Annotated in this window: 213 protein-coding genes, 1 pseudogene and 1 riboswitch; of the genes and pseudogenes, 109 read left to right on the forward strand and 105 right to left on the reverse strand. The window is 63.7% G+C overall.

Annotated elements, in window-relative coordinates; translation table 11 throughout:
• Positions 1 to 84: 84 nt before the first annotated feature.
• Together IAG25_RS20325 and IAG25_RS20330 are read right to left on the reverse strand one after the other, a co-directional pair.
• On the reverse strand, positions 85 to 357 hold the full coding sequence (locus tag IAG25_RS20325) for a hypothetical protein (protein WP_035509859.1): 273 nt from the start codon (positions 355 to 357) through the stop codon (positions 85 to 87).
• A gap of 130 nt (positions 358 to 487) precedes the next feature.
• Positions 488 to 1306 (reverse strand): helix-turn-helix transcriptional regulator, encoded by an 819-nt coding sequence (locus IAG25_RS20330; protein WP_187606447.1) that lies wholly within the window; start codon positions 1304 to 1306, stop codon positions 488 to 490.
• A gap of 261 nt (positions 1307 to 1567) precedes the next feature.
• On the opposite strand from IAG25_RS20330, the gene motA reads away from it, so the two are divergent.
• The 3 genes from motA to IAG25_RS20345 all read left to right on the forward strand — a co-directional run bounded on the left by motA (position 1568) and on the right by IAG25_RS20345 (position 4388).
• Positions 1568 to 2440, forward strand: coding sequence for a flagellar motor stator protein MotA (gene motA, locus IAG25_RS20335; RefSeq protein WP_187606448.1), 873 nt, complete (start codon positions 1568 to 1570; stop codon positions 2438 to 2440).
• Positions 2441 to 2458: 18 nt separating this feature from the next.
• Complete coding sequence (gene motB, locus IAG25_RS20340) at positions 2459 to 3439, forward strand: flagellar motor protein MotB (RefSeq protein WP_187606449.1); 981 nt, start codon at positions 2459 to 2461, stop codon at positions 3437 to 3439.
• 181 nt (positions 3440 to 3620) lie between these two features.
• Positions 3621 to 4388: a hypothetical protein gene (locus tag IAG25_RS20345; RefSeq protein ID WP_187606450.1), complete on the forward strand. Its 768-nt coding sequence runs from the start codon at positions 3621 to 3623 to the stop codon at positions 4386 to 4388.
• Between the two features lie 50 nt (positions 4389 to 4438).
• Here the strand turns inward: IAG25_RS20345 and IAG25_RS20350 are convergent.
• A pseudogene (locus IAG25_RS20350) lies at positions 4439 to 5770 on the reverse strand (Nramp family divalent metal transporter).
• 264 nt (positions 5771 to 6034) lie between these two features.
• Between IAG25_RS20350 and IAG25_RS20355 the strand changes: the two are divergent.
• The 6 genes from IAG25_RS20355 to IAG25_RS20380 all read left to right on the forward strand — a co-directional run bounded on the left by IAG25_RS20355 (position 6035) and on the right by IAG25_RS20380 (position 14857).
• The gene (locus IAG25_RS20355; protein WP_187606451.1) at positions 6035 to 6319 is read left to right on the forward strand and encodes a DUF4148 domain-containing protein; all 285 of its coding nucleotides are present in this window, start codon (positions 6035 to 6037) and stop codon (positions 6317 to 6319) included.
• A gap of 344 nt (positions 6320 to 6663) precedes the next feature.
• Positions 6664 to 9849 carry an efflux RND transporter permease subunit gene (locus IAG25_RS20360; protein WP_187606452.1) on the forward strand — a complete coding sequence of 1062 codons (3186 nt, stop codon included), beginning with the start codon at positions 6664 to 6666 and terminating at the stop codon, positions 9847 to 9849.
• Between the two features lie 21 nt (positions 9850 to 9870).
• Positions 9871 to 11112, forward strand: a complete 1242-nt coding sequence (locus IAG25_RS20365) for an efflux RND transporter periplasmic adaptor subunit (RefSeq protein ID WP_187606453.1) — start codon at positions 9871 to 9873, stop codon at positions 11110 to 11112.
• Positions 11109 to 12575, forward strand: a complete 1467-nt coding sequence (locus tag IAG25_RS20370) for an efflux transporter outer membrane subunit (RefSeq protein WP_187606454.1) — start codon at positions 11109 to 11111, stop codon at positions 12573 to 12575. The genes IAG25_RS20365 and IAG25_RS20370 overlap by 4 nt, the downstream gene beginning before the upstream one ends.
• A gap of 96 nt (positions 12576 to 12671) precedes the next feature.
• Positions 12672 to 13385, forward strand: a complete 714-nt coding sequence (locus IAG25_RS20375; RefSeq protein ID WP_035509834.1) for a heavy metal response regulator transcription factor — start codon at positions 12672 to 12674, stop codon at positions 13383 to 13385.
• Positions 13382 to 14857: a heavy metal sensor histidine kinase gene (locus tag IAG25_RS20380; protein ID WP_187606455.1), complete on the forward strand. Its 1476-nt coding sequence runs from the start codon at positions 13382 to 13384 to the stop codon at positions 14855 to 14857. Before IAG25_RS20375 ends, IAG25_RS20380 begins: the two co-directional genes overlap by 4 nt.
• 10 nt (positions 14858 to 14867) lie before the next feature.
• On the opposite strand, the gene IAG25_RS20385 is transcribed toward IAG25_RS20380, so the two are convergent.
• The 10 genes from IAG25_RS20385 to IAG25_RS20430 all read right to left on the reverse strand — a co-directional run bounded on the left by IAG25_RS20385 (position 14868) and on the right by IAG25_RS20430 (position 27111).
• Positions 14868 to 15494: a hypothetical protein gene (locus IAG25_RS20385; protein ID WP_187606456.1), complete on the reverse strand. Its 627-nt coding sequence runs from the start codon at positions 15492 to 15494 to the stop codon at positions 14868 to 14870.
• A 143-nt stretch (positions 15495 to 15637) separates the two neighbouring features.
• Complete coding sequence (locus IAG25_RS20390) at positions 15638 to 16609, reverse strand: hypothetical protein (RefSeq protein WP_187606457.1); 972 nt, start codon at positions 16607 to 16609, stop codon at positions 15638 to 15640.
• 143 nt (positions 16610 to 16752) lie between these two features.
• On the reverse strand, positions 16753 to 17100 hold the full coding sequence (locus IAG25_RS20395) for a hypothetical protein (protein WP_035509871.1): 348 nt from the start codon (positions 17098 to 17100) through the stop codon (positions 16753 to 16755).
• Between the two features lie 123 nt (positions 17101 to 17223).
• A complete protein-coding gene (locus IAG25_RS20400; protein WP_035509828.1) occupies positions 17224 to 17574 on the reverse strand; it encodes a hypothetical protein in 351 nt (116 codons plus the stop codon).
• Between the two features lie 191 nt (positions 17575 to 17765).
• The gene (locus tag IAG25_RS20405; RefSeq protein ID WP_187606458.1) at positions 17766 to 17927 is read right to left on the reverse strand and encodes a hypothetical protein; all 162 of its coding nucleotides are present in this window, start codon (positions 17925 to 17927) and stop codon (positions 17766 to 17768) included.
• Between the two features lie 293 nt (positions 17928 to 18220).
• Positions 18221 to 20950 (reverse strand): nitrate reductase, encoded by a 2730-nt coding sequence (locus tag IAG25_RS20410; RefSeq protein ID WP_187606459.1) that lies wholly within the window; start codon positions 20948 to 20950, stop codon positions 18221 to 18223.
• Positions 20951 to 21611: 661 nt separating this feature from the next.
• Positions 21612 to 22874, reverse strand: a complete 1263-nt coding sequence (locus IAG25_RS20415; protein ID WP_187606460.1) for an NAD(P)/FAD-dependent oxidoreductase — start codon at positions 22872 to 22874, stop codon at positions 21612 to 21614.
• Entirely contained in the window at positions 22871 to 23215 is a 345-nt protein-coding gene (gene nirD / locus IAG25_RS20420) for a nitrite reductase small subunit NirD (protein WP_035509869.1), read from the reverse strand. The genes IAG25_RS20415 and nirD overlap by 4 nt, the downstream gene beginning before the upstream one ends.
• A gap of 17 nt (positions 23216 to 23232) precedes the next feature.
• Positions 23233 to 25773, reverse strand: coding sequence for a nitrite reductase large subunit NirB (nirB, locus tag IAG25_RS20425; RefSeq protein ID WP_187606461.1), 2541 nt, complete (start codon positions 25771 to 25773; stop codon positions 23233 to 23235).
• A gap of 12 nt (positions 25774 to 25785) precedes the next feature.
• Positions 25786 to 27111: an MFS transporter gene (locus IAG25_RS20430; protein ID WP_187606462.1), complete on the reverse strand. Its 1326-nt coding sequence runs from the start codon at positions 27109 to 27111 to the stop codon at positions 25786 to 25788.
• Positions 27112 to 27713: 602 nt separating this feature from the next.
• On the opposite strand from IAG25_RS20430, the gene cobA reads away from it, so the two are divergent.
• From cobA to IAG25_RS20465, 7 genes are all read left to right on the forward strand, one after another.
• Complete coding sequence (gene cobA / locus IAG25_RS20435; RefSeq protein ID WP_187606463.1) at positions 27714 to 28481, forward strand: uroporphyrinogen-III C-methyltransferase; 768 nt, start codon at positions 27714 to 27716, stop codon at positions 28479 to 28481.
• A gap of 84 nt (positions 28482 to 28565) precedes the next feature.
• On the forward strand, positions 28566 to 29138 hold the full coding sequence (locus IAG25_RS20440) for an ANTAR domain-containing response regulator (protein WP_035509819.1): 573 nt from the start codon (positions 28566 to 28568) through the stop codon (positions 29136 to 29138).
• A 13-nt stretch (positions 29139 to 29151) separates the two neighbouring features.
• Complete coding sequence (locus tag IAG25_RS20445) at positions 29152 to 30282, forward strand: CmpA/NrtA family ABC transporter substrate-binding protein (RefSeq protein WP_187606464.1); 1131 nt, start codon at positions 29152 to 29154, stop codon at positions 30280 to 30282.
• A 726-nt stretch (positions 30283 to 31008) separates the two neighbouring features.
• A complete protein-coding gene (locus IAG25_RS20450; protein WP_187606465.1) occupies positions 31009 to 31494 on the forward strand; it encodes an adenosine-specific kinase in 486 nt (161 codons plus the stop codon).
• A 304-nt stretch (positions 31495 to 31798) separates the two neighbouring features.
• Positions 31799 to 32374: a DUF2760 domain-containing protein gene (locus IAG25_RS20455; RefSeq protein ID WP_187606466.1), complete on the forward strand. Its 576-nt coding sequence runs from the start codon at positions 31799 to 31801 to the stop codon at positions 32372 to 32374.
• Positions 32371 to 34257 carry an Hsp70 family protein gene (locus IAG25_RS20460; RefSeq protein ID WP_187606467.1) on the forward strand — a complete coding sequence of 629 codons (1887 nt, stop codon included), beginning with the start codon at positions 32371 to 32373 and terminating at the stop codon, positions 34255 to 34257. The genes IAG25_RS20455 and IAG25_RS20460 overlap by 4 nt, the downstream gene beginning before the upstream one ends.
• Positions 34258 to 37044, forward strand: a complete 2787-nt coding sequence (locus IAG25_RS20465; RefSeq protein WP_187606468.1) for an Hsp70 family protein — start codon at positions 34258 to 34260, stop codon at positions 37042 to 37044.
• A 177-nt stretch (positions 37045 to 37221) separates the two neighbouring features.
• Here IAG25_RS20465 and IAG25_RS20470 read toward each other — a convergent pair whose 3' ends face one another.
• Entirely contained in the window at positions 37222 to 37368 is a 147-nt protein-coding gene (locus tag IAG25_RS20470) for a hypothetical protein (protein WP_187606469.1), read from the reverse strand.
• Positions 37369 to 37627: 259 nt separating this feature from the next.
• Here IAG25_RS20470 and IAG25_RS20475 point away from each other — a divergent pair, with 259 nt between their 5' ends.
• Complete coding sequence (locus IAG25_RS20475) at positions 37628 to 39637, forward strand: hybrid sensor histidine kinase/response regulator (protein ID WP_187606470.1); 2010 nt, start codon at positions 37628 to 37630, stop codon at positions 39635 to 39637.
• Positions 39638 to 40276: 639 nt separating this feature from the next.
• Here IAG25_RS20475 and IAG25_RS20480 read toward each other — a convergent pair.
• Positions 40277 to 40951 carry an alpha/beta hydrolase gene (locus tag IAG25_RS20480; protein ID WP_187606471.1) on the reverse strand — a complete coding sequence of 225 codons (675 nt, stop codon included), beginning with the start codon at positions 40949 to 40951 and terminating at the stop codon, positions 40277 to 40279.
• An 18-nt stretch (positions 40952 to 40969) separates the two neighbouring features.
• Positions 40970 to 41359, reverse strand: coding sequence for an MAPEG family protein (locus IAG25_RS20485; protein ID WP_187606472.1), 390 nt, complete (start codon positions 41357 to 41359; stop codon positions 40970 to 40972).
• Between the two features lie 104 nt (positions 41360 to 41463).
• Between IAG25_RS20485 and IAG25_RS20490 the strand changes: the two genes are divergently transcribed.
• Positions 41464 to 41859, forward strand: a complete 396-nt coding sequence (locus tag IAG25_RS20490) for a PPC domain-containing DNA-binding protein (protein ID WP_187606473.1) — start codon at positions 41464 to 41466, stop codon at positions 41857 to 41859.
• Here the strand turns inward: IAG25_RS20490 and IAG25_RS20495 are convergent.
• The 3 genes from IAG25_RS20495 to IAG25_RS20505 form a co-directional block, all read right to left on the reverse strand.
• A complete protein-coding gene (locus IAG25_RS20495) occupies positions 41843 to 42694 on the reverse strand; it encodes a metallophosphoesterase family protein (RefSeq protein WP_187606474.1) in 852 nt (283 codons plus the stop codon). The genes IAG25_RS20490 and IAG25_RS20495 overlap by 17 nt on opposite strands.
• Positions 42691 to 43677: a diacylglycerol/lipid kinase family protein gene (locus tag IAG25_RS20500; RefSeq protein ID WP_187606475.1), complete on the reverse strand. Its 987-nt coding sequence runs from the start codon at positions 43675 to 43677 to the stop codon at positions 42691 to 42693. Before IAG25_RS20500 ends, IAG25_RS20495 begins: the two co-directional genes overlap by 4 nt.
• A 111-nt stretch (positions 43678 to 43788) precedes the next feature.
• Positions 43789 to 44229 carry a CBS domain-containing protein gene (locus IAG25_RS20505; protein ID WP_035501590.1) on the reverse strand — a complete coding sequence of 147 codons (441 nt, stop codon included), beginning with the start codon at positions 44227 to 44229 and terminating at the stop codon, positions 43789 to 43791.
• Positions 44230 to 44498: 269 nt separating this feature from the next.
• On the opposite strand from IAG25_RS20505, the gene IAG25_RS20510 reads away from it, so the two are divergent.
• Complete coding sequence (locus IAG25_RS20510; RefSeq protein WP_187606476.1) at positions 44499 to 45458, forward strand: chemotaxis protein; 960 nt, start codon at positions 44499 to 44501, stop codon at positions 45456 to 45458.
• Between the two features lie 109 nt (positions 45459 to 45567).
• Here the strand turns inward: IAG25_RS20510 and IAG25_RS20515 are convergent, their stop codons facing one another.
• The 3 genes from IAG25_RS20515 to IAG25_RS20525 form a co-directional block, all read right to left on the reverse strand.
• A complete protein-coding gene (locus tag IAG25_RS20515) occupies positions 45568 to 45846 on the reverse strand; it encodes a hypothetical protein (protein WP_187606477.1) in 279 nt (92 codons plus the stop codon).
• A gap of 296 nt (positions 45847 to 46142) precedes the next feature.
• Positions 46143 to 46574 carry a response regulator gene (locus IAG25_RS20520; protein ID WP_187606478.1) on the reverse strand — a complete coding sequence of 144 codons (432 nt, stop codon included), beginning with the start codon at positions 46572 to 46574 and terminating at the stop codon, positions 46143 to 46145.
• A gap of 62 nt (positions 46575 to 46636) precedes the next feature.
• Positions 46637 to 46984: a hypothetical protein gene (locus IAG25_RS20525; protein ID WP_187606479.1), complete on the reverse strand. Its 348-nt coding sequence runs from the start codon at positions 46982 to 46984 to the stop codon at positions 46637 to 46639.
• A 290-nt stretch (positions 46985 to 47274) separates the two neighbouring features.
• Here IAG25_RS20525 and IAG25_RS20530 point away from each other — a divergent pair, with 290 nt between their 5' ends.
• Together IAG25_RS20530 and IAG25_RS20535 are read left to right on the forward strand one after the other, a co-directional pair.
• Positions 47275 to 48297 (forward strand): transporter, encoded by a 1023-nt coding sequence (locus IAG25_RS20530; protein ID WP_187606480.1) that lies wholly within the window; start codon positions 47275 to 47277, stop codon positions 48295 to 48297.
• A 45-nt stretch (positions 48298 to 48342) separates the two neighbouring features.
• The gene (locus tag IAG25_RS20535; RefSeq protein ID WP_375336531.1) at positions 48343 to 48549 is read left to right on the forward strand and encodes a CsbD family protein; all 207 of its coding nucleotides are present in this window, start codon (positions 48343 to 48345) and stop codon (positions 48547 to 48549) included.
• Between the two features lie 24 nt (positions 48550 to 48573).
• On the opposite strand, the gene IAG25_RS20540 is transcribed toward IAG25_RS20535, so the two are convergent.
• Positions 48574 to 49041: a nuclear transport factor 2 family protein gene (locus IAG25_RS20540; RefSeq protein ID WP_061174437.1), complete on the reverse strand. Its 468-nt coding sequence runs from the start codon at positions 49039 to 49041 to the stop codon at positions 48574 to 48576.
• Between the two features lie 97 nt (positions 49042 to 49138).
• Between IAG25_RS20540 and IAG25_RS20545 the strand changes: the two genes are divergently transcribed.
• Complete coding sequence (locus tag IAG25_RS20545; protein ID WP_187606481.1) at positions 49139 to 49723, forward strand: TetR/AcrR family transcriptional regulator; 585 nt, start codon at positions 49139 to 49141, stop codon at positions 49721 to 49723.
• Between the two features lie 8 nt (positions 49724 to 49731).
• Here IAG25_RS20545 and pdxR read toward each other — a convergent pair whose 3' ends face one another.
• Positions 49732 to 51258, reverse strand: a complete 1527-nt coding sequence (pdxR, locus tag IAG25_RS20550; protein WP_187606482.1) for a MocR-like pyridoxine biosynthesis transcription factor PdxR — start codon at positions 51256 to 51258, stop codon at positions 49732 to 49734.
• A gap of 181 nt (positions 51259 to 51439) precedes the next feature.
• On the opposite strand from pdxR, the gene IAG25_RS20555 reads away from it, so the two are divergent.
• The 5 genes from IAG25_RS20555 to IAG25_RS20575 all read left to right on the forward strand — a co-directional run bounded on the left by IAG25_RS20555 (position 51440) and on the right by IAG25_RS20575 (position 56604).
• Complete coding sequence (locus tag IAG25_RS20555) at positions 51440 to 52537, forward strand: ABC transporter ATP-binding protein (protein WP_187606483.1); 1098 nt, start codon at positions 51440 to 51442, stop codon at positions 52535 to 52537.
• 72 nt (positions 52538 to 52609) lie between these two features.
• Complete coding sequence (locus IAG25_RS20560) at positions 52610 to 53644, forward strand: ABC transporter substrate-binding protein (RefSeq protein ID WP_187606484.1); 1035 nt, start codon at positions 52610 to 52612, stop codon at positions 53642 to 53644.
• Positions 53645 to 53710: 66 nt separating this feature from the next.
• Entirely contained in the window at positions 53711 to 54982 is a 1272-nt protein-coding gene (locus IAG25_RS20565) for an ABC transporter permease (protein WP_187606485.1), read from the forward strand.
• Positions 54983 to 54988: 6 nt separating this feature from the next.
• Positions 54989 to 55825: an ABC transporter permease gene (locus tag IAG25_RS20570; RefSeq protein WP_035501577.1), complete on the forward strand. Its 837-nt coding sequence runs from the start codon at positions 54989 to 54991 to the stop codon at positions 55823 to 55825.
• A 311-nt stretch (positions 55826 to 56136) separates the two neighbouring features.
• Positions 56137 to 56604, forward strand: a complete 468-nt coding sequence (locus IAG25_RS20575; RefSeq protein ID WP_238217078.1) for a DUF3331 domain-containing protein — start codon at positions 56137 to 56139, stop codon at positions 56602 to 56604.
• A 59-nt stretch (positions 56605 to 56663) separates the two neighbouring features.
• Here IAG25_RS20575 and IAG25_RS20580 read toward each other — a convergent pair whose 3' ends face one another.
• On the reverse strand, positions 56664 to 57278 hold the full coding sequence (locus IAG25_RS20580; protein ID WP_187606486.1) for an NAD(P)-dependent oxidoreductase: 615 nt from the start codon (positions 57276 to 57278) through the stop codon (positions 56664 to 56666).
• A 440-nt stretch (positions 57279 to 57718) separates the two neighbouring features.
• Between IAG25_RS20580 and IAG25_RS20585 the strand changes: the two genes are divergently transcribed.
• The 11 genes from IAG25_RS20585 to IAG25_RS20635 all read left to right on the forward strand — a co-directional run bounded on the left by IAG25_RS20585 (position 57719) and on the right by IAG25_RS20635 (position 75500).
• The gene (locus tag IAG25_RS20585) at positions 57719 to 57916 is read left to right on the forward strand and encodes a hypothetical protein (protein WP_035501573.1); all 198 of its coding nucleotides are present in this window, start codon (positions 57719 to 57721) and stop codon (positions 57914 to 57916) included.
• 540 nt (positions 57917 to 58456) lie between these two features.
• Positions 58457 to 58912, forward strand: a complete 456-nt coding sequence (bcsD, locus tag IAG25_RS20590; protein ID WP_187606487.1) for a cellulose biosynthesis protein BcsD — start codon at positions 58457 to 58459, stop codon at positions 58910 to 58912.
• Positions 58913 to 59034: 122 nt separating this feature from the next.
• Positions 59035 to 59811 (forward strand): cellulose biosynthesis protein BcsP, encoded by a 777-nt coding sequence (bcsP, locus tag IAG25_RS20595; protein ID WP_187606488.1) that lies wholly within the window; start codon positions 59035 to 59037, stop codon positions 59809 to 59811.
• Complete coding sequence (gene bcsQ, locus IAG25_RS20600; protein WP_035501571.1) at positions 59808 to 60596, forward strand: cellulose biosynthesis protein BcsQ; 789 nt, start codon at positions 59808 to 59810, stop codon at positions 60594 to 60596. Before bcsP ends, bcsQ begins: the two co-directional genes overlap by 4 nt.
• Complete coding sequence (gene bcsA / locus IAG25_RS20605; RefSeq protein WP_187606489.1) at positions 60593 to 62809, forward strand: UDP-forming cellulose synthase catalytic subunit; 2217 nt, start codon at positions 60593 to 60595, stop codon at positions 62807 to 62809. Before bcsQ ends, bcsA begins: the two co-directional genes overlap by 4 nt.
• Complete coding sequence (bcsB, locus tag IAG25_RS20610) at positions 62809 to 65304, forward strand: cellulose biosynthesis cyclic di-GMP-binding regulatory protein BcsB (RefSeq protein ID WP_187606490.1); 2496 nt, start codon at positions 62809 to 62811, stop codon at positions 65302 to 65304. Before bcsA ends, bcsB begins: the two co-directional genes overlap by 1 nt.
• Before the next feature lies 1 nt (position 65305).
• Positions 65306 to 66448 (forward strand): cellulose synthase complex periplasmic endoglucanase BcsZ, encoded by a 1143-nt coding sequence (gene bcsZ / locus IAG25_RS20615; protein ID WP_187606491.1) that lies wholly within the window; start codon positions 65306 to 65308, stop codon positions 66446 to 66448.
• On the forward strand, positions 66442 to 71016 hold the full coding sequence (locus tag IAG25_RS20620; protein WP_187606492.1) for a cellulose synthase subunit BcsC-related outer membrane protein: 4575 nt from the start codon (positions 66442 to 66444) through the stop codon (positions 71014 to 71016). Before bcsZ ends, IAG25_RS20620 begins: the two co-directional genes overlap by 7 nt.
• 78 nt (positions 71017 to 71094) lie before the next feature.
• Positions 71095 to 72051, forward strand: coding sequence for a LysR family transcriptional regulator (locus IAG25_RS20625; protein ID WP_187606493.1), 957 nt, complete (start codon positions 71095 to 71097; stop codon positions 72049 to 72051).
• Between the two features lie 457 nt (positions 72052 to 72508).
• Entirely contained in the window at positions 72509 to 74761 is a 2253-nt protein-coding gene (locus IAG25_RS20630) for a TonB-dependent receptor (protein ID WP_187606494.1), read from the forward strand.
• 55 nt (positions 74762 to 74816) lie between these two features.
• Positions 74817 to 75500: a Fe2+-dependent dioxygenase gene (locus IAG25_RS20635; protein WP_187606495.1), complete on the forward strand. Its 684-nt coding sequence runs from the start codon at positions 74817 to 74819 to the stop codon at positions 75498 to 75500.
• A 1-nt stretch (position 75501) separates the two neighbouring features.
• On the opposite strand, the gene IAG25_RS20640 is transcribed toward IAG25_RS20635, so the two are convergent.
• A complete protein-coding gene (locus IAG25_RS20640) occupies positions 75502 to 76461 on the reverse strand; it encodes a LysR family transcriptional regulator (protein WP_187606496.1) in 960 nt (319 codons plus the stop codon).
• A 160-nt stretch (positions 76462 to 76621) separates the two neighbouring features.
• On the opposite strand from IAG25_RS20640, the gene IAG25_RS20645 reads away from it, so the two are divergent.
• The 3 genes from IAG25_RS20645 (at position 76622) to IAG25_RS20655 (ending at position 80933) form a co-directional block, all read left to right on the forward strand.
• Entirely contained in the window at positions 76622 to 78736 is a 2115-nt protein-coding gene (locus IAG25_RS20645) for an FUSC family protein (protein ID WP_187606497.1), read from the forward strand.
• A 220-nt stretch (positions 78737 to 78956) separates the two neighbouring features.
• Positions 78957 to 80453, forward strand: a complete 1497-nt coding sequence (locus IAG25_RS20650; RefSeq protein ID WP_187606498.1) for a succinate CoA transferase — start codon at positions 78957 to 78959, stop codon at positions 80451 to 80453.
• 123 nt (positions 80454 to 80576) lie between these two features.
• Positions 80577 to 80933 (forward strand): host attachment protein, encoded by a 357-nt coding sequence (locus tag IAG25_RS20655; protein WP_187606499.1) that lies wholly within the window; start codon positions 80577 to 80579, stop codon positions 80931 to 80933.
• A gap of 49 nt (positions 80934 to 80982) precedes the next feature.
• Here IAG25_RS20655 and IAG25_RS20660 read toward each other — a convergent pair whose 3' ends face one another.
• A complete protein-coding gene (locus IAG25_RS20660) occupies positions 80983 to 82371 on the reverse strand; it encodes an FAD-binding oxidoreductase (RefSeq protein WP_187606500.1) in 1389 nt (462 codons plus the stop codon).
• 469 nt (positions 82372 to 82840) lie between these two features.
• Between IAG25_RS20660 and IAG25_RS20665 the strand changes: the two genes are divergently transcribed.
• Positions 82841 to 83077 carry a hypothetical protein gene (locus tag IAG25_RS20665; protein ID WP_187606501.1) on the forward strand — a complete coding sequence of 79 codons (237 nt, stop codon included), beginning with the start codon at positions 82841 to 82843 and terminating at the stop codon, positions 83075 to 83077.
• A 96-nt stretch (positions 83078 to 83173) separates the two neighbouring features.
• On the opposite strand, the gene IAG25_RS20670 is transcribed toward IAG25_RS20665, so the two are convergent.
• On the reverse strand, positions 83174 to 88039 hold the full coding sequence (locus tag IAG25_RS20670; protein WP_187606502.1) for an NAD-glutamate dehydrogenase: 4866 nt from the start codon (positions 88037 to 88039) through the stop codon (positions 83174 to 83176).
• Positions 88040 to 88264: 225 nt separating this feature from the next.
• On the opposite strand from IAG25_RS20670, the gene IAG25_RS20675 reads away from it, so the two are divergent.
• Positions 88265 to 88690, forward strand: a complete 426-nt coding sequence (locus IAG25_RS20675; RefSeq protein WP_035501554.1) for a cupin domain-containing protein — start codon at positions 88265 to 88267, stop codon at positions 88688 to 88690.
• Here IAG25_RS20675 and IAG25_RS20680 read toward each other — a convergent pair.
• Positions 88687 to 89181, reverse strand: a complete 495-nt coding sequence (locus IAG25_RS20680) for an LEA type 2 family protein (protein WP_035501552.1) — start codon at positions 89179 to 89181, stop codon at positions 88687 to 88689. The two genes, IAG25_RS20675 and IAG25_RS20680, sit on opposite strands and share 4 nt — an antisense overlap.
• Positions 89182 to 89208: 27 nt before the next feature.
• Positions 89209 to 89724, reverse strand: a complete 516-nt coding sequence (locus IAG25_RS20685; protein WP_187606503.1) for a metal-dependent hydrolase — start codon at positions 89722 to 89724, stop codon at positions 89209 to 89211.
• Positions 89725 to 89982: 258 nt separating this feature from the next.
• Here IAG25_RS20685 and IAG25_RS20690 point away from each other — a divergent pair, with 258 nt between their 5' ends.
• A complete protein-coding gene (locus tag IAG25_RS20690) occupies positions 89983 to 90489 on the forward strand; it encodes a M48 metallopeptidase family protein (RefSeq protein WP_187606504.1) in 507 nt (168 codons plus the stop codon).
• Between the two features lie 16 nt (positions 90490 to 90505).
• On the opposite strand, the gene IAG25_RS20695 is transcribed toward IAG25_RS20690, so the two are convergent.
• The 5 genes from IAG25_RS20695 to nthA are packed head-to-tail and all read right to left on the reverse strand — an operon-like array spanning position 90506 to position 93736.
• The gene (locus IAG25_RS20695) at positions 90506 to 91207 is read right to left on the reverse strand and encodes a 4'-phosphopantetheinyl transferase family protein (protein ID WP_187606505.1); all 702 of its coding nucleotides are present in this window, start codon (positions 91205 to 91207) and stop codon (positions 90506 to 90508) included.
• Positions 91204 to 91590: a tautomerase family protein gene (locus tag IAG25_RS20700; RefSeq protein WP_035501547.1), complete on the reverse strand. Its 387-nt coding sequence runs from the start codon at positions 91588 to 91590 to the stop codon at positions 91204 to 91206. The genes IAG25_RS20695 and IAG25_RS20700 overlap by 4 nt, the downstream gene beginning before the upstream one ends.
• 22 nt (positions 91591 to 91612) lie before the next feature.
• Positions 91613 to 92410 carry a nitrile hydratase accessory protein gene (locus tag IAG25_RS20705; RefSeq protein ID WP_187606506.1) on the reverse strand — a complete coding sequence of 266 codons (798 nt, stop codon included), beginning with the start codon at positions 92408 to 92410 and terminating at the stop codon, positions 91613 to 91615.
• A 1-nt stretch (position 92411) separates the two neighbouring features.
• Positions 92412 to 93086 (reverse strand): nitrile hydratase subunit beta, encoded by a 675-nt coding sequence (gene nthB / locus IAG25_RS20710; RefSeq protein WP_187606507.1) that lies wholly within the window; start codon positions 93084 to 93086, stop codon positions 92412 to 92414.
• Positions 93083 to 93736, reverse strand: coding sequence for a nitrile hydratase subunit alpha (gene nthA, locus IAG25_RS20715; protein ID WP_187606508.1), 654 nt, complete (start codon positions 93734 to 93736; stop codon positions 93083 to 93085). The genes nthB and nthA overlap by 4 nt, the downstream gene beginning before the upstream one ends.
• Before the next feature lie 123 nt (positions 93737 to 93859).
• Between nthA and IAG25_RS20720 the strand changes: the two genes are divergently transcribed.
• Positions 93860 to 94054 (forward strand): DUF1059 domain-containing protein, encoded by a 195-nt coding sequence (locus IAG25_RS20720; protein ID WP_035501542.1) that lies wholly within the window; start codon positions 93860 to 93862, stop codon positions 94052 to 94054.
• A 17-nt stretch (positions 94055 to 94071) separates the two neighbouring features.
• On the opposite strand, the gene IAG25_RS20725 is transcribed toward IAG25_RS20720, so the two are convergent.
• From IAG25_RS20725 to IAG25_RS20745, 5 genes are all read right to left on the reverse strand, one after another.
• Positions 94072 to 94902, reverse strand: coding sequence for a GNAT family N-acetyltransferase (locus IAG25_RS20725; protein WP_187606638.1), 831 nt, complete (start codon positions 94900 to 94902; stop codon positions 94072 to 94074).
• A gap of 199 nt (positions 94903 to 95101) precedes the next feature.
• Positions 95102 to 95341 carry a hypothetical protein gene (locus IAG25_RS20730; RefSeq protein ID WP_035501540.1) on the reverse strand — a complete coding sequence of 80 codons (240 nt, stop codon included), beginning with the start codon at positions 95339 to 95341 and terminating at the stop codon, positions 95102 to 95104.
• Between the two features lie 290 nt (positions 95342 to 95631).
• Complete coding sequence (locus tag IAG25_RS20735) at positions 95632 to 96138, reverse strand: cupin domain-containing protein (protein WP_187606509.1); 507 nt, start codon at positions 96136 to 96138, stop codon at positions 95632 to 95634.
• 19 nt (positions 96139 to 96157) lie between these two features.
• Positions 96158 to 96952: an alpha/beta fold hydrolase gene (locus IAG25_RS20740; protein ID WP_187606510.1), complete on the reverse strand. Its 795-nt coding sequence runs from the start codon at positions 96950 to 96952 to the stop codon at positions 96158 to 96160.
• Positions 96949 to 97986, reverse strand: coding sequence for a M14 family zinc carboxypeptidase (locus tag IAG25_RS20745; protein WP_255503833.1), 1038 nt, complete (start codon positions 97984 to 97986; stop codon positions 96949 to 96951). Before IAG25_RS20745 ends, IAG25_RS20740 begins: the two co-directional genes overlap by 4 nt.
• A gap of 238 nt (positions 97987 to 98224) precedes the next feature.
• On the opposite strand from IAG25_RS20745, the gene IAG25_RS20750 reads away from it, so the two are divergent.
• Entirely contained in the window at positions 98225 to 98476 is a 252-nt protein-coding gene (locus IAG25_RS20750) for a DUF4148 domain-containing protein (RefSeq protein WP_187606511.1), read from the forward strand.
• An 11-nt stretch (positions 98477 to 98487) separates the two neighbouring features.
• Here the strand turns inward: IAG25_RS20750 and IAG25_RS20755 are convergent, their stop codons facing one another.
• Complete coding sequence (locus tag IAG25_RS20755; protein ID WP_187606512.1) at positions 98488 to 99669, reverse strand: acyl-CoA dehydrogenase family protein; 1182 nt, start codon at positions 99667 to 99669, stop codon at positions 98488 to 98490.
• An 82-nt stretch (positions 99670 to 99751) separates the two neighbouring features.
• The gene (locus tag IAG25_RS20760) at positions 99752 to 100132 is read right to left on the reverse strand and encodes a nucleotide pyrophosphohydrolase (protein ID WP_187606513.1); all 381 of its coding nucleotides are present in this window, start codon (positions 100130 to 100132) and stop codon (positions 99752 to 99754) included.
• A gap of 288 nt (positions 100133 to 100420) precedes the next feature.
• On the opposite strand from IAG25_RS20760, the gene IAG25_RS20765 reads away from it, so the two are divergent.
• Positions 100421 to 101626, forward strand: coding sequence for an NAD(P)/FAD-dependent oxidoreductase (locus IAG25_RS20765; RefSeq protein WP_035501528.1), 1206 nt, complete (start codon positions 100421 to 100423; stop codon positions 101624 to 101626).
• 7 nt (positions 101627 to 101633) lie between these two features.
• On the opposite strand, the gene IAG25_RS20770 is transcribed toward IAG25_RS20765, so the two are convergent.
• Together IAG25_RS20770 and IAG25_RS20775 are read right to left on the reverse strand one after the other, a co-directional pair.
• Complete coding sequence (locus IAG25_RS20770; protein WP_187606514.1) at positions 101634 to 102617, reverse strand: 2-dehydropantoate 2-reductase; 984 nt, start codon at positions 102615 to 102617, stop codon at positions 101634 to 101636.
• Positions 102618 to 102687: 70 nt separating this feature from the next.
• Complete coding sequence (locus IAG25_RS20775; RefSeq protein WP_061116125.1) at positions 102688 to 102876, reverse strand: DUF2970 domain-containing protein; 189 nt, start codon at positions 102874 to 102876, stop codon at positions 102688 to 102690.
• 212 nt (positions 102877 to 103088) lie between these two features.
• Here IAG25_RS20775 and IAG25_RS20780 point away from each other — a divergent pair, with 212 nt between their 5' ends.
• From IAG25_RS20780 to IAG25_RS20820, 9 genes are all read left to right on the forward strand, one after another.
• A complete protein-coding gene (locus IAG25_RS20780; RefSeq protein ID WP_187606515.1) occupies positions 103089 to 104846 on the forward strand; it encodes a nitrite/sulfite reductase in 1758 nt (585 codons plus the stop codon).
• Positions 104843 to 105220: a DUF934 domain-containing protein gene (locus IAG25_RS20785; RefSeq protein ID WP_187606516.1), complete on the forward strand. Its 378-nt coding sequence runs from the start codon at positions 104843 to 104845 to the stop codon at positions 105218 to 105220. The genes IAG25_RS20780 and IAG25_RS20785 overlap by 4 nt, the downstream gene beginning before the upstream one ends.
• 204 nt (positions 105221 to 105424) lie before the next feature.
• Positions 105425 to 105859, forward strand: a complete 435-nt coding sequence (locus tag IAG25_RS20790; RefSeq protein WP_187606517.1) for an Hsp20/alpha crystallin family protein — start codon at positions 105425 to 105427, stop codon at positions 105857 to 105859.
• Between the two features lie 13 nt (positions 105860 to 105872).
• Positions 105873 to 106277 carry an Hsp20/alpha crystallin family protein gene (locus IAG25_RS20795; RefSeq protein WP_187606518.1) on the forward strand — a complete coding sequence of 135 codons (405 nt, stop codon included), beginning with the start codon at positions 105873 to 105875 and terminating at the stop codon, positions 106275 to 106277.
• 148 nt (positions 106278 to 106425) lie between these two features.
• Positions 106426 to 107205: an ABC transporter substrate-binding protein gene (locus tag IAG25_RS20800; protein ID WP_035501518.1), complete on the forward strand. Its 780-nt coding sequence runs from the start codon at positions 106426 to 106428 to the stop codon at positions 107203 to 107205.
• Between the two features lie 5 nt (positions 107206 to 107210).
• Positions 107211 to 107999 carry a class I SAM-dependent methyltransferase gene (locus IAG25_RS20805; protein ID WP_187606519.1) on the forward strand — a complete coding sequence of 263 codons (789 nt, stop codon included), beginning with the start codon at positions 107211 to 107213 and terminating at the stop codon, positions 107997 to 107999.
• A gap of 75 nt (positions 108000 to 108074) precedes the next feature.
• On the forward strand, positions 108075 to 108713 hold the full coding sequence (locus IAG25_RS20810; RefSeq protein ID WP_187606520.1) for an H-NS histone family protein: 639 nt from the start codon (positions 108075 to 108077) through the stop codon (positions 108711 to 108713).
• A 132-nt stretch (positions 108714 to 108845) separates the two neighbouring features.
• A complete protein-coding gene (locus IAG25_RS20815) occupies positions 108846 to 109121 on the forward strand; it encodes a hypothetical protein (protein WP_187606521.1) in 276 nt (91 codons plus the stop codon).
• Positions 109122 to 109301: 180 nt separating this feature from the next.
• Positions 109302 to 109562: a hypothetical protein gene (locus IAG25_RS20820; RefSeq protein WP_035501512.1), complete on the forward strand. Its 261-nt coding sequence runs from the start codon at positions 109302 to 109304 to the stop codon at positions 109560 to 109562.
• Positions 109563 to 109607: 45 nt separating this feature from the next.
• Here the strand turns inward: IAG25_RS20820 and IAG25_RS20825 are convergent, their stop codons facing one another.
• The gene (locus tag IAG25_RS20825; protein WP_187606522.1) at positions 109608 to 111023 is read right to left on the reverse strand and encodes an aminotransferase-like domain-containing protein; all 1416 of its coding nucleotides are present in this window, start codon (positions 111021 to 111023) and stop codon (positions 109608 to 109610) included.
• A 155-nt stretch (positions 111024 to 111178) separates the two neighbouring features.
• On the opposite strand from IAG25_RS20825, the gene IAG25_RS20830 reads away from it, so the two are divergent.
• Positions 111179 to 112507, forward strand: coding sequence for an aspartate aminotransferase family protein (locus tag IAG25_RS20830; protein ID WP_187606523.1), 1329 nt, complete (start codon positions 111179 to 111181; stop codon positions 112505 to 112507).
• A gap of 58 nt (positions 112508 to 112565) precedes the next feature.
• On the opposite strand, the gene IAG25_RS20835 is transcribed toward IAG25_RS20830, so the two are convergent.
• From IAG25_RS20835 to IAG25_RS20855, 5 genes are all read right to left on the reverse strand, one after another.
• Complete coding sequence (locus IAG25_RS20835; protein WP_187606524.1) at positions 112566 to 113015, reverse strand: PaaI family thioesterase; 450 nt, start codon at positions 113013 to 113015, stop codon at positions 112566 to 112568.
• Entirely contained in the window at positions 113012 to 114475 is a 1464-nt protein-coding gene (locus IAG25_RS20840; protein ID WP_187606525.1) for an efflux transporter outer membrane subunit, read from the reverse strand. Before IAG25_RS20840 ends, IAG25_RS20835 begins: the two co-directional genes overlap by 4 nt.
• Before the next feature lie 16 nt (positions 114476 to 114491).
• A complete protein-coding gene (locus IAG25_RS20845) occupies positions 114492 to 116066 on the reverse strand; it encodes a DHA2 family efflux MFS transporter permease subunit (RefSeq protein WP_187606526.1) in 1575 nt (524 codons plus the stop codon).
• 11 nt (positions 116067 to 116077) lie between these two features.
• Positions 116078 to 117169 carry an HlyD family secretion protein gene (locus IAG25_RS20850; RefSeq protein WP_187606527.1) on the reverse strand — a complete coding sequence of 364 codons (1092 nt, stop codon included), beginning with the start codon at positions 117167 to 117169 and terminating at the stop codon, positions 116078 to 116080.
• A gap of 157 nt (positions 117170 to 117326) precedes the next feature.
• Positions 117327 to 118265: a LysR family transcriptional regulator gene (locus tag IAG25_RS20855; RefSeq protein WP_035501505.1), complete on the reverse strand. Its 939-nt coding sequence runs from the start codon at positions 118263 to 118265 to the stop codon at positions 117327 to 117329.
• Between the two features lie 176 nt (positions 118266 to 118441).
• Here IAG25_RS20855 and IAG25_RS20860 point away from each other — a divergent pair, with 176 nt between their 5' ends.
• Together IAG25_RS20860 and IAG25_RS20865 are read left to right on the forward strand one after the other, a co-directional pair.
• Positions 118442 to 118978 (forward strand): carboxymuconolactone decarboxylase family protein, encoded by a 537-nt coding sequence (locus tag IAG25_RS20860; protein ID WP_187606528.1) that lies wholly within the window; start codon positions 118442 to 118444, stop codon positions 118976 to 118978.
• A gap of 785 nt (positions 118979 to 119763) precedes the next feature.
• Positions 119764 to 120714 carry an IS110 family transposase gene (locus tag IAG25_RS20865; protein ID WP_441301376.1) on the forward strand — a complete coding sequence of 317 codons (951 nt, stop codon included), beginning with the start codon at positions 119764 to 119766 and terminating at the stop codon, positions 120712 to 120714.
• Positions 120715 to 120851: 137 nt separating this feature from the next.
• Here IAG25_RS20865 and IAG25_RS20870 read toward each other — a convergent pair whose 3' ends face one another.
• From IAG25_RS20870 to fliF, 6 genes are all read right to left on the reverse strand, one after another.
• Complete coding sequence (locus tag IAG25_RS20870) at positions 120852 to 122207, reverse strand: flagellar hook-length control protein FliK (RefSeq protein WP_187606530.1); 1356 nt, start codon at positions 122205 to 122207, stop codon at positions 120852 to 120854.
• 34 nt (positions 122208 to 122241) lie between these two features.
• A complete protein-coding gene (fliJ, locus tag IAG25_RS20875; RefSeq protein WP_035499270.1) occupies positions 122242 to 122691 on the reverse strand; it encodes a flagellar export protein FliJ in 450 nt (149 codons plus the stop codon).
• Between the two features lie 65 nt (positions 122692 to 122756).
• Entirely contained in the window at positions 122757 to 124319 is a 1563-nt protein-coding gene (fliI, locus tag IAG25_RS20880; RefSeq protein ID WP_187606531.1) for a flagellar protein export ATPase FliI, read from the reverse strand.
• Positions 124274 to 124948: a flagellar assembly protein FliH gene (fliH, locus tag IAG25_RS20885; RefSeq protein ID WP_187606532.1), complete on the reverse strand. Its 675-nt coding sequence runs from the start codon at positions 124946 to 124948 to the stop codon at positions 124274 to 124276. Before fliH ends, fliI begins: the two co-directional genes overlap by 46 nt.
• Positions 124941 to 125936, reverse strand: a complete 996-nt coding sequence (gene fliG / locus IAG25_RS20890; RefSeq protein ID WP_035499267.1) for a flagellar motor switch protein FliG — start codon at positions 125934 to 125936, stop codon at positions 124941 to 124943. Before fliG ends, fliH begins: the two co-directional genes overlap by 8 nt.
• Positions 125926 to 127698 (reverse strand): flagellar basal-body MS-ring/collar protein FliF, encoded by a 1773-nt coding sequence (fliF, locus tag IAG25_RS20895; protein ID WP_187606533.1) that lies wholly within the window; start codon positions 127696 to 127698, stop codon positions 125926 to 125928. Before fliF ends, fliG begins: the two co-directional genes overlap by 11 nt.
• A gap of 276 nt (positions 127699 to 127974) precedes the next feature.
• On the opposite strand from fliF, the gene fliE reads away from it, so the two are divergent.
• The 5 genes from fliE (at position 127975) to IAG25_RS20920 (ending at position 131018) form a co-directional block, all read left to right on the forward strand.
• The gene (gene fliE, locus IAG25_RS20900; protein ID WP_035499265.1) at positions 127975 to 128340 is read left to right on the forward strand and encodes a flagellar hook-basal body complex protein FliE; all 366 of its coding nucleotides are present in this window, start codon (positions 127975 to 127977) and stop codon (positions 128338 to 128340) included.
• 223 nt (positions 128341 to 128563) lie between these two features.
• Entirely contained in the window at positions 128564 to 128983 is a 420-nt protein-coding gene (gene fliS, locus IAG25_RS20905; RefSeq protein WP_035499264.1) for a flagellar export chaperone FliS, read from the forward strand.
• Positions 128984 to 129011: 28 nt separating this feature from the next.
• Positions 129012 to 129341, forward strand: a complete 330-nt coding sequence (locus tag IAG25_RS20910; protein WP_187606534.1) for a flagellar protein FliT — start codon at positions 129012 to 129014, stop codon at positions 129339 to 129341.
• A 43-nt stretch (positions 129342 to 129384) separates the two neighbouring features.
• The gene (gene fliK, locus IAG25_RS20915) at positions 129385 to 130707 is read left to right on the forward strand and encodes a flagellar hook-length control protein FliK (protein WP_187606535.1); all 1323 of its coding nucleotides are present in this window, start codon (positions 129385 to 129387) and stop codon (positions 130705 to 130707) included.
• Positions 130704 to 131018 (forward strand): EscU/YscU/HrcU family type III secretion system export apparatus switch protein, encoded by a 315-nt coding sequence (locus IAG25_RS20920; protein WP_187606536.1) that lies wholly within the window; start codon positions 130704 to 130706, stop codon positions 131016 to 131018. Before fliK ends, IAG25_RS20920 begins: the two co-directional genes overlap by 4 nt.
• A 638-nt stretch (positions 131019 to 131656) precedes the next feature.
• On the opposite strand, the gene IAG25_RS20925 is transcribed toward IAG25_RS20920, so the two are convergent.
• Entirely contained in the window at positions 131657 to 133354 is a 1698-nt protein-coding gene (locus tag IAG25_RS20925) for an isovaleryl-CoA dehydrogenase (RefSeq protein WP_187606537.1), read from the reverse strand.
• A gap of 310 nt (positions 133355 to 133664) precedes the next feature.
• On the opposite strand from IAG25_RS20925, the gene IAG25_RS20930 reads away from it, so the two are divergent.
• A complete protein-coding gene (locus IAG25_RS20930; RefSeq protein ID WP_222946570.1) occupies positions 133665 to 135344 on the forward strand; it encodes an OmpA family protein in 1680 nt (559 codons plus the stop codon).
• 62 nt (positions 135345 to 135406) lie between these two features.
• On the opposite strand, the gene IAG25_RS20935 is transcribed toward IAG25_RS20930, so the two are convergent.
• Positions 135407 to 136351, reverse strand: coding sequence for a LysR family transcriptional regulator (locus IAG25_RS20935; protein ID WP_187606538.1), 945 nt, complete (start codon positions 136349 to 136351; stop codon positions 135407 to 135409).
• A 113-nt stretch (positions 136352 to 136464) separates the two neighbouring features.
• Between IAG25_RS20935 and IAG25_RS20940 the strand changes: the two genes are divergently transcribed.
• The 11 genes from IAG25_RS20940 (at position 136465) to IAG25_RS20990 (ending at position 147766) form a co-directional block, all read left to right on the forward strand.
• On the forward strand, positions 136465 to 136908 hold the full coding sequence (locus IAG25_RS20940) for a CidA/LrgA family protein (protein WP_187606539.1): 444 nt from the start codon (positions 136465 to 136467) through the stop codon (positions 136906 to 136908).
• A 10-nt stretch (positions 136909 to 136918) separates the two neighbouring features.
• Positions 136919 to 137641, forward strand: a complete 723-nt coding sequence (locus tag IAG25_RS20945; protein ID WP_187606540.1) for an LrgB family protein — start codon at positions 136919 to 136921, stop codon at positions 137639 to 137641.
• An 80-nt stretch (positions 137642 to 137721) separates the two neighbouring features.
• Positions 137722 to 137855, forward strand: a riboswitch (S-adenosyl-L-homocysteine riboswitch).
• A gap of 31 nt (positions 137856 to 137886) precedes the next feature.
• Positions 137887 to 139305 carry an adenosylhomocysteinase gene (gene ahcY / locus IAG25_RS20950; RefSeq protein WP_187606541.1) on the forward strand — a complete coding sequence of 473 codons (1419 nt, stop codon included), beginning with the start codon at positions 137887 to 137889 and terminating at the stop codon, positions 139303 to 139305.
• Between the two features lie 78 nt (positions 139306 to 139383).
• Complete coding sequence (locus IAG25_RS20955) at positions 139384 to 139737, forward strand: phage holin family protein (protein WP_035499250.1); 354 nt, start codon at positions 139384 to 139386, stop codon at positions 139735 to 139737.
• Positions 139738 to 139775: 38 nt separating this feature from the next.
• Positions 139776 to 140615 carry a methylenetetrahydrofolate reductase [NAD(P)H] gene (gene metF, locus IAG25_RS20960; RefSeq protein ID WP_187606542.1) on the forward strand — a complete coding sequence of 280 codons (840 nt, stop codon included), beginning with the start codon at positions 139776 to 139778 and terminating at the stop codon, positions 140613 to 140615.
• Between the two features lie 320 nt (positions 140616 to 140935).
• Positions 140936 to 142567 carry an ABC transporter substrate-binding protein gene (locus IAG25_RS20965; RefSeq protein ID WP_187606543.1) on the forward strand — a complete coding sequence of 544 codons (1632 nt, stop codon included), beginning with the start codon at positions 140936 to 140938 and terminating at the stop codon, positions 142565 to 142567.
• 126 nt (positions 142568 to 142693) lie between these two features.
• Entirely contained in the window at positions 142694 to 143704 is a 1011-nt protein-coding gene (locus IAG25_RS20970; protein ID WP_187606544.1) for an ABC transporter permease subunit, read from the forward strand.
• A gap of 13 nt (positions 143705 to 143717) precedes the next feature.
• Complete coding sequence (locus IAG25_RS20975) at positions 143718 to 144635, forward strand: ABC transporter permease subunit (RefSeq protein WP_035499243.1); 918 nt, start codon at positions 143718 to 143720, stop codon at positions 144633 to 144635.
• Position 144636: 1 nt separating this feature from the next.
• The gene (locus IAG25_RS20980; RefSeq protein WP_187606545.1) at positions 144637 to 145629 is read left to right on the forward strand and encodes an ABC transporter ATP-binding protein; all 993 of its coding nucleotides are present in this window, start codon (positions 144637 to 144639) and stop codon (positions 145627 to 145629) included.
• Entirely contained in the window at positions 145626 to 146630 is a 1005-nt protein-coding gene (locus IAG25_RS20985; RefSeq protein ID WP_187606546.1) for a peptide ABC transporter ATP-binding protein, read from the forward strand. Before IAG25_RS20980 ends, IAG25_RS20985 begins: the two co-directional genes overlap by 4 nt.
• A 53-nt stretch (positions 146631 to 146683) precedes the next feature.
• Positions 146684 to 147766, forward strand: a complete 1083-nt coding sequence (locus IAG25_RS20990; RefSeq protein ID WP_187606547.1) for a TraB/GumN family protein — start codon at positions 146684 to 146686, stop codon at positions 147764 to 147766.
• Positions 147767 to 147802: 36 nt separating this feature from the next.
• Here the strand turns inward: IAG25_RS20990 and IAG25_RS20995 are convergent, their stop codons facing one another.
• From IAG25_RS20995 to pxpB, 20 genes are all read right to left on the reverse strand, one after another.
• Entirely contained in the window at positions 147803 to 148252 is a 450-nt protein-coding gene (locus tag IAG25_RS20995; RefSeq protein ID WP_222946571.1) for a GNAT family N-acetyltransferase, read from the reverse strand.
• Between the two features lie 51 nt (positions 148253 to 148303).
• On the reverse strand, positions 148304 to 149377 hold the full coding sequence (locus IAG25_RS21000; protein ID WP_187606549.1) for a hypothetical protein: 1074 nt from the start codon (positions 149375 to 149377) through the stop codon (positions 148304 to 148306).
• A 338-nt stretch (positions 149378 to 149715) separates the two neighbouring features.
• Complete coding sequence (locus IAG25_RS21005; protein WP_187606550.1) at positions 149716 to 150414, reverse strand: WecB/TagA/CpsF family glycosyltransferase; 699 nt, start codon at positions 150412 to 150414, stop codon at positions 149716 to 149718.
• Positions 150415 to 150484: 70 nt separating this feature from the next.
• On the reverse strand, positions 150485 to 151693 hold the full coding sequence (locus IAG25_RS21010; RefSeq protein WP_187606551.1) for an O-antigen ligase family protein: 1209 nt from the start codon (positions 151691 to 151693) through the stop codon (positions 150485 to 150487).
• Entirely contained in the window at positions 151690 to 152406 is a 717-nt protein-coding gene (locus tag IAG25_RS21015) for a hypothetical protein (RefSeq protein WP_187606552.1), read from the reverse strand. Before IAG25_RS21015 ends, IAG25_RS21010 begins: the two co-directional genes overlap by 4 nt.
• Positions 152407 to 152733: 327 nt before the next feature.
• Positions 152734 to 153813: a pseudaminic acid synthase gene (gene pseI / locus IAG25_RS21020; RefSeq protein ID WP_255503834.1), complete on the reverse strand. Its 1080-nt coding sequence runs from the start codon at positions 153811 to 153813 to the stop codon at positions 152734 to 152736.
• Between the two features lie 39 nt (positions 153814 to 153852).
• Positions 153853 to 154938, reverse strand: coding sequence for a UDP-2,4-diacetamido-2,4,6-trideoxy-beta-L-altropyranose hydrolase (gene pseG / locus IAG25_RS21025; protein ID WP_187606553.1), 1086 nt, complete (start codon positions 154936 to 154938; stop codon positions 153853 to 153855).
• Entirely contained in the window at positions 154916 to 155632 is a 717-nt protein-coding gene (gene pseF / locus IAG25_RS21030) for a pseudaminic acid cytidylyltransferase (RefSeq protein WP_187606554.1), read from the reverse strand. The genes pseG and pseF overlap by 23 nt, the downstream gene beginning before the upstream one ends.
• Positions 155629 to 156786: a UDP-4-amino-4,6-dideoxy-N-acetyl-beta-L-altrosamine transaminase gene (gene pseC, locus IAG25_RS21035; RefSeq protein ID WP_187606555.1), complete on the reverse strand. Its 1158-nt coding sequence runs from the start codon at positions 156784 to 156786 to the stop codon at positions 155629 to 155631. Before pseC ends, pseF begins: the two co-directional genes overlap by 4 nt.
• Positions 156787 to 157788 carry a UDP-N-acetylglucosamine 4,6-dehydratase (inverting) gene (gene pseB / locus IAG25_RS21040; protein ID WP_187606556.1) on the reverse strand — a complete coding sequence of 334 codons (1002 nt, stop codon included), beginning with the start codon at positions 157786 to 157788 and terminating at the stop codon, positions 156787 to 156789.
• A 27-nt stretch (positions 157789 to 157815) separates the two neighbouring features.
• Entirely contained in the window at positions 157816 to 159090 is a 1275-nt protein-coding gene (locus IAG25_RS21045) for a lipopolysaccharide biosynthesis protein (protein WP_187606557.1), read from the reverse strand.
• 39 nt (positions 159091 to 159129) lie between these two features.
• Positions 159130 to 161343, reverse strand: a complete 2214-nt coding sequence (locus IAG25_RS21050) for a polysaccharide biosynthesis tyrosine autokinase (RefSeq protein ID WP_187606558.1) — start codon at positions 161341 to 161343, stop codon at positions 159130 to 159132.
• Positions 161340 to 161777 carry a low molecular weight protein-tyrosine-phosphatase gene (locus tag IAG25_RS21055; protein WP_187606559.1) on the reverse strand — a complete coding sequence of 146 codons (438 nt, stop codon included), beginning with the start codon at positions 161775 to 161777 and terminating at the stop codon, positions 161340 to 161342. The genes IAG25_RS21050 and IAG25_RS21055 overlap by 4 nt, the downstream gene beginning before the upstream one ends.
• Positions 161774 to 162916: a polysaccharide biosynthesis/export family protein gene (locus IAG25_RS21060; protein ID WP_187606560.1), complete on the reverse strand. Its 1143-nt coding sequence runs from the start codon at positions 162914 to 162916 to the stop codon at positions 161774 to 161776. The genes IAG25_RS21055 and IAG25_RS21060 overlap by 4 nt, the downstream gene beginning before the upstream one ends.
• 16 nt (positions 162917 to 162932) lie before the next feature.
• Complete coding sequence (locus tag IAG25_RS21065; RefSeq protein ID WP_187606561.1) at positions 162933 to 164330, reverse strand: undecaprenyl-phosphate glucose phosphotransferase; 1398 nt, start codon at positions 164328 to 164330, stop codon at positions 162933 to 162935.
• 329 nt (positions 164331 to 164659) lie between these two features.
• Entirely contained in the window at positions 164660 to 165616 is a 957-nt protein-coding gene (locus IAG25_RS21070) for a DUF979 domain-containing protein (protein WP_187606562.1), read from the reverse strand.
• Complete coding sequence (locus IAG25_RS21075) at positions 165613 to 166332, reverse strand: DUF969 domain-containing protein (RefSeq protein WP_187606563.1); 720 nt, start codon at positions 166330 to 166332, stop codon at positions 165613 to 165615. Before IAG25_RS21075 ends, IAG25_RS21070 begins: the two co-directional genes overlap by 4 nt.
• Before the next feature lie 103 nt (positions 166333 to 166435).
• Positions 166436 to 167185 (reverse strand): 5-oxoprolinase subunit PxpA, encoded by a 750-nt coding sequence (gene pxpA / locus IAG25_RS21080; RefSeq protein ID WP_035499235.1) that lies wholly within the window; start codon positions 167183 to 167185, stop codon positions 166436 to 166438.
• Between the two features lie 67 nt (positions 167186 to 167252).
• A complete protein-coding gene (locus IAG25_RS21085; RefSeq protein ID WP_035499233.1) occupies positions 167253 to 168293 on the reverse strand; it encodes a biotin-dependent carboxyltransferase family protein in 1041 nt (346 codons plus the stop codon).
• Positions 168290 to 168943 (reverse strand): 5-oxoprolinase subunit PxpB, encoded by a 654-nt coding sequence (pxpB, locus tag IAG25_RS21090; protein ID WP_187606564.1) that lies wholly within the window; start codon positions 168941 to 168943, stop codon positions 168290 to 168292. The genes IAG25_RS21085 and pxpB overlap by 4 nt, the downstream gene beginning before the upstream one ends.
• A gap of 183 nt (positions 168944 to 169126) precedes the next feature.
• Between pxpB and IAG25_RS21095 the strand changes: the two genes are divergently transcribed.
• Entirely contained in the window at positions 169127 to 169639 is a 513-nt protein-coding gene (locus IAG25_RS21095) for a winged helix DNA-binding protein (RefSeq protein WP_008352632.1), read from the forward strand.
• Here the strand turns inward: IAG25_RS21095 and IAG25_RS21100 are convergent.
• Complete coding sequence (locus IAG25_RS21100) at positions 169636 to 170265, reverse strand: 5-formyltetrahydrofolate cyclo-ligase (protein WP_375336533.1); 630 nt, start codon at positions 170263 to 170265, stop codon at positions 169636 to 169638. The genes IAG25_RS21095 and IAG25_RS21100 overlap by 4 nt on opposite strands.
• A gap of 7 nt (positions 170266 to 170272) precedes the next feature.
• On the opposite strand from IAG25_RS21100, the gene IAG25_RS21105 reads away from it, so the two are divergent.
• From IAG25_RS21105 to IAG25_RS21120, 4 genes are all read left to right on the forward strand, one after another.
• Positions 170273 to 172240, forward strand: a complete 1968-nt coding sequence (locus IAG25_RS21105) for a lytic transglycosylase domain-containing protein (RefSeq protein ID WP_187606565.1) — start codon at positions 170273 to 170275, stop codon at positions 172238 to 172240.
• 123 nt (positions 172241 to 172363) lie between these two features.
• Complete coding sequence (locus IAG25_RS21110; RefSeq protein ID WP_187606566.1) at positions 172364 to 173320, forward strand: complex I NDUFA9 subunit family protein; 957 nt, start codon at positions 172364 to 172366, stop codon at positions 173318 to 173320.
• A gap of 18 nt (positions 173321 to 173338) precedes the next feature.
• Positions 173339 to 173959 (forward strand): glutathione S-transferase family protein, encoded by a 621-nt coding sequence (locus tag IAG25_RS21115; RefSeq protein ID WP_187606567.1) that lies wholly within the window; start codon positions 173339 to 173341, stop codon positions 173957 to 173959.
• A complete protein-coding gene (locus tag IAG25_RS21120; protein ID WP_187606568.1) occupies positions 173956 to 175191 on the forward strand; it encodes a multifunctional CCA addition/repair protein in 1236 nt (411 codons plus the stop codon). Before IAG25_RS21115 ends, IAG25_RS21120 begins: the two co-directional genes overlap by 4 nt.
• 635 nt (positions 175192 to 175826) lie before the next feature.
• On the opposite strand, the gene IAG25_RS21125 is transcribed toward IAG25_RS21120, so the two are convergent.
• A complete protein-coding gene (locus IAG25_RS21125) occupies positions 175827 to 176021 on the reverse strand; it encodes a DUF2905 domain-containing protein (protein ID WP_035511085.1) in 195 nt (64 codons plus the stop codon).
• Positions 176022 to 176031: 10 nt separating this feature from the next.
• A complete protein-coding gene (locus tag IAG25_RS21130) occupies positions 176032 to 177237 on the reverse strand; it encodes a class I SAM-dependent methyltransferase (protein ID WP_187606569.1) in 1206 nt (401 codons plus the stop codon).
• Positions 177238 to 177250: 13 nt separating this feature from the next.
• On the opposite strand from IAG25_RS21130, the gene IAG25_RS21135 reads away from it, so the two are divergent.
• The 5 genes from IAG25_RS21135 to glmS all read left to right on the forward strand — a co-directional run bounded on the left by IAG25_RS21135 (position 177251) and on the right by glmS (position 182839).
• Positions 177251 to 178093: an SDR family oxidoreductase gene (locus IAG25_RS21135; RefSeq protein WP_187606570.1), complete on the forward strand. Its 843-nt coding sequence runs from the start codon at positions 177251 to 177253 to the stop codon at positions 178091 to 178093.
• A gap of 28 nt (positions 178094 to 178121) precedes the next feature.
• Positions 178122 to 178523: a dihydroneopterin aldolase gene (locus IAG25_RS21140; RefSeq protein WP_187606571.1), complete on the forward strand. Its 402-nt coding sequence runs from the start codon at positions 178122 to 178124 to the stop codon at positions 178521 to 178523.
• Positions 178520 to 179479, forward strand: a complete 960-nt coding sequence (gene ttcA / locus IAG25_RS21145) for a tRNA 2-thiocytidine(32) synthetase TtcA (RefSeq protein WP_187606572.1) — start codon at positions 178520 to 178522, stop codon at positions 179477 to 179479. Before IAG25_RS21140 ends, ttcA begins: the two co-directional genes overlap by 4 nt.
• 98 nt (positions 179480 to 179577) lie before the next feature.
• A complete protein-coding gene (gene glmU / locus IAG25_RS21150; protein ID WP_187606573.1) occupies positions 179578 to 180939 on the forward strand; it encodes a bifunctional UDP-N-acetylglucosamine diphosphorylase/glucosamine-1-phosphate N-acetyltransferase GlmU in 1362 nt (453 codons plus the stop codon).
• An 82-nt stretch (positions 180940 to 181021) separates the two neighbouring features.
• Positions 181022 to 182839 (forward strand): glutamine--fructose-6-phosphate transaminase (isomerizing), encoded by a 1818-nt coding sequence (gene glmS, locus IAG25_RS21155; protein ID WP_187606574.1) that lies wholly within the window; start codon positions 181022 to 181024, stop codon positions 182837 to 182839.
• Positions 182840 to 183212: 373 nt separating this feature from the next.
• Here the strand turns inward: glmS and IAG25_RS21160 are convergent, their stop codons facing one another.
• Positions 183213 to 183914, reverse strand: a complete 702-nt coding sequence (locus IAG25_RS21160) for a FadR/GntR family transcriptional regulator (protein WP_187606575.1) — start codon at positions 183912 to 183914, stop codon at positions 183213 to 183215.
• A gap of 380 nt (positions 183915 to 184294) precedes the next feature.
• Between IAG25_RS21160 and garL the strand changes: the two genes are divergently transcribed.
• From garL to gudD, 4 genes are all read left to right on the forward strand, one after another.
• Positions 184295 to 185080 (forward strand): 2-dehydro-3-deoxyglucarate aldolase, encoded by a 786-nt coding sequence (gene garL / locus IAG25_RS21165; RefSeq protein ID WP_187606576.1) that lies wholly within the window; start codon positions 184295 to 184297, stop codon positions 185078 to 185080.
• Between the two features lie 45 nt (positions 185081 to 185125).
• The gene (locus IAG25_RS21170; protein ID WP_309243951.1) at positions 185126 to 186034 is read left to right on the forward strand and encodes a 2-hydroxy-3-oxopropionate reductase; all 909 of its coding nucleotides are present in this window, start codon (positions 185126 to 185128) and stop codon (positions 186032 to 186034) included.
• A 466-nt stretch (positions 186035 to 186500) separates the two neighbouring features.
• Positions 186501 to 187748 (forward strand): MFS transporter, encoded by a 1248-nt coding sequence (locus IAG25_RS21175; protein WP_255503843.1) that lies wholly within the window; start codon positions 186501 to 186503, stop codon positions 187746 to 187748.
• A gap of 31 nt (positions 187749 to 187779) precedes the next feature.
• Complete coding sequence (gene gudD / locus IAG25_RS21180; RefSeq protein WP_035509459.1) at positions 187780 to 189120, forward strand: glucarate dehydratase; 1341 nt, start codon at positions 187780 to 187782, stop codon at positions 189118 to 189120.
• A gap of 7 nt (positions 189121 to 189127) precedes the next feature.
• On the opposite strand, the gene IAG25_RS21185 is transcribed toward gudD, so the two are convergent.
• The 3 genes from IAG25_RS21185 to IAG25_RS21195 form a co-directional block, all read right to left on the reverse strand.
• The gene (locus tag IAG25_RS21185; protein ID WP_187606579.1) at positions 189128 to 189943 is read right to left on the reverse strand and encodes a DUF72 domain-containing protein; all 816 of its coding nucleotides are present in this window, start codon (positions 189941 to 189943) and stop codon (positions 189128 to 189130) included.
• Between the two features lie 8 nt (positions 189944 to 189951).
• Entirely contained in the window at positions 189952 to 190218 is a 267-nt protein-coding gene (locus IAG25_RS21190) for a cupin domain-containing protein (protein ID WP_187606580.1), read from the reverse strand.
• Between the two features lie 104 nt (positions 190219 to 190322).
• Entirely contained in the window at positions 190323 to 190628 is a 306-nt protein-coding gene (locus tag IAG25_RS21195; RefSeq protein ID WP_187606581.1) for a hypothetical protein, read from the reverse strand.
• A gap of 463 nt (positions 190629 to 191091) precedes the next feature.
• On the opposite strand from IAG25_RS21195, the gene arsC reads away from it, so the two are divergent.
• The 3 genes from arsC to IAG25_RS21210 all read left to right on the forward strand — a co-directional run bounded on the left by arsC (position 191092) and on the right by IAG25_RS21210 (position 193315).
• A complete protein-coding gene (gene arsC / locus IAG25_RS21200; RefSeq protein WP_187606582.1) occupies positions 191092 to 191514 on the forward strand; it encodes an arsenate reductase (glutaredoxin) in 423 nt (140 codons plus the stop codon).
• A gap of 125 nt (positions 191515 to 191639) precedes the next feature.
• On the forward strand, positions 191640 to 191921 hold the full coding sequence (locus IAG25_RS21205) for a hypothetical protein (protein ID WP_187606583.1): 282 nt from the start codon (positions 191640 to 191642) through the stop codon (positions 191919 to 191921).
• Between the two features lie 221 nt (positions 191922 to 192142).
• Positions 192143 to 193315: a GGDEF domain-containing protein gene (locus IAG25_RS21210; RefSeq protein WP_187606584.1), complete on the forward strand. Its 1173-nt coding sequence runs from the start codon at positions 192143 to 192145 to the stop codon at positions 193313 to 193315.
• Here IAG25_RS21210 and IAG25_RS21215 read toward each other — a convergent pair.
• On the reverse strand, positions 193312 to 193806 hold the full coding sequence (locus IAG25_RS21215; RefSeq protein WP_187606585.1) for an MgtC/SapB family protein: 495 nt from the start codon (positions 193804 to 193806) through the stop codon (positions 193312 to 193314). The two genes, IAG25_RS21210 and IAG25_RS21215, sit on opposite strands and share 4 nt — an antisense overlap.
• 109 nt (positions 193807 to 193915) lie before the next feature.
• Here IAG25_RS21215 and IAG25_RS21220 point away from each other — a divergent pair, with 109 nt between their 5' ends.
• Positions 193916 to 194314, forward strand: coding sequence for a RidA family protein (locus IAG25_RS21220; protein WP_187606586.1), 399 nt, complete (start codon positions 193916 to 193918; stop codon positions 194312 to 194314).
• A 6-nt stretch (positions 194315 to 194320) separates the two neighbouring features.
• On the opposite strand, the gene IAG25_RS21225 is transcribed toward IAG25_RS21220, so the two are convergent.
• Positions 194321 to 194917 (reverse strand): alpha-ketoglutarate-dependent dioxygenase AlkB family protein, encoded by a 597-nt coding sequence (locus IAG25_RS21225; RefSeq protein ID WP_187606587.1) that lies wholly within the window; start codon positions 194915 to 194917, stop codon positions 194321 to 194323.
• Between the two features lie 182 nt (positions 194918 to 195099).
• Between IAG25_RS21225 and IAG25_RS21230 the strand changes: the two genes are divergently transcribed.
• Positions 195100 to 195501, forward strand: coding sequence for a response regulator (locus IAG25_RS21230; RefSeq protein ID WP_035509433.1), 402 nt, complete (start codon positions 195100 to 195102; stop codon positions 195499 to 195501).
• Positions 195502 to 195509: 8 nt separating this feature from the next.
• Here IAG25_RS21230 and IAG25_RS21235 read toward each other — a convergent pair whose 3' ends face one another.
• A complete protein-coding gene (locus IAG25_RS21235; protein WP_035509431.1) occupies positions 195510 to 196316 on the reverse strand; it encodes an endonuclease/exonuclease/phosphatase family protein in 807 nt (268 codons plus the stop codon).
• A 50-nt stretch (positions 196317 to 196366) separates the two neighbouring features.
• On the reverse strand, positions 196367 to 196888 hold the full coding sequence (locus IAG25_RS21240) for a hypothetical protein (protein WP_187606588.1): 522 nt from the start codon (positions 196886 to 196888) through the stop codon (positions 196367 to 196369).
• A gap of 326 nt (positions 196889 to 197214) precedes the next feature.
• On the opposite strand from IAG25_RS21240, the gene IAG25_RS21245 reads away from it, so the two are divergent.
• The 5 genes from IAG25_RS21245 to IAG25_RS21265 all read left to right on the forward strand — a co-directional run bounded on the left by IAG25_RS21245 (position 197215) and on the right by IAG25_RS21265 (position 201740).
• Entirely contained in the window at positions 197215 to 198192 is a 978-nt protein-coding gene (locus IAG25_RS21245; RefSeq protein WP_187606589.1) for an AAA family ATPase, read from the forward strand.
• A 185-nt stretch (positions 198193 to 198377) separates the two neighbouring features.
• Entirely contained in the window at positions 198378 to 199478 is a 1101-nt protein-coding gene (locus IAG25_RS21250) for an NAD(P)/FAD-dependent oxidoreductase (protein WP_187606590.1), read from the forward strand.
• A 134-nt stretch (positions 199479 to 199612) separates the two neighbouring features.
• Positions 199613 to 199930 (forward strand): high-potential iron-sulfur protein, encoded by a 318-nt coding sequence (locus IAG25_RS21255; protein WP_035509424.1) that lies wholly within the window; start codon positions 199613 to 199615, stop codon positions 199928 to 199930.
• A 198-nt stretch (positions 199931 to 200128) separates the two neighbouring features.
• Entirely contained in the window at positions 200129 to 201418 is a 1290-nt protein-coding gene (locus IAG25_RS21260) for an MFS transporter (RefSeq protein WP_187606591.1), read from the forward strand.
• 10 nt (positions 201419 to 201428) lie between these two features.
• Positions 201429 to 201740, forward strand: coding sequence for a cupin domain-containing protein (locus IAG25_RS21265; protein WP_035509420.1), 312 nt, complete (start codon positions 201429 to 201431; stop codon positions 201738 to 201740).
• Between the two features lie 4 nt (positions 201741 to 201744).
• Here the strand turns inward: IAG25_RS21265 and IAG25_RS21270 are convergent, their stop codons facing one another.
• Both IAG25_RS21270 and IAG25_RS21275 read right to left on the reverse strand, forming a co-directional pair.
• Positions 201745 to 202011: a hypothetical protein gene (locus tag IAG25_RS21270; RefSeq protein ID WP_187606592.1), complete on the reverse strand. Its 267-nt coding sequence runs from the start codon at positions 202009 to 202011 to the stop codon at positions 201745 to 201747.
• Positions 202012 to 202073: 62 nt separating this feature from the next.
• A complete protein-coding gene (locus IAG25_RS21275) occupies positions 202074 to 202829 on the reverse strand; it encodes a Mut7-C RNAse domain-containing protein (RefSeq protein WP_187606593.1) in 756 nt (251 codons plus the stop codon).
• Between IAG25_RS21275 and IAG25_RS21280 the strand changes: the two genes are divergently transcribed.
• From IAG25_RS21280 to IAG25_RS21295, 4 genes are all read left to right on the forward strand, one after another.
• Positions 202828 to 203817 (forward strand): NAD(P)-dependent oxidoreductase, encoded by a 990-nt coding sequence (locus IAG25_RS21280; RefSeq protein WP_255503837.1) that lies wholly within the window; start codon positions 202828 to 202830, stop codon positions 203815 to 203817. The two genes, IAG25_RS21275 and IAG25_RS21280, sit on opposite strands and share 2 nt — an antisense overlap.
• A gap of 96 nt (positions 203818 to 203913) precedes the next feature.
• Positions 203914 to 204543, forward strand: a complete 630-nt coding sequence (locus tag IAG25_RS21285) for a LysE family translocator (protein ID WP_187606595.1) — start codon at positions 203914 to 203916, stop codon at positions 204541 to 204543.
• A gap of 153 nt (positions 204544 to 204696) precedes the next feature.
• Positions 204697 to 205137, forward strand: coding sequence for a hypothetical protein (locus tag IAG25_RS21290; RefSeq protein WP_187606596.1), 441 nt, complete (start codon positions 204697 to 204699; stop codon positions 205135 to 205137).
• A gap of 7 nt (positions 205138 to 205144) precedes the next feature.
• The gene (locus IAG25_RS21295; protein WP_187606597.1) at positions 205145 to 205510 is read left to right on the forward strand and encodes a response regulator; all 366 of its coding nucleotides are present in this window, start codon (positions 205145 to 205147) and stop codon (positions 205508 to 205510) included.
• A gap of 233 nt (positions 205511 to 205743) precedes the next feature.
• Here the strand turns inward: IAG25_RS21295 and argC are convergent, their stop codons facing one another.
• The 3 genes from argC to IAG25_RS21310 form a co-directional block, all read right to left on the reverse strand.
• Entirely contained in the window at positions 205744 to 206697 is a 954-nt protein-coding gene (gene argC, locus IAG25_RS21300) for an N-acetyl-gamma-glutamyl-phosphate reductase (RefSeq protein WP_187606598.1), read from the reverse strand.
• A 46-nt stretch (positions 206698 to 206743) separates the two neighbouring features.
• The gene (locus IAG25_RS21305) at positions 206744 to 207358 is read right to left on the reverse strand and encodes a flavodoxin family protein (protein ID WP_187606599.1); all 615 of its coding nucleotides are present in this window, start codon (positions 207356 to 207358) and stop codon (positions 206744 to 206746) included.
• Between the two features lie 118 nt (positions 207359 to 207476).
• Positions 207477 to 208067: a YbhB/YbcL family Raf kinase inhibitor-like protein gene (locus tag IAG25_RS21310; RefSeq protein ID WP_187606600.1), complete on the reverse strand. Its 591-nt coding sequence runs from the start codon at positions 208065 to 208067 to the stop codon at positions 207477 to 207479.
• A 290-nt stretch (positions 208068 to 208357) separates the two neighbouring features.
• Between IAG25_RS21310 and IAG25_RS21315 the strand changes: the two genes are divergently transcribed.
• Complete coding sequence (locus IAG25_RS21315) at positions 208358 to 209068, forward strand: response regulator (RefSeq protein WP_187606601.1); 711 nt, start codon at positions 208358 to 208360, stop codon at positions 209066 to 209068.
• An 80-nt stretch (positions 209069 to 209148) separates the two neighbouring features.
• Here IAG25_RS21315 and IAG25_RS21320 read toward each other — a convergent pair whose 3' ends face one another.
• Positions 209149 to 209835 (reverse strand): orotate phosphoribosyltransferase, encoded by a 687-nt coding sequence (locus tag IAG25_RS21320; protein ID WP_187606602.1) that lies wholly within the window; start codon positions 209833 to 209835, stop codon positions 209149 to 209151.
• A gap of 234 nt (positions 209836 to 210069) precedes the next feature.
• Here IAG25_RS21320 and IAG25_RS21325 point away from each other — a divergent pair, with 234 nt between their 5' ends.
• Both IAG25_RS21325 and IAG25_RS21330 read left to right on the forward strand, forming a co-directional pair.
• Positions 210070 to 211308 carry an MFS transporter gene (locus IAG25_RS21325; RefSeq protein WP_187606603.1) on the forward strand — a complete coding sequence of 413 codons (1239 nt, stop codon included), beginning with the start codon at positions 210070 to 210072 and terminating at the stop codon, positions 211306 to 211308.
• Between the two features lie 256 nt (positions 211309 to 211564).
• Positions 211565 to 213838, forward strand: coding sequence for an NADP-dependent malic enzyme (locus tag IAG25_RS21330; RefSeq protein ID WP_187606604.1), 2274 nt, complete (start codon positions 211565 to 211567; stop codon positions 213836 to 213838).
• Positions 213839 to 213955: 117 nt separating this feature from the next.
• Here IAG25_RS21330 and IAG25_RS21335 read toward each other — a convergent pair whose 3' ends face one another.
• A complete protein-coding gene (locus IAG25_RS21335; protein WP_187606605.1) occupies positions 213956 to 217540 on the reverse strand; it encodes an indolepyruvate ferredoxin oxidoreductase family protein in 3585 nt (1194 codons plus the stop codon).
• A gap of 345 nt (positions 217541 to 217885) precedes the next feature.
• Here IAG25_RS21335 and IAG25_RS21340 point away from each other — a divergent pair, with 345 nt between their 5' ends.
• Positions 217886 to 218095 (forward strand): hypothetical protein, encoded by a 210-nt coding sequence (locus IAG25_RS21340; protein WP_035509390.1) that lies wholly within the window; start codon positions 217886 to 217888, stop codon positions 218093 to 218095.
• Positions 218096 to 218202: 107 nt separating this feature from the next.
• Here IAG25_RS21340 and hppD read toward each other — a convergent pair whose 3' ends face one another.
• Positions 218203 to 219306 carry a 4-hydroxyphenylpyruvate dioxygenase gene (gene hppD / locus IAG25_RS21345; RefSeq protein WP_187606606.1) on the reverse strand — a complete coding sequence of 368 codons (1104 nt, stop codon included), beginning with the start codon at positions 219304 to 219306 and terminating at the stop codon, positions 218203 to 218205.
• A gap of 146 nt (positions 219307 to 219452) precedes the next feature.
• Between hppD and IAG25_RS21350 the strand changes: the two genes are divergently transcribed.
• On the forward strand, positions 219453 to 219956 hold the full coding sequence (locus IAG25_RS21350) for an Lrp/AsnC family transcriptional regulator (RefSeq protein WP_187606607.1): 504 nt from the start codon (positions 219453 to 219455) through the stop codon (positions 219954 to 219956).
• Between the two features lie 75 nt (positions 219957 to 220031).
• Here the strand turns inward: IAG25_RS21350 and IAG25_RS21355 are convergent, their stop codons facing one another.
• The 8 genes from IAG25_RS21355 to paaA all read right to left on the reverse strand — a co-directional run bounded on the left by IAG25_RS21355 (position 220032) and on the right by paaA (position 226225).
• Complete coding sequence (locus tag IAG25_RS21355; protein ID WP_187606608.1) at positions 220032 to 220697, reverse strand: GNAT family N-acetyltransferase; 666 nt, start codon at positions 220695 to 220697, stop codon at positions 220032 to 220034.
• 220 nt (positions 220698 to 220917) lie between these two features.
• The gene (locus IAG25_RS21360; RefSeq protein ID WP_187606609.1) at positions 220918 to 221520 is read right to left on the reverse strand and encodes a TetR/AcrR family transcriptional regulator; all 603 of its coding nucleotides are present in this window, start codon (positions 221518 to 221520) and stop codon (positions 220918 to 220920) included.
• A 33-nt stretch (positions 221521 to 221553) separates the two neighbouring features.
• On the reverse strand, positions 221554 to 222354 hold the full coding sequence (locus tag IAG25_RS21365) for a DUF1835 domain-containing protein (protein WP_187606610.1): 801 nt from the start codon (positions 222352 to 222354) through the stop codon (positions 221554 to 221556).
• Between the two features lie 84 nt (positions 222355 to 222438).
• Positions 222439 to 223527, reverse strand: coding sequence for a 1,2-phenylacetyl-CoA epoxidase subunit PaaE (gene paaE, locus IAG25_RS21370; RefSeq protein ID WP_187604695.1), 1089 nt, complete (start codon positions 223525 to 223527; stop codon positions 222439 to 222441).
• A 56-nt stretch (positions 223528 to 223583) separates the two neighbouring features.
• Positions 223584 to 224108 carry a 1,2-phenylacetyl-CoA epoxidase subunit PaaD gene (gene paaD / locus IAG25_RS21375; RefSeq protein WP_187606611.1) on the reverse strand — a complete coding sequence of 175 codons (525 nt, stop codon included), beginning with the start codon at positions 224106 to 224108 and terminating at the stop codon, positions 223584 to 223586.
• Positions 224108 to 224905 carry a 1,2-phenylacetyl-CoA epoxidase subunit PaaC gene (gene paaC, locus IAG25_RS21380; RefSeq protein WP_187606612.1) on the reverse strand — a complete coding sequence of 266 codons (798 nt, stop codon included), beginning with the start codon at positions 224903 to 224905 and terminating at the stop codon, positions 224108 to 224110. Before paaC ends, paaD begins: the two co-directional genes overlap by 1 nt.
• 13 nt (positions 224906 to 224918) lie before the next feature.
• Positions 224919 to 225203: a 1,2-phenylacetyl-CoA epoxidase subunit PaaB gene (gene paaB, locus IAG25_RS21385; protein WP_014191517.1), complete on the reverse strand. Its 285-nt coding sequence runs from the start codon at positions 225201 to 225203 to the stop codon at positions 224919 to 224921.
• A 17-nt stretch (positions 225204 to 225220) separates the two neighbouring features.
• Positions 225221 to 226225, reverse strand: a complete 1005-nt coding sequence (gene paaA, locus IAG25_RS21390) for a 1,2-phenylacetyl-CoA epoxidase subunit PaaA (protein WP_187606613.1) — start codon at positions 226223 to 226225, stop codon at positions 225221 to 225223.
• Between the last annotated feature and the right edge of the window lie 205 nt (positions 226226 to 226430).

A 226430-nucleotide genomic window follows, 5' to 3' on the forward strand; every position in this document is an offset into this window, starting at 1 on the left:
CGACCGGCGAGTTGATAAAGCAATGCCCGCGCGGCCGCATGAGCCGCGCGGGCATTCTTCCTGATAAGCCCGCCTGAAACGCTGCTACAGGCTCGTCGTCTGCACGGTGCCGGTTTCCAGCGCGCGCTCGATCAACGCTTCCTGCTGCGCCTTGCGCACGGCATCGGCGACGAGCGTATCGGGCGCTTCGACTTCCGCCTTGATCGCACCGATGATGCCGTCGGCCTCGACGATCACGAGCGACTCCGCCGAATCCGCGCGGCTGATGATGACCCGCGCCGGTCCGCCACCTTCCGCGATGCTCGCGCAGAACTGCATGTTTTGCCCGCCGATTACCTGCTCGAATGTTTGAATCATCGCTGCCTTCCGCGTTGGTTGGACAAAAGCTGACACAGGCTGCGCACCGTTAGCACGCAGCCTGCCTTCTCATTGATTCGCACATGCGCACCAGGTTCAATTCTGTAAGCATGCGGGCGGCGACGCAAGCTCAACGTCTCGCATCGTCGAGCTGGCGCAGAACGGCGGCTGTGACGTCGTCGGCGGGAAAAAATGCCTCGATCGCGAGTTCGGACAACGTGATATCGACCGGCGTGCCGAAGACCGTCGTCGTGCTGAAGAACGACAGCACGCCGTATTGCGTGCGCATGCGCAGCGGCACGACGACAGGGTCGGTGTCCGCTCGCGTCGCGTGCCCGGCATGGGCGGGCGCGGGATACGCCTCGAGTTCCGCGAAGAGCGCGGCGAGCGTCGCATCGCCCGAGACGTCGATCTGCCGGCGCAGACGCGCGAGCAGATGCGCGCGCCACTCGTGCCAGTTGTCGATCACATCGGCGAGACCTTGCGGATGCATCGACAGGCGCAGCACGTTCACCGGCGGCGCGAGCAGTTCTTGATCCGCCGATGCGACGAGCGGCGCGAACGCCGCGTTGGCCGCGACCATCGTCCAGTGACGATCGACGGCGAGCGCGGGATAAGGCTCGTGCCCCTTCAACACGAGATCGATCGCGCGGCGCGCCGCGGCGAGTTGCGGATCGGCGAGCGCGCGCTCGCGATACAGCGGCGCATAACCGGCCGCAACGAGCAGCGTATTGCGCTCGCGCAGCGGCACGTCGAGTTGCTCGGCGAGACGCATGAGCATCTCGCGGCTCGGCAGCGAGCGGCCCGATTCGACGAAGCTCAGATGACGCGTGGAGACGTCCGCGACGCCGGCGAGATCGAGCTGGCTCAGGCGTCGCCGCTGACGCCATTCGCGCAACAGCGTGCCGACGCTCGATTGCATGGCGGAGTGTGCAAGGGTCGAGTTCATGCGAGCGATGTTAGACGAGCCCGTGCGCACGATCCATTACCCGCGACGTAATCGCCTCGAACGCCATGAGACTATATCGCGAACGAACGTAAGATTTACTTCGCAAACATTTGCGCAGAAAAAGTTGCGCGCGTCACCCTAAATGTCCGGTGATTAAAAGCCGATAAGCCCCACAACAAGCGAAACAATGCGTCGCGAGCCGTGCGCGCCTCAATCCCGAGCACGCACGGCTCGCGGCGCCCGGACATTTGCGGAGAAAACATGTTTGTCATCATCGGATGGGTCCTGGTTATCGGCTCGGTGATCGGAAGCTTCATCGGCGTCGGCGGCCACCTCGCCGCCCTCGTGCAACCGTTCGAGCTGCTGTGTATTTTCGGCGCGGCGATCGGCGCGTTCGTCGTCTCGAATCCGACGGCCACGCTCAAGAAAACCCTGCAATCCATCCCGAAGGCCTTCAAGGGCGGCGGCTACTCGAAAGAGAAATATCTCGCGCTGATCGCGCTGCTCTACGAACTGCTGCAGAAGGCGCGCAAGGAAGGGATGATGGCGCTCGAAGCCGATGTCGACGCGCCCGAGTCCAGCCCGGTCTTTCAGAAGTACGAGCACGTGATGGCCGATCATCATCTGCTCGATTTCATCGTCGACTATCTGCGCATGATGTCGGCGGGCAACGTCAACGCGCTCGAAATGCAGGACCTGATGGACGAGGAACTCGAGACGCATCACACCGAAAGCGCGGTCGCGGCCAATGCGATCCAGAAGATGGCGGACGGCCTGCCCGCGTTCGGTATCGTCGCGGCCGTGATGGGCGTCGTGCACACGATGGGTTCGGTCGGTGCAGCGCCCGCGGTGCTCGGCGAGATGATCGCGGGTGCGCTCGTCGGCACCTTCCTCGGCATTCTGCTGGCGTATGGCTTCATCGGCCCGCTCGCGGATCTGCTCAACGCCAAGGGCGCGGCCGAAGCGAAGCCGTTCCAGTGCGTGAAGTCCGTGCTGCTCGCATCGATGAACGGCTATGCGCCGACGGTCGCCGTCGAGTTCGGCCGCAAGGTGCTCTTCACCGCCGACCGTCCGAGCTTCAAGGAACTCGATGACGCGGTGCGCGCAACCAAGATGCCGAAGTCGGCTTCCTAACTTCACGGCATAGACATCATGGCTGAGAAACCATCACGCGATCCGCTGCAATCGGTGCTCGCGCCTACCGTCGTCGTGAAGCGCAAGAAGAAGGCGCATGGCCACGGTCATCATGGCGGCGCGTGGAAGATCGCCTACGCCGACTTCGTCACCGCGATGATGGCGTTCTTTCTGCTGATGTGGCTGCTCGGCTCGACCTCGAAGTACGACAAGGAAGGCATCGAGCAGTACTTCAATACGCCGCTCTCCGCGCTCTTTGGCAACGATGGCGGCGCGTCGGCGCATACGAGCGTCATCACGGGCGGCGGCAAGGACTTGTCGAGCACGCGTCCGGGTGAAGGCAAGAAGAGCCAGGCGCAGCCCGTGCCGCAATCGATCGCGCGCGCGGCCGTCGCGATGGAAGACTTGCAGAAGCTGCAGCAGCTCAAGCAGAAGCTGATGGCGCTCATCGAGCAGATGCCCGCGTTGCGCGCGTTCAAGGATCAGATTCGCATCGCGATCACGAGCGAAGGACTGCGCATCGAGATCGTCGATTCGCTCAAGCGGCCGATGTTCGCATCCGGCAGCTCGAAGATCGAAGGTTATGTAACGACGATCCTGACCAACATCGGCGCATCGCTGAACGATGTCGATAACCGCGTATCGATCGCGGGGCATACGGATGCGGTGGCCTATTCCGGCAGTCAGGCGGGCTATTCGAACTGGGAACTCTCGAGTGAGCGCGCCAATGCGGCAAGACGGGCGCTCGTCGCGGGCGGCATGAAGGAAAGCAAGGTGTTGCAGGTGCGCGGACTGGCCGACGTGCTGCCGCTCAACAAGGATGTCGTCGATGAGCCTACGAATCGGCGGATCAGTATTCTCGTGCTGAACAAGGCGGCCGAGCAGGCGTTCTTCCGCGATGGCGGACGGACCACGGTCGATGAGACGCGGCCTGTCGATGCGGCGATTCCATCGGCAGTGGCGGCCAAATCGAATGCGCCGGTCGCGGTGGTGAAGTAGGGATACGCCGGATCCGGTCAAAGCGCCATGCCTGCAAAGGCATGGCGCTTTGCTTTGCACTCGACATTCAGCAGCGTGGTCCGCGCATCTAAAGTTTTCCGCCGATGTTCCGTTAACCCCTTGTCGGTGCGCCGTAAAGAGAGCCGCAGTCCGTGTCTACTACAAAGACCCACAATACGCTATGAAACTCTTATCGAAGCTGATGCTGCTCGCCCTGCCCATACTCGCCGCCTGCGGAGGCGGGGGCGACGATCAGACTTGCAAGACCGACCTCGGCACTTTGACGAAGTCCTGCGTCCCCAATCCTTCCCACGCGTTGCCGGAAGGCATCTGGTACGGCTCAGTGAATTCGTCGCAGTCGGTTGCGGCACAGACCATCGTGCTCGAAACCGGCCAGTACTTCAGTATCTATACGCAGAACGGTTCGTTTGTCTGGCTGATCGAAGGCATCATGACGGCAACGGACGGCGCGTTCACCGATCCGGCGACTGTCGGCTTTCACACGCTTGGCGCGATTCGCGCCGGCACGCTGTCCGGCAACTTCACCGCGAAGAGCGCGCTCACGGCGACGACGAGCCTCTTCGTCAGCCCGGATACGACCGCCACGAGCTTCAACGGCAACTACAACGCGACATACGACACGCCGATCGCCATCAGCGACATCGCGCGCGCGTGGACCAGCGGCACGGGCGTCACGCCGGTCTCGACGATCACGGTCGCCGCCGACGGCACGGCCAAGGGCACACAGAACGCGTGCACGTTCACCGGCAGCTTCAAACCGCGCTCGACTGGCAAGCATCTGCTCGACGGCACGCTGAATTTCACGGGCTCGTTATGTGCTCTCAGCAACGTGTCGGTGTCCGTCGAAGCGACTGTCGTGAACGGGCAGCTCACGATCGTCGGCGTGACGCCGCAACGAGACCAGGCGTTCTATCTGTCGGCGCAGTAAAGGTGGGTGGCGCGCCATGTACGTGACCGGTGCATGGCGCTCGTATCCGATCAACCAATCCACTCCGTCGCCGTCTGCACGACGAGCCATATGTTCGCCGCGCTGATCACGACGAACAGCAGCCACGCGACAAGCTTCATATACGGCTTGTTCGCGAACGTCCCCATCAGGCTTCGATCGCTCGTCATCCTAATCAATGGATAAAGCGCGAACGGCAACTGCAGGCTCAGCACGACCTGACTCGCGACGAGCAGCTTCCCGACCGCGCCGTTCCCCATCACATACACGCCGATCAACGCCGGCACGAGCGCCAGCGCCCGCGTGATGAACCTTCGCTGATAGCAGGGAATCTTCAGGTTCAGGAACCCTTCCATGATCACCTGCCCCGCGATGGTTCCGGTGAACGTGGAGCTTTGTCCCGACGCGAATAGCGTCACCGCAAAAAGAACTGCGGCAAGCCCGGTGCCGACGATCGGTGCAAGCAGCTTGTACGCATCCTCGATTTCGGTGACTTGCGTGTGCCCCGTCGCATGGAACGCCGATGCCGCGAGAATCAGGATCGCCGCATTGATGAGCAGCGCAAGAACCAGCGACACGATGGTGTCGAGCCGCGAGAAATTGATCGCCGAAGCAAGGCTCTTCGCATCGCGATTCACGACGCGCGTCTGCACGATCGAGGAATGCAGATACAGGTTATGCGGCATCACGGTCGCGCCGAGAATGCCTATCGCGAGATAGAGCGGCTCGCGATCGCTCAACGCGTGAATCGAAGGCACGAGCCCTGCGGCGATGGAAGGCCAATGCGGCTTGACGAGCACGAGCTCGACGACATAACCCACGCCGATCGTCGCAATCAGCCCGAGCATGATCGCTTCGAGATCGCGAAAGTTCTTGCCCTTCAATCCGAGCACGATGAGCGTATCGAATGCGGTGAGCACCACGCCCCATATCAGCGAAACACCGAACAGCAAGTGAAACGCGAGCGCACCGCCGAGCACTTCCGCGAGATCGCACGCGATGATCGATAACTCCGCCAGCATCCATTGCACATTCGCGACGGGCTTTGCATAGCGCTCGCGCGAAAGCTACGCGAGATCCTTTCCCGTGACGATGCCAAGCCTCATGGAAAGGCATTGCAGCACCATCGCCGCGAGACTCGACAGCACGACCACGAAGAGCAGGTTATAGCCATAACGCGATCCGGCTTCGATGTCCGTAGCCCAGTTGCCGGGGTCCATATACCCGATGGAAATGAGCAAGCCCGGTCCCGCGAATTGCAAAAGCTTTTTCCAGAGCGGAGCGCCCGGCGAAACGGCCACCGAGCCCTTGACTTCCGATGGACAAAACGGCGCGGTGGCTGTGGTCGGCAGATTGAAAGGCAATTTATCGGTTCCTGATTTTAAGTGGCTTACAAACCGCTCTCGCGGGCGAGTCTATCATCGGCCACACGCGATTTCAGACAGCCCTTCGATGCTTCTTCCTCGTGTTCAGCGCGCGCTCCAATCTGACGATAACGCCATCTGATCGCCAGCATGTCGTCACGGTGCTACACATAGAATCCAGTGGTGGCTGTGGTAAGCGTGCCGACGTTGCAAATCGCACACCCGCACGCCGCGTTCATCCTTCACGCACATGAGGAGTACGCCATGAAACTGGTCACACGCATCGCCATGATCGCGCTCGCCGTCGCACCGCTGACCGCGCTCGCACAACAGTCCGACGGCCTGACGCGCGCACAGGTCAGGCAGGACCTGCAACGCGTCGAGCAAGCCGGCTATAACCCGTCCGAGCGCGACGCCTTCTATCCCGCCGACATCCAGGCAGCGGAAGCGAAGGTCAGCACGCAAAGCGCATATGGCGCTTCCACGGAGGGCAGTTCGTCTTCCGGACGCACGATGTCGACGACACCGCTCGGCCAGACGCCGCAATAAGCAAGCAGACATTCTCATCGAAGAGACACGCGCGGCTCCCATCGACCGCGAATGATCCCGCGCCGTCTCGCTGCATTCCAGCACACACAGTTACCGGCGCATAAGCTGCGCTATTCCCCCTTATTCAATAACAAGCACGCATTCCTACCGCGCGCTTTCGCAAGCTTGCTTTCAAATCGCCTTATCTGACAGTCGCGCCATATTCACGTCATATTGTCGTTGGCACCCGGCCACTACCATAGCGACACGGATGGCGAACCGCACGCCTCGTTCCGTCATTGCGTCTCGCGCGCCGCACTCGCCTCTTTCGCAGCGCCCTTCCCCAGCATCTTCCGAACGACTCAATGTGGATAGTCAACGTTGCGCTTAAGCGGCCCTACACGTTCATCGTGATGGCCATCATGATTCTGCTGGCGACGCCCTTCGTCCTTTTGACGACGCCGGTGGACGTGCTTCCCGAAATCGATATTCCCGTCGTCAGCATCATCTGGAACTACACGGGCCTGTCCTCGCAGGACATGGCCAATCGCATCACGTCGGTCAACGAGCGCAGTCTCACGACCACCGTGAACAACATCGAGCACATCGAGTCGCAATCGCTGCCGGGCATCGCGATCATCAAGCTCTTTCTGCAGCCGACGGCCAATATCCAGACCGCGATCGCGCAGACCGTCGCTGTCGAGCAGGCGCAACTGAAGCAGATGCCGCCGGGCGCGACGCCGCCGCTCGTCATCAGCTATTCGGCGTCGAGCATTCCGGTGATCCAGCTGGGCCTTTCCAGCCCGAAGCAGTCCGAGCAGGACCTGAACGACACCGCGCTCAACTTCCTGCGCCCGCAACTCGTGACGATTCCCGGCGCGGCCGTGCCTTATCCCTATGGCGGCAAGACGCGCCTCATCTCCGTCGATCTCGATACGCGCGCGCTGCTCGCCAAGGGGCTCACGCCGACCGATGTCGTGCAGGCCGTCAACGCGCAGAACCTGATCCTGCCGACCGGCACCGCGAAGATCGGCCCGCGCGAATACACGATCAACATGAACGGTTCGCCCGCGACCGTCGCGGGTCTGAACGATATTCCCGTGCGCACCATCAACGGCGCGACGACTTATCTGCGCGAAGTCGCGCACGTGCGCGACGGCTTCTCGCCACAGACCAATATCGTGCGGCAGGACGGGCATCGCGGCGTGCTGATATCGGTGCTGAAGAACGGTAATGCGTCGACGCTCTCCATCGTCAACACGCTGCAGGACCTCTTGCCGCAAGCGCGTGCGTCGTTGCCGCCCGATCTCAAGATCAGCGCGCTCTTCGATCAGTCCGTGTTCGTGAAGGCCGCCGTGCAGGGCGTGGTGCGCGAGGCGCTGATCGCAGCCGCGCTTACCGCCGCGATGATCCTGCTCTTTCTCGGCAACTGGCGCAGTACGTGCATCATCGCGATCTCGATTCCGCTCTCGATACTCTCGTCATTGATCGTGCTGCATGCCCTCGGGCAGACCATCAACATCATGACGCTGGGCGGCCTCGCGCTCGCGGTCGGCATTCTCGTCGACGATGCGACGGTGACGATCGAAAACATCGAGCGGCATCTGCATCTGGGCACGAATCTGCATGACGCGATTCTGGAAGGCGCGGGTGAAATCGCGGTGCCCGCGCTCGTTTCCACGCTATGCATCTGCATCGTGTTCGTGCCGATGTTCTTTCTCACCGGCGTCGCCAAGTTCCTGTTCGTGCCGCTCGCGGAAGCCGTCGTGTTCGCGATGATCGCGTCGTACATTCTGTCGCGCACGCTCGTTCCGACGCTCGCGATGCTTCTGATGGGGCACGCCCACGCGCCCGATGCGAAAGCGAAGCCGAATGTCTTCATGCGTTTGCATCGCCGCTTCGATCGCGGCTTCGAGCGCATGCGCGGCGCGTATATCGTCATTTTGTCGACGCTGCTCGTGAAAAGGCGCCTGTTCGCCACGCTCTTTCTCGGCTTCTGTCTGCTCTCGACGGCGCTCGTTTTCGTGCTCGGCGAGGACTTCTTTCCGAGCGTCGATGCGGGCGATATCCGCATGCACATGCGTGCGCCGACCGGCACGCGCATCGAGGAAACCGCGCGTCTCGCGGATGAAGTCGAAAAGGTCGTGCGCCAGATCGTGCCGCAGGACGAACTCGCCACCATACTCGATAACCTCGGCCTGCCTTATAGCGGCATCAATCTCTCGTACAGCAACGCGGGAACGATCGGCACGCTCGACGGCGAAATCCAGGTCGCGCTCAATCCCGATCATGCGCCGACGCAAAAATACATCGACGAATTGCGTGCGCTGCTGCCGCGCCGCTTTCCTGGCGTCGAGTTCTTCTTTCAGCCCGCGGACATCGTCACGCAGATCCTGAACTTCGGTCTGCCCGCCGCCATCGACGTGCAGATTCAAGGGCAGAACGCGCAGGCGAATTTCGAAGTCGCGAGCAAGCTGATGAAGCAGGTCCGCATGATTCCCGGCAATGTCGATACGCACATCCAGCAGAAGCTCGATGAACCCGCGATCAACCTGCAGATGGATCGCACACGCCTGCAACAACTGAATCTCTCCGCGAGCAACGTCGCGCAGAACGTGCTCGTTTCGCTGTCGGGCAGTTCGCAAACCGCGCCGGGCTTCTGGTTCAATTCGCGCAATGGCGTCGAGTACAACCTCGCGGTGCAGACGCCGCAGTATCAGATTTCGTCGATCGACGAGCTGCTGCGCACGCCGGTGTCCGCATCGATCAACGGCCCGACGCAACTGCTCGGCAATCTCGTGCGGATCGCGCCGGAGAATCAGTTCGCGGTGGTCACGCATTACAACATCCGGCCCGTGATCGATCTCTTCGTGAGCGTCGAAGGGCGCGATCTCGGCGGCGTCGCGCGGCAGGTGAATCATCTCGTCGATGAAGCGCGCAAGACGCTTCCGCGCGGCAGCCAGATCGTCGTGCGCGGCCAGGTCGAAACGATGCGCACGTCGTTCTTCGGACTCGGCCTCGGCGTCGCGATGGCGATCGTGCTCGTGTATCTGCTGATCGTCGTGAACTTCCAGTCGTGGGTCGATCCGCTCATCATCGTAAGTGCGTTGCCCGCTGCGCTCGCCGGCATCATCTGGATGCTCTTTCTCACCGGCACGCATTTGAGCGTGCCCGCGCTCACCGGCGCGATCATGACGATGGGCGTCGCGACAGCGAACAGCATTCTGATGGTGTCGTTCGCGCGTCAGCGTCTGAACGCAGGCATGCCGCCGCTTACCGCCGCGCTCGAAGCGGGCGCGAGCCGCATACGCCCCGTCTTGATGACCGCCTTCGCGATGATCATCGGCATGATTCCGATGGCGCTCGGTCTCGGCGAAGGCGCGGAGCAGAACGCCCCGCTCGGCCGCGCCGTGATCGGCGGCCTGCTTTTCGCCACGGTTTCCACGCTCTTTTTCGTGCCGCTCGTGTTTGCGGGCATCCATGCGCGTCTCGCGCGCCGCGCCGCGCGCAAGGGCCCGGCGCAGCATGAAAACAGCAGCGGCCAACACTGACATCACAGCATCCCGACGAACATGACCGAAAAGAACCACGCATCGCTTGCGATTCCCGCTCGCGACCCGAACGAAGGACCCGCGCTGCCGCCGCGCCAGGTCGAATGGAAGCGCGCGAAGATCGCGCTCGTCATCGTGCTCGCGCTGCTCGCGATCGGCGCTGCGCGCACCGTCGTCACCGACGTGCTGCATAGCCGCTCGATCGCCTCGCGCACGCAACAGAACGCGCAGCAGTATGTGAATGTCGTGTTGCCGACGCAAACCGATGGCGGCGGTGAAACGACCTTGCCGGGCACGCTGCGCGGCTTCGTCGAATCGCCTATCTATGCGCGCGCGACGGGTTATCTGCTGCACTGGTATGTAGATATCGGCGCGCGCGTGAAGCAAGGCCAGGTGCTCGCCGATCTCGATACGCCCGAGATCGATCAGGAACTCGCGCAGGCGGTCGCGCAACGCGATCAGACGGCATCGAGCCTCGGTCTCGCCAAGAGCTCGCTCGAACGCTGGCAGCAATTGCGTCAGCGCGATGCGGTGTCGCAACAGGAACTCGACGAACGGCAAAGCACCTACAACCAGGACGTCGCGAACCTCGCCGCAGCGGATGCCAACGTGAAGCGCCTGCGCCAGCTCGAATCGTTCAAGCGCATCGTCGCGCCGTTCGCGGGCGTCGTCACACAGCGCAATGTCGATGTGGGCGATCTCATCGATGCGGGCAGCGGCACGAGCCGCGCGCTCTTCGCGCTCGCGCAGTCCGATCCGTTGCGCGTCTTCGTGCAATTGCCGCAGGCGTATGCGCAGAACGTTTCGCTCGAACAGGACGTGACGGTCTCGCAGGCGGAGCTGCCCGGCCAGCAGTTTCACGGCAAGATCACGCACATCTCCGGCGCGATCGACGTGCCCACGCGCTCGTTGCAGGTCGAAGTGACGCTGCCGAATCCCGATGGCCGCCTGCGTCCCGGCGCATATGTGCAGGTCGCGGTGCCCGCGACCGCGCATGCGCGCCTGCTGGTGCCGGGCAATGCGCTGCTGTTTCGTTCGGAAGGCCCGCGTCTCGCGGTCGTCGATGCCGACGGGCACGTGCGTCTGCACAAGATCGTGATCGCGCAGGATCTCGGGCAATCGCTCGAAATCGAAAGCGGCATCGACGCGACGGACAAGGTCATCATCAACCCGAGCGATTCGGTCGCGGATGGCGATCATGTCGTGATCGCGCCGCAGCAGAAGCAACAGCAGCCTGCTTCGGGTAACAAGGCCACATCATGAAAGCCGCGCTTTGCATCACGCTCGTTTCGATGCTCGCCGCGTGCACGGTCGGGCCTGACTATCGCCGGCCCGTGGCCGAAACGCCGCCGACATGGAAGACGGATTCGTACTGGCGCGTGGGCGAGCCTTCGCATGCGCCGCTCGCGCTCGGCTGGTGGCAGACATTCGACGACGACACGCTGACCGGCCTCGAAACGCAGGCGCTCGCGCAAAACCAGACGCTCGCCGCCGCGAGCGCGCATTACGCTCAGGCACGCGCGACGCTTGCGCAGACGTCCTCGCTCGCGCTGCCTGAAATCGATCTCGGCGCGAACGCGTCGCGCTCGCGCATTTCGCGCAACCGGCCCGTCAACAACTACGCGACGCCGAACAGCTCGACCGTGCAGAACGATCTGAAGCTCGCGCCGACCGTCGATTACGATGTCGATCTCTTCGGCCGCATTCGACGCGAGGTGGAAGGCGCGCGTGCGTCGGCGGATCAGTCGCGCGACGATCTCGCGAACGCGCGCCTCGTGCTGACCACCGATCTCGCGAGCGACTACTTCTCGATGCGCGAACTCGATGCCGAAATCGACGTGCTGAACCGCTCCGTCGATCTTCAGAACAAAGCGCTCGACTACGTGAAAGCGCAACACGATCTGGGCGCGGTATCCGGCCTCGATGTCTTGCAGCAACAGGCGCTGCTCGACCAGACGCGCGTGCAGGCGCAACTGCTTCTGAATACGCGCGCGCAATTCGAGCACGCGATCGCCGCGCTCGTCGGCACGCCCGCGCCGCAGTTCTCGATTGCGCCCGCGCTGACCGAGCGCCCGCTTCCGCCGATACCACTCGGCGTGCCGAGCGACGTGTTGCAGCGCAGGCCCGATGTCGCCTCCGCCGAGCGCGCGATGGCCGCCGCCAATGCGCAGATCGGCGTCGCGAAGGCGGCGTTCTTTCCGAGCCTCACGTTGAACGGCACGGTCGGATGGGAGAGCACCGCGTTCTCGAGCCTCTTCTCCGCGCCGAGTCTTTTGTGGACCATCGGGACGATGGCGAGCCAGGTCGTCTTCGATGGCGGACGGCGCTCGGCCGCCGTCGACTTCGCGAATCAGGGCTATGTCGCGGCCGTCGCGAATTATCGGCAGACCGTGCTCGGCGCGTTCCAGCAAGTGCAGGACGGCATCGTCGGATTGTCGGTGCTCGACGGCGCGGCGAACCAGTCGCACGCGGCGGTGGAAGATGCGCGGCGCTTGCTGTCGCTCGCGAACGATCGCTATTCGGGCGGCCTCGTCGCCTATCTCGATGTGATCACCGCGCAGCAGCAATTACTCACGAGCGAGCGCCAGGACGTGCAGATTCACGGGCAGCAGCGCACCGTATCGGTGGCGCTCGTGAAGGCGCTGGGCGGCGGATGGAACGTGAATGACGCGGCGCAAGAAGGCGAAGAAATGGCGAATGCAGCCGACAAACCGCCCGCGCGCTGACCTCGATCGAAACGTAAGCAAGATGCCCGCGAGACTCGTATAGTAGGCATTTGAACAATACGGTAAACACACACTGAACGCGCACAGGTGCCAGGCATGAAAGTCCTGATAGTCGAAGACGAACACAAAGTGGTGGATTACCTGCGCTCGGGGCTGACCGAGCAAGGCTGGGTCGTCGACATCGCGATGGACGGCGAGGAAGGCACGCATCTCGCCATCGAATACGACTACGACGTGATCGTGCTCGACGTGATGCTGCCAAGACGCGACGGCTTCTCGGTACTGAAGGCGCTGCGCCTGCAAAAATCCACGCCGGTCATCATGCTCACCGCGCGCGATCACATCAACGATCGCGTGCGCGGGCTGCGCGAAGGCGCGGACGACTATCTCACGAAGCCGTTCTCGTTTCTCGAACTCGTCGAGCGTCTGCATGCGCTCGCGCGCCGCACGCGCGCGCAGGAATCGACGCTCATTTCCGTCGGCGATCTGTATGTCGATCTGATCGGCCGCCGCGCGACACGCGATGGCGTGCGGCTCGATCTCACCGCGAAGGAGTTCCAGTTGCTCTCCGTGCTCGCGCGCCGTCACGGCGACATTCTCTCGAAGACCGCGATCACCGAGCTCGTCTGGGAAGTCGATTTCGAAAGCCACACGAACGTCGTCGAAACGGCGATCAAGCGGCTGCGCGCGAAACTCGACGGACCGTTCCGCACGAAACTGCTGCATACCGTGCGCGGCATGGGCTATGTGCTCGAAGTGCGCGAAGCCCGCGACACGCGCGATGCAAGGGAAGACGCGAGACCATCATGAACATGCAGTGGGCATCATCTTCGGACGAACCGCGCACGCAGCGCTCCATCTCGCGGCGACTCGCCGTGATGTTCGCGCTCGTCGCCCTGTTCGTGTTTTCGCTCGTCGGCTCGGGGCTCTTTCTGGTGCTGCGCGTGCAACTGGAGCAGCATCTGCGCGACTCGCTCGACAACCGCGCGGAAGTCGCGCGGCTCATCGTCACGCATGTATCGAACCCGGACAAATGGAAGATCGCGAAGGAGAAGCTCGCCGACATCACGCCGCGCGACGGTTCCACGCTCTTCGCCGTCTCCAGCAACGATCCGCGCTTCGAATACGGCTCGCCACCCGCGGGCCACATCACCAAACGCGTGATGGGCGGCTATGTGCGCTTTCGTCCCGAAGGCCGCGCCTACGACATGCTGATGACCACGCTGACGATTCCGCCGAACGCGGACCGTCCGCCCTTGCAACTCTTCGTCGCGATCGATTGCTCGCCGAACGTCCATACGATGCGCGCCTTCGGTCTCGCGCTGGCGGCGTTCATGGCGCTATCGACCGTCGCGGTGCTGCTGCTGAGTTATTCGGTCGCGCGTCTCGGCCTCGCACCGCTCGCGCGTCTCACACGCGATGCATCCAAGCTGAGCCCGAACAATCGCTCGCAACGCCTGAACACGCGCGCGTTGCCGATGGAGCTGGACGATCTCGCGAAGTCCTTCAACGGCGCGCTGGAACGGCTCGATCACGCATACGGCCGGCTCGAATCCTTCAACGCCGATGTCGCCCACGAGCTGCGCACGCCGGTCACGATCCTCATCGGTCAGACCGAAGTGGCGTTGACGCGCCACCGCTCGATCGATGAATTGCGGCATACGCTGCAATCGAATCTCGAAGAATTCGAGCGCGTGCGCGCGATCATCAACGACATGCTGTTTCTGGCCCGCGCCGATCAGGGCGAGCGCGCGACCGGACTCGTCGAAGTGTCGCTCGCGGCCGAGATCAACCGGACGCTCGAGTTTCTGGAAATCCCGCTGGAGGAAGCGCAGGTTCGCGCGGTCGCAAGCGGCGATGCACGCGCGTTCGTCAACACGTCGCTGTTCGGACGCGCGCTGTCCAATCTCGTGATGAACGCGATCCAGCATTGCGCGCCGGGCGCGACCATTTCCGTGTCGATCATGCGCGAGCATGGGCGCATCCGTATCGCGGTGGCCAATCCGGGCGAGCTGATCCAGCCGCACGTGAAGGAGCATCTCTTCGACCGCTTCTATCGCGCGGAGAGTTCACGCACGAACAGCCGCGAGAATCACGGCCTCGGGCTCGCCATCGTGAAGGCAGTGGCGGAGATGCATCGCGGCACGGTGTCGGCGACGAGCGAGCACGGCATCAACACGTTCTCGTTCTCGGTCGCGCGTTTCGGCAATGAACCCCGGACCGCGGAGGAAGTAGCCTTGCCCGTGCCGCCGGTCGTCGAAACGAAGTCCGCGACGACATGACGCGCGCGCGTCACTGACAGAAGTATTCGTCCGATGCTGCGACCGGCGCTTCGGCCGTCGCCGGCTTGAAATGGCTGTACTTGCGATACGTCTTGCCGTTCACCGTCACGGACCCGGCAGCTTCCGTCTCGCCCGAAGCCGACGCGATCGCACTGCTATGGGCTTCGACGTTGCCGTTGCCCCAGCTGCTCGCGCGCGCATACGATCCGCCCTTCGACGTATCGGTCTTGCCTTGTTCCGACATCGCGTTCGTGACGGGATTGCCGAAGCTCTTCGTATCGACCGATGATTTCGGCGGCGTATAACCCCACTTCGACGTGAGCGTACTCATGTCGATTTCCTGCGGCTTCCAGCCGACGATTTTCGCGCCGTTCGTGAGCGGCGACAATTCCACCGCGACGATCTGCGTGCCGCGCCGCGCGACGAGCAGGCACTTGCCGCCCGAACTCTGCAAGGGCACGTAGCCGCTCGAAGGCAGGAGCGCGAGCGCCTGCGCACCGGGCATCGGCTGCACGCCTGCCGGGTTCGCGGCCCAGATCACGCCGGCGCTGGCATCGGCGTGCGCGCTCGACGGCATCATCGACACAGCCGCACTCGCCGCGAGCGCGATGGCCGCCATTTTCTTGTGACTCTTCATCGCATGCCTCAGCGGGAAAACGAGGGTTGACTCTCCGGGACCAGTCTTTCAGAGCCAACCCTTCAAAGGGAGAGACGGCCTGGCTACCCAGGCGCGTCTCTACAGTTCCACGGCACCACTTTGCCATCGAACCTGCTGCTTCCTCACTTCACCAGCGAGACTTCGATCTTCTCGCCGATGGGCGTGCTCGCGACTTCGACGCCGTTTGCACCATCAGAATGATCGTACACGCGCGCTGCGACCGGCGTCGGTTGCGCGACCTGCTTCGCGGGCGCCGGCTGAGCCTGCTTCGCGGCGTCCTGCGACTTGAGATTGACTTCCGGATTGTTCGCGGCGGTCACCGGCAGGCCGAGGCGCTCGCGGATCAGCGGATCGCGATACTTTTCGTCGTCCGACAGCACTGCGTCAGCGCCCGACTTCGCGAGCGGCGTGGTCGTGCCGGGGCACAGATGGCCGGTCGCTTCGACTGCGCGGCGGTTCGCGTCGCTCTGGCACAGGAGTGCGAGCGCGACATCGGTCAGACCCATTGCGCGGAATTCGCGTGCATCGAGACGGCGTACGCAAGCCTGATCGACGAGCGTCGTGCCGCCGGTCGCGCCGAAGCCCGTGATCGACAGGCCGAAGCTCGCCGAGCCCATGCAGGTGTCGGAGAGCGTCGTCGTGAGCGCGGGGGCGGCGATCGACGGCGTCGTGCGCACCGAGTACGAGCTCTGGTTGTAGTCGACCGTCGTGCGCGTGTCGAAGGCGCTCGAACCGGGGCCCGTGGCTGCCTTGTTGGTCGCGTCGGTGCCGCTCGCATCCGTGCCCGAGTTCGTGAGCTGCGGCATCGACAGCGAGATGTTCACGTTCGACGAACCGCCCTGTGCCGACGAACGCCCGCCGCTCGCCGTCGCGACGCCGAGGCCGCCCACCGACGACGAATTGGAACTGGTGTTGGCCGTCGAGTTCGCCGACGTGCCGATGTTGTTCAGGCTCGAACCGCCGCCCTGGCCGATGCCCGTGGACGTCGAACCCGACACCGAGCCCGACGAGGAATTGGCCGTGGTATCGGCGTGGGCCAGTTGTGCGGCGCAAAACAGAACCGCGCATGCCAATTGCAAAGTGGTCTTGTTCATTTGGTGCTCCGGAAGAAAGGGGACCTCACAGCGCATGACGGTCCCGGACGACTTAGAGTTTTTTTATAGGGTTCGGCAAAGGCGGAGTTCCGCGAGCACGCGCTCGTCATGACGCCGCCTCTGCCTTGGGCTCTGAGGCCGGCTTAACGCCAGCCGCCGCCCAGCTTGCTCCATGCATTGGCCGCTGCATCCGCGCCCGAGGTGCCGCCCGCTTGTGCGTTGCCGTGACCGAAGCCGCCCGCGTTCGACGTGTTGGTGTGGCTCGTCGTGGCGTTGGTGGCGTTGCCCGTCACGCCGAATGCGTTGCCGGCGATCGATTGCGCGTTGCCGTTGGCCGTGCCGTAGTTGCTGGCGGTGAAATGGCCGAAACCCGAGACCGAAGCGGAGGTCGAGCCGCCCGAGGTCGAGGACGAGCTGGAGTTCGTGGTCGTGGCCATCGCGGCGACGGAGACGAACGAGAGCAGTGCAGCAGCGATCAGAGTGCGTTTCATGATTTGCATTCCTTATCGAATAAATAAGATTGGATTTCGTTATTTGTTGTTTGAACTACTGGCACGTCGGTTGCGGATCAGCGAACCCCGTTGCGGCGAAGTCCGCCCTCCGTCGCCGCGTGCTTAACGCCAGCCGCCGCCCAGCTTGCTCCAGGCGTTCGCAGCAGCGTCGGCGCCCGAGGTGCCCGTTGCCGTCGAGCCACCGAAGCCCTTGCCGCCAGCCGACGACGTGTTGATGTGGCCGGTCGTCGCGTTGGTCGCGTTGCCCGTCACGCCGAAGCCTTGACCAGCGAGTGCCGATGCATTGCCGTTGGCGATGCCGGCGTTCGTTGCGGTGAACGAACCGTAGCCGAACACGGCTGCCGCGGTGTTGCCGCCCGACGTCGAGCTCGAGCTGGAGTTCGTGCCCGTTGCGAAAGCAGCGGCGGAAACGAGGGAGAGGACGGCTGCTGCTGCGATCAGTTTGCGTTGCATGTTGAAGTCTCCAAGTGTAGGCGCACGGTCAATTCCAGCTACATCGACGCCGGTATGTAGCGGGCACAGCGAGTAATTCATTTAGTTAGTATTCCTATTTCAAACGCCTGCCTGAATTTCACTTCGGCGAACCAGCGTGAAAAATCAGCGAGCGTTTGAAATGGGACGCGCCTTGGGCGCGGGCTAACCGGTCAGGAGCAGTGCGATGCGCGAACGTCGCGGACTTCCATCAGCGGAAGTCGTCGTTCGTGCAACAGGTCGATGTGTGCTTGCGACGGGCTTCTGGCTTCCGTCGAGCGGATCGTGGCGCGTTGGTCTTCCGCCTGGTCGATTTGATTTGCGTTCTTCTTCATCGCAATCCCCGTGTCACTTCTTATGTTTTCTCAGGCTTTGGTCTTTCAATTGCCTGCGTTTGATGTGACTTTACGGAAGATGAAGCGGGCGCTGCGTGGGACAACCAACATTACATTTCACGTCGTAACAATTCGTGAGAAATTTGGTGGTCCACCCCTCATTCGAGCCGGGTGACACCCCGCAAACGCCCTGTTTCCGGGGGGTTTCAAGGGTTCACCCGTATAGTGGGAAGGCTTTTGAACGAAAAAAGCGGGCGACTTGCGCCCGCGCTTGTAAGGTAGACGCGCAAAGGTCAGACCGTGCTGAGGCGCGCCATCTCCGTCTCGACGATGAGCTTCTTCAGTTCCGGCACGCACGACCCGCAGTTGCCGCCCGCCTTCACGCACGACGTAATCTCCGCGGCGGTTTTCAGTCCCTTGTCGCGGATCGCATTGCAGATCGTATTGCGTCCGACGCCGAAGCACGAGCACACGGTCGGCCCGGTGTCCTCCCCTTTGCCGATCGGCTGGCCGAGCAGAAGACTCGCGCGGTCCTCGTCGTCGAGCCGGTCCTTTTCGAAGAGCGTTGCGAGCCATGCGCGCGCGGGCAGATCGGGCCGCTCGGAGATGAACACGCAACTCTCGATACGCTCATCCACCACATGCGCCGCGCGATACACGCCTGCGCTCTTGTCCTCGTATTCGATCCAGTCCGCGTGCCGATCGTCGATATGAAAGAGCGCACGCGCCCAGTCGTGATGATCGCCATGCGACGTATCGAAGCGATTGCGTCCCGCCATCTCGTAGCGCATGTGATGTGCGCCGTGCACGCGCGTCCAGTGCGTGACCATGTCGAGATCGGGCGCGGCGCGCGACAGCGAAAAGCCGTGCCACGTGACGTGAAACTTCTCGATCGCGACCGGCGTGTGCTTGAACTCCGGCTCGCCCGAAACGGGATCGACGACGGGATTGACCACCGCACCGACGCGCGCATCCGAGGCGACCTGATCGTTCCAGTGAATCGGCACGAACACGCTGCCGCGCGGCATGCCGCCGCCGTGTTGAACGCGCGCGATCATGGAACCCCAGCGGCTCGACACGCGCGCCAGTTCGCCTTCGCGCACGCCGCATGCGAGCGCGTCTTGCGGATGCATGTCGATGAACGATTCGCTGACGTGTCCCGCGAGTTTCGCGGAGCGGCCGGTGCGCGTCATCGTGTGCCATTGATCGCGCACGCGGCCGGTGTTGAGCACGAGCGGATAGTCTTCGTCGGGCGCGTTGACGGGATCGCGCGGCGCTGTCGGGACGAAGCGCGCGCGGCCGTCCGCGTAACTGAAGCGGCCCGTTTCGAAGAGCCTCGCAATGCTTCCTTCCTGCACGGAACGCAGCGGCCATTGCGTAGGCTGCAACGCATCGTATTGCGCGCGATCGAGGCCAGTGAGACCGCCGATGTCGAACGCGCGGTGCACGCCCGTCGACGCATCGTTGCGATACGCCGAGAGCCTCGCGTGCTCGTCGAAGATCTCATGCGGACCCGCGAAAGCGAAGTCTTCAAAGCCCATGCGCGTTGCGACGTCGCAGATGATGCGCCAGTCCGCGCGCGCCTTGCCCGGCGCAGGAATGAACGCGCGTTGACGCGAGATGCGCCGCTCCGAGTTCGTCACGGTGCCGTCCTTCTCGCCCCAGCCGAGCGCGGGCAGCAGCACGTCGGCGAATGCGTTGGTATCGGTCTTTTCGATGATGTCCGAGCTCACCACGAGCTCGCACTTTTCGAGCGCACGCTTCACGCGATCGCCGTCGGGCAGGCTCACGACCGGATTGGTGCCCATTACCCACACTGCTTTCACGCGGCCGGACTCGATTGCATCGAACAGTTCGACGGCCTTCAATCCGGCGCGCTCTGCAATCGCGGGCGAATTCCAGAACGTCTGCACGATCTCGCCATGCAGCGGATCGCCGAACTCGAGATGCGCGGCGAGCGTATTCGCGAGGCCGCCGACTTCGCGGCCGCCCATCGCGTTGGGCTGGCCGGTGAAGGAAAACGGCCCCATGCCCGGCTTGCCGATGCGCCCCGTCGCCAGATGACAGTTGATGATGCCGTTGACCTTGTCGGTGCCCGCGCTCGACTGGTTCACGCCTTGCGAATAGACGGTCACCACGCGTTCCGTGCGTGCGAACAGGCGATAGAACGCCATCAGGTCGTGCTGATCGAGCTTGCAGTCCTTCGCGGTTTGCGCGAGGTCGGCGGGCCCTGCAGCGGCGAGCGCGGCATCGAAACCGTGAGTATGCGCATCGACGAAAGCGGCATCGGTCGCGCCATGTTCCGCGAGGAATGCGAGCAGACCGTTGAAGAGCCGCACGTCGCTGCCGGGCTTGAGCGGCAGATGCAGATCGGCCATTTCGCAGGTCGCGGTATAGCGTGGATCGATCACGACGATCTTCATTTCCGGCCGCTTCTCCTTCATCTTCACGATGCGCTGAAAGAGAATCGGATGGCACCATGCCGTGTTGGAGCCGACCAGCACGACGAGATCGGCGAGTTCGAGGTCTTCGTAGTTCATGGGTACGAGGTCTTCGCCGAATGCGCGCTTGTGTCCCGCTACCGACGACGACATGCACAGCCGCGAATTCGTATCGATGTTCGCGCTGCCGATGTAGCCCTTCATCAGCTTGTTGGCGACGTAGTAGTCCTCGGTGAGCAACTGACCCGATACATAGAACGCGACCGCATCGGGACCATGCTCGGCGATGATGCGCGCGAAGCCGCTCGCGACGGTGCCGAGGGCATCGTTCCATGAGACGTCGGAAAGTGTTCCCGTGTGCCTGTCGCGCAGTTTCGGTTCGAGCAGGCGCCCTTCTAGTCCGACCGTCTCGCCGAGGGCCGAGCCCTTCACGCACAGGCGGCCGAAGTTCGACGGATGCGATTCATCGCCTGCAATCGTCACTTCCGTCGCGTTCTTCGGCGACGCTTTCACGCCGCAGCCTACGCCACAGTATGGACACGTCGTTTTGACAGACGCGGATTCTATCGGGATGATGGTCATGTTCTGCGTCTCTCTTGGTTGGCTATCCGGGGTTTTTTTGCCGGATCCCGTGTTCGTGTCGGTCTATTAGCACTGCCCCTGTGCGGGGCGGCAGTCACTTTCTTTGCTGCTGCAAAGAAAGTAACCAAAGAAACAGCTATCCCCAGCCTAAGCACTTCACACCGGCCGCGGCACAGACGATTGGCCTAATGGCCCGGCTGTAGCGAGTGCCCTCGAAGGTCTCGCGGGGCTTGGACCGCGCACGGTCTGACTCATCGCACCACAGAACAAACTGGTTCAGCACCAAAGAGCTCCGGCCCGCTTCGCGGCCGATGGGTCAATCGGGTGCGCGCGCGCTTCTTCTCGATGGTTTCCCTCGCACACCCAACGGCAGCGCGTAGCGCTGTGCCGAAGCTCTTTCGTGCTGAACCAGCGCCCAAAAACAACTAGCTCGTCAGACCGTGCGCGAGCCAAGCCCGACTGGGTCTTTGGGGGCGACACTTAGGCGAGTGCCACCGCGGGCTGGCAAGCATGGCCAACGTGCGTGTGACCGCGGGCTTAAACGAGCTGCTTTCTTTGGTTACTTTCTTTGCAGCAGCAAAGAAAGTGACCCCCGCCCCGGGGAGGGGCAGTGCTAATAGACCGACGCGAATACGGGATCCGCCGACAACCCTGAATCGCTCTACCCCGCTTCACAAAGAACCTTGCCAAAGAGAAGCTTGCCCCGCAAATGCGACACCTCCACGCGGTTCTGAATCAGATCGAAGTACCACCCACCGTCCTTCACATCGCCATAAAGGACCGCACCAATCAAACGCCCCGCCTGCAGCACGAGGCGCTTGTACACGCCCCGGCGCGGATCACGCAACACCAGATCCTCACTATCGTCGCCACCGATGAAATCGCCGGCCGAATACAAATCGACGCCCGTCACCTTCAGCTTGGTCGCAGTCGCGCGCTGCACATACCGGCGATGCCCCGCACCCGCGAGATGCGCCCCCGCCACGCGCGCCTGATCCCAGATCGGCGCAACGAGACCGAAGGTCGCCGAGCGATGCTGCACGCATTCGCCCACCGCATAAACGCGCGGATCGAAAGTCTGCAATGTGTCATCGACGACGATCGCGCGCTCGCAATGCAAACCGGCCTCTTTCGCAAGCGCGATGTTGGGCCGCACACCCGCCGTCATCACGACGAGGTCCGCGTCGATCTGCGTGCCGTCCGCGAAACGCACCGCGCGCACGCGCTCCTCGCCGACGATTTCAGTGGTCTGCGCGGCCATCGCGAAACGCAGGCCCTTCGCTTCGAGCGAACGCCTGAGCAACGCGGATGCAGTCGCATCGAGCTGACGATCCATCAGGCTCTCGCCCGCATGCACGACCGTCACCGACATGCCCTGCCGCTGCAATCCGTTAGCCGCTTCGAGCCCGAGCAGGCCACCGCCGATAATCACCGCATGTCGATGATCGCGCGCCGCTTCGAGCATCGTTTCGACATCCTGAATGTCTCGAAACGCGATCACGCCGGGAAGATCGCAGCCAGGCACGGGAATGATGAAAGGCTTCGAGCCGGTCGCGATCAGCAGGCGGTCATAACGGACTTCGACGCCGTTCTGCGAACGCACGATGCGCCGCGCTCGATCGATCCCGACGACCGCATCGCCCGCATGCAGCGTGATGCCGTTCGCGTCGTACCATTCGTGCGTATTGAGAATGATGTCGTCGACGGACTTCTCGCCCGCGAGCACCGGCGACAACAGAATGCGGTTGTAGTTGCCGTAAGGCTCGGCGCCGAACACGGTGATGTCGTACAGTCCGGGCGCGATCTTCAGCAGCTCCTCGACCGTACGCATCCCCGCCATGCCGTTGCCGATGACGACGAGCCGCTGGCGCGGCGCGGTATCGCGCAACGACGCCATGCCCGCAACCGCATATTCGGTCTTCATGCCGCGACCCACACCTTGCCGCCCGCGACCTTCACGCGATATGCGCTGACCGATAGCTCAGGCGTTTCGAGGCATTCGCCGGTGCGCAGATCGAAGTGCTGCTTGTAGATCGGCGATGCGACGACGATGCGCTCGCCCAGACTCCCGACAATGCCGCGCGAGAGCACCGCGGCCTGCGAATGCGGATCGTAGTTGTCGATCGCGTACAGCGTCGATTCTTCGCCCGCGAGATGAAACACCGCGACCTGCGTGCCCTTCACGAGCGCGCAGACGCCTGTATCGGGCACGATGTCGTCGAGTTCACAAACGGCGGTCCAGTCCTGTTCGATGCGGTCGTTCATGATCATTTCTCCAGGGTTCAGACGGTTTCGACTACGACGGGGATATCGTTCAACTTCGACCTGCGTTCTTCGACCGTCGCGGGACGGATCTGGCCGCGCTCTTCCACGAAGGTCACGTTCGCATCGCCCTGTTCGCTGTTGACGAAGTGACGGAAGCGCTTGCGCGTATGCGGGTCCGTGACGGCCTTCTTCCACTCGTCCTCGTAGGTATCCACGACGAGTTGCATCTCCGCTTCGAGTTCGTCTGCGATATCGAGCTTGTCGTTGATGACCACGTCGATCAGATAATCGAGGCCGCCTTCGAGGTTGTCGCGCCACACGCTCGTGCGTTGCAGGCGATCCGCCGTGCGCACGTAGAACATCAGGAAGCGGTCGATATAGCGCACGAGCGTGTCGTGATCGAGATCGGATGCGATGAGTTCGGCATGCCGCGGCTTCATGCCGCCGTTGCCGCAGACATAAAGATTCCAGCCCTTTTCCGTCGCGATCACGCCGACGTCCTTGCCTTGCGCCTCGGCGCATTCGCGCGTGCAGCCCGACACGCCGAACTTGATCTTGTGCGGCGTGCGCAGGCCCTTGTAGCGGTTCTCCAGTTCGATTGCGAGACCGACCGAATCGCCCACGCCATAGCGGCACCACGTCGAGCCGACACACGACTTCACCGTGCGCAGCGCCTTGCCGTACGCATGACCCGATTCGAAGCCCGCCGCGATGAGCTCTTCCCAGATGAACGGCAACTGCTCGACACGCGCGCCGAACATATCGACACGCTGGCCGCCCGTGATCTTCGTATAGAGACCGTACTTCTTCGCGACCTGCCCGACCGCGATCAAACCATCGGGCGTCACTTCGCCGCCCGGCATGCGCGGCACGACGCTATACGTGCCGTCGCGTTGAATGTTCGCGAGGTAGTAATCGTTCGAGTCCTGCAGGCTCGCGTGCTCCTTCTTCAGCACGAACTCGTTCCAGCACGAGGCGAGAATGCTCGCGACCGCCGGCTTGCAGATATCGCAGCCGCGCCCCTTGCCGTGTTTCGCGAGCAGCGAGCCGAACGTGCGATGCCCTTCCACACGCGCGATGTGATACAGCTCCTGACGCGAATACGGGAAGTGCTCGCAAAGATGATTGTTCACGGCGAGACCTTGCCGCTTCATCTCCGACTTCATCACCTGCGTGACGAGCGGCACGCAGCCGCCGCACGACGCGCCTGCCTTGCACGACGACTTGATCGCGCCGATGCTCGTCGCGCCCGCGCAGACGGCCGCGCAGATTTCCGCCTTGCTCACGTTGTTGCACGAACAGATCTGCGCGCCATCGGGCAATGCCTCGACGCCGAGCGCGGGCTTCGCCTTGCCATCGCTCGAAGGCAGGATCAGAAACTCGGGCGCTTCGGGCAGCTCGATCCTGTTGAGCATCATCTGCAGGAGCGTGCCGTATTCGGTGGCATCGCCGACCATCACGCCGCCCAGCAGAAACTTGCCGCAGTCGGACACGACGATCTTCTTGTAGACCTGCTTGCGCTCGTCGCTGTACTGATACGTGCGGCTGCCGGGCGTTTTGCCATGCGCATCGCCGATGCTCGCGACATCAACACCCATGAGCTTGAGCTTCGTGCTCATGTCAGCACCCGCGAAGGCCGCTTCCTCGCCGATGATCTGTTTCGCGACGATGCGCGCCATGTCGTAACCGGGCGCGACCAGGCCGAACAACTGGCCTTGCCACAACGCGCATTCGCCGATGGCGAAGATATCGGCGTCGCTCGTGCGACACGTGTCGTCGATCACGATGCCGCCACGCGCGCCGATCGTGAGACCCGCGGCGCGTGCGATGTCGTCGCGCGGACGAATGCCCGCGGAAAACACGATCATGTCGGTGTCGAGATGCGTGTCATCGGCGAAATTCATGCGATTCGCGGCGCCCTCGCCCTCGACGATCGCGAGCGTGTTCTTGCCCGTATGAACCGTGACGCCGAGCTCTTCGATCTTCGCGCGCAAGACGCGGCCGCCGCCGTCATCGACCTGCACGGCCATCAAACGCGGCGCGAATTCGATCACGTGCGTTTCGAGGCCCATGTCGCGCAGCGCCTTCGCCGCTTCGAGACCGAGCAGGCCGCCGCCGACCACCGTGCCCGTCTTCGAGCGCGCGCCGAACGACTGCATCGCTTCGAGATCTTCGATCGTGCGATACACAAAGCAGCCGTCGCGGTCCCGGCCCTCGACCGGCGGCACGAACGGGTATGAACCCGTCGCGAGCACGAGCTTGTCGTACGGCAGCACTTCGCCGGTCGAAGCCGTCACCGTGCGCGCCGTGCGATCGATGGCGACCGCGCGCGCGTTCAGCTTCAGCGCGTAGCCCGAGCGCTCGAAGAAGCCTGCTTCGACGAGCGAAAGATCATCCGCGCTCTTGCCCGTGAAAAACTCGGTCAGATGCACGCGGTCATATGCGGCGCGCGGTTCTTCGCACAGCACCGTCACGTGCAGCGCTTCATTGCCGCTCTCGGCGAGACATTCGAGGAACTTGTGGCCGACCATGCCGTGGCCGATGACGACGATTTTCATGACGGGCCTTCCTCAGTTTGCAATGACGTTGTTGGCTGCGAGCGCGCTTTCGCGCAACGCCGCTTCGCGTGCCTTGTGTTCGGGCGAGAAACGCACCGCGAGCGCGCACAGCGCCGTGCCCGCGACGACCACGCCGAGCATCGAGAGCGTCGCCTGGGCGTTGCCGAGCCCTTTCATCAGAAAGCCCGCCGCGACCGCGCCGACGTTGCCGCCCGCGCCGATCACGCCGGCCACGCCGCCGAGCGCGCGGCGATCGATGAACGGCACGAGCGCGTAAGTCGCGCCGCACGCCATGTGCGTGAAGAGGCCGAAGACGAGCATCGAAACGATCGCGAGCACGACGCTCGGCGCATGGGCGAATGCATAGAGACCGAGGCCTTCGCCCGCGATCAGTGCGAACAGCAGCGTCGCGCGGATATCGAGGCCCTTCTTCGCGGCGGCTTTATCGGAGAGCCAGCCGCCGAGCGCGCGTGCGAAGAGCGCGAGCAGGCCGAAGCTGCCCGCCGCCATGCCCGCCTGACCGAGCGTAAGATCGAAATGATCGACGTAGTAGATCGCTGCCATGTTGTGGATGAACACTTCGACGCCAAAGCACGCGCCATAGGTCACGAACAACATCCACACGCGATAGTTCGAGCATGCGGTGACGAAGCTCTGCCAGCCGCCCTTCTTGCCGCCGTCGATGGCGATGCCCGCGCGACGCAGCGTCGCGAAATCGCCTTGCGGGCAGTCCTGCGTATAGCGCCAGTAGAAGAAGGCCATCACCGGCATCGCGATGCCCGGCACGATCAGCGCGACACGCCATGCCGATGCTTCGCCCGTGCCGAGCGCGATCGCGGCCGCGACGAACAGCGGAATGATCGCCTGCGCCGCGCCCGCGCCTGCATTGCCCCAGCCTGCCGTCGTCGCGTTCGCGGTGCCGACGACGTTCGGCGCGAACATCACCGACGTGTGGTACTGCGTGATGACGAAGCTCGCGCCGATTGCGCCGATCGCAAGACGGCACCACAGGAAGCTGTCGTAGCCCGTGGAAAACGCCGCGCCGAGCACGGGCACCGAACCCGCGAGCAGCAGCGCGCTATACACCTTGCGCGGCCCGAAACGATCGCACATCGGACCGACGACGAGGCGCACCAGAATCGTCACGGCCACGGCCGCGATATTGATATTGGCGACCTGATCGGCCGTGAGACCATATTCGCGCTTGATGAGCGGCATCAACGGCGCGCATGCGAACCAGGCGAAGAAGCACACGAAGAACGCCATCCATGTGAGATGGAAGGCGCGCATCGGCGCGCTGCGCATGCTGAAGAGATCGATCCGGGTGGCTTTGTCCATCGTCTTTCCGCAAAAAAAGAAAGGCGTCCCGCGCATTCGACCGGGAAGCCGATGCAGGGGACGCCGTTGTCCGAAGCCCGCACGTATTCACCTGCCGGGCGCTGTATTCAGGACGGATCGCCGTTGATCCGATGGCGAAACATAAGGCAAGGGCTATGCCATGCGCGCGGCATCGGCCTGAAAGCCTTGCTGCGTATGGCTTTGCAGGACTCATGCACTGCCAGGGCGCACGCGCTGCGCGACGTGTTTCGATGCAGACGGGCACAGTGATGGTGCGACGCAGCACCGGTGACGTGCGAAGTCGTGCACGAATCTTTGTACCAACCGGTTCGTTCGAACGAGGCACGCTCGCGCCGAAGCGCTGCCGCGTCTGGCGAAACGCGCACGAGCATAGTGCGGCGCACGCGGACCGGTGCCTGTTTCACGCAATGGCCCGCTTATTGCATTGAGAAAGGCACTGCGGGCAACGGCGTTCGCGGCATCTCGAATCGGAAGAGCAAGGACAAAGGCGTCCCTTCGTGCAGCGACACGAGCGGACGCTGTCGGCGTTTGCCGCGCCGATGCGCCTCATATACGCACGTTCGCCGAACAGGTAAACAACGATGAGCACCATCAAAGGCAAAGTCACTCTGTTAAGCGCGGGTCCCGGCGATCTCGACCTGCTGACACTGCGCGCCGCGAAAGCGCTCGCCGCCGCCGACATCCTGCTGGTCGACGATCTGGCCAACGCCGATATCGTCACGCTTGCGCCGCATGCGCGCGTGATTCGCGTCGGCAAGCGCGGCGGCTGCAAGTCCACGCCGCAAGCGTTCATTCAGCGCCTCATGCAGCGTTATGCGAAGAAGGGTCTGCATGTGGTGCGCGTGAAGGGCGGCGATGCCCTGCTCTTCGGCCGCGCCGGCGAAGAGATCGCCGCATTGCGTGAAGCGCATATTCCGGTCGATATCGTCAATGGTGTGTCATCGGGTTTCGCGGCGGCGGCGGGACTCGGCATCTCGCTCACGCATCGCGATCATTGCCAGGGCGTGACCTTCATCACCGCGCACATGCAGGATCACAGTCAGCCCGACTGGGCCGCGCTCGCTGCCACCGGCACCACGCTCGCGATCTATATGGGCATGAGCCGCATCGCGAGTCTCACGGCATCGTTGCTCGACGTGCTGAGCGCGAGCACGCCCGCCGCTGTCGTGCAGAACGCGGGATCGTCGCAAGAGAAGCGGCTCGTCACGACGCTCGACCGTCTCGCCGACGAAGCCACGGCCGCCGGTCTCGGCAGTCCGGCGGTGATTCTCATCGGCGGCGCGATTGGAGAAGCGGCTGAATTCACGGCGCAGGCTGCAAGCGCCAAAGGTTTCGCCCATGCCGCGTGAAGCAGGTTCTCAAACGGCAAGCGGCGCGCTAAAGTCGTATCAGCCGCTGTTGCCGTTCTTCGCATGACCTCTTCCGCTGCCCGCATGCTTCGCGTTCTTCTCGTCACCGACACCGACAAGCCCATCGGCGATTTGCGCGAGCAACTCGCACGCATGGGCTATGACATGCTCGCCGAAGTCGCCGCGCCGTCGGCGTTGCACCGGGCCGTCGAGAGCCAGAAGCCCGATGTCGTGATCATCGATACCGAATCGCCCTCGCGCGATACGCTCGAACAGCTCGCCGTAATGAACAAGGCCGCGCCGCGTCCCGTGCTGATGTTCAGCAACGACGCGGATCAGCAATTCATTCGCGCGGCGGTCGGCGCGGGCGTCACCGCGTATTCTGTCGAAGGGCTCGCGCCCGAGCGGCTCGCACCGATCATCGAAGTCGCGCTCGCGCGTTTCGCGCATGAAGCGCAGTTGCGCCAGCGTCTCGCGAAAGTCGAGGACGAACTGGAGCAGCGCAAGGTCATCGACCGCGCGAAGCGTCTCCTGATGGACAAGCGCGGCATGTCCGAAAACGATGCCTACGCGGCACTCCGCAAGCGCGCGATGGATCAGGGCGTGAAGGTCGCGGAGATCGCGCGTCAACTGATTGCGCTGTCCGATCTGTTCTAGCGCCACGGAACCTATGAACTCCCCCGACACGACTTCTCCCGCGCCCGAGCGCACGCATCTGCGGCTCGGCTTCGTCGCCCTCTCCGATGCCGCACCGCTCGCCGTTGCGGCATTGCGCGAACTCGGCGCACGCCACGGCATCACGATCGAGCTGTGCCGCCAGCCGTCGTGGGCCGCCGTGCGCGACAAGCTGCTTTCCGGCGAAATCGACGCCGCGCACGCGCTCTATGGGCTCGTGTATGGCGTGCAACTGGGCATCGGCGGGCCGCAGGCGGACATGGCGGTGCTGATGGTCCTCAATCGCAACGGTCAGGCGATCACGCTGTCGCGCCCGCTCGCCGAGGCGATTGGCGGCGGCGCGAGCGTGAAGGAAGCGCTGGCATCGCTCGGGCGGCCGCCTGTCATCGCGCAGACGTTTCCGACGGGCACGCACGCGATGTGGCTCTACTACTGGCTCGCGGCGCACGGCGTGCATCCTTTGCGCGATGTTCAGAGCGTCGTGATTCCGCCGCCGCGCATGGCCGATGCGCTCGTCGAGGGCGCGCTCGACGGCTTCTGCGCGGGCGAGCCGTGGCATGCGGTGGCCGAGGCCGGCGGCGCGGGCAAAACGATCGCGTACACGAGCGAGATCTGGCCGGATCATCCGGAGAAGGTGCTCGCGTGCCGGCGCGATTTTGCGGCGCTTTATCCGGCGACGGCGCGCGCGCTCGTGCGCACGATGCTCGACGCGTGCGCGTGGCTCGATGCGGGCGACCATCGTTCGGAGATCGCGGAGGCGCTGGCGTCGCCGGAATTGCTCGGCGTGCCGCGCGCGCTGATCGAGCCGCGCCTTGCCGCAGCGAACGGCGGCGATGCGCGCGCGCTGCCGGTGCGCTTCTTCGATGGCGGCGCGGTGAACTATCCGCGCGTGTCGGATGGCGTGTGGTTCATCACGCAGTATCGGCGGTGGGGCATGCTCGACGCCGATATCGACGATGGGGGCATCGCGGCGAGCGTCAATCAGACCGCGCTTTATCGCGACGCGGCGCGGGGGGCGGGTATTGCGCTGCCTGACGAGCGGCGCTCGGCCACCTTTTGCGATGGTCGCGTATGGGATGGCCGCGATGCGGCGGGGTATCTTGCGGGGTTCGAAATGCGCGCTTAGGGGGTGGTCGCGATTTTTTTTCGCCGGATCCCGTGTTCGCGTCGGTCTATTAGCACTGCCCCTGTGCGGGGCGGCAGTCACTTTCTTTGCTGCTGCAAAGAAAGTAACCAAAGAAACAGCTATCCCCAGCCTAAGCACTTCACACCGGCCGCGGCACAGGCGATTGGCTGAATGGCCCGGCAGTAGCGAGTGCCCCCACAAGCAGATAAGGGCTTGGACCGCGCACGGTCTGACGCTCCAAATGTTTTGCCTCACTGGTTCAGCACCAAAGAGCTCCGGCCCGCTTCGCGGCCGATGGGTCAATCGGGTGCGCGCGCGCTTCTTCGAAGGTTCCCCTCGCATACCCAACGGCAGCGCGTAGCGCTGTGCCGAAGCTCTTTGGTGCTGAACCAGCACGCTGAAACCTCTCGGGCGGCAGACCGTGCGCGAGCCAAGCCGATTGGGCCTGTGAGGGCGACACTTAGGCGAGGGCCACCGCGGGCTGGCAAGCATGGCCAACGTGCGTGTGACCGCGGGCCTGAACGAGCTGCTTTCTTTGGTTACTTTCTTTGCAGCAGCAAAGAAAGTGACCCCCGCCCCGGGGAGGGGCAGTGCTAATAGACCGACACGCCAACGGGATCCGGCGAAAAAGCCATCCTTCAACCTCATCCCGCCAAACCAGCGTTCCTTATCGAACGCCCCCAAAGCACCTACCATGGAATCTCCAGCGCGCACCGGAGACGCCCCATGGAACTGCTCGCCATCGCCATCGACAAGCCCGAGGACACCAACTTCATCCTCGGCCAGTCGCATTTCATCAAAACGGTCGAGGATCTGCACGAGGCGCTCGTCGGCGCGGTGCCGGGCATCCGCTTCGGGCTCGCGTTCTGCGAGGCCTCGGGCAAGCGGCTCGTGCGCACGTCGGGTACGGACGACAGTCTCGTCGAGATGGCCGCGCGCAATGCGCAGAACATCGGCGCGGGGCACAGCTTCATCATCGTGCTCGGCGATGGCTTCTTTCCCGTGAACGTGCTCAATACCGTCAAGACCGTGCCGGAGGTCTGCCGCATTTTCTGCGCGACCGCCAATCCGACGCAGGTGCTCGTCGCGCAGACGGATCAGGGACGCGGGATCGTCGGCGTGGTGGATGGCCTGCCGCCGCTCGGCGTCGAAACCGACGAGGACGTGAAGTGGCGCCACGACCTCTTGCGCAAGATCGGCTACAAGGCCTGAAACGCGCCCGAAGCCCGCGCCGCGCCTTGACTTGACAGCGCAAATCGCGAGAATGAGGCGCGCCGCCGCGCGCCTCGCCCGCGCTTTTTTCCGGCCGGGGCGCGACATCATGGAAAATACGGGGATACGGTATAAACGCCGTTAGCGCTTTTCATGCTTTTCCGCGCTTTCGCGAACGACGCGGCCCGATCGCCGCGCGCACCGGCAGCATCCCGGCATCACCCCCGCCTACACGGCACCGAACACCGGCCACCCGCGCCGCCCGAGGATAGGGTCGTCCTCGCGCGGCCAACAGGAGCATCACATGACCGACATGAATCCAGGCTTTTTCGGCAGGATAGGCATTGCCTTCGGCGTCTTCTTCGGCGTTCTGGGCAACGCAGCATTCGCGGGCCGCGTGCAGCGCCTGCGCGAAGCACCCGAAGCGCCCGATTTCACGGCAGAAGCGCCCAAGCCCGCCGCCGCGCCCGTTCAACCCGCGCCGTCCGCGCTGAAAGAATCCAGTCCCGTCGCCGCGCTGCAACTGCTCGGCCTTCTGCAACGCGATGCGCGTTTCATCGATTTCGTCGAAGAGGACATCGCCAATTACAGCGACGGCGATATCGGCGCGGCCGCACGCCTCGTGCACGACGGTTGCCGCGCGGTGCTGCGCGAACACTTCACGATCAAGCCCGTGCGCACCGAAGCCGAAGGCAGCCGCGTCACGCTGCAGGAAGGTTTCGATGCGGCCGCCGTGCGTCTGACCGGCAATGTCGTCGGCAAGCCGCCCTTCAACGGCCAGGTGAGCCATCGCGGCTGGAAGGTCGAAGACACGCGCCTGCCGAAGCTCGCGCCGTCCCATGATGCAAGCATCGTCGCGCCGGCGGAGGTGGAACTGTGAGCGATATCGACAGCAACGAAAATAAGGCGCGCTATTCGATCGGCATCGATCTCGGCACGACGCATTGCGCACTCTCCTACGTCGATATGAGCGCGAGCGACGGCGAAAAGACCGCGCAGGGCGTGCTTTCGATCCCGCAGCTGACCGCGCCCGGCGCCGCCGAAGAGCGCGATCTGCTGCCCTCTTTCCTCTATCTGCCGCACGAGAACGAGCTCGCGCCCGGCGATCTCACGCTGCCGTGGACGCAGGAGCGCAAGTTCATCGTCGGCGAGCTGGCGAGAAGCCGTGGCGCGGGCACGCCGATCCGCCTCGTCTCCAGCGCGAAAAGCTGGCTGTGCCATCCGGGCGTCGATAGGCGCGCGGCGATCCTGCCGTCCGATGCGCCCGAGGAAGTCGAGCGCGTGTCGCCGCTGGAAAGCTCGGTGCGCTATCTGACGCACTTGCGCGAGGCGTGGAATCACGCGCATCCCGAGGCGCCGTTCGATCAGCAGGACGTCACCGTGACGATTCCCGCGTCCTTCGATCCCGCCGCCCGCGAACTCACCGCCGAAGCCGCCAGTGCTGCCGGCTATTCGCGCATGACGCTGCTCGAAGAGCCGCAGGCCGCGCTCTATAGCTGGATTCAGAAGTCTGCCGGCGGCTGGCGCAAGCAGGTCAAGGTGGGCGATGTGATTCTCGTCGTCGATGTCGGCGGCGGCACGACCGACCTGTCGCTGATCGCGGTCGTCGAGCGCGAAGGCAATCTCGAACTGCATCGCGTCGCGGTCGGCGAACACATCCTGCTCGGCGGCGACAACATGGACCTCGCGCTCGCGCACACGGTCGCGCGCAAGCTCGCGTCGCAAGGCACGCAGCCCGATCCGTGGCAGTTGCGCGCCCTCACCTACGCGTGCCGCGCGGCGAAGGAAACGCTGCTCTCCGATCCGACCGTCGAAGCCGTGCCGCTCGTCGTGCCGAGCCGCGGCTCGAAGCTGATCGGCGGGTCGCTGCGCACCGAGCTCACGCGCGCCGAACTCACGCAGATCCTGCTCGAAGGCTTTTTTCCGCAAGTCGATGCATCGGCGCGGCCCGTGTCGCGCGCGCGCGTCGGTCTCACGCAACTGGGTCTGCCCTACGCGCAGGACGCCGCCGTCACGCGCCATCTCGCCGCGTTCCTCGGCCGGCAGGTCAACGCACTCGCCGAAGTCGAAGGCTTGCAGCATGAAACGCCGCAAGGCGCGACGCTGCTGCATCCGACCGTCGTGCTCTTCAACGGCGGCGTGTTCAAGTCGCCGCTGCTCGTCGAGCGCGTGATGTCGACGCTGAATTCATGGCTCGCCGCCGAAAACGCGCCCGCCGCGCGTCTGCTCGAAGGCGCGGACCTCGATCTCGCGGTCGCGCGCGGCGCGGCCTATTACGGCTACGTGCGGCATGGGCGTGGCGTGCGCATCCGTGGCGGCACGGCGCGCGCGTACTACGTCGCGGTCGAATCGGCGATGCCGGCCGTGCCCGGACTGGAGCCGCCCGTGCAGGCGCTGTGCGTCGCGCCGTTCGGCATGGAAGAAGGCACCGACGCCGAGTTGCCCGCGCAGGAATTCGGGCTCGTCGTCGGGGAGCCGGTGCATTTCCGCTTCTTCGGCTCGTCGGTGCGCAGGCAGGATCAGGTCGGCACGCTGCTCGAATACTGGCAGCCGGACGAGTTGCAGGAACTCGAAGAGATCGAGGCATCCCTGCCGCCGGAAGGCCGCACGCCGGGCGAGGTCGTGCCCGTCAAGCTGCATGCGCGCGTGACCGAGGCGGGCACGCTCGAACTCGAAGCGATTCCGCGCGGTTCGTCCGAGCGCTGGAAAGTCGAGTTCGACGTGCGTGGCGGCGTCAGCGCGGATCAGGGCATGGGACTGTAAGTGTCCGCGCGCAAGAAAAAGGTCTCGGGCGCGCGGTATAGCGTCGGCATCGATCTGGGAACGAGCAATACGGTGGTCGCGTATGCGCCGGCCGGATCGAACGATATCCGCGTGTTCGAGATCGAGCAGTTGGTCGGCGCGGGCGAAGTCGCCGCGCGGCCGCTCTTGCCTTCGCTGCGCTATCACTTCGCGCCCGGCGAACTCAAATCCGCCGATCTGCAACTGCCGTGGGGCGAGATGGAAGCGCCCGCCGTCATCGGCGCTTTCGCGAGAAAGCTCGGCGCGCAGGTGCCCGGACGGCTCGTGTCGAGCGCGAAGAGCTGGTTGTCGCATGCGGCGGTCGATCGCCTCGCGCCCATCCTCCCGTGGGGCGCGGGCGACGACGTCGAAAAAATCTCGCCGGTGATCGCCAGCGCGAGCTATCTGGCGCACGTGCACGCGGCGTGGAACGAGCGCTTTCCCGACGCGCCGCTCGAGGCGCAAGACGTGGTGCTGACCGTCCCCGCCTCGTTCGATGAAGGCGCGCGCGCCCTCACGCTCGAAGCGGCGCGCATGGCGGGACTCGAAACGCTGCGGCTGCTCGAAGAGCCGCAGGCCGCATTCTACGACTGGCTGTTTCATCATCGCGAAACGCTCGCCGGCGAACTCGCCGATACGCGGCTCGTGATGATCGTCGATGTCGGCGGCGGCACGACCGACCTCACGCTCATTCAGGTCGCCATGGAAAACGGCGAGCCCGTGCTCACGCGCATCGGCGTGGGCAACCATCTGATGCTCGGCGGCGACAACATGGACCTCGCGCTCGCGCATCTCGTCGAGCGGCGGCTCGCGGGCGGCGACACGCGTCTGTCCGCCGGGCGTCTTTCACAACTGGTCGAGCGCTGCCGCGCCGCGAAGGAGCAGCTGCTCGGCGCGAATGCGCTCGATTCCACGTCGATCACGCTGCTCGGCGCGGGCGCGAAGCTCGTCGGCGGCGCGCGTTCGGCGGATGTCACGCGCGAGGAGATCGAGCAGATCATCGTCGAAGGCTTCTTTCCGATGGTGTCCGCGAGCGATCGACCCGGTCGGTCACGCGGCGGCATCGTGGAATTCGGGCTGCCGTATGCGAGCGATCCGGCCATCACGCGGCATATCGCGGCCTTTCTCGGCCAGCACGCGGGCGAGGCGCGCAAGGCGCTCGGCGCGAGCGCCGACACGATCGCCATCCCGGACACCTTGCTGCTGAACGGCGGCGTGTTTCGCGCCGGGCCGCTCGCGCGCCGCATCGCCGATACGCTTTCCGGCTGGCGCGGCGAAGCGGTCAACGTGCTCGCGAACGGCGATCCCGATGTCGCGGTCGCGCGTGGCGCGGTCGCCTATGCGCTCGCGCGCGCGGGCCATGCGCCGAAGATCGGCGGCGGCTCGGCGCGCAGCTTCTTCCTGCTGCTCGAAGACGACGCCAACGCGATGCGCGGCGTCTGCGTCCTGCCGCGCGGCACGGAAGAAGGCCAGCCGATCCATCTCGCGGACCGGACCTTCGCGCTCACGCTCGGCGCGCCGGTGCGCTTTCACCTGGCGTCGTCGGTGGCTGAGACGGCTTACGAGGCGGGAGCACTCGCGGACCTCGCGGCCGCATCGGGCGATTTCGTGCGCCTGCCGCCGGTCGCGACGGTCATCGATCCGCGCGCCGCGGACCACGGCCGGGCGCGCGAGACGCCGGTCCAGTTGACGACATCGCTCACGGAGGTCGGCACGCTGGAGATGCACTGCACGGCCGTCGACGATCCCGCGAAACGCTGGCTCCTCGAATTCCAGTTGCGCCGCGAAGCGCCCCAAAGCGACGACGCCGCGAGCGAATCGCATCCCGCGCTGCCCAAAGCCATCGAACTGATCGACCGCACCTTCGGCGCGAAGTCGCACGACATCGGCCCGAAGGAAGTCAAACGCCTGCGCGCGCAGCTCGAACAGACGCTCGGCGCGCGCGACACGTGGGACATCGCGCTCTTGCGCGAGCTCTTCGGCGCGTTGTTCGAGCGCGCGAAGAAGCGCCGCCGCAGCGCCGATCACGAGCGTCTGTGGCTCAATCTCACGGGCTACTGCATGCGGCCGGGCTTCGGGCATCCGCTCGACGAATGGCGCGTCGAGCAGTTGTGGACGCTCTTCGATCAGGGCATCCAGTACAGCAACGAAAGCCAGATCTGGTCCGAATGGTGGACGCTCTGGCGCCGCGCCGCCGGCGGACTTTCCGAAGCGGCGCAGTTGCGGCTGCTCGACGACATGGCCTTCGTGCTTCAGCCGCCGGGGACCAGCCGCTATCGCCGTGCGGCTGGCGCGGCGCGCGCGGGTTATGAAGACATGGTGCGGCTCGCGGCGTCGCTGGAGCGCGTGCCGGTCGAGCGCAAGGTCGAGGCCGGCGAGTGGCTGCTCACGCGCCTGAAAAAGCCTTCGGAGAACGTGCAGAGCTGGTGGGCGCTGGGCCGCATCGGTGCGCGTGCGCCCTTCTACGGCAGTGCGCACGGCGTCGTGCCGCCGGACGTCGCCGTCGTCTGGCTCGATGCGATCCTCGCGCTCGACTGGAAGAAGATCGATCCCGCCGCGTTCGCCGCCGTGCAGATCGCGCGCATGACCGGCGACCGCTCGCGCGACCTGCCCGACGAGGCGCGCGCGGCCGTCGTGCAACGCCTCGAAGCGATGGGCGCGGCGCAGGCGTGGATCGCGATGGTCCGCGAGACCGTCGAACTCGATCGCGCGGACGAGGGCCGCGTCTTCGGCGAAACGTTGCCTGCGGGGCTGAAGTTGATCCGCTGAGCATCGGAACCGCCGCGCATCGGCGTCGAAATAGTTCGTCCTCAGAAGTTTTTTCGCCGATGTGTTGCGCAAGAAGCCCGCCTGCTCTTGAATACCGGCTGACCGCATCCTATGGTTATCAATGTGTCGATATGGACACGTACTGAAGGAGGTCAGCATGCCATCCCCACGCAAGGCTCAAGCGAGCCAACCCGCCGAAACGGAAATGTCGAGCCGTAAAAAATCGGCCGGCAGCAAGGCATCGCCTGCGAAGGCAGCAGGCGCGAAGGAAATGCAGGTCACGAAGCGCACCACCAAGGCCAAGCCGAAAAGCTGAGCGGCCATTTGAAGTTCCGCCCTCGTCATCGTGCGGGGGGCATTTGATGTGGCTGTCCTTCGAATCGGCGAGCGCAAATCAGACGCTCGCCGGTCGGCTCCCGAAGCCGACCCCTGCCGATCTCCTTCCTCCCTCCGCCTTGCTTCCCATCGCCCTCATAAAGGCGCAATAATTTCCGGATATAACGGCTGATTGCTAAAAAAAGGCGTATTTGTATGACCGCATTGGCCTAAAGTAGATATCCCGATTCCGTAAGCGAGCACGAAGATGGCCGTACCGCAGCGCGCCGCCGGCGTGCGCAATCCAGGAATTCTTCTCGCGGCAGCCCGTGAAGCCGGCGCGAGCCTGGTGCGCAATCTGTCGATACCGGCGCCGTTTTCCGATCCCGCGCTGGAGGCGCAGTTTCTCGAAGACCACAGCCAGCGCTTCTGCGCGTTCCGGCGGGCATCGACGCTGCTCGCGCTCGCCATCTGGACGTGCTTTCTCTGGTGGGACTTCAGCTTCGCGCGCGGCAATCAGGCGCTCGCCTCGCGCCTGCCCGATATCCTCGCGCTGCGCTTCGCGGGCATCGCGTTGCTGTTCTTCGTCGGCGTTCTGGTGCTGCGGCCGGCGTTCCGCTCGCACGCGAGCTCGCAGCGCATCATTCTCACGGGCATTTACGGGCTCCTGTGCCTGATCCTCGCGATGGTGGCGATCACGCCCGCGCCCTACAACTACACGCAGCACTTCATCGGCCTGTGTCTCGCGCTGTTCTTCCAGTTCAGCTTTTTCTATCTGCGCTCGCGCGTCGCGCTGACAGCCGGGATCATCACACTGGCGTCGATCGTCGTCCTGCAGATCACCATTCATCTGCTCAACCCCGAGGATTTCTTCGCCGGGCTGTTCTATATGTTCAACGTCGTGGTCGTGGGGCACGGCGTCTGCACGCACGCGGAACGCGTGTCGCGCGAGCGCTATAGCTCGGAGCGCGCGCTCGCGTCGCTCAATGACGAATTGCGCACCGCCAATGTCTCGCTCGGCCGCAAGAACCGCGAGCTCGAGGTGTCGAAGAAGGATCAGGAGAACAAGACGAACGCGCTGCTCGCGCTGCGCGAGCAGCAGATGATCGCCGCGCAGACGGCGAGCCGCGAGAAGTCCAACTTCCTCGCCGCCGCGACGCACGACCTGCGCCAGCCGATGCACGCGCTCAACCTGTTTCTGCAGGCTGCGGCCGAAGCCATCCGCAACGGCGAATTCGATCAGGCCGAGCGGCTCATCAACGAATGCGGGCGTTCGTCCGTGATCCTCGCGCGGCTGCTGAACGCGGTGCTCGACCTGTCGCGGCTGGAATCGGGCCGCGTCGTGCCGCGCTATCACGTGTTCGATGTGCGGCAGATCGTCGAGGAAGCCGCCGAGCAGTTGCGTCCGTTCGCGATGAGCCGGGGCGTCGAATTGCGCTTGCGGCTGCCGAAGGAAGATGTGGTTTGCGTGCGCAGCGACGCGCACTGGCTCGGGCGGGCGGTTGCGAATCTCGTGTCGAACGGCATCAAGTATGCGGACCAGAACAAATCGTCGAAGCCGACGGTGATCGTCGGCGTGGTGCGCTCCGCGACGCGCGCGCGCATCGACGTGCTGGACAACGGCATCGGCATTCCGGCCGATTACTTCGACGCGATCTTCCAGCCGTTCTTTCAGGTCGACAATCCCGAGCAGGATCGCGACAAGGGGCTGGGGCTCGGGCTGTCGATCGTGAATGCGGTGATGTCGATGCTCGACCAGCATCGCATCGAACTGAAGTCCACCGAAGGGCGCGGCTCGCGCTTCTCGCTCGAAATGCCGCTGTGCGGGCCGTCGCCCGACAAGCCATCGGCGCGCGCGCCGGCGCGCTCCGAAGCGGCCGATATGGCGCAGCTCAAGGGGCGCTATGTGTTGCTCGTGGAAGACGACGGCCTCGTGCGGGCCTCCACCGAGGCGCTGCTTTCGCAATGGGGCGTGCTTTATGACTCCGCTGCGAGCTTCGAGGAGTTTCAGTCGATCTTGGGCGATATCGAGCGCTTTCCCGATCTCATCATCACGGATTTCCGGCTGCGCGATGCCAAGACCGCTCGCGAAGTGGCGATGCTCGGGGCGGCGCGGTTGGGGCGGCCTTGTCCGTGTCTTGTCGTTACGGGGGAGCCGGCGGCGAGTATTGTGCCGCTTGCCTGTGAGCAGGATGTGCTCTCTAAGCCGGTTAGTCCGGCGGAGCTGCGGCGTGGGATGCTTGCTTTGATTGCTGGGGAATGTGTTGTGGCTGTGTGATTGGGATCGTGGTTTTTTTTCGCCGGATCCCGTTTTCGTGTCGGCCTATTAGCACTGCCCCTGTGCGGGGCGGCAGTCACTTTCTTTGCTGCTGCAAAGAAAGTAACCAAAGAAACAGCTCGTTTAGGCCCGCGGTCACACGCAGTTTGGCCATGCTTGCCAGCCGTCGATGGCACTCGCCTAAGTGTCGCCCTCGAAGGACCAACTGGGCTTGGCTCGCGCACGGTCTGACACATCGCGCCGCTTGACTCACTGGTTCAGCACGAAATAGCTCCGGCCCGCTTCGCGGCCGACGGGTCAATCGGGTGTGCGCGTGCTTCTTCTTCGACGGTTTCCCTTGCATACCCAACGGCAGCGCGTAGCGCTGTGCCGAAGCTATTTCGTGCTGAACCAGCGCGCTAAAACATTTGGGGCGGCAGACCGTGCGCGAGCCAAGCCCGGTTGGGCCCGTGGGGGCGACACTTAGGCGAGTGCCATCGGCAGCTGGCAAGCATGGCCAACGTGCGTGTGACTGCGGGCGGTGAGAAGCTGCTTTCTTTGCCTACTTTCTTTGCAGCAGCAAAGAAAGTAGGTGCCGCCCCGCACAGGGGCAACGCTAATAGACCAACACGAATACGGGATCCGGCGAAAAGAAAAAACCTACCCCACCAACCTCGCCCCCAACCACCCCCGCAGCGCCTCAACCTCCTCCATACAAACCGAATGCGGCATCGGATACGCATGCCATTCCACGCTACACCCCTGCGCCCGAGCAAATTCACAAGCCTGCTCGCCGAGGCTCACATTAAGCACATCATCGAAACTCCCATGCGCGGCGAAGATCGAAATCGAGCGATTCGCGTCGCTGAACGATTCATCGATGAGCCCTTCCGACGGAATATAGCCCGACAAGACGATCAGCCCCGCGAGCTTCTCGGGATGCGTCAAGCCCGCGTGATAGGTCATCGCGCCCCCTTGCGAAAAGCCCGCGATGAAGATGCGCTCGCTCGGAATGCCCCGCGCGTTCTGCTCTGCGACGAGCCCCCGCACGCGCTCCACCGATTTCACGATGCCCGCCTCATCCACGCGCCGGTTGATGCCCTCGAACGACAGGATGTCGTACCACGCACGCATCACGTAACCGTTGTTGGCCGTAACGGCAATCTCCGGCGCGTTCGGAAACACGAAGCGGATGGCGGGTGCATCGGCGAGACGCAATTCGGGCACGAGCGGCACGAAGTCGTTGGCATCGGCGCCCAGGCCATGCATCAGGATGACGGCGAATTCGGGATTCGGCGCGGTTTCGATCTCGATGGTCGAAGGTTGATCGGTCATTGCCCTTCACTCCTCTCGTCAGATGATGGGAACGAGTATCTGCACGATGCCGACGACCGACACCAGCCACACCAGCGAGCGCACGAACGGCACGCCCGACACGTAGAGCGGAACATAAACCAGGCGCGCGACGAAATACGCGAGCGCACCGTAATGGGTGAGCGCATTCTCGCGCCCCGTCACGTGCACGATCAGCACCGCGATGGCGAAAATCGGCAACGTCTCGAAAAGATTCGATTGCGCACGCATCAGCCGGCCCGACAGCCTGCCGGGCGGCGGCGTCGCGGCATCGCGCGGGCCGGCCTGGTATCTGAGGCCGACTTCGCGATTGCGCACCACAGTCGGGAGCAACACTTGCACCAGCGCGAGCACGAGCGTCCAGGCCAGCATCGTCAGTTCGAAACTCATGGCGTCTCCATGGAAAGATATAGCCACTTCGGGTCGCGCTCATGATGCCATCACGATCCGCGAGCGTGTAGTCTTGAGTGCGATCCGCCCGGAGCCTTTCATTCATGCATGCGATGACCCTTCGTCTGTCACCCGGCGATGACCTGCGCGCCGCGCTCGATCACGCATTCCGCACGCACGGGCTTTCGGCGGCCTTCGTGCTGCAGGGAATCGGCAGCCTGAGCGTCGCCCGGCTATGTCACGCGGGCCGCGATGAAGCGTCCGAACTGCGCGGCGACCTCGAAATCCTCACGCTCGCCGGTACGTTGTCCGCGCAAGGTCCGCACCTGCACATGAGCGTATCCGACGCCGACGGCCGCGTGTCCGGCGGCCACGTGACGCCAGGCTGCATCGTGCGGACGACGGCGGAAATCGTCGTCGCGAACCTGCCGGGCGAACGCTACACGCGCGAGCACGACGCTGCGACAGGCTTCGCGGAGCTCGTCATCCGGGCAACGTGAGCGCAGCCACCGGCTTCGCGCCGTCGAGCGCGAGTTCGTGGCGCGCAATCATCTCGAACGCTTCGCCCGTTTCCGAGTAATCCCAGCGCTCGACCGTGGTCTGCCGCGCGCCGCCGTCGCACGCTTGCGCGTCGTGGCGAATCACGTTCACCGAATTGTCGATCGTGCCGCGCGTGCGCCGCGACAGCGCCGTGCCCGCCTGCACCGCCCACACGCGCCGCGACAGACCCGCGAAAGTATCGTGCAGCGGCAGCACGTAAGGCAGATGGATATGTCCGCCAAGAATCAGGTCCGCGCCCGCGCGCGCCCAGCGCTGCACCGCGCGCTCGCGTCCGTGCAGCAGGTTCTTTTCGTCCTGCGCGCGCGTGACGGCCACCGGCTGATGCGTGACCACGACGCGCAACTGCGCCGCGCTCGCCGCCTCCAGGCGCGCGGCGACGCGTCTGACCTGCCGCATCGACACTTCGCCGTTCTTGTGACGGTAAGCGCGCGTCGTGTTCACGCCCAGCACGAGCAGCTCGGGCGATTCGAAGCCCGGTTCGAGGTCGGCGCCGAATACACGCTGATGATTCGCGTACGGATAACAGAGCCGCGCGAGCGGATTGAAAAGTGGAATGTCGTGATTGCCGGGGACGACGAGCGCCGGCGTCGCGCCGAGCGCATCGACGAACGCGCGCGCCGCGGCGAACTGCTGCCTGCGCGCGCGCTGCGTGATATCGCCCGAGAGCACGACCAGATCGGGCGACAGCGCATCGGCGAGACGCAGCAGCGCCGCGACGACCTGCGGCCGCTCGGTGCCGAAATGCGTATCGGAAATCTGCAACAGCAAGGTCATGAGCGATTCGCTTCGGCCACCGCCGGTTCGGGCTTGAGCAGAAAGAGCGGCTTGTCGGACACGTGAAATTCCAGCGGCATGCGCAGTTTCGTGATCTCGCCATCCGTCGCGATCTTGATCGGTCTGCGCCGCTTCGAAGGATGCGTCACCGTGATCCGGTCGAACGTGAAGCTCACGACATGATCCGAATCCGACAGACGCCCCGCCGCGCCATGCAGCGACAGCCACAGATGCATGAGGCGCCCCACCGGCCGCGGCGCAATCGCGACGAGCAAGCCCTGTTCCAGCGCGCGCGCTTCGTCCGGCATGCCGATCTGCTCCATCTGCAGCCGGTTGTTGCCGACGAAGAGCGTCGATGAGCGAATCTCCGTGGTGCTGCCTTCGTGATCGATATGCAAACGCAGATGCCGATGCGGCTTGAGCATCGTGAAAAGCGCCGACCACAGCGCGACCAGCCGGCTGCGGCCGAATTGCCGCTTGTAGATTTCGCGATCTTCGAGCAGCCGCGGATAGAGGCCGAGACTCGCGTTGACGAGAAACATGCGCCCGTTGACGAAGCCGACCGGCACCGGATAGGCGCGCGCATCGAGCAGGAGCTGCGTGGATTGGTCGAGGTCGGCGGGAATGCCGTGGTCGCGGCTGAAGTAGTTGAACGTGCCGCGCGGCAGCACCGCGAACGGGCAACCGGCGTCGTACGCCGCATGCGCGACCGTGCAGAGCGTGCCGTCGCCGCCCGCGCCGACGAGCACGCCCTCCTGCGCGCACGCCGCCGCCGCGGTTTCGCGCGCGATGCTCGCAAGCCGGCGCGGATCGTCGACGACGCGCAATTCGAAGCGCCGGCCCGCCGCGCCGAGTTCGCGCTCCAGCACGGTGCGCGTCGCGTCGGCCTGACGGCGGCCCGAGCCCGCGTTCATCACGATGAAAAACGGCGCGTCGGCGGCGAGCGTCTTCTCTCTTTCGGCAGATGCGGCTGTCGGGGTCATCGGCGGCGCTCCTTCGTTATCCGCGCGAGAAGCGCACGGCGAGCCTGACTCCGCACTCGCGCGCGGAGCCTGCCGATTATAACGAAATGCTTACAGCCGGACCGCGCACGCTTACGTGTGCTCGCCGCGAATGTAGTACTCGAGTTGCTGAATGGTGAACTGCTGCTCGGAGATGATGTTCTTCACCAGATCGCCGATGGAGATCATGCCGACGAGCTTGCCGTTGTCGATCACCGGCAGATGGCGCATGCGCTTGTCGGTCATGAGCGCCATGCAGTCGTCGGTGGTCTGGTCGGGGCGCACGTAGCGCACGTGCGACGTCATGATGTCGCGCACGGGCGTCTGCTTCGACGCGCGGTCCATCAGGACGACTTTGCGCGCATAGTCGCGCTCGGTCATGATGCCGACGATTTCATCGCCCTCCGTGACGATCACCGCGCCGATATGCTTGTCGGCCATCATCTTGATCGCATCGAAGACCGACGCCGTTGCGGCAATCGTATAGACCGTCTGTTCGGGTTTCGAATTCAGAACCTGTGCGACTGTTGCCATCGAGCGCCTCCGTTATGAGCGGGGAACGTTGTTGCGCCTGGGCGACGGGTTTGTCATGCGCCTGTGTGGAGCGTAAAGCCTCGCGCGCCATTGCCTTCATAGGCATTAACCCGACCATTCAAAAAGTATAGCCGCGATTCGCGCCTCGTCGGACGCGCCATTCATTCTGCGCGCGTTCTGTTTCAGCTTCAGTTTCGTCGTCGGATGCCGCTAACAGGCACATACACGACGGCAACGCGGCGCGATGCACCGCTTAGAGGGAGAACGAGGTGAGCAGTTCACAACAGGATATCGAGCAGCGCGTGCGGCTCGCGGGCAGCAACATGTTCGAATTGCTTCTGTTCAGGCTCGGCGAGGCGCCGGGCTCGGAACAGCGGGAGCTTTACGGCATCAACGTATTCAAGGTGCGCGAGATTCTCGCGATGCCGACGATCACGGCCGTGGCCGGATCGAGCGAGGAGATTCTCGGCGTCGCGGATATTCGCGGACAGATCATTCCCGTAATCGATCTCGCGCGCATCACCGGCTGCCGGCCGAAGAACGGGCCGAAAATCCTGCTCGTCACCGAATTCGCGCGCACGACGCAAGGTTTCGCGGTCGAGGAAGTCGACGATATCGTGCGGCTCGAATGGAATCAGGTGTTGTCCGCGGAATCGCACTCGGGCGGCAAGACCGTGACGAGCTTCGCGCGGCTCGACGGCAACGTCGATGGCTCGCGGCTCGCGCAGGTGCTCGATGTCGAGCGCATCGTGCGTGACGTGCTGCCGTCACAGGAAACCGATATCACCGAGGCGAACACCGGGCGGCTCATTCTCAAGCCGGGCGCGCGCGTGCTCGCAGCGGACGATTCGGGTGTCGCGCGGGCGCTCATCGAGCAAAGCCTCACCGCGATGGGCGTGCCCTTCGTCATGACCAAGACCGGCCAGGAAGCGTGGGACGTGCTGGAATCCGCGCTCAGGAAAGCGCAGAAGGAAGGCACCGAGGTCGCCGATCACATCGCGCTCGTGCTTACCGATCTGGAAATGCCGGAGATGGACGGTTTCACGCTCACGCGCCGCATCAAGGCGGAAACGGGGCTGATGCACATTCCGGTGGTGATTCACTCGTCGCTGTCGGGATCGGCGAACGAGCAGCATGTGCGCAAGGTCGGCGCGAATGCATATGTGTCGAAGTTCGAGGCGTCGGAACTGGCCAACGTGATGCGCGGCGCGCTCGCGCACGCGGCCTGAAAAACGATCGGCGCCCGCTGAGCACAAACCTTTTGAGTCTGTGTCAGCGGCCGCCGAAGCAGTCCTTCAGCCGATACGCCCGGCGGATGAGCCGGGCCAGCCGATTCGATTAGTGACCGAAGAAGACCGATTGCGGGTTGTTGCTCGATTGCGCCGAACGGTTGCCCGATTGAGCGAGCGTGTCACGCGAGCCGCCGAAAGCGGTCGTGTTCGTGCCGTTGGCGTTTTCTTCAGCGGCGATCGCTTGTGCGCTCGGGCCTTGTTGCGACGTCGGCGCGCCAACTGCCGGACGGTAGAACGGAGCCGGGCCGTAGCCGCTTGCGAAAGCGGGTGCGGCGAGCGTTGCGGTAGCGGCGATCAGAAGGGTAGCGATGAGATTGCGTTTCATGGTGAGCTCCAAAGACGGTTGACGTTCAATCAGAAAGCGCCGCAGCGGTCTTGCGAGAAACTGTCTGCTACGTCGATGAAGCGCAGTGTATACCCCTACTATCGCTTTTTTATCTCCATAAATTTCAATTCAGTTTTCGCTGTGCGCCAACAATCGCTGGCTGCACGAGCGTGCGGATTTCCCGTGGAAGACCGTCTGGCAAGGGATTGGGCGTGCTGAAGCGCAACTCGACGTTGCGCGTCTTTTGGCAGGGACGGAACAATTATTTGGAAAACGACCGTTCGATACGCGCTCGATCAGTGAACGAGTCGTCCGATCAGTCGAACGAGCGCGGCGGGCGGATTGCCCTTTTGACAGTAACCATCGAATCCGGAGTGCACGCCTTCGGTGCGCACGGTTTCCTCGCCCAGCGCCGTAAACGCGATGATCACCGCGTCGCGCGTGCGGGCGATCCGGCGCAGCACGCGAGCGGTCGCGTAGCCGTCGTGCTCCGGCATCGTGATATCGAGGATGACGATGTGCGGCACCCAGCCGTCGACCGCATGCAGCGCATCGACGCCGGATAGCGCGAAACGGGTGTCGAATCCGTCCGATTCGAGCGCGGCCGAAAGCGCTTCGGCGCTGTAGGCGTTGTCGTCGACGACGAGGATGCGCCACGGGTCGCGGTCGACATCGACGCTACGGTCCGTCCAGAGGGAGCAATGAGGGGAATGCAGGGAGACGGGCATGGGCACTTACCTAAAGCACATACCGGCATTGCAGCATTTCTCGCGCCCGCGCTCCGCGAAACTCAGGCGTCGGCGTCCTTCTTGCCCTTGCGACGCTTTCCCGATGTCCCTTCGTCCTCGCGCAGCCGCGCGTTCGCTTCGACGAGCGATGCCGCGTCGCACTGGCGCAACGCGAGATCGACTTCGCCGAGGGCGCCGAAAAGCGCCGCCTGCTCCGCCTCATCCAGCGGCGTTGCGCCGGGCCCCGTTACGCGCCGCGCTTCCTTGTCGAGCCGCTTCATGAGCTTCGCGCCGAAGCGGGTATCGATCACGCCTTCGCGCGCGAGCCCCGCGATCAACGACGCGAGACGGACGAGGCCGCCCGCCGTGGTTTGCGTCGTCGTCCCGTCCAGATCGTCACGGTCTTCCACTGCCTTCTCCCCAGGTTGGCACGCGACGCCGCGCGGGCGGCCGACTCGATGCGTGGCGCCGCGCGTGCGCCCGTCTTGCGTGGCGCGATGATACGCCGACAATATGACACTCATATTTGCACATACCGGCGCGCCGGTGGCGATCGTTTCACTCTCGTTCGCGCGTTACGATTGCGATTCGGGGCGCGACCGATGGCACACTAGCGCGTGGCGGCGCGCGTGCCCGCAGCGTCGAGGCCCGCATCCTCGGCGGACGCGCCGACATCCCCAGAATGCAACCGAATGCCCGCATGAATCCCGCTACCCTGCAAAGACCGCCCTACGGTTCCGACTTTTCCGGCCTCGTCTGCGGCTTCCGATTTCATGTCGATCGCCCCGGCGAGCCGATCGATGCCGAAGCCGCGAGCGAATGGCTCGCCCGCGACGACACGACCCGCGAATTCGTCTGGCTGCACTTCGATCTCGCGAACAGTGCCTGCGAGCGCTGGATGCGCGGACGTCTCGGCCTGCCCGACGCATTCTTCGAGACGCTCAACGAAGGCTCGCACTCGACGCGCATCGAACATCAGGAAGGCGCGCTCTTCGCCGTCATCAACGATGTGATGTTCAACTTCGAGCTGACGCCCTCCGAGATCGCGACGCTCTGGGTCTATACGCATCAGAAACTGCTCGTCACGGCGCGCCTCAAGCCCCTGCGTTCGGTCGATTCGCTGCGCGAGTCGGTCAGGCGCGGCGAAATCTTCCGCTCGCCCGCCGAACTGCTCGCCCACATGCTGCGCGATCAGGCGGATCTGCTCGTGCATATCGTGCGGCGCACGAGCGTCGAGGTCGACGGCATCGAGGATCGCTTTCTTTCGATGCGCGGCGCCGCGACCCGCACCGATCTCGGCGGCCTGCGCCGCGTGCTCGTGAGGCTGCAGCGTCTGCTCGCTCCCGAACCCGGCTCCGTGTTCCGTCTGCTCGCGCGGCCGCCGCGCTGGCTTCATTCGCAGGACATTCAGGATCTGCGCGACGCGACCGAAGAGTTCTCGCTCGTGCTCAACGATCTGGCCGGACTCGTCGAAAGGATCAAGCTTTTGCAGGAAGAAGTCGCGACGCGCATGGGCGAACAAAGCAACCGCACGCTTTTCACGCTGACGCTCGTCACCGTGCTCGCGCTGCCGATCAACATCGTCGCGGGGTTCTTTGGCATGAACGTGGGCGGCATTCCGCTCGCGGAAAATCATCACGGTTTCTGGCTGCTGGTCGTGATCGTCGCGACCTTCACCGTGCTCGCCGGATGGTGGGCCTTCCGCCGCCGCCGCGACATGTAGCGAAGCCGGCCGGGCACGTTCGATGCGAAGCGTCCGATGAGGCTCATGCCTCGCGAAACGTCGGAGGACATGATGGACAAGAACCGCATCGAAGGCACGGCTCGCCAGATGAAAGGCATCGTCCGCGAAGCCGTCGGCAAGGCCACAGGAAATCGCGGGACGCAAATGCGCGGCACCGCCGAAAAAATGGCGGGAAAGATGCAGGCGAAGCTCGGCGCGGCGGCGGATGCCGTGCGCCGCATCAAGAAATAACCGCTGCGCTGCCTGTTGAAAGTATCAAAAGCCCAGGTCGCTCAGGCTCGGATGATCGTCGGGCCGGCGGCCTAGCGGCCAGTGATATTTGCGATCCGCTTCCTTGATCGGCAGATCGTTGATCGACGCGTGACGATGCGTCATCAGACCCGCCTCGTTGAATTCCCAGTTCTCGTTGCCGAAACTGCGATACCAGTTATTCGCATCGTCATGCCATTCGTAGGCGAAGCGCACCGCGATGCGATTCTCCTTGTAAGCCCAAAGCTCCTTGATCAGCCGATAGTCGAGTTCTCGCGCCCACTTGCGCCGCAGGAACGCGACCACTTCCTCGCGCCCATTCGCGAATTCCGCGCGATTGCGCCAGCGCGTATCCACGCTATAAGCAAGCGACACGCGCTCGGGCTCGCGCGTATTCCACGCATCTTCGGCGAGACGGACCTTGAGCTTGGCGGATTCTTCATCGAACGGCGGAAATGGCGGCTTGGATTCCATGGCGAGTCCTCTTTTATCAAGCGATGAGATGGGTAGACAGATCTGTCTACTCGACGCACTCTAGCGCAGGTAGACGAACCTGTCTACAATCGATTGCATGAATACTTCTGCTGTCTCCATCGATGTTTCCGAACTCGCGCCCGATGCGCGCATCCTGCATATCGCGCACGATCTCTTCTATCGCGACGGCATTCGCGCGACGGGCGTCGATCGCGTGATCGCCGAATCGGGCGTCGCGAAAAAAACGTTTTATCGCTACTTTCCGAGCAAGGACGATCTGATCGTCGCGTTCCTGGATTTTCGCCACGATAACTGGATGACATGGTTCCGCGATGCGCTCGCGCGGCACGGCGGCACGCTCAGCGCGCTCGTGCCTGCGCTCGCCGAATGGTTCGGCAGCGAAGCTTATCGCGGTTGTGCGTTCATCAATTCGGTCGTCGAAGTCGGGGCGACATTGCCGCAGGCGGTCGATATCTCGCGGCGTCACAAGCGTGACATGACCGCGGCGATCCGCACGCTGATGCCGGGTTCGCGCACGGCGAAAGCGGATGCGCAAGCGCTCGCACTGGCGGTGGACGGCGCGATCGTTGCCGCGCAATTCGCCGAATCGCCCGCGGATGCATTGAAGGCGCTTGCGCGCGTGGTGCGGGCGATCGCGGCGGCGCAACGAAGCACCCAATAACCGGCGCGCTATTTGATCGATGCGCTTTCGATCGATGTGACAGCCCGCTTCGATGAACCCGGCGATATCGCCTGTTCAACGACGTTCGCGAGCCGCGCGAAGTGAGGCGCGATCTGATCGTTCGGCACGCACGCGTAACCGAGCATCAAGCCCTTTCTCGCGGCGAGCCGGTTCAGGTAATAGTTGTCGAGCGGACGCGTCACCACACCGGCGGATAGCGCGCTGGCGGCAATCATTCGGTCATCCGCCGAATCGGGCAAGTCGAGCACGAAGTGCAGGCCGGCTTCATCGCCCCGCACGGAGAGCGTTTCGCCGAAGCGCTCGCGGATCGCGTTGATCAGCAACTCGCGCCGCTCGCCGTACAGGCCGCGCATACGGCGCACGTGTGACGTCAGATGGCCGTCGAGTATGAACTCGGTGAGCACGGCCTGCTGCATCAGCTGACCCTCGCGATAGAGTTCGGCCACGCCGGTGCGAAAGGAATCGACAAGGTTGTCCGGCACGACCATATAGCCCATGCGCAAGCCGGGATAAAGCATCTTGCCGAGACTGCCGACATAGATGACCTGCCCCGCGTCGTCGAGCCCCTGCAGCGATGACAGCGGGCGGCTGCCATAGCGGAACTCGCTGTCGTAATCGTCCTCGATGATCCACACCTTGTGCTGACGCGCGAACTCCAGCAGCGCGCGGCGTCGCGCGAGACTCATCACCATGCCGAGCGGATATTGATGCGACGGCGTCACGAGCGCGATGCGCGGCGGTTCGGCCATGTCGCGCGCGGCGGGATTGAGCCCTTCCTCGTCGACGGGAATCGGCACGAGCGTCAGGCCCGATGACTGCAGCACGCTGCGCACGCCCCAGTAGCACGGTTCCTCGACCCACGCGCGATCGCCGAAATCGGTGAGCAGGCGCACGGCGAGATCGATGGACTGATGAATGCCCGTCGTGATGATGATCTGGTCCGGCTGACACTTCACCGAGCGCGCGACGCGCAAGTAATCCGACAGCGCGCGCCGCAGCGGCCGATAGCCGCCGCCCGGCGCATACGTGAGCAGTTCGGGACTCGCGCGCTTCCACAAACGCGCCTGCAAGCGGCTCCATGTGCGCGCCGGAAATTCCGCGACGTCGGGCACGCCGGGCATGAACGCGCCCCACTGCTTCGGCGACACGCCTGCCTGCGCGATCAGATGCTCGCCGCGACGCGAGATCGTGCACGGCGCCTTCGCCTCCTCCGCCTGTCTCGCCTTGCCCGCGACGCCATCGCGCGGCGCGGTGTCGGCGACATAGGTGCCGCTGCCGGTCGTCGACGTGACATAGCCTTCGGCCGTGAGCTGATCGTAGACATGCAGCACGGTATTGCGCGCGATGCCGAGATCGATCGCGAGCGTGCGCGAACTCGGCAGCTTCGTGCCGGGCGCGAGCTGGCCCGTCAGGATGGCCTGCTGCATGAGTTCGAGCACTTGCCGGTACATCGGCTCGGCGGCGGACCGGTCGAGCCGCGCGCTTAGCCAGTCGGCCAGGATGATGGTATCCATGAAGTCGTCACCGCCTGGAACCACTTTCCCGACACGCTCAAGTGGCTCTATTTTGAATATTGAAATGGCTCCCCATTGTAGAACCGTAACGGGCTATAGTTATCGCAAGTAGTGGAAATAATTTCCGGGCGTCCAACGAGGCGGTCGGAAGTATCAGGGTTTTCCGAAGGAGACACGGAAGATGAAATCCGATCAGGTGATCGTCAGCTTTCGCGGCGTGCGAAAGACCTACGACGGTGAAACGCTCGTCGTCAAGTCGCTCGATCTCGATATCTATCAGGGCGAATTCCTCACGCTGCTCGGGCCGTCCGGCTCCGGCAAGACCACCTGCCTCATGATGCTCGCCGGCTTCGAGTTCCCCACCGGCGGCGAGATCTGGCTCGACGGCAAGCTGCTCAACAAGGTGCCGCCGCACAAGCGCGACATCGGCATGGTGTTTCAGAACTACGCGCTCTTTCCGCATCTGTCGGTGCAGCAGAACGTCGAATATCCGCTGACGGTGCGCAAGATGTCCGCCGAAGAGCGCGCGCATCGCGTGAACAACGCGCTCAAGATGGTGCGCATGGAAAGCTTCGCGAAGCGTTACCCGGCGCAGCTTTCCGGCGGACAGCAGCAGCGTATCGCGCTGGCGCGCGCCCTCGTGTTCGAGCCCAAGCTCGTGCTGATGGACGAGCCGCTCGGCGCGCTCGACAAGCAGTTGCGCGAGCACATGCAAATCGAACTCAAGGCGCTGCACGAGAAGCTCGGCGTGACCTTCGTCTACGTCACGCACGATCAGGGCGAGGCGCTCACGATGTCCGATCGCGTCGCGGTGTTCGACAAGGGCATCGTGCAGCAACTCGACACCGTCGATCATCTGTATGAAGCGCCCTGCAACGAGTTCGTCGCGAACTTCATCGGCGACAGCAACCGGCTGCGCGGCACCATCGAACAGATTCAGGGCGACTTCTGCGACCTCCGTCTCGCCGACGGCACGCGTTTGTCCGGTCTCAACGTCGCGAATGCGAAACCGGGCGCGCCGGCCATCGCGTGTATTCGTCCGGAGCGCATGAAGCTCACGCAGGGCAACGGCCATGCGAACGGCAACATCAACGCGCTCGCGGGCGAAGCGAAGAGCCTCATCTATTTCGGCGATCACGTCCGCATGCGCTGCGGCGTGCGCGAGCAGGACGAATGCTTCGTCAAGGTGCCGCTCGGCACTGCGGCGCTCGACGGCTTCACGCCCGGCGCGCCCATCGCGCTCGAATTCGCGCCCGAGCATTTGCGTGTGTTCGCCTGAATCTCGATCGGGCGTCGCGCTTCCCACGTAGGTCCACTGACAAAACCAAGTCGAAGAAGAGAGGAAACCATCATGAAGAAGTTCGCACTGTGTTCCATGGCGGCTGCGCTCGCGTGCGTGTCGGCGGCGTCGGGGGCGGCGGAAATCACCGTCGTCAATTTCGGCGGCGCGAACGGCGACGCGCAGAAGGTCGCGTTCAATCAGCCGTTCGAGCAATCGTCCAAGAACAAGGTCACGGCCGTCGAATACAACGGCGAGCAGGCCAAGGTCAAGGCGATGGTCGAAGCGAAGCACGTGAACTGGGACGTGGTCGAAGTCGAATCGGGCGATCTCGGCCGCGGCTGCGACGAAGGTCTCTATGAAAAGCTCGACTGGTCGAAGATCGGCAAGAAGTCGGACCTCGTGCCCGAATCGCCGCAGACCTGCGGCGTCGGCTTCTTCGTGTGGTCGACGGCGCTCGCCTACAACGGCGACAAGCTGAAGTCCGCGCCGGCAGGCTGGGCGGACTTCTGGGACACGAAGAAATTCCCCGGCAAGCGCGGCATGCGCAAGGGCGCGCGCTACAACCTCGAATTCGCGCTGATGGCCGACGGCGTCGCGCCGAAGGACGTCTACAAGGTGCTCGGCACGAAGGCCGGCGCGGACCGCGCGTTCAAGAAGCTCGACGAACTCAAGCCGAGCATTCAGTGGTGGGAGGCCGGCGCACAGCCGCCGCAGTTCCTCGTCGCGGGCGATGTCGTGATGTCCACCGCGTATAACGGCCGCATCGACGCGGCGCGCAAGGAAGGCAAGAACCTGAAGGTCGTGTGGAACGGCAGCATCTACGACCTCGACTACTGGGCGATTCCGAAGGGCTCGCCGAACAAGGACGTCGCGCAGCAGTTCATCGCGTATTCGGTGTCGCAGAAGCCGCAGGAAGTCTACGCGAAGAATATCGCGTACGGCCCGGTGAACAAGGCCGCGATCTCCGCGCTGGACGCGAAGACCAAGGCCGACATGCCGAACTCGCCGGATAACGCGAAGAACGCGGTGCTGCAGGACATGGCGTTCTGGACCGATCACGGCGACGAACTCGAGCAGCGCTTTACCGCGTGGGCGTCGAAGTAAGGGCGTCATAAGCAGAAAGACGGTCGCGCTTTTCGAAAGCGCGACCGCAAAGAAGGAGACTCAAGCGTGAACACCATGACGATCCCCGCGGAAGAATCGCGCGAATCGAGCGCGCGTCTGAAGCGCGAACTGAAGATCGCCGATGCGAAGAAGCGCGCCATGGCGCTCATGCTCATCGCGCCGCTCGCCATTTTTCTGTTTTTGATTTTCGTGGTGCCGATCGGCGCGCTGCTCACACGCGCGATCGAAAATCCCGAAGTGGCGAACGCGCTGCCGCACACCGGCGCGGCGCTCGCGAAATGGGACCGCAAGACGCCGCCATCGGATGAAGCGTATGCCGCGCTCGCGCAGGACCTCACGACGATCTCGGAAGGCGAATCGATGGGCGCCCTCGCGCGGCGTCTGAACACCGAAATTCCGGGCTATCGCTCGCTCGTTGCGAAAACCGCGCGCGCGATGCCGCTCAACGGCGACGACGGCAAGCCGCTGCCCGCCGCGCAGATCAAGGCGAAGATCGTCGAACTCGACGACCGCTGGAACGATCCCGTCTATTGGCAGGCGATCGCGAAGAACGCGGGCCGCTATTCGCCGTTTTATATCCTCGCGTCGCTGGATCACAAGCAGGACGGCTTCGGCAATATCGTTCACGCGGACCCGGATCAGTCGATCTATCTCAACGTCTTCGGCCGCACTTTCGTGATCGGCGTGGGCGTGACGCTGTTCGCGCTGCTGCTCGGCTATCCGCTCGCCTACTGGATTTCGACGCTGCCCGAACGCCGCGCGAACCTCGTGATGGTGCTCGTGCTGATTCCGTTCTGGACATCGGTGCTGGTGCGCGTCGCCGCGTGGATCGTGCTTCTGCAAAGCGAAGGGCTCGTGAACAAGGCGCTGCTCGGCAGCGGGCTGATCGGCTCGCCGCTCTCGCTGCTCTTCAATCGCGTGGGCGTCTATATCTCGATGACGCACATCCTGCTGCCCTTCATGATCCTGCCGCTCTATAGCGTGATGAAGTCCGTTCCGCCGACCTATCAGCGCGCGGCCGTTTCGCTCGGCAGTCATCCGTTCGCGGCGTTCTGGCGCGTCTACGTGCCGCAGACTTATCCGGGCATCGGCGCGGGCGTGCTGCTCGTGTTCATTCTCGCGATCGGTTACTACATCACGCCGGCGCTGCTCGGCGGGCCGAACGATCAGATGGTCAGCTATTACATCGCCTACTTCACCAACGTGACGATCAACTGGGGCATGGCATGCGCGCTCGGCGCACTGCTGCTCGCCGCGACACTGCTGCTCTACGTGGTCTATGGACGCTTCACGCGCTCCAACGTGAGCCTGGGGTAAAGAAAGATGAAACTCGCCAAACCGATGTTCGCGCCGCACACGTCCGCGATCGAACGCATCTGGTATTTTGCGTTGCGCATCATCTGCGTGCTGACGCTGCTTTATCTGATTTTGCCCGTGCTCGCGATCGTGCCGCTGTCGTTTTCGTCGAGCACGTTCCTGGTCTATCCGATTCCGGGCTGGTCGATGCGCTGGTACCACAACCTCGTCATGTCCGACGAGTGGCGCATGGCGGCAAAGAACAGCTTCATCGTTGCGCCGTCGGCCACGCTCGTCGCGACGATCCTCGGGACGCTCGCGGCGGTCGGGCTCACGAAGGCGAATTTCCTCGGCAAGAGCGTGCTGATGGCCGTGCTCATCTCGCCGATGATCGTTCCGGTGATCGTGGTTGGCGTCGGCATGTATCTGTTCTTCGCGCCGCTCGGCATCGCCAATACGTACTTCGGGCTGATTCTGGCGCACGCGGCGCTTGGCGTGCCGTTCGTCGTGACGACGGTCGGCGCGACGCTGCAGAATTTCAACTACAACCTCGTGCGGGCGAGTCAGTCGCTTGGCGCGAGCCCGTTGAAAACCTTCTTTCGCGTGACGCTGCCGGTCATTGCGCCGGGCGTGATCTCGGGCGCGCTGTTCGCGTTCGCCACTTCTTTCGATGAAGTGGTTGTCACGCTGTTTCTCGCCGGCGCCGATCAGACGACGCTTCCGCGGCAGATGTTCACCGGCATTCGCGAAAACATCAGCCCGACGATCGCCGCGCTCGCGACGATCCTCATCGTGTTTTCGACGAGCCTGCTGCTTGCGCTCGAATGGCTGCGAGGTCGTGCGGCGGCGCGTGCGATCGCTTAGCGGAGTGGTCCGAAGAAGGCATCGCGGACCGGCGCGCCCCTCTGAGAGGCCGACTTGCCGGACCATTCACGTCAGTCGAAAACAAAACCATCGCGGCGCTGGGTGATTGCGGCTGAGAACGCCGTTTGTGTCGGTCCGCGAGCCACCTTACGAACCGCTTGAACGCCCGCCAGTGAAGGCGCTGCGTGGGTCCTCGCTTCCGTTCGATTGATTATTCGCAGCAACGGGATAGTGTATTCACTGATGCAGTATTTATCGGAATGTGCTTAATGACGTACGTTCTAGGTCGAGTCAAAGCCTGGAACAATGCCATGACAGCTTTTTCGAAAAGAGCGGACCCGTGGTCACAGACGGTTCACCTGCTCGAAGCGATGCCGATGGACATCGCTCGCACAGCCCCATCCCAGAAATCCGCGCGCGCCGAAAACGCGTTCCTGGAGCGTCTGACGCGCGACTGGAATCGCACGCACCCGCATCAGGTGGACGATCGGCTGCCGTTTCCGCAAGCGATCGTGCGCGTGATCGAGCGTCCGAGCAGCGCGACGGCGCTCGTGTACTGGTCCGATCCCGGTACGTGCCACTACGGTTATCAGGGCTGGCGCGCCACGACCGCGACGGCGGAAGGCGTCTGCTCGCTCTCCGGGATGCCGATTCATCGTGGCGATCAGGTCTATCGGCCGTCGCAGCGTGATCCGAAGCCGCAGAACGCGGCCGCGATGATCCTGGCCGACGCGATGCCGAAGAACGCCGAGGAAATGGAAGTCGACCTGCAAGGTTGACGAGCGACGGGAAATGGAGCGGCATCGTCAGTCGATGCCGCTTCTGCCGGCGTGCGCGTTCAATATCCGACCGTGATGCGCTGGCGGATATGCGCGCCGCTCTGGAATTCGTCGAGGAAGGCGATCGCGTAATCATCGAACGAAATCCAGCTCCGCCCGCCGTTATCGACGAGCAGTTCGTCAACGCCGAGCCGGAATTTTTGCGTGCGCGGCCCGGGCATGAACTCGGCCGACGGCGAAACGAAGGTCCAGTCCACATCGCGTTCGCGGCGTAGCGCATCCAGAAACGCTGCGCCCGCCGTGGCTTCCGGCTTGTACGCATCGGGAAAATCCGGCAGATCGAGCACGCGCTGACCGGGCGCCGCGTACAGGCTCCCCGCGCCGCCGACGACCAGAAGGCGCTGCACGCCGGCGCGCTTCACCGGTCCGACTATCGCGCTTTCCGATACCGTGGCGAAGCGCGTCGCGCTGAACACCGCGTCGTGTCCCGCGAGCACGGTGGCCATTGCGTCCGCATTCAGCACATCGACGTCGTGCGCGCTGACGCGGTCCCGCTTTTCAAGGCTGGACGTGTCGCGCGCGATCGCGCTGACCGTGTGTCCGCGCCGCAACGCCTCCTCCATCAGCCGGCTGCCGACATTACCCGTCGCCCCGATGATCGCGATTTTGCTCATGCCACATTCTCCTTTCCTTTTACGGCGTTCGCACCGGCGGCGTCGAATCAGCCGGTTTTTGTTGCAGGAAAATAAACCGTGGCCTGGCAAGCGCTTTTGATAGCGTTTGTTTCCACATCAGACGAAATCGGGGAATCAATTAGCGCACGGTCATTTGTAAAAGCATACGTAAGGACATATGGTCATGCAATTTCCGGGCCGATTCCAGCCCTTCAGCGCAATATCGACACACCGTTGTCATATTCAAATTGCGCTTTCGGAAACGCAGGCCGCCGTTACACTAGAGGCCCCGCACTCTCTCGAAACGCAAGATAGCGGCGATTACCGGCGCGCCGCGTACAGCGGTTTCGGAGCGAGTTCCCAAATCGAAGTCGCCAAAATGTCATGACATTGGTTTATATTGCAGTTCCTCGCCGCTCCATTACCGGAAGGAGTAAATCGTGAAGAATCCGCAATTGCAGGGTGCCATCGAAGGACGCGACAATCCGGCAGGCGAAACCGCCTACGAGCCGATTCCGATTCGCGCAGTCTCAAAGGAGTCCGGTGATGAACCCGGATACTCCGATTCGCTGGACATCCCGCTCAATTACGGCATCGTGATGGACGCAGTCAGAGACGCGGTTCGCGCAAATCCCTGAACGTTCAAGTTTTCATGCGAAGCGCCCCACTCGGGGCGCTTTTTTTTCGCCCACGCGCGGCATTCGCGGCGAGCCGCGACCTTGCCAAATGGCAACAATCGCCGCTGTTTTAGTACGACCAATCAACCATTTCGCTGAGCCTATCGCTCGTGCGATACCGCCATAAGTCAATCGGTGCGAATCAGAGCCGACACCCCGATCCAGTGCATTAACGAGATGGTACACTGCCGCCTCCGCCGCGCCGGGCGGGCCGCGCCCAAATTTCGAGACGGGCGTATAGATGTCTATATTTCGTCCATCCCATCGGCGTTGAACGCCCGAATTGGGTCGTCTGTCGCGTCTTGTTCGCCCGATCCGACAAAGAAATGCGCTGCTAGTCTTTCCACTGGCGAAAACAATCGCATTGAAGTAAGTTCAGACGTGTAATAGCGCCTGGACAAACGTCCGGATCAATGCTCGCGGGTTAAAGGGATGGCCGGCGAAGACGTTAACAAGACTGATCAACAACGCGCTGTGGCTCGCGCCCTGCCGAACCCAAACATGGCCGCTATTTTCAATTACCTGTTGGACAGTCAGATTTCCCGGCAATGGCGAGGCCTTCTGGCCGCCCTTGCGGACGAATTCGAAGCGCAGATCGGGCGCAACGAACTGCGTCAGTTGATGCATCGCGTGGGCAGCCGCTTCGCCGAAGCCCGGCCGTTGCCGCCCTGCGATTCGACAGCAGCGCTCGCCGACGCGCTCAACGCGTTGTGGCGCGACACCGACTGGGGCTTCGTCGAGCTTGCCGATGAACGCGACTATCTGAGCATCGTGCATTACTGCGCGCCGCTGCCCGCCTTCGGCGAAAGCGCGCTCGCGTGGACGCCCGCGTTTCTCGAAGGCGCGTACCAGCAGTGGCTCGCCGCGCTCGGCGCGCAAGGTCTCGCGATCCGGCAGGCGAGCGAGTTCGGCGACGACGCGGCCATCGAATTCAGGCTCGCGCGCGTCGCGGCCTGAAGCGTCTTCAGCGCAATCCGACCGCCGCCTCGATGCGGCGGCATCGAGCGCCCGCTAAGGGCGGCTCCAAACAAGCAGCATCGGCCAGGCAGCAAGAATAGGCACGACGAGGAAGCGGCATCATGAATACTTCGCGCGACATCGAGAAGCTGTTCGATCATTTCGGCGGCAATGCAGGCGATTATCAGGAAATCGGACGAGAGAACGAGGCCAAGACGGCGCGCACCCGCTGGCCGCTGCTCGCCACGCTCGACTTCGCACAGCCGGCGATTCCCGAGATCGCGCCGCGCCGCGACGTGCAGCTGAACGCCGCGCGGCCGCGTCCGGATGCAGCGTCCGGGGAGCCCGCCGAAAAGCCGACGCCGATTCATCGTGGCAAGCAGCCGCTCTTCACGCGGCCGCATCGCCGTACTATTCCGCCCGTCAATCCGCCGGCCGCCGAGTCGCTGAGCGCGTTGCGTTTCTCGGCGCCCGGCGAATCGGCGTCGAACGAAACCGGAACGATTGCGGATTCGGCTTCTACGGCCACCGCAAGCGTGCCGCCGGTCAAGGCGCCCGTCGCGCCGGTCGAATCGAAGCCCGTGGCGGCTGACGCCAGCCCCGCTGCGTCCGCCACCTTCGGCTCGAGCTTTCTGGCGCGCCGCGCGCCCGCTCAGGTTGCGCCCGTGACGCCCGCCGCCCCGACGCCGCGCGCGCCCGAACCGGCCTCCGCCGCGCCGCAGTCGATCCTCGGCAAGCTCTTCAGGCAGCCGGCCCAGACCGTCCCGAGCGCGCCGGCAGGTTCGCTCGACGCCGTGTTCGAGCGCCTGCGCCACGCCCGTCCGCAAGGCGACGAATCCACGAACAAGCACGCAGGCGCCGGCCACGCCGGTCACGCAAGCCGCCTCTCACGCTCATGAAAGTCATCACGGTAGTTTCCGCGAAGGGCGGCGTCGGCAAGACGACGCTCGCCGCCAATCTCGCTTCGGTGCTCGCCGCGCGTAGCCGTCGCGTGATCGTGCTCGATCTCGATCCGCAGAACGCGCTGCGCCTGCATTTCGGCATTCCGCTCGACAGCATCGACGGCATTTCGCGCGCGACGCTCGCGGGCGACCCGTGGCAAACGGTGATGTTCGACGGCGTCGATGGCGTGACCGTGCTGCCCTACGGCGCCGTGATCGAGGACGACCGCCGCCGCTTCGAGGCGCTCGTCGACAACGATCCCGCGTGGCTCGCGCATTCGCTCCAGTCGCTCGCGCTCGACGCCAGCGACATCGTGATCGTCGACACGCCGCCGGGCTCGTCCGTCTACACGCGCACCGCGCTGACGGCGGCGAACTTCGCGCTGAACGTCGTGCTGGCCGATGCCGCGTCCTATGCCGCGATTCCCGGCATGGAGCGCATGGTCGATGCCTACGCCGCGCCGCGCCAGGATTTCGGCGGCCAGGGCTATGTCGTGAATCAGGTCGATCAGTCGCGCCAGTTGAGCAAGGACGTGCTGAAGGTGCTGCGCAACATGCTCGGCACGAAGCTGTTCCCGGGCGTGATCCATCAGGACGAGGGCGTCTCCGAGTCGCTCGCGTGCGACACGACGCTCATTCATTACGACCCGCTTTCGCAAGCCGCCGCCGATCTGCGCGCGTGCGGCGACTGGCTCCTTTCGGCCGTCGATGCGATGGCTGCCTCGTCGAGGAAGCTCGCATGAGTTCCACCAAGATCCCCTCGCCCGAAACCGAGGTCAGCGTCGCGACCTCGCGCCTCGAACGTTTCGTCGATGCGGGCATCTGGGGCAGCCGCGTCCTCGTGATCCTCCTCACGATCTTCGCCGCGTTCGCGCTGTATTTCGTCGTCACGGTGCCGCTCGCGTTCGGTCAGCAGCTCGCCTTCGCGACGATCTGCTTCGTCTGCGCGCTCGGTTTTCGCCGGCTGCAAGGCCAGTACGCGACGCTTGTGATGATCATGCTGTCGATCGTCGCGTCGGGCCGCTACATGTTCTGGCGTCTCACCGAAACGACTTATTGGGAGCGTCCGCTCGACGCCGCATGGGGTCTGTTGCTCGTCGCGGCCGAAGTCTACGCGTCGCTCGTGCTTCTGCTCGGCTACTTCCAGACCGCGTGGCCGTTGAAGAGAAAGCCGCTGCCGCTGCCCGCCGACCGCAGCCAGTGGCCGACCGTCGATGTCTTCATCCCGACCTACAACGAGCCACTCTCGGTCGTGAAGCCGACGATCTACGCGGCGCTCGCGCTCGACTATCCGGCCGACAAGCTCGCCATCCACGTGCTCGACGACGGCCGCCGTCCCGAGTTCAAGACGTTCTGCGAGGAAGTCGGCGTCAACTGGACGATCCGCACGCACAATCGTCACGCGAAGGCCGGCAACATCAACGAGGCGCTGAAGATCACGAAGGGCGAGTTCCTCGCGATCTTCGACTGCGACCACATTCCGACGCGCTCCTTCCTGCAGATCTGCCTCGGCTGGTTCCTGCGCGACAAGCTGCTGTCGATGCTGCAGACGCCGCACCACTTCTTCTCGCCCGATCCGTTCGAGCGCAATCTCGGCACGTTCCGGAAGGTGCCGAACGAAGGCGAGCTGTTCTACGGCCTCGTCCAGGACGGCAACGATCTCTGGAACGCGACCTTCTTCTGCGGCTCGTGCGCGGTGCTGCGCCGTTCGATGGTGGAAGAGATCGGCGGCATCGCGGTCGAAACCGTGACGGAAGACGCGCATACCGCGCTCAAGCTGCATCGGCTCGGCTATACGACCGCGTATCTCGCGATTCCGCAGGCGGCGGGCCTCGCGACCGAAAGCCTCTCGGGGCATATTGGCCAGCGCATCCGCTGGGCGCGCGGCATGACGCAGATTTTCCGGATCGATAATCCGCTCACCGGCAAGGGCCTCAAGATCGGCCAGCGGCTTTGCTATCTGAACGGCATGCTGCACTTCTTCTACGGCGTGCCGCGGCTCGTGTTCCTCACCGCGCCGCTGTCGTATCTGTTCTTCGGCGCGCACGTGATCGAAGCGGCGGCGAGCACCATCGCGATCTTCGCGCTGCCGCACATGATGCACGCGAGCATCACCAATTCGCGCATGCAGCGCAGCTTCCGCCACTCGTTCTGGGCCGAAGTGTACGAGTCGGTGCTCGCGTCGTATATCACCGCGCCGACGCTGCTCGCGGTCATCAACCCGAAGCTCGGCAAGTTCAACGTGACGGCCAAGGGCGGCCAGATCGCGAAGGATTACTTCGACTGGTACATCTCGCGGCCGTATCTGTTCCTGCTGCTATTGAACCTGCTCGGCTTCGTCGCGGGCGTCGTGCATATCGTCATGTACTGGCATATCCGCAGCGAGGTGAACACGACCATCCTCAACCTCTGCTGGACGGTCTACAACATGCTGATTCTCGGCGCGTCGGTGGCGGCGGCGAGCGAGCGCAAGCAGGTGCGCGCGACGCATCGCGTGACGATGAAGATGCCCGTGATGCTCAAGTTCTCGACCGGCCGCACGCTCGCGTGCGAGACCATCGACTATTCGGAAGGCGGCGTCGGCGTCGCGCTGCCGAGCAAGCTCGAAGTGCCGATGCACGAGCGCGTGACCGTCTCCCTTTTTCGCGGCGACGAGGAATATGCGTTCCCGGCGACCGTCGGCTATACCGAGCCGGGCCGCGTCGGCCTGCGTTTCTCGCAACTCACGCGCGAGCAGGAATACGACTTCGTCAAGACCACTTTCGCGCGCGCGGATGCCTGGACCGGCTGGTCCGAGGGACGCCGCCCGGATACGCCGCTGCGCGGACTGTCGCACGTGCTCTTGGTGGGCACGCGCGGCATTGCGGGATTGTTCGAGCATTTGTACAGCGACCTTCGTACCTGGATGAACAAGCGCCCAGTCGATGTGAAGAAGCTGAAAACCAAAGACCAATAATGGGCACGGGTATGTCGAAGTTGCGCGTTGAAAAACAAACGGGCGAGCGCGCGCCGCGTTTTTGCGAAAGACCGCTGGGCCGCGCGCTGGCCGTTTTGATGGCCTTGCAGACCGCATTCGCAGCGCCGATCGCTTCGGCGGCCGCCGAAGCGAACGCGGCATCGGGAAGCGTCCCGCCGGCCACGCAGCAGGCAACCGGCGTCGGCGCCGTGCCTGCGCCGAGTCCGGCCGTGGTGTACAACCCCGCCGCGATCCAGCAGCCGGTGCTCGCGATGCCCGTTCCCGCGTTCTCCGGCAAGCCCGACAAGCCGCTCACCTCGCGCATCCCGACGACCGCCGATCCCGGCACGCTCGTGCCCGGCGGACGCCGTCAGACGCTGACTTTCGCCGATTACGGCGCGCTCGATCCGCTGCAACTGCGCGGCACCGACGGCCAGAACGGCATCGCGTTCTCGGTGCGCGGCGACGAAGTCGTGACCGGCGCGATCCTGCATCTGATCTATAGCTATTCGCCGTCGCTCCTTCCCTCGATCTCGCAACTGAAGGTGCTCATCAACGGCGAAGTGGCCGCGACGCTGCCGGTGCCGCGCGATCAAGCCGGCGTGCTGGTCGCGCGCGACGTGGCGATCGATCCGCGCTTCATCACCGAGTTCAATCACCTCAACGTTCAACTGATCGGCCATTACACGCAGCAGTGCGAGGACCCGTCGAGCTCGACGCTCTGGGCGACCGTCAGCAACGCGAGCTCGCTCGATCTCACGTATGCATCGATCGCGAACAAGCCCGATCTCGCCGCCCTGCCGCAGCCGTTCTTCGACCGACGCGACGTGCGCCGGCTCGAACTGCCGTTCGTGTTCGCGGGCAAGCCGAGTCTCGCCGCGCTGGAATCGGCGGGCATGGTCGCGTCGTACTTCGGCTCGCTCGCAGGTTATCGCGGCGCGATTTTTCCGGCGCAGACCGATAACGTGCCGCTGTCGGGCAATGCCGTGGTGTTCGCCACCGGCGATACGAAGATCGCGGGCGTCGATATTCCGCCGGTTTCCGGTCCGACCATCGCGCTCGTCGAACGCGATGCGAGCGCGCGTGGCCGCCTCCTGCTCGTGCTCGGCCGCGACGACAACGAGCTGAAGACCGCCGCGAAGGCGCTCGGCGTCGGCCAGAACACGCTGTCCGGCACGAGCGCGACGATCACGCAGTTCACCGACCTGCAGCCGCGCCGTCCTTACGACGCGCCGAACTGGCTGCCGACCGATCGCCCCGTGCGTTTCGGCGAACTTGCGGAAGCGCGCGATCTGACCGCCCACGGCTACGATGCCGACGCCGTGCGCGTGAACCTGCGCGTGCCGCCCGATCTCTTCATGTGGCAGACGAAGGGCGTGCCGGTCGACCTCCGCTATCGGTATACCGTGCGGCCGGCGCCGGACCGCTCGTCGCTCAATATCAGCGTGAACAACGGCTTCGTGCAGTCGCTGCGCATTCCGGCGGTGTCCACATCGACGTTCGATCTCGGCCAGTATTTCAGCCGCGTGCTGCCGGACAAGACTGTCGCCGCGCGCCGCGAAATCTATCTGCCGCCGCTCCTCATCACGCCGCGCGCGCAGTTGCGCCTGCACTTCTACTACGACATCCCGAAGACCGGCGAATGCCAGGGGCGCGTGCTGGATAACGTCGTCGGCGCGGTGGATCCGAATTCGACCATCGATCTTTCCGGCTTCCCGCACTACATGGCGCTGCCCGATCTGGCCGCGTTCGCGAACGGCGGCTTTCCGTTCACGCGCTTAGCCGATCTTTCGCAGACGGCGGTCGTGTTGCCGACCGAGCCGAATTCGGCCGACTACAGCCTGTATCTGCTGGAGATGGGCCGCATGGGCGCATCGACGGGCTATCCGGTGACGGGCGTCACCGTGACGAGCGCGAACGATGTCGACCGTTTCGCCGACAAGGATCTGCTGATCCTCGGTTCGCCGGGCCGTCAGCCGCTCCTGCAGCGCTGGTCCAAGCAGATGCCCTTCTCCGGCGACGGCGACGCGCGCACCTTCCAGCTCTCCGATGTCGCGTTCAAGCTCGTCGACTGGTGGCATGGCGAACAAGGCCCGGAACGCTCGCCTGCGCGGGCGGACCTTTCGCTCGTGAGCTCCAACGGCGACGCGCTCCTGACCGGCTTCGAATCGCCGCTGAAGAGCGGACGCAGCGCGGTGGCGCTGATCAGCGCGGCCGGCCAGTCCGACGCCGATCTGTCCGCCGCCCTGCTCGACAACGATCTGCTGCCTTCCATCCAGGGCGCGATGGCCGTGATCCACGGCCGCACCGTGACGGTCACGTCGAACGGCGAGGCGTATTACGTCGGCCATCTGTCGCCGATGCATTACATGCGCTGGGCGCTGTCGTCGCATCCGCTTTTGCTGGTGCTCGGCGGCGTGCTCGCCGCGCTCATCATCGCCGCCCTGTTCTACCGTGCGCTGCGCTCGATCGCCGCACGGCGCCTGAGGGACTGATATGCGGGTATCCACCGCCAAGTTTTTCGCTGGTGCATTCATCGCCGCGTCATCGGCAGGCACGCAGGCCGCGCAGCAATGCGACTGGCCCGCGTATCGCCTCTTCGTCGAGCGCGTCGTGCAGGCCGATGGCCGCGTGGTCGATCGCTCCACCGACGCGCAGCAGACCACGTCCGAAGGACAGTCCTATGCGATGTTCTTCGCGCTCGTCGCGAACGACCGCGCGACGTTCGACCGGCTGCTCGGCTGGACGCGCACGAATCTGTCCGCCAATCAGTTCGATGCGAGCAACCTGCGCCTGCCCGCGTGGCAATGGGGCAGAAGGCAGGACGGCTCGTTCGGCGTGATGGACCCGAACTCGGCCTCCGATTCGGACCTGTGGATCGCCTACGACCTCTTCCAGGCCGGCCGCCTGTGGAAGGAGCCGATGTACACGAAGCTTGCCTACGCGCTCGCGACGCAGATCGTGAAGCAGGAAATCGTCGATCTGCCGGGCCTGGGTCCGATGCTCCTGCCGGGGCCGCAAGGCTTTCGCGTGGGTGACATCACGCGCCTGAATCCGAGCTATCTGCCGCTGCCGGTCCTGCGCGGCCTCGCGCACGAGATGCCCGACGGCCCGTGGGCGAAGCTCGCGCAAAACGCCGCGAAGATGATCAGGGTCACGTCGCCGCGCGGCTATGCGCCGGACTGGGCCGCTTACCAGAACGGCCAGTTCGTCGTCGATCCGAAGAACGGCGATGTCGGCAGCTACGACGCGATCCGCGTGTATCTGTGGGCCGGCATGGCGTCGGCCAGCGATCCGCTCGCGCGTGCGTGGCTCGACGCGCTCGGCGGCATGCGCCAGAGCGTCGCGCAGACGGGCTTTCCGCCGGAGAAAGTTTCGACCATCAGCGGCGCGGCGAGCGGCGAAGGTCCGCTGTCGTACTGGGGCGCGCTGGCGCCGTACTTCAAGGCGCTGAACGACGAACGCGGCCTCGGCCTCGCGCGCACCCATCTCGAAGCGCTGGTCGCGCCGCCGGGCGCGGGACGCGAGCCGGTCTACTACGACCGCGTGCTCGGTCTGTTCGGCGGCGGTTTCGTCGACGGGCGCTATCGCTTCGATGAAAACGGCCGTCTGGCGCCGAACTGGAGAAGCGCATGCTGATCCGGACTCGCAAACGCGTCATCGCGGCGCTGCTCTGTGCAGCGCCGGCAATGGCCTTCGCTCAGGCCGCGACCGATCCGCTGAGCGTGCTCATCGATCAGGGCAAGTACTGGCAGGCGCATCGCCGCGGCGACCTCGCGGAGCAGGCGTGGCAAAAGGTGCTGCGCATCAATCCGAAACAGCCCGATGCGCTCTTCGGCATGGGCATGGTGCTCGCCGACCGCAAGGACGGCAGCGGCGCGCAGCAGTATCTCGCGCAGTTGCGTCAGGTCGCGCCGAACTACCCGAACATCGACGAACTCGGCCGGCGTCTGGGCGAAACCAGCTCGCGCGATCAGACCGTCAACGACGCGCGGCGTCTCGCGCAGAGCGGGCAAAGCGCGTCGGCGGTGCAGGAATACAAGCGCGCGATCGAAGGCAAGCCCGCGACGCCCGAGCTTCAACTGGAGTATTACCAGGCGCTCGCCGCCACGCCGCAAGGCTGGGACGAAGCGCGGCGCGGTCTCGAACAACTGGCGCGCCAGAATCCCGACGATCCACGCTATCAGCTCGCCTATGCGCAGCATCTGACGTATCGCGATACCACTCGGCGCGACGGCATCGCGCGGCTCGCGAAGCTGTCGGGCGATAGCTCCGTCGGCGCGGATGCGAAAAAGAGCTGGCGGCAGGCGCTCCTGTGGCTCGGCGCGCGCGCATCGGATGCGCCGCTCTATCAGGCGTATCTGCAAGTCTCGCCGGATGACGCAGCCGTGAAGGCGCGCTTCGATTCGATGGTTCTGCAGGACAAGTCCGCCCGCGAACGCGCACAGGCCGGCGCTGCCGTCGATGCGCGCGGGCGCACCGTCGCGGAAGGCTTCACCGCGCTCGATCGCGGCGATCTCGTGACGGCGCGCGCACGTTTCTCGTCGGTGCTCGCGAGCGACCCGAACGACGCCGACGCGCTCGGCGGCATGGGCGTCGCGGCGCTCAAGCAGGAACGTTTCGCGGAAGCGCGCACGTATCTCGAACGCGCGTCGCGGGCCGGCAATCCGGCGCGCTGGAAAGACGCGCTCACGAGCGCGACATACTGGACCTATACGAGCGATGCGATCGGCGCGCGCAGCAACGGCCAGATCGCGCAGGCCAAGGCGCTCTTCGAGCGCGCGATCGCGACCAATCCATCCGATGTCACCGCGCAGGTGCTGCTCGGCGAAATGCTGCTGGCGAACGGCGATCCGCGCGGCGCGGAACAGGCGTATCGCATGGCGTTGCGCCGTCAGGCCGACAATCCCGATGCGATCCGCGGGCTCGTCGGCGCACTGGCGGCTCAAGGTCGCGGCGATGAGGCGCTCGAATTCGCCAATCGCCTGAACACGGAGCAGCAGGCGAAAGCGGGCGGCATCAACAAGCTGCGCGGCGAAGCGCAGGCCGCGCAGGCGCGCGCCGCCGAAGCGCGCGGCGATCTCGGCGCGGCGCGCAGTCTCTTCGAAGACGCGCTGCTCAATAATCCCGACGATCCGTGGCTGCGGCTCGACCTCGCGCGCATCTACGTGCGTCAGGGCGCGGTCGGCAATGCGCGCAGCATGATGGACGGCCTGCTCGCCACGCATCCCGACATGACCGACGCGCTCTACGCGAGCGCGCTGCTCTCCGCCGAAACGCAGGACTGGTCGGCGGGCCTTGCTCAACTCGACCGCATTCCCGCCGCGCAGCGCACGCCGGCGATGACCGCGTTGCAGCATCGTCTGTGGGTGCAGCAGCAAGCCGAACTCGCGACGCGCACCGCCGCGGCGGGCCAGCGTCAGCAGGCCTTCGCGATCCTGCGCCGCGCCGAGCCGGTCGCGGCGGGCAACGCGGAACTGATGGGCGCGGTGGCGTCGGCGTATGTCAAGGCGGGCGATCCGGCACGGGCGCTTGCGCTCGTGCGCGGGGCGATCGCCAATGCGCCGAACGACACCGGCTTGTTGCTGCAATACGCTGGCATTCTGTCGGCGACGCAGCAGGACGCCGAACTCGGCTCCGTGATGCGCCGGCTTCAGTCGATGCCGCTCACCACGCAGCAGCGCGCGGACTTCAACAATCTGAACGTGGGTATCGTGGTGGCGCGCGCGGATGTCGTGCGCAGGCAAGGCGATCTCGCCGCCGCCTACGACGTGATTTCGCCGTGGCTCGCCGCGATGCCCGACAACGCCGATCTGCAGGCGGCGCTCGGCCGCATGTACACGTCGGCGGGCGATGACCGCAACGCGCTTACCTGCTATCAGAAAGCGCTGTCGCGCCGTCCCGAGGATATCGGCCTGCAGACGGCGGCGATGTCCGCGGCGAGCGGCATGCGCGATTTCAAGCTGGCCGAGACCTACGCGAATCAGGCGTATGAAGCCGCGCCGAACGATCCCGGCGTGCTCGCCGCGATCGGCCGGATGTATCGCGCGCAAGGCAAGCTCGATCTCGCCGCGCAGTTCCTGCAGCGCTCGCTCATCGCCGCCAATACGCCGGTGCAGGTCGCGTCCGCTCAGGGCCGCGGCAATGTTCCGCCGGGCTGGGAAAGCGCGATGAGCCGCATCGGCTCGAATCCGCTGCCCGGCACCAATCCGTTCGAAGGCAAGACGGCCGTCGATACGGCGTCGAATCCGGCGCTTGCATCGGGCGCGTCTTATCGTCAGGTCCTTCCTCAGAGTTATTCGCAGCCCGTGCCGAACTATCTGCCGCCTCCTCAGCCCGCGCCCTATACGACGCCTTATGTGGCGCCTTCCTCCGCTCCGGCGACGATGCCCAATGCCGTACCGCGTCCGGCTCAGAGCGGTGGATACGGTCCGGACACGTACGGCTCGGGGCAATCGGGCGCGCCGTTGCAACCGTATCCGGGACAGGATGCGGGTGCGTCGGGGGTGTATCCGGCGCAGGGGTATCAGCAGCAACCGCCGGTGTATCAACCGTATCCGCAGCAGCAGGGTTATCCGCAGCAGCAAGGCTATCCGCAGCAGCAGCCTTATCCGCAGCAGGCGCCGTACGCCGCCCAGGATCCGTACGCGGCGCCCTGGCCGATGTCGCCCGGCGCGCGCGATGCGCAGTCGAACGCCTACGCGCCGCTGCCGGCAGCCAGCACGACGAAGAAGAAGCAGGCGTCATCGCGCAAGACGACGGCGCAGCGTCCCGCCGATCCCTACGCGTACGGCGCGCCGCCACAGCAGCAGCAATACCCGCAGGCGCCCTACGGTCAGCAGCCGTATTACGCGCCGCCGCAACAGTACGCGCAGCAGCCGTATATCCCGCAGCCGCCGGCGGGCTACGCACAGCCTTACTATCCGTCGCAGACGCAGCCCGCTCAGCGCGCCGCTGCGGCCGCGACGATGAGCGCGGGCGGCGCGCCCGTTCCGGTCGCGAATTCGCAGACCGCGGGCGTCGCGGAAGAACTCGCGCAGATCAATCGCGAGCAGGCGAGCACGGTCTCGGGCGGCCTCATCTTCCGCAGCCGCGACGGCGAGGACGGCCTTTCCAACCTGACCGATATCGAAGCGCCCATCGAAGGCCGCATCAAGGCGGGCAACGGGCACGTGATCGTGCGCGCGACGCCCGTCACGCTCGATGCCGGCACCGCGAGCAGCCAGCCGAACACCCTCGCGCGCTTCGGATCGGGTCGGGGCGCGAGCGCCAATCCGCCGACCAACAACTACGGCTCGCAGACGGCGACGGGCGTCGGCCTCTCGGTCGGCTACGAGAATCGCAACTTCAAGGGCGATGTCGGCACGACGCCGCTCGGCTTTCGCGAGACCAACGTCGTCGGCGGATTGCAGTATCAGAACGCGATCAGCGACAAGGTGTCGTACTCGCTCGCCGTCGCCCGCCGCGCGGTGACAGACAGCCTGCTCTCCTACGCCGGCACGCGCGATCAGGGCGCGAACCTCGAATGGGGCGGCGTGACATCGACGGGCGCGCGCGCCGACCTCGGCTGGGACGACGGCACGAGCGGCGTCTACCTGAACGCGGCGTATCAGTTCCTGGACGGCAAGCAGGTCGCGACCAACAACGCGGTGAAGGGCGGCGGCGGCATCTATACGCGCCTGTTCAAGGACGCGGACCAGACGCTGACCGTCGGCGCGAACACCACGCTCATGCACTACGACAAGAACCTGTCGTACTTCACGTATGGGCAAGGCGGCTACTTCAGCCCGCAGCAGTACGTGATCCTGAACTTCCCGGTCGAATACGCGGGACGTACTGGGCTTTTCACCTACGACCTGAAGGGCTCGATCGGCGTGCAACATTATCGTCAGGATGCGTCGAATTATTTCCCGACGAACTCGACGTATCAGTCGATAGCCGCGAACAACGGCACCACGCCGGACGCGGGCGCGGTCTATCCGAGCCAGAGCAAGACGGGCGTTTCGTATTCGCTGAGCGCGACGGGCGAGTATCAGCTCGCGCCGCAACTCGCGTTCGGCGCGACGGCATCGTTCGGCAACGCGTATCAGTATCGCGAGTGGCTCGCCGCCGTGTACGTGCGCTACAGCTTCACGCGTCAGAGCGGCGCGGTGCCGGTCTTCCCGCCTCAGGCGTTCAGCTCGCCGTATCTGTCGCTGTCGAACTGATGTTCTTGCGCGCGCGCTCCGCTTGCAGCTAGGCTTGAGCCCACTGCCGCAAGCGGGCGCAACCGCAAGATCAGCCGAATGAAAACCCAAAGCGCGCTCGTCGCGAACAACGACCAGTTCCTGCGCGACCTGCAGTTGTTCTGCATCGTCGCGCGGCGCTCCAGCTTCATCGCCGCGGCCACCGAGACCGGCATCTCGCCGGCGCACGTGAGCAAGCGCATTGCGATGCTGGAGACGAGCCTCGGCGTCAAGCTATTCATGCGCACGACGCGCCGCGTGTCGATCACGAGCGACGGCGAAGCGGCCTTTCAATGGGCGCAAAAGATTCTCGACGACGTGCAAGGCATGGCCGATGCCTTCGCCGGACTCGACGATCCGCGCGGCCTCTTGCGCATCGGCACGAGTCTGCGGCTCGGGCGCGAACATGTGTCGCCCGCCCTCACCTTGCTCAGACGGCGTCATCCGGGCCTCGAAATCTGGCTCGAACTGCTCGACCGGCGCGTCGATCTCCTCGGCGACAACTTCGATATCGACATTCGCGTCGGCGAGGTGCTGGAGCCTCATTTGATCGCGCACAAGATCGTCGAAAGCTTTCGCGTGCTGGCCGCCGCGCCTGCATATCTCGAACGGCGCGGCGCGCCGAAGACGCTCGCCGAACTCGCGCAGCACGACTGCCTGCTTTTTCGCGGACGCGATCAGCGCTTCGGCGTCTGGCGGCTCTCGGGCCCCAACGGCGAAGAAGAAAGCGTGAAGGTGACGGGGCCGATCGCATCGAACCACAGCGACATCGTGCGGCAATGGGCCGAGGAAGGCTTCGGCATCGTGATGGGTTCGATCTGGGATGTCGCCGCCAGCCTGCAGGACGGCAGGCTCGTGCCCGTCTTGCCCGCGTACCGGCAGCGCGCGGACGTGTGGGCGGTCACGTCGGCGCGCTCGTCGCATTCCGCGAAGATCCGCGTGTGCATCGACTTTCTCAGGCAGCAATTGACGAGCGGCCCTTATGCGCTCGTGACATCCGGCGTCGCCGGGTTCTGACGCTGCGTCCGCGCGCGGTAAAAAAGTAATCCGCCACTTTTTGTCCGCAATCTTTGCGGATTGAATCCGCCGCCGCGCTCGCCGGCGCCCATCTCCCTCCATACCCCGTCCCACGGGCCTCGACGGTCCATCGCGCCAAGCCCGGACCCCGCCTCTTCACACGTTTTTTCGTTGCGCCGACGTCACGGTAATCGGAAAAAAAGCCTGCTCGCGACAGGTCTTTCTTTCCAAATGTTTCTTGAAATGTAATGATACTGATTCGCATTTAACCGAATCGCAACGCCAGGCCGAAACAATGAGGCCCGTCGCGATCCACGGGCGCTTACAGGGCGCCGCCGCCGGTTCTTCTCGACGACGCCGCCCGCTCCGCTTTGATCTCGGTTCGATCAAACATCGGCACGCGAAAACCCGCTTCGCTGCCGATTGGGATTTCACTAACAAGCATCGGGGAAACGACATGTTGAGAAAGACGCCGCTCGCCGCGGCATTGGTTACTATTGCCGTCGCGCCCATGGCAGCGCCGCTTTACGCCCAGACCGCACCGCAGTCCGCTCAAGCCGCATCGCAGAACGCGCCTTCATCGCAAATCGCGCAGCAAGCGGCTCCCGCCCAGAACGACACCACCGCACCCGAAACCGCCGCCCTGCCCGCCGTCAAGGTAACGGGCCAGGCCGACGCGCCCGATTTCCAGCCGGACACGTCGAGCGTCGGGGCGAAGGTGCCGACCGCGCTGCGCGACATTCCGCAGGCTGTGGTCGTGGTGCCGAAGGCGGTGCTGAATTCGCAGGCGGTAAGCTCGTTCTCGGACGCGCTGCGCAACGTGCCGGGCGTCACGCTCGGCGCGGCCGAAGGCGGCCAGATCGGCAACAACATCAACCTGCGCGGCTTCTCGGCGCGTACGGACATCTATCTCGACGGTTTCCGCGATCGCGGCCAGTACTATCGCGACACCTTCAATCTCGAATCGATCGACGTGCTGTACGGGCCGTCGTCGCTTTACTTCGGGCGCGGCTCGACGGGCGGCGTGATCAACCAGGTCAGCAAGCAGCCGAACATGAAGCCGCGCGCCGATGTCTCGCTGCAAGCGGGCACGCATGACCGCTATCGCACGACGGTCGACATCAACCAGCCGATGACGGACACCTCGGCGTTCCGCGTCAACGCGTTCGGCCAGTCGCTCGGCTCGACGCGCGACGAGATGATCAACAAGGACTTCGGCATCGCGCCCGAAGTGAAGTTCGGTATCGGCACGCCGACGCAGGTGACGCTGTCCGCGCTGATCCAGCACAACCGCGATCAGCCCGACTACGGCATTCCGCCGCTGAACGGCCACCCCGCGCCCGTCGACACGAAAACGTTCTACGGCTTCACCGACGACCGCACGATCCAGGACGTGCAGACGGTGAACGCGCGCGTGGAGCATCGCTTCGACGACATGTTCACGCTGCGCAACCAGACGCAGTTCAGCCACTACAGCACCGAGGCGCGCGCGACCAACGCCGCGGCCGTGCTGACGGGACCGCTCGGCTCATCGCCCGCGCTCTCGAACGGCAACTACACGACGCTGCCGCTGTCGTCGCTGTTCGTGCGTCTGCAGGGCAAGGACCGAAACATCAACGATCACTCGGTCTACAACTCGACCGATATCCAGGGCAAGTTCGCGACGGGCTTCCTGAAGCACGACATGCTCGCCGGCGTCGATCTGAGCCACGAAACGTACAGCAACCAGAGCTTCACCGCGACCACGCCGGGCCTGCCGTCGAACACGCTCGCGATCGTGCCGCTCGTCAATCCGCCCTACGTGCCGCGTCCCGCGAACTATCGCGAAGTGGCGACCAATCTCGCGGAATCGAGCGCGAACGGCATTGGCCTCTATTTGAACGACACGATCTCGATCGGCGAGCACTGGAAGTGGATCGGCGGCGTGCGCTGGGACCGCTACGAGGCGGCCATCAACAACTCGATCAACGCGCCGGGGTACGCGACGCAGACGAACTACTTCACGAGCGTGCGCACCGGCGTCGTGTGGCAGCCGACTGACTGGCAGTCGTACTACGTGTCGTACGGCACGTCGTTCGATCCGTCGCTGGAAGCGCTCACGCTCACGAGCGGCCAGCAGAACCTGCCGCCCGAGCACAACAAGTCCTATGAAGTCGGCTCGAAGTGGGATCTGCTGAACGGCGGCCTGTCGATCACGCAATCGCTCTTCAACATCGAGAAGACCAACGCGCGAACGCTCGCCTCGGACGGCAGCTACTCCCTCGATGGCAACGTCCGCGTGCGCGGCTATCAGCTCGGCGTGGCGGGTCACATCACGAAGCAGTTGCAGATGTTCGGCGGCTACACCTATATGGACGGCACGATCCTGCAAGCCTTCGACGGCACGCAGGGCAACCAGCTCGCCAACACGCCGCATCACATGCTCACGCTGTGGACCACGTATGACTTCACGCCGGTATGGCAGGTCGGCGGCGGGCCGTCGTATGTATCGTCGCGCTATGCGGCGAACAACAATCTGGTCCAGGTGGGCGGCTACGTGCGCTGGGACGTGATGGCCGCGTATCATCAGAAGCGCTACGATATCCAGTTCAACGTGCAGAACATGTTCGACAAGAAGTACTACGACGCCCTGATTCCGTCCGACGGCGGACGCGCGGTGCCGGGTCTTGGCCGCACGTTCATCGCGACGTTGAATTACCGCTTCCGTTGATGTAAATGCGAGCGCGCCGTGTGCTACGCGGCGCGCGTTCGCGAAGGCAAGAAAAATGATCCTCTCGATACCGAACGTGCTGAGCCCCGAAGACGCCGCCGCGATGCGCGCGCGACTCGAAGCCAGCGACTCATGGGTCGATGGCCGCGCGACCGCGGGCTATCAGGGCGCGCCGGTCAAGCGCAACATGCAGATCGCGGAAGGCTCGCCGATCGCGCTCGAAATGGGCGATGCGATCGTCGGCCTGCTCGAACGTCATCCGCTTTTCATCAGCGCGGTGCTGCCCAATCGCGTGTATCCGCCGCTCTTCAATCGCTATGAAGGCGGCATGCATTTCGGCAGTCATGTCGATGGCGCGATCCGCATCGTGCCCGGTCATGGCGCGCGCGTGCGCACCGATGTATCCGTCACGCTCTTTCTCACGCCGCCCGAGGAGTATGATGGCGGCGAGCTCATCATCGAAGACACGTACGGCGTGCAGGAAGTGAAGCTGCCCGCGGGCCATGCGATCGTCTACCCCGCGACGAGTCTTCATCAGGTGCGGCCCGTCACGCGTGGCGCTCGCGTATCGAGCTTCTTCTGGGCGCAAAGCCTCGTGCGCGACGACGGCCAGCGCGCGCTGCTCTTCGATCTCGATAACTCCATCCAGCGCCTGAACGCGACCAATGGCGACGAAGCCGCGAAGCGTTCGCTCGTCGGCTGCTATCACAACCTGTTGCGCATGTGGAGCGAGACGTGAGTCACGCGACGCGCAAAACGTTCGAAGCCGTCTGCCCGACTTCCGCGAGCAACGCTTCGTCGCGCGCGATCACGTCCGGCAGATGCGCGCGCAGAAACTCCACCCACGTGCGCGTCTTCGCATCGACGAACTTGCGCGACGCATAGAGCGCAAAGAGATTCGTGCGCTGCAACGTGTGACGCGGCAACACGCGCACGAGCGAACCGTTGCGCAAGCCTTCGATCGCCGCATAGAGCGGCAACATGCCGATGCCCATGCCTTCGCGGATCGCGACCACGAGCGATTCCGCGATATTCACCTGCACCGTTCCGCTGATCTGCAAGGTCTCGCGGCCCTCGGGCCCTTCGAGCGTCCATTCGCGCGCGGGAAACGCGGGCGTCTGCAAGGTGAGGCAATCGTGCTGCGCGAGATCGGCCGGTTCCTCGGGCGCGCCACGCGCGCGAATATATTCCGGCGATGCGCACAGAATGCTGAAGGTCGCGCCCAGCTTGTGCGAGATCACTTCCGAATCCGACAACGCGCTTGCCGACACGACGGCCACGTCGCTGCTGCCCTCGAATAGATCGGGCATGCGTTGCGACAGCGTGAGCTCGACCTTCACATCGGGATAGAGCGCGCGATACCGGGCGATGGCGGGCAGGATGTAATGCTGCCCGACGCTCGCGAAGCTGAACATGCGCAGCGTGCCCGACGGATGTTCATGCGCGCAGCTCGCTTCTTCTTCGGCGCCGTCGATGTCGGCGAGAATCTGCCGCACGCGCTTCAGATAGCGCTCGCCCGCCGACGTGAGCGCGAGACGCCGCGTCGAGCGGTTCATCAGGCGCGTGCGCAAATGGGCTTCGAGTTCGGAGACGGCGCGCGACATCGCGCCAGTGGTCGAGTTCATCGACTGTGCGGCAGCCGTGAAGGTGCCGGCTTCGATCACGCGGGCGAAGACCCGCATGTTCTGTAGGGTATCCATCAAACCGTAGCAATGACATCGGAGACGGTATTGTCCGCCTTTCCGCGCGATCGATTGTTGTTGAATCAAGAAAGAATGTTCCCGGATTCCCGCATTAATCCGGCAAGACGACTTGCCTACAATCGGCGCCTTCTTGAGCAGAGGCATATCGGCGGATCGCATGTCGTTCCTGGAAGCACGCTTGTCGACGCGCGACTGGTTCGCCACCGACGGTCACGTCTGGCTGCATCTCGCGAAGACGCTGCTTGCCGCGTTCATCGCGATGGGCATCGCGATGCGCCTGGAATTGCCGCAGCCGCGCGTCGCGATGACGACCACCTTCGTGCTGATGCAGCCCTTCGCCGGCATGGTGCTCGCGAAGAGCGTCTATCGTTTCGCGGGCACGGCGCTCGGCATGCTCGCCGCGCTCGTGCTGGGCGCCGTGTTCGTGCAGCAGGCCGAACTCTATGCGCTCGCGCTGACGTTATGGGTCGCGGCCTGCACCGCGCTCGCGGTACGTTATCGCCAGTTCCGCTGGTATGGCTTCGTGCTCGCGGGCTATACGGCCGCGCTGATCGGCATTCCCGCCGTCACCGATCCGAACGGCCTCCTGATCGCCACGCTCACGCGCGGCGCGGAAGTGATGCTCGGCATCGTGTGTTCGAGCGTGGTGAGCGCGCTCGTTTTTCCGCGCCATGCCAGCGCGACACTGATGCACTCGCTCGATACGCGTCGGGCGCAATTCGCCGCATTCGCCGCCGACGTGCTGCGCGGCCGTCTCTCGCGCCTCGCTCGTGAGCGCCGTTTCGCCGATTTCGTCGATGAGATCGTCGGCTTCGAAGCGACGCGTGGCTTCGCCGCCTACGAGTCGCCGACGATGCGCCAGCACAACGGCAAGCTCGCGCGGCTGAACAGCGCGTTCATGGACGCGTGCTCGCGCCTGCATGCGCTCGATCAGTCGATGAAGCGTCTGCGCGCCAACGACAGCGCGCAATGCGCACACGATGCCCTCGTGCCTTTCCTCGAAGAACTCGCGCGCATCTTCGAACACGCATCGCTGAACGTGCATCTGGAACGCTACAAGGCGACGCTTCCGAAGCGCCTGCGCGATGCGCAACGCAAGCTCGCAAACACCGACGAAACGACGCAGCTCGACTTCACGACATCGGCGGAGCTTCTGTATCGCTTCATCGACGATACGATTCGCTATGCATCGATCGCGAACGGCGAGCATTTGAAAGATCGCGCGTCCTCGCGATACGAAGCGAAGACCAACCGCTTCGTGCTTGCCGCGACGTTCATGCGCACCGGCATCGTGATCGCCGCGACCGCGTGGTTCTGGATCGTCACGGCGTGGCCGAGCGGCGGTTACGCGGTGATCGGCGCGACGCTGGCCTGCGCGTTGTCGTCGGCATCGGCGCGGCCGTCGAAGTTCATCGCGCAGATGGCCGCGGGCGCGGCGCTCGCGATCGTCATGGGATACACGTACCTGTGTCACGTGTACCCCGCGATCGATGGCTTCGCGCTCCTGTGCGCGATGCTCGCGCCGCCGCTCGCGGCAGGCGCATTCCTCGCGATGCGCGCCGACACCGCCGGATACGGCATCGGCTTCTGCGTGTTCTTCTGCCTGCTCGCCGCGCCCGACAACCGCATCGTCTACGATCCGGCGCTGCTGCTGAACAACGGCCTCGCGGTGCTCGTCGCGATGCTCGGCGCGGCCATCGCATGCGCGGTCATCGTGCCGCCGCGCACGCCGTGGCTGGTTCGCCGGACGCTCGCCGATCTGCGCGCTCAGGCCGCGCTCGCGTGTGAAGGCAAACTCGCGGGACTCGGCGAGCGCTTTCACTCGGGCACGCACGATCTGATGTCGCAGTTGCGCGGCCTGCTCACGCGGCGCTCGCGCGAACATCGTCATGCACTGTCGTGGATGCTCGTCACGCTCGAAGTCGGACAGGCGATGATCGATCTGCGCAACGAATCACGCGCGCTCCATGCACAGCGCTTTCCCGATGCGTTGCGCATCGCGTGGAGCACGTCGCTCGCACGCGTGTTGCGCGATATCGCGGTGCTGTTTCGCACGCCCGACAGCGCGACGCTGCGTCGTGCGATCGGTTCGGTCGTCGCGTCGATCCTGATCGCGCAGAGCATGCTCGAACTCGCGCGCGCCGATCGCAATGCGCGTCACGACATGCAACGCGTGCTCGCGTGCCTGCACTTCATTCGCACCGCGCTCGTCGATCCCGACGCGCCTTTCGTTCCTGCGCATGAAAAGGTGCCTTCCTGGCGTAGCGATTAATTCACGGCGCCGTGCGCCCTATAGTGGAGTCGATTCATCGTCGGCGCGCTTATTTGCCGCACTTCCACGACGGTTTCAGACGCTCGTATGTGCATCCGATTGGATCGAGCGCAAAGTGGTACGGCATTGGAACAATGTCTTTCAACCTTGCGATTTCGATGACAAAGCGCGCTACCTATAATCGCCTTCGGTTAAACGAAGCTCTGGAAGATAGACGTCGATGTACGAAGACCGCATTCGCTGTGCCGCCTTGCGCGGGAAGATCACCTCGGCCGCCGACGCGGCCCGACTCGTGCGCGACGGCATGATCGTCGGCGCAAGCGGCTTTACGCGTGCGGGCGACGCGAAGGCCGTGCCGCTCGAAATAGCGCGCCGCGCCGGTGAAGAAAACGAACCGTTGCGCATCACGCTCATGACGGGCGCGTCGCTCGGCCATGACACGGACCGCATCCTCACCGAAGCCGGCGTGCTCGCGCGCCGCCTGCCGTTTCAGGTCGATACGACCTTGCGCCACGCGATCAATCGCGGCGACGTGATGTTCGTCGACCAGCATCTGTCCGAAACCGTCGAGCTGCTGCGCGCGAATCGTCTCGGCAAGCTCGATCTCGCGATCATCGAAGCCGCCGCGATCACGGAGACGGGCGGCATCGTGCCGACGACTTCGGTCGGCAATTCCGCGAGCTTCGCGATACTGGCCGAACGCGTGATCGTCGAGATCAATCTGGCGCAGCCGATCGCGCTCGAAGGCCTGCACGATATCTGGATTCCCGAGCGCCGCCCGCAACGCGAGCCGCTTCCGATCGTGCGCACGGATGACAGGATCGGCGTGGCGTCCATCGAGATTCCGCTCGACAAGATCGCCGCCATCGTCATCACAAACACGCCGGACAGCGCGTCCACCGTCTTGCCCGCCGATGAAGACACCGCGCTGATCGCAGGCCATCTGATCGAGTTCTTTCAGCATGAAGTCTCGCGCGGCCGTCTGCCGAAACGATTGCCGCCGCTGCAGGCCGGCATCGGCACGATTGCGAATGCGGTGCTGTCGGGATTCGCCGCGTCGCCGTTCGAAGCGCTGACGATCTATTCCGAAGTGCTGCAGGATTCGACCTTCGATCTGCTCGACTCCGACAAGGCCACGTTCGCATCGGGCGCGTCGATCACGCTGTCGGCAGAGCGGCAGGACAAAGTGTTCCGCGATATCGAACGCTATCGCGACAGGCTCGTGCTGCGGCCGCAGGAAGTGAGCAACCATCCCGAAGTCATCCGGCGTCTCGGCCTCATCGCGATCAACACCGCGCTCGAAGCCGACATCTACGGCAACGTGAATTCGACGCACGTCGGCGGCACGCACATGATGAACGGCATCGGCGGCTCGGGCGATTTCGCGCGCAATGCGGCCTACGCGGTGTTCGCGACGAAATCCGTCGCGAAGGACGGACGCATTTCGAGCATCGTGCCGATGGTGCCCCATTGCGATCACAACGAGCACGATGTCGATATCGTCGTGACCGAACGCGGGCTTGCCAATCTCACCGGCCTCGCGCCGCGCGAACGTGCGATGAGCGTGATCCAGAACTGCGCGCATCCGCTCTATCGCGATCTGTTACGCGACTATTACCGCGATGCAGCAGCGCTCGGCGGCCACACGCCTCATCGTCTCGATCAGGCATTTTCGTTTCACACGCGCTTCGCGGCGAGCGGTTCGATGCAGCCTTGAAGCGAAATCGCGCGCGTTATGCTGCGCCGCGAAAGCGAATGCCGCGCGAGAACGAAGCCGCTGCACGAAGATTAGGCGCACAATGGCGGGAGCCTGCTTGGGCTGGCGAACAGGAGGAGCATCATGACCGCCATCACCTGGGTGCTTGCCGCCGATGCCAGCCGCGCCCGGATCTTCGAGACGCAAGGACTGAAGCTGGACCTGCGGCAAGTCGAGGACATCAGGAACCCGGCTACGCGCGCGACGGAAACGGCGGAAAGAGACCGGGAAACATTCGCCAAGACCGTCGGCGAATATCTCGAACAAAGCCGCATGCATCAACGATTCGATCGCTTGCGCCTCGCGGTCGAACCGCGGTTTCTCGGCCTGTTACGAAATCATCTGAGCGGCGAAACGCTCAAGCTCGTCTACGAGGAAGTCAACAGCGACGTATCGAGCACGGACACGCGCGATATGCGCCGTCATCTCGACCGGCCCTGAACATCGCTTATAGCGCGCCGTTTCCCGACGAGAAACGGCGCGCCACGCGTCACGCCGCGGGCGTGATGTTCTGATTGCTGCGGAACACGTTGTCCGGATCGTAACGCCGCTTCACTTCGGCGAGCCGCTCGTAGTTCGGACCATACGCCGCCTTCACGCGCTCGCCTTCTTCACCGGTCATGAAATTCACGTACACGCTGCCGATTGCGTGCGGCGTCATCGCGGCGAACATGTCGCGCGCCCACTTCGTGCACTTCTCGTCGTCGGCGGCATCGCTCCAGCGGCCGTGAATGTTGATGGTATAGATCGAATCGCGATTCGCGTAAGCCGTTGCATCGACGGGAACGCGGTTCGTCTGTCCACCCATCGCGCCGATGAACACCTCGCATTGCGTCGACGGTAGCGATTTCACCGCATTAGTCAGGATGTCGAACGTTTCGTCGTTAAGACTCGCGAAGTTGTGCGACTTCCAGTAGTTGCGCTCGCCGGGCGTCAGCAGCGGATCGAACGCCTTCTGCCATGCGGCGAAAGGCATTGCCCCGAGATGCTCGCCGTAGGGCGTACCGAAGCTGCGCACGGGCGCAAGCGCCCTTTCACCGTTTTCGACCGGCCCGACATAGCAACTCGCCATCACGACGACCGGCTTGCCGTGAACGCTTTCGGGCAGGAACGGCAACGGCGGCGCGAGACGCAGCACGGCCCATACGGTCAAATCGTCGGGGCTTTGTGCGACGAACTCGCGATACTTCGGCAGCACTTGGTCGGCCTGTTCGAGCGGATACACGACGAGGCCGCCGTAGATCTGCGGACCCACTTCATGCAACCGGTATTCGAACAGCGTCACGACGCCGAAGTTGCCGCCGCCGCCACGCAGTGCCCAGAACAGATCGGGATCGCTGTCAGCGCTCACGCGCCGCCATGTGCCGTCCGCCGTGACGATCTCCGCCGCGACAAGATTGTCGACCGTCACGCCGAACTTGCGGCTGATCCAGCCGAAGCCGCCGCCGAGCGTGAGACCCGCGACGCCCGTCGTCGAGTTGATGCCGAGCGGCGTCGCGAGGCCGAATGCCTGTGCTTCGTGGTCGAAGTCGGAGAGCAGCGCGCCGGGTTCGACATACGCGCGTTTCGCTTGCGGATCGATGCGCACGGATTTCAGCGCGGAGAGATCGATCATCAAGGCGTCGTCGCTGACTGCGCTGCCCGCGATGTTGTGCGATCCGCCGCGAATCGAAACCAGAAGGCCGTTGTCGCGCGCGAACGCGAGCGCGGCGATCACGTCGGCGGTGCCCGCGCAACGCACGATGAGCGCGGGGCGCCTGTCGATCGTCGCATTCCAGACCTTGCGTGCTTCGTCGTAGTCGGTTTCTGCCGGTGAGATGATCCTGCCTCTCACCGACGCCTTGAGGGTGTCGATCGCTTCGCCTGAGATATTGACCATTGTGAGACCTCGCTGCTGAATGAAGCGCTGCGACGTTTCCGACCCTGCCAGTTGGTACGCGAAAGCGCAAGGAACCCGCCATCGGATCGTGCGTGGCGTGTCGATCGGATGCACACCTGAGAGACCACGAGAACGGGGATGAATTGCGAAAAGCGGACGCTTGGGTCCGCTCGTAGATTTAATGCCTTGTCTTTCGGGATGTAAAGGCCTGCACCAGTGATTTCGCGCACGCCATCTAGCATGAATCGGACAATCTGGATGCGCAGAGGTCTCTTCGAATTCAGCGCTTACTTTGCGCGGGCGTCATTAAACACGTACTCCTTATCGACGGAATACACTCCGATGCGATTTGCGAAGAAATGTTGAATGTCCTTACAACGAAGCTTCAATGGTCAACGCCGCTGACACGCCGACGTTGTATCGGCTGAACGGAACATTCGTCCGTTCATTCATCCACGGAAACGGCCACATGAACAAGAAAATTCTCGCCGCTGCGGTCATCGCATGCCTGTCGACCGGCGCTTTCGCCAAGTCCCATCATCACGAGCATCACGAGCGTCATTGGAATCACGAGCAACAGCAGCGGCACGTGGACCGCGACGAGCGCCGGGACGAGCGCAATCGTCCCGACCAGCATGCGCGCGATAACGGCCGTGACGCATACAACCAGTATCACAGCGATATCGACAAGAACCGGCCGTACTGAATCTGATCCGGCATGCCGCATGATCCCGCATGCCGTCGCGTACGGCACGCGGGATCAGCGTAGAGACAGCGACCGACAGGCGTGCAATGCGCCCGCCTACGCCCTTTCCAGCACCGCCATCTCCCGCACCACCACCAGCAACATCGACAGACTCGCCCCGCCGCTCGCCCGCAGTTCCGCCAGGAGCCGCGTATAACGATCCAGCGCGTCCTGCCGCTTCGCGCGCCAGCTTTCGACGATCACATCGGGCGCATCGATGCCGCGCGATTGTTCCAGCGCGCTCACGGTCAGCGCGCGCTTCAATCGCGCGAGTTCTTCCAGCGCCGCCGCGCGCGCGAGCAGGTCCCAGTGCGTGACGATCGGCAGCGCCATCGCCCGTTCGGCGATACCGCGATAATCGAGCAGCGTGCCGATGCCGAAGTACACGCTCGCGACGAGTTCGAGACTGCGCTCCGAGCACGCCGCCACTTCCGCGCTGTCGAGCACGGCCGTCGCGATTTCGCCGCTCGCGACGCGCGCCGCAAGACTGCTCTCGACGCCCGCATCCTCCAGTTCGCGCCGGCGCGCATACCATGCGTCGAGCTGCGGCGCGGGCAGAAGCGCGGGCAGTTGCGGCGCGAGCCGGTGCGCCGCTTCGCGGCAGCGCGCGAGCACGCCGCGCGCTTCGTGTGCGGCAAACCCGTTGTGCTTCAGATGGCGCAGGAACCAGAGCGAAGTATCGTCGAGCAGACGCACGACATCGACGAACATGCGCGCCTGCACTTCATCCGCGACGATATTGTCGAGCCGGTCGATGCTGCCCCACAGATCGTCGAGATCGAATACGTCGCGCACCATCAGCACCGCGCGCACGATATCGCTCGGGCATGCATCGGTTTCTTCCATCAGCCGATGCACGAAAGTGCAGCCCACGCGATTGACGAGCGCATTGGTCAGATGCGTCGCGAGAATTTCGCGCTTCAGCGGATGGCGCTGCATGGTCTCGCTATAGCGCTGCTGCAAGGGCTTCGGAAAATAGTCGGGCAGCATGTCCGCGACGAGCAGATCTTCGGGCACGTCCGAATCGAGCAGTTCGTCGTAGAGCCACATCTTGCCGTACGCGAGCAGCACCGCGCGCTCGGGCGATGTCAGTCCCGACTTCGCGGCCGCTCGCTCGGCGATCTCATCGTCCGAAGGCAGGAACTCGATCCTGCGCTTTAAGCGCCCTGCGCGTTCGAGAAAGCGCATCATGCGCGCCTCGGCGTCGAGCGTCTCGGCTTCGTGACGCTTCGCGATCGACAGCGCCTGCGTCTGCGCGTAGTTGTCCTTCAGCACGAGCAGGCCGACTTCGTCGGTCATCTCGGCGAGCAGCGCGTTGCGTTGCTTCTCGGTCATCTCGCCATCCGCGACGACGAGGCCGAGCAGAATCTTGATGTTGACCTCGTGATCCGAGCAATCGACGCCGGCGGAATTGTCGATCGCATCCGTGTTCATGCGCCCGCCATGCTGCGCGAACTCGATGCGCCCCAGTTGCGTGAAGCCGAGATTGCCGCCTTCCGCGACGACCTTCACGCGCAGTTCCGCGCCGTTCACGCGCACGGCGTCATTGGTGCGATCGCCGACTTGCAGATGCGTCTCCGCGCTCGACTTCACATACGTGCCCACGCCGCCGTTGTAGAGCAGATCGGCTTCGGCAAGCAGGATCGCGCGAATGAGTTCGTTCGGCGCGAGCACCGACGCGCTGATACCGAGCGCCGCCTGCACTTGCGGCGAGATCGGAATCGACTTCGCCGTGCGCGGATAGACGCCGCCGCCCGTCGAGATCAGCGATGCATCGTAGTCGGCCCAACTCGAACGCGGCAGCGCGAAAAGACGCGCGCGTTCCTCGAAGCTCGTCGCCGCATCCGGCACGGGATCGAGAAACACATGCCGATGATCGAACGCCGCGATCAGCCTGATATGGCGCGACAGCAGCATGCCGTTGCCGAACACGTCGCCGGACATGTCGCCGACGCCGACCACGGTGAAATCCGTCGTCTGCGTATCGAAGTTCATCTCGCGGAAATGGCGCTTCACCGATTCCCACGCGCCGCGCGCGGTGATGCCCATCTTCTTGTGGTCGTAACCGACCGAGCCGCCGGACGCGAATGCATCGTCGAGCCAGAAGCCGTATTCGTGCGCGATCGCGTTCGCGTAGTCGGAAAATGTAGCCGTGCCCTTGTCCGCCGCGACGACGAGATATGGATCGTCCGGGTCGTGGCGCACCACATCCGGCGGCGGCACGATGCCGTCGGGCGTGCGATTGTCGGTCACATCGAGCAGGCCGCGCAGGAACATCTGATAGCACGCGACGCCTTCGTTGAGAAACGCTTCGCGGTCCGTCGCCGGCGGCGGATTCTTCACGACGAAGCCGCCTTTCGATCCCACCGGCACGATCACCGTGTTCTTCACCATCTGCGCTTTCATGAGGCCGAGCACTTCAGTGCGGAAATCCTCGCGTCTGTCCGACCAGCGCAGCCCGCCACGCGCGACGCGTCCGCCGCGCAAATGCACGCCTTCCACACGCGGCGCATAGACCCAGATCTCGAACATCGGCTTGGGCTCGGGCAGGCCCGGCACCTTCGACGGATCGAGCTTGAACGACACATACGGACGCGCCTGGCCGTTCGAATCGCGATGGAAATGGTTGGTGCGCACCGTCGCCGTGATGACGCCGAGGAACTGGCGCAGGATGCGGTCTTCGTCGAGGTTCGGCACCTGATCGAGCGCCGCCTCGATATCGGCGAGCACGCGTTCCGCGGCCTTCTCGCGATCCTCGGCCGAACCGCCGCGCGCCGGGTCGAAGCGCACCAGGAAGAGTTGCAGCAGTTTCTTCGCGATCGGCGGATTGCCGATCAGCGCGCGCTCGATATACGCATCGCTGAACGTGGACCCGACCTGCCGCAGATACTTCGCATACGCGCGCATGAGCGTCACGTCGCGCGCGCCGAACTGCGCGCGCAACACGAGGCGGTTGTAGTCGTCGTTCTCGATTTCGCCCGACCACACGCTCGCGAACGCGTTCTCGAAGAGCGGCTTCACGCGATCGATATCGAACTCGACATCGTCCTGCAATTCCAGGCCGAAATCGTGGACCCATGCGTTGGGCGCGCCGGTCGGCTCGATCAGATACGGGCGCTCTTCATCGACGCGCACGCCGAGATGTTCGAGCATCGGCAGGCTATGCGACAGCGCGATCGGATCGCCTACGCGATAGACCTTGAAGCGGAACGCGCGCCGCCCGGCTTCGATCGGACGATACAGGCTCATCGACAAACCGCCTGGGCTCGTGTGCGTCGCCTCGATCAGTTCGATGTCGCGCACCGCCGTGCGCGCCGGATAGTCTTCGCGATAACCGGCGGGGAACGAATCGGCGTAACGCTGCAGCAGACGATTGCCCGCCTCCTCGCCGTGACTGTCGATGAGCGCATCGGCGAGATCGTCCTGCCAGCGGCGCGCCACCTGCACGATGCGCGCTTCGAGTTCGCGCGTATCGACTTCGGGCATCGCGCCCCGGTCGGCACGCACGACGATATGAATCCGCGCGAGCGGCGATTCGGACAGGAGCGGCGTGAACTCGATGCTCTTGCCGTTGAACGCCTCCATCAATACCTTGCTGATGCGCCGGCGCAGGTCGGTGTTGAACTTGTCGCGCGGCACGAAGACGAGGCACGACACGAAACGGTCGAAGCGGTCGCGCCGCACGAAGAGGCGCGTGCGCTGATGTTCCTGCAAACGCAGCACGCCGATCGCGATATCGAAGAGCACGTCTTCATCGGCCTGAAAAAGCTCGTCGCGCGGATACTGCTCCAGCACCGAAATGAGCGACTTCGCCAGATGCCCTTTTTCGAGGAAGCCCGCGCGCCGCACGATGTTTGCGCATTTGCGGCGCACGATCGGGATTTCGGAAGTCGGCACGAGATACGCGGTCGATGTATAGAGGCCGAGGAAGCGCCGCTCGCCCGTCACCTTGCCATCGGCCGACGTGCGCTTCACGCCGACATAGTCGAGATAGCCCGGCCGATGCACCGTCGCGCGCGAGTTGGCCTTCGTGAGAAAGATCGGCGCCGCGCCTTCGATGATCGCGGCCGCGCCCGGCGGCAGCGGCGTCACGTCGCCCGCCGAGGGCGCGCGCAAGGTCTCGCGCAGAATGCCGAGGCCCGAGCCCGCGACGCCGCGCAGCGCGGGGCCGCCTTCGTGCTCGACGAGCTCGTAATCGCGGCAGCCGAGGAAGGTGAAATGATCCGCGACCATCCATTCGAGGAACGCGCGGGACTCGATGCCGTCGGGCGTCGTGTCGCTCGTCTTCAGTTCGCCGATCGCAACCCGCGCCGATTCGACCACCTTCGGCCAGTCCTCCACCGCCGCGCGCACGTCGCCCAGCACGCGCGCGATGTTGTCGCGCACTTCTTCGAGACGCTCGCCGTCGCCGCAGCGGTCCACTTCGAAATGAATGAACGATTCGAGCTCGGAGTTGCCGTCGCCCGCTTCGGCGTGACCCTGACCGATGCGCTCGATCTCGCCCGCATGCGCGCCCTTGCCGGCGCGCCACACGCGAAACACCGGATGAATCGCCGAATGCAGCGCGAGGCCGAGGCGGTTGAGCTCCATCGTCACCGAATCGACGAGAAACGGCATGTCGTCGTTGACGATCTCGACGACCGTGTGATCCGAGTGCCAGCCGTGCTGCTCCAGATTCGGGTTGTAGACCCGCAGTACCTCGCGCCCCGGCACGAACTTCTGCGCTGTCTGCCAGTGCGCCATCGCGGCGCCGTAGAGATCGGCGACATCGCGGCTCGCGATATCCTCGACATCGACCTGCTCGTAGTAATAGCGAAGCAGCGGTTCGATGACCTTGAAGGTCGGTTCCGGCAATCGTCCCCGCGCGAAGTCCAGAAGATCGTTGATGAGTTGTTCGACCCGCGCTTCGTTCTTGACCAGCATGGTGTCCTCCCGAGTCTTTCGGTTGCGATGCGGTTGCGGCACACTCTTCAGTCAATCAACGAGATTATGCGCCGGCCCGCGCCTTTGGCCCCGGGTCGGGCATGTGCGGTTGCACAAACACGGTGCGCGCATTTCCGGTACCTTAGCCTCGCCGCGTGACCTTTGCGCGACATCGGCTTTCGGCTATCGTCGAGAGCGGCGCATCGAACCGACGGAGGAGTACCCATGCAGGTCACCACGCAAGAGACAGCGCAGCAAACGGTCGTCACGGTGCGGCCGCAGGAGAAGCTCGCCACGGTCCAGCATCTGCCCTATTTCATCGGCTTGTCGGCGGCGACGGCCGGCACGCGCGGCCTCGCGATGCATCTGGTCGTCGTGCCGCCGGGCGGGCGTGGCGAGCCGCATGTCCACGTGGGCTACGAGACGGGCATCTATATTCTGGAAGGGCGCATCGAGACGCGCTATGGGCCGGGACTGGCGGAATCGGTCATCAACGAGCCGGGCGACTTCGTGTTCATTCCGCCCGGCGTGCCGCATCAGCCGGTCAATCTGAGCGCGACCGAGCCTGCCCGCGCCGTGATCGCGCGCAACGATGCCAACGAGGCGGATCGCGTCGTGCCGTACGATCCGCGGGAAGCGTCGGCGTCCTAGTCGCCGGCCGCGCCCATTCCCGGAAGATCGACATAGCCGCTGTCGGCGAAGCGCGCGCCGCCGAACGCGCCGCCCGCGAGCTTGCCGCGCACCGCATACGAAACCTTGCTGACCGTACCGCCGTTCGCGAAGCCGAACGCCTGGCGCGCGACCGAGAACGCCGATACGGTCACCGGCACCGACACCACCGTCTCGCCGAAACGCGGCACCGTCCCGCGCTGGTCGCTCACGCCGCTCGCGAACGCGCGGCCGTTGAGATCGAGATCGAGCGCGACGCCGTCGAAGTCGATCGGCGCATCGTTCGGGTTCTGCACGCGCAACTTCACGGCGAAGCGCATTTCGAGCCCCTGGCCTTCGAGCGGCTCGATGCCCGCGACCGTCACGCGCATCGCGTCGCGGTTGAAGAAGCCCGCGCAGCCGTCGAGCGCGAGCATCGCGAGCAACGCGGCGAAGAAGAGAAGGAAGCGATTGCGCATCGGGTTCGGTTGCATGGAAACGTGACTCCTCGCGATGTCGTGCTAGATATGCAGCGCATTGAGCAGCATGCGCCCATAGGCATGATGAAACCAGACATCGTCGACGACGAACAGCGCCGCGGCCCACGAAGCGGCGACGATGATCAGATCGCAATGCCCGCTCGTCCACAGTCTGAGCGAATGACGCCCGACGATCCACGGCACGCCGAGCGGATTCGGCCAGTCGGCGAAGAGATGCATGAGGCCGCCGCACGCGAAGCCGAACGCGACCGGCGCTGCCGGATGCCGCCCGAGAAAGTGATACGAAAGCGCAAGCAGCGCGGCCCAGCCGATGCCCCAGTGCGTGAGCGTGCGATGCGTGATCCAGAGCCTGCGCGCGCGCGTCCACCATGCGACTTCAAGCCAGTCGGGCGCGGTGGCGCCGACGATGCCCGCCACCAGCGCCAGCGCGCCCGACATCATGTCCGCATCCGCGAACCGCGCCGGATGCATCACGACCGCCGCCGCGATGATGCCCGCCGCCCATCCGGTTGCATGATGCGCCTTGCTCGATGCCATGAAAAACCTGCCTTTGTCGCCCGTACCTGAAGAGCGCGCATGTTCGCACGGCGGGCCCATCCGGAGCCGGGCTGAAACATAAACTTACGGAATTGCGCGCATCGAAACACGCTTGTGATCACAACGGCGGCGAGGCGGCGCGGCGTTGACTAAAATGGTTGCTAGATTGCTGCGCAATTCACGCTGCGGACGCTGCCGATGCGTCCCACGCCCGCCTGCGCATCAGGCATTGAACGTATCCATACCCATCCGGCCGTCATGCAACAGCTGAAATACCTGAGCGCCTACCCGAACACGCTACAGGACAAGGTGCGCCGACTGATCGCCCAGCAACAACTGGGCGCTTATCTCGACGCACGCTATCCGAGCAAGCACGCGGTTCAGTCCGACCGCGCGCTCTATCAGTATTGCTCGGACCTGAAGCAGGAGTTTCTGCGGGTCGCGCCCGCAATCGACAAGGTCTTCTACGACAGCAAGCTCGACGTGCTGCGTCACGCGCTCGGTCTGCACACCGCGATCTCGCGCGTCCAGGGTGCGAAGCTCAAGGCGAAGAAGGAAATCCGCATCGCGTCGCTGTTCAGGGACACCGCGCCCGAGTTTCTTCGGATGATCGTCGTGCATGAACTCGCGCATCTGAAGGAAAGCGATCACAACAAGGCGTTCTATCGGCTGTGCGAGCTGATGCAGCCGGGCTACCATCAGATCGAATTCGACTTGCGGCTCTATCTCACGCAGCGCGATCTCGCGCGTACCAAGGCGGCGTGAGCGTCGCTGCGCTGCATCAATATGACCAGGCGAGCGCGGCTGCGTATCCAGAAGGCGCTTCCAGCGAAGCCGCGCCGAACGCGCCTGCTTCGCGCGTGAGCGCATAACGATCGCCTTTGCGCGGCAGCACTGAAAAGCTCGTCATCGTGATCGTCGCGCCGCCGATGCCCACGCCGTGCGCCTTCAGCACCGCCTCTTTCGCCGTCCAGCAGTCGAAGAACCTGGCGTTCTGCGCGGGCTCGTCGGGTAGCGCTTCGATCTCGCGACGATCCATGTCGGCCAGCACGGCGGGCGCCAGTTCGCGCCATTTGAACGTCGCGCGCGCTTCTTCGATATCGACACCCACACGCCTTTCCCGCGATACCGCGATCAGACCGAACGCGCCCGAATGCGACACGTTGAAATCGGGCGCGTCCGGATCCGCGAGGAACGGTCTGCCGCGGTCGTCGGCGTCGAGCATGAGACTCGCGGCATCGCGATCCGTATCGGCGGCGAGCACATGCCGCAGCGCGCAACGCAGCGTGGCAAAACGCGCGGCATCGGCGTGACGCAGGAAGCGCGCGGCGCGGGCGCGCTCGCTCGCGTTCATCGCGGCGTAGGCGGCGCTGTCGAGCGGCGCGGAGAAATCGATTTGAACCTGCCATACGCGCACGTCTGCGGGCGCATCGGCGGGAAGCGGCATCGGTTGAATGTCGAAGGGAATCGTCGTCGCCGTCATTTGGGTGCGTACTGTGCCTCGCCGTTGCCGAAGGACCAGTTCTCCTTCTTCACTTCGACGAGACTGATGAACACGTCCTCGCGCCGCAGTTTCAGGCGTTCGTGCAGGCCATCGGCGACGGCCTTGTAGAACGCGCTTTTCTTCACGACATCGCGGCCTTCGTTGAGCGTGACCTGGATCACGACGCAATCGTCGGTGCGGCTGATGCCGAGATACGTGCGATCGACGATGAAATCCGTCGCGCCATGCTCGGCGACGATCTGAAAGCGATCGTTCTCGGGCACGTCGAGCGTCGTGCGCATCGCGTCGTACACCACGTCGCCGATGGCCGTGCGATATGCGCTGTCCTTGCCTTTCTGCAGATCGATGCGAACGAGCGGCATGAGTTTCTCCTCGTGAATGGTTTCAGCGATAGTCAGGATGCAGCAGCAGTCGCGGCAAGCCCGCGCGATCGATATGCACGACCGCGTTCTGCCCGAATTCGGTCATCAGCGCATCGGCGGTGGCGTGCGTCGCGCCGAGCACGAGAAGGCTCGCCTCGGTCAGCCAGATGTTCTTCGGATCGATGCCTTCGCCCGGCAGCGCGCGCAAGCCCATGTGCCCGACGCGCTCGATCAGCTTGCGCTGACGCGCCGCGTTCTCCTCGGGCGCGAGCACCTGCCCGAACGGATTGAACGCGGTGACGAACACGGCGCTCGCGACATCGTGTTGCGCGAGCAACGACGCCGCTTCGGCATTCGCGACGCCGATTTTCATATCGATGCCCGGCTGCGCATCGATTCGATAAATCGCCGCTTGATACGCATCGAGGGTCGCGGGTGGCAGTCCTTGCATGCGCTTCAGAACGATCGGCTGGCCGTGCGGCGTGGCGCGTGCGGCCTCGTCCCATTCGACGCGCCGGCGCGCGAGCGTCTCCTCGCTCACGCAGCCCTTTTCGGCCGTGAGGCGTTCGAGCGCGCTCAGCCAGTGCGTGTAGTAGGTATCGCCGTGGTCGGGATCGCCCGCCGCCTGCGCGTCCCTGATCGCGACGCTCAACGCGTGCGCCCACTCCTTCCACGTGAACACGCCGCGCTCGTACAGCGCGAGCGTCATCGCGAAAGCCTGCGCTTCCCACGGCGCGCGAAACACGGGTCCGGCCTCGTTGAAAGGCAGTTCGGGCAAGACGGCGCGCAACTCATGCAGCTTCGATTCGTTCGAGGTCATGTCACGCGCGCGCGGCATCGAGATAAGGTTCCCAGCAATCGACGCACACCGACGACGCGGTCGTGTCCGCTCCCCACAACGCTTGCGCATCGAAACGCACGGTATAGAGCCAGTGCGGACGCTCGCCGTTGCCGAGCGCGTTTTCATCGGGGAACACATGCGTGCCGCGCACCGCGACGATGCGCCCGGGCTTGCCCCGGCAATAGCGCGGCAGACGCGTGTGCGTCGGCGGATTCATCAGCTTCGTGCGAACTTCATCGCCGACAGCGAAGCGCGCCGGCGATGTCGCCGGACGTTCGACCGGCGCGCCGCGCAACAGCGCCGCGCTCACGTCCGCCGCCTTCAGCACGCGCACATTCGGCTTCGCGCCGGCTTGCGAGCGGCCGCTCGCGATTTCGTCCGCGCTCGCTAGTCCTTTCGCCATCAAGAGCTTCTTCAAACCCTCGAACCAGATTTCGTAGTAGCTGCTGCCGAGATACTGCGCGGGCGGCAGGCTTTCGCGCGCGGCACGCGACGTGTCGATGTTCCATTGGCCCGTTGCGCCCATCGCGAGCGTGACGGCCAGAACCCGCCGCTCCCACTCCGCATGAAACGGCGATGCGCCCGGCATGTCGCAGGCATCGATTTCGACGGGGCCGAATGCCTGCATGCCGCCCATGTCGTGCGCCGCGTTCATGCCGATGCTCCCGTTGCCTGCGATGGCGCGAGCGCGAGGCCCGTGCCGATCATCGAATCGCGCGTGACGAGTTCCGCCAGCGCGTCTTCGTCGAGATGATCCGTGCCGGCGGGACGCATCGGCACGACGAGATAGCGCACTTCCGCGGTCGAATCCCACACGCGCAACTCGACGTGTTCAGGCAATGCGACGCCGAAGTCCTTCAGCACGCCGCGCGGATCGATCACCGCGCGCGAGCGGTAAGGCGCGGACTTGTACCACACGGGCGGCAGCCCGAGCACGGACCACGGATAGCACGAGCACAGCGTGCAGACCACCATGTTATGTACGTCCTCCGTGTTCTCGAGCGCGACCATGTGCTCGCCTTGCCGCCCGGTGTAGCCGAGCGACGCGATGGCGGCGCTGGCGTCGTCCAGCAGCCACGCGCGAAACGCCGGATCGCGCCAGGCCTTCGCGACCACGCGCGCGCCGTTACGCGGCCCGACCTTGTTCTCGTAAGTCTCGACGAAGACATCGAGCGCCTGCGGATCGATATAGCCCTTCTCGACCAGCAGCGATTCGAGCGCGCGCACGCGCAAATCCATCTCCGGCAGCGCGCTGCCTTCGTGATCGTGATCGTGATCGTGATGATGAGGATGATCGTGGCTCATGTGCGGACTCGCGAATGGCACAGACGTCACACGTTACCGGAGTGCGCGCGCGCGTGCAAACGTCGATACGGCCGCCTGCACGCCGCCTATACTTTGATCAGCGTCTCATGCGAGGAGGATGCCATGACACGCAAGTACATCGATTGCCGCGAATGCCCGAGCGACGTAAAGTGCAGCGTCGCTCTTTCCGCCGACACCGAGGACGAACTGATGGAAGCCGCCGTGCAGCATGCGGTCGCGGTGCATCAGCATACCGATTCGCCCGAGTTGCGCTCACAGCTGAAGACCTTCTTCCACGAGGGCGCGCCGCCTGCGTGATCGCGGTTCGCCGGTCTTCAGCCGAGTTCGAAAGTCGTCACGCCGAACACGTTCGCAAGCGGCACGTCCGGGGCCGCTCGCTTGTACATGCGCGCCGTTTCGAAGACGCTCTTCATGTCGTGCTCGACGGCGAGCGCGAGCGCGGCGGGATTGCTTTCGGGCACGTCGAGAAACACGGTCTCGCCCGGCAGCACGGACACGAGCGCGCGATACAGCGCACGCGCGGTCGCGAGATCGTCGGCGAAAAGCGGACCGATCTTGTGACCCATGCCGCAACGCCGGATCACGGCGAGGCCGCGCACCGCGTCGCCATCGAGCGCGGCGAGTGCGCGCGCGTGCTCTTGCGGCTGCGACAGCCACGCGCGCAGGAACGCGGCGCGCTCGCAGGCGAACATGCGCGTGTCGTAGCCGAGCAGGCGATCGAAGGGAACGGCTGACGCATCGGCGATCGTCACGCCATCGACAGAACCTTCATCCGCCGACGCGATGCCTTCATAGCGCACGTTGCGATACGCGAGCACGAAGCCCGATTTCCGATAGTTCGGCTGCTGCGCGAGCACGCCGTCGAGCCCTATGTTGCGCGTGCCGAGATAGCGCATGCCTTCGTTCCACAGGCGCATGCCGAAGCCCTTGCCGCGCCATTCCGGGCACACGATATACAGGCCGATGAAGCCGAATGCATCGCCATAGGCGACCGCGGAGATGCAGCCGACCGGCGCGCCGTCCCACGTGCCCACGAAGAAGCCGTGCGAGTCGGCGGCGAAGAACGAGCGGGCGTCGTCGAGGCCCGGATTCCATCCTTCGGTCGCGGCCCAGTCGAGCGCGACATCGACATCGCGCGGCGTCATGCGGCGTATGGCGAAGCGGGGATCGTCGGGTGCGGCGTCAGATGGACAGGGAACGGACGGCATGTGAAACGCCTTGTCGAAATGCAGGTGCGTTCAGTGTCGCGCGTTTCTGATGCAGGGGAAAGATGCAGCGAGGGATGGGTACAACGGGGAGTGGCGGAACCGCGGAGGGATAAAGACGCGAACGTGTTCGCCCCGGTCAGGAGTACCCCTGGCGCCGCTCGCCGCGGCTGAAACTCTGGCGCGAGCGCCAGTCTTCCGAGCGCAGGACGTGCTCGCCGTCCTCGCGCGCTGCTTCTTCGGAATCGAAGCCTTCGTCGCTATACGCGACGACCTTCATTCCGCCTCCCGCCGCTCGCTCGACGGTGATGCCCCAATGCCACCCGCCTTCCTGATGGAAGATATGCAGAGTCGGTTTCGACGATGTGGTCTGTTCCATATGTGCGGCTCCTTCAAGCAGACGCCCGTAATGCTTACCGGCCCTGCCCGATGAAACGCTCTGTGCGTACCGGCGTTTGAATGTTCGTGTCGATGCTTCTCGATGCGTGAAGCGAGAGGCTCATGCCACCCGCCAGGAACAGCATACGCAATGCGATGCTGCGTTGCAACACGAGGTTTCCCTATGCGTGGCCATAACCGCACACGCTTTACAAGAATTAACAAGAATAAGCACGAAGGTCGCGATCGTTGCATGCAGTAAGCGTTCGAAAGGCCATGCCTGCGCAGGATTCACTCGCCGTCCCAGTAGCCGAGCGAATCGCTTGCGCGAAAGACGGCGCGCAGGCCTTTCACGCCGGGTTCATCGACGACCAGCACGGCCTGGCGGCCCGTATCCGGATACTCGACCACTTCGGGCGACTGCATCGTGCTGATCGCGAGATAGCGCAGCGTCTGCGTGCTCGTATTGACGATCTGATGCGCTGTTTCGGCATTGCCCGGCGGACAGGCTATGACATCGCCCGCGCGAATCGGATGCGTGTCCTTGCCGAGCCGCACTTCGCCCTCGCCTTCGATGACGAAGAACATCTCCTCGTTCACGCGATGATGATGAAACGGAAACGCGCGCTTGCCCGGCTCGAGCACGATGAGGCTGTAGCCGAGCTTCTTCGCGCCGACCATGCCGCCGATACGCGCGATGCGCGGCGCGTAACGTTCTGCGGCTGCGCCCGTCGGCGCGAATTCGGGCGGCAGCGGTTGAGGATCGAGCGTATCGAGATTGACGATGGGCGTTTTCATGGTGTCTTGATGATCGAAGTCATGCGCTTGTCGCGCGAATGTCGCGCGTGCATTCGTGTTCGCCTTGCCACGCGGCGATCGCGTTGCACGTCCATTCGGCATCGTCGTGCGGCAGATCGTGGCCGGCCCACGGATGCACCCTGTGCGGCGCGCGCCATTGCTTCGCGATGCGCGCCGAGCATATTGGATCGACGAGCCGGTCAGCCGCCGACGACAGCAGCAGCACCGGACAACGCGGCGCATCGCGAGCCGCGTGAAAGCGTGCCGCCGCCGCGAGCTGCCGCAGCGCGTTCGCCGCGCTCGCGCCATGCGTGCGCCGAAGCTGCGCCCAGTGCGCGATGTCCGCATCGCGCGAGTCCGCGCGGTTGCATGTGAGGTCGAATATCATCGCGTCGCATTGTTCGGGTTGTGTCCATGTCATTGCGATCCGGGCGAGCATCGGCCATGCCGTGGGACGCAGACGTTCGGGCAGGCGCGCGAACGGACGCATGCTGGTGTTGATCAGCACGAGCCGCTGGATCTCGCCCGCGTGACGTTCGGCCCACGCGGCCGCGACCATCGCGCCGAGCGACATCGCGAGCACGCGACATGGAAAGCGCAGCTTCAGCGACACGGCGCGCTCGCGCACGAAGTCCATCATCGCGACGACGGAATGCGGCGCCGCGTGCGCGTGTTCGACGCCATTGCCCGGCAAATCGATGCACACGACGCGCTCACCTTCTTCGACGAGCCCATGCGCGACGAGCGCCGCATCGAACGCGCCCCAGTGACGCGTTTCGCGTGTGAGACCGCGCAGGAGCACCCAGTCGCTCATGACGTGCCCGTGCGCTGCCAGTGCTCGCGCGCGCGCCGCAACACGTCCTCGCGAAATTCGCCGCTCGGCAGCCAGCGCCGCGACGAAAACGCGGCGCGCGTAAGGAAATCGAAGAAGTTCGGATGACGCCGCAAGACGCGTCGCGTGCGATGCGCCTTGATCGGATTGAAGATGCCGAGACGCGAGAACATCTGCATCGGATTCTTGCGAATCCAGCGCCATGAGCCGAGTTCGAGCGTCATCGGCAAGAAGATGTTAGGCGCGCGCGAGCGGTCGTACGCGAAGTCCCACAGGTCGCCGTGCAGCAGATATTGATGGCTCTGCGGCTCGAATGCGTAGCCGTGATGCGGATACGATTCCTCGAACATCGTCTTCAGCAGAAACATTTCCGGCAGATGCGCCATTTGACGCTCGGTGCGCGCGTACGGAAACCAGATGCTGTCGTCCCAGCCGAATCCCGAATGACAATCGAGCGCGAAGCTGAGCGGCCGCGACATCAGTTGCTCCTCGACGACCGAAAGCAGCGCCGCGCTCTCCACTTCCATGCGGCCATCCACCGGCCCGCGATACCACGGCAGCCACGGCCCGATGCGCTGGCCGCCCGCCAGAAACGGCACGCGTCCCTCGGCGCTTTGCGGCGCGTTGCGCATCAGATCGACGCCGTTCGGATTCGCGCGGGTGCGCGCGAACATCCCGCCGGGATTGACGATCGGCATGAAGATGAGACGGATCGCGCGCAATTGATGATGCAGCGTGTCGTCCCATTCGAGGCGGCGCAACAACGCGCGCATGTATTCGAGCACGAGCTGCGTGCCGATGCATTCGAGCCCATGCACGCCGCCGAAAAAGCCGATCGCGGGCGCTTGCGGATCGTCCGAACCGATCGATGCGGTCAGGATCGGAAACGATTGATGGCGTGCGCGCACTTCGCCCATCGTGCGCCACGCGAAGCGCGCGCCACCCGCGATGCGGATCGCCTTCAGTTCGTCCATCTCCGGAAAACTGCTGGTGACGGCGACGCTCGAGGTGCTCATGACGGCGGCCTTTTTGTCGTGTATTCGTTGGCTCAGGCTATGGCTCGGTGTTGCGCGGCACTCCCCGCCCGAAAAAATCGAGTATAGGGCGCTTCACCAGTACACGACATATCGAATATCACGCCGCGCGCACGCAAAACGCAATCAATGTACGGTGCGCTACCAAAACGGGTTCTGCACGTTTTCGTTCTGTCACCTAGAATGAAATCGCCGTGTCATGCGGTGTGAGGGATTCGTCATGTCATCCATTCCCCGTTTCATCGTCGGCGCGCTGGCATTGTGCTGCGCGGCCTCCGCGCTCGCGCAACCGCAGGCGCAAACCAGTGATCCGAACGCACCGAAAACCCGCGCGCAGGTCCGGCAGGAATTTCTGCTCTGGCGCTCGGTCGGCTACGATCCGAATGACTGGCTGAACTATCCCGAGAATGCAATGCGCGCGAGCCGCATCATCGCGCAACGCCAGGCTCGCGGCGAAACCTCGGTGCAGTGAGACGGCATTCGTCAGGCTGATTCGACGCGCGGCTTTTGCCCGCGCAGAATGCGCCGCGCGATGCTCCAGCGATGCACTTCCGACGGACCGTCGTAGATCCGGAAGGCGCGCATGTCCGCGAAGATCCGCGCGACGACGGTTTCATGCGTGACGCCCTGACCGCCAAGCACCTGCACCGCGCGGTCGACGACGCGCCACAGCGCCTCCGATGACACCACCTTCGCGATGCTCGACTCGTGCTTGCCGAGCACGCCCTGATCGAGCACCCACGCGCAGTGCCAGATGGCGAGGCGCGTCACGTGCAAATCCATTTCGTTGTCCGCGAGCATGAAGCCGACGCCTTCGTGCTCGCCCAGCGCGCGGCCGAACGCCTGACGTTCTCGCGCATATGCCGTCGCGACATCGTGCGCGCGCCGCGCGGCGCCGAGCCAGCGCATGCAATGCGTGAGACGCGCGGGCGAGAGCCGCACCTGCGCATAACGAAAGCCTTCGCCCGGCTCGCCCAATACGTTCTCTTTCGGCACGCGCAAGCCCTCGAAGCGCACGACGCCGTGGCCGCCAGGAAAACACGTGTCGAGCGAATCCATCGCACGCTCGATGACGATGCCCGCGCTCGACATGTCGGCGAGGAACATCGTCGCGGGACCGTCGGCGAATTTCGCCATGATGATCGCGACCGCCGCGCCCTCCGCGCCGGTGATGAACCATTTGCGTCCATCGATCACGTATTCGTCGCCGTCCTGCGCCGCGATGGTCTGCAACATCGAGGGATCGGCGCCCGCGCCCGGCGACGGCTCGGTCATGCAGAAACACGAGCGGATGTCGCCCGCCGCGAGCGCACGCAGCCAGCGCTCCTTTTGCTGCGGCGTGGCGATGGCTTCGAGCAGATGCATGTTCCCTTCGTCGGGCGCGGCGATATTCAGCGCGACGGGACCGAGCGGCGAATAGCCCGCTTCTTCGAACAGGATGGCCTTGGCGACGTGATTCAGGCCGAGGCCGCCGAATTCGGGCGATACGTGACTCGACAACAGCCCCGCCTTGCGCCCTTTCGCGACCAGTTCGGCGCGCAGCGCCTCGTTCGGGCCGTGCGGCGTGCAACGCGGATCGCGCTCGAAGGGGATAATTTCTTCAGCGATGAAAGCGCGCACGCGCGCCTGCAGATCGGTGAGTTCGGGCGAGAGGGAAAAGTCCATCGGCAATCCTCTAAGGGAACAGGCTGACTTGAAGCTTAACCGCGCGGACGTACCGTGCGCCAGAGGCTTTGCCCGTACATGCTCACTCGTCGTACTCGGTGTATTTGCGCGCGTCGCCCTTCACCTTGTGCGCCGGATACTTCGACCGGTTCAGCGCCATTTTTTCGATCAGCGCGAGATGCAGATCGACGTCGAGCGAATCCGCGAGCATCACGAGATACGCGAGGACGTCGGCCATCTCGTGACGGATCGCGCGCAGTTTCGCTTCGTCGAGTTCGGCCTTTTCGCCGGTGGCGAGCCATGTGAACGGTTCGAGCAGCTCGCTCGCCTCGACGGACAGCGCCACCGCGAGATTCTTCGGCGAATGAAAGCGGCTCCAGTCCCGCTCGCGGACGAACTCGCGCAGCATGTCGCGCATCTGGACGAGCTCGCTCGCGCCTTCCTGCTGATTCTGCTGCTCCATGGTCTTCCTCTGACGTTTCGTTGTGTGCCTTAGCTTAGCGCGACCGCGGAACGCCTTCGCCTTTTGCCGCTCTTTGCTTCCAAACTACGCCTCGACATATCCCAGATCGATGCGGCGATGTCGGAAACTCGCATACATCAGGTTCGAATCCGCGAATTCGAGACAATTTGACACGGGCAGGACAATTTTCTTGCGCCGATTAACTACGACTCATAGAATCGCAGTTAATCGATGACGACGAAGACCGTCCGTCGAGCGACCCAATATCGAATTCCAAGGAGCATCGAAATGTCCAAGCGCATTCTGGTAGTCGGAGCCGGCTTCGCCGGCATGTGGAGCGCCCTGTCCGCCGCGCGTCTCATCGATCAGCACGGCCGGACGGATATCGAAGTCGTGCTGATCGCGCCGGAGCCGCATCTGCACGTGCGCCCGCGTCTGTATGAAGAGAATGCCGCGGGCATGAAGGCGCCGCTGCTGGACATCTTCGCGTCCACGGGCGTCAGGTTCATCCAGGGTACGGTGGAGCGCATTCACGTCGAGCGCAATGAAGTCGACGTGCTCGGCGCGGACGGCACGCCGTCGTCGTTGAACTACGACCGTCTCGTTCTGGCGACCGGCAGCCGCCTGTTCCGCCCGCAGATTCCGGGGCTCGCGCAGCACGCGTTCAGCGTCGATCAGGTCGATGAAGCCGCCACGCTCGAAGCGCACATCAAGGCTCTCGCGACGCAGCCCGATACGCCCGCGCGCAATACGGTGGTCGTCGCCGGCGGCGGCTTCACGGGCATCGAAACGGCGGCGGAAATGCCGGCGCGGCTGCGCGCTGCGCTCGGCGCGGATGCGAAGGTGCGGGTCATCATCGTCGAACGCAACAAGGAAATCGGTCCGGACCTCGGCGCGGGTCCGCGTCCGGTCATCGTCGAGGCGCTCGAATCGCTCGGCGTGCAGTGGCGGCTCGGCGCGGCGGTGACGTCGGTCGATGCGAACGGCCTCAGCACGTCAGACGGCGAGCGCATCGAAGCGAGCACGGTGATCTGGACCGCCGGCGTGCGCGCGAGCGCGCTGACCGCGCAGATCCCCGCTGAACGCGATGCGCTGGGCCGCCTGCATGTGGATCGCAATCTGCGCGTGCTGGGTGTCGATACGGTCTACGCGACGGGCGATGTCGCCTACGCCGCCACCGACGACGAAGGCAATCACGCGATGATGTCCTGTCAGCACGCGATGAACCTCGGCCGCTCGGCGGGCCACAACGTCGCGGCGGATTTGCTGGGCGATGCGCCGATTCCGTACAGCCAGCCGAAATACGTGACGTGTCTCGATCTGGGCCCGTGGGGCGCGGTCTATACGGAAGGCTGGGAGCGTGAGGTGAAGATGTCGGGCGCGCAGGCGAAGCAACTGAAAACGCGCATCAACACCGAGTGGATTTATCCGCCGAGCGCGGAGCGGGCCGAGGCGTTCGCGGCCGCGGACCCGCTGCGAATTGTTGTAGCGTAAGGCTGGCTCACGCCGCCGGATAGAGCCCCAGCGTGCGCGCGTGCAGGCGTGCGAGCCCGAGCAGGGCATCGGTGAAAGGCGTCGGCACGCCGGTCATCGCGCCCAGCTCGCGCACCGACGCGACGAGCGCATCGAGCTCGACCGCCTTGCCCGCCTCCACGTCCTGCAACATCGACGTTTTCATCGCGCCGAGCTTGAGCGTGACGGCGTGACGGTCTTCGGGCGCCTGTTCGATGGGAATGCCGAAGCGCGCGCCGATCTCCTTCGCTTCGAGCATGACGTTCGTCACGAAGCCGCGCACGAGATCGTCGCTCAGGATGCGGTCGGTGGTTGCGCCGGTGATCGCGCTGATGGGGTTCATCGTCATGTTGCCCCACAGCTTGAACCAGACATCGCGCTGAATCTGCGGGGAGAGCGTGGCGTCGAAGCCGGCCTTCGAAAAGAGCGACACGAGCGATTCGGTGCGTGCGGTCGGCGCGCCCATCGCTTCCCCGAGGATCAGCCCTTTACCCTGTCGATGCCGGATGACGCCCGGCGCTTCGACGAAGCAGCTCGCATGCACGACGCAGCCGACGGTCTGCGCGCCGGGTATCGCGGCGGCGATCGCGCCGTGCGGATCGACCGACGACAGGCGCTTGCCCGTGAAAGGCTCGCCAAGGCCGTCGCAGAACCACCAGGGCACGCCGTTCATCGCGGTGAGCACGGTGGTGTCGCTCGAAAGCAGCGGCGCGATATGCGCGGCGACGGATTCCATCGCGGGCGCCTTCACCGCAACGATGACGACATCCTGTGCGCCGAGATCCGAGGGCTCGGCGCTGGTCGCGACCTTCACGGTATGCGTCGCGTCGGTTTCGACGAGCCGCAGCCCTTCCTTCTTCAACGCTTCGAGCGTCGCGCCGCGTGCGACCACGCTGACATCGCAGCCCGCCTGCGCGAGCTTCACGCCGATCCATCCGCCGATGGCGCCCGCGCCGTATACGCAAACTTTCATGGTCCGATCCTCGCTCGTGGCAATCATCCGATCGCCATTGTAAGAGCGGGACGGCCCTCGTGCCGCACGATCAATGCGCGATACCGGTGGCGAGCTTCGCGACCGTCAGCAGCGTCAATCCGAACGCGCCCGCTAGCATCACGGCGATGACCGGCAGCAGCGGCAGCTTCACATGCGCGAAATCGGCGTTGTGCGACGCGCGTTTGCGCACGCCGAAAAAGCTCCAAAACACGATGCGCATCATCTTCAAGAGTTCCATGAGCGGCTCCTTTGCATGGGTCCAAATCGATCTTTCATGTATCGATCTTGCGCGCCGCATCATGTGAAAAACAGCAGCAGTTGCGGTGTATTCGGCGGTAGCAGAATGACGCGCAATATCGGCTGCTACCGTCGAATCGATCGCAACTGCTGCTTTCGGAATGCCGCGGCGCGCTCTATCGTTGGCCCTCTCTTTGCCAATGCGCCGCATCCATGTACCAATACACCGAGTTCGACAAGTCCTTCGTAAAGAGCCGCGCCGCGCAGTTCCGCGATCAGCTCGAGCGCTGGCAGGACGGCCGCCTGAGCGAAGATGCGTTTCGCCCGCTGCGCCTGCAAAACGGATGGTATGTGCAGCGCCATGCGCCGATGCTGCGTGTGGCCGTGCCCTACGGCGAGCTGTCGAGTGCGCAGTTGCGGGTGCTCGCGCGCATCGCCCGCGAATACGACGATCCCGATCCCGAGGTCTATCGCGTCGCGAGCGAAGCGCAAGGCAAGCTCGGCACTGAACGTCTGCCGACGCATTGCGCCCATTTCACGACGCGCACCAATGTTCAATTCAACTGGATTCCGCTCGACAAATCCGCGGACGTGATGGATCTGCTCGCCACCGTGAACATGCACGGTATCCAGACGAGCGGTAATTGCATTCGCAACATATCCTGCGATGAACGCGCGGGCGTCGCGCCCGACGAAGTGGCCGATCCGCGTCCTTTCGCCGAGATCATGCGGCAATGGACGACGCTGCATCCTGAGTTCGCATTTCTGCCGCGCAAGTTCAAGATTGCCATCACGGGCGCGAGCGAGGATCGCGCGGCGACCGCGTGGCATGACGTCGGCCTGCAACTCGTGCGTAACGAAAGCGGAGAGCTCGGCTTTCGCGTGAGCGCGGGCGGCGGCATGGGGCGCACGCCGGTGATCGCCACGCCGATGCGCGAGTTCCTGCCGTGGCGGCACATCATGAACTACATTGAGGCGATCGTGCGTGTGTACAACCGTTACGGCCGCCGCGACAACAAGTACAAGGCGCGCATCAAGATCCTGATGAAGGCGGAAGGCCAGCGCTATATCGATGACGTCGACGAAGAGTTCCGGCAGATCGTCGAGCATGACGGCGCGCCGCATCTCATCTCGCAAGCGGAACTCGACCGCGTGAGCGCGTCCTTCGTGCCGCCTGCGCTGAATGTCCCGCCTGAGACCTTCGACGACATCGACCCGCACGGCCATCCGCTCTTCGCGCGCTGGCTGCAACGCAACGTGGCTCCGCATAAAGACCCCGCGCTGCGCATCGTGACGCTCTCGTTCAAGCGTCTGCTGCAATCGCCGGGCGATGCGAGCGCGGACCAGCTCGACATCGTCGCGAATCTCGCCGATCGCTTCTCGGCGGGCGAAGCGCGCGTGACGCATACGCAGAATGTCGTGCTGCCGTGGGTGCGTGCAAGCGAGCTCTTCGCGTTATGGCAAGCCGCGCGCGAAGCGGGCTTCGCGAGTGCGAACGTGCAGCTTCTCACCGACATGATCGCGTGTCCCGGCGGCGACTTCTGCGCGCTCGCGAATGCCCGTTCGCTGCCGATCGCGCAGGCCATCACGGAGCGCTATCAGGACCTCGACGAACTCGACGACATCGGCGAAATCGATCTGCATATCAGCGGCTGCATCAATTCGTGCGGGCATCATCACAGCGGGCATATCGGCGTGCTGGGCGTCGACAAGGATGGACGCGAGTGGTATCAGATCACGCTCGGCGGATCGGACGGTAGCGCGGCGAGCGGCGCGGCGCAACCCGGCAAGGTGATCGGACCATCGTTCAGCGCGGCCGAAGTGCCGGATGTGATCGAGGCGATTCTTTCGACCTATCGCGATACGCGCGAGCGCAATGAGCGCTTCATCGACACCGTGCGCCGCGTGGGCCCCGAACCCTTCAAGGCTGCCGCGCACGCAGCCCGCGCGAACGATGAGGTGACGGCATGAACGGCACGCGACGCATGCGCATTCTCGCGCTCGAAGATCACGACGCGGATACACGCGATCGCGTCGCGATCCTCTCTAACGACGACGATCCTCAATCGCTGAAAGATCGATTGAAGGATATCGATCGCATCGATCTGCACTTTCCGCATTTCACCGATGGCCGTGCCTATAGCCAGGCTTATCTGCTGCGCAAACGTCTGGGCTTCGAAGGAGACTTGCGTGCAACGGGCGACGTGTTGATCGATCAACTCGTACAAATGGAACGAACGGGATTTTCGAGCGCGGTGCTCAAGGAAGGCGTGGATATCGCGGATGCCGAACGACAGTTCGCGCGTTTCGCGGGCTACTATCAGGGCGATCTGGCGTCGCACTGAAGCGCGCATTCGAACGGATATGAGCGCGCTTCGACGCCTTTCAAGAGCCGCCACGCGAAAATAAAAAGCACTGGAAACATAGCTCTCCGGTGTTGAAACGATAGCCTTCGCACCTACTTTGGATGCAAGGGCAGCGGCACAGCGCGCTGTCGTTTCAACTTCCTGCTGCCGGCCTCGTCGGGCCGCACTATCGGAGACTGGACCATGAGTGACTTTTATTTTGGCGGCGACGTTTTCTCGGAGCTGGACCGCGTGCAACGGCAGGTGTCCTCGCTCTTCGGCAATCTTCCTTCCAGCATTCGTTCGAGCCGCGCGGATGCTTTCCCTCGCCTGAATATCGGCAGCACCGATGATGCGATTCATATCGTCGCGTTCGCGCCGGGTGTCGAACCCGCATCGCTCGATGTGACCGTCGACAAGGGCACGCTCACCATCAGCGGCGAGCGCCGCGCGCAAGCAACCGTGGAAGGCGCCCGCACCTATGCGAAAGAACGCTTCGTCGGCAGCTTCCGCCGCGTGATCGAGTTGCCGCAGAACGCGGACGCCGACAAGGTCGAAGCGCGCTATGAGAACGGCACGCTGTCCATCACCATCGGCAAGCGCGAAGCATCGAAGCCGCGCGCGATCACCATTCAGTAAGAGGGAAAACATCATGACCGAGAATACGCAAGTCGCCCCGCAAGGCACGAACGAAGTGGCGCGCAAGAACGAAGACACGGTGCGCCGCGCAACGGTTACGCCCGCGGTCGATATCGTCGAGGATAGCCACGGCATCACGCTGTGGGCCGATCTGCCCGGCGTGTCGCGCGAGAAGCTCGACGTGAAGGTGCACGATTCCCGCCTAACCATCGAAGCCGAAGCGGAACTGCCCGTGCAAGGCGCGGTGCGTGTGCATCATGCCGAATTGCGCGCACCGCGTTTCGCTCGCGCCTTCACGGTGAGCGACGACTTCGACACCGCGAAGATCGACGCGAATCTCACCAACGGCGTGCTCAGGCTCACGATTCCGCGTCGCGAGGAAGCGCGTCCGCGCCGCGTCGAAGTGCGCGCGGGCTGAGCGCCGAAAACAACCCCATAAGTTTTGATTCGAACGGCCGCGATCTTTTCGCGGCCGTTTTCTTTTTGCGCTGCATGCACGCCTCTATAATCGTCAGCGGCGGCTCGCGTCGCCTACACTCATAAACTCATGCAAAGAAGGGACTATCGTGAAGAGGCTGTTGACGGTGTTGTTGGGTTCGATGCTGACCGTATCGATCGGCGTGCATGCGAAGGAATGGTCGACTATCCGCTTCGGTGTCGATGCAAGTTATCCGCCTTTCGAATCGAAAGCGCCCGACGGCACGCTGGTCGGCTTCGACATCGATGTCGGCAATGAACTCTGCCGGCGTCTCAATGCGAAATGCGTGTGGGTCGAGAACGCATTCGACGGCATGATTCCCGGCCTCAAGTCGCGCAAGTTCGACGGCGTGCTCTCCACGATGTCGATGACACCCGCGCGCGTCAAGCAGATCGCGTTCTCCAGCAAGCTCTTCCATGTACCCACGCGCCTCGTCGCCAAGCGCGATTCGAGCATCCAGCCGACGGCCGATTCGCTCGCGGGCAAGACGGTCGGCGTCGAGCAAGGCTCGATGCAGGAAACCTACGCGAAGGCGCACTGGGGCGCGAAGGGCGTGAAAGTCGTCTCGTACGCGGATCAGGATCAGGTGTATCAGGACTTGCTCGCCGGCCGTCTGGACGCATCGCTGCAAAATGCCGTGCAGGCGGAACGCGGCTTTCTCGATACGCCGCGCGGCAAGCCCTACGGCTTCGCGGGCGGCGCGCTGGAAGACAGCGCGATCTTCGGGCCCGGCACTGCTATCGGCTTGCGCAAGGAAGACACCGACCTGAAGGAAAAGCTCGACGGCGCCATCGCCGCGATGATCAAGGACGGCACCTACAAGCGCATCGAGCAGAAGTACTTCGACTTCGATATCTACGGCGAGTAACCACGATGACGCAGCCCGCGAACGATCAATCCAGTGTGCATCGCGCAGCCGTGCAAGGCTATACGGCCAACGCGGATAGCTATGTGCGCGGGCGGCCCGACTATCCGCCGGAACTCGCGGGCTGGCTCACCGGGACTCTCGGGCTGAAACCCGGCGCGAGCGTCGTCGATCTCGGCGCGGGCACGGGCAAGTTCACGCCGCGTCTCGTGCAGACGGGCGCGCGCGTGATCGCGGTCGAGCCGGTCGATTCGATGCGTGCAAGGCTCGCGGCCACGCTACCCGATGTCGAGGCGCTCGCGGGCACCGCGCAATCGATACCGCTCGAAGATGCTTCGGTCGATGCCGTCGTGTGCGCGCAGTCGTTTCACTGGTTTGCGAGCCGCGCCGCGCTCGACGAGATTCATCGCGTGTTGAAGCCGGGCGGCCGCCTCGGCCTCGTGTGGAATCTGCGCGATGCGCGCGTGCCGTGGGTTGCGAAGCTCGACGCCATCGTCAATAAATACGAAGGCGACGCGCCGCGCTATTACACTGGCGCGTGGCGTCACGCATTTCCGCATGAAGGCTTCGGCCCGCTCGTCGAAACGCATTTCTCGCTCGGCCATACGGGTTCGCCCGAAGATGTGATCGTGCATCGCGTGCGCTCGACGAGTTTCATCGCGTCATTGCCGGAAGCGGCGCGCGTCGAGATCGATGATGAGGTGCGCAAGCTCATCGAGCGCGAACCCGAGCTGAGCGGCAAGCGTGAAGTCACCGTGCCTTATGAAACCGCGGCGTTCGTCGCGATCAGGCAGTAGCAATCAGCGCGCGTTGGCACGCAGTCGGGCAGCGCGCACGAGCCGACAATAGACAAGACAAAAGAGGAGACAGCGATGGCGACACTCAAGCAGATGCAGGCGAAGCTGAAGAAACTGCAGGCGCAGGCCGAGCAACTGATCGCGAAGCGCGCGCAAGCCGTTCTCGACGATATACGCGCGATGATGGAAAGGCACGGCCTCACGACCGCGGATATCGACAAGCACGGAAAGAAGGTCAAACGCGCTGCGAAGCCGAAGGTCGCGCTGCCCGCGCCGGCGGGTCGCCATCAAGCGATGACGAAGCTCGCTAAAAAAGGCAAGCTGCCGGCGAAGTACCGCAATCCGAAGACGGGCGAAACCTGGAGCGGCTGGGCGCGCCCGCCTGCGTGGATCGCGAACGTGAAGGATCGCAGCAAGTTTCTGATCGATGCGGACAGCGCGGAAATAGCGGTCAAGCCGAAGGCGGCCGCCAAGAAAGTTGTCGCCAAGAAAGCCGTCGCCAAGAAAGCTGCGGCCAAGAAGACCGCGGCTAAAAAGACTGCGGTTAAAAAGACTGCGGCGAAGAAAGCAACTGCGGCCAAGCCTGCCGCGAAGCGCAGCGCGCCGCGCAAACGCACCGCGAAAGAGGCGCCAACCGCCGCGACCGTGCCTGAACAAAGCAATGCAGGCGCTCCGGCATCGACCAACACCGGCGACGCATCGGCATCGAATTAGCCTTTTTTCCAGGGAAGCACGGAAAAAATCGGCATGGGTGCGCGGCCATCACCGCGCGCCCGCAAGGATCTTTGGCTTCGGCATGATGCTTGCGTGAACGTAGATACCCATGCAGAGAATGTCGAGGACGCCATGCATCATTCGATCGAACCGCACGAACTGACGAAGATCGATATTGCGCGCTTTCACGTCGTACAAGTCTCCGACGGCACCTTCACCGTCGTGCTGTGGGAAGCGCCCGAATCCGACGCGGACGCTCCGCCCGTGATGCACGCGGAGACATCGACACTCACGATTCGTCTGTGCGATCCGCTCAACGCCGTGCGTCGCAAAGATGTCTGCGAACACTTGCGGGCGCAGCTCGCTGCGTCGCGAGTCAGGCAGATGCATCGCGAGGCGATCGCGTAATCCCATTGTTTGAGATCGGCGAAAACTCAATTGGCTTTTCGTGCGATTAAAAAGCGGCCAAGTCCTTCTACACTGCGTTCGCATGTCGGGTGCGTTTCGTAGCGAACGATTCGCTTCTCCGATTGCGGTTGTCACTGCCAGATAACTGCATCTCCTCATATTTTTTGTCGGAGCAATCTCGTGAACAAGCGACTCGTAGTGGGCTTTGCTATTGCATTGAGTTCTCTTTTCGCCGGTTCGGCATTTGCAAGCGGTTATGGGCCGGCGCCGCATTATCGTCCCGATGTCGGTGCGCCTGCTTCGCAGCATGGCGTCAGCGCGCAAACCTTCGCGGCGGAAGAAGCCGCGCAAGGCCGCGGTGATTTCGGCAATACGGAACGCACCGCGCAGGTTCAGCGCGGACAGGTTTCCGCATCCGCGTCTTCTCAAGTGGCGCAATAAGCTTTGATTAAAGCGGACACGACGCTTCTATTCGTCGTGTCCGCTTTAAAAACCTTTGATCGTTCTTTCCAGAAACGTCCACAGTGCATCGTCAACGGAATAAGGGACGTTGAATCTGAAGCAAGCGCTTTCTGCATCGTCGGGACGAAAGTAAGAGCCGGGCGCGAGCCAGATGCCGTGCTGCAATGCGCGCGTCGCGACGGCGCTTCCTTCTGCGGGATCGATCGGCAACGCACCCCACAAAAATAGACCCGCACGCGGACGCCGGAACAACTCGACGCCCAGTGCGTCCATGCGATCCTCCACGAGCGCATGCGCGTCTTTCAGCTTATCGACAACGAATTCCACATGCCGCGCGTAGCGCCCTTCCGTCAGCACTTTCTCGACGATGCGCTCCGTCGCCTCCGATGACGTCAGCCCCACCGCCATCTTCGTGCGCGCCAGTTCGCGCAATACATCGCGTTCAGCGACGACATAGCCGCAACGCAGCGCCGGCGTAATCGTCTTCGCGAAGCCGCCGACATATAGCACGCGGCTCAGCCCTTCCATCGCCGCGAGCAAGGGCGCGCCGGGCGGCGCGAGCTCGCGGTTCACATCGTCCTCGACCACCCACAGGCCGTGACGCTCCGCGATCTGCATCAGACGAAACGCCGACGCCATGCCGAAGGTCGCGCCCGTCGGATTCTGCAGGGTCGTATTGAGAAAGACCGCTTTCGGTCCATGCTCGATGACGATGCGCTCGAACACGTCCGTATCGATGCCCGCCGCGGTGCGCGGCACGCCATGCACCTGAAGCCCGGAGAGCCGCAGAATCTGCAGCAGATTGCAGTAGCCCGGATCCTCGACGACGACCGCATCGCCCGGACGCAGCAACGTGCGCACGATGAGATCGAGCGCCTGCGTCGCGCCCGCCGTCAAGAGCACGTTCGACGCGGCATCGACCGGCAGACCATGACGGTCCAGTTGCTCCGCGATCCGCTCGCGCAGCGGCGCGAAGCCATACGGATGCCCGTAATCCGCGATGCGCGCCGAAGGCACGCGACTCACCGCGCGCAACGCATGTTGAAGGCCGCTCTCGTTGACCCATTCGTTCGGCAGCCAGCCGCAGCCGGATTTGATCGGCACGGAATGATCGGCGAATACGTCGGACAGAAGCCATGTGGCGGTGAGGCTCGGCGGCTGCCATTCGACCGCCCGCACGCGTTCGCTGCGCCCGCGCGCGGCCACGCGATAGCCCGAGCCGCGCCGCGCGATGACGAGGCCCATCGATACGAGCCTGCCGTATGCCTCCGTCACCGTGAACGTGCTGAGACTTTCCGCCTCGGCGAGACGCCGCACCGATGGCAGGAGCGCGCCCGCGCGCAGGGTCTGCTCCTCGATCGCCGAGGAAAACGCCCGCACCAGTTGTTCGACGAGCGTCGGCGCCTGACGCGTGCCGCGCTCCAGCTTGAGTTCGATCATGGATTCGAGGATAGCGCGGTCATCGCGCATCGGCCAATACAGTTTGCAGCATTTTGCCAGCACAGTTGGCAGCGCAGTGATCGAACTGTCTATGCCGTGCAATTTTGCCGAGGAATACAGTGCACAGACCGTTCTTTCCAAGGAGGAGACCCGCCATGAATGCTCGCCCCGTCATCGACGACCTTTCGTCGTTCTGGATGCCGTTCACCGCCAATCGCCAGTTCAAGGCCGCGCCGCGCCTGCTCGAAAGCGCGAAGGGCATGTACTACCGCTCGACCGACGGCCGCGAAGTGCTCGACGGCACCGCCGGTCTCTGGTGCGTGAACGCGGGCCATTGCCGGGACGAGATCGTGGATGCGGTCCAGAAGGCGCTTTCGACGCTCGACTTCGCGCCGACCTTCCAGATGGGCCACCCGCTCGCCTTCGAAGCTGCGACCAAGGTCGCCAACCTGATGCCCGAAGGACTCGACCGCATCTTCTTCACGAACTCGGGCTCGGAGTCGGTCGATACGGCGCTGAAGATCGCGCTCGCCTATCACCGCGCACGCGGCGAAGGCCAGCGCACGCGACTGATCGGCCGCGAGCGCGGCTATCACGGCGTCGGCTTCGGCGGCATTTCGGTCGGCGGCATCGCACCGAATCGCAAAACGTTCTCGGGCGCGCTGTTGCCGTCGGTCGATCATCTGCCGCATACGCACGATCTCGCGCGCAACGCGTTCACGAAGGGCCAGCCCACATGGGGCGATCATCTCGCGGACGATCTGGAACGCATCGTCACGCTGCACGATCCGTCGACGATCGCCGCCGTGATTGTCGAGCCGCTCGCCGGTTCCACGGGCGTGCTCGTGCCGCCGCAAGGCTATCTGCAAAAGCTGCGCGACATCTGCACGAAGTACGGCATTCTCCTGATTTTCGATGAAGTCATCACCGGTTTCGGGCGGCTGGGCAAGGCGACGGCGAGCGAGTACTTCGGCGTGACGCCCGACCTCATCACGATGGCGAAAGCGATCAACAACGCGACCATTCCGCTGGGCGCCGTCGCCGCGCATCGCAACGTGCACGACACGGTCGTCAACGCGGGCGCCGCCAATGCCATCGAGCTGTTCCACGGCTATACGTATTCGGCGCACCCGGTCGCGACCGCCGCGGCCATCGCGACCATCGATCTGTATCAGCGCGACAAGCTGTTCGAGCGCGCGGCGTCGAAGGCCGAGAAGTTCGAAAGCGCCGCCCACGCGCTGCGCGATGCGCCGTTCGTGAAGGACATCCGCAATCTCGGACTCGTCGCGGGCATCGAGCTCGAATCGCGCGAAGGCGCGCCGGGCGCGCGGGCGTATGAAGTATTCGTCAAGTGTTTCGAAGCGGGCGTGCTCGTGCGCTATACCGGCGATATCCTCGCGTTCTCGCCGCCGCTCATCATCGAAGACGATCAGATCGATCAGATCTTCGGCACGGTGAGAAAGGCGCTGGAAAGCGTGAAGTAAGCGGTTTTCTCGCGGCAGAGAGCCCGGTTCCTCGCGATGAGGAACCGGGCTTTTTCTTTCACCGCTCCATGACGAGCAAGGTCGATGTCGCCGAGGCGAACAATCTGCCTCGCGCGTCCTTGAGCGTCGCTTCGGCGAACGCGGCGCGGCGTCCGATCGACAGCACGCGTCCTTCCGCGCGCAGCACACCGGAATCGCGAGTGACCGCCTTGTGGTACGCCACTTTCAGTTCGAGCGTCGTATACGCCTGCGTCGCGGTCAGGCATGAATGCACCGAGCAACCGCACGCGGAATCGAGCAGCGTCGCCGCATAGCCGCCGTGCACGGTGCCGATCGGGTTATACGCGTGATCGCCGGGTACGCCCACGAACACGGCCCTGCCCGCTTCCACTTCGATGAATTCGAAATCCAGCGACTCCAGAATGCCCGGCTTGCGTCCGCTCGCGATCAGCTTGCGCAGTTGCGCGAGACCGTCGAGGCCGGCGGCGGTTTCTTCGATCAGGCTCATTTCGTCGTCTCCGTTTTATCGCTGGCGGTCTTGATCACGTCGTCATCGCCGGTCACGCTCCAGCCGCCGCCCAGCGAGCGATAGAGCGCCACCGCCGCGAGCGCGTGTTCGCGCTTCGATTGATTCAGCGCATCGGCGTCGCGCAGATAGGATTGCTGGGCGTCGAGCACATCGAGAAAGCTGGCCGCGCCGCCCTTGTACAACTGCGTCGACAGCGTGAGCGACTGGCCGGACGCGGAAAGCGCATCGGTCAGGCGCGCGGTCGATTCGGTCGTGCTGACGAGATCGCTGCGCGTGTCCTCGACATCCTTCAGCGCCTCCAGCATCGTCTGACGCAAACGCAGTTCCGATTCGCGCATCTTGCTCTGGTTTTGCTCGATATCCGCCGTGATGCGTCCCGCGTTGAAGATCGGGCTCGTCGCGTTGAGCGCGGCGGAGAAGAGGTTGTCGGTCAGCGTCGGCAAACCGAGATACGACGATGCGAGCAAGCCATCCGACAAACGCAGCGAAAACTTCGGATAACGCTCCGCACGCGCGACGCCGACTTCCGCCGCGCGCTGCTGCACGCTCGCGTACGCGAGGAGCACATCGGGACGGCGCAACAATGCTTCGGACGGCAGCATCTGCGGCGCGCCGCTCGCGGGCACCGGGATGACAGGCTCGGCGCCCGCATTCGCGAGCATCAGCTTGTCGATGGATTCCGGCGTGCGGCCCGAATACACCGCGATCAGGCTCAGCTGATGCTGAATCGTCGCCTGCGTGCGCGGCACGCGCGATTGCAGATCGCTAAGCTGATTCTGCGCGCGCGCGACATCGAGCTTCGTCGACAGACCGTATTGCAGGCGACGTTGCGTGAGCTTCAACGCGCGTTCGCGAATCTCCAGGTTGTCTTGCAGGATCTTCAGTTCGGCTTGCGCCCAGCGCAGATCGACATACGCGGCGGCCGTATCGGCGGCGAGCGCGAGCCTGACCTGATCCGCGGCATGTTCACGGCCGACGAGCTGCGCCTGGGACGCGAGCAATTCCAGACGCTCGCCGCCGAATACATCGGGCGTCCAGCTCAGCGTCAGACCGAAGCCCGCCTGCTTCACATAGCCGAGCGGCGGCGGCGTGTTCTGGCGCGAGTACGATCCGCCCGCGCCCGCGTCCAGTTGCGGCAGCAAGGCCGCGCGACGTTGCGTCGTGATCGCTTCTGCCTGCTTCACGCGCTCGACCGCCGCCTGCACGTCGAGGTTGTCGTTCAACACCGACGCGACGAGCTCATGCATGACCGGATCGTTGAACTGGTTCCACCATGCAGTGGGATCGACAGCTTGCTTCGGCACATCGACGTTCCAGTCGGCGGGCGCGGTCGCGTTCACGGTCGCGGGAAGATCGGCGTGCGTTTCGGGCTGCACCGCGCACGCGGCGAGCGTCAGAGCCGTCACGCCCGCAAGTATTTCGACGAATAGTTTCTTCATGATCGAAGCATCCGGTTCAGTGCGCATCGGAGGAAGGCGGCGCGCTCGTGATCGGCTTCGCGAACATCACCGTCATCAAGCCGAAGAGAAAGCACAGAGCGAGCACATAGAAGCAATCGGCGAAGGTCAGCACGAGTGCTTCGCGCATCACGAGCGCATGCAGCGATGCAAGTCCCGCCTGCGACGCATTCAGCGCATCGCCCGCAACGGACGACAGATGCGCGGAGCTGCGCGAGAGCAGATCGTCGATGACGGGCCGGCCGATCGTCACGTTTTCGCTCAGGCGCAGGTAATGCAGATTGAGGCGATCGTTGAGCATCGTCGCGCTCACCGCGATGCCGATCGCGCCGCCGAGATTGCGCATCAGATTGAAGAGCCCGCTCGCCGATTTGAGCCGCGACTGCGGCAGCGAACCGAGCGCCATCGTGACGATGGGCGGCACCGCGAATTGCTGGCCGATACCGCGCAGCGCCTGCGGCAGGAGAAGCTGTTGCCAGCCCCAGTCGTGCGTCAGCGGCGTATAGAAGTAACAGCCCGCGCCGAAGCAGATCAGCCCGAATGCGAGCAGCACGCGCATGTCGATGAAGCGCGACGCGAAGCCGTATACGCCGATGGAAAGCAACTGGAAGCAGCCGACGGAGAGCAGCGCGAGACCCGTATCCAACGAATCGAAGCCGCGCACGCGAGCGAGAAACACCGGCGTCAGGAACACCGACACGAAGATGCCGATGCCCGTCACGAACGACAGCACGCTGCCGATCGCGAAGTTGCGCACCGCGAGCGCACGCAGATCGACGATCGGGTCTTTCGCCGTGAACGCATGCACGAGGAACAGGAAACCGCAGATCGCCGAAATCCACGTGCATACGATGATCACGTCGTCGCCGAACCAGTTCTTGCGCGGCCCTTCCTCGAGCACATATTCCAGACAGCCGAGAAAGCCCGACATCAGCACGATGCCGAGATAGTCGCCCTTCTTCAGCAGCGAAAGATTGGGCTCGTCGATATGCACGTACTTCGGCACGAGCAGCGCGACCACGAGACCCGGCACGACGTTCAGATAGAAGAGCCAGTGCCACGACCATTGATCGGTGATCCATCCGCCGATCACGGGACCGATCGCGGGCGCGAGCGACGCCAGCGCGCCGATGGTCGTCGATGCAATCAGGCGCTGCTTGCCGGGAAAGATCACGAAGGCGGTCGTGAATACGGTCGGGATCATCGCGGCGCCGAGCGCGCCTTGCAGGCCGCGAAAGAGGATCATCGAGTTGATGTCCCACGCCATGCCGCACAGCATGCTCGTGATCGTGAAGCCGACCGCCGATGCAACGAAAAGCCAGCGCGTGGAGAACACTTTCGAGAGCCAGCCCGACATCGGAATGACGAGAATCTCCGCGATCAGATAGGACGTCTGCACCCAGGACAGCTCGTCCTGGCTCGCGGACAATCCGCCGCCGATATCCTTCAGCGACGAAGCCACGATCTGGATATCGAGCGTCGCCATGAAGAAGCCGAGGCACATCAGCGCGAACGCGAGCACGCGCTGTCTGATCGGCTGGTTCGCGGGATCGAAGGGAACGGTGTGGGTCATCGCCGCGCTCCTCAGCCGTTCGACTGCTTGGCGAGATGAACCTTCACGGTCGCCGAAAGACCCGGACGCAGCACCGATTCCATGCCCTTCGGCACATCGAGACGGATGCGCACCGGCACGCGCTGCACGATCTTCGTGAAGTTGCCGGTTGCGTTCTCCGCCGGCAGCACGCTGAAAGTTGCGCCGGTCGCAGGCGCGAGACTTTCGACGTGGCCGGTCAGCGGCACGCTGGATGCGTCGAGCTCGACATCCGCTTCATCGCCCGCGCGCATCTTCTTCAACTGGTCTTCCTTGAAGTTCGCATCGACCCAAAGTCCCGTCGACGGCACGATGGTCAAGAGCGACGTGCCGACGTTCGCGAGCACACCCACGCGCGCCGTGCGATTGCCGACATAGCCATCGACGGGCGAGCGGATCGTCGTGTATTCGACGTTCAGCTCCGCGACGCGGCGCGCCGCTTCGGCCGTAGCGACGCGCGCCTGCGCATCCGCGATCTGCGCTTCGATCACGCTCAACTGGCGCTTCGCCGCCACCAGCGACGCGCCGCTTCGATCCACCGATGCCTGTGCCTTCGTATAGTCCGCATCCGCGCGTTCGACGATCTGGTTCGACACGGCGTCGTCCTTCACCAGCTCGCGATAGCGCACCCGATCCTGCCCGCTGCGCGTGAGCTCAGCCGACGAAGCGCGCACTTCCGCCTGCTGCTGATTGATGACGGCGGCCTGCAACGCATCCTTCGCCTGCAATTCGACCACCGCCGCGCGCGCGCCCGACAATTCGGCGTCGGCTTGCGCTAAGCGTGCGTCGTAGTCGCGCGCATCGAGGCGGATCAGCACCTGACCCGCCTTCACGCGCTGGTTGTCCTGCACGAGCACATCGGTGACGAAGCCGTTGACCTTCGGCGCGAGCACCGTGACATCGCCGCCGACGTAGGCATCGTCGGTCGTTTGCACGAAGCGCAGCACGAGCGCCCACCAGGCCACCGCGGCGATCAGCGCGAGCCCGACCAGTCCGAGCGCGAGCAGCATCCAGGGAATCTTGCGCGCCGGCCGCGCGAGAGCCGGCGCCGCGACCGATGGAATATTTGTCGTAGGTGTCGTCATTTGTCGTTATAGTGCATATGCACAATTTGAAGTAAGGAAAGGGCGAATCCGCTGCCCGTCATAGCCCGGAAGACTAGATGTGCATATGCACCAAGTCAACCGTCACGGCGCGCACGAGTGAATAACGCTAGCGGAAAGAATCGCGGAAAGCCTTGTTTCACAAGGCCTGGAGGCCGATTTTCGAGTGTCCGGACAGCATGCTTTCGTCGGCGCAAAAGCGCACCGCATGCTCGACGAAGGTGCGCACCTTGGCCGGCAGGAGTGCGCGCGTGCTGTAGGCGATCCGAATTTCGATGTGGGCATCGACGCGCTCGTACGCGTCGAGCAGCGTGACGAGCCGCCCCGCCGCCACTTCCTGCGCGACGAGCGCCGTCGGCAATACGCCGATGCCGAAGCCCTGCAACACCATCTCGCGATTGAACACCGCGCTGTTCGATGAAATGTCGTGATCGAGCGGCACGCGCAATTCCTCGCCGCCGATGCGAAACGTGAGCGCGGGCTTGCGGATCGAGGGCGACATCGGCACGAACACGTGATCGACGAGTTCGGACGGATGGCGCGGCGCGGGACGCTGCGCGAGATATGCGGGACTCGCGACGAGCACGAGCGGAATGGTTTCGAGCAGGCGCGTGACGGCCGTATCGGTGGAGAGCATGAAGGGCAGCACGATCGCGAGATCGTAACCTTCGCCGACGAGATCGATGGGCCGCTCGGTCAGCGTCACGTCGAGGCGCACATGCGGATGCGCGCGCCGGAAACTCGCGACGACGGGCGCATAGCGGCTCATCATCACCGTCGTGTGCGCGACGAGCCGCAACAGGCCCGTCGCTTCGCTCGCGCGGTTGGAGGCGCGCTCTTCCATCGCCTGAAGTTCGTCGAGCAGGCGCGAGCAGTCGGAGAAGAAGCGTTCGGCGGTCTCGGTCAGCGAAATCTGCCGCGTCGTGCGATTGAAAAGCCGGCTGCCGAGCCGTTCTTCGAGACCGGCGATCGCGCGCGACACGACGGGCGGCGACAGGCCGAGTATGTCGGCCGCACGCGCGAAGCTCTTCGCTTCGACCACCGTGCAAAACACCTTCAGGCTCGTCAGATAGTCCATGTGCGTGATCGTGACGCGTGCGGAGAGCCTCGATCATGGCATGAAGCCGCCGTACTCGCACGATGAGACGATCGCGCGGTTTTACGAGCCGGACGAGCATTCACGCGAAAGACGCATGCGCCTAAAGTTCAACCCATGCCATCGCGATGGCCAACCACTGAACGAAGGAGCACACCATGTCACGTCTTTCCCAGGTCAACGTCAACGAAGCCACCGGCGCCGCCGCCGATCTGTTCGCCGCCATCAAGAAGGCCGTCGGCCGCGTGCCGAACGCCTACGCGACCATTGGCACGCACAGCCCCGCCGCGCTACGCGCCACGCTCGACGGGGATGCGATTCTCGCGAAGAGCAGCCTCGACAAGGCCGACGTCGAAGCGATCAAGCTCGCCGTCAGCGAACTCGTGGGCTGTGATTACTGTGCTGCGGCGCATACCGTTGTCGGCAAGATGGTCGGGCTGTCGCAGAAGGAAACGCAGCAGATTCGCGCCGGTGAAGCGACCGGCAATGTGAAGCGCGACGCGCTCGTGAGGTTCGTGCGGCATGTGGCGGGGTCCACGGGGACCGTCGATGCGGCGCGTCTGAGCGACGTGCGCGAAGCGGGTTACTCGGAAGCGCAGGTCATCGATACGCTGTTTGCGATGAGTGTCATCAACTTCACGAATCTCGTGAATCGCGTGAACGACACTACGATTGATTTTCCGGCGCTTGTCTGAGGGTCCGCCTGGTTTGGCGGTCGGGACTCTTGTTTTCGCTGGGTCCCGTTTTCGTGTCGGTCTATTAGCACTGCCCCTCCCCGGGGCGGGGGTCACTTTCTTTGCTGCTGCAAAGAAAGTAACCAAAGAAAGCAGCTTCTCATCGCCCGCGGTCACACGCACGTTGGCCATGCTTGCCAGCCCGCGGTGGCCCTCGCCTAAGTGTCGCCCTCGAAGGACTTACCGGGCTTGGCTCGCGCACGGTCTGACAAGCTAGTTGTTTTTAGGGCTCTGGTTCAGCACCAAATTGCTTCGGCACAGCGCTACGCGCTGCCGTTGGGTCTGCAAGGGAAACCATCGGTGTACGCAGTGCATTGAGATGGTGGCGTTAGCAACGAAGCGCACGCACCCCCGATTGACCGATCGGCCGCGAAGCGGGCCGGAGCTATTTCGTGCTGAACCAGTTTGTTCTGTGGTGCGATGTGTCAGACCGTGCGCGATCCAAGCCCGACTGGGCCTTCGAGGGCGACACTTAGGCGAGTGCCATCGGCGGCTGGCAAGCATGGCCAAACTGCGTGTGACCGCGGGCTTGAACGAGCTGCTTTCTTTGGTTACTTGTATATTGATTCCAGGTGGGCGGAAACTGATCTCTTCCGCTCACCCGAAGCGGTAGCCCGTTTGTGTTACATGGGCTCGCAGCCCGAAAGAAAGCTGGTGGCGCCGCTTCTTCTTACCGCTTTGAACCCGGACAGTTGACTGAGCCTCGAGCTCGTATCTTTACAAGTATGGGTGCTGTGGTGAACCAAATTCCTTCCCCCTTCGCTTCGCCCTTGTTCGTCGGTATCGATGTCAGCGGACCCTTCCTCGACATCGCCTATCACGGATCCGCCGAAACCTTTCGTCTGCCCAATGCGCCTGAAGGCTTCGCCGAACTGATCAACCGATTGTTGCCTCTCAAGCCCAAACTCATCGTCCTCGAAGCCACCGGCAAGCTCGAACGCGCCGTCCTTCAAGCCCTCTGCCAAGCCGGTCTGCCCGCCGTCGCGGTCAACTCCACGTGGGTGCGCGAGTTCGCCAGATCCGCCGGACAACTGGCCAAGACCGATCGCATCGATGCGCGCGTCATCGCTCGCTACGGGGCCGTCATGCAACCCGAAGTCCGACCCCTGACCGATGAGCAGACCCAGCAGCTGCAGGCCCTTATCCTGCGCCGCGCACAGCTCATCGAGATGCTCACCGCCGAGCAAAACCGTCGCAAGCGCGCTCATAAATCGGCCCTGCCCAGCATCGATGAATTCATCCAGTTCATCACGCAACGCATCAAGGACGCCGATCGCGACATCGACTCCTTCCTCCACACCAACGAACTCTGGCGCAAAAACGAAGCCCTGCTGCGCTCCACTCCGGGCGTCGGCAAGACCACAGCCGCGACGCTCATCGCCTTCCTGCCTGAATTGGGCTCCCTCAACAACCGACAGATCGCCTCGCTCGTCGGCCTCGCCCCATTCAACTCCGACAGTGGCACGCACCGCGGCGAACGCCATACCAAAGGCGGGCGTCACTTCGTGCGCCGCGCCCTTTACATGGCCTGTGTCGCCGCGCAACGAGCCAATCCCTATCTCAAGGCGTTCTGCGATCAGCTACGCGCTAGAGGCAAAAAAACCAAGGTCGCCTTCGTCGCAGGCATGCGAAAACTCCTCACGCAGCTCAACGCCATGATGCGCGATGGCACAGCCTGGAATCCCCCAAAACCTTGATTCTTTGCTCCCCACCGCTTGACTCTCAATACAGTTGCTTTCTTTGCAGCAGCAAAGAAAGTGACCCCCGCCCCGGGGAGGGGCAGTGCTAATAAACCGACACGAATCCGGGATCCGGCGACGAGCCAGCGAAAAAATCAAGCAAACGTATCCACAAGCCCCACGGTGCGCCGCACCGGCACACTCACACTGGCGGAAGCCGAAGAATCGACCCCACCGATCCCACCAGCGCCCCCACCCCCGCGCGAGCCCGACGAGCCCGACGAGCGCTCCTCCTGCTGCGATTGCCTTCCAAACGCCGACCCATCCGAAACCGAAGCACTCCCAAGACTGATGCCATTCGCCTCCATCGCCTCACGCAGCTTCGGCATGGCGGCCTCGACCGCCTCGCGCACCTGCGCATGCTGCGACACGAACAGCGCGTGCGCGTGGCTTTCGGAAACCTGCAAGGTCACCTGCAACGGCCCGAGATCTCGCGGATTCAAAGTCAACTCGGCGCTCTGCTGATCCGCCTTCGACAGAAACACGACCTTCTGGCTGAACGCATCGTCCCAGCCGGACGCGCCCACGTGCGGCGCAATCGCCGCGCTCGTCGCCGACGCCATCGCGCCTTGCGGACTCGATACCGCCGAATTCGCCGATGCCGTCTGCATCGACACCGCGTGCGCAGCCGCATCGGCGGCTTGCTTGTACGCGGCGGTCGCGGCATCCGCGGGCATCGTCGCGACTGCCAGCGCGGTCGCGTCGGTCGCCTTCGCATCCGCGTTCACGTTGTTCGCCAACACGGCGAGACTCGCGCCCTTTCCGCCCTTCGCAAACAAACCGCCCTGATCCTCGCCGTCCGCACCTTCGCGCGCCGTCGCCACGGAACCGTTCGCCGGCACTGCGTTCGGCGTAGCGCTGTTCATCGCCGCGAGCGCCGCCTGAAGCGCGTCCTGCGCCGGTTTCGCGTCCGCGCTCTTGTGCGTCTCGCCCGTCGATTTGGTGTCGTCGGTCGAAGCGGTGGTCGTCGTTGCTGTGGCCGCGTCCGTCAGATCGGCGAGCGTGGTGTCCGTGTCGGCATCGTCGGCGTTGGCGGCGTCGGCGCGTGCTTTCGCCTGCGCCGCCGCCGTTGCTGCGTCCGGTGCGGAACCGGACGTCTGCGCAGCCGGCTTCGATGCGTCCGCCGTATCGGCCTTGTTCGTATTCTTCGATGCCTCTTTCGGCGCGTCGGCCTGATCGGGCTTCGCGGCGGCCTGCGCATCCGACGCGTCATCGCTCTTCGATGCAGCCGCGGAAGCGCTGTCATCCGGCTTCGGCGCGTCGTGCACGCTCGATTTGTCGGCGGACGAATCCGCCAGCGCCTTCGCCGCCTGCGCGTCGGCGTTTGCCTTATCGGTGATGCCTTGCAGCGTCATGCCGAACGACGCGCCCGCGCTCGCCGCGCGCTGCGCCGCGGCCTTGCTCGATGACGTAGCGGCGGTCATCGCGCCGAGAAGTGATACGGAGGACATACGAGTCTCTCAAATGCAATGGTTGGGTAACGGCTCAGGCACGCTCGGCGCGCATGCGCAGTATCTTCGCGGCGTGCTCGTCGGATTCGCGCTGCTCGACGCGCGCAGCCTTCTTCGCGAGCATCGCCTCGCCGCGTGCGGCGAGCACTTCGTAACTGCCGAGCTTCTGTTTCTTGAGACGCCAGTCGGGTTTCGCCGCCTCGATGCGCTGATCGGCCATGACGAGCGCCGTGCGTTGCTGCGCAATCGCCGAATCGAGCGTGTCGACGAACGCCTGGAAGTTGCGCAGCGTCTGCGCCGTGGTGCCCTCCTGCGCCGATGCCGTGAATCGTGCGTGGTACTCGTCACGGTAGGTGATGAGCGAGTTCAATTGCGTTTCGACTTCGTTGCGTTCCTGCTGGAGCTTTCCGAGCTTCTTCGTGGCGGCGTCGAGTTCCTCTTCGGCAAGGCCGATGAGGGTGTTGATCGGCAGATTCTTGGACATGGCGTGGCGGTCCCGTATGGTCTTTTGGCTTTCTTGTGATGAATGATTCGGATACTAGTCGAAAACTATTCGAAGAGCTGATTCAACATCGCGATGCTCGGCTCGAACGGCGCCTGCTCGCGAAAACCCTGCTGCAAAAACGACTCCATGCGCGGATACAGCGCGATCGCACGGTCGAGGAGCTGATCGCGCCCGCTCGAATACGCGCCCACGTTGATCAAATCCTTGTTGCGCTGATAGCGCGAAAGCATCTGCTTGAAGAGGCGCACGCGTTCGAGATGCTTGTCGTCGATGAGCGCGGTCATCGCGCGGCTGATCGACTGTTCGATGTCGATAGCCGGATAGTGCCCCGCCTCGGCGAGCGAGCGGTTCAGCACGATATGGCCGTCGAGAATCGCGCGCGCCGAATCGGCGATCGGGTCCTGCTGATCGTCGCCTTCGGTGAGCACGGTGTAGAACGCGGTGATCGAGCCGCCGCCTTCCGGTCCATTCCCGGTGCGCTCGACGAGCGCCGGCAGCTTCGCGAACACCGAAGGCGGATAACCCTTCGTCGCGGGCGGCTCGCCGATCGCGAGCGCGATCTCGCGCTGGGCCATCGCGTAGCGCGTCAGCGAATCCATCAGCATCAGCACATGCTTGCCCTGATCGCGGAAATATTCGGCGAGCGAGGTCGTGTACGCGGCCGCCTGCATGCGCAGCACGGGCGATACATCCGCCGGCGCCGCCACGACCACCGAGCGCGCGAGACCTTCCTCGCCGAGAATCTGCTCGATGAATTCCTTCACTTCGCGGCCACGTTCGCCGATCAGCCCGATCACGATCACTTCCGCGCTCGTGTAGCGCGCCATCGTGCCGAGCAGCACCGACTTGCCGACGCCCGAACCCGCGAACAGGCCCATGCGCTGGCCGCGCCCGACCGTCAGCAGCGTGTTGATCGCGCGCACGCCGACATCGAGCACCTTGTGGATCGGCTCGCGGTTCAGCGGATTGATGACCGGCGCGGACAGCGGCGCATCGACCTTCGCGCCGAGCGGGCCGAGCCCGTCGAGCGGACGGCCGGACGCATCGACGACGCGGCCAAGCATTTCCCAGCCGACGGGCAAACGCTTCGCGCCCGCCATCGGATCGTTGATCGGCGCGCTTTCGAGCGGATAGACGCGCGCGCCGGGCAACAGGCCGGCCACTTCGGTGGTCGGCATCAGAAAGAGCTTGTCGCCCGCGAAGCCGACGACTTCGGCTTCGGCGGTCGGAATCGCGCTGCCCGGCGGCAGTTCGATCATGCATTCGGAGCCGACGCCCATCTTCAGGCCGACCGCTTCCAGCACGAGTCCGGCCGCGCGCGTGAGACGCCCGCACGGACGCAGCGGCTTCGCGATGGCGTTGCGCGACCTGAGCGCGTCGAGCTTCTCGCGCCACGTATCGATGTGCGGATTGCCGGCGATATGCGCCAGTTCCGCGATGGTGCGCGCGGCGAGTTCGTCGGCCGATTCGTCGCCGACGGATTCATCGACGGCGAGCGGGCCGAACGAAGCGCGTGCGAGCTCCTGTTCCAGCTCGCTCAAACCATCCTGAGTGATTCGGCTCACCACGGCTTGTTTCTCCCCAGAGCAGCCACGACGCGTTCCCATCGCGACACGATGGTCGCGTCGATTTCGCCGGTCGCGGCGTACGCCTTGCAGCCGCCGCGCTCGACTTCCGGATCGGGACGCACGGTCCAGCCCGCTGACTCGAGTTCGTCTTTCAGATAGGCATCGACGATCGGCATGTCGGCCGGATTCACGACGAGCGTGGGCGCGCCCGAAAGCTCCGGCTCGGCGGCGATCACTTCGCGCGCCACCGCGACGAGCGCGGTCGGATCGAGCGCGAGATGCTGACGCACGACCTGCTGCGCGATATCGATCGCGAGTTCGGCAAGGGACTCCGCGATGGCCGCATCGGCGGCCTGCAACGCGGTCCTGAACGTATCGGCGATTTCGGCGAGACGCGCGGCCTGAGCGAGCGCTTCCTTGCGGCCATCCTCGAAACCCTTCGCCTGACCTTGCTCGTAACCCGCCTGATAACCGAGCGCCTGGCCCGCGACATGCCCCTTCGCGAGCCCGTGCTGATGCGCGTCTTCCTCGACGCGGCGCAAGTGCGCTTCGAGCGCGGCCTGTTCCGCCGCGCTGTCGTCGACCTTGATTTCGACAGGATCGAACGAGGCCATTTCCCAGCGCTGATACGCCGAGAGCGGAGTCTTTTGCACGCGAGCGTCAGACATATGCATCCTCCGCCTTGCCGCCTAGCTGGATCTGGCCGTTTTCCGCGAGATTGCGGACGATCTGCAGAATCTTGCGTTGCTGCTGCTCGACTTCCGACACGCGCACCGGACCGCGCGAATCGAGGTCTTCCGCGAGCAGTTCGGCCGCGCGCTGCGACATGTTCGACAGGAACTTCTGGCGCAGCGCCGGCTGCGCGCCCTTGAGCGACACGATCAGCGTCTCGGACTCCACTTCCTTCAAGAGAAGCTGGATCGCGCGGTCTTCCAGGTCGAGCAGGTTCTCGAACACGAACATCTGGTCGATGATCTTCTGCGCGAGTTCGGCGTCGTATTCGCGCACGTTCGCGATCACGCCTTCTTCATGATTGCTCGACATGAAGTTGAGAATCTCGGCCGCCGTGCGGATGCCGCCCATCGGCGCGCGCTTCAGGTTGTCGCTGCCGGAAAGGAGCGTCGTCAGCACGTCGTCGAGTTCGCGCAGCGCGGCGGGCTGAATGCCGTCGAGCGTCGCGATGCGCAGCAGCACGTCGTTGCGCAAACGGTCGGCCAGCAGCGACACGATTTCCGAAGCCTGATCGCGGTCCAGATGCACGAGGATCGTCGCGATGATCTGCGGATGCTCGTTCTTGATCAGTTCCGCGACCGCGCCCGAGTCCATCCACTTCAGGCCTTCGATGCCGCTCGTATCGCTGCCTTGCAGGATACGGTCGATCAGCGCGCCGGCCTTGGTTTCGCCGAGCGCCTTCGTCAGCACCGAGCGGATGTACTCGCTCGAATCGAGCGACAGCGCGGTGTGCTGCTCCGCTTCCGAAACGAATTCGGTCAGCACGTTGTCGAGCTGCTCGCGCGTCACGTTTTTCAGCGCCGCCATGGTCGCGCCGATCTTCTGCACCTCGCGCGGAGCGAGATACTTGAAAACTTCGGCGGCTTCTTCCTCACCGATCGACATCAGGAGGAGAGCGGCTTTATTCAGGCCTTCAGCGTTCATCGGACACCCAGTTCTTCACGACCGTCGCAACGATTCTCGCGTCCTGACGCGCCACCATGCGCGCGTAGTCGAGGTTGCGATCGAATTTGGCCTTCTTGCTTTCATGACCGAGGAGACTGACCTCGGCATCCTTGTCCTCGTCGTCCTTCTTCTGGCCGCCGTCGAGCGACGGGCCATCGAGCAGCGAGAGTTCATCCGGTGCGCCGAGCGCGGGGGCGGCTTCGGGCAGCGGCGGGAAGGCGCGGCGCATCGCCGGCTTCACCATGCTGAAGTACAGGAACAGCCCGACGATCCCGATGCCCACGTACTTCGCCGCCTGGATGCCCCACGCGATCATCTGCGGGGTGCGCCACCACGGCACGTCCGGCGTCACGTTCAGGTCGGCCGAGAACGCGCTGTTCACCACGTTCACCGAGTCGCCGCGCTTCTCGTCGAAGCCCATCGCGTCCTTCACGAGCTGCTGGACCTGCGCGAGCTTGTCGGCGGCGAGCGGCGTCATCGTGACGTTGCCCTTCGCGTCGACCTTCTTGTCGTAGTTCACGACGACCGCCACGGACAGGCGCTTGATGCCGCCCGTCGCCTGCTCGAAATGGCGCACGGTGCGATCGACTTCGTAGTTGGTCGTCGTGTCGCGGCGCTGGTTTTGCGGCGTCGTCTTCGTGCCGACGGCGCCCGAAGCTGCCGCGTCGATCGGCGCGGAAGCCGGCTGCGGCGGCTGGTTCGAGAGCGCGCCCGGCACGCCCGATGCGCCGCCGCCCGTCGTTTCGCTCGATTCGCTCGACTGCTGGCTGCGGATCGCCGTGCTTTGCGGGTTGCCGTTCGGGCCGTAGCTTTCGGCGGTCTGTTCGAGCTTCGAGAAGTCGATGTCGGCGCTCACCTGCGAGCGGGCGTTTCCGGCGCCGAAGAGCGGCGCGAGAATCGCGTCGATGCGCTTTTGCGTGTTGTGCTCGATCTGCTGCACGTACTTCAGTTGCGACGCGTCGAGGCCGCTGACGGCGCTCTGGCTCGTGAGCAGATTGCCGTCCTGATCGACGATATTCACGTTCTTGACCGGCATGTCCGCGACGCCCGAAGCGACCATGTGCGCGATCGCGACCACCTGGCCTTCGTCGAGCACGCGGCCCGGATACAGATTGACCATGACGGACGCGGTCGGCAGTTCCTTGTCGCGCACGAACACGCTCGGCTTCGGAATCGCCAGATGCACGCGCGCCGACTTCACCGACGAGATCGCGCCGATCGTGCGCTCCAGCTCGCCTTCCAGCGCGCGCTGATAGTTGACCTGCTCGGCGAACTGGCTGATGCCGAACTTCTGGTTGTCCATCAGCTCGAAGCCGACCGAGCCGCTCTTCGGCAAGCCCTGGCTCGCGAGACGCAGACGCGTTTCGTGAACCTGCTCGGCCGGCACGAGAACGGCGCCGCCGCCGTCGGACAACTTGTAGGGAATGTTGCCCTGCTGTAGCGCGGCAACGATTGCGCCGCCGTCCCGGTCGGAGAGATTGGAGAAGAGGACGCGGTAGTCCGGCTGGCGCGACCACATGACGAGGCCGGCGATCACCATCGCCAGAATCGCGACGGCCACGATGAGCGGCACGCGCGGATTCGAGCGGAACTGGTTGAGCATCGGCACGCGCTGCGCGAAACCGCCGAAATCGGCGCCACCCGCGAGTCCCGGTGCGGCTGTTCCGGCTGCTCCCGGTTGTGCGCCCGCCAGGCCCATTCTGGCGTCGGGCGTGATGAGTGAGTTGTTGGGCGTATCCATTTAGCGTCGAAGCTCCGAATCCTGAGGTTCTCCTCCCGCCGCTTCCCGCTTCTCATGTAAGCGGCGGTGGAGGACTTTTCACGATGGGGATTATCCGCAGAAGATTGCAACTCGATTCGCTGAATAGAGCGGGGTTTTCCCCGTTCTTCCCGCGCTTTGAAAAACCGCCGGCTGCTAATCTTTTTCGTACTCGGTGAACCTCCGCGAAACGCATCCCGAGCACCTAGGTCCACGCCACGCGAGGCGCCGGCTTTCCCCCTGTCACCCGGAGTCAACATGAACTTTCCGATCAATCCGCTTTCCGCCGCGCTCTCGGCCATTCAGTCGCTGGCATCGCAAGCCGCGGGCGGCGTGTCCGGCCCGACCAGCGCAGCGGGCGCCGTCACGGGCCAGAGCGGGACATCGGGCGCGGCGAGCGTCGGCAGTTTCTCCGATGCGCTGAAATCGTCCATCGACAAGATCAGCGACAACCAGACCAAGGCGCTCGGCGAGGCGCACGCTTTCGAGATCGGTGCGCCGAATGTGTCGCTCAACGACGTGATGGTGGACATGCAGAAGGCGAACGTCGGGCTGCAATTCGGGTTGCAGGTGCGCAACAAGCTCGTGTCGGCCTACAACGACATCATGCAGATCTCCGTCTGACGATCCGTTCGCGATCCAGCCCCCAATCGTTGTTGCGACGGCTCTAGAGTCCTGAGTCCTAAAGCTTTGCCGCGTTTCTCCGATAACCCCGATAACGGCACGGCGAACGATGGTTCGTTTGCCCGCGCCGGTTTTTGCCGGGCGCACGGGGATCCGGACGAGAAGCAGGGCGTCCGTTTGAAGCAAGCGGAACGCCGCGGCATCGCATAAGGAGAATCGAGAGATGTATTCCCCAGGACACGCTGGAGCCAATGCCTACGCACGCGTGGGCGTGCAGACAGGAGTGATGGGAGCCAGCCCGCACCGTCTGATCGTGATGCTGTATCAGGGCGCACGCCAGGCGATCGCGCAGGCGCGCATGCACATGCAGCAGAACAACATCGGCGCGCGCGGCACGGCGATCAGCAAGGCCATCAGCATCATCGAGAGCGGCTTGCAGCAGGCGCTCAACAAGGATGCGGGCGGCGAGATCGCGGAGCGGCTGGACGCGCTGTACACGTATATGACGCGCCGGCTGCTCGAGGCGAACCTGAAGCAGGACGAGACGATGCTGGTCGAGATCGACAATCTGCTCGCGACGCTCGAAGACGCCTGGGTGGGAATTGGACCGGAAGTGGCGCAAATGACCGCCGCGCCCGTTTGACGGGATGCGCGTCGACTGCCTCGAAAGAATGAAGACGACACAAGAATATTTCGCCCACTACGAAGCCATCGCGGCGGTTTCCGGCCAGATGCTGGCGGCCGCGCGCGGCGGCGAATGGAGCGAGCTGAAGGCGTTGCAAGGCACGTACCGCGAGTTGATCGAGCAACTGAAGCAAGTGGATTCCGGCTCGGAACTCGACGAAAACGCCCGTGCACGCAAGCTGGACCTCGTGAAGAAGATTCTCGCCGACGACGCCGCGATCCGCGATCTGACGTCGCCGAGCCTCGCGCGTCTTTCGGCGCTGTTCACGGTCAACAGCCCGGCGCGCGTACTGAAAAAAATGATCGGACTGCGCTAGGCGCGGGTCCGCGCCCGATCGCGGCGCATATGAGGATGTGGGCATGACTGGACTCGATACCGCGATCGCATCGTTGCTCGCCAGCCGCACCGAGCTCCTGTTGTCCGCGATCCGTGCGCCGAACGGAGTGAGCGGCAGCGGCGTCACCGGCGCGAGCGTCGGACAGACGACGACGCAGACGGACATGTCGCAGACCGTCGGCACGCATCCCGGCGCGGCGACGCCGGCGGCATCGGCGCAAACCGCGTTCTCCAGCGTCGCGCGCACGCTCGACGTGATCTCGCGCTTTCCCGGCGCGGCGCCCGCGCTGACCGGCGACGCCCCGCTCTGGCCGACTCCGCCGCGCCCCGCGAGCGCCTTCGCCGCGCTCACGACCGGCCTCTTCGATACCGCTTTCTCTTCCAACGCCGCCGCGGTTGCCGCAGCGCGCGCCGCGACGCAGAATCTGCCGCCGCTGCCCGCCGCCGCGCTCGCGACCGCGCTGGCGAAAACCGTCGACGAAAGCGGGCTCTTCTACGAATCGCATCTGGTGCAATGGCTCGCGGGCCAGCGCAGCGCCGCGTCGCTCGGCAACGAGCCGCAGGCGCGCGCCGATGCGCGCTCGATGTCCTTGCCGTTCGATTTAGCGAACGTCCCGACGCCCGGCGACGCCTGGCTGGATGAGGCCCGCGCGCCGCAACCCATACCCGATCTGCCCGACTTTCACGGACGCCCGGTCGCGACGCCGCAGACGCCGCAGCAGGCGGCCGCGCTCGCGGCGTCGGTGCGCGATGCGCCGCCATCGGCGCTATCGAATTCGCAAAGCGGAAGCGTCAGCGGCGGCATGAACGCGCAGAGCGCGCAGCCGAGCCAGCAGGAATCGGCGTTGCAGGCGTCGGTCGCGGCGGGCATCCATCCGGCGACGCTCAATGTCGTGCGCCAGCAACTCGACGTGCTCGCGAATCAGCAGTTCCGCTGGCAGGGCGAGGCGTGGCCCGGCACGCGCTTCGAGTGGGAAGTTGCCCGCGAGCCGCACGATCCGCGCACCGCCGACGATGCCGCCGACGAACGCGCTTGGCGCACGCGCATCACGCTGTCGCTGCCCGCGCTCGGCACCGTCGACGCCGAACTCGTGCTGACGGGCGAAAAGCTCGTCGCGCGCATCAAGGCGGGCGATGCGGGCGCGCGGCGTCTTGCTGCCGATGGGGTCGCGTTCGCGCGTCAACTGGAGGCGGCGGGCATCGCGCTGGCGTCGCTTTCCGTGCGCTCGATGGACGGCACGACCGATCTCGCGCTGTCTGGCGACAATGGCGCCGCGAAAAAACCGGTGCGCTCGCCGCTCGAACATCTGTTTCGCCCGCCGCAGGGCGAGGGGAGCGGAGCATGAGCGGGCAGGATCATCCGTCGTATACGCGCAGGCAGGCGACCGCGCTCGCCTACGACGCGGGCAACCGCGAGGGGACGCCGCGTGTCGTCGCGAAGGGTTACGGCATAGTCGCGGAAATGATCGTGCAGCGCGCGAAGGAAGCGGGTTTGTATGTGCATGAGTCGCCGGAAATGGTGTCGCTGCTGATGCAGGTCGATCTCGATGCGCATATTCCGCCCGCGCTGTATCAGGCGGTGGCGGAATTGCTGTCGTGGGTTTATCGGCTGGAGAACGAGGAGCCGATGCGGGAGAGTGGGCGGGGGGGGAGGTGATGTTGGCTGGGCTTTTGTGGATGGCCTGAATACGCGGTGGTCTATTAGCACTGCCCCTCCCCGGGGCGGGGGTCACTTTCTTTGCTGCTGCAAAGAAAGTAACCAAAGAAAGCAGCTCGTTTAAGCCCGCGGTCACACGCAGTTTGGCCATGCTTGCCAGCCGCCGGTGGCACTCGCCTAAGTGTCGCCCTCGAAGGCCCAATCGGGCTTGGCTCGCGCACGGTCTGCCGCATCGCGTCGCTTGCGTCACTGGTTCAGCACCAAATGGCTCCGGCCCGCTTCGCGGCCGATGGGTCAACCGGGTCCGCGTGCGCTTCTTCTTCGACGATTTCCCTCGCATACCCAACGGCAGCGCGTAGCGCTGTGCCGGAACACTTTCGTGCTGAACCAGCGCGCTGAATCGTCTCGGGCGGCAAACCGTGCGCGAGCCAAGCCCGGTGAGTTTTTGGGGGCACTCGCTACTGCCGGGCCATTAGGCCAATCGTCTGTGCCGCGGCCGGTGTGAAGTGCTTAGGCTGGGGATAGCTGCTTTCTTTGGTTACTTTCTTTGCAGCAGCAAAGAAAGTGACTGCCGCCCCGCACAGGGGCAGTGCTAATAGACCACCACGAACACAGGCAATCCATAGAAGCCCAAGGCCTTAGGCAGCAAACGCCCGCCCAACGATCCCCCCATGATCGAACCGCGCCGGCAGCGTGCCATAAACCCGCCCAGTTTCACCACGCCCATCACCGAGCCGCGTATCAATGAACGCATCCGCGACTTCCCGCGGCGCATGCCGCGCCAGCAACACCCCTTGCGCGCAAAGCACCAGTTGCTGCGCGATGCGCCGCGCCGACGCTTCTCTCGCGCCCGGATCGCCCGTCAGCATGTCGACGAGCGACGCCAGCGCCCCCGCCAGCGCCGGATGCGCGCCCGCGGTCGTCCGCCAGTCGTCCAGCAGCGCATGCGCGGCGTCCTGTTCGCGCTCGAACGCACGCAGCACGTCGAGACACATCACATTTCCCGACCCCTCCCAGATCGAATTGACCGGCGCCTCGCGATAGAAACGCGCCATCGGCCCGGTCTCGACATAGCCATTGCCGCCCCAGACTTCCATCGCCTCGCCGGTGAATTCGAGCGCGCGCTTGCACACCCAGAACTTCGCGGCGGGCGTCACGATGCGCCGCCACGCGCGCTCGGCGAGCGCTCCGCCCGGCGCGCCGCTCTGCTCGAACGCGCCCGCGAGCCGCATGAACAGGACCGTCGCCGCCTCGGATTCGAGCGCGAGATCGGCGAGCACGTTGCGCATCAACGGTTGATCGACGAGACGCGCACCGAAGACGCTGCGATGCCGCGCGTGATGGATCGCCTGCACGAGCGCCGCGCGCATCAGCGCCGCGCTGCCGATCACGCAATCGAGCCGCGTGAAGTTCGCCATCTCGATGATGGTCGGCACCCCGCGCCCCTCATCGCCGATCATCAGGCCGTAGGCATCGAAGAACTCCACCTCGCTGCTCGCGTTCGAACGGTTGCCGAGCTTGTCCTTCAGGCGCTGGACCTGCACCGCATTCTTGCGGCCGTCCGGCGTGAAGCGCGGCACGTAGAAGCAGGACAGGCCGCCTTCGTCGGCGGTGCGCGCGAGCACGAGATGCGCGTCGCATTGCGGCGCCGAAAAGAACCATTTGTGACCGACCAGCCGATACGCACCGCCGCGTCCCGGCGCGCCCAGCGCATGGGCGCGTGTGCGGTTGCTGCGCACGTCGGAGCCGCCCTGTTTTTCGGTCATGCCCATTCCGATCATCATCGAATGTTTGCCGGCTTCGAGCGGAATGTCGCGCGGATCGTGCTCTCGCGACAGCAGCGGCCGCGCGATCCGCGCGAACAGATCGGGCTCGTTGCGCAGGATCGGAATGCTCGCGAACGTCATCGTGATCGGACATAGCGAGCCCGATTCGAGCTGGCCGTGCAGGTAGTAGCCGGCGCATCGCGCGGCCATCGAGCCAGCCCGCGCCGACGGCTCGAACGGCATCGCGTGCAGTCCTTCGCGACGCAGACGCCGCAGCAGTTCGTGCCAGGCCGGATGAAACTCGACAGCGTCGATCCGCTCGCCGCGCGGACTATGCGTCGCGAGTTCCGGCTCGTGCCGGTTGGCGAGTTCCGCCAGCGCGACGACTTCCGGCTGCGTCAGCGCCATGCCGTCGCGCGAGAGCGTTTCCGCGTGCCATTGCGCGCCCTCGCGCTCCACGGCGGCGGCGAGCGCCGGATCGAAGGCGAAAGCGTCGTAGCCGACGAGCGGCGACGCCTGATTCGTGACTTCGTGTGTCTGCCCGAACGGGCGATCGGCGGGATCGGACATTGTCGGTCTCCTTCTTTGCGCGCGGATCGGCGGCGCGGGAATTCGTCACTGTCGGGCGGGCGCAACAGCCGTTTCACTGTCCCGGACGCCATCTCGATTTCAAGAATCATAGGCCGCGCATTGGTCGGACGTGTAGACGCATCGCTCTTTTCAGACTCCGGGACGCCTTTCTGATGCGCGGTCCTAAAACGCCGATCACTGAGATAAATCCGATTGTTACTCCCGCCCCAATGACGCGCAGGACCCCGAACCTATAATCGGCTCGTCTATTCGGGCGGATGCAATAACGCCTTTCACGGAAGCATTCTCAATGAGCATGAACCTCAATCAAGTTGTCCAGAGCGCTTTGACAGAAAGCGTGTTGCAGCACATCGCCGGGCGCATCGGCTGCGCGCCGGAATCGGCCAAGCGCGTGGTGTCGCTGTGCGGCCCGGCGCTCATCGGCGCGATGATGAACAAGGCGTCGTCGCTAGAGGGCGCGCGCAATCTGTTCGCGTCGATCATGTCGCCGGGCACGAACGCGCTGATCGCGGAAGAACTGCCGCATTTCGCCATTCAGGACGATGGCTTCAAGACGCTCGTCGACGCCGGCGCGAACGTCGATACCGCGATCGCCTCGCACGACAGCATCAACGTGCTCGCCGAGCGCATCGCCGAATATACGGGCGTTGCGGCGAGCGCTACGCGCACGCTGATCGGCGTGGTCGGCGCGACGCTCTTCGGCGTGCTCAAGCGCCAGTTCACGCAGCACAACGGCAACCCCGACCAGCTTCCGACGCTCCTCGGCCATCAGTTGCCCGTGGTGCGCGCGAACCTGACGGACGCGTTCGCCAATGCGCTCGGTCTCGGTTCGGTCGGCGCGTTCCTTGCAGGCGTTGCATCGCGGCTGAAGGCCGTGGCGGCGCACCTCGAACATCCGGCGACGCAGGAAGCGGCGGCCTTCTCTCAGCCGCCGGAAGCGCCTGCCGCGATCGATTCGCCCGTCAAGGAAAACGCCCGCAAGAAGAAGTGGTGGTGGGTCGCGCTCGCCGCCGCGCTCGCTCTGCTCGCGGTTCTGATCGGTCGCGGTTGTTCGACCGAAAAGCCGGAGCAGGACGCCGCGCCGCAGGCGAAGCCGGATGCGCTGTCCGATTCGAATTCGAACGCAGCCGCCGCTTCCGACACGTCGGCGACGGCGTCGGCAGTTGCCGATCAGTCATCGGCGCCCGTCGCGTCGCCGGGCAAGGACTCGACGATGTCGGTCGCGGTCGATGCATCCAGCGTTCCCACGCTAACCGCCACGGTCAACAGCGAGGAAGAGAAGCACCAGCTGATCGACGCACTCGCGGCGAAGCTCGGCGCGGACAAATTCCACGCGAACATCACCGTCGATCCGGACACGAAGCCGGCCACGTGGATCAGCAAGCTCGACGGCCTGCTGCCGGTCATGACGCTGCCGGGCGCGAAAGTGCGCATCGCGGGCGACAAGATCGATCTGGACGGTCGCGCGGGCGATCCGAAGCTCGGCTGGCTGGACAAGCTGAAGTCGTTCTTCGGCGAAGGCTGGACGATCGCCGCAACCGACACCACCGCCGCGGCGAAGGCCCTGGCAGCCTCCGACGCGCAAGCCGCCGCGAGTTGTGCCGCCAGCGACGCCGCGAAAAATCTGAATCTGCATCCGATCACCTTCGGCTTCGCGTCGAACGCGCTGCCGCACGCCGCACTCGACGAACTCGCCCAATCCGCGAAGTCGCTGAAGGAATGCAGCACGGCGGGCAAGCCGGTCAAGCTGCAGATCGGCGGTTATTCGGACAGTTCGGGCAATGCGGCGTCGAATCTGCACTTGTCGAAAAAGCGTGCGCAAGCCGTGCGCAGCTATCTGATCCAGCACGGCGCGCCGGCGGACACGCTCACGGCGGAAGGTTTCGGCGACGCCCATCCGATCGCCGATAACGCGACGCGCGAGGGCCGCGCGGCAAATCGCCGGATCGAGTTCAAGGAAATGAGCTGATTCCGGAACCACCCGGAAGTCGCAGAAAAAAACGCGCCGGTCCGTTCACAGCGGCCGGCGCGTCATGTTTCCGGGTTGTCGCGTCGGGCGCGCGGGAATCCATCGGCCATGAAATCCTGGTCGAGATTCGCCGGCAGCATTTCGCGCGCGACTTCGATCCACGCGCGCGCCGCGTGCGATAGATAACCGTTGCGCCGCCAGCCGAGCGCCATGTCCCAGTGAATTTCCGGGGCCACGACCCGACGGCAGGTGAACGCGTTCGCGTCGAGCCGACGGCAATAGGGCGCGGGCAGCAGCGCGATGCCGATGCCCGCCTGCACGAGCGCCGCCATGAAATCCCAGTGCCCGCTGCGGCCGACGATCGTCGGCGCGAATCCCGCCTCGCGGCATGCGTTGAGCACGACGTCGTTGAGCGCGAGGCTCTCGCCGTAGAACACGAAGGGCTCGGCGGCGAGATCGGTGAGGGCGACTTCGCGGGCATCGTCCCAGCGCGAACCTTTCTGCGCGACGAGCCACAGAACCTGCCGGCTGACGGGCAGAATGTCGAACATCGCGGTATCGACGGGCTGCAGGACGCCGCCCAGTTCCAGTTCGCCGTCGATCAACGCCGCCTCGATCGCCTTCGAGCCGCGCTCGAACAACTTGAGCTCGACCTTCGGATAGCGACGCCGGAACGCCGCGATCGCGGGCGTGAAGAGCGAACCGCCCATCGGCGGAATGCCTATCGTCAGCGTGCCGCGCCCGAACGTGCCGAGATCGTTCAGCTCGGCCTCCAGCCGCGCGTGCGCCGCCAGCACCTCGACGCCGCGCTGATAGACGATCTGCCCAGCGTCGGTCAGCACCATCTGACGGCCTTCGCGCAGAAGCAGCGGCGAACCGACTTCATCCTCCAGCGCCTTCACCATCTTGCTGATAGTCGGCTGCGTCACGAACATGTGCTCGGCAGCGGCGGTGAAGCTCTTCTGCTTCACAACTTCGATGAAGTACCGCAAGGCGCGCAATTCCATCTTCGGCTCCAGAATTCCAGTTTGGAATGTTTTGGATAAGGTTAATTCATTTTTATTATGCTAGGTGCGCCCATATACTCGGCTAAAGGTTAACCCTAATCCAAGAGCCCGCCATGTCCGCTGTCGTCATGACTCATCCGCAATCCGCCTTCGGCCGCTTTCTGCGCGTCGCGGTGCAGTCTGCCGCGCTCGCGGCGATCTGGGTCGCGGCGGATTTCGTCGCGCGCAAGCTGGCGCTGCCGGTGCCGGGCGGCGTGGTCGGGCTGGTCGCGCTGCTCGCGCTTCTGTTCTGCGGCGGCATCGCGCCGCGCTGGGTGAAGGCGGGCGCGGACTGGCTGCTCTCGGACATGCTGCTGTTCTTCATTCCGGCGGCGGTCGCGGCGGTTCAGTACGGCGGCCTTTTCATGGAGGACGGCTGGCGCCTCGCGCTCGTCGTCGTCGGGGGAACGTTGATGGTGATGGTGGCCGTCGCGTTCGCGGTCGACCGTGCGGCAGGCCTCGAACGCCGCCTCGCATTGCGCCGCGCGCTCGTGGCGCGGCATGCGGCGCGCGCCTGAGCACGCCGACATGAACCACTTCTTCGCCGCTCTCATCGCAGACGACGCCGCGCGGCTCATCGCGGCGGGTTGCTTCGTGCTGACCGTCGCGCTGTATTTCGCGGCCAAGCATCTCTACGCGCGCTTCCGGCAGCCGTGGCTCACGCCATTGCTGGCCGTGCCCGCCGTGCTCGCGCTCATCGTCGTGATGGCGCGCATTCCGTACTCGGTTTATTTCGCCGACACGCGCTGGCTCATGTGGCTGCTCGGTCCCGCGACCGTCGCGTTCGCGGTGCCGATCTATGAATACCGCGCGCTCATCAAGCGTCACTGGATTTCGCTGACGGTCGGCGTGACGGTCGGGATTCTGGTGGCGGTCGGCGGATCGCTGATGCTCGCGAAGCTGCTGCATCTGTCGCCGGAACTGCAGCGCAGCCTCGCGACGCGCTCGGTGTCGACGCCGTTCGCGCTCGCCGTCTCCGACAAGATCCACGCGCCGAAGGATCTGACCGCGCTTTTCGTGATCGCGACGGGCGTCTGCGGCATGTTGTTCGGCGAAATCGTGCTCGCGCTCGTGCCCTTGCGCACGCGGCTTGCGCGCGGCGCGTTGTTCGGCGCGGCGGCGCACGGCGTCGGCACGGCGAAGGCGCGCGAACTCGGCAGCGAAGAGGGCGTCGTCGCGAGTCTCACGATGATGATCGCGGGCGTCGCGATGGTGCTGCTCGCGCCGCTGCTGAGCGTTCTGCCGTTCTGATCCCCGACGGCGCCGCGAAAGCCCACGCGCGCGTCTCAGAATAGGATCGTTCCCACGAGACTTTGCTACAATCGACGCTCGCTTCCGAGGAGCGTTGCGACGGCCAGAAAACACACAGGCCGCCAGGCTCGGAAGCATTCAATCCGGACGGTTCGAAAGCGCCACGCAAGCAAGGCGCCCGCTGAGCCACCGCATCGAACGGCGCTCACGTCAACATTTCTAGACTATTTAGAAAGGAGGGCGTGATGAACGCCGCAGTTCTCGATTCCAATACCAAGGATTACGTCGTCGCCGACATGTCGCTCGCCGCATGGGGCCGCAAGGAACTCGACATCGCCGAAACGGAGATGCCGGGCCTCATCCAGACGCGCGAGGAATACAAGGCGCAGCAGCCGCTGAAGGGTGCGCGCATCGCCGGTTCGTTGCACATGACGATTCAAACGGGCGTGCTGATCGAAACGCTGACGGCGCTGGGCGCGGACGTGCGCTGGGCGTCGTGCAACATCTTCTCGACGCAGGATCACGCAGCCGCGGCCATCGCCGATGGCGGCACGCCGGTGTTCGCGTTCAAGGGCGAATCGCTCGACGAATACTGGGAGTTCAGCCATCGCATCTTCGAATGGCCGAACGGTCAGTTCGCCAACATGATTCTCGATGACGGCGGCGACGCGACGCTGCTGCTCATCCTCGGCGCGAAGGCCGAGAAGGACCGCTCGGTCATCGCCAAGCCGACGAACGAGGAAGAAGTCGCGCTGTACAAGTCCATCGGCAAGCATCTGGATGCGGATCCCACGTGGTACTCCACGCGTCTGTCACACATCCAGGGCGTGACGGAAGAAACCACCACGGGCGTGCATCGCCTGTATCAGATGGAGAAGGAAGGCCGTCTGCCGTTCCCCGCCATCAACGTGAACGACTCGGTCACGAAGTCGAAGTTCGACAACCTCTATGGCTGCCGCGAATCGCTCGTCGACGGCATCAAGCGCGCAACCGATGTGATGATCGCGGGCAAGATCGCGGTCGTCGCCGGCTACGGCGACGTGGGCAAGGGCTGCGCGCAATCGCTGCGCGGTCTGGGCGCGACGGTGTGGGTCACGGAAATCGATCCGATCTGCGCGCTGCAAGCCGCGATGGAAGGCTACCGCGTCGTGACGATGGAATACGCCGCCAGCCGCGCGGACATCTTCGTGACGGCAACGGGCAACTACCACGTCATCAGCCACGACCACATGAAGGCGATGCGCAACAACGCGATCGTCTGCAACATCGGTCACTTCGATTCGGAAATCGATATCGCTTCGACGCGCCAGTACACGTGGGACAACATCAAGCCGCAGGTCGATCACATCGTCTTCCCGGACGGCAAGAAGATCATCCTTCTGGCTGAAGGCCGTCTCGTGAACCTGGGCTGCGCGACGGGCCATCCGTCGTTCGTGATGTCGAACTCGTTCACCAACCAGACGCTCGCGCAGATCGAACTGTTCACCCAAGGCAAGAAGTACGAGAACAAGGTCTACGTGCTGCCGAAGCATCTCGACGAGAAGGTCGCGCGCCTGCACCTCGGCCGTATCGGCGCGGAGCTGACCGTGCTGTCGGACGAGCAGGCCGGCTATATCGGCGTCGACAAGAACGGTCCGTTCAAGCCCAACCACTACCGCTACTGATCGCGAGCGGCGGCGAATCGTTGCGCGGGGCGGGAGATTGCCCCGCGCAACCAACACGCATCAACCGGAGATTCCTCGATGACCCTGCTCCTGACATGGCTGATCAATGCGCTCGCGCTGTTGATCATCACGTATCTGGTGCCGTCGATCCACATTCGCAGTTTCGGCACGGCGCTCATCATCGCAATCGTGCTGGGGCTCATCAACGCGGTCATCAGACCCGTCCTCATCATCCTCACGCTGCCGGTGACGATCGTCACGCTCGGGCTCTTCATACTCGTCGTGAATGCGCTGTGTTTCTGGCTGTGCTCGTCGCTGTTGAAGGGCTTCGAAGTATCGGGCTTCTGGTCCGCGTTCTTCGGCTCGATTCTGTACAGCATCGTGTCGTGGCTGCTGTCGGCGCTGGTGTTCGGGAATCGTAATTTCGGGTGACGCTGGAGCGCGAACGCTGCCGTTCGTCAGAAAACATCATGAAACCGATCGAACTCTCATTCGAGTTTTTCCCGCCGAAGACGCAGGAAGGCGTGGACAAGCTGCGCGCTACCCGCGCGGAGCTGAAGACGCTTTCGCCCAAGTTCGTCTCCGTGACGTTCGGCGCGGGCGGCTCCACGCAGCAAGGCACGCTCGACGCCGTGCTCGAAATGGCCGCGGAAGGCTTCGAAGCCGCGCCGCATCTTTCGTGCGTCGGTTCATCGCGCGAGAATCTGCGCGCGATTCTCGCGCAGTACCGTGAGCACGGCATTCGCCATATCGTCGCGCTGCGTGGCGATCTGCCTTCGGGCATGGGCGCAGTCGGCGAGTTGCGCTATGCGTCCGAGCTCGTGGCGTTCATTCGCCAGGAGCACGGCGACTGGTTCAACATCGAAGTGGCCGCGTATCCGGAGTTCCATCCGCAATCGAAGTCGCCGCGCGCGGATCTGGAAAACTTCGCGCGCAAGGTGAAGGCGGGCGCGAATTCCGCGATCACGCAGTACTTCTTCAATGCCGATTCGTACTTCAAGTTTGTCGAGGAAGCACGCAAGCTTGGCGTCGACGTGCCGATCGTGCCGGGCATCATGCCGATCACGAACTTCACGCAACTGATGCGCTTCTCCGACATGTGCGGCGCGGAAGTGCCGAAGTGGATCGCGCGCCGGCTCGAAAGCTTCGGCGACGACCGCGAGTCGATTCGCGCATTCGGCGTCGACGTGGTGACGGGTCTGTGCCGCCGCCTCATCGACGGCGGCGCGCCGGGGCTGCATTTCTACACGCTCAACGGCGCGTGGGCGTCGAAGACGGTTTGCGAGCGTCTCGGCTTGAAGAACGCCTGACCAGCATCAATGTTTCACCCGCGCGGCGCTCGCCGCGCGGTTCTTCTCTCTCCTCCTTCGTTGTTCGCCTTTTTGCGCTGACAAATCCCGTCGCGCGCAATATTTCGCCGTGCGTCTATCACCTCCATGCATGGCGGATAACCTACCCTTATCGAAGCGTCATCGACGACAAGTTCTAGTGGGGAAAACCAAGCGCGCATGTCACTTTTGTTCGTGCTAGGGTAGCGCCCGACTTCGCGCACACGCGCCGAAAAACGGGCGGTGCGATCAAGTAAACTCGCGCTACGCCGGCCAGAAGCCGGCATTGACTTGGAGGAAACATGAACAAAAACAGCCTGTTGCGAGCCGTCCGCGGTTCGGCGCTCGCGGGCGCCGTGGTCACGGCGACGCTCTTCGCAGCAACCGCGGCGAATGCCGCCATCCCGAACAAGACGCTCGTGTACTGCTCCGAAGGCAGCCCGGCCGGCTTCGATCCGGCCCAGTACACGACCGGCACCGATTTCACCGCGAACACGTTCACCGTGTACAACCGTCTCGTCGAGTTCGAGCGCGGCGGCACGAAGGTCGAACCGGGTCTCGCCGAGAAGTGGGACGTGTCGTCCGACGGACTCACCTACACGTTCCATCTGCGCCACGGCGTGAAGTTCCAGACGACGTCGTACTTCAAGCCGACGCGCGAATTCAACGCGGACGACGTGATCTTCACGTTCAACCGCATGCTCGATCCGAACAATCCGTTCCGCAAGGCGTACAACGTGCAGTTTCCGTACTTCACGGACCTCGGCATGGACAAGCTGATCTCGAAGATCGAGAAGGTAAACCCGTACACCGTGAAGTTCACGCTGAAGGAAGTGAGCGCGCCGTTCATCCAGAACATGGCGATGGAATACGCGTCGATCCTGTCGGCCGAGTACACGGACAAGCTGATGAAGGACGGCAAGGCCGCCGACATCAATCAGCAGCCGGTCGGCACGGGCCCGTTCATCTTCCGCAGCTACACGAAGGACGCGACCATCCGCTTCGACGGCAATCCTGATTACTGGAAGCCGAACGCCGTGCAGATTTCGAAGCTGATCTTCTCGATCACGCCGGATGCCGCCGTGCGCGTGCAGAAGCTGAAGAACAACGAATGCCAGGTGATGAGCTACCCGCGTCCGGGCGATATCTCGACGCTGAAGTCGGTGTCGACTGTCGATACGCCGTCGCAGGCAGGCTTCAACGAAGGCTATGTCGCGTACAACGTGACGAAGAAGGACCTCGGCAACGCCGACGTGCGCCGCGCGCTCGACATGGCGATCAACAAGAAGGCGATCATCGATTCCGTGTATCAGGGCGCGGGCCAGCCAGCCACCGCACCGATGCCGCCGACGCAGTGGTCTTACGACAAGAACCTGAAGGGTCAGACGTACGACACCGCGAAGGCGAAGGAACTGCTTGCGAAAGCGGGCTTCCCGAACGGCTTCGAAATCACGCTGTGGGCGATGCCCGTGCAACGCGCGTACAACCCGAACGCGCGCCTGATGGCGGAAATGATCCAGGCCGACTGGGCGAAGATCGGCGTGAAGGCGAACATCGTGTCGTACGAGTGGGGCGAGTATCTGAAGCGCGCGCACGCGGGCGAACATGATGCGCTCCTGATCGGCTGGACGGGCGACAACGGCGACCCCGACAACTGGCTCGGCACGCTGCTCGGCTGCGACGCGGTGAAGGGCAGCAACTTCTCGAAGTGGTGCTACAAGCCGTTCGACGATCTCGTCGTGAAGGGCCGCTCGACCACCGATGTCGCCGCGCGCACCAAGGCCTACACCGATGCGCAGCAGATCTTCGCGCAGCAACTGCCGTTCTCGCCGATCGCGCACTCGACCGTGTATCAGCCTGTCAGCAAGAAGGTGACGAACATGAAGATCGAGCCGCTTGGCTACGTGCGTTTCGATGGCGTCGGGATGCAATAAGCTTTTGCTGCGGAACGCTTTTTGCACTAAACCATAACTAATCGAAAAGGTCCGGCGGCGCGGGTCGAAGTACGATCCAAGCCGCCGGACACGTTTCTAGTCCCTCCAATACCGAAAAGGGCGATCATGTTCCGATTCGTTTTGCGACGCATAGGAATGGTGATACCGACGTTCATCGGCATTACGATTCTCGCGTTCGCGCTCATCCACCTGATCCCTGGCGACCCCATCGAAGTGATGATGGGCGAGCGCGGCGTGGACCCGGCGATGCACGCCGAAGCCATGAAGCGCCTCGGCCTCGATCAGCCGCTTCCGGTTCAATACCTCACTTACGTCGGGCATGCGCTGAAAGGCGATCTCGGCACCTCGATCATCACGAATACGAGCGTGATGGGCGAGTTCCTCGCGCGCTTTCCCGCGACGGTCGAGCTCTCCATCTGCGCGATGATCTTCGCGCTCGTCGTCGGGCTGCCTGCGGGCGTCGCGGCTGCGCTCAGGCGCGGCACCGTCGTCGATCACGGCGTGATGGGCACCGCGCTCACCGGCTATTCGATGCCGATTTTCTGGTGGGGCTTGATCCTCATCATGTTCTTCTCGGCGAAGCTCGGATGGACGCCGGTGTCGGGCCGCATCGCGGTCGAGTACGACATTCCGCACGTCACGGGCTTCATGCTGATCGATGCGCTCTTCTCCACCGATGAAGGCGCGTTCACGTCGGCGGTGTCGCATCTGATTCTGCCGACCATCGTGCTCGGCACGATTCCGCTCGCGGTCATCGCGCGCATGACGCGTTCGTCGATGCTCGAAGTGCTGCGCGAGGACTATATCCGCACGGCGCGCGCGAAAGGTTTGTCGCCGCTGCGCGTGGTCGTCGTGCATGCGCTGCGCAACGCGCTGATTCCCGTGGTGACGGTGATCGGCCTGCAGGTCGGCACGCTGCTCGCGGGCGCGGTGCTGACCGAGACGCTGTTCTCGTGGCCGGGCGTCGGCAAGTGGCTCATCGACGCCATTTCGCGTCGTGACTATCCGGTCGTGCAAGGCGGCATTCTGATGATCGCGACACTCGTGATCGTCGTGAATCTGGTCGTCGATCTGCTCTACGGCGTGTTGAATCCGCGCATTCGCCATACTCGCTGAGGTCAAACAAGTTATGGCTGACATTCAAAACAATCTCCCGCCCCAGGCGCTGACACCGCCCTCCGGCCGCATGGTCGCCGCGCGCGAGTTCTGGGCGAACTTCTCGCGCAATCGCGGCGCGGTGGTCGCGGGACTGATCGTGCTCGTGTTGATCCTCATCGCGCTTACCGCGCCGCTGATCGCGCCGCACAGCCCGATCGAGCAATACCGCGACTACGTGAAGATTCCGCCCGCATGGCTCGAAGGCGGCAACCGCATGTTCCCGCTCGGCACCGACGAAGCCGGCCGCGACATCCTCTCGCGTCTGATGTACGGCGCGCGGCTGTCATTCTGGATCGGCTTCGTGTCGGTGGTGCTCGCGCTGATTCCGGGCGTCGTGCTCGGTCTCATGGCCGCGTTCTTCAACTGGCTCGATACGCCGATCATGCGCGTGATGGACGTGCTGCTCGCGCTGCCGTCGCTGCTGCTCGCGGTCGCCGTCGTGGCGATCATCGGGCCGGGGCTCGTCAACACGATGCTCGCGATCGCGATCGTCGCGCTGCCGGGCTATGTGCGTCTGACGCGCGCGTCGGCGCTCGGTGAATTGCAGAAGGAATACGTGACGGCATCGCGCGTCGCGGGCGCGGGCACCGTGCGGCTGATGTTCTCGCAAGTGCTGCCGAACTGCGCCGCGCCGCTGATCGTGCAGGCGACGCTCGGCTTCTCGTCCGCGATTCTCGATGCCGCCGCGCTCGGCTTCCTCGGCCTCGGCGTGCAACCGCCTGCGGCGGAGTGGGGCGCGATGCTGGCATCGGCGCGCGATTACATCGAGAGCGCATGGTGGATCGTGACGATGCCGGGCCTGTCGATTCTGGTCTCGGTGCTCGTCATCAACCTGCTCGGCGACGGTCTGCGTGACGCGCTCGATCCGAAACTCAAACGGATGGGCTGACATGAACGATCTTCTGACTATCCGCAATTTGCAGGTGACGTTCGGCGGCACGCAGGCGGTCGATCGCATCGACCTCTCCGTGAAGCCGGGCGAAGTGGTCGGCGTCGTGGGCGAATCCGGCTCTGGCAAGAGCGTCACGATGATGGCGCTGATGGGCCTCATCGACGCGCCCGGCAAGGTCACCGCCGATCAGGTCACGTTCGACGGCAAGGACTTGCTGAAGGCGTCGGCGCGCGCGCGTCGCAGGATCATCGGCAAGGACATCGCGATGGTGTTTCAGGACGCGCTCACGAGCCTGAACCCGAGCTATACCGTCGGCTATCAGATCAAGGAAGTGCTGAAGCTGCACGAAGGCTTGCGCGGCGATGCGCTCAACAAGCGCGCGCTCGAACTGCTCGATCAGGTCGGCATTCCGGATGCGAAGAGCCGCATCAACGCGTTTCCGCATCAGATGTCGGGCGGCATGAACCAGCGCGTGATGATCGCGATGGCCGTCGCGTGCAATCCGAAGCTCTTGATCGCCGACGAGCCGACTACCGCGCTCGACGTGACGATCCAGGCGCAGATCATGGAACTGCTCGTCAAGCTGCAGAAGGAACGCGGCATGGCGCTGGTGCTGATCTCGCACGATCTGGCGGTCGTGTCGGAGGTGGCGCAGCGCGTCGCGGTGATGTACGCGGGCGAGGTCATCGAAACGAATCACGTGCCGACGATCTTCAGCGAGCCGCATCATCCGTACACGGAAGCGCTGCTCGCCGCGATTCCCGAGCATAGCCGTGGCGCGGAGCGTCTCGCCGCGCTGCCGGGCATGGTGCCGGGCAAGGACGACCGGCCGAGCGGATGTCTCTTCGCGCCGCGCTGCAAGTACGTCGTCGACGATTGCTGGAAGGGCCGGCCGAATCTGTTTCAGCTCGACAAGCACGATCCGGCCGTGCGCGCGCGTTGCATCAGGCCGTTGAACATCGATGTGGTGGTGGAAGGAGGCGCGCGATGAACGCCGTACCGAAGGAAATCAATCAGGACATCGTGCTCGCCGCCGACCAGCTCACGAAGTACTACGACGTGAAGCGCAGCGCGTTCCAGCACGGCACGGTGAAAGCGCTCAACGGCGTGTCGTTCGAATTGAGGCGTGGCCGCACGCTCGCGGTCGTCGGCGAATCGGGCTGCGGCAAGTCCACGCTCGCGCGCCAGTTGACGATGATCGAGCCGCCCACGTCGGGCCGCTTGCTGATCGACGGCGACGATGTCGCGGGCGCGAGCAAGGCGAAGATCGCCGAGTTGCGGCAGCGCGTGCAGATGGTGTTTCAGAATCCGTTCGCATCGCTGAATCCGCGCAAGACCGTCGAGCAGACGCTCGGCGAGCCGCTCGCGATCAACACGTCGCTCTCGTCGACGGAACGCGCCGAGCGCATCGCGAAGATGATGCGCACCGTCGGCCTGCGGCCCGAGCATGCGACGCGCTATCCGCACATGTTTTCGGGCGGGCAGCGTCAGCGCGTGGCCATCGCGCGGGCGATGATTCTCGATCCGCAGATCCTCGTCGCGGATGAACCTGTGTCCGCGCTCGATGTGTCGATTCAGGCGCAGATCCTGAATCTGTTCATGGATTTGCAGGCGCAGTTCGGCACGAGCTACGTGTTCATTTCGCACAACTTGTCGGTGGTGGAGCATATCGCCGACGACGTGATGGTGATGTACTTCGGCGGCGTCGCCGAAGTGGGCGACAAGAAGACGATCTTCGCGAATCCGCGCCATCCGTACACGCGCGCGCTGATGTCCGCGACGCCCGCGATCTTCGAGGAAGACCGCCGCATCAAGATCAAGCTGCAGGGCGAGATGCCGTCGCCGCTCAATCCGCCGTCGGGCTGCACGTTCCATCAGCGTTGCCCGTATGCGATCGAGCGATGCCGCGCGGAAGAGCCGAAGCTGCGCACGGTCGACGGACGTGAGGTGTCGTGCCATCGCGCCGAGGAGGTGGGCGAAGTCGAAGTCTGATTCTCGCCGGGCAGGTGTTCGGTGCGTCACGCGAATGTTTTAAGATGTGAGCCGTGCCGGATTCATACGACAAGCCGCGCTTCTCATGCGCGGCGTTCGCCAAAACGACAGCCATCGTGCTGTCGTTCGTGCTGTTTACGGCGGGTGTTTCGGTCCCGTCGGCGGGCTTCGCCGTGGTCGGATCGCGCACGCCGCAGGCCGCGGGCGATGCCGGGTCCGCCGCCGCGCCGGCCAATCCTGCTTCGCCGCCGCGCGCGGATCGCTCGGACGGCACGACCGCGAGCGGTCCGGTGCGCGCGCAGCCGCCGCGGATGCCCTTCTATGTCGCGACCAAGGGCACGACGACCATCTATGTGCTCGGCACGCTCCATGTGGGTTTCGCGAGCGACTATCCGCCGGAGCAGCCGTTTCGCAAATCGATACTCGCGGCGCTCGATGCATCGCCCACGCTGGCGCTCGAAATTTCTCCCGATGAACTGCTGCTGTCTCAGGACGATGTGAACCGTTACGGCATGTGTCGCAGCGAGTGTCTGATCGACTATCTGCCGGACTCGATGTGGAAGAAGGTCGAGACGCGCATGCGCGGCAATCCGGAGGCGCTGAAGGAGTTGCGGCATACGCGTCCGTGGCTCGCGTCGATGCTGATCGAAACGTACGACACGTTGAAGGCGGGGTTTCAGAGCGAGTACGGCACCGAGGCGCAATTGCAGAATGTGTATCTGCGGGCGCGCGGGAAGATCGTCGGGCTGGAGACGTTGAACGAGCAGATCTCTACATTCACGCGACTCACGTCGGCGCAGCAGCGCGAGATGCTCGCGCAGGATCTGGTGCAGACGCCTGCGGAGAATGTTGTGGATGTGAAGGAGTTGCATCGGTTATGGCGTATCGGCGATGCGGACGCTTTGAAGGCCTGGGATGACGCGAAGAGCGGCAAGCTCGCGAGGAATCCGGCGCTGGCGGCGCAGGTCGATAATCGCGTCGTGTATGAGCGGAATCGGCGGTTTGTCGCGAGGATGGTTGGGTTGGCCGCTCCGGATAAGCCCGTTTTTGTTGCCATCGGGGCGTTGCATCTTGGGGGGCCGAGGGGCGTGCTCGAACTGTTGAGGAAGCGGGGGTTTGTGGTCGTGCCGGGGTGATTGACGCTGTCTGGCATATCAGCGCCCGTTTTGCATTCACGTGGAAGAAGCTTCGCGGTAGAAATGCAAAACGCCTCGATCCTCAGTGAACAGGCGCATTCCTGCAGCTTCGGCCACTTTTACAGACGCGTCGTTTCCAGCCTTGATTTCGGCACGGACCGGACATCCGCGAGAGATGTCGTCCACAACCAGACGAACCATGCGCGTTGCCACTCCCTCGCCGCGCGCATCCGGCGCAACTGTCCACGATAGCTCGGCCGTGCCGTCAGGCCCATTGTCGACGCGCACCGTGCCAACCGGTCGTCCGCGTTCCTCAGCGATGAATATCAGCCGATGTGGATTGGCGAAGCTCGCGGCCAGCCACGCTTCGTGTCGATCGCGGGAAATCTCTGACGTGTCGTGACTAGCGTGGCGTGTCACTGGATCGTTTCTCCAGTTGTAGAGCAGATCCGAATCCTGGCCGGTCGCTTCTCTCAAAGTCAGCATGTGATGAATTTCCAGATTTAAAGACGGCATTGAAATCGTTCAAGGTCCGCTCTATTCGACGAGAACGTGCCCGTTGCACGATGGCGAGACCGATCCGCCTGCATTCGAATGAAAAGTGCAGTTCCGTGCGACGACTGTCGCGCCGTACGCATTGACGCCGTAACGTCCCGACCCTGAGGCGGTGCAGCGAAACAGCGTGGATTCGTCGGCGCCCGCCGAAGTGTTGAAGCCGTCTCTGAAGGCGCGCTCGGCCACGCAGTCGATGAGACTGACGCGTCGACTGCCGTTCACGATACTGAAGCCGTTGAAGTCGGCGCTTGCCGAACCTTCGGTTCCCGCGGAATCGGAAAGGAGTCTCAGCCCGGCTGTATCGTCGGCGGGTTGCCCTGCATGTCCGAAGTTGAAGCCGTGGAAGTAGGCATTCGCCCGGCTCGAACAGTCCACCACCAGCGATTCCTTCGAGTCGCAACCGATGCCCGAAGCGCCCGCGAGATGCGTCGCGACCCTGGCGATTCTATTGCGCGCCGACGTCGGGCCACCGACTTGAACTCCGCTCCAGCTTTCAGTCCCGCCGCAGGTGTTCATATCGCGGACAACGCTGTCGCTTACGTCGAAGAGCCAGACGCCCTCCCGACCGTAGTCGACCAGAAAGTCGATCGAAATGGAATGATTCCGACCGCCCAGTAGATGAATTGCCGCACCCGAACGCTCCCGGACGGTCCTGGAAAAACGGTTCCCGCCCGCTCGCGCGAGGTGTATCGCGATCGACGAGCAGTTGCTGAAGCGAACCAGTTCGTGCTCCGCGTCCGATGCCTGGCGCGCCTTGGCGCCATCGATGCTGCCGTTGCCGACGAGCGCGATGTGCGAATTGCCCTGCCGGGGATCGGCATTCGTGAACATCACCGCGCGTGCGGGCGCACCGGCCGTCATCTCGATTACGCCGTCGATGACGACGGTCGCATGAGATGGAAGCGGCACATCGAGAGCCGAGCAGCGCAAGTCCGGCGGAATCCACACGTAGACGTCCGGGTCCGCGAATGCGCGTTCGAGCAGCGAGGCCGTGCAGTCGCCGTCTTTCGTGGGCCCGAATCGTCTGATATCGACCAGTTGCCGGGTATCGGGCAACCACGTTCTCCCCAGCGCATCGGCAAGATGCCCCTCAGCGCCCCTGCCATTGGTATCGCGGACAAAGAAGCGCTCTTGCCGTTTTACCGACAGACTGGCATTTCGCAGAAACACACGGCTTGCCTGTCCCGCGTATGTGGCGAGGTCAGACGAAGAGTTGAGAACTTCGAGATCGCCTGGACCATAGTGCACTCCCGTGGACCGCTGCAGCGCAGCTTCGACCTCCGACGGCTCCGGCAATCGCGCGGCGACCGATCTGCCTGCGCGAGCAAGCAAACCGGCACCCGCACCGGACATTTGCAAGGCAAGCAGTGACTTCAGCATCATCCGTCTGCGATTCATACGGTAGTTCTCGACACTTTGCTTATCGCATAGCCAAGGCAATCCTTGATGATGAAAAGTACGGCTATCGGATAACCGAAGAAGTATCGTTTGAACAACTTCGGCTCGTCGTATATTCGATAGAGCCAGCGCAACTGGAAGCGATCGATCCAGCCCGGATAATATCGCGCGCCTTTGCGGGCAGTCTGGTGCAGGAATCCGCCGCACGTGTAGCCGGTGCCTGTCCAGCCGAGGGACCGGAGTTCATGGAGAAAGCGTTCCTGATGCGGCGCCCCCATGCCACAAATTAGCACACTCGCTTTGGAGTCCATAACGTCACGCAGAGCACGATTTCTATCGGCGTCGCTCAGAAAGTAGCCGTTTCGACTGCCGCAAATATCGAGTTTCGGAAATTTTTCGACCAGTACGGAAACAGCTCGGTCGAGATTGGCCTGTGTAGATCCGATGATGTACACGCTTTTGCACGATACCGCTGCGTCGTGGAACACGCGTGGTGCAAGAGACGTCATGTCGAAACTCACACGATCGATGTGCCTGGACCAGAATATTGACAAAATTTTCACAAGTAATTGACCGTCGATTCCTACCTTGGCGGTGGCCGCGAAGAGATAAGGATGGTCCCGGAGAATCATGTATGAATGAGGGTTCAGAAAAATGACTGACTGGCCCGAACAGTCGTCGCTGTCGCTGCTCATGATTCTGTCGAATATTATCCTGACCAGATTGGACTTCTTGTGTTGCACGAAAACGGCCCACCCAAAACAATTACGTGTTCCTGCCACGCTTGCTGCCGAGCAATCCGCCCAGCATGAAAAGGGCAGGGAGACAAAGCTGATAGAAATAGAGCGGATTGGTGAACTGAAATATCAATTGCTGGCAAAAGATCAGAACCAGCGCCAAAATCCTTTCTGCTCTGCCGGCCCGACTTCGTCGCGAAAGGACCAATCGCGCCCCGCCGAAAAGCACGACGATGTAAATGGCGGAGCCGACGACGCCTAATTCGGAAAGTGCCCACAGGAACTCGAAATGAGGGCCGACATCCTGGATGCTCGTTTGCGCCTCGAACCATTTCGGAAAGCCCCCGATCCCGAGGCCGAACACGAACTGCGAAGTCGAGATGTGTGAGAAATAAGTGGACAGGATCATCAAGCGGAAATTGGTCGACGTGTCATTCCCTTGATCGCTGATTGAAAGCGCGACTCTCGAACCTATTTCCGTGTTGTTCAACACCCAACCGATTGCTAACGGCGCGATGCTGAATGTGAGGAGCAGCAGGATCGCGCGAACGTAAATCGATCGGTGATACGCAATGACTGTCAGACTCAGCACGAGCAATCCGGCGACGGCAATCGCGCGTGTCCCGGTAAGAAACGAGCAAACGACGAGAAGCAACGAGAGCGCAAGATGAATCTTCGATCTCGTGCGTATCAGAAAATAGGTGTTCGCAAGCAGAAAGATCATGCAGACGGACGCATAACCCGGTGGACTGCCGATGCTGCCTGGGAACCGTATTGCGCCGTTCATCGCGAGTGCGCGACCGGCCAGCAAATCGATCATCGATTGCGCGACATAGATCAGCGAGCTTCCCACGACGATATTCCGTGCGGAGCGCCACCAGTCTTCCCGATCGCGCTTCGCCCATGAGTAGCCCATCCAGAAGATGAGGATGATCGACGCAATGCGCAGAAAGTAGGACTCGTATTCCTGCGGCGGATTGCGCATCGCAGAAATGGCGAGTCCGTAGAAAAAGAAACTTCCCAATCCTATGACGCATCGGGGGACAGAATCGACTCTCCGAGTGAGCACGAATAGCGCCGCGATCATCGCGAACAGCAAGAGAACGACCGCCGCCCGAACGTCCTTATCGATGATCTGCGAGCCGCCTCGAATGGAAACGTACGAATATCCGGTGAACGGGAGATACACCAGGAAGAGGAAATACAGCCCCCACGCCGTCAATCTCGACGATTTCATTGATCCAGCTCTTCAAACGTCGTGATGGAGGGGAGCGAACTCAGGAATGTGTCATCTTCCGGTGCGGGAAAATGCGCCGTATAAACCACGGCGCGTCGTCCGGCCAGCGTCGCATCGAATAAACCCGACGAACGCGACGCCACGACGACGTCGGACCACATTAAATCTTCCTCGAGACTTGTCTTGCCATCGCTGATTTGCAAGCCAGTTAGATCGAGTTGGCGATAGATCGAGACATCGTCTCGCGGATGAATGCGCAGACGACATTGGCAATGCGCCGAACGCGCGGCGAAGTGGCTTAACGCAGCGAAATCCGCGGTCTGCCGATCATGACCGGTATGCTCGCCATGCCAGAGATACGCGCTGCCGAGAAACAGAATGCGCGTCTTGCCGGACGCGTCACGGCCCGCGGTTTCGCGTATCGCAGCGTGCCGTGGCAATGGCGAAACCAAGATGCTTTGCGCGGTTGCTCCGTGAAAGCGAAGCACATCAGCGACGGACGCATGCATCACGGTTATGTCATCGATCATGCCGCTTACGCCCACCGTGCTCGGAACGAATTCGTCGAGATTCAGACGCTCCGCCAGCCGTTGCATCAGGCGCTTCGCGAAAGCGCGACTCCCTTTCTCGCGCGTGTGCAACCCGTCGAGCATGACGGTGATCCGACAGTTCGGCCTTCTGGCTCGCGCCGCCTTGACGATGATCTTCTGCAACGCGCCGTCGTTTCCAAGAACGACGTGATCGAACGACCCGATTTCGGCTCGCGCCCACGCGCGGAACCGCATGCAAATCCGGGCGCGATGCAAGCCGCCCGATCGATAGAATGCTCTGGCCGTTCGTTCGACACGGTTGATCGATGGAGTCACGTTCTCATCGAAGAATCGCTCCGTCGATTCGTGCGTGGCGCCGTCCAGTAGCAGGATGGACACGGCCTCGCCACGCGAAATCGCTTCGCGGGCAAGGATGTTGAAGTTCTTAGCATGCGTGTCGTTTTGAACGACGAACAAGGTCGACATAAGACGTTTGCGGGCCAGTTGCGCTTATCGGGTGGCCACGTGGCCCGCGAGAATGTCGCGCGGCACCGGTTCGCCTGCAGCAAAGTCTCGCGGGGCTGTCTGTCCGATCAGCGCGTCGTAATGCTTGGGCGCGAGTCCATACCCGGGACGAATGCTTCTGACGTTTTCAGGCGCGAACTTCTCGCCGGCGGCGACCGGCTTCACGATATACAGAGAGCGTCGGAATTTCTGATTCGGGGCTTCACTCTCCTGCACCTGATACGTCACTTTGCCCATCGCGTTCCAGCAACGCCGCGCTTCGGTCGTGAGCGCCAGGAGACCGTCCGGCTCGAGGCTGAAGCTGTCGTCGGGGCCGCCTCCGTTGCGGTCGAGCGTCACATGCTTTTCGATGATCGATGCGCCGAGCGCCACGCTCGCGATCGCGGTCGTGTTGTCGATCGTGTGATCGGACAGCCCAACCACCACGCCGAAGTGGTCGATCATGTCCCGGATGGTGTGAAGGTTGTAGTGCTCGGCGAGCGCGGGATAGCCGCTCACGCAATGAAGGATGGCGAGTTCGCGACAGCCGGCCGAGCGCGCGGCTTCGATGGCTTCGCCAATTTCATCCCTGGACGCCATGCCGGTCGAAATCACCAAAGGCTTCTTCGTGCTCGCCGCATACCTGATGAGCGGAAGATCGACTGCCTCAAACGAAGCAATCTTGTACGCGGGTGCGTTCAGATCTTCGAGCAGATCGACGGCGGTTGAGTCGAACGGCGAGCTGAAGATGGTTATGTCCCGCCGACGCGCATGCTCGAACAGCGGTTTGTGCCAATCCCACGGCATATATGCCCACTGATAGAGCTCATAGAGCGATTTGCCGTCCCACAGTCCGCCGTGAATCAGGAAATCGGGACCTCGCGAGTCGAGCGTGATCGTATCTGGCCGGTACGTCTGCAACTTCACGGCGGCCGCGCCCGCTTCCTTCGCCACGTCGATGATGCGCAACGCCGTATCCAGACAGCCGTTGTGATTGGCAGAAAGCTCGGCGATCACGTAAGGCGGATGCTCCGGTCCGATCGCTCTGCCGGCAATCTGCATCGATGTCTTGAGTTTCTGTGTCATTCGAGTTCGTAAATGATGTTGAGAGGGCCGAAGCGGCATTCAGCGCGCGATATCGAGGATGGCGTGCGCAACGCGCCGCGCGCCCGATCCATCCACAAGGCCCATCAGGCGCTCTGCGGGGCGAAGGTATTCGTTTGGATTCGCCTTGAGGCGATGCAATGCTTGCGAATACGTCGACGGGCTCGTTTCGTCGGAACAGCCGATGTAATCGACGAGCCCTTGCTGCACGAGTGCGCTAACGGTTTGCACCTGGTTGTCGGCGACACACACGACGCTTGCGTTCAGTCCGAGACAAAGCCGCTCCCAGTTCGCGCTGCCCGACGCACCGAATGCATAGTCGCTGGTGGCCATGAGCTGCGCCATGTCCGGTGTCTGATGATGAAGGCGCACATTGGGAATCGTCTCCGCCAGCGAACGCAACCGGCCGATGTGCGGATTGCTTCCACCCACCACCACGTCCGCACACAGACCTTCCTCGGCCGATCCAGGCCAGCCCAACAGAAACTTCTCGGTCTCATTGCTGCTGTCGCCGCCCCCGAAGAAAGCCAGCACGCGCAACGCGCCCGTATGCGCAGCCCGGTTCAGGCGCGCCTCCCGATATGCGCGAAACTCCTCGCGCAACAAGGCATAGCCGGGCCCCAGCAGAGTCTGACAGTGCGCGGGTATCAAATCGCGGTAGCGAGTTTCGGCATCCTGAAACAGATTCTGGTCGACTAGCAGCGTGGCGTCGTGCTCGCGATTGGCCAGGTCGTCGATCACGGCGACGTGCTTCACAAGGGCGCGGCATGACGCCTCGAAACGCGTATCCAGCCCATAGTGATCGACGACGAGCCAGTCCACCGCGCCGAGCGATGCGAGCGTTCGCTTCACGTCGGCAATATGCGCGGACGTCATTTCCGCAGTCCATACGCGATGGTCCATGGATAAGCGCTCGTCCACGGCGATCAGCTCATGGCACGTGATACCAGCCGCCCGGATGACGGCGCCGAGGTGGCCCTCGTATGCCGTGGTCACGAAGTGAATTTCAGCGCCTGCCTGCGCGAGCGCCTGTGCGAGCGCGATACAGCGCATCACGTGCCCGCTGCCGATCACGGGCGACGAATCAGCCCGGAAAGCGATTCGCATCGGTCATTCCCAAATCGCGCAGTGCCGCATGCATGGCTTCCGCCTGAATCCAGTCTTCCGGCGTATCGATGTCTTGCACGCGATAGCGCGGAATTTCCACGGGAGCGGTGCCTTCGCCGAGTATCGGACGCGCCGCGAGGAAAGCTTCGGCGGTGCCCCAATAGAATTGCGCGGCATCGTGATAGGCCTCTTCCAGATCCTGCGACCGCACGAGATAGTTCCGTGGATCGAGCATCGCGACGCGACCTTCGGCGGTGATGCGAAGCGCGCGTTGAATCGGAAACGCGAACGTCGTGACGCTGACAGCGAAATCGGCTTTCGATGTTCGCAGCACGTCCAGGCCGCGCGCGAGGTCATCGGCCATCAGGAACGGCGCCGTCGCATAGACGCAGCAGGCCAGGTCTTCCGGTTCGCAGGCCAGCGACGACAGCGCGTGTTTCATGACCGATATGGTCGGAGCGTGGTCATCGGCAAGTTCGGCCGGACGCATGAACGGAACCTCCGCGCCGAAGTCGCGCGCGATATCGGCGATCCGCGCGCAGTCCGTCGAGACCACGACGCGATCGAAGCACTTCGAGCGCAACGCGGCTTCGATCGACCATGCGATGATCGGCTTGTCACCGAACAGCTTCGTGTTCTTGCCGGGAATGCGCTTGCTGCCGCCGCGAGCCGGAACGATGGCCACGGTCGTCATGACAGCGCCGCCGCGAGTGCGTCGACGACCGTGTCCTGCTGCGCATCGCTCATCGTTGCGTAAAGCGGCAGGCTGATCGCCTCGCTGTAATAGCGCTCTGCTTGCGGATAATCTCCGGTTCGAAACCCTAGCGCCTGATAGTACGGCTGCGTATGAACGGGAATGTAATGAACGTTGACGCCGATTCCCGCAGTTCGCAAAGCCTGCACGACTTCTTCACGCGAGCGCGTAATTTCATCGAGACGCAGCCGGATCACATACAGATGCCACGCCGATGCCGCTTCCGCGATCTGCAGTGGAGTCTGGACCGGCAACGCGCTCAGGCGATGGTCATAGCGGGCCGCAATAGCCTTGCGGCGGTGAACGTAGGTATCGAGTCGCGTCAGTTGCGTCAATCCGAGCGCGGCCTGCAGGTCGGTCATCCGGTAATTGAAGCCGAGATCGATCTGCTGGTAATACCAGGGGCCGTCCGGCGCGTGCGTCATCGCGAGAGGATCGCGTGTAATGCCGTGACTTCTCAGCATTTCCATGCGACTCGCGAGTTGCGCGTCATTGGTCATCGCCATGCCGCCTTCGCCCGTCGTGATGATTTTCACGGGATGAAAACTGAAGACGGTGATATCCGAGTATTGGCAGTTTCCGATGGCTGCGTCTTTGTACGACGCGCCGATCGCATGCGAAGCGTCTTCGATTACGCGGAATCCATACTGCCGGCTCAACGCGCGAATCGCTTCGAGTTGGCACGGCTGGCCGCAAAGATGAACGACCACCAGAATCTTCGGCAACTTGCCGTTCGTCTTTGCGACCTCGAGCTTGTGCCCGAGCGATTCGATATCGATGTTGTACGTAGCCGGATCGATATCCACGAAATCGACGTCTGCGCCGCAATATCGAGCGCAGTTCGCTGACGCGACGAACGTGATCGGAGTCGTCCAGAGACAATCTCCCGCGCCGAGCCCGAGGCTGAGGCAGGCAATATGCAAAGCGGACGTCGCGCTATTCACCGCAACCCCGAAGCGTGCGCCGACCCGCATTGCTATCGCTTTCTCGAAGTTCGGCACTGCCGGACCTTGTGTGAGGAAATCCGAGCGCAGGACATCGATAACCGCGTCGATATCGTCCTGCGTGATCTCCTGTCTGCCATAAGGAATCATTTATGCGTGCGCCGGTTGGTCGAATTCACGAATCTGCTCGATCGAAAGGAAATGATCATTCGAGCCCGAGTTGTATTCGAAGCCTTGTTTCACGGGACGCCCCTGTTCGTTGAGCGCGTTGCGGCTGAAGTCGTCTGCGCGGCCGTTGAACATGATCGTGGGACTCAGCACGTAGTGATCGCCGAACTCGACCGTCAGATGGGAATCGTCCGCGGGGCACATGATTTCGTGCAGTTTCTCGCCCGGCCGGATACCAACGATCCTCGTGTCGACCTCCGGGGCGATGGCGCGAGCCAGATCGAGAATCCTGATCGAGGGAATCTTCGGCACGAAGATCTCGCCGCCGTGCATGCGCTGGAAATTCGTGAGCACGAAGTCGACGCCCTGCTGCAGCGTGATCCAGAAGCGCGTCATTTCCGGGTGCGTGATCGGCAAGGCGGCCGCGCCGGATGCCACGAGTCGCTTGAAGAACGGCACGACGGAGCCACGGGATCCGACCACATTCCCGTAGCGGACCACGGCGAAGCGAGTCCGGTGGCCGCCCGAGATGTTATTTGCCGCAACGAAGAGTTTGTCGGACGCCAATTTCGTCGCGCCATACAGATTGATGGGATTCGCCGCCTTGTCGGTCGAAAGCGCGATGACCTTTTCCACATTGTTCGCGAGCGCGGCGCGAATGACGTTCTCGGCGCCGTGGATATTTGTCTTGATGCATTCCATCGGGTTGTATTCGGCTGCGGGCACCTGCTTCAGCGCCGCGGCATGAATCACGAAGTCTACGTGGTTCATGGCTTGCAGCAGACGATCGAAGTCCCGGACATCGCCGATGAAATATCGCATGCACGGATCGTTGAAGTCCTGCTGCATCTCGAATTGCTTGAGTTCGTCACGCGAGAAAATGATCAGACGCCGCGGCTTGTAGCGCGCGAGAATGGTCTTGACGTATTTCTTGCCGAACGAACCGGTTCCGCCGGTGATGAGGATGGACTTATCGTTAAACATGTTTCGATCTTTCAGGTTGAAGCAGATTTATCTGGACGCACCAAAGCTTCGACAAAGCGCGAGCTTTGACGCGAACATGGTTCCGTATGCGACAGTGAGGGCAACAGGAATCGCCAGAGTTTGCAGATGCGGCGCGAGAGCAAACGCCGCGACGACGAAGACGGCAACGCTGCTCAGATTGGCTGCGAGAATGGCCCGATCGCGTCGAATCGCGTAGAGCAGGTAATGCGGAATCATGCTCATCGAAAATAGAACGACTCCCGCCAAAATCCAGAAGAACATGCCGAGATGTTCGGCATAGATCGGCCGATGCAGCAGCTCCAGCACCGGCTTGATTCCGATCGACGCAATGAGCGAAAGCGCGATCACGGTGAAGACCGTCGCGCGCGTCAATTGCCTGACTGCCGCACCCAAGTCGGATCTGTCTTTGCTCTGCGCAGCCTTGACCACGCGCGGATACTGAAAAGAGAAAACGGCGGCATCGAGGAATGCCTGAATGGCGTTGGCCACGCTTGCATAGAAGATATAGACGCCGAGCGCTTCCTTACCCGCAACAAAGCCCTGCAGGTAGCGATCGAACACCGAAAGGCCGCGGATGGACAACGTCGCAATGAGCAGCGGGGTGCAGATTTTTACGCCGCGCCATATCCATCGCCAATCGATACGGCTTCGTGTGACATCCGACCGAAGCAATCCGCGAATGCTTGCAAGGCCAAAAGCGACGGCGCAAAGACTTCCGCACGCCCATGCAACGAGCACCGTTTCGATACACCTCAGGGCCGGCACTGCGATCATCACTGCGATGCACGCGAACACCCATATGCCGCCTCGCAAAAATCCGAGGACGGTTGCCGAGACAGGCCGCGACATCGCGACCAGCAAGCGACTGAGTTCCTGCGCGAGATGCTCCAGAATCACGAGCACGATGAACCAGACGACCAGCCGATCGGAGAATGCGTCCGACCACTCAAGCGCAACATAGAAGACCGGCAACATAGTCGCGTAACAGGCGACGTAAAACACAGCCTGATTGCGCAACATGGCAGGCCACAGGGTTCGGTCGACATTCAACATCTCCCGTGTGCTGTAGGTATAAAAGTCCAGCCCGAGAATGAAAAGCGCATAACCGATCGTGGCGGCCAGCACGCCATACTGGCCGACTTCGACGAGTGTCATGTATTTCGCCAGGGCGAGCAGCAACACGAACTTGCTCACCAGCGTAAGCCCGCGCAGCGAAACATTCGCGACTCTCGACAGGCGCGCGACGCTGAACACTTCGTCAAGCGTCATGAGCGGCTCCACTTCAGGCGATCGAACAGGCGCACGGCAGTCTGCAAGGAATCAGTTGTCACGACTCGCATACTGAGAAAACGCCCCATAAGCCATCCCGCGCGCCGGCGTATCGGTGAGCAGCACCCCATCCACCTGCACACCCGCGCTGACGAGCTGACGCGCGGTCTGACGCAGCTCCGCCGCGGTATGGAATCCATGACGCGCGACGAGCAGCGCCGCGCCCGCATGTCTGCCTATCAACCCGGAATCGGTCACCGCCAGCACCGGCGGCGAATCGATGATCACGAAGTCATAACGCGCGCGCAGTTCGTCGAGCACGCGTGCGAAGCGCTCGCGCATCAACAGCTCGGCGGGCAGATCGGGCGCGGCACCGCCGGTGATCAGATCGAGATGCGGCAGCGCGCCCTGACGAATCACGGCGTCCGGGTCGGCGCCGTTCAGCAGCTCGGCGAGTCCCGGCGTTCCGGGCTGCGCGAACATGCGATTAAGGTCGCCGCGGCGCATGTCACCATCGATCAGCAGCACGCGCTGACCACCTGCGGCGAGCACGGTCGCGAAGTTCGCGGACACGAACGACTTGCCGATGCCCGGACGCGGTCCCGTCACCATGATCACGTTGTTGCGCGGCTTGATCACGCCGAACTGCAGCGCGGTGCGCAGGCTGCGCAAGCCTTCGATGGCGACATCATTCGGCGCGACGTCGGCGAGCACGTGCGGTTTCGTCGGCATGCGACGGCGCGACAACCGCAGCGACGCCTGCCGTTCGGAGTGCGAGATGATCGCGTAGACCGGGAGGTCGAGCGCCTGCTCGATTTCCGCAGGCGTTTCGAGGCCGCGATTGAACATGCGCCGCGCGAGCGCGAGCGCGCAGCCGGCCAGGAGGCCGAGCGCGACGGAAAGCGCGAGGGTCAGCGCCTTCTTCGGCGCGACGGGCTTCTCCGGCGTCACCGCGTAGTCCACGGTGCGGACGTTGCCGAGTTGCCCCGCCTTCAATACGCGCAATTGCTGCGTGCTGTTGAGCAGGCTCGTGTAGAGATCGTTGCTGACCTTCACGTCGCGCAAGAGACGCACGGCGTCCTGCTGCACCGAGGGGAGCGCGTTGATCTGCTTGTCGGTCTCGTCGGACTGGTGCTGCAGTTCGCCAATGCGCGCATCGACCGCAGTCACGGAAGGATGCTTCGCGGTGTAACGCTGAACGAGATCCGCGCGCTGCTGCTGCAATTCGATGATCTTCGAGCGGTTCTCTACAACCGTCTGAAGCAGCAACTTGCTTTGCTCTTCCAGATCGACCGCGCCCTGCTTCGCGCGAAACGCGTTGTAGCGCGCTTCGGCGCGATCGAGGTCGGCGCGCAGTTGCGGCAGTTGATCGCCGAGGAACGCGAGCATCTGTTGCGCCTGCGCGGACTTGCGGTCGACGTTGCGTTGCACGTAGAGCGTCGCGATCGTATTGACGGTCGTCGTGACGCGTTGCGCGTCGGGGCCGTCGAGCGACATGCCGATGATGCCCGACTGCTTCGTCTTCTCGCTGATCGTGAGCGCCTTCTGCAAATCCTCGATGGTCTGCTGCGTCGATGCGCGCTTCAGTTCGAAGAGTGTGCCGGGGCGGGCGAGCAGCGACGTCACCAGCAGCTTGACGGGTCCGTCGCTGCCTTGCGCCGTGGCCCTTTCACCGACGCGGCCGCGCAAAACGATGGTGCCGTCGGAGTCTTGCAGTTCGTAGCGCTCGCCTTCACCTGCAATCAGCGTGAACGTCTTGTCGAACTGGCGCGGCGCGACGTCGAAGGTCGAGACGCCAATGCGCTCGCCGCCCCACGCGTAACTTGCGAGGCCGAGCGGCGCGCTCGCGAGACCATCGGCGGCGGTGTAACGAACGTAAGGCGCGCCGACGAGCGGCAGATAATGCGGACGCGCATCGATATCGAGATGCAGGCGCGCAACCGCATCGCCGATCACCATGCGCGAGCGCATCAGCTCGATTTCCGCATCGGCGCTCGCCTTGTTCTGAAACAGAGCCGCGAGGTCGCCGAGCTTGTCGTTGAGCGTGCCTGCGCTGCTGTCGTCGTCGACCTGAATGAGTGCGTCGGCGCGATAGGTCGGCGTCCAGAGAAACGCATACAGCGCTCCGGCCGCGAGCGTGCACGCCGCGACGACCGCGATCAGCCCGCGACGCTCGCGCAATACGGAGACGATCTCCGAGAGGCGAATTTCATCGTCGCCGGCCGCGGGTTCGGACGAGGAAGGCTTGAGGTTGATGTCGTTCATCGTTGTTCCGCCAACATGCGGGTCCATTGCGAGACGCCTTCCCGGATCTGGGCGAAGGCCAGGTCGAACACCGCGCGGTGCCGCCGGTAAGGATCGGTGACGTCCGAGCCGTGTTCGTCGCATAGACGAAACACCTTGCCGCGCGTCGAGGGAAACGCGGTCTCGACCCATTCGCGCTGCGGCCTGGTCATCGTGAGAATCAGGTCTGCGGTGCGAGCGAGCGGCGCAACGAGTTGCGTGGCGACGTGCGCATCGAGCGCGATGCCGTGCTCACGCGCCAGTTCAGCGACGGCCGCGTCGGCGGGCGCGCCCACCAGCGCGTGCGTGCCCGCCGATCCGACGTCGAGATGCGGCAACTCGCGCGCGAGCAACGCCGCCGCCAGCGGGCTGCGGCAGATGTTGCCTTCGCACACCATCAACACGGAGCCGATCACTTCGCGATCACTCCCGCCGTGAGCCCCGTGCTGATCAGCGGCATCAACAAACTGATCACGCGGTTGAAGCGCACGAGCCCGCTGCCGTCGACATAAACGACGTCCTTCGGCTGTAGCTCGAACTCGTTCGCCACGAGTATCGACACGGGCGAGCGGCTGTCGAGGTGATACACGCGCGGCGCGTCGCCGCCCGGCCGAATCACGAACATCTGCGCGGTGTCCGCCGTGTTCGAATTGATGCTGCCCACCTGCGAGAGCGCATCTGCGAGCGTGAGCCGGCCGTCGCGGCGCGGCGCGGCCGATCCCGGCTTGCTCACTTCGCCCATCACGTACACGCCGTTGTCGTCGCGTGATGTGACGCGCAGCAGGTCCCCTTCCTTCAGATACAGCTTCGACGGGTTGAGCCCCTGCGCGAGCAGTTGCGGTACATCGATCCGATACGAATCGCCGCCGCGCACCAGCACGACATCGCTCTGATCGGCGTTGTCGTTGAAGCCGCCGGCGCGCGAGATCGCGTCGTAGAAACTGAGCGGCACGTCTGTCAGCGAAATCGCGCCGGGATCGCGCACCTGGCCGTCGACATACACCTGACGCGCGCGATACGACGCCATCCGCACGGTGACTTGCGGCTTGACGAGATAAGTCGATAGCGCGGCGGCGAGCTTTTGCTGAATCTCATCGGTGCGCAATCCGGCGACCGCCAGCGTGCCTGCGTAAGGAAAGCGCAGATTGCCCTTCTGATCGACGACGAAACCGGCCGCCGGATCGCTCGTTTTCGCGGACCCCTGACTCTGGCCGGCGCCGAGCGCCGCCGCGAACTCCGGGTGATCCCAGACGACGATCTGCAGCACGTCACCCGCGCCGACCGTGTAGACGGCTGGCGCGCCGAACAGCCGCTTGGCCTGCCCGTCCTGGTTCGCCTTGCGTTGGTCGACGTAACGCCTGGCGAGCGCGAGATCGAGTTCCGTGACGGGGATCGCGGGCGTCGCGGCGGTGGCCTCGATATGCGGGCCGGCATCGCCGTCGCTCGCGGTCGCGTCGGCGCTGACCGGCATGCGAAAGCCAGGCGCGAACTGACACGCGCTCAACATTGCCACCAGCGCGATGGCCGCGGCGGTGCGTGGAAAGGAGTCCTTCATGAATAAGTCCTGCGAATCAATACGCATTGCGATGAACGAAGCCCCGCGTGATGGTCGCGAGCACGATGCGCATGTCGAGCGCGAACGACCAGTTGCTGAGGTAGTAGAGATCGTGTTCGACGCGCCGCTGCATCTTCTGGACGGAATCGGTCTCGCCGCGCAAGCCGTTGATCTGCGCCCAGCCGGTGATGCCCGGCTTAATGCGGTAGCGATGGATATAGCCGTCTACGACGTGCTGATAGAGCGCGTCGTGCTCTATCGCATGCGGACGGGGACCGACGACCGACATCTCGCCGCGCAGCACATTGAAGAATTGCGGCAGTTCGTCGAGGCTCGTGCGACGCAGAAACGCACCGACGCGCGTGACGCGCGGATCGTCGCGCGTGGCCTGCACGACGAGGCCGTCGTCGGTCTCGTGCGTGTGCATCGTGCGGAACTTGTAGATGTCGAAGGGCGTGCCGTTCGCGCCCTGGCGCCGCTGCGTGAACAGCACGGGACCGGGCGACGACAACTTGACGGCAAGCGCGATCGCAACGAACACGGGCGACATCCCGACGACCGTGCAAAAGGAGAAGATCCGGTCGAATATCGCCTTGCTGGCGAGCGCACGTGCCGTCAGCGGCACGGCGACGAGATTGATCGCAAAAGTAGAGTCGAGGCCGGCGGCTTCGCCCCGGAAGCGGGTGAGCTGGTCGATCTCCGGAACGAAGCGAATGTTCAGCAGGTCGTCGCGGAAGACATCGAGAAAGCGCAGCAGCGTTGCTTCGTCCGTGAGCGGCAGCGCGAGCCACACTTCGTCGACGCGCTGTGCGCGCACGCGGGCGGCGAACGTGTCGATGTCGTGAAAGAGCGCGACGCCGCTGACTGTCGCGTCGGCATCGGCGTCCATGTCGAAGAGGGCCTCGACGCGGCAGGCCGAATCGGGCATGGCGGCGATGCGTCGCACGAAGGCCGCACAACGCGCGCCGCGCCCGACCACCGCCACCGACACGCGACGCACACGGCGCGCACCGGCGATCCGGTCGACGACGCGGCACAGCATCACGCCGATGGCCGTCGGCAGGAAAAGGCCGGCGAGCCATGCGCGCGAAGGCTGGTATTCGCCATTCATCCACTTGATGATGCACACCGCGCCGACCTCGCAGAGCACCCAGCCGAGCGCCGGAAGGAGCACGGCGCGCGGCAGCGATACGCGGCGCATCGGGCTCTTCACGTAGAACCCGGACAACGCGCTCCACGCGAAGATGATCGCGAAGGCGGCGACCGCGCTGTCATAACCGGCGGTTACGCTATGTCCGAAGATCCGTTGGGCCGTGAGCGCGCTGGCCGCGACGACGATCGTCTCGAGCAGGCGAAGCAGCAGATCAGGCCTCGCGGATAAAGCGAGCAGATGGGAATAACTCGGCAAACGCATGACGGGATCGGTGACGGAAAACCGGCTCGTCTATGTCCGCATAAAGCGGCACAAGGGGCGAACCGATGTCCTCAATCAACTCCAGAAGCACGCGATGCTTTTCAGAGCAGTGAGGGCGCCAGAGTCTCCGACATGCTCCTGCGAGCAGATATAAGCAGATTCTTAATTGCCGCTTATCGTCAGCGGCATGCAGACGTGCGTCCACGAAATTGGAGAAATGTTTGCCACGAAGAAAAAAATGTGGCTGGGAGGCGAGGGAAGGGGGTGTTGCGAGCGTGCGTGCGGATCGCGGCGTCATTCCGCGATCCGCACAGGTCAAGCGCTGTCGTTCAGATGAACATCAACCAGTTCAGCAGAAAGATATTGACGATCATGAGCGTGAGCGCGGTCGGCACCTGCACCTTGATCACCGCGTTCTTGTCCGGAAGCTCCAGCAACGCCGCCGGCACGATGTTGAAGTTCGCGGCCATCGGCGTCATCAGCGTGCCGCAGTAGCCGGAGAACATGCCGATCGCGGCCATCGTCGCGGGATTGCCGTGGAACACGCCGACGAGAATCGGCACGCCGACGCCTCCCGTCATCACCGGGAATGCGGCGAAGCCGTTGCCCATGACCATCGTGAAGAGCGCCATGCCGACCACATACACCGCCACCGCGACGATCCGGTAATCCATGTTGACGTACGCGGTCGTCACATGCGCGACCGCCTTGCCCACGCCCGCATCCGAGAACACAAGCCCGAGCATGCCGAGCATCTGCGGCAGCACGGCGGCCCACGACAGCGCATCGATGAGGCGGCGCGTCTCGCGCATCGACTGGCCGACGGTATCGCGCGTCATCACGCACGCAATCGCAAGCGCGATCACGCAACCGACGCCGAAGCCGATCAGCGTCACGTTCTTCAGCTCGATCAGCGGCACGCCGCCGAACACGAGGTACTTCGCGCCGAGCGTGAGGATCACGGTGACGACCGGAATCGTCAGCGCGGGCACGAAGAGCTTGTTGCCGAGCCGCACGGCGCTCTGGCGGCGCGTTTGCTCGGAGAGCATCTTGGGCTTCGCGCCCGTGACGCCGCCGAGACCCGCGATCAGCGCCATCGCCACGACGAGCACGCCCACGACCGGAACCGGAATCCAGTCGCCGACGAGAAAGATCAGCGCGTAAATGAGCCAGAACACGCCCGCGCTGAATCGCTTCGGATGTGCCTTGTCAGTGAGAATCATCCCGCCGACGACCAGCAGGATGATGCCGACCAGATAGAAGAGATAGTTGATCGTGAGCGTCATGCTTTCTCTCCCACGCCATTGCGCGTAAGCGCTTCGAGCTCGCGCGCGAGCCTGCGATCGAGCAGCCAGAGCCTGAAGCCGTGGATCAGGAACGCGCAGATCGCAGTCGGGATGCCCCAGACGGCGACATGCATCGGCTCCACGACGATCCCCGCTTCCTTCAAAAACGTGACCATCAGCACGATCGCGCCGAACGCGACGAAGATGTCCTCGCCGAAGAACAGGCCGACGTTGTCCGTGGCGGCCGAATAGGCGCGCAACTTGTGGCGCGTCGCGTCGGAGAGCTTGCCGTAGCGCGCTTCGGTGGCGCCTTCGGCCATCGGCGCGAGCAGCGGGCGCACCATCTGCGGATGACCGCCGAGTCCCGTCAGGCCGACCGCCGCGGTGATTTCACGGACGAACAGATAGACGATCAGCAGACGGCCCGCCGTCGCCGCCTTGATGCTCGAAATCCACATCTGCGCACGCTCGCGCAGGCCGTGCCGTTCGAGCAGGCCGATCACCGCGAGCGGCAACAGAATGATGAGCGGAATGTTGCGCGTCTTCAGAAAGCCGCTGCCGATCGCGGTCAGAATACGTTCGACGGGAAAGTGCGCCGCGAAGCCGGTGATGATCGCGGCGGCCGCGACGATCAGCATCGGATTGAAGCGCAGCACGAAGCCCGCGATGATGACGGCCACACCGATGAGCGGCCATAAGTTGACTGCATTTGTCATTGAGATCTCCACACCGACAGGTAGTAAACGCGCCTCGAATCGGGCGCTCGCTTGCTAAAACGCCCCGCTTCGGCGGGGCGTTCAATCTGCTACTGAAAGCGTTCTATGCGGCGGCGTGCGCGGCGCGTACTTCGATGCCCGCATCGGCCAGCGCGTCGCGAATGCGTCGGGCGAATTCGAGCGCGTGCGCGCCGTCGCCGTGCAGGCAGATCGTCTGCGCGTTGAGCGGCACCCATTCGCCGGACACGGCCCGCACGCGCTGCTCGCGCACCATCGCGAGCGTCCGGTCGAGCACGAGGTTTTCGTCGTCGAGCAGCGCGCCCGGCTCCTTGCGCGGCACGAGCGAGCCGTCCGCGCGATAACCGCGATCCGCGAACACTTCCTCTATCGCGATCAGTCCCGCGCGCCGCGCCGCTTCGACGAGCCCGCTGTTCGCGAGCCCGAACACGAGCAGCGACGGATCGAAGTCGTGCACGGCGGAGACGATCGCATCGGCGATTGCGGTGCTTTTCGCCGCCTGGTTATAGAGCGCGCCGTGCGGCTTCACGTGCGCGATGCGCCCGCCTTCCGCCTGCGCGATCGCCGAAAGCGCGCCGAGTTGATACAGCACGCCCGCGTAGATTTCCTCGGGCGGCAGATCCATTTCCTTGCGGCCGAAGTTTTCGGGATCGTTGAAGCTCGGATGCGCGCCGATGGCGACGCCCTTCTCGACGGCCCAGCGCACGCAATCGCGCATCGCAGTGGCGCCGCCCGCATGCCATCCGCACGCGATGTTCGCGGAACTCACGAGATCGAGCAGCGCTTCGTCGGAGCCGCAGCCTTCGCCGAGATCGGCATTGAGATCGATTTCCATGATGTTTTGTGCAGTCGTTCCGTTGAATGTTGAAGTGATGCGCCGCGTCTGTCGCGCGGCTTTCGATTCAGGAGCCCGCGCGCGCGATGCGCTCCTCGTGCATCGCGATGGCCGTTTCCACCTGGCTCACGTATTGCCGCTCGTCGGCGAGCGCGTGGCGCGCCTCTTCCACCGACGTCTCGATGAAGCGCACGCCGCCGTTCAGCTTCACTTGCGCGAGCTTCCACAAATCCGCCCTGATCACCGCGCCGATCTTCGGATAGCCGCCCGTGGTCTGCGCGTCGCCCATCAGGATGATCGGCTGGCCGTTCGGCGGCACCTGGATCGTGCCGGGCAAGACCGCGTGCGACAGCAGTTCGATCTTTTCGCGACGTTCGAGCGCCGTGCCGGAAAGGCGAAAGCCCATGCGGTTGCTGTTCGGCGTGATCGTCCATTCCTCGTTCCAGACGCTCTCCTGCGCCGCGTCGCTGAAGCTGTCGTATTCCGGGCCGCGCAGCACGCGAATCGGCACTGCCCACGCGAGTCCCGGCGAATGTCGGCCGCGCCGCACGGGTTCATCGACGAGCACGAACTTGCACCATGCAGGCGCCTTCACGCCGAACGCAGGCTCTTCCGGCGAAAACGCGATGCCCTTGTGCGGCTGCGGTACGCCGACCGGCAGGCGGTCGCCGTCACGCAGCGCGCGTCCGCCGAGGCCGCCGAAGCACGCGGCCAGATCGGTCGAGCGCGAGCCAAGCATCGGCAGGACATCGATGCCGCCCGCGATCGCCACATAGCAGCGCATGCCGCGCTTCGCCGCGCGCAGCGTCAGTTCCTGACCCGCGCGCACGGGCAGGCTCCACCACGAATAGACGGGCTTGTCGTCGAGCGTCGCGCCGAAATCGGTTCCGGTGATGGCAACGCGCGTCGCGTGCTTGAAGCGCAGCACCGTCGGACCGAAGGTGACCTCGATGCCCGCCGCATCCGCTCGGTTCCCGACGATGCGATTGCCGATTTCCAGCGACAGCGCATCGAGCGCGCCACCGGAACTCACGCCGAGATGCCGGTAGCCGCGTCGTCCGAGGTCCTGGACGGACGTGAGCACGCCCGCGCGAATCACGTCGATCATGTGCGCACCTCCAGCGCCGTGAAGCGCACGCGGTCGCCGGGCTGCATCAGCGTCGGCGGATTTCTGGCCGGATCGAAAAGCTTCAGTTCCGTGCGTCCGAGCAACTGCCAGCCGCCCGGCGACGCCGCCGGATAAATGCCCGTTTGCGCCCCGCCGATCCCCACTGATCCCGCCGGCACTTCGAGACGCGGCTCGGCGCGGCGCGGCATCGCGAGCGCGGGATCGAGCCCGCCGAGATAGGCGAAGCCCGGCTGAAAGCCGAGAAAGAACACGACGTATTCGGCTTGCGTATGACGCTTCACCACTTCGTCGACGGAGAGACTCGTGTGCTTCGCGAGCGCGACGAGGTCGGGGCCGTCGGCGCCACCGTAGCGCACCGGAATCTCGATTTCGGCGCTCTCCATGTCGGTCGGCTCGGCGGCGTCCCAGCCGCTTTCCAGCTCGGCGGCGAGCGTTTCATAGTCCGCCACGAGAGGATCGAACACGATCGTCAGATTGTTCATGCCCGGCACCACTTCGACGACGTGCGGCATGAGGCGCACGCGTTCCGCCAGCGCCCAGATGCGGCGCTGGCAGTCGAGCGTGGCGGGCGGCGCGGCTTCGCATACGAGCGCGGCGTCGCCCAGCGAGTGAATACGTGGTCTTGTCATGCCTCAAATTTGCCTTTGCAGGGACGCGAAATTCGTCTGTTCGATGCTCTTCGCGCCGTCGCAGAATGGTACATTGTCAATAAATTATCAAGAAATTATCAATTCACGTTTTTGCCGAGGCGCGCTTCGATCGCGAAAATGACGTTGCGCTACACTCCAACGCACTGCAAATCGGTCACCGCCATGCCGCGTCATCCCACCAAAATCGTCTCGTCCGAGCATCTCGTCTCCGAAGCCAGCGCAGAACTGTCGGAATTCGAGTACGGCCTCATCATGGCGGGCAACGCGTTCAATCGCTGGATGGTGCGTTGCATGTCCGCGGCGGGCGCGAAGGACATGACGGCGGTGGAAGTGTCGCTGCTGCATCACGTGAGCCATCGCGACCGCAAGAAGAAGCTCGCCGACATCTGCTTCGTGCTGAACATCGAGGACACCCACGTTGCCACGTATGCACTGAAGAAACTCGTCGCGCGCGGCTACGTGCAAAGCGAGAAATCCGGCAAGGAAGTGTTCTTCTCCGCGACGCCGGCGGGACGCGAATTGTGCGGCAAGTATCGCGAAGTGCGTGAGGCGTGCCTTATCGAGACGCTGCGCGAAAGCGGTCTCACCAACGAGCAGATCGGCGAGGCCGCGCAATTGATGCGCAATGCATCCGGCCTCTACGATACCGCCGCACGCGCGGCGGCATCGCTTTAGTAGATCGCGGATTCGGTGACGATCGCGTCGAGCGGCATGTCGTGCGCCTCGCGCGGCAACGTGCGGCACCTGCCCGATTCGTACGCGATGCCGACCGTCACAGGCCGCTCGCCATTCGGCCACGCGGCGAGCGTGCGATCGTAATAGCCGCCGCCATACCCCAGCCGATATCGATCCGCATCGAAACCGACACACGGAATCAGCAGCAGTTCCGGCACCACGACCTGTTCTTCAGCGGGCACCGGAATCCGGTAGCGGCCTTCCTTCATCGGCGCGTGCGCGCTCCACGCGTGAAACACCATCGGCGCATGTGGTTTCACGACCACCGGCAGCGCGGCGCCGCGCGATCGATCAGCGGCGAGCCAGCGCGTGAGCGCGTCGCGCGCATCGAACTCGCCCGCGACCGGCCAGTAGAAGCCGACACATCGCGCGTCGTGCCGCGCGAGCACCTCTTCGATGCGCCGCGCGAGCGCTTCGTTCTTCGCGGCGTGGCCGGCTTGCTCGCTTTGCGCCTCGCGGGTCGCGAGAAGCGTTGCGCGCAATGCGCTTTTCGGTTCGCTCTTGGGTTGATCGCAAACGTTGCGTGCTATGCTTTCCTCCGATCTCAGGACCACCTCGCGCTCCAGAAATAAGATGTCAAAACGCCTCAACCGAGTATATCTCGTGGTCGGCGCAGCCCTTGCAGCAGCGACGCTCGTCGCCTGCGGAACTGCTTCCGCCGTCCGTCCCGATGCCGATCTCTCGCCCACATCCGACGACCGCATCTTCCTGCAATTGCGCGATGCCGCTCGCACGAACGATGCCGGCAAGGCTGCCGCGCTCGCAGCGCAGATTCCGGACTATCCGGCGCCGAGCTATATCGAATACTTCACGATCAAGCCGCAGCTTTTCGATTCGCAAGGCCACGCGCGCATCGACGCGCCCGACGCGCCGGTGCTGTCGTTCCTGCAGCGTTACGACGGCCAGGCGATCGCCGACCGCATGCGCAACGACTATCTCGTCGTGCTCGGCAGCCGTCACGACTGGAAGAACTTCGAGCAGCAATATTCCCGTTTCGTTCTCAATGACGACACGCAGGTCAAGTGCTACGCGCTCGAAGCGCGCATGTCGCGCGGCGAAAACGTCGCGGATGCGGCGCGCGCGCTGCTCGTCGAGCCGAAATGGTACGGCGACGGCTGCATCGACCTGATCGGTGCGCTCGCGGAGTCCGGCCAGTTCACGAGCGACGACATCTGGCAGCAGATCCGTCTCGCCTACGAGCAGAACTACACGACGACCGGCTCGAACATCGTCGAGGCGCTCGGCCAGGAAAAGCCGAAGGATTCGCTCCTCGACGACGCCGTGAACAAGCCGCCGCTCTATATCGCGCGCGGCGTGATGCCCAACACCCCGGCGCATCAGTTGACGCTGCTCGCGATCACGCGCATGGCCCGCAACGATCCTGCGATGGCCGCCGCCACCTTCACCTCCGTCGCGCCGAGTCTGACGCCGGCCGAGCGCGCGGTCGGCTGGGGCACCATCGGCTATCAGGCGGCGCTCAAGCGCATGCCGTCGGCGGCGGACTGGTATCGGCTGTCGGCGAACGCGCAATTGTCGAACCCGGCGTACGAATGGCGCACGCGCAGTGCGTTGCTCGTCGGCGACTGGAACATGGTGCGCTGGTCCATCGAGCAGATGCCGCCGAGCTTGCGCGCCCAGCCCGCGTGGGTCTACTGGCACGCACGCGCGGTGAAGCAGGCCGGCGACACGGCCACGGCGAACCAGGAATTCCAGAGCATCGCGGATCAGTACAACTTCTACGGCCAGCTCGCGCTCGAAGAGCTCGGCCAGAAGATCAACGTGCCGCCGCGGACCACGGTGTCGGATGCCGAGATCGCGCAGATGCAATCGGTGCCGGGTTTCGCGCTGTCGCAGCGTTTCTACGCGCTGAATATGCGTCTCGAAGGCAATCGCGAATGGAACTGGCCGCTGCGCACCATGACCGACCGGCAACTGATCGCGGCCGCGCAGTACGCGAAACGCATCGAGCTGTTCGACCGGACCGTCAACACGGCGGACAAGACGAAGGCCGAGCATGATTTCACGCTGCGCTATCTGTCGCCGTTCCGCGATATCGTCGAGCGCGATGCACAGAACACCGGTCTCGACATCGAATGGGCGTATGGCCTCATCCGTCAGGAGTCGCGCTTCATCATCAACGCGCGCTCGGAGGTCGGCGCGGGCGGGCTCATGCAGTTGATGCCCGGCACGGCGCAACTCGTCGCGAAGAAGATCGGTCTCGGCCCGGTATCGCGCGCGCAGATGAACGACATCAACACCAATATCCTGCTCGGCACGAATTACCTGTCGATGATCTACAATCAATTCGATAACTCGGCCGTACTCGCCACCGCAGGCTACAACGCCGGACCGGGCCGCCCGAGCCAGTGGCGTCAGGGCTTGCGTGCACCGGTGGAAGGCGCGGTATTTGCTGAAACGATCCCGTTTACCGAGACTCGCGATTACGTGAAGAACGTGCTGTCGAACACCGTCTACTATGCAGCGCTGTTCGAAGGCCGTCCGCAGTCGTTGAAGGCGCGTCTGGGCTATATCGCACCCTGACCGTCCGGACACGAAAACTCACGCCCGCGCGTCGCATGGCAGGACGCGCGGGCGTTTTTATTTTCGGCCCCGCCGTTCTGAACTGAAGCCGCATTCGTCAGGCCGCGACCCAAGAGGCGAACTATGCGACACCAACATGTAGCGCTGATCGGCGGTTCGGGTTTCATCGGCAGTCATCTCGTCAATGCGCTCGTCGATCTCGGCAAGACCGTGCGGATCGCGACCCGACGGCGCATCAACGCCGCGCATCTCACGCTTTTGCCCATCGATGTCATCGAAACCGACGTGCACGATCCCGTGCAACTCGCCGCGTTCATCGAACAGAGCGATGCGGTGATCAATCTCGTCGGCATTCTTCAGGGGCATCGCGACGACCCGTATGGGCCCGAGTTCGCGAAGGCGCATGTCGAGCTGCCGCGCAAGATCGCCGCCGCGTGCGAGGCGAAGGGCGTGCGGCGTCTCCTGCACATGAGCGCGATCGGCGCGGACAGCGAAGGTCCGAGCATGTACCTGCGCTCGAAGGGCGATGGCGAGAAGATCGTCCGCGAGTCGGGACTCGACTGGACCATTTTCCGCAGTTCCGTCGTGTTCGGTCCCGAGGACAATCTGCTCAATCAGTTCGCGTTCCTCGAGCGCATATTCCCGGTGATTCCGCTCGCATGCGCCGATGCGCAGTTCCAGCCTGTGTTCGTCGGCGATGTGGCGAAGGCGATGGTCAACGTGCTCGATCTCGACGCCGCCAACGGCCACGTCTACGAACTCGCGGGTCCGGGCGTCTACACGCTGGCGGAACTCGTGCGCTTCTCCGGCGCGACCATCGGCAAGCATTCGCGCATCATCAAGCTGCCGGAGAGCCTCGGCCGCCTGCAGGCGATGACCATGGAGATGGCGCCCGGCCAACCCATCATCTCGCGCGACAATCTCGATTCGATGAAAACGCCGAACGTCGCGAGCGGGCCGCTTGCGCCGGAACTGGGCATCGACGAGCCGGCGAGCATCGAGACCATCGCGCCGCTTTATCTTTCCGGCAACTCGACGCGTTCGCGCTTCAACGCATTTCGCGCCACGGCGCATCGTTAATTCTTTTTTTGTGATCGCATGAAACTCGTTATCGGTGACAAGTTCAACTCTTCCTGGTCGATGCGGCCGTGGGTGCTGCTCAAACATTTCGGCATCCCGTTCGATGAGACGCTGATCCGTCTCGGCCAGCCCGACACGAAATCGAAGATTCTCGACGTTTCGCCGTCCGGCAAGGTGCCGTGCCTCATCACCGATGCGGGCGATTCGGTGTGGGAATCGCTTGCGATCGTCGAGACGATTGCCGAGGAGCACCCCGAGCACGCGATGTGGCCGCGCGACGCCGCCGCTCGCGCGCGCGCCCGCAGCATCAGCGCGGAGATGCACGCGGGTTTCGCGGACCTGCGCCAGAACATGCCGATGGAAATCACGACGCACGCGCCGGGCACGGGCGCGACGCCGGGCGCGCTCGCGAATATCGCGCGCATCGAGGCAATCTGGGCGGAATGCCTGGCCGCGTCGGGCGGGCCGTTCTTGTTCGGCGAGTTCGGCATCGCGGACGCGATGTTCGCGCCGGTCGTCATGCGCTTCAACACTTACGCGCCTGAACTGAGCGCGACGTCGCTCGACTATGCGAAGTGCGTCACGGCGCTGCCGGCGGTCGCCGCGTGGATCAAGGGCGCGCGCGAGGAAGCGCGATGAATATCTACGCAGTAGGCGGCGCGATCCGCGACGCGTTGCTGGGCGTGCCCGTGGTGGATCGCGATTACGTCGTGGTGGGTGCGACGCCCGAGCAGATGGTGGCGCAGGGGTATCGGCCGGTCGGGAAGGACTTTCCGGTTTTTCTGCATCCCGAGACCCACGAGGAATACGCGCTCGCGCGCACGGAGCGCAAGACGGCGGCGGGCTACCACGGCTTCCAGTTCTACTTTTCGCCCGATGTGACGCTCGAGGAAGATCTGGCGCGGCGCGATCTCACGATCAACGCGATGGCGCGCGAGGTCACGCCGGCGGGCGAGCTGACCGGGCCGGTCATCGATCCGTTCGACGGCGCGGCCGATCTCAGGGACAAGCTGTTCCGGCATGTTGGCGATGCGTTCATCGAAGATCCGGTGCGCATTCTGCGGCTTGCGCGCTTCGCGGCGCGTTTCGCGGATTTCGATGTCGCGCCGGAAACCGCCGAACTGATGAAGAAGATGGTCGCGGCGGGCGAAGTCGATGCGCTCGTGCCCGAGCGCGTATGGCAGGAAGTGTCGCGCGGACTGATGGAGACGAAGCCATCGCGCATGTTCGAGGTGCTGCGCGAATGCGGCGCGCTCGCGCGGATTCTTCCGGAAGTCGATGCCTTGTGGGGCGTGCCACAGCGCGCGGACTATCACCCGGAAGTGGATACGGGCGTGCATGTGATGATGGTGCTCGACTACGCTGCGTCGCAGAGATTCGCATTGCCGGTGCGCTTTGCGGCGCTCACGCATGATCTTGGCAAGGCGACGACGCCTGAAGACATCCTGCCGCGTCACATCGGCCATGAAGGGCGCAGCGTCGATCTGTTGCGGCCGCTTTGCGAGCGGTTGCGCGTGCCGAACGAATGCCGCGATCTGGCGATGCTCGTCGCGCGTGAGCACGGCAATATTCATCGCGTCATGGAGATGGGCGCGGCGGCGCTCGTCAGGTTGTTCGAGCGCTCGGATGCGTTGCGCAAGCCGGCGCGGTTTGCTGAAGCGCTGCAAGCGTGTCTTGCGGATGCGCGTGGGCGGCTCGGGTTGGAGCAGCAGGCTTATCCGCAGGCGGAGCGGCTGAGGGAGGCGCTGGTCGCGGCGCGGGCGGTGGATGCGGGGGCGGTCGCGCAGGAGTTTGCGGATCAGCCTTCCAGGATCAAGGATGCCGTGCATGATGCGCGGGTCGCGGCGGTGAAGGGGGCGTTGGGGGGGTAGGGTTTAGTTTTTTTCGCCGGATCCCGGTTTCGTGTTGGTTTATTAGCGTTGCCCCTGTGCGGGGCGGCAGTCACTTTCTTTGCTGCTGCAAAGAAAGTAACCAAAGAAACAGCTATCCCCAGCCTAAGCACTTCACACCGGCCGCGGCACAGGCGATTGGCCTAATGGCCCGGCAGTAGCGAGTGCCCCCACAAGCAGACAAGGGCTTGGATCGCGCACGGTCTGACACATCGCGCCGCTTGCCTCGCTGGTTCAGCACCAAATAGCTCCGGCCCGCTTCGCGGCCGACCGGTCAATCGGGTTTGCATGTGCTTCTTCTTCGACGGTTTCCCTCGCATACCCAGCGGCAGCGCGTAGCGCTGTGCCGAAACTCTTTCGTGCTGAACCAGCGCCCCAAAACAACTAGCTCGTCAGACCGTGCGCGAGCCAAGCCCGATTGGGCCTTTGGGGGCGACACTTAGGCGAGGGCCACCGCGGGCTGGCAAGCATGGCCAACGTGCGTGTGACCGCGGGCGGTGAGAAGCTGCTTTCTTTGGTTACTTTCTTTGCAGCAGCAAAGAAAGTGACCCCCGCCCCGGGGAGGGGCAGTGCTAATAGACCACCGCGAAACCGGGATCCAGCGAAACCCAAAACCCTCAAATCGCCCGCGCAATCAACGACAACAAAACCGACAACAACAACGTCGACATAAACGGAAACGAATACTCCCGCCCAAAGATCCGCAACGTGAAATCCCCCGGCAACCGCCCGATGCCGATCTTCTTCAGCCACGGCAGCGAGCCGGAAAGAATCGCAAGCGCGATAAACGTCGTGAGCAGCCAGCGGATCATGATCGCGCACTCATAGCGTGTGAGAACGATCGCCCGTCGCGAACGCGTCGAGCGTACCGGGAATGCCGCGAGAAAACGCGATCACCTTGAACAACTCGCCCATCTCCGCTTCCGACAGCAGCTTCTGCACCGCATTCGCCGCGGGTAGAAACCGCTTCACGTCGGCGGGATCGAGGTCCGCAAGCACATCGGTGATACCCGCGTTCATCAGGAAACGCGCCTGCGACGTGAAGCCGAGCAGATCGGCACCCGTCTCGACGCCGGCCTCCGCGATGCCCGTAAACTCCACGTGCGCCGTGATGTCCTGCAAACCGGGATACAGAAACGGGTCCGCGTGCGCCCGATGACGGTAGTGGCACATCAGCGTGCCCGTCGCGCGCTGCGCGTGGTAGAACTCGCGCCGCGGAAATCCATAGTCGATGAAAAACGCCGCACCGCGCGTGAGCATCGTGCAAACGGTCTTCGTGAACGCGAGCGCGGCTTCGTGCGTCTCGGTGACGTACTCGGCGAACGGCTCGTCGTTGGCTTCGTCGATGGCGGCATCGATCAGTTCGACTTGCGCATCCGGCGCGATCGGCCGGTCGTCGAAGGCCAGGCGATCGTTCAGCACGACAACGCCGCGCTCGTGCCACGCGCCGAGCTTGCGCACCACGAGGCGCACGGGCATCGCATCGAGCACTTCATTGCCGATCACGACGCCTTCGAACGCGTCGGGCAGCGCGTCGAGCCACGTCACCTTCGCAGCGAGCGCGGGTGCCTGCTTTTCGATGGTCTCGCGCTGCCGCGCCCGCAACTCGCCGGACAGATCGACGATCGCGTAACTGTCGAACGGCACGTCGAGATCGGCGAGCGCGGTCAGCAAACCCGCCGCGAGCTTGCCGGTGCCCGCGCCGAATTCCATCAGTTGCCGCGTGCCGCTCTGCTGCAACGCCTGCGCGACCGGCCGCGCGAGCGTCGTCGCAAAAAGCGGCGACAGTTCCGGCGCGGTGACGAAATCGCTGCCGTCTTCCGCGCGGCGGCCGAATTTCATCGCGCCGCCGCTGTAATAGCCCAGACCGGGCGCGTACAGCGCGAGGTCCATATAGCGGTCGAACGGCAGCCAGCCGCCCGCCGCGGCGATGCGACCGCGCAGCAGGTCGGTCAGCGCTTCGGATTGCGCGAGCGCGTCGGCGCCCGGAGCAGGTAAACTATCGGTTTGTCTGGCATTCGGATTCATCCCAGTATTGTAAATGAGCGCTTCCACGCCGTTTTCTTCCGCCAACTCACCGTCTTCCGGTTCCGTTCCGCGTTCCCGCGCCGTGCTCGTGACCGGCGCGGCAAAGCGCATCGGGCGCGGCGTCGCGCTGGAATTCGCGCGGCAGGGCTGGGACGTGGCGGTGCACTATGGCGGTTCGGAGCACGAAGCGCGGGAAACCGTCGCGGATATCGAGGCGCTCGGGCGGCGCGCGGTCGCGCTGAAGGCGGATCTGGGTGTCGAGGCCGAAGTCGCGCGGCTCGTGCCCGCGTGCGTCGAGGCGTTCGGCGGGCTGAACTGCGTCGTGAACTGCGCGTCGCGTTTCGACGAAGACACGGCCATCGACTTCGGCTACGCAAAACTGCTGGAGATGACCGCCGTCAATGTCGCCGCGCCGTTGACGCTCGCGCGCATGCTGCACGAGATCACGCCCGATGCCGCGGCCGGTGACGACGCGCAACGCGGCGTTGTCATCAACGTGCTGGACCAGAAGCTGTACAACATGAATCCTGATTACCTGTCGTACACGCTGACGAAGGCTGCGCTCGAAAACGCCACCGTCGCGCTCGCGCAGGCGCTCGGGCCGAAGCTGCGCGTCGTCGGCCTCGCGCCGGGCCTCACGCTCATTTCCACCGGGCAGACGCCCGCGTCGTTCGAGGCGGCGCATCGCGTGACGCCGCTGAATCGCGCATCGACGGTTGAAGATGTGGCGCAGGCCGCGTGCTATCTCGCGAACGCGCACGGCGTGACCGGCACGACGCTCGTCGTCGATGGCGGCCAGCATCTCGTGCCGAGTCCGCGCGACGTGATGTACATGTTCGGCTCACGCACGCCTTGAAACGCGCTTATTGAATATTGGAACTCACATGCTTGCCGCACTTTCGCATCCCCGGCTGACCGATTGCCGGCGGCTTTTTCTGCGCAACTACGAAGTGCGCATCAACATCGGTGTGCATGACTTCGAGAAGCGCGGCGAGCAACGCGTCGTGATCAACGTCGAACTGTACGTGCCGCTCGCGTTGTCGACGCCCGTCGCGGACAGATTGTCCGAAGTCGTCGACTACGACTTCATGCGCTCGACCATCGCCGCGCGCGTGAAGCAGGGCCACATCCACTTGCAGGAGACGCTCTGCGACGACGTCGCCGCCGCCTTGCTCGCGCATCCGGACGTGCGCGCGGTGGCCGTATCGACGGAAAAGCCCGACGTCTATCCCGACTGCGACGCGGTGGGCGTCGAAGTCTTCCGCATCAAAGAGGAACGAGCATGAACGCGCGTGACACGATCGAAGTCGCCGAGGCCCAGAAGCCCGCGCGCGAGGCGCTGACGAAGCGCCAGCAGAAGGAAGCGTACGAGAACAACAAGCTCTACAAGCGCATCGTGCGGCAGGTCGGCGAGGCAATCGGCGACTTCAACATGATCGAGGAAGGCGACAAGGTGATGGTGTGCCTGTCGGGCGGCAAGGACAGCTACGCGATGCTCGAAATCCTGATGCGTCTGCGCGAGCGCGCGCCCATCAACTTCGAGATCGTCGCCGTCAATCTCGATCAGAAGCAGCCGGGCTTTCCGGAGCACGTTTTGCCGGAATACCTGAGCAAGCTCGATATTCCGTTCCACATCGAGAATCAGGACACGTACAGCATCGTCAAGCGTCTCGTGCCGGAAGGCAAGACCACATGTTCGCTCTGCTCGCGCCTGCGCCGCGGCATTCTGTATCGCGTGGCGGGCGAGCTCGGCGCGACCAAGATCGCGCTCGTCCATCATCGCGACGACATCCTGCAGACGCTCCTGCTCAACATGTTCTACGGCGGCAAGCTCAAAGGCATGCCGCCCAAGCTGCAATCCGACGACGGCAAGAACGTCGTGATCCGTCCGCTCGCCTACGTGAAAGAAGTGGATCTGGAGAAGTACGCAGAACTGCGCGAATTTCCGATCATCCCGTGCAATCTGTGCGGCAGCCAGCCGAACCTGAAGCGCGCGGAAATGAAGGCGCTCGTGCGCGAATGGGACAAGCGTTTCCCGGGGCGTGTGGACAATATGTTCAACGCGCTGTCGAATGTGGTGCCGTCGCATCTGATGGACAGCAAACTTTTCCCGTTCGCGGGACTGCGCGCGACGGGCGAGGCGGATCCTCAAGGCGATATCGCGTTCGACGAGGAACCGTGTGCAAGCGAACCGTCGGCAGCGCCCGGCGCGGTTTCAATTGTCCAATTCGACGATCTGTAACCTTTTTTCCAATATGGCGCAGCGTGGGTTACGCCGCACTGCGTCAGAGGGCTGCTTGATATATTGGCGGCTCGTCATACCGAGTAAGGCTTCCTGCAATGAACATCGTGATTCTGGCTGCCGGCATGGGCAAGCGCATGCGCTCCGCCCTGCCGAAAGTGCTCCATTCATTGGCGGGCAAGCCTTTGCTCGCGCACGTCATCGACACGGCCCGGACGCTGTCGCCGACGCGTCTCGTCGTCGTCGTCGGGCACGGCGCCGATAAGGTCCGCGAAGCCGTCGGCGCGCCGGACGTCCAGTTCGCGCTGCAGGACAGGCAACTCGGCACGGGACATGCCGTGCAGCAGGCGCTGCCGCTGCTCGATCCGTCGGTGCCGACGCTCGTGCTGTACGGCGACGTGCCGCTCACGCGCGCAAGCACGCTCAAGCGCCTGATCGATGCCGCGGGCGCAGAGCGCTACGGCGTCCTGACGGTGAGCGTGACCGATCCGGCCGGCTACGGGCGCATCGTGCGCGACGCGGCCGGGAAGGTGAAAAAGATCGTCGAGCAGAAGGATGCGAGCGAGGAAGAACGGCGCATCGCGGAAATCAACACGGGCATCGTGATCACGCCGACGCGCACGCTCGAAACGTGGCTCGCGTCGCTGAAGAACAACAACGCGCAGGGCGAGTTCTATCTGACGGACGTGGTCGAGCGCGCGATCGACGCGGGCGTCGAAGTCGTCACCGCGCAACCGGACGCCGAATGGGAAACGCTCGGCGTGAACAGCAAGATTCAGCTCGCGGAACTGGAGCGCATCCATCAGCGCAACGTGGCGAATGCGCTGCTCGACGCGGGCGTGACGCTGATGGACCCGGCGCGTATCGACGTGCGCGGCACGCTCGAATGCGGCGCGGATGTGTCGATCGACGTGAACTGCGTGTTCGAAGGGCGCGTGACGCTCGCGGACAACGTGACGATCGGTCCGAACTGCGTGCTCCGCGATGCCGTGATCGGCGCGGGCACGCGTGTGGATGCGTACACGCATATCGAAGGCGGCACGACCGGCGCGAACGTCGTGCTCGGGCCGTATGCGCGGCTGCGTCCGGGCGCGAAGCTCGCTGACGAGGCGCACGTCGGCAACTTCGTCGAGGTGAAGAACGCGGTGCTCGGGCACGGCTCTAAGGCGAACCATCTCAGCTACATCGGCGATTCGGATATCGGTGCGCGCGTGAACATCGGCGCGGGCACCATCACGTGCAATTACGACGGTGCGAACAAGCATCGCACGGTAATCGACGACGACGTGTTCGTCGGCTCAGATACGCAACTGGTCGCGCCGGTGCGCGTGGGCCGCGGCGTGACGATCGCGGCGGGCACGACGGTGTGGAAGGATGTCGGTGAAGGCGAGCTGGTCTTGAACGAGAAGACGCAGGTGAGCAAGGCGGGCTACAAGCGCCCGGTGAAGAAGAAGTCGTAAGGCTGTCGAGAAGACTCAGCCCAACGCGCGCGGCGCCTTAAGCACCGCGCTTTCGAATGCAAGTTTCAAAGGATGAACGTCCATGTGCGGAATTGTCGGCGCGGTAGCGCAACGTAACATCGTCTCGGTGCTGGTTGAAGGTCTACGCCGCCTCGAGTATCGCGGCTACGACTCGTGCGGCGTGGCCGTTCTGAGCAACGGCGAGCCGCGCCGCGCGCGCAGCGTCGCGCGCGTGTCCGATCTCGACGCTCAAGTGCGCGATACGAATCTCGGCGGCATGACCGGCATCGCCCACACGCGCTGGGCGACGCACGGCGCACCGGTCACGGACAACGCGCACCCGATCTTCTCGCGCGATACCGTCGCGCTCGTGCACAACGGCATCATCGAGAACTACGAGTCGCTGCGCGAGATGCTCAGGGGCAAGGGCTACGAGTTCGTATCGCAGACGGATACGGAAGTCATCGCGCATCTGATTCACAGCATGTATCGCGGCGACCTGTTCCAGACCGTGCGCGAGGCAGTGAAGCAACTGCACGGCGCGTATGCGATCGCCGTGATGCACCGGAATCAGCCGCACACGGTCGTGGGCGCGCGGCAGGGTTCGCCGCTCGTCGTCGGTGTGGGCGAGGGCGAGAACTTCCTCGCGTCGGATGCGCTGGCGCTCGCCGGCAGCACGGATCGCTTCGCGTTCCTGGAAGAAGGCGATGTCGTGGAGATCGGGCTCGACGGCGTGAAGATCGTCGATCGTGAAGGCGTGCCCGCCGAGCGCGAAGTGCGCGTGGTGACGGCGTATGGCGGCGCGGTGGAACTCGGGCCGTATCGCCACTTTATGCAGAAGGAAATCTTCGAGCAGCCGCGCGCGATCACCGACACGATCCCGCAAGCCGATGAGTTCAGCCCGAGCATGTTCGGCGAAGGCGCGCGCGATGCGTTCGCGGGCGTCGACAGCCTGCTGATCCTCGCATGCGGCACGAGCTATTACTCGGGTCTGACGGCGAAGTACTGGCTCGAATCGATCGCCAAGATTCCGACGCAGGTCGAGATCGCGAGCGAGTATCGCTATCGGGAGTCGGTGCCGAATCCGAAGGCGCTGGTCGTCACGATCTCGCAATCGGGCGAAACCGCCGACACGCTCGCCGCGCTCAAGCACGCGCAGTCGCTCGGCCACAAGCACACGCTCGCCGTGTGCAACGTCGCGACGAGCGCGATGGTGCGCCAGACCGAGTTCGCGTTCCTGACGCACGCGGGTACGGAAATCGGCGTGGCATCGACGAAGGCATTCACGACGCAGCTCGTCGGATTGTTCGTGCTCGCGGTGACGCTCGCGAAGATGCGCGGCCATGTGAACGCGAAGCAGGAAGCGGCGTATTTCACGCAACTGCGGCACTTGCCGGCGGCGCTGAACAGCGTGCTCGCGCTGGAACCGCAGATCATCGCATGGTCGGAGGAGTTCGCGCGCAAGGAGAATGCGCTGTTCCTCGGTCGCGGGCTGCACTATCCGATCGCGCTCGAAGGTGCACTGAAGCTGAAGGAAATCTCGTACATCCACGCGGAAGCGTATCCGGCGGGTGAACTGAAGCACGGACCGCTCGCGCTCGTCACCGAAGCGATGCCGGTGGTGACGGTCGCACCGAACGACACGCTGCTCGAAAAGCTGAAGTCGAACATGCAGGAAGTGCGTGCGCGTGGCGGCGAGCTTTACGTGTTCGCGGATGCGGATACGCGCATCGTCAGCGAGGACGGTATCCATGTGATCCGCATGCCGGAGCACTATGGGGCGCTGTCGCCGATTCTGCATGTGGTGCCGCTGCAGTTGCTGGCGTATCACACCGCTTGTGCGCGTGGGACGGATGTCGATAAGCCGCGGAACTTGGCTAAGTCGGTTACGGTGGAGTGAAGGGCTGCGGCTAGTCTGATGTCTGCCTGAGAAAAGCGCCTCTTCGGAGGCGCTTTTTATTTGATTCGACGGCGCACGAAAACATCGACACGAAAGCGCGCCTGTGGACAACCTTGTTGGCACCTCACCGCGTTAACTGTTGGCGATTTCTGAACAACTCGTCGCCTACCGCTGCGGCGCGAAAGTTGTCCAAAGTTCAGTCCGAAACCGGATGCGCAATACCGGACTTATTGATCCGGTAAACATCTGATGTAAAACGCGCATCGGAAGTTATCCACCGATTCGCGAAGCCCTTGTTAACTACTACCACGTATACATACGAACCCTTTTGTTTACTTAAGCAACGTGCCTGCATTGCTCAAAACCGCAGCGCTCAAGCCGCCGCCGAATGCACCTGCCTCAACCGCTCCCGGCTGTTGCTCAAATGCATGCGCATGGCGGCACGCGCATCGTCGGGATCCTGACGCAGGATCGCCTGATAGATCGCCTTGTGCTCGCTGAGCACGTTGCGCAAGCGCTCGATCTGATCCAGCTCCGCAATCTCCGCTTTACCGAGTCTCGTACGAGGACTGACGCCGCGCCCCATCTGGCTCAACACGTCGTAGAAATAGCGATTGCCGCTCGCACGCGCGATCTGCAAGTGAAACTCGACGTCGTGCTCCAGCACATCCGTGCTCCCGCTCGCCAGTTGCTCCTCGAAACGTTTGAGCGCCGAGGCAATCAGCTTGAGATGCGCATCCGTTCGACGTCCGGCGGCGAGCGCGGCGGCCGCACCTTCCAGGTCGATGCGAAATTCGATGATCGCCATGATGTCGAGAAGGCTGGACAGATCCGCGTCCGGGAGACGCACCGCTTCGCGATCCTCGGGCGCCCGGATGAACGTGCCGACGCCATGACGCGTTTCGACCACATTCGCCGCCTGCAGGCGCGATACCGCTTCGCGCACGACCGAGCGGCTCACCGATAACTGTTTCATCAGCGCGACTTCGGTCGGGATCTTGTCGCCGGGACGGAGGACACCGCGTTCGATATCCTCGAACAAACTTGCGACGACTTTTTCGGTGAGACTGGCCATGGGTATTCGCTGCTGTCTGAGTGTGATTCTGTGAAGGTCGATGCTGCTTCGTTGTCGGACGTCTTCGCTTCGCCTAGGATAAAAGCTCGGGCTGGCAAGGCGCGACGGCGCTTACGGATGTCCGACAACACATCTTCCCGCCAGCGGACGTTCCCGTCAATTCGGCCATCTGCAAACGATGATTCATCCTAGAAATAAGACATCGTATAAGTAGAAGGATGGGGGCCATCGACAAAGTGCCTGAAATACAAGGAAATAAGGGTTAACGCCGCTGTCGTGTAACCTGAAATTAGCGGTACTCTGTGTTAAGACGTCTGATGACATAACGCTCTCGGACGTGCCGCTTTCCAATCAGATCGCCGTCTTCACAGGGAGGCATCATGCCGTCTTCGTCACCGTATCAACCGCTGCCCAACTCATTCCGAACGTCGCTGCGCGAACGAGAGAAGCTGATCGGCTGCTGGATGTCGCTTGCGAGCCCGATCGTCACCGAGCTCGTCGGCGTGGTCGGTTTCGACTGGATGCTGCTCGACGCGGAGCATGCGCCGAATGACGCGCTCACCCTCATTCCGCAATTGATGGCGCTGAAGGACAGCCCGAGCGCGCCCGTCGTGCGCCCGCAGGCGAACGATCCGATCGCGATCAAGAAGCTGCTCGACGCGGGCTTCGTGAATTTCCTGATCCCGTTCGTCGACAACGCCGCGCAGGCCGAGCGCGCCGTCGCCGCGACGCGTTATCCTCCTCAGGGCATCCGCGGCGTGTCGGTTGGGCATCGCGGCAATCGCTACGGCACGGTTTCGAACTACTTCCAGGTGGCGAACGACAACATCAGTGTCGCGGTGCAGATCGAAAGCCGCGCGGCTGTCGAAGCAATCGACGAGATCATCGCGGTCGACGGCGTCGATGCGCTGTTCGTCGGCCCGTCGGATCTCGCGGCGGCGTACGGTCACCTCGGCAACGCAAACCATCCGGACGTGCAGGCGGCCATCGCACACGTGTTCGAGCGCGCGCACGCGGCGGGCAAGCCGAGCGGCATCCTCGCGCCCGTGCAGGAGGACGCCGAGCGCTATATCGCGATGGGCTGCACGCTCGTCGCCGTGTGCGCGGACCTCGGCATGCTCAGGAACGCGGCACAGGCCGTCAGGAAACACTTCATCCCGGCGTGAGCGCGGTAAGCGCTATCCTCGACCGGACCGACACCGAAAATCGACATCAAGGAGCGATACATGCAAAAGGCAGGCTTCATCGGACTGGGCATCATGGGCAATCCCATGGCGGCCAATCTTCTCAAGAACGGCGTCCAGCTCGCGGCATTCACGCGTAGCGGCGTGAGCGCCGATCTCACCGGCGCGGGCGCCACGGCATGCGATTCGCCCGCCGCCGTCGCCGAGAAGGCGGATGTGATCTTCGTGATGGTGCCGGACACGCCGGACGTCGAGCGCGTGCTGTTCGGCGAGAACGGCGTCGCGAGCAAGCTGAAGAGCGGTCAGATCGTCGTCGACATGAGCTCGATTTCGCCGATCGCCACGCGCGAGTTCGCCGCGAAAGTGCGCGAGAAGGGCGCCGATTATCTCGACGCGCCCGTGTCCGGCGGCGAAGTCGGCGCGAAGGCCGCGTCGCTCACGATCATGGTCGGCGGCTCGCAGGCGACCTTCGACAAGGTCAAGCCGCTCTTCGACATGATGGGCAAGAACATCTCCCTGATCGGCGAAGTCGGCGCGGGGCAGGTCTGCAAGGTCGCGAATCAGGTGATCGTCGCGGCGACCATCGAGGCGGTCGGCGAGGCATTGCTGCTCGCGTCGAAAGCGGGCGTCGATGCCGAAAAGGTTCGCACCGCGCTGATGGGCGGGTTCGCGTCGTCGCGCATTCTCGAAGTGCACGGCGAGCGCATGACGAAGCGCACCTTCAATCCGGGCTTTCGCATCGAGCTGCATCAGAAGGACTTGAATCTGGCGCTCGCGACCGCTCAGGCGCTCGGCGTCGCGCTGCCGAACACGTCGAACTGCATACAGCTTTTCAACGCGTGCGCGGCGCACGGCGGCAAGGCGTGGGATCACTCGGGCATGGTGCGCGCGCTCGAAATCATGGCCAATCACGAGATCGGCCAGAAAGCGAAGTAAGCTCTTCCGCAACTTTGGTGCTGCCGGTTTGCGCCGGCGGCATCGTCTCAACGCTTCCCGATTGGCGCGAAATGCCCGATCGCGAAGTCGTCAAAACTTTTCCCGTATCGCTTCTTACGCCCACGCGAGATCGATGTCCGCGTGCGCCTTCTTGCGTTCATAGCAGTCGGAACTCTGGCTCCACGGTTGCGTACTACTAGTCATCAGACCTCTTAACTCGAATCTGTGCACGACGGGCTTCATAACAATGTTCAACCGCAAAAGCCCGTCATTAAAGGCCAAATTAGAAAAGGGTAAACGCGCAATTGGCAGGATTGGAACGTCATCATAGAATGTCATCAGACGACGTACCACATGATTTGCCTGGGAGACGTTTTTGAATCCACCACTTGCCGCACCAACCGCCGACCTGCTCGAATCGGCCAGCTCCAAGGTCAAGCGCCACGTGTTGCCCTTGTTCCTCATCATGTTCATCGCGAACTACATCGATCGGGTGAACGTCGGTTTCGTGAACTCGCACATGCAGGCCGATCTCGGCATCGGCGCGGCGGCGTACGGTCTCGGCAGCGGCTTGTTCTTCGTCGGTTATGCGCTTTTCGAAGTGCCGTCGAACGTGATGATGCAGAAGTACGGCGCGCGCGCGTGGCTCACGCGGATCATGGGGACGTGGGGCATCGTCGCGGCGGCTATGGCCTTCGTCTGGAACGACACGTCGTTCTACGTGCTGCGCTTTCTGTTGGGCATCGCGGAAGCGGGATTCTTTCCGGGCGTCGTCTACTACTTCACGCAATGGCTGCCGCAGAAGGAGCGCGGCAAGGCGGTCGCCATTTTCCTCGGCGGCTCGGCGTTCGCATCGGTGCTGTCGGGTCCGATTACCGGCAGTCTGCTGTCGATCAGCGGTTTCGGCCTGCACGGCTGGCAGTGGATGTTTCTGATCGAAGGCGGCTTTTCCGTATTGCTGTGCGGCGCAAGCTGGATGCTGCTGAAATCGCGCATCAGCGATGCGCACTGGCTGACCTCCGGCGAACAACGCGCACTGCAACACGCGATCACGACGGAACAAGCCGAGCGCGAAGCCGCGAGCGGCAGCGCGCACGTCTCCGCGATCAGACTGCTGAAAGACCCGCAGATCGTGCTGTTCTGCTTCCTGTACTTCGCGATCCAGCTCACGATCTACGCGGCGACCTTCTGGCTGCCGACGATCATCCGCAAGATGGGCGGCCTCACCGATTTCCAGGTCGGCCTGTTCAACGCGGTGCCCTGGATGATCGCGATGGTCGCGATGTACTGCTTCGCGCTGCTCTCCGCGCGCTGGCGCTTCCAGCAGGCGTGGCTCGCCGTGGCGCTCGTGATCGCGGCGTGCGGCCTGTTCGCATCGACGACGGGCAACGCGGTGCTCTCGTTCGTCGCGATCTGCTTCTCGGCGATCGGCTTCAAGGCGGCGGCGTCGCTGTTCTGGCCGATTCCGCAGGGCTACCTCGATGCGCGCGTCGCGGCCGGCGTGATCGCTCTCATCAACTCGGTGGGCAATCTCGGCGGCTTCTTCGCTCCCGCGACTTTCGGCTATCTTCAACAACATACGGGTTCGGTGTCGGGCGGCTTGTACGCGCTCGGATTCGCGTCGCTGATCGCGGCTGCCGCAGCCTTCCTCACGCGCAATCGCCGCTCCGACCACTTGCAGGACGGGCCCGCGATCCATCGCGGCGCGCACTGACATCACTCGCTCAACTCACAGGATCACGCTCATGTCCACGAAAGCCAATTCCACTCCGAAAGTCACCGAACTGCGCGTCGTGCCGGTTGCCGGCCGCGACAGCATGCTCATGAATCTCTCCGGCGCGCACGGCCCGTTCTTCACGCGCAACATCGTGATCCTGAAGGACAGCGCGGGTAACACGGGCGTCGGTGAAGTGCCGGGCGGCGAAAACATCCGCAAGACGATCGACGATGCGCGCGCCTACGTGGTCGGCCAGTCGATCGGCAACATGCAGGCCGTGCTCAACCAGGTGCGCAAGGCGTTCGCCGATCGCGACGCGGGCGGCCGCGGCCTGCAAACTTTCGATCTGCGCACGACCATTCACGCGGTCACGGCGCTCGAAGCCGCGCTGCTCGATTTGCTCGGCCAGCATCTGGGCGTGCCCGTCGCGGCGCTGCTCGGCGAAGGTCAGCAGCGCGATGAAGTCGAAATGCTCGGCTATCTGTTCTACATCGGCGATCGCAACAAGACGGATCTGCAATACGCGTCCGGCGCGGATGGCCGCGACGACTGGGAGCGCCTGCGCACCGAAGTCGCGCTGACGCCGGAAGCGGTCGTGCGTCTCGCGGAAGCGGCGAAGGCGCGCTACGGTTTCAACGACTTCAAGCTGAAAGGCGGCGTGCTCGCCGGCGACGCGGAAATGGAAGCGGCCACCGCGCTCGCCGAGCGTTTCCCCGAAGCGCGCGTGACGCTCGATCCGAACGGCGCATGGTCGCTCGCCGAAGCGATCCGACTGTGCCGCGACAAACACGACGTGCTGGCCTACGCGGAAGATCCGTGCGGAGCGGAAAACGGTTATTCGGGCCGCGAAGTGATGGCGGAATTCCGCCGCGCGACCGGCCTGCCGACGGCGACCAACATGATCGCGACGGACTGGCGTCAGATGGGCCACGCGATCCAGTTGCAATCGGTCGACATTCCGCTCGCCGATCCGCATTTCTGGACGATGCAGGGTTCGGTGCGCGTCGCGCAGATGTGCAACGACTGGGGCCTCACGTGGGGCTCGCACTCGAACAATCACTTCGACGTGTCGCTCGCGATGTTCACGCACGTCGCCGCTGCAGCGCCGGGCAAGATCACGGCGATCGATACGCACTGGATCTGGCAGGACGGCCAGCGTCTGACGCGCGATCCGCTGCAGATCGTCGGCGGCAAGGTGAAGGTGCCGGAAGTGCCGGGCCTGGGCGTCGAGCTGGATATGGACGAAGTCGAGAAGGCGCACGCGCTCTATCAGCAGCACGGCCTCGGCGCGCGCGATGACGGCGTCGCGATGCAGTATCTGATCCCGAACTGGAAGTTCGACAACAAGAAGCCTTGCCTCGTGCGCTGAGGCGCGCTTATTTCTTCAACCGCTCGATGAGCGCGATCGCCGCGGAGGGATTGCGCTCCTTGAAGCCGCTGATGACGTAGAGAAACACATCGCGCGACGCCGCTTTCGGCGCGGGCTTGCCGAAGGTCTGCAAGTCGTCCGGCGAGCCGCCTGCGGCCCACGTTTTCGCGCGCTCGGTCCATCGATCGAGCGCCGCTTTTGCATAGCCCTTCGCCTGCTTTTCCGTCGTGCCCATGATGCGCGCATAGACGAAAGGCGCGGTCACATCCGCGATTTGCGGATACTTCGAATCCCCCGCGATGACCACCGCGACGCGATACTTTCGCGCGAGCGCGATAAACGCCGGATCGCAGAAACTATCGTGCCGGACTTCGACCGCGTGACGAATCGCGCGCCCTTCGACTTTCGCGGGCAGCAGTTCCAGAAAGCGTTCGAAATCGTCGGGATCGAACTTCTTGGTCGTCGCGAATTGCCAGTTGATCGGGCCGAGCTTGTCCTTCAGTTCGAGCACGCCGCTGCCGAAAAAACGCTCGATCGTATCGCCTGCTTCGGCGAGCACACGGCGATTCGTCGCGTAGCGCGGCGCCTTGAGCGAGAACACGAAATCGTCGGGTGTTTCGTCGCGCCATTTGATGAACGTCGCGGGCTTCTGCGCCCCATAGAACGTGCCGTTCACTTCGATGCTCGTGAGCGCGCGGCTCGCGTGTTCGAGTTCGCGCTTTTGCGCGAGGCCTTCGGGATAAAACGTGCCGCGCCACGGCTCGAACGTCCATCCGCCGATGCCCACGCGGATACGTGCGGTCTTGCTCTTCGATGTAGCCATGAATGCGCTTATTTGCGGCCGACGAGATAGCTGACGCCCTCGGGGCCGTACTGCTCCGAGTGCTCGATGTTCGTCGCGAGATGGAAGATATCGCCCGGGCGATACGTGTTCGCGTCGGCGCCGATGCGGATGGAGAGATCGCCTTCGAGAATCAGCGCCTTGGCTTCGAACGGATGCGCGTGGACATCCATCGAACCGTCTGGCTCGCGCGTCACGGTGACGACTTCGCGAAAGCCTTCGCTGGCAAGAAGTGCGAGAAATTCGTCGCGTTGCACGATGGCCGTTCCGTAGAAAAAGGGAATGCGCGCCCGCTCGTTTCGAACGGACGCGCCGGGTCATGCACTCATGCTAACGCAGTTGGACTGGCTTCGTTGCGCGCTCAGTTGCCGAAGAAGATGTTGCACTGCGGACCGCGCGTGCAGGGTTTGGAGGCTGCGCTGTCCATCGTGCCCATCGTCGTCGCGCCCGCCGCGCCGCGCGTCATCGGCGCGCCGCCGTACGACATGTCGGTCGACTGGTCTTGTTGCATCGCGCTTTGCTGAGGCGCGCCTGGATCGGTCCACGTATCGGCGGTGGCCTGTCCGGGCACCTGCGCGGTGCGATAGTAGGTCTGCTGGGCAGAGGCGAGGCCGGCAGTGGCGAGTAACGAGGCGGCGAGCACCGCCATGGCGATACGAGATTTCATGTCGACTCCTTGATCGGAAGGCGCGCTCGCGTGCTAACGCGTAACGCTTTTCGCTGATTCGGAACGTTGGACCGCACGGAACGTGCCACGTGTGCTGCATGTGCCATGCGTGGCGCGCGGGCCGGACGGTCATCGGCGCCGGTTCACGGCGTGGCTGCGTGTGCCGTGGCCGGTTCCCGAACTTTTTGATGTGCGATTCACGCACGGCATCTCGCCGATGCGATGCAGACGGAGCGCCGGTGCGCTTGCCGGCGAAAGGGGACCCGCAGGTCCGCAGAAGACGCATGCCGCGCTGCACACTTCGTTATAGGCCGTGGATGTCCGAATGAACAGCACAATTGATCTTGCATCCCCGACACGGTCGCGCGCGTGACATGAGGCTGTCGGTCGCGTCATCGCGGCTTCGGTTCTAGAATGCGAGGCGTGCATCACGCTCACTCACGAACGCAGGGACATCGCGACAATGACCGTCACCATCTACCACAATCCGAAGTGTGGAACCTCGCGCAACACGCTCGAACTGATCCGCAACGCGGGAATCGAGCCGGCGGTGATCGAATACCTGACGCATCCGCCGAGCCGCGAATCGCTCGTCGCGCTGATCGCCCGCGCGGGGCTTTCCGTGCGCGAAGCGTTGCGCGAGAAGGGCACGCCGTATGCCGAACTCGGCCTCGACGATCCGAGCCTCACCGACGATCAGCTGATCGACGCGATGCTCGCGCATCCGATCCTCATCAACCGGCCGTTCGTCGAAACGCCGAAGGGCGTGCGTCTGTGCCGTCCGTCGGAGCTCGTGCTCGACATCCTGCCCGAGGCGCAGAAAGGACCGTTCACGAAAGAGGACGGCGAAGTCGTCATCGATGCATCCGGCAAGCGCGTGCGGTAAAGCACATTCGCTCTGGCTGACCGTTACCTGACGTTACCTTTCTGGCAAACCCGTTGCACCTGTATCCGGCATCGCTTTTTAGACTGCACTGACTCACAGAGCACTCGGTGCAAGGAGAAAGCGACATGAAGAAGAAACTTCTTGGAACGGCCATCGGGCTGGCGGGGATCGTGGCACTTGCAATGTCGGCATCGGCGAATGCGCATGTCGATGTCGCGGTGGGCGTCGGCGTGCCGGTGTACGCGCAGCCCGCGGTGCCGGTCGGCTATTACGGATATGGCGATGGTTACGGCTACCGTCGCGATGACTGGCGCGAGCGCGAATGGCGCCGTCACGAATGGCGCGAGCGCCGCTGGCATCACGAGATGCGCCGCGAGGAGCGCTGGCGCGACCGTCACGGGTGGTAAAACGCGGGAAATCGCGTAATCGAACGCGGCGGGCCGGAAGGCTGCGCCGCGTTTTTGCGTCGATGCGCGACCGCATGCCGCACGCCGGACCGTTCAAGCTGCGCCCGTTCGTGCCGTAAATACGTGGGCGATATCGGATACTCGTGCTGCTTTCGCCGCGATCCCTTTGCGCGAAACGCCGTCTTCCTTCAGCACGAGCGATATCCCGTCCACTTTCAGCGATGTTCAGTCCCGTCAGCATCCTCGTCGTCACCGCGCTATCGAGCATTCTCTCGATACTGGTGCTGATTTCGCTGCTCTCGCATGCGATCGCGGGCGTGCGGCGCTGGCTTCTCGCGAATGTGCTCGCAATCGGTTCGCTCATGCTCTTCGCCGCGCAGAACGTTGCGCCCGCGTGGCTCGGCATTGTCGTGGCGAACCAGTTGCTCGCCGCGACGATCCTGCTCATCTACGAAGGCTGCAACGATTTCTTCGATGTGCGCATGGGTCACGCCCAGCGCTGGACCGGCTGGATCATGTGGCTCGGCGTGATGGTGGGCATCGCGTATTTCACCTATGTCGTGCCGGATGTGCACGTGCGCGTGGTGATCGTGTCGGCGTTTCATGCCGCCTGCTGTCTCGCGATCGCCGGCCGCGTGCTGCTGGCGCGCCCGAAAGACCGGCCGCGCTACAACTATTTGTTCGTCGTCGGCGCGGCCGCGCTCGGCGCGTTCGGCCACACGGTGCGCGGCGCGATCTACGCCGTGAATCCGCCCGCACAGGCCGCGCTGCTGCAGCCCGGGCCGATGCAGATCACATTTCTCGCGCTCGGCATTCTCGTGTTGCCGTCGCTGTGCATCGGCCTCGTGATGATGGCGCACGACCGGCTCGCGCAGCGGCTCGAACGGCTCGCGCGCTTCGACGATCTCACCGGCGCGCTGTCGAGAAAAGCATTTCTGGCCACGGCGGCCGAGCGTCTCGCGCGCGGCGGACAGAAACGCGGCCGCGAGTATGTCGCCGTTGTCGATGTCGATCATTTCAAGAGCGTCAACGACCGCTACGGTCACGCGGCGGGCGACGAAGTGCTGCGCCATTTCGCGTCGATCGTGCGAGCGCGCATTCGCGACGACGACGCGTTCGGGCGCATCGGCGGCGAGGAGTTTTGCCTGTTCTGCGCGGCGGAGCGTATCGAGGATGTCACCGCGCTCGTCGAGCGTCTGCGCAAGACGGTCGAGGCGACGCCCTGCGATGTGCCCGGCGGCGTGCTGCATTACACCTTCAGCGCGGGCATCGCGGCGTGGGACGGGCGCGAACCGCTCGCGTCGCTGATGGCGCGCGCCGACAGTCTGCTCTATGCCGCGAAGGTCGCGGGCCGCAATCGCGTGAAGGCGCCCGTCGCGGGCGCGCTCGCTTAAACCTCTTCGATATCGCCGTATTTCTGGCGCTCGTCTTCCGGCTTGCTCATCCAGCGTCGCAGAAGACGCTTCTCGACGACTCGCCCGATCGTCATCAGCGCGATCATCAGGATCATCGCGATGAACGCGACGCTCCACACGCCCAGCCCGCACACGATGCCGACGGCCGCCGTCACCCAGATCGACGCCGCCGTGGTCAGCCCGCGCACGCGGTTCTCGCGCGGATTCTGCAGGATCACGCCCGCGCCGAGAAAGCCGACGCCGGTCACGATGCCCTGCACGGCGCGGGAGACGCCCGTGTCGTCGGAGGGCGTCATCGAGAAGCCTTGCGCGCACATCGTCGCGATGCACGCACCGAGCGACACGAGCCCGAGCGTCTTCATGCCGGTCGGCTTGCCGTGCAGATCGCGGTCGATGCCGATGATGCAGCCGATCAGCATCGCGCTCAGCATGCGCAACACGGCGTCGACGAGAAGAGGGTAGGGAAGCATCGGTGCGAGAAGGTAACCGTAAGCCGCATCATCTTCGCACGGGCGGAAACACGCGCGCAATTTTGGCGCGCTAACGTGGACGATACGAAAGCAAAAGCGAGGAGACGAAGTGAGCCAACTGCCCAAATTCACGATGGTCGATGCCGCGCCGACGCCCGTCGGCCCTTTCTCGCATGCGGCCGAAGCGGACGGCTGGGTGTTCCTCACCGGCCAGATGCCGACCGATCCGAACGACGATGCCGCGCCGCTGCCCGAAGGCGTCGCGGCGCAGACGCGTCGCGTGATGGACAACCTGAGTCTCGTGCTGAACGGCGTGGGACTGACGCTCGACAACGTGGTCAGCGTGCGCATCTTCCTGACCGAATTCAAGCGCGATTACGACGCGATGAACGCGGTGTATCGCTCGTACTTTCTGCCGAAGCCGCTGCCGGCGCGCACGTGCATCGGCGTGACGGGGCTTGCGCGCGATGCGCTCGTCGAGATCGATTTCGTCGCCAAACGTCCGTAGGCGGCTTCACTTGCGCTTCGACGCATCGACCCAGCGGAAGGTGAGATTGATGCGTTCGCCGCGTGCGCCCGGCTCCTTCGGCACGCGATGCACCCATTCCTGCTGCGTGCGTCCGCGCATCACGAGCAGGCTGCCGTGCGTGAGCGCCAGCGTGTGCGTGGCATGCGTGCGCGCGTGACGGAATTCGAAAGTGCGCGTCGCGCCCAGACTCACCGATGCGATCACCGGTTCCGGGCCGAGTTCGCGTTCCTTGTCGGCATGCCAGCCCATGCTGTCGAGCCCGCCGCGATAGCGGTTCAGCAGCACGCTGTTGAAGCGCGCACCGCACGCGGTTTCGGCGCGCTCGCGCAGAAGCGCGACAGCGGGCGTCCACGGCTGCGGCACATTGCGGATGCCCGAATAGACATAGACCGCGTCCGGCTCGCCTTGCCACGCCGTCAGGCGCGGCAGCGGCACGCGGCCGCCGGGCGTCGTCATCGTGTCCTGCTGCCAGCCGACTTCCGCGATCAGCGCGCCCATCAGATCGGAGCCTTCGTCGGCATCGATCCAGTCCGGATGCCACACGATGTCGGGCTTGGGAATGTCGTCGAAGAGATCGAACATGGCTGTGTTGCGGGACGGCAGCGGATGAAGCATTCACGATAGCAGAGCCGTGCGCACCGTGATTGCTGGCTCATTTTCCAGCACGCAAACACGCTGTGCTACATTTCCCGAAACCATCTCAAAAAAGTCGGGCGAGGGCCGGAACACCGGTTTTCGCGCGGCGACGACTCACGGGGAATCACATGAACATCACCGCCGAAGCAAGCGGCGGCGCGGCGCCGGGCCGCCGCATTCTGCTCGTCGACGACAGCGACGACGCGGCGCTTGCCATGTCGATGCTGCTCGAAGCGCTCGGCCACGAAGTGCGCACCGAGCATGACGGCCCTCGCGCGCTCGCATCGATCGACGATTTCAAACCCGATGTGGTCGTGCTCGATATCGGCTTGCCGGGCATGAGCGGCTTCGACGTAGCGCGCGAAATGAGAAAGCGCGATGCGACCAGAAGTGTGTTGCTGCTCGCGTTGACCGGCTGGGGCAGCGAAGCCGACCGTCAGAGCGCGCTCGACGCGGGCTTCGATCATCATCTGACGAAGCCTGTCGACGTCACCGATCTGGAAGCGCTGCTCGCCCGGCCGCGCGCGTAAGCGCTTTTCTATTCCACGCGCAGGCGCGCCATATACGGCAGGTGATCCGAGAGCCACGCCGTGTCCTGCGTCGGGATGAGCCATTCGACTGGCTTCAGGCCGCGCACGAACATCTTGTCGAGCGCGAGCGCGGGCGAAAACGCCGGAAACGTGCGGCCCGATTCGCCGAGCATCGTCGCGACTTCGTGCATGCCGAGTTCACCGAAGAGCGGCACGGAGTCGTTGCGCCAGTCGTTGAAATCGCCCGCGAGCACGAGCGGACCTTCCGGCGCTTCCTTCGCGATCCAGTGCGCGATCCAGTTCATCTGACGCAGCCGCGCCTGACGCGTCAGCGCGAGATGCGCGCACAGCAGCGTGATCGACTGCCCGGCGAACGTCGCGCGTGCGACCAGCAACCCGCGCTTTTCGAAGCGGTGCGCCGAGATGTCCCAGCGCCCGGAAAGATCGAGCGGATGCGGCGAAAGAATCGCGTTGCCGTGCCGCCACGATGGCTTGAACACGTTCGGGCCGAGCGCGATCTGCAATTCGAGCGCGGTGGCGATCTCGGTTGCCTGGCAATGCCAGACATCGTCGAGGGGTGCGTTGAGTGGCTTGCCGAAGCCGCTTGCGAGCATCGGCTGCGGCATGCGCCGCGCCATCGCTTCCTGAAGAAAATAGACGTCCGCGTTGGTGGTCTGAACCCACCGCTGCATCGCTGTCCACGCGCGCAGGCCGAGGGGCGATCGTCCCTTGTGCAGATTCCAGCTCACCGCCGTGAAATCCGGCGTGGCCGAACGAGCGGACGGACCTGGCGGAAGATGTTCTGGGTTTCGCATGCGTTCTTTGTCTTAAGCGGCGGCCTTTGAAGGCTATGTCGCCGCGGTTGTCATTGCGCCGCCGTCGATGAACCCAGGCTCGCGCGCACCCGATAGGCGAGCGACGGGTTGCTGTCGATTATCTGCCATTGCCCCCATTCGCCCGGCTTGAGCACGAGGCCCGGATGCGACCCGCTAACCTGACGCGGCACCGGCGGCAGCTTGCAACCGGAGGACGTCACACGCGTGCTGTCCTCCTGCAAGGTTTCCTGCGCGTCGATGGCGAGCGTGACGTCGTCGGCGCTGGCGTGTGTCGGCGAAACGGTGATCGTGCGTTGCAGGTCGATATCGCCCGCGGGCTGATCCGCACAGCCGACGCGGTTCTGCACCTTGTTGTGATGCGTATCCGTGCGCGCCTGGCCGACGTTCGTCGTGCCGGAGAACGAGTCGATCTGCTGGCCGTCGCGCACGACCTGCAATTCCCACGTCACCGGCTGCGAGGCCGTGGTTTGCGCATACGCGCCGAGCGTGGCGAAACACGCGAGCGTCACGAGCGCGGTATTCAAAAAGGCGGTGCGTATCGTTTTATGCATTGAAAGCGACTCCTGCGCGCGGACTGTTCGGATGGCGGCGCGCTTCGAATAGCGCCCGCCGGATCGGCGATCCTCGGCGACTTCCTTGTGACACGGCGGTGCGGGCCGGGTTCAGCCGCCCGCTGAAATACACGTTTGAGGGCAGAGCAGATTTCGAACCCGCTCGCATCTCGATCCCGACGATGATACTAGCGCGCGCCGATCGTGGCTTTATCGGGGAAAACGGGCGTCCGGATTAGCAGCACACGTGTGCGACTGCTCGCTTGCACGCGGTTTTGGCGTCGATACACTGGACTCGTCGACCATAAAAAATGACGGGGTGTGACATGACGACAGCCGTGGTCAAACAGGAACTGGCGGTGGCGTCGTTCAGCAAGGTCTACAGTCTCGACGATGTGGAATCCGCGCTCAACGATCTGTCCGAAGGCGCGAGCGACGCCTTGCGCGCTACCTACGAAAAGATGCTCAAGGTGGGCAATCTGCGCTTTTGCGTGAAGCCGAACCGCATGCCGTCCGTCGACGATCTCGCCGCCGATCTGCCGAATTTCGAGGAGCCGCTCGCCGATATCCGCAAGCAGATCGCGCTGTGCCTCGAAACCGAGGATCGCCTCGAACTCATGCCGATGCTGCTGCTCGGCGAGCCGGGCATCGGCAAGACGCATTTCGCGAAGCAGCTTGCGCGGCTGCTCGGCACGTCCAGTCATTACGTGGCGATGAGCTCGCTCACGGCGGGCTGGATTCTGTCGGGCGCGTCGTCGCAGTGGCGCAACGCCAAGCCCGGCAAGGTCTTCGACGCGCTCGTCAACGGCAGCTATGCGAACCCTGTGATCACCGTCGATGAAATCGACAAGGCCACCGGCGACGCGCAATACGATCCGCTCGGCGCGCTCTATGCGCTGCTCGAACACGACACGGCGCAGACTTTCATCGATGAATTCGCCGAAGTGCCGATCAACGCGGGCAATGTCGTGTGGATCGCGACGGCCAACGACGCGCGCGCGATTCCCGAGCCGCTCATGAACCGCATGAACGTCTACGAGATTCCGCCGCCGGATCGCGACGGCGCGCGACGCATCGCGCAGGCGATTTACGCCGAAATCCGCAATGCCCACGCGTGGGGCGCGCGCTTCCCGGAAACGCTCGGCGATGCGCCGCTCGATGCGCTCGCGCAAGCGTCGCCGCGCGGCATCCGGCGCGCGATTCTCAACGCGTTCGGCAACGCACGTATCGACCAAAGGCATCACATCGAGGCGCGCGACATCCAGCTCGACCGCAATTCGCGCAAGAAAGCGATCGGTTTCTAAAAAACCTTCGATCGCGATTTTGCCAAAAAGGCCGCCAAAACCTGTCATTTTTGACATCTGGCGGCCAGATTCTTGCCTTTTTCTGAATTACACCGGAAAACGGTAGGATCGATGTGCGTTTGTTGTGTATCCCGCAATAGTCCCGAACGTAAAATAGTTGGGTGTATCTGCGGCGGAAAAAAGACATGGATCGGATCGAGTGCGTAGTAATCGGAGCGGGCGTCGTCGGACTGGCGATCGCTCGCGCCCTGGCAATGCGCGGACGCGAAGTCATCGTGCTGGAATCGGGCGAGGGCATCGGCATCGGTACGAGTTCGCGCAACAGCGAGGTGATTCACGCGGGCATCTACTATCCGCGCGGGTCGCAGAAGGCCGAGTTGTGCCTGCGCGGGCGCGACATGCTCTACGAGTTCTGCCGCGAGCACGGCGTGCCACATCGGCAATGCGGCAAGCTGCTCGTCGCCACGGCGCGCAATCAGGTGCCGCAACTGGCGGCGCTGCAGCAGAAGGGCATCGAGAATCGCGTCAAGGGACTCGAGCGCATCAGCGGGGCGCAGGCGGCGGAGATGGAGCCGCAACTGCAATGCGTCGAGGCGGTGTGGTCGCCGCTGACGGGGATCGTCGACAGTCATCAGTACATGCTCGCGCTGCAGGGTCAGGCGGAGAACCACGGCGCGAACATCGTGTTCCATACGCCGGTCGCTTCCATCGATGCGCGCGAGGGCTGCTTCATCGTCGAGACGGGCGGCGAGTCGCCCGCGCGTTTCCGGGCGTCGTATCTGATCAACAGCGCGGGACTGCATGCGAACGCGATCGCGCGCAGTATTCGCGGCCTCGACGACCGCCACGTGCCGCCGCTCTACTTCGCCAAGGGCAATTACTTCAGCGTGAGCGGACGCGCGCCGTTCGAGCGGCTGATCTATCCGATGCCCAACGAAGCAGGGCTCGGCGTGCATCTCACGATCGATCTCGGCGGGCAGGCGAAGTTCGGCCCGGACGTCGAATGGGTGCAGGCGCTCAACTACGATGTCGATCCGCGCCGCGCCGATTCCTTCTACGCCGCGATTCGCGCGTATTGGCCCGGTCTGCCCGACGACGCATTGCAGCCTGCCTACGCGGGCATCCGGCCGAAGCTCTCAGGTCCGGGTCAGGCCGCGGCGGATTTCGTGATTCAGGGCAAGTCGGCGCACGGCGTGCCGGGGCTCGTGAACCTGTTCGGCATCGAATCGCCGGGATTGACCGCATCGCTCGCGATCGCCGAGCGCGTGGCGGACATGGCGCGCTAGCTTACATGCGACTTTCCGCCGTCCCTTATCTCTAACATTTGGCGTCGTCGCGTCGCTCGCAGGTTGTTATGCTCGGATTTCGCCGTCGCCCAAGAACGGCGCTTTCCCCCCAATACAACATGGAGCGAGTCACCATGAAGACATCACGTCGCGCGTTTCTCATCACCAGCGCGGGCGTCGCCTCGACGTTCGCGCTCGGCTCCCGGGCAGCCTTCGCCGCCGACGCGCCGAAAGTCGCCGAGAGCGATCCCACCGCGCAGGCACTCGGCTACAAGGAAGACGCGAGCAAGGTCGACAAGGCCAAGTTCGCGAAGTACGCCGCCGGGCAGGACTGCGGCAACTGTCAGTTCTATCAGGGCAAGCCGACGGACGCCTTCGCGCCGTGCCCGATGTTCAGCAACAAGCAGGTCGCATCGAAGGGCTGGTGCAGCGCGTATGTGAAGAAGGCATAAGCGCAAAGGACATCGCACGAAAAGCGCGCCCGGCCGAAAGGCCCGGCGCGCTTTTCTTCGTTCGCAATTCGCTTGATCGCGATAAAAAGCGTCTTTACACTCGCCAAGGCAAAAAGAGCCGCGCGTGCGCATCTTTAGATGGACGCGAACAGAGCGCGGACAGGCCTAACGCCGATCGATGCACACACAGGGGATCGCATGCCAGGAAGACGACTGAACGCGCGCGCCGTGACGGCGGCGGTCATCGGCAACGCGCTGGAGTGGTACGACTTCACCGTGTTCGGTTTCATGACGGTCGTCATCGCCCGCTTGTTCTTTCCGAGCGACAGCGAATACGCGTCGATTCTTCTGACCACCGCGACCTTCGGCGTCGCGTTCGTGATGCGGCCGGTCGGCGGCATCGTTCTCGGTCTCTATGCCGATCGCGCGGGGCGCAAAGCGGCGCTGACGCTCGTGATCGGACTCATGACGCTGGGCATCCTGCTGCTCGCGATAGCGCCGCCGTATTCGGCGATCGGCATCGGCGCGCCGATCGTCATCGTGTTCGCGCGGCTGTTGCAGGGATTCTCCGCGGGCGGCGAGTTCGGCAGTTCGACCGCGCTGCTGATCGAAGCGGCGCCGATCTCGAAGCGCGGCTTCTACGGCAGTTTCCAGATGGCGAGCCAGGCCGCTTCGCTGCTGCTCGGCGCGATCGTCGGTGCGGCGATCTCGCGCGGTCTTTCGCCCGAAGCGCTCGATGCCTGGGGATGGCGCGTGCCGTTCATCTTCGGTCTCGTGATCGGGCCGATCGGTTTGTATATCCGCCGGAACATGGCCGATACCGAAGCGTTCCTGCACGCGAAGAAGACCGCGCGCCGCGCCACGCTCGGCGAAGTGTTCAGCACGCATGGCCGCGAAGTGTTGTGCGGGCTCGGCTCGGTGATCGCGCTGACGGTGACCGTGTATGTGCTGATCGCCTATCTGCCGACCTTCGCCGTCAAGCAACTGAAGCTGCCGTTCGGGCAGTCGTTCACGGCGTTGATCGTCGGCAATCTGCTCTTGACGGTGCTTTCGCCGGTCGCGGGCGCGTGGTCGGATCGCATCGGACGCAAAGGGCTTTCGCTGTGGTCGCTCGCGATCACGCTCGTCGTGATCTATCCGCTCTTCGCGTGGCTCGCGGCGGAGCCGAGCGTGATGCGGCTCGTCATCGTGCAGGCCGTGCTGTCGATCGCGCTCTCGGGCTACTATGGGCCGTTCGGCGCGCTCATCGCCGAGCTGTTCCCGGCGCACGTGCGCTCGACGGGGCTCTCACTCGCGTACAACATCGCGGTCATGATCTTCGGCGGCTTCGGGCAGCTCATCGTGACGTGGCTCATTCGCGTCACGGGATCGCAACTCGCGCCCACCTTTTACGTGATGGGCGGGATCGTGCTCTCGTTGATCGCGGTAGCGTGCATTCCGGCGACGCGCCACGCGGACGTCGATGAAGCACGCGATTTCACCCGCTAGGCGACAACAAATGAAAGTCATCGAAAGTGGCAAATTCACGGCCGACCGCGCATGGGGCGCGCTCGATATCTGCGTGATGAACGGCACGTCATGCCGTCTGCACTGGACGGACAAGCCGTACAAATGGCACGTGAACGACGGCGAGGAAGTGTTCGCCGTGATGCAGGGCGAAGTGCGGATGCACGTGCGCGGCGGCGAAGGCGAGCGCGTTCTGACGCTGCGCGCGGGCGATATCTTTCACGCGCAAGCCGGCGATGAGCATTTCGCCGAACCTGTCGGCGAAGCGCGCATTCTGGTGATCGAAAAGGAAGGCAGCGTGTGAGGCCTTAGCGTTCCAGACCCGCCTTCACCAGCAACTCCGCCAGCACTTCCGTCATCCCGCCTTCATGCGCTTCGGCGCGCTCCTTGAGTTGCTTCGCGAGCTTTTCATCGAGCTTGCATGCGAACGGCACGAGGCCCTTCGCCTGATCGAGCTTGCGCTGTTCGCGGCGATCGGTTTTTTGCGCGTCTGCGCCCGCGCGTGCGCGGCCGCCTTGCTTCAGATCGTTGGCCAGTTTGAATGCCTTGGTCTGTTCCAGTTGAAATTTGTTCACGCGGTGCTCCAGGGGCGAGGATTGAGGTCAGGGGCCGTATTGTACGGAACGCGACGACCGCGCTAGCGGCCCGTTTCCGCCAGCGCGTCGATTCGCGCGCGCATGCGCCGCCAGTGCGAGCCTTCCCAGAACACGCGACGACATACGTCGCAGGTGGCGAAGCGTGTATGCCGCTCGCGCACGCCGTCGGGCACGCGGCCATCGATTTCGCCGGGCATGGCCGGACGCAATGGCGCATTGCACATCAGGCAGAGCCGGAACGCCCGCACGTGCTGCACGAGATCGAGGCGCTCCGAGACTTCACGGAACTGTTCGTCGGCTTGCAGCGCGCGCACATAGCAGCCGCGCAACACGGTGCGGCGCTTGAGCAGTTCACGATCGCGCGTGAGCACGATGCGCGATTCGTCGTGCGCGAGCTGCTCGATTTCATCGTCGGGGAAGTTGTTGTCGTAGCGGGTGTCGAAGCCCGCCAGCCGCAGCAGTTGCGCGAGCCCGCCCAGGTGTGCATCGGCGATGAAGCGCAGGTCTGCCGCATGCAGCGGTGGCCGAAGCAGCGGCGCGCCGTTTGCCGTGTCCGCGGGTGCGTGATGCGCGGGATAGACCTCGATGACGTCGTCCGCCTCGATCTGCGCGTCGAACCCGACCGGGCGACCGTTACTTACGATCAGATCGACTTCCGTGTGCGGCACGCCGAGCGCTTCGATCATGTGCTTGGTCGACGAAGACTTCGCGCACGCGCAAGCGAACGCGTGCCCGCGCAAGGGTCGAGCAAGGAAATCGTTCAGTTCGCCATGGAAGTGAAAGCGCGCCTTGACCATGCAGCCAGTATCGCATTGCGCGCCTCTGCGCGCTTCGCCTCGATATGCTCTACTGGCGCTCGGGCCGCGCGCCTTCCCGTGCGCGGCGGCGAACAAGGCAAAGGAGCACGCGAGCATGGACATCGGATTCATTGGACTGGGCGAAATGGGCGGCGCGATGGCGAGCAACGCGCTCAAGGCGGGGCACACGGTGCGCGTCTGGAACCGCTCGCGCGACAAGACACGCGCGCTCGCGGACCAGGGCGCGACGGTAGTCGATACGCCCGAGCAGGCGTTCGCCGGCGACGCCGCGTTCTCCATGCTCGCCGACGACCACGCGCTGCGCTCGGTGCTCGTCGATGGCGGTTTGCTCAAGCACGCACCGAAGGGCCTCGTGCACGTCAACATGGCGACGATTTCGGCGGCGCTGGCCGTCGAGCTGACCGAACTTCACGCGCAGCACGGCGTTGCGTATGTTGCCGCGCCGGTGCTCGGGCGGCCGGACGTCGCGGCGGCGGGCAAGCTCAACATTCTCGCCGCGGGCGCGAGCGATGCGATCGACCGCGTGCAGCCCGTGCTCGATGCGATCGGCCAGAAAACCTGGCGCGTCGGCAGCGAACCGCAGCACGCGAACGTGCTCAAGCTCGCGGCGAATTTCATGCTCGCATCGGCGATCGAAAGCTTCGGTGAGGCCGCGGCGCTCGTGACCGGCCACGGCATCGAAGCGCAGACGCTGCTCGACGTCATCACGAATTCGCTGTTTCCGGGTCCGGTGTATCAGGGCTACGGGAAGATGATCGCGGAGCGCCGTTACGAGCCCGCGCTCTTCAAGGCGCGGCTCGGGCTGAAGGACGTGCGTCTCGCGATCGCCGCCGGCGATGCCGTGAACGTGCCGCTGCCCGTGGCGAGCGTCGTACGCGACAACCTCGTCGATGCACTCGCGCACGGCGACGGCGAGAAGGACTTCGCCGTGCTCGGTCAGGTCGCGGCCCGTCGCGCCGGAGGCTGATTCCATTTCCGCGGTGTGGCGAAGGCGGCATTGTGCCCGGATCGGCGCGGGCAGACGGCATAATGCGAGTCCCGTTCTTTTCTCCGCCACGCCGCAATGAGCCTGCATCTCTGGTGGCTGTTCGTCGCCACTGTCTTTGTCGTTTCCGCGATTCCCGGTCCCAACATGCTGCTCGTCATGACGCACGGCGCGCGTCATGGCCTCAAGCGTTCGACGGCCACCATGGCAGGCTGTCTCACGGCGCTTGTCATCATGTTGTCGGTATCGGCGGCGGGCCTGGGCGTGTTTCTCGAAGCGTGGCCGCGTCTTTTCGATACGCTGCGTCTGATCGGCGCGGCTTATCTCGTCTGGCTCGGCGTGAAGAGCTGGCGCGCGAAAGCGAGCGCCGTCGATGTTCGCGATGACAGCGGCGCCGCGCATTCTTCCCGACGCTTCACGCTCTTTCGCAACGGCTTTCTCGTCGCGAGCAGCAATCCGAAGGCGATCCTCTTCGCGGCGGCGCTGCTGCCGCAGTTCATCGACGCGAGCCGGCCGGTCTTGCCGCAATTCGCCGTGCTCGTCTCGACGTTCGCGGTGATCGAAGTGAGCTGGTACGCCGTGTACGCAGGTCTCGGCGCGCACATCGGCGACAAGCTGAAAAGCGCGAACGTCGCGCGGGCGTTCAACCGTTTGACGGGCGGCGTGTTCGTCGGCTTCGGGGCGATGATGGCGCTCGTGCGCCATTGACGATTCAAACGTCTGTATGAACGGGTGCACGGCTTGCTTTCGCTTGCAGTGCTTCATTCGCTTTCGAACATACATACGCGGCGGGCGCGCGCATAGTCGCGCTCGTCCCGGTTCGTGGCGAACCCAGAAAAACAGCTAAAAAGGAGGCGCCTCATGCATCTGTTTGTCCGACGCCCCGCTTGCGCCGCGCTTCTCGCGCTCTGTTTCGGCGTACTGGCGACGACCTCCGCGCATGCCGACGACACCCCGAGCCCCTGCGATGCGCTCAAGCGCATCGTGGCCGCCGCGCCGAATTTTTCCTCGCTTTCCGCGATCGATGGCCGGGCCGTCGCGCTGCCTTACGGCGACGACGCAAAGTGCGCCGCATCGCAGACGAACTATCGATGCACGTGGACGCCGTACGGCGGCGCCAGCGCTGACGCGCTGCAGGGTGTCGCGGCGGACATTGCATCGTGTCTGCCCGACGCGACGCACGACCAGAATTCGCCCGCGCGCCAGCATTTCTATCTGGGCGCACGCGGCGCGCGCACCGAGATCGCGGCGGCGCAGGCGGGCTCGAACAAATTGAAACTCGAAATCTACGGTTCCCGGTGAGGCCATCGTGAGCAAGCGCATCCTCATAGCCGATGACGACGACGATGCGCTTTCCGGCCTCGCGAATCTGCTGACCGGCATGGGCCACGAAGTGGCGCTCGCGGCGAACGGCGCGCAAGCCGTCGATGTCGCCGCGCAGTTCGATCCGGAAGTCGTGATTCTCGATCTCGGCATGCCGCTCGTCGATGGTCTGGCGGCGGCGCGCGCGTTGCGTGCATTGCCGAACGGCCACGCGAGAATGCTGGTCGCGCTGACGGGCTGGGGACAGCCGCAGCATCGGGAAATGACGCTCGACGCCGGTTTCGATGTCCACCTCGTCAAACCGATATCCGCCGACCAACTGCAATTCATTCTGTCGATGATGCAGCCCTGATTGCACCGATCACGCTTGTGTCGGCCCGCTGCAACACGCGATGTTGCGACGCACCAATATTATTGGTATATTTACTCCTGTCTCCTCCATGTCTCCACTGATATGGATTCAGCCCGCCAGCTTTGGCGGGCTTTTTTTCGTCCGTACGGTTTAATGTTGCGCTGCATCGACGGACGCAAAAAAGGCCAATCCGCTGTGGAGCGAATCGGCCTTCTGGTTTCCCGCGAAATGTGTCAACGGGCGAGACCCGTCTCTTCCTCCGCGCCGATCGCCAGATTCATGCACTGGATCGCCGCGCCCGACGCGCCCTTGCCGAGATTGTCCAAACGCGCGACCGTCACGAAGCGCTCGTCGTTGCCGAACACGAAGATATCTACGCGATTCGTGTCATTGCAGGCTTGCACGTCGAAGAAACCGTCGTCGAGATTGCTCTCGGCGTCGAACGGCATCACGCGCACGAACGGCTCGTTGTTGTAATACTCGGCGAGCATGTCGCGCACGTCCTGCGGCTTCGCCCGCCGCGAGAGCTGGTCCGGCGAGAAATACGTCGTCACCGCGAGACCTTTCAGGAACGGGCCGACGATCGGCGTAAAGACCGGCGCGCGCGCGAGGCCCGTGCGCACCGACATTTCCGGCAGATGCTTGTGTGTCAGACCCAGCGCGTACGGGCGCGGGCTCATGAGTCGCTCGTTGCCGCCCGCTTCGAACTCCGCGATCATTTTCTTGCCGCCGCCGCTGTAGCCGGTGATCGAATAGGCGTGCGCGTCGAAGTTGGCGGGAACGAGGCCGCCCGCGACGAGCGGCTGCACCGACAGCACGAACGCCGACGCGTGGCAGCCCGGCACGGCGATGCGCTTCGACGTGCGCAGACGCTCGCGCTGCGCGCGCGTGAGCTCGGGCAGGCCGTACGCCCAGTCGTCCTGCGTGCGGAAAGCGGTGCTCGCGTCGATCATCACGGTGCGCGTATTGTCGCGGTCGACGAGCGAAACCGACTCGCGCGACGCGACATCCGGCAGGCACAGGAACGTCACGTCCGACGCGTTGATGAGCCGGCGGCGCTCCTCGATGTCCTTGCGCTTCGCTTCTTCGATACGCAACACCTCGATGTCACGGCGCTGCGACAGATATTCGAAAATCTTCAGGCCGGTGGTGCCTTCCTGTCCGTCGACAAATACTTTCGTGGTCATCTCGATCTCGCTGGTTCGTGCGGGCGCTCGCCGCAAAACCGACATTTTAGTGCGATTCCGAGACGGGCTGATGTCCGCCGTCTTCGACGCCGCCGCGATTGCCGATCCAGCGCGCCGTCACCGCGGCGATGCGCGCGCCGAAGACCTTCGCCGTTTCGAGATCGCCGGGCGGCGGCGCTTCGTCCGGCGAGGCGTCCGCGGGCGATTGCGTCAGGAGACCCGTAAAGCCGCCGACGAAGTTGAGATCGTTGCGCGTGGCAGCCTTCGTGTTCGACGGCATCATGCCCGTACCGATCCAGACCATGCCGTGCTGCATCGCCAGCGTGACGAAGTACGAGATGGTCAGGAATTTGTCGCCGTTCATATGGGCCGAATTGGTGAATCCGGCCGCGATCTTGTCCTTCCATTTCTGCGCGAACCAGGGCTTCGAACTCGCGTCGGCGAACTTCTTGAAGTCGGCGGACGGCCCGCCCATGTAGGTCGGCGCGCCGAACACGATGGCGTCGGCGGCGTCCAGTTCTGCCCAGGCGGCGTCGTCGAGTTCGGCGACGGCGATCAGTTTCACGTTCGCGCCGGCGTCGGTCGCGCCGACGAGCACCGCTTCGGCGACCTTCTTCGTGTGGCCGTAGCCGCTGTGATAAACGATGATGATGTTCGGCATGGTCTCCCCGAGTCGTTCCTGCGCCGCGCCGCGCACGCGTGCCTTGCGGACGGTCCGGGCCAGTCTAGCAAGACAATTTTTCGCCGAGCGGCGCGAGCGCATGGTTCTCGACTTCAGATTAGCGGCCGTATGTGAACGTGAGCTGTGCGCTGGCGATCGTCATCGTGCGGATTTCGTGCTCGAACATGAGCGCGGGCGTGCCCTGACGCAGGCGCAGATCGGCGCTGTCGAGCGCGTAAACAGTCACTATGTAGCGATGCGGTTTGCCGGGCGGCGGGCACGGGCCACCGTAGCCGTCCGTATCCCAGTCGTTGCGCGCTTCGATGGCGCCCATCTTGCGCAGCGCCCCCGATCCGCTCGCATTGTTCGGCAGACGATCCGTGCCGATCGGGATGCCCGCGACCGCCCAGTGCCACCAGCCGCGTCCGGGAGCGTCGGGATCGAAGATCGTTACAGCGAAGCTGCGGGCGTTTGCGGGTGCGCCATGCCAGGAAATCTGCGGCGAGCGGTTGCCGCCCTTGCACTCCGACTGATCGAAAAGCAGATCGCGCCCGATGGTCTTGCCAGGCGCGAGGTCCGTGCTGGACACGGTGAAAGCGGGGTCGGCGGTGACCTCGTGCGAATACGCGAAAAACGCCGCCGCCAGGGCGATGAAGAGTACTGATGCGGCAAGGCCAGTCGAACTCACGCGTCGCCCGGAGAGGCGCATGGGCTGAACTCCTGTCAGTATCGTCGCGCGTTATAGCAGCGTTTCGCCGGCTGCAACGATGTTTTTTGTCTCATGATGCGCTTCGTACCAGCTTGCAGTTTAACATTGCAACAAAGCATTAAAGCTTTACATCCTTGAGACTTTACCGATGGCGCGTTGCGCGCCCAGCGGCTTGGACGTAGCACGCAGCGCCTTGACGGCGATGACTTCTGACTCTATTAAACGTAGAAATGAGTAATTCGACGCAGATTCGCGCGGCAACTAATCGACCGAAATACAGGAGAAGTTAAATGAGCCAGCGAATAAAAGTCATCATCGCCGACGATCATCCCGTCATTCTGTTTGGCGCGGCACAGGCGCTCAACAAGTTTCCGGAGGTGGACGTTATCGGCCAGGCGCGCCAGTCGACCGAACTCATCCAGTTGCTTCAGAAGGAGCCATGCGACGTCCTCGTCACCGATCTCGCCATGCCCGGCGGTTCGTACGGCGACGGCATGCCCCTGCTCGGTTATATCGGCCGGCAATTCCCGCGGGTGAAGCTTGTCGTGCTCACCATGCTCGAGAATCCGGCCTTGCTCAAACGTTTGCGCGAAGTGGGCGTGATGTCGATCATCAACAAGGCCGACGACATGAACCACATCGGCTGGGCCATCCAGCACGTCATGCGCGGGCAGGAATATCTCGGCCCGTCCGTGAAGGCAGCGCTCGACAGCATGGGGCTCAGTTCGAGCGGGCAGCAACGCAGCGTGATCCTGTCCAAGCGCGAACTCGAAGTGGTGCGCCTGTTTGTTTCGGGCATGACGATCACGGAGATTGCAGGGCAATTGCGGCGCAGTATCAAAACCATCAGCACGCAAAAGAACACCGCAATGCGAAAACTCGGCATCGAGCGCGATTCCGAATTGTTTCAGTACGCGCAAAGTAACGGGTTAATGAATCTTTCGGCATATTCCGGCGACGGTTCGCTCGACGACTCGCTTCCCAATCCGAATTCGCTATAGACGATTTTGCTTGCCAAATAAAAAAGCCGCTGATTTCGATCAGCGGCTTTTTTTATCAATTGCTTCGCGGACGTTAATACTTATTGCGGAGCAGCGGTCGCACCGCCGTGCGCAGCCGACCATTCCGCCGGCGAGTGCAGGAATTTCTCGACTTCATCGAGCGTCTTCGACTCGAAGTAGCCTTGCTCCTTCGCGACGCGCAGCACGTCCCACCAGGTGGCGAGCGCGTGCAGATCGACGTCGATGTCCTTCAACACCGACACGCTCTCCTTGAAGATGTTGTAGTGGAAGAGCACGAAGCAGTGATTCACCGTCGCGCCCGCCGTGCGCAGCGCGTTGATGAAGTTGATCTTGCTGCGGCTGTCCGTGGTCAGGTCTTCGACCAGCAGCACGCGCTGGCCTTCGGTCAGCAAACCTTCGATCTGCGCATTGCGGCCGAAACCCTTCGGCTTCTTGCGGACGTATTGCATCGGCACCATCAGGCGGTCGGCGATCCAGGCGGCGAACGGGATGCCCGCAGTCTCGCCGCCAGCGACGGCGTCGATCTGCTCGTAGCCGACATCGCGCAGAATCGTCGCTTCGGCCATCTCCATCAGGCCGCGGCGCACGCGCGGATAAGAGATCAGCTTGCGGCAGTCGATATACACCGGGCTCGCCCAGCCGGACGTGAAGATGTACGGTTTTTCCGCGTTGAAGTGCACCGCCTGCACTTCGAGCAGCATCTTGGCGGTGGTGTCGGAGATCGTCTGGCGATCGAAGCCTGTCATGGGCGAATCCTTGGACTTGTGTGGCGCTTGAAGAAGCGGGAGGCGGCCGCGAGGGCCTTTGGCGCATGTTTCGATGCAGAACACGCCGTTTTGGACGACGTTTTCGCACTCACTGCGCGCGTAGCCCGCCATTTTACCCGAGCGGACGAATGCGGGCGAGTGGGCTTTTTTCGATCGATTGAACGATTCGGGTGCTCGCGCTTACACTCCCGGCACTTCCCGCAGAACGCTCCGATGACGCCCGCTTCCTCTTCCACTGCCTCCGAGCCGCTTTCCCGTCACGCGTTGCAGGCGCTCGTCGCGTCGATGCTCGGCTACGCGATGGACGGTTTCGACCTGCTGATCCTCGGCTTCATGCTGCCCGCGATCGCCACGGACCTGCGTCTCACGCCCGCGCAATCCGGCGCGCTCGTCACGTGGACGCTCGCCGGGGCGGTCGCGGGCGGCGTCGTGTTCGGCATGCTGTCCGATTATTTCGGCCGCGTGCGCATGCTGACCTGGACGATTCTCGTGTTCGCCGTCTTCACCGGCCTGTGCGCGCTCTCGCAGGGCTACGGCGATTTGCTGATCTATCGCACCGTCGCCGGAATCGGGCTGGGCGGCGAGTTCGGGATCGGCATGGCGCTCGTCGCCGAGGCGTGGCCCGCGCGGTTGCGAGCGCGCGTGTCGTCGTATGTGGGGATCGGCTGGCAAATGGGCGTGCTTGCCGCCGCGCTCATCACGCCGATGCTCCTGCCCGTGATCGGCTGGCGCGGCATGTTCGCGGTCGGGCTGTTGCCGGCGGTCGTTTCGTTCTTCGTGCGGCGTCATGTGGACGAGCCCGCGCTGTTCACCGAACGCCGCGCGGCCGCCAAAGCCGACACCGCCCGCAAGCTGCCGCTCAGGCGTCTTTTCGACGACTCCCGCACCGCGCGTGCGAGTCTCGGCGTGATCATCCTGTGCTCGGTGCAGAACTTCGGCTACTACGGCTTGATGATCTGGCTGCCGAGTTACCTGTCGAAGACGTTCGGCTACTCGCTGACGAAATCCGGTCTCTGGACTGCGGCGACCGTGCTCGGCATGGCGTTCGGCATCTGGCTGTTCGGCCTGGCGGCGGATCGCTTCGGACGCAAACCGGCGTTCCTCGTCTATCAGTTCGGCGCGGTCGCGATGGTGTTCGTCTATTCCAGTCTGACGAGCCCGGCGGCGCTCCTGATCGGCGGCGCGGTGATGGGCGTGTTCGTGAACGGCATGCTCGGCGGCTACGGCGCGCTGATCTCCGAGATCTACCCGACCGAAGCGCGCGCAACCGCGCAAAACGTGTTGTTCAATATAGGGCGCGCGGTGGGTGGACTCGGTCCGGTCGCGGTCGGCGCGCTGGCGGCGCGTTATTCGTTCTCGGTGGCGCTCGCGTTCCTCGCATCGATCTATCTGCTCGACGTCGTCGCGACGCTCTTTCTGATCCCGGAAAAACGCGGCGCCGAACTCGACTGAGCGCCCAGTCGTCGGACGAAATTGCGCTGAAACGTTGCATCGCGTCATTTCAGGCGCGCGGTGTACACTGAACGTCCCAAAAAAAACCAAAGGCTCCGTCCGCTCGTTCGATTCCGACGAGCGGCACGCCGCGTCTATCCGACGCGCCGAGCCCATGAAAATTGGTCCATCGATTCACATTCCCGCATTCATTGCAGCACGGTCGACGGCGGTGTGAACCCTGTTCAAATAATTCTCAAACGTCTCAGGTCAAATCATGGACGAACAACTGAAGCAAAGTGCCCTCGCGTATCACCAGAATCCCCGTCCCGGCAAGATTTCGGTTACTCCGACCAAGCCGCTTTCCAACCAGCTCGACCTCTCGCTCGCCTATTCGCCGGGCGTCGCGGCCGCGTGCATGGCGATCTACGATGAGCCGCTCGACGCGCAGAAGTACACGTCGCGTGCGAACCTCGTCGGCGTCGTGACGAATGGCACCGCCGTATTGGGCCTCGGCAACATCGGCCCGCTCGCGGCCAAGCCGGTGATGGAAGGCAAGGGATGCCTCTTCAAGAAGTTCGCGGGCATCGACGTGTTCGATATCGAGCTGGCGGAAACCGATCCGGACAAGCTCGTCGATGCGATCGCAATGCTCGAACCCACGCTGGGTGGCATCAACCTCGAGGACATCAAGGCGCCGGAATGCTTCTATATCGAGAAGAAGCTGCGCGAGCGCATGAAGATTCCCGTTTTCCATGACGATCAGCACGGCACGGCGATCATCGCGTCGGCGGCAATCCTGAACGGCCTGAAAGTGGTCGGCAAGAAGCTGGACGAAGTGAAGCTCGTTTGCTCCGGCGCGGGCGCGGCGGCGATCGCGTGTCTGGACCTGCTCGTTCACCTCGGCCTGAAGAAGGCGAACACGCTCGTGATCGATTCGAAGGGCGTGATCTACGAAGGCCGCGGCAATCTGGACGCATCGAAGGAGCGCTATCAGGCGAGCACCGACGCGCGCACGCTCGCCGATGCGATGCACGGTTGCGACGTCTTCCTCGGCTGTTCGAGCGCGGGCGTGCTGAAGGCGGAAATGGTCGAGACGATGGCCGACAAGCCGCTGATTCTCGCGCTGGCGAATCCGGAACCGGAAATCCGCCCGGAAGAAGCGAAGCGCGTGCGTCCGGACTGCATCGTCGCAACGGGCCGTTCGGATTATCCGAATCAGGTCAACAACGTGCTCTGCTTCCCGTTCATTTTCCGTGGCGCGCTCGATGTGGGCGCGACGACCATCACCGAGGAAATGAAGCTCGCGTGCGTGCGCGCGATCGCCGAACTCGCGGAAGAAACCGATCAGGGTGATGAAGTTGCAAAGGCTTATGAAGGCCATTCGCTGGAATTTGGCCCGGAATATCTGATTCCGAAGCCTTTCGATCCGCGCCTGATCATCAAGATCGCGCCGGCCGTGGCGCAAGCCGCGATGGATTCGGGCGTCGCGACGCGTCCGATCAAGGACATGGATGCGTATCGCGAGACGCTCGGCGCCACGGTGTATCGCACGGGCATGGTGATGCGTCCGGTGTTCACGGCGGCGAAGGCGGCTCCGGCGCGTATCGCGTTCGCGGAAGGCGAGGACGAGCGCGTGCTGCGCGCCGCGCAGTTCGTGTTGCTGGAGAAGATCGCGAAGCCGATCATCATCGGCCGTCCGGCTGTCGTCGAAATGCGTCTGCAGAAAATGGGCTCGAAGCTGAAGCCGGGCGTCGATTTCGAGATCGTGAATCCGGAAGACGATCCGCGCTATCAGAAGAGCTGGCAGGCGTATCACGAGATCGCCGCGCGTCAGGGCGTGACGCCCGAAAGCGCGAAGGCCGCGCTGCGCAAGTTCAACACGCTGATCGGCGCGATCCTGGTTCACACGGGCGACGCGGACGGGATGATCTGCGGTCTCATCGACACGTATCAGGATCACCTGAAGTTCATCGATCAGGTGCTCGGCAAGGCGGAAGGCGCGAACAACTTCGCGGCGATGAATCTGCTGATGCTGCAAGGGCGCAATCTGTTCATCAGCGACACGTACGTCAACGAGACGCCGACGCCCGAGCAACTCGCCGACATGACGATTCTGGCGGCGCGCGAGATCGAGCGTTTCGGGATTCAGCCGAAGGTCGCGCTGGTGTCGAATTCGAACTTCGGCAGCGTGCAGAGCGCGTCGAGCAAGCGGATGGCCGAAGCGCGCAAGCTGATTGCCGAGCGTGCGCCGGATCTCGAAATCGACGGTGAAATGCACGGCGACGCGGCGCTTTCCGAAGCCGTGCGCAAGGCTTCGTTCCCGGGCACCACGTTGCACGGTGAGGCGAATCTGCTGATCATGCCGAACGTCGAAGCGGCGAACATCACGTACAACCTGCTCAAGATGGTGAGCGGCGAGGGCGTGACCGTCGGGCCGATCCTGCTCGGTGCTGCGAAGCCTGTGCATATCCTGACGCCGGCCGCGACGGTGCGGCGGATCATCAATATGACGGCGGTGGCGAGCGCGAATGCGCGTGTAGCGAAGTAACACGCCAGCGCGCTAGAAAGACGAACGGCGATCCGGGAGACCGGATCGCCGTTTTTTTGGCCGATAAAAAAGGCGGTCCGTTTTCACGAACCGCCTTCGAGCGTGAAGCAACGAGAATTACGCGACCTGCCGCTTTTCCCCGCCTTCGTTACTCCGCCAGCGCGCGAGCAAGGCATTCCACTTGATCTTCGCAGCCTTGACGTTGTTTTCCTTGACGTGACCGTAGCCGCGCATCGAATCGGGAAGATTAGCGAGTTCGACAGCGAGTGACAGTTTCTGCTCCGTGAGTCCGCCGATCACCTCACGCACCAACGCTTCGTACTCGCCGATCAACGCGCGCTCCATCTTCCGCTCTTCCGTGCGGCCGAACGGATCCAGCGCCGTTCCGCGCAGGAACTTCAGCTTCGCGAGCACGCGCATCGCCGACATCATCCACGGACCGTATTGCTTCTTCACCAGATGCCCGTGCGCATCCTTCTTCGAAAGACTCGGCGGCGCGAGATGCATCTTGATCTTCCAGTCGCCTTCGAAACTCGCGCGAATCTTGTCGAGGAACACCGGATCGGCATACAGACGCGCGACTTCGTATTCGTCCTTGTACGCCATCAGCTTGTGCAGATTCTTCGCGACGGCTTCGGTCAGCGGATACTGCCCGTCCCCGGCGCCCAGCCCGGCTTCCTTTGCGCGCACTTCGGCAACCAGCCGTCCGTATCGCGCTGCATAGGCCGTGTTCTGATACTCCGCGAGATAGTCGAGCCGCTTGTCGATGAGCGTGTCGAGCGCCTTCGGCGTATGCAGCGCGATGACCTTGCCCGGCGCTGCCTGCGCGCCATGCTGCGCATCCGCGAGACGGCGCACGGCTTCGGGATCGTGCGCCGCGCGACGGCCCCATTCGAACGCCGCGAGATTCTTCTCGACCTGCACCGCGTTCAGCTCGATGGCGCGTACCAGCGACTCATGCAGCAGCGGCACCCAACCCTTCTGCCACGCGAAGCCGAGCACGAACGGATTCGTGTAGATCGCATCGCCCATCAGCGCGACGGCGAAGCGGTTCGCATCGACGAGCGCGACATGCTCGCCCGCGGCCGCGCGAATATCCGCCTCCGCGCTCGCGCCCGGGAAACTCCAGTTCGGGTTCTTGATGAACTCGGCGGTCGGCGTCTGCGCGCTGTTCACGACGACGCGTGTGTGATCAGGCTGCATCCGCGAGCCGCATTCGTTGCTCGCGGTGACGATCGCATCGCAACCGATGACGAGATCCGCTTCGCCCATCGCGATACGCGTCGCGTGGATATCGGTCGGACGGTTGGCGATCTGCACGTGGCTCATCACGGCGCCGCCTTTCTGCGCGAGCCCGGTGACGTCGAGCACGGTGACGCCTTTCTGCTCCAGATGCGCCGCCATGCCGAGCAGCGCGCCGATCGTCACGACGCCCGTTCCGCCGACGCCCGTGACCAGCACGCCATACGGCCGCCCGATCTCCGGAAGCTCGGGCGTGGGCACGGACGGCATCGCATCGCTCTCGACGCTCGTCGCCTTCGGCTTTTTCAACTGGCCGCCTTCCACCGTCACGAAGCTCGGGCAAAAGCCGTTCAGACACGAGTAGTCCTTGTTGCACGTCGACTGGTTGATCTGCCGCTTCGTGCCGTACTCGGTATCGAGCGGCTCGACCGACAGGCAATTCGACTTCACCGAGCAATCGCCGCAGCCTTCACACACCGCTTCGTTGATGACAACGCGCTTCGCCGGATCGGGGAATGCGCCGCGCTTGCGACGACGACGCTTCTCGGTCGCGCAGGTCTGGTCGTAGATCAGGATCGACGTGCCCGCAACCTCGCGCAGTTGACGCTGGATTTCGTCCAGCTTGTCGCGATGATGCACGTCGATGCCCGGCGCAAGTCCGACGCTCGCCGTGTACTTCTCCGGCTCATCGGTCACGATGACGATTTTCGCCGCGCCTTCCGCCGCGAGCTGATGCGTGATCTGCGGCACGGTCAGCACGCCGTCGACGGGCTGACCGCCGGTCATCGCGACGGCATCGTTATAGAGAATCTTGTAGGTGATGTTCACCTTCGCCGCGATCGCCGCGCGGATCGCGAGCAGGCCCGAATGGAAATACGTGCCGTCGCCGAGGTTCGCGAAAACGTGCTTGTCGTTCGAGAACGGCGACTGGCCGACCCACGCCACGCCTTCGCCGCCCATCTGGCTGAACGTGCTCGTGTTGCGGTCCATCCAGACCGTCATGTAGTGGCAGCCGATGCCCGCCATCGCGCGCGAGCCTTCCGGCACGTTCGTCGATGTGTTGTGCGGGCAGCCCGAGCAGAACCACGGCTTGCGCTCCGCCTCGACACGCGGCCGCGCGAGCGACCGTTCCTTCGCCTCGATCACGGCGATGCGCGTCGCGATGCGCGCGCGCACATCGGCGGGCAAATCGAATTTGTCGAGGCGCGTGGCGATGGCCTTCGCGATGATCGCGGGCGACAGCTCGTAGTGCGCGGGCAGAAGCCAGTTGCCCATCGGCACGGACCATTCGCCGCCGGCGCCGTCTTTTTCGTCGAACTTGCCGTACACGCGCGGACGTTGCGCATCCGGCCAGTTGTATAGCTCTTCCTTGATCGCGTATTCGAGAATCTGCCGCTTTTCCTCGACGACCAGAATTTCCTCCAGCCCGCGCGCGAATTCATGCGCGCCTTGCGCTTCGAGCGGCCACACGCAGCCGACCTTGTAGAGACGGATGCCGATCTGCGAGCACGTCGCGTCGTCGAGACCGAGATCGGTCAGCGCCTGTCGAACGTCGAGATAGGCTTTGCCGCCGGTCATGATGCCGAAACGCGCATGCGGCGAATCGATTTCCACGCGGTCCAGCTTGTTCGCGCGCACGTAGGCGAGCGCGGCGTACCACTTGTAGTCGAGCAGACGCGCTTCCTGCACGAGCGGCGGATCGGGCCAGCGGATGTTCAGGCCGCCATCGGGCATCGCGAAATCGGTCGGGAGCACGATCTTCGTGCGATGCGGATCGATATCCACCGAAGCCGACGACTCAACGACATCCGTCACGCATTTCATCGCGACCCACAGGCCGGAGTAGCGCGACATCGCCCAGCCGTGCAGGCCGAAATCGAGATATTCCTGCACGTTCGACGGAAACAGCACCGGCAGTCCGCACGCCTTGAACACGTGCTCGGACTGATGCGCGAGCGTCGATGATTTCGCGGCGTGATCGTCGCCGGCGAGCACCAGAACGCCGCCGTGTTGCGCCGATCCGGCGGAATTGCCGTGCTTGAAGACATCGCCCGAACGATCGACGCCCGGACCTTTGCCGTACCACATCGAGAACACGCCGTCGTATTTGGCGCTCGGGTACAGATTCACTTGCTGCGAGCCCCACACGGCGGTGGCAGCGAGATCTTCGTTCACGCCCGGCTGAAACACGACCTGATGGCCGGCGAGATGCTTCTTCGCCTTCCAGAGTGACTGGTCAAGACCGCCGAGGGGAGAACCGCGATATCCGGAAATGAATCCGGCGGTGTTGAGGCCAGCGGCCTTGTCGCGCTCTTGCTGCAGCATCGGCAGGCGCACCAGGGCCTGGATGCCGCTCATATAGGCGCGGCCGCGTTCGAGCGTGTATTTGTCGTCTAGCGTGACGGATTTCAACGCGGCTTCTAGCGAAGCTCTTTGTTCTGCGTCTAGCGGGGCGTTCATTATGTGTATTCCTCCACCCGAGGTTTGGGATCACCAAAGCATGTTTCGGGCCGTCGCGTCTTGTGAACGCGTAGGCCGGGACTACCAGTTTGCCGGTGCGATGATCTTTCAGGCACTGGTACAAACCCGTTAAAAATTCCTCACTTAGCCGCGCTTTGCGTCAAATCCTTGACGATTTGACCGTCATCAAGAGGGTTTTGTTACAGCATGTAAATTCGACCGATTCACGGAACCCTGCCGTTCATCCCTGTCTAAAATGACGCTTCCGGAACTTCCGTGCCAATTTTCTGTGCACGCTTTGAGTTTCGGAAGCAAGTTGTACGTTGCAGTTAGAAGGAGATAACGATGAAACAACGCCACATCCAGAATTTCTTGGTCGTTTCGGCGGCTTTTTTCGCCATCAGCGCGCCGGTGGGCGGCGCACGTGCGAATAATGGCTCGCCGTTCGGGGCGTCGTCGGTTGCACAGGTCGCGCAAGTGCGCGTTCAGTCGGTTAAGGCGGGTGCTGAAAAGCGCCGCGAATCGGAAAGCAGCGACGACGAGACGGCGGGCTGACCCGCTCATCGCGGTCCGTATCGACCAAACGGGCCGCCAGAATGAACAAAGGGACATGGACCTTCGCGGTCCACGTCCCTTTTTTGATGCCTGGGTTTTCTGCGCGATCAGCCCGCGGTGGTGTCCTTCAGCACGCCACGGCGCATCTGATCCAGTTCGATCGATTCGAATAGCGCCTTGAAGTTACCTTCGCCGAAGCCCTGATTGCCCTTGCGCTGGATAATCTCGAAGAAAATCGGCCCGATCTGGTTCTCCGTGAAGATCTGTAGCAGGATTTCGTCCTTGGTGCCGTCGATCAGAATCTTGCGCTTCTTCAACTCCGCGACCGTTTCGCAATGGCCGGGCACGCGGCGATCGACCAGCTCGTAGTACGTGTCGATGGTGTCGAGCAGGGCGATCTTCGCGCTGCGCAGGCCGTCGACGGTGCTGTAGATATCGCCCGTGCCGAGCGCGATGTGCTGAATGCCTTCACCGTGATACGCGTCCAGATATTCCTGAATCTGTCCCGCGGTTTCCGAGCCTTCTTCGTTGATCGGAATGCGGATTTTGCCGCACGGTGACGTCATCGCCTTCGACTTCACCGCCGTGACCTTGCCTTCGATATCGAAATAGCGGACTTCGCGGAAATTGAAGAGCCGCTCGTAGAACTCCGCCCACTCGACCATGCGGCCGCGGTGCACGTTATGCGTCAGGTGATCGATGTAGGTGAGTCCGTGGCCCACAGGGTTTTGCTCCGCGCCCGGGATCGGTTCGAAATCGACGTCATAAATGCTGATATCGCCGATGCTGCCCGGCTGCGCGCCGTTCTTGCCGCGCCAGCGGTCGACGAAGTAGATCAGCGAATCGCCGATTCCCTTGATCGCCGGGATGTTCAGCTCCATCGGGCCATTCTTGTTGTCGAAGCCCCATGCGCCGAGTTCGAGCGCGCGCTTGTACGCTTTGGCGGCATCGGCGACGCGGAAGGCGATCGCGCAGATCGACGGACCGTGCAGACGCGCGAAGCGCTGCGCGAACGAATCCGGCTCGGCGTTGACGATGAAGTTGATTTCGCCCTGGCGGTAAAGCGTGACGTCCTTGTGACGATGCTTCGCGATCGCGGTGAAGCCCATCTGCTCGAACAGTCTGCCGAGCGCGACCGGATCCGGCGCGGTGTATTCGATGAACTCGAAGCCGTCGGTGCCGACGGGATTCTCCCAGGTCGTTGCGGTCATGCGTGTCTCCTGATTTAGATGCGGCGCGATGTGCGCGACGTTGAGACAGTTTAGTCAGGTGACGCTGGCAAAAACTTGCGAAACTAATCGGTGATTCATAAGATTGCGCACGATGCTGCCAATTGAAAGCGGCCGGGAGCTACAAAATGGCTGAACTCGAACTGGACACGATAGACCGCCGAATTCTGGCCATTCTTCAGGAAAACGGACGGCTATCGAATCAGGAGATCGCGGATCGCGTGAATCTGTCGCCGAGCCCGTGCCTACGGCGCATTCGGAGGCTGGAGGAGCTCGGCGTGATTCGCGGTTATGTCGCCCTGCTCGACGCGAAGAAGCTCGGGCTTGGTTTACTCGCCTACATCAACGTGCGTCTGGAAAAGCGCGGCGGCGTGCAGGCTGCGGCGGGCACGCCGAAAGCGCCGACGCACGGCGATCTCTTTCGTGAAGCGGTGCGTTCATGGCCGGAAGTCGTCGCCTGCGACGCGATGACCGGCGAGATGGATTTTCTGCTGCGCGTTCAGGTGCGCGACATGGATGATTTCTCGCGCTTTGTGCAGGATGAATTGCTGCACCATCCGTCCGTGATCGATGTGCGCTCGAGCTTCTCGCTGGAACGCATCAAGGAGACGACGGTTCTGCCGCTGCGTTAAAACGACGAAGGGCGGTCAAATCCGCCCTTGTTGGTCCCGCTCGCAGCGCCATTCCCGCGCTGTTCCTGAGAAAAATTACGCGACGCCCGCTGCCGGCATGAACGCCTTGAAAACCTGCGACGCGCGTTGCGCCTGGCGCTTGATCGCGTAGTCGAATACGGCGGCCTGCTCCTGAAGCATTTCGGCGACGATGCTGGTCTGGTCAGCCGGCGCGAGCGAGAGATACGCATCCGCTTCGCCGTAAGCGTATTCGATCTTCATGCCCGACTTTTTCGCGATATGCATCATGGTCGAGTTGCGCGACAGGCAGTGCATATAGAGCACCGATACCTGCGTGTTGCGGCTGCGCATGGCGGCGCGCTCGAACAGCTTCGAGCCGATGCCACGGCCGCGCGCGCTTTCGAGCACCGAGACGCCGAATTCGGCAGTTCGCTTGTCGCCTTCGGCGGGCAAATACGCCAGATGGCCGACGCCGATCAATTCCAGGGCGCCGCCGAACACGCCGAACACTTTGTCGTTCGAGAAGTTGATGTTGCGCACATAGTTCTCGATGACGTGATCCGGCACGACCTGCCCGAAGCGCAGGAGACGATCGTCTTCGTCGAGAGCCAGAAAGTGCGTGAGGAGACGCTCGCGATCTGCCGAGGACAGTTCGCGGACGAGAACCGGCATACGCGCGTCTTTGAGCGGCTGATCGTGCGCGACGATCGGCTCGGCAGTGCGGTTGATGGTCAGTTCCATATTCGTTTCTCCTTCGTTCGTCATGCAGCATGCTGCAAAGCAAAACGAATTTTAGCCGATTACGGAGAGGCGGATACGGGAAAACCCTTAAAACGACCTAGACGGCGCGTTCTAAACAGCTACTGAAAACGATTAGATAGTAGTTAAATCAATAACTTAACGAAGTGTCGCAAACGCGACAATTTACCGTCCAGTCGGTTTGTTGTGCTGCAACATCGAGCTATTCGACATTGAGGCCGTTTTCGATCATGTCGACGACCTGTTCCGCGAACTCGCTGTAGCCCAGCTTGCCGCCCGGCTTGAGCCACGTGAACGTCCAGTTGATCATGCCGAAGACCATCATGGTCAACGCGGTCTGGTTGTCCTTGGTTGCGCGTTTCGGATAAGCCCGCGCGAGCTGACGCGCGAACGCCGCCACGATGTCGCGCTGACGATCGAGGACGATCTCGCGCTGCGCCTCTTCCAGATACTTCACGTCATTCAGAAGCGCGACGTGCCGGCTGTGCGATGTCTCGTATTCGGCGAGAAACGCGCGCACGAGATCGGCGAAAGCCTCGCGTTCGCTCAGTCCGCGCCGCTGGCTGGCGCCTTCCACTTCCGCGATGATCAGCATCAGCCGCTTGGTGTAGCGGTCGAGCAAATCGAAGAGGATCGCTTCCTTGCTCACGTAATAGTGATAGAGGCGGGCCTTCGACGTGCCGCTCGCGGCGGCGAGATCGGCCATCGAGGTGCTGGGATAGCTCGTCTGGGCGAATTTCGCGGCGGCGAGTTCGAGGATCTGTTCGCGTTGTGTCTCGTGATCGGGCGCTTTGGTACGGGCCATGTGTTCGGAAAGTGCGTTCTTATAGGTATGGATTCAGCGGCGCAGTTCGGCCTGACTGATTTCGGACGGCGTGCCGCGGATTTTAAGCCGTCCCGCCGTGACGAGTTCGCGGCAGCGCCAGAATGCGATGGAATCGGAAAGCATGAAATCGAAGCGCTGCCCCATTGCCGCGCCGGCGATCTGGCGCGCCGGTTTCCATTCGGGACCGGCGATATCGAGCAAGGCTTCGTCGATATCGATCCATGTTCCTGTTACGAGCATGTTGTCGCGCAGGCGGCGCGTGTCGGCGCTGGCGTATTTCGCTTCCTGCCACTCGAGCGCGAGCCGGCTGATGCGCAGCACGGAAATCGGCGCGGCGGTCGGCAGCTTCGCGAGCAGTTGCTTCGGTGAAAACATGCCGACGGCCGTCGCACGGTCTTCGCGGCCGATGTGTTCGGGATCGCTGTCGCCGGTCGCAATCGTCAGATCGTCGTGAGTGAGCTTCGCTTCGTTAAGGCGCTGCGGGACGTTGCGCATGTGATAGGCGACGCGTCGCAGCGTGAGCTGGTCGGCCGCGCTCTGGCCGTGCCACACGACGATCTGATCGTCGCCGCGCGCGAGGCGGCCGAACAGTGCCTGCTGTTCTTCGAGTTCGCCCTCGAAGTCGATGGCGCTGTTCAGGACCTGGCGCCAGAACGTGGCGCGCGCGAGCGGCGATTCGTCGATGTCCCTGATCGGACCGACGGCGAGATCGTCGCGCAGCGCGATGACGCGCTCGTCGCGTTCGGCGCGCCGCAATGCTTCCGTGAGGGATTGGGCCGCGCAATCGCCATTCGTGACGTGAATCATGTTCATCGGTGTCGGGAGCCCAGAAGGACGAAAGGACCGCTCGGGTGAGCGGTCCTAGTTTACGCGAATCGAATGACGCCGGGCTGCGATCTAGCGCTCGTCGAAACTCACCACCACGCGCTCGCTCACCGGATGACATTGGCAAGTCAGCACGAAGCCATCATCGATTTCGTGTTGTTCGAGCGTGTAGTTCTTCTCCATCTTCACTTCGCCTTCGAGCACTCTTGCGCGACACGTGCAGCACACACCGCCCTTGCACGCGTACGGCAACGCGAGTCCCGCTTTCAAACCCACATCGAGCACGCTCACGCCTTCATACGGCAACCGCAATTTGCGCTTCTTGCCGTCGATGATCAACTCCAGATCCGCCGCCGGCGTGCTCTCCGTGATCTCGATGGCAGGTACGCCCGCCTGCGGCAACGGCGTGCCGAAACGCTCCACGTGTATCTGCTTCGGTGCGACACCCGAGTCCTTCAACGCCGCTTCGGCTGCATCCATCATCGGGCCGGGGCCGCAGATGAAGGCCTCGTCGATTTCTTCGGGCGAAAGCAGCGTCTCCAGAAACGCCTTGCACTTCGCTTCATCCAGCACGCCGTTGAAGAGCTCCACGTCCTGCAGATCGTCCGACAGCACGTGATACAGCGAGAACCGGTCCATATACCGGTTCTTCAGATCTTCGAGCTCTTCGGCGAACATGATCGCGTCGACGCTGCGATTGCCGTACACGAGCGTAAAGCGGCTCGTCGGCTCCGTATCGAGCGTCGTCTTGATGATCGCCAGCACCGGCGTGATGCCCGAGCCGCCCGAGAACGCCACGTAGTGTTTTGCGTGATCCGCGTTCAGATGCGTGAAGAAGCGCCCGTCGGGCGTCATCACGTCGATCTCGTGGCCGGGCTTCAAGGTATCGAACGCAAAGTTCGAGAAGCGCCCGCCACGCACGCGCTTGATGCCGATGCGCAATTCGCCGTCGCGATCGTAGTCGGTCACGCCCACGCAGATCGAGTACGAACGGCGCGTCTCCTCGCCATCGATATGCGTCTTGAGCGTCACGAACTGACCCTGCGTGAAGCGAAACGCATCGCGCAGCGCGGGCGGCACCTCGAACGAAACGGTAAACGCGTCGGCGGTTTCGGGGCGGACCTCACGGATGCGCAGCGGATGGAATTGCGGAGTCGCCATGTTTTTCGGCTCGCTATCGTTGGTTCGGTTGATTCGGTTGATTCGGTTGATTCGGCTCAGTACGGCTTGAAGTAGTCAAACGGCTCGCGGCAGTCGATGCAGCGATACAGCGCCTTGCACGCCGTCGAGCCGAATTGCGCCAGCTTCTCCGTGTGCGTCGAGCCGCAGCGCGGACAGGCGATCGTTTCCTTCCTGTACGGTACGAAGCGGATCGGCTTTGTGCTCGATGCCGAAGTGCTGCTGCATGCGCCCGTCGGCGGTGCGATGCCGTAGCGGCGCAGCTTCTCGCGTGCTTCGTCGGTGATCCAGTCGGTCGTCCACGCGGGCGCCAGCACCGTCTCGATGCGATGCGCGCCGAGCTCAGCCCGATCGATCGCCTGCGCGATGTCTTCCGCAATCTGCGACATCGCAGGACAGCCCGAGTACGTCGGCGTGATCACCACTTCGAGCACGCCGTCGTCGCCGTGACGCACATCGCGCAGAATGCCCAGCTCGCGGATCGAGACCACCGGAATCTCCGGATCGGGCACCGCTTCGAGCACGTCCCACGCGCGTTCGATGGTTGCGTTGGCGGTATTCATTACCAGCTCGCGCCCGGATGTTGCCGCGCGAGACTCTGCATCTCCGCGAGCAGATAGCCCATGTGCTCCGAGTGCTCGCCGTGCTTGCCCGTGGTGATGTGCTTCACATCGGCGGGCGCTTCGAGCGTGGCTTCTTCCAGTGCCGATGCGACCTGCTCACGCCATGCCGCTTCGAACTCGCTCGTGAGCGGCGCGATGCCTGCATCGGCGACGGCTTGTTCGATCGCATCGGTGGCGAAGAACTCGCGCGTGTACGGCATCAGATAATCGAGCGCGGCCTGCGCACGACGATGCGACTCCTCCGTGCCGTCACCGAACCGCACCAGCCAGTCGCGCGCATGATGCAGGTGATAGCTCGTTTCCTTGATCGACTTCGCCGCGATCGCCGCGAGTTGCGTATCGCTCGATGTCTGCAGCGCGCTCCACACTTCGATCATCAGCGCGCAGTACAGGAAGTTGCGCACGATCGTCACCGCGTAATCGCGCTCGGCGCGCGTCGTTCCCGCGAGCGGGCCGAAGTGCGGCAACTCCGCGATCGTGTAGTTGGCGAACTCGCGCTCGCTGCGAAAGTACGCGTAGTCGTCTTCGGTCTTCTTGCTGCCGTTAAGCGCGGCTTCCAGCGACGCCGCGTGCGTGTACAGCAGGCGCGCCTGACCGATCAGATCCAGACTGATGTTCGCCAGCGCGATGTCTTCTTCCAGCGCCGGGCCGTGGCTGCACCATTCGGCGTTGCGCTGCCCGAGGATCAGCGCGTTGTCCGCCAGACGCAGCACGTAGGCGAGATGGTCCTGACTCATAGCTCTGTCGCCCTTACATGTGATTGATTTCGTCGGGCAGCACGAAGAATGTCGGATGCCGATAGATCTTGTCGGCCGCGGGCTCGAACAATTCGCCCTTGTCCGCCGGGTCCGATGCGGTGATCGCCGCCGACGGCACCACCCAGATGCTCACGCCTTCCTGACGGCGCGTGTACACGTCGCGCGCCATGCGCAGCGCCGCACCCGCATCCGGTGCGTGCAGGCTGCCGCAATGCTTGTGATCCAGTCCCTGCTTGCTGCGCACGAACACTTCCCAGATCGGCCATTCCTTGTTCATCTTCATCGTCTCCATGCTCATGCAGCTTGTTTGTGGGCGCGGACCTTTTGCTTCTCCGCGTAGGCGAGCGCCGCTTCGCGCACCCAGGTGCCTTCGTCGTGCGCCTTCACGCGTGTGGCGAGGCGCTCCTTGTTGCACGGGCCGTCGCCGTTGACCACGCGCCAGAATTCTTCCCAATCGATCTCGCCGTAGTCATGCGCGTTTCTTTGCGCGTTCCACTTCAGATCGGCGTCGGGCAGCGTGACGCCCAGAATCTTCGCCTGCTCGACGGTCGCATCGACGAACTTCTGGCGCAGGTCGTCGTTCGAGATGCGCTTGATGCCCCACGCGAAGGACTGGCCGCTGTGAATCGAATCCTTATCGCTCGGGCCGAACATCATCAGCACCGGCCACCACCAGCGGTCCACCGCCTGTTGCACGAGGTCCTTTTGCGCCTGCGTGCCCTTCATCATCGCGAGCAGCGCGTCGAAGCCCTGGCGTTGATGGAACGACTCTTCCTTGCAGATGCGGATCATCGCGCGGGCGTACGGCCCATAGGTGCAGCGGCACAGCGGAATCTGATTCATGATCGCCGCGCCATCGACCAGCCAGCCGATCACGCCGACATCGGCCCAGGTGGGCGTCGGGTAGTTGAATATGCTCGAGTACTTCGCCCGGCCGGCGTGCAGCGCGGCGACGAGCTGATCGCGCGAGACGCCCAGCGTTTCGGCTGCGCTATAGAGATACAGCCCGTGGCCGCCTTCGTCCTGCACCTTCGCGAGCAGGATCGCCTTGCGCTTGAGGCTCGGCGCGCGGCTGATCCAGTTGCCCTCGGGCTGCATGCCGATGATCTCCGAGTGCGCATGCTGCGAAATCTGCCGCACCAGGGTCTTGCGATACGCCTCGGGCATCCAGTCCTGCGGCTCGATCTTGCCGTCGGCCTGCATCACCGCGTCGAAGCGGGTTTGGTCGGGGGTCGAGGCGGATCGGTCCGCGTCAGTGGCTTGGGTGGGGCTCGGGAGGTCGAGGGATTGGGTGTACATGCGGGGCTCGCTCCTGGATAGTCGCTGTCCGGCGATTATAAACCGACCGGACGGTCGGTAAATAAATTTTTGAGACGTACTCGGGTAACTCCGCATGAATGGGGCGCGCAGAAGCGCGCGCGAATCCACGCGCTATTCAATCTAGTGCAGACGAGGGAGGCTTGCCGGACGGCGAGAGAAACGAGAAGCGGCGGCGATGAATCGC

Source organism: Caballeronia sp. EK, assembly GCF_014384845.1.
GTDB lineage: Bacteria > Pseudomonadota > Gammaproteobacteria > Burkholderiales > Burkholderiaceae > Caballeronia > Caballeronia jiangsuensis.

Excerpts from the sequence above, each read along its gene's own strand:
- paaC (WP_187606612.1), bottom strand. The coding sequence starts at position 224,905 with ATGAGTCAGGACCATCTCGCCTACGTGCTGCGTCTGGCGGACAACGCG.
- IAG25_RS20500 (WP_187606475.1), bottom strand. The coding sequence starts at position 43,677 with ATGACCCCGACAGCCGCATCTGCCGAAAGAGAGAAGACGCTCGCCGCC.
- IAG25_RS20475 (WP_187606470.1), top strand. The coding sequence starts at position 37,628 with ATGGCCGTACCGCAGCGCGCCGCCGGCGTGCGCAATCCAGGAATTCTT.
- IAG25_RS21215 (WP_187606585.1), bottom strand. The coding sequence starts at position 193,806 with ATGCTTCCCTACCCTCTTCTCGTCGACGCCGTGTTGCGCATGCTGAGC.
- IAG25_RS20370 (WP_187606454.1), top strand. The coding sequence starts at position 11,109 with ATGAAAGCCGCGCTTTGCATCACGCTCGTTTCGATGCTCGCCGCGTGC.
- IAG25_RS20805 (WP_187606519.1), top strand. The coding sequence starts at position 107,211 with ATGACGCAGCCCGCGAACGATCAATCCAGTGTGCATCGCGCAGCCGTG.
- IAG25_RS20995 (WP_222946571.1), bottom strand. The coding sequence starts at position 148,252 with ATGCTGACTTTGAGAGAAGCGACCGGCCAGGATTCGGATCTGCTCTAC.
- IAG25_RS20355 (WP_187606451.1), top strand. The coding sequence starts at position 6,035 with ATGAAACTGGTCACACGCATCGCCATGATCGCGCTCGCCGTCGCACCG.
- IAG25_RS21335 (WP_187606605.1), bottom strand. The coding sequence starts at position 217,540 with ATGAACGCCCCGCTAGACGCAGAACAAAGAGCTTCGCTAGAAGCCGCG.
- pseF (WP_187606554.1), bottom strand. The coding sequence starts at position 155,632 with ATGACGACCGTGGCCATCGTTCCGGCTCGCGGCGGCAGCAAGCGCATT.
- fliJ (WP_035499270.1), bottom strand. The coding sequence starts at position 122,691 with ATGTCCAAGAATCTGCCGATCAACACCCTCATCGGCCTTGCCGAAGAG.
- IAG25_RS20690 (WP_187606504.1), top strand. The coding sequence starts at position 89,983 with ATGCAACAGCTGAAATACCTGAGCGCCTACCCGAACACGCTACAGGAC.
- fliK (WP_187606535.1), top strand. The coding sequence starts at position 129,385 with ATGACTGGACTCGATACCGCGATCGCATCGTTGCTCGCCAGCCGCACC.
- IAG25_RS21050 (WP_187606558.1), bottom strand. The coding sequence starts at position 161,343 with ATGAACGACATCAACCTCAAGCCTTCCTCGTCCGAACCCGCGGCCGGC.
- IAG25_RS20835 (WP_187606524.1), bottom strand. The coding sequence starts at position 113,015 with ATGAGCCTGATCGAAGAAACCGCCGCCGGCCTCGACGGTCTCGCGCAA.
- bcsZ (WP_187606491.1), top strand. The coding sequence starts at position 65,306 with ATGCGGGTATCCACCGCCAAGTTTTTCGCTGGTGCATTCATCGCCGCG.
- bcsA (WP_187606489.1), top strand. The coding sequence starts at position 60,593 with ATGAGTTCCACCAAGATCCCCTCGCCCGAAACCGAGGTCAGCGTCGCG.
- IAG25_RS20860 (WP_187606528.1), top strand. The coding sequence starts at position 118,442 with ATGTCACGTCTTTCCCAGGTCAACGTCAACGAAGCCACCGGCGCCGCC.
- IAG25_RS21360 (WP_187606609.1), bottom strand. The coding sequence starts at position 221,520 with ATGGCCCGTACCAAAGCGCCCGATCACGAGACACAACGCGAACAGATC.
- IAG25_RS20430 (WP_187606462.1), bottom strand. The coding sequence starts at position 27,111 with ATGGACAAAGCCACCCGGATCGATCTCTTCAGCATGCGCAGCGCGCCG.
- IAG25_RS21250 (WP_187606590.1), top strand. The coding sequence starts at position 198,378 with ATGGATCGGATCGAGTGCGTAGTAATCGGAGCGGGCGTCGTCGGACTG.
- IAG25_RS21095 (WP_008352632.1), top strand. The coding sequence starts at position 169,127 with ATGCCGCGTCATCCCACCAAAATCGTCTCGTCCGAGCATCTCGTCTCC.
- IAG25_RS20840 (WP_187606525.1), bottom strand. The coding sequence starts at position 114,475 with ATGAAGAAACTATTCGTCGAAATACTTGCGGGCGTGACGGCTCTGACG.
- IAG25_RS21290 (WP_187606596.1), top strand. The coding sequence starts at position 204,697 with ATGCATCTGTTTGTCCGACGCCCCGCTTGCGCCGCGCTTCTCGCGCTC.
- fliE (WP_035499265.1), top strand. The coding sequence starts at position 127,975 with ATGAACTTTCCGATCAATCCGCTTTCCGCCGCGCTCTCGGCCATTCAG.
- IAG25_RS21160 (WP_187606575.1), bottom strand. The coding sequence starts at position 183,914 with ATGGCCAGTCTCACCGAAAAAGTCGTCGCAAGTTTGTTCGAGGATATC.
- IAG25_RS20490 (WP_187606473.1), top strand. The coding sequence starts at position 41,464 with ATGCATGCGATGACCCTTCGTCTGTCACCCGGCGATGACCTGCGCGCC.
- IAG25_RS20650 (WP_187606498.1), top strand. The coding sequence starts at position 78,957 with ATGTACGAAGACCGCATTCGCTGTGCCGCCTTGCGCGGGAAGATCACC.
- nirD (WP_035509869.1), bottom strand. The coding sequence starts at position 23,215 with ATGAACGACCGCATCGAACAGGACTGGACCGCCGTTTGTGAACTCGAC.
- IAG25_RS20375 (WP_035509834.1), top strand. The coding sequence starts at position 12,672 with ATGAAAGTCCTGATAGTCGAAGACGAACACAAAGTGGTGGATTACCTG.
- IAG25_RS20855 (WP_035501505.1), bottom strand. The coding sequence starts at position 118,265 with ATGGACTATCTGACGAGCCTGAAGGTGTTTTGCACGGTGGTCGAAGCG.
- IAG25_RS21310 (WP_187606600.1), bottom strand. The coding sequence starts at position 208,067 with ATGCGCCTCTCCGGGCGACGCGTGAGTTCGACTGGCCTTGCCGCATCA.
- IAG25_RS21085 (WP_035499233.1), bottom strand. The coding sequence starts at position 168,293 with ATGATCGACGTGATTCGCGCGGGCGTGCTCACGTCCGTCCAGGACCTC.
- IAG25_RS20685 (WP_187606503.1), bottom strand. The coding sequence starts at position 89,724 with ATGGCATCGAGCAAGGCGCATCATGCAACCGGATGGGCGGCGGGCATC.
- IAG25_RS20745 (WP_255503833.1), bottom strand. The coding sequence starts at position 97,986 with ATGAGCACCTCGAGCGTCGCCGTCACCAGCAGTTTTCCGGAGATGGAC.
- nthB (WP_187606507.1), bottom strand. The coding sequence starts at position 93,086 with ATGAACGCGGCGCACGACATGGGCGGCATGCAGGCATTCGGCCCCGTC.
- IAG25_RS21070 (WP_187606562.1), bottom strand. The coding sequence starts at position 165,616 with ATGACGCTCACGATCAACTATCTCTTCTATCTGGTCGGCATCATCCTG.
- IAG25_RS20910 (WP_187606534.1), top strand. The coding sequence starts at position 129,012 with ATGAAGACGACACAAGAATATTTCGCCCACTACGAAGCCATCGCGGCG.
- IAG25_RS20485 (WP_187606472.1), bottom strand. The coding sequence starts at position 41,359 with ATGAGTTTCGAACTGACGATGCTGGCCTGGACGCTCGTGCTCGCGCTG.
- paaD (WP_187606611.1), bottom strand. The coding sequence starts at position 224,108 with ATGAATACCGCCAACGCAACCATCGAACGCGCGTGGGACGTGCTCGAA.
- IAG25_RS20390 (WP_187606457.1), bottom strand. The coding sequence starts at position 16,609 with ATGAACAAGACCACTTTGCAATTGGCATGCGCGGTTCTGTTTTGCGCC.
- IAG25_RS21225 (WP_187606587.1), bottom strand. The coding sequence starts at position 194,917 with ATGTTCGATCTCTTCGACGACATTCCCAAGCCCGACATCGTGTGGCAT.
- garL (WP_187606576.1), top strand. The coding sequence starts at position 184,295 with ATGCCGTCTTCGTCACCGTATCAACCGCTGCCCAACTCATTCCGAACG.
- IAG25_RS20930 (WP_222946570.1), top strand. The coding sequence starts at position 133,665 with ATGAGCATGAACCTCAATCAAGTTGTCCAGAGCGCTTTGACAGAAAGC.
- IAG25_RS20955 (WP_035499250.1), top strand. The coding sequence starts at position 139,384 with ATGACCCTGCTCCTGACATGGCTGATCAATGCGCTCGCGCTGTTGATC.
- IAG25_RS20760 (WP_187606513.1), bottom strand. The coding sequence starts at position 100,132 with ATGGAGCAGCAGAATCAGCAGGAAGGCGCGAGCGAGCTCGTCCAGATG.
- nthA (WP_187606508.1), bottom strand. The coding sequence starts at position 93,736 with ATGAGCCACGATCATCCTCATCATCACGATCACGATCACGATCACGAA.
- IAG25_RS20470 (WP_187606469.1), bottom strand. The coding sequence starts at position 37,368 with ATGGCCGCTCAGCTTTTCGGCTTGGCCTTGGTGGTGCGCTTCGTGACC.
- IAG25_RS21315 (WP_187606601.1), top strand. The coding sequence starts at position 208,358 with ATGAGCCAGCGAATAAAAGTCATCATCGCCGACGATCATCCCGTCATT.
- IAG25_RS20560 (WP_187606484.1), top strand. The coding sequence starts at position 52,610 with ATGAAGAAGTTCGCACTGTGTTCCATGGCGGCTGCGCTCGCGTGCGTG.
- IAG25_RS20360 (WP_187606452.1), top strand. The coding sequence starts at position 6,664 with ATGTGGATAGTCAACGTTGCGCTTAAGCGGCCCTACACGTTCATCGTG.
- IAG25_RS20365 (WP_187606453.1), top strand. The coding sequence starts at position 9,871 with ATGACCGAAAAGAACCACGCATCGCTTGCGATTCCCGCTCGCGACCCG.
- IAG25_RS20870 (WP_187606530.1), bottom strand. The coding sequence starts at position 122,207 with ATGTCCTCCGTATCACTTCTCGGCGCGATGACCGCCGCTACGTCATCG.
- IAG25_RS20520 (WP_187606478.1), bottom strand. The coding sequence starts at position 46,574 with ATGCCCGTCTCCCTGCATTCCCCTCATTGCTCCCTCTGGACGGACCGT.
- IAG25_RS21365 (WP_187606610.1), bottom strand. The coding sequence starts at position 222,354 with ATGAACATGATTCACGTCACGAATGGCGATTGCGCGGCCCAATCCCTC.
- IAG25_RS20535 (WP_375336531.1), top strand. The coding sequence starts at position 48,343 with ATGCCTCGCGAAACGTCGGAGGACATGATGGACAAGAACCGCATCGAA.
- fliI (WP_187606531.1), bottom strand. The coding sequence starts at position 124,319 with ATGGGAACGCGTCGTGGCTGCTCTGGGGAGAAACAAGCCGTGGTGAGC.
- fliG (WP_035499267.1), bottom strand. The coding sequence starts at position 125,936 with ATGAACGCTGAAGGCCTGAATAAAGCCGCTCTCCTCCTGATGTCGATC.
- IAG25_RS21355 (WP_187606608.1), bottom strand. The coding sequence starts at position 220,697 with ATGGAACTGACCATCAACCGCACTGCCGAGCCGATCGTCGCGCACGAT.
- IAG25_RS21130 (WP_187606569.1), bottom strand. The coding sequence starts at position 177,237 with ATGAATCCGAATGCCAGACAAACCGATAGTTTACCTGCTCCGGGCGCC.
- IAG25_RS21010 (WP_187606551.1), bottom strand. The coding sequence starts at position 151,693 with ATGAAATCGTCGAGATTGACGGCGTGGGGGCTGTATTTCCTCTTCCTG.
- IAG25_RS21330 (WP_187606604.1), top strand. The coding sequence starts at position 211,565 with ATGGACGAACAACTGAAGCAAAGTGCCCTCGCGTATCACCAGAATCCC.
- arsC (WP_187606582.1), top strand. The coding sequence starts at position 191,092 with ATGACCGTCACCATCTACCACAATCCGAAGTGTGGAACCTCGCGCAAC.
- IAG25_RS20450 (WP_187606465.1), top strand. The coding sequence starts at position 31,009 with ATGGAACTGCTCGCCATCGCCATCGACAAGCCCGAGGACACCAACTTC.
- IAG25_RS20700 (WP_035501547.1), bottom strand. The coding sequence starts at position 91,590 with ATGCCGCTCGTTCGCATCGATCTGCAGAAAGGCAAGGACAGCGCATAT.
- motA (WP_187606448.1), top strand. The coding sequence starts at position 1,568 with ATGTTTGTCATCATCGGATGGGTCCTGGTTATCGGCTCGGTGATCGGA.
- IAG25_RS20625 (WP_187606493.1), top strand. The coding sequence starts at position 71,095 with ATGAAAACCCAAAGCGCGCTCGTCGCGAACAACGACCAGTTCCTGCGC.
- IAG25_RS20330 (WP_187606447.1), bottom strand. The coding sequence starts at position 1,306 with ATGAACTCGACCCTTGCACACTCCGCCATGCAATCGAGCGTCGGCACG.
- IAG25_RS20755 (WP_187606512.1), bottom strand. The coding sequence starts at position 99,669 with ATGGACTTTTCCCTCTCGCCCGAACTCACCGATCTGCAGGCGCGCGTG.
- IAG25_RS21305 (WP_187606599.1), bottom strand. The coding sequence starts at position 207,358 with ATGCCGAACATCATCATCGTTTATCACAGCGGCTACGGCCACACGAAG.
- IAG25_RS20845 (WP_187606526.1), bottom strand. The coding sequence starts at position 116,066 with ATGACCCACACCGTTCCCTTCGATCCCGCGAACCAGCCGATCAGACAG.
- IAG25_RS21235 (WP_035509431.1), bottom strand. The coding sequence starts at position 196,316 with ATGCGAAACCCAGAACATCTTCCGCCAGGTCCGTCCGCTCGTTCGGCC.
- metF (WP_187606542.1), top strand. The coding sequence starts at position 139,776 with ATGAAACCGATCGAACTCTCATTCGAGTTTTTCCCGCCGAAGACGCAG.
- IAG25_RS20505 (WP_035501590.1), bottom strand. The coding sequence starts at position 44,229 with ATGGCAACAGTCGCACAGGTTCTGAATTCGAAACCCGAACAGACGGTC.
- IAG25_RS20740 (WP_187606510.1), bottom strand. The coding sequence starts at position 96,952 with ATGAGCGACTGGGTGCTCCTGCGCGGTCTCACACGCGAAACGCGTCAC.
- pxpB (WP_187606564.1), bottom strand. The coding sequence starts at position 168,943 with ATGACAAGACCACGTATTCACTCGCTGGGCGACGCCGCGCTCGTATGC.
- IAG25_RS20675 (WP_035501554.1), top strand. The coding sequence starts at position 88,265 with ATGCAGGTCACCACGCAAGAGACAGCGCAGCAAACGGTCGTCACGGTG.
- IAG25_RS20825 (WP_187606522.1), bottom strand. The coding sequence starts at position 111,023 with ATGATCGAACTCAAGCTGGAGCGCGGCACGCGTCAGGCGCCGACGCTC.
- IAG25_RS20660 (WP_187606500.1), bottom strand. The coding sequence starts at position 82,371 with ATGGTCAATATCTCAGGCGAAGCGATCGACACCCTCAAGGCGTCGGTG.
- paaE (WP_187604695.1), bottom strand. The coding sequence starts at position 223,527 with ATGGCGACTCCGCAATTCCATCCGCTGCGCATCCGTGAGGTCCGCCCC.
- IAG25_RS20630 (WP_187606494.1), top strand. The coding sequence starts at position 72,509 with ATGTTGAGAAAGACGCCGCTCGCCGCGGCATTGGTTACTATTGCCGTC.
- IAG25_RS20945 (WP_187606540.1), top strand. The coding sequence starts at position 136,919 with ATGAACCACTTCTTCGCCGCTCTCATCGCAGACGACGCCGCGCGGCTC.
- IAG25_RS21230 (WP_035509433.1), top strand. The coding sequence starts at position 195,100 with ATGAACATCACCGCCGAAGCAAGCGGCGGCGCGGCGCCGGGCCGCCGC.
- ahcY (WP_187606541.1), top strand. The coding sequence starts at position 137,887 with ATGAACGCCGCAGTTCTCGATTCCAATACCAAGGATTACGTCGTCGCC.
- pxpA (WP_035499235.1), bottom strand. The coding sequence starts at position 167,185 with ATGGAAATCGATCTCAATGCCGATCTCGGCGAAGGCTGCGGCTCCGAC.
- IAG25_RS20635 (WP_187606495.1), top strand. The coding sequence starts at position 74,817 with ATGATCCTCTCGATACCGAACGTGCTGAGCCCCGAAGACGCCGCCGCG.
- IAG25_RS20400 (WP_035509828.1), bottom strand. The coding sequence starts at position 17,574 with ATGCAACGCAAACTGATCGCAGCAGCAGCCGTCCTCTCCCTCGTTTCC.
- IAG25_RS20975 (WP_035499243.1), top strand. The coding sequence starts at position 143,718 with ATGGCTGACATTCAAAACAATCTCCCGCCCCAGGCGCTGACACCGCCC.
- IAG25_RS20725 (WP_187606638.1), bottom strand. The coding sequence starts at position 94,902 with ATGACGCCGCGCGATGTCGATGTCGCGCTCGACTGGGCCGCGACCGAA.
- motB (WP_187606449.1), top strand. The coding sequence starts at position 2,459 with ATGGCTGAGAAACCATCACGCGATCCGCTGCAATCGGTGCTCGCGCCT.
- IAG25_RS20750 (WP_187606511.1), top strand. The coding sequence starts at position 98,225 with ATGTCATCCATTCCCCGTTTCATCGTCGGCGCGCTGGCATTGTGCTGC.
- IAG25_RS21340 (WP_035509390.1), top strand. The coding sequence starts at position 217,886 with ATGAAACAACGCCACATCCAGAATTTCTTGGTCGTTTCGGCGGCTTTT.
- IAG25_RS21105 (WP_187606565.1), top strand. The coding sequence starts at position 170,273 with ATGTCAAAACGCCTCAACCGAGTATATCTCGTGGTCGGCGCAGCCCTT.
- IAG25_RS21210 (WP_187606584.1), top strand. The coding sequence starts at position 192,143 with ATGTTCAGTCCCGTCAGCATCCTCGTCGTCACCGCGCTATCGAGCATT.
- IAG25_RS21185 (WP_187606579.1), bottom strand. The coding sequence starts at position 189,943 with ATGGCTACATCGAAGAGCAAGACCGCACGTATCCGCGTGGGCATCGGC.
- IAG25_RS20620 (WP_187606492.1), top strand. The coding sequence starts at position 66,442 with ATGCTGATCCGGACTCGCAAACGCGTCATCGCGGCGCTGCTCTGTGCA.
- IAG25_RS20380 (WP_187606455.1), top strand. The coding sequence starts at position 13,382 with ATGAACATGCAGTGGGCATCATCTTCGGACGAACCGCGCACGCAGCGC.
- bcsB (WP_187606490.1), top strand. The coding sequence starts at position 62,809 with ATGGGCACGGGTATGTCGAAGTTGCGCGTTGAAAAACAAACGGGCGAG.
- IAG25_RS20515 (WP_187606477.1), bottom strand. The coding sequence starts at position 45,846 with ATGAAACGCAATCTCATCGCTACCCTTCTGATCGCCGCTACCGCAACG.
- IAG25_RS21110 (WP_187606566.1), top strand. The coding sequence starts at position 172,364 with ATGCGACACCAACATGTAGCGCTGATCGGCGGTTCGGGTTTCATCGGC.
- IAG25_RS20765 (WP_035501528.1), top strand. The coding sequence starts at position 100,421 with ATGTCCAAGCGCATTCTGGTAGTCGGAGCCGGCTTCGCCGGCATGTGG.
- IAG25_RS20775 (WP_061116125.1), bottom strand. The coding sequence starts at position 102,876 with ATGGAACTCTTGAAGATGATGCGCATCGTGTTTTGGAGCTTTTTCGGC.
- IAG25_RS20495 (WP_187606474.1), bottom strand. The coding sequence starts at position 42,694 with ATGACCTTGCTGTTGCAGATTTCCGATACGCATTTCGGCACCGAGCGG.
- IAG25_RS20980 (WP_187606545.1), top strand. The coding sequence starts at position 144,637 with ATGAACGATCTTCTGACTATCCGCAATTTGCAGGTGACGTTCGGCGGC.
- IAG25_RS20345 (WP_187606450.1), top strand. The coding sequence starts at position 3,621 with ATGAAACTCTTATCGAAGCTGATGCTGCTCGCCCTGCCCATACTCGCC.
- IAG25_RS20785 (WP_187606516.1), top strand. The coding sequence starts at position 104,843 with ATGAACGGCACGCGACGCATGCGCATTCTCGCGCTCGAAGATCACGAC.
- IAG25_RS20850 (WP_187606527.1), bottom strand. The coding sequence starts at position 117,169 with ATGACGACACCTACGACAAATATTCCATCGGTCGCGGCGCCGGCTCTC.
- IAG25_RS20445 (WP_187606464.1), top strand. The coding sequence starts at position 29,152 with ATGAACTCCCCCGACACGACTTCTCCCGCGCCCGAGCGCACGCATCTG.
- IAG25_RS21285 (WP_187606595.1), top strand. The coding sequence starts at position 203,914 with ATGAGCCTGCATCTCTGGTGGCTGTTCGTCGCCACTGTCTTTGTCGTT.
- pseC (WP_187606555.1), bottom strand. The coding sequence starts at position 156,786 with ATGATTCCTTATGGCAGACAGGAGATCACGCAGGACGATATCGACGCG.
- IAG25_RS21140 (WP_187606571.1), top strand. The coding sequence starts at position 178,122 with ATGCTTGCCGCACTTTCGCATCCCCGGCTGACCGATTGCCGGCGGCTT.
- IAG25_RS21115 (WP_187606567.1), top strand. The coding sequence starts at position 173,339 with ATGAAACTCGTTATCGGTGACAAGTTCAACTCTTCCTGGTCGATGCGG.
- IAG25_RS21350 (WP_187606607.1), top strand. The coding sequence starts at position 219,453 with ATGGCTGAACTCGAACTGGACACGATAGACCGCCGAATTCTGGCCATT.
- pseG (WP_187606553.1), bottom strand. The coding sequence starts at position 154,938 with ATGCGAATCGCTTTCCGGGCTGATTCGTCGCCCGTGATCGGCAGCGGG.
- IAG25_RS21280 (WP_255503837.1), top strand. The coding sequence starts at position 202,828 with ATGCAGCCAGTATCGCATTGCGCGCCTCTGCGCGCTTCGCCTCGATAT.
- IAG25_RS20415 (WP_187606460.1), bottom strand. The coding sequence starts at position 22,874 with ATGAAGACCGAATATGCGGTTGCGGGCATGGCGTCGTTGCGCGATACC.
- pseB (WP_187606556.1), bottom strand. The coding sequence starts at position 157,788 with ATGTTTAACGATAAGTCCATCCTCATCACCGGCGGAACCGGTTCGTTC.
- IAG25_RS20665 (WP_187606501.1), top strand. The coding sequence starts at position 82,841 with ATGAACAAGAAAATTCTCGCCGCTGCGGTCATCGCATGCCTGTCGACC.
- IAG25_RS20395 (WP_035509871.1), bottom strand. The coding sequence starts at position 17,100 with ATGAAACGCACTCTGATCGCTGCTGCACTGCTCTCGTTCGTCTCCGTC.
- gudD (WP_035509459.1), top strand. The coding sequence starts at position 187,780 with ATGTCCACGAAAGCCAATTCCACTCCGAAAGTCACCGAACTGCGCGTC.
- IAG25_RS20325 (WP_035509859.1), bottom strand. The coding sequence starts at position 357 with ATGATTCAAACATTCGAGCAGGTAATCGGCGGGCAAAACATGCAGTTC.
- bcsD (WP_187606487.1), top strand. The coding sequence starts at position 58,457 with ATGGCCGCTATTTTCAATTACCTGTTGGACAGTCAGATTTCCCGGCAA.
- IAG25_RS20440 (WP_035509819.1), top strand. The coding sequence starts at position 28,566 with ATGCTTCGCGTTCTTCTCGTCACCGACACCGACAAGCCCATCGGCGAT.
- IAG25_RS21005 (WP_187606550.1), bottom strand. The coding sequence starts at position 150,414 with ATGAGCAGCGACAGCGACGACTGTTCGGGCCAGTCAGTCATTTTTCTG.
- IAG25_RS20455 (WP_187606466.1), top strand. The coding sequence starts at position 31,799 with ATGACCGACATGAATCCAGGCTTTTTCGGCAGGATAGGCATTGCCTTC.
- argC (WP_187606598.1), bottom strand. The coding sequence starts at position 206,697 with ATGACCACGAAAGTATTTGTCGACGGACAGGAAGGCACCACCGGCCTG.
- IAG25_RS20795 (WP_187606518.1), top strand. The coding sequence starts at position 105,873 with ATGACCGAGAATACGCAAGTCGCCCCGCAAGGCACGAACGAAGTGGCG.
- glmS (WP_187606574.1), top strand. The coding sequence starts at position 181,022 with ATGTGCGGAATTGTCGGCGCGGTAGCGCAACGTAACATCGTCTCGGTG.
- paaB (WP_014191517.1), bottom strand. The coding sequence starts at position 225,203 with ATGAACAAGGAATGGCCGATCTGGGAAGTGTTCGTGCGCAGCAAGCAG.
- IAG25_RS20770 (WP_187606514.1), bottom strand. The coding sequence starts at position 102,617 with ATGAAAGTTTGCGTATACGGCGCGGGCGCCATCGGCGGATGGATCGGC.
- IAG25_RS20480 (WP_187606471.1), bottom strand. The coding sequence starts at position 40,951 with ATGACCGATCAACCTTCGACCATCGAGATCGAAACCGCGCCGAATCCC.
- IAG25_RS20385 (WP_187606456.1), bottom strand. The coding sequence starts at position 15,494 with ATGAAGAGTCACAAGAAAATGGCGGCCATCGCGCTCGCGGCGAGTGCG.
- IAG25_RS21240 (WP_187606588.1), bottom strand. The coding sequence starts at position 196,888 with ATGCATAAAACGATACGCACCGCCTTTTTGAATACCGCGCTCGTGACG.
- IAG25_RS20735 (WP_187606509.1), bottom strand. The coding sequence starts at position 96,138 with ATGAAAACGCCCATCGTCAATCTCGATACGCTCGATCCTCAACCGCTG.
- IAG25_RS20405 (WP_187606458.1), bottom strand. The coding sequence starts at position 17,927 with ATGAAGAAGAACGCAAATCAAATCGACCAGGCGGAAGACCAACGCGCC.
- IAG25_RS20830 (WP_187606523.1), top strand. The coding sequence starts at position 111,179 with ATGAATGCTCGCCCCGTCATCGACGACCTTTCGTCGTTCTGGATGCCG.
- IAG25_RS20680 (WP_035501552.1), bottom strand. The coding sequence starts at position 89,181 with ATGCAACCGAACCCGATGCGCAATCGCTTCCTTCTCTTCTTCGCCGCG.
- IAG25_RS20935 (WP_187606538.1), bottom strand. The coding sequence starts at position 136,351 with ATGGAATTGCGCGCCTTGCGGTACTTCATCGAAGTTGTGAAGCAGAAG.
- IAG25_RS20970 (WP_187606544.1), top strand. The coding sequence starts at position 142,694 with ATGTTCCGATTCGTTTTGCGACGCATAGGAATGGTGATACCGACGTTC.
- IAG25_RS21245 (WP_187606589.1), top strand. The coding sequence starts at position 197,215 with ATGACGACAGCCGTGGTCAAACAGGAACTGGCGGTGGCGTCGTTCAGC.
- IAG25_RS20640 (WP_187606496.1), bottom strand. The coding sequence starts at position 76,461 with ATGGATACCCTACAGAACATGCGGGTCTTCGCCCGCGTGATCGAAGCC.
- fliH (WP_187606532.1), bottom strand. The coding sequence starts at position 124,948 with ATGTCTGACGCTCGCGTGCAAAAGACTCCGCTCTCGGCGTATCAGCGC.
- bcsP (WP_187606488.1), top strand. The coding sequence starts at position 59,035 with ATGAATACTTCGCGCGACATCGAGAAGCTGTTCGATCATTTCGGCGGC.
- IAG25_RS20730 (WP_035501540.1), bottom strand. The coding sequence starts at position 95,341 with ATGGAACAGACCACATCGTCGAAACCGACTCTGCATATCTTCCATCAG.
- IAG25_RS20965 (WP_187606543.1), top strand. The coding sequence starts at position 140,936 with ATGAACAAAAACAGCCTGTTGCGAGCCGTCCGCGGTTCGGCGCTCGCG.
- ttcA (WP_187606572.1), top strand. The coding sequence starts at position 178,520 with ATGAACGCGCGTGACACGATCGAAGTCGCCGAGGCCCAGAAGCCCGCG.
- pdxR (WP_187606482.1), bottom strand. The coding sequence starts at position 51,258 with ATGGATACCATCATCCTGGCCGACTGGCTAAGCGCGCGGCTCGACCGG.
- IAG25_RS21325 (WP_187606603.1), top strand. The coding sequence starts at position 210,070 with ATGACGCCCGCTTCCTCTTCCACTGCCTCCGAGCCGCTTTCCCGTCAC.
- IAG25_RS21120 (WP_187606568.1), top strand. The coding sequence starts at position 173,956 with ATGAATATCTACGCAGTAGGCGGCGCGATCCGCGACGCGTTGCTGGGC.
- paaA (WP_187606613.1), bottom strand. The coding sequence starts at position 226,225 with ATGTACACCCAATCCCTCGACCTCCCGAGCCCCACCCAAGCCACTGAC.
- IAG25_RS20780 (WP_187606515.1), top strand. The coding sequence starts at position 103,089 with ATGTACCAATACACCGAGTTCGACAAGTCCTTCGTAAAGAGCCGCGCC.
- glmU (WP_187606573.1), top strand. The coding sequence starts at position 179,578 with ATGAACATCGTGATTCTGGCTGCCGGCATGGGCAAGCGCATGCGCTCC.
- IAG25_RS20655 (WP_187606499.1), top strand. The coding sequence starts at position 80,577 with ATGACCGCCATCACCTGGGTGCTTGCCGCCGATGCCAGCCGCGCCCGG.
- IAG25_RS21125 (WP_035511085.1), bottom strand. The coding sequence starts at position 176,021 with ATGATCCGCTGGCTGCTCACGACGTTTATCGCGCTTGCGATTCTTTCC.
- IAG25_RS20555 (WP_187606483.1), top strand. The coding sequence starts at position 51,440 with ATGAAATCCGATCAGGTGATCGTCAGCTTTCGCGGCGTGCGAAAGACC.
- IAG25_RS21265 (WP_035509420.1), top strand. The coding sequence starts at position 201,429 with ATGAAAGTCATCGAAAGTGGCAAATTCACGGCCGACCGCGCATGGGGC.
- IAG25_RS20570 (WP_035501577.1), top strand. The coding sequence starts at position 54,989 with ATGAAACTCGCCAAACCGATGTTCGCGCCGCACACGTCCGCGATCGAA.
- IAG25_RS20540 (WP_061174437.1), bottom strand. The coding sequence starts at position 49,041 with ATGGAATCCAAGCCGCCATTTCCGCCGTTCGATGAAGAATCCGCCAAG.
- IAG25_RS21065 (WP_187606561.1), bottom strand. The coding sequence starts at position 164,330 with ATGCGTTTGCCGAGTTATTCCCATCTGCTCGCTTTATCCGCGAGGCCT.
- nirB (WP_187606461.1), bottom strand. The coding sequence starts at position 25,773 with ATGAAAATCGTCGTCATCGGCCACGGCATGGTCGGCCACAAGTTCCTC.
- fliF (WP_187606533.1), bottom strand. The coding sequence starts at position 127,698 with ATGGATACGCCCAACAACTCACTCATCACGCCCGACGCCAGAATGGGC.
- IAG25_RS20810 (WP_187606520.1), top strand. The coding sequence starts at position 108,075 with ATGGCGACACTCAAGCAGATGCAGGCGAAGCTGAAGAAACTGCAGGCG.
- cobA (WP_187606463.1), top strand. The coding sequence starts at position 27,714 with ATGAGCACCATCAAAGGCAAAGTCACTCTGTTAAGCGCGGGTCCCGGC.
- IAG25_RS20410 (WP_187606459.1), bottom strand. The coding sequence starts at position 20,950 with ATGACCATCATCCCGATAGAATCCGCGTCTGTCAAAACGACGTGTCCA.
- IAG25_RS20815 (WP_187606521.1), top strand. The coding sequence starts at position 108,846 with ATGCATCATTCGATCGAACCGCACGAACTGACGAAGATCGATATTGCG.
- IAG25_RS20920 (WP_187606536.1), top strand. The coding sequence starts at position 130,704 with ATGAGCGGGCAGGATCATCCGTCGTATACGCGCAGGCAGGCGACCGCG.
- IAG25_RS21060 (WP_187606560.1), bottom strand. The coding sequence starts at position 162,916 with ATGAAGGACTCCTTTCCACGCACCGCCGCGGCCATCGCGCTGGTGGCA.
- IAG25_RS21255 (WP_035509424.1), top strand. The coding sequence starts at position 199,613 with ATGAAGACATCACGTCGCGCGTTTCTCATCACCAGCGCGGGCGTCGCC.
- fliS (WP_035499264.1), top strand. The coding sequence starts at position 128,564 with ATGTATTCCCCAGGACACGCTGGAGCCAATGCCTACGCACGCGTGGGC.
- IAG25_RS21205 (WP_187606583.1), top strand. The coding sequence starts at position 191,640 with ATGAAGAAGAAACTTCTTGGAACGGCCATCGGGCTGGCGGGGATCGTG.
- IAG25_RS20670 (WP_187606502.1), bottom strand. The coding sequence starts at position 88,039 with ATGCTGGTCAAGAACGAAGCGCGGGTCGAACAACTCATCAACGATCTT.
- bcsQ (WP_035501571.1), top strand. The coding sequence starts at position 59,808 with ATGAAAGTCATCACGGTAGTTTCCGCGAAGGGCGGCGTCGGCAAGACG.
- IAG25_RS21320 (WP_187606602.1), bottom strand. The coding sequence starts at position 209,835 with ATGACAGGCTTCGATCGCCAGACGATCTCCGACACCACCGCCAAGATG.
- IAG25_RS20790 (WP_187606517.1), top strand. The coding sequence starts at position 105,425 with ATGAGTGACTTTTATTTTGGCGGCGACGTTTTCTCGGAGCTGGACCGC.
- IAG25_RS20580 (WP_187606486.1), bottom strand. The coding sequence starts at position 57,278 with ATGAGCAAAATCGCGATCATCGGGGCGACGGGTAATGTCGGCAGCCGG.
- IAG25_RS21275 (WP_187606593.1), bottom strand. The coding sequence starts at position 202,829 with ATGGTCAAGGCGCGCTTTCACTTCCATGGCGAACTGAACGATTTCCTT.
- IAG25_RS20645 (WP_187606497.1), top strand. The coding sequence starts at position 76,622 with ATGTCGTTCCTGGAAGCACGCTTGTCGACGCGCGACTGGTTCGCCACC.
- IAG25_RS20575 (WP_238217078.1), top strand. The coding sequence starts at position 56,137 with ATGACAGCTTTTTCGAAAAGAGCGGACCCGTGGTCACAGACGGTTCAC.
- IAG25_RS20985 (WP_187606546.1), top strand. The coding sequence starts at position 145,626 with ATGAACGCCGTACCGAAGGAAATCAATCAGGACATCGTGCTCGCCGCC.
- IAG25_RS21135 (WP_187606570.1), top strand. The coding sequence starts at position 177,251 with ATGAGCGCTTCCACGCCGTTTTCTTCCGCCAACTCACCGTCTTCCGGT.
- IAG25_RS20695 (WP_187606505.1), bottom strand. The coding sequence starts at position 91,207 with ATGACGGCGACGACGATTCCCTTCGACATTCAACCGATGCCGCTTCCC.
- IAG25_RS21260 (WP_187606591.1), top strand. The coding sequence starts at position 200,129 with ATGCCAGGAAGACGACTGAACGCGCGCGCCGTGACGGCGGCGGTCATC.
- IAG25_RS20720 (WP_035501542.1), top strand. The coding sequence starts at position 93,860 with ATGACACGCAAGTACATCGATTGCCGCGAATGCCCGAGCGACGTAAAG.
- hppD (WP_187606606.1), bottom strand. The coding sequence starts at position 219,306 with ATGACCGCAACGACCTGGGAGAATCCCGTCGGCACCGACGGCTTCGAG.
- IAG25_RS21175 (WP_255503843.1), top strand. The coding sequence starts at position 186,501 with ATGTTCATCGCGAACTACATCGATCGGGTGAACGTCGGTTTCGTGAAC.
- pseI (WP_255503834.1), bottom strand. The coding sequence starts at position 153,813 with ATGACACAGAAACTCAAGACATCGATGCAGATTGCCGGCAGAGCGATC.
- IAG25_RS21195 (WP_187606581.1), bottom strand. The coding sequence starts at position 190,628 with ATGAAATCTCGTATCGCCATGGCGGTGCTCGCCGCCTCGTTACTCGCC.
- IAG25_RS20925 (WP_187606537.1), bottom strand. The coding sequence starts at position 133,354 with ATGTCCGATCCCGCCGATCGCCCGTTCGGGCAGACACACGAAGTCACG.
- IAG25_RS20545 (WP_187606481.1), top strand. The coding sequence starts at position 49,139 with ATGAATACTTCTGCTGTCTCCATCGATGTTTCCGAACTCGCGCCCGAT.
- IAG25_RS20705 (WP_187606506.1), bottom strand. The coding sequence starts at position 92,410 with ATGACCTCGAACGAATCGAAGCTGCATGAGTTGCGCGCCGTCTTGCCC.
- IAG25_RS21075 (WP_187606563.1), bottom strand. The coding sequence starts at position 166,332 with ATGACAAATGCAGTCAACTTATGGCCGCTCATCGGTGTGGCCGTCATC.
- IAG25_RS20530 (WP_187606480.1), top strand. The coding sequence starts at position 47,275 with ATGAATCCCGCTACCCTGCAAAGACCGCCCTACGGTTCCGACTTTTCC.
- IAG25_RS20940 (WP_187606539.1), top strand. The coding sequence starts at position 136,465 with ATGTCCGCTGTCGTCATGACTCATCCGCAATCCGCCTTCGGCCGCTTT.